Origin of the sequence: Methylocystis bryophila, assembly GCF_027925445.1 — a bacterium.
Classification (GTDB): Bacteria; Pseudomonadota; Alphaproteobacteria; order Rhizobiales; family Beijerinckiaceae; genus Methylocystis; species Methylocystis bryophila.
Window position 1 is genome coordinate 513469 of record NZ_AP027149.1, and the last position, 224859, is coordinate 738327.

The 224859-nt window shown below is 63.7% G+C and carries 217 protein-coding genes, 2 tRNA genes, 2 pseudogenes and 2 riboswitches (2 of these 223 cut by a window edge); of the genes and pseudogenes, 102 read left to right on the top strand and 119 right to left on the bottom strand.

The genetic code is table 11. From position 1 onward, the window contains the following. The 10 genes from leuS to QMG80_RS02410 form a co-directional block, all read left to right on the top strand. On the top strand, positions 1–355 hold the end of the coding sequence (gene leuS / locus QMG80_RS02365; protein WP_085771360.1) for a leucine--tRNA ligase. 2267 nt of this gene lie to the left of the window's left edge; 355 of the gene's 2622 nt are visible here — the last part of the coding sequence; the start codon falls outside the window, past its left edge; it ends in the stop codon at positions 353–355. Beyond that, entirely contained in the window at positions 342–950 is a 609-nt protein-coding gene (locus QMG80_RS02370; protein WP_085771361.1) for a hypothetical protein, read from the top strand. The genes leuS and QMG80_RS02370 overlap by 14 nt, the downstream gene beginning before the upstream one ends. Positions 951–1154: 204 nt before the next feature. After that, positions 1155–2636 (top strand): MFS transporter, encoded by a 1482-nt coding sequence (locus tag QMG80_RS02375; RefSeq protein WP_085771362.1) that lies wholly within the window; start codon positions 1155–1157, stop codon positions 2634–2636. Between the two features lie 199 nt (positions 2637–2835). Next, a complete protein-coding gene (locus QMG80_RS02380; RefSeq protein WP_085771363.1) occupies positions 2836–3807 on the top strand; it encodes a tyrosine recombinase XerC in 972 nt (323 codons plus the stop codon). A 170-nt stretch (positions 3808–3977) separates the two neighbouring features. After that, positions 3978–4745, top strand: coding sequence for an alpha/beta fold hydrolase (locus QMG80_RS02385; RefSeq protein WP_085771364.1), 768 nt, complete (start codon positions 3978–3980; stop codon positions 4743–4745). 142 nt (positions 4746–4887) lie between these two features. Then, entirely contained in the window at positions 4888–5712 is an 825-nt protein-coding gene (cysE, locus tag QMG80_RS02390) for a serine O-acetyltransferase (protein ID WP_085771365.1), read from the top strand. A 213-nt stretch (positions 5713–5925) separates the two neighbouring features. Then, positions 5926–7479 carry a sensor histidine kinase gene (locus QMG80_RS02395; protein ID WP_085773621.1) on the top strand — a complete coding sequence of 518 codons (1554 nt, stop codon included), beginning with the start codon at positions 5926–5928 and terminating at the stop codon, positions 7477–7479. A 228-nt stretch (positions 7480–7707) separates the two neighbouring features. After that, positions 7708–8259, top strand: coding sequence for a PRC-barrel domain-containing protein (locus tag QMG80_RS02400; protein WP_085771366.1), 552 nt, complete (start codon positions 7708–7710; stop codon positions 8257–8259). A gap of 595 nt (positions 8260–8854) precedes the next feature. Beyond that, a complete protein-coding gene (locus tag QMG80_RS02405) occupies positions 8855–9553 on the top strand; it encodes a response regulator transcription factor (RefSeq protein WP_085771368.1) in 699 nt (232 codons plus the stop codon). Next, the gene (locus QMG80_RS02410; protein WP_085771369.1) at positions 9540–10940 is read left to right on the top strand and encodes a sensor histidine kinase; all 1401 of its coding nucleotides are present in this window, start codon (positions 9540–9542) and stop codon (positions 10938–10940) included. The genes QMG80_RS02405 and QMG80_RS02410 overlap by 14 nt, the downstream gene beginning before the upstream one ends. A 32-nt stretch (positions 10941–10972) precedes the next feature. On the opposite strand, the gene QMG80_RS02415 is transcribed toward QMG80_RS02410, so the two are convergent. Continuing rightward, complete coding sequence (locus QMG80_RS02415; protein WP_085771370.1) at positions 10973–11467, bottom strand: cupin domain-containing protein; 495 nt, start codon at positions 11465–11467, stop codon at positions 10973–10975. Positions 11468–11771: 304 nt separating this feature from the next. Between QMG80_RS02415 and queC the strand changes: the two genes are divergently transcribed. Together queC and ykgO are read left to right on the top strand one after the other, a co-directional pair. After that, on the top strand, positions 11772–12494 hold the full coding sequence (gene queC, locus QMG80_RS02420) for a 7-cyano-7-deazaguanine synthase QueC (protein ID WP_085771371.1): 723 nt from the start codon (positions 11772–11774) through the stop codon (positions 12492–12494). 108 nt (positions 12495–12602) lie between these two features. Next, on the top strand, positions 12603–12728 hold the full coding sequence (gene ykgO / locus QMG80_RS02425; protein WP_085771372.1) for a type B 50S ribosomal protein L36: 126 nt from the start codon (positions 12603–12605) through the stop codon (positions 12726–12728). Between the two features lie 507 nt (positions 12729–13235). Here ykgO and QMG80_RS02430 read toward each other — a convergent pair. The 9 genes and pseudogenes from QMG80_RS02430 to QMG80_RS02475 form a co-directional block, all read right to left on the bottom strand. Further along, positions 13236–13751: an NADH-quinone oxidoreductase subunit B family protein gene (locus QMG80_RS02430; RefSeq protein WP_085771373.1), complete on the bottom strand. Its 516-nt coding sequence runs from the start codon at positions 13749–13751 to the stop codon at positions 13236–13238. 15 nt (positions 13752–13766) lie between these two features. Continuing rightward, positions 13767–15284, bottom strand: coding sequence for a hydrogenase large subunit (locus QMG80_RS02435; protein ID WP_245300172.1), 1518 nt, complete (start codon positions 15282–15284; stop codon positions 13767–13769). A 17-nt stretch (positions 15285–15301) separates the two neighbouring features. Continuing rightward, positions 15302–16753, bottom strand: a complete 1452-nt coding sequence (locus QMG80_RS02440; RefSeq protein WP_085771374.1) for a hydrogenase 4 subunit F — start codon at positions 16751–16753, stop codon at positions 15302–15304. Further along, positions 16750–17415, bottom strand: a complete 666-nt coding sequence (locus tag QMG80_RS02445) for a hydrogenase-4 component E (RefSeq protein ID WP_085771375.1) — start codon at positions 17413–17415, stop codon at positions 16750–16752. Before QMG80_RS02445 ends, QMG80_RS02440 begins: the two co-directional genes overlap by 4 nt. Continuing rightward, the gene (locus QMG80_RS02450) at positions 17415–18368 is read right to left on the bottom strand and encodes a respiratory chain complex I subunit 1 family protein (protein ID WP_085771376.1); all 954 of its coding nucleotides are present in this window, start codon (positions 18366–18368) and stop codon (positions 17415–17417) included. Before QMG80_RS02450 ends, QMG80_RS02445 begins: the two co-directional genes overlap by 1 nt. Beyond that, positions 18365–20362 (bottom strand): hydrogenase 4 subunit B, encoded by a 1998-nt coding sequence (gene hyfB / locus QMG80_RS02455; RefSeq protein ID WP_085771377.1) that lies wholly within the window; start codon positions 20360–20362, stop codon positions 18365–18367. Before hyfB ends, QMG80_RS02450 begins: the two co-directional genes overlap by 4 nt. A gap of 14 nt (positions 20363–20376) precedes the next feature. Continuing rightward, the gene (locus tag QMG80_RS02460; RefSeq protein ID WP_245300174.1) at positions 20377–22098 is read right to left on the bottom strand and encodes a SulP family inorganic anion transporter; all 1722 of its coding nucleotides are present in this window, start codon (positions 22096–22098) and stop codon (positions 20377–20379) included. Positions 22099–23429: 1331 nt separating this feature from the next. Then, positions 23430–23491, bottom strand: a riboswitch (Fluoride riboswitch). A gap of 258 nt (positions 23492–23749) precedes the next feature. Then, a pseudogene (locus QMG80_RS02465) lies at positions 23750–24640 on the bottom strand (IS630 family transposase). 196 nt (positions 24641–24836) lie between these two features. After that, on the bottom strand, positions 24837–25766 hold the full coding sequence (locus tag QMG80_RS02475) for a histone deacetylase family protein (RefSeq protein WP_342586576.1): 930 nt from the start codon (positions 25764–25766) through the stop codon (positions 24837–24839). A 220-nt stretch (positions 25767–25986) separates the two neighbouring features. Here QMG80_RS02475 and QMG80_RS02480 point away from each other — a divergent pair, with 220 nt between their 5' ends. Further along, complete coding sequence (locus QMG80_RS02480; RefSeq protein WP_085771379.1) at positions 25987–26601, top strand: L,D-transpeptidase; 615 nt, start codon at positions 25987–25989, stop codon at positions 26599–26601. Between the two features lie 149 nt (positions 26602–26750). Here the strand turns inward: QMG80_RS02480 and QMG80_RS02485 are convergent, their stop codons facing one another. Then, a complete protein-coding gene (locus QMG80_RS02485) occupies positions 26751–27407 on the bottom strand; it encodes an RluA family pseudouridine synthase (RefSeq protein ID WP_085773624.1) in 657 nt (218 codons plus the stop codon). A 262-nt stretch (positions 27408–27669) separates the two neighbouring features. Here QMG80_RS02485 and gshB point away from each other — a divergent pair, with 262 nt between their 5' ends. Genes gshB through grpE form a run of 3 tightly spaced genes read left to right on the top strand, consistent with a single transcriptional unit; the run spans position 27670 to position 32099 of the window. Next, a complete protein-coding gene (gene gshB / locus QMG80_RS02490; protein ID WP_085771380.1) occupies positions 27670–28626 on the top strand; it encodes a glutathione synthase in 957 nt (318 codons plus the stop codon). Next, the gene (locus tag QMG80_RS02495) at positions 28623–31463 is read left to right on the top strand and encodes a [protein-PII] uridylyltransferase (protein ID WP_085771381.1); all 2841 of its coding nucleotides are present in this window, start codon (positions 28623–28625) and stop codon (positions 31461–31463) included. Before gshB ends, QMG80_RS02495 begins: the two co-directional genes overlap by 4 nt. Before the next feature lie 54 nt (positions 31464–31517). Then, positions 31518–32099 (top strand): nucleotide exchange factor GrpE, encoded by a 582-nt coding sequence (grpE, locus tag QMG80_RS02500; RefSeq protein WP_085771382.1) that lies wholly within the window; start codon positions 31518–31520, stop codon positions 32097–32099. Between the two features lie 307 nt (positions 32100–32406). On the opposite strand, the gene rpmB is transcribed toward grpE, so the two are convergent. The 3 genes from rpmB to galE form a co-directional block, all read right to left on the bottom strand. Continuing rightward, positions 32407–32706, bottom strand: coding sequence for a 50S ribosomal protein L28 (gene rpmB, locus QMG80_RS02505; protein WP_085773625.1), 300 nt, complete (start codon positions 32704–32706; stop codon positions 32407–32409). Between the two features lie 359 nt (positions 32707–33065). Beyond that, complete coding sequence (locus QMG80_RS02510; RefSeq protein WP_085771383.1) at positions 33066–33260, bottom strand: hypothetical protein; 195 nt, start codon at positions 33258–33260, stop codon at positions 33066–33068. A gap of 13 nt (positions 33261–33273) precedes the next feature. Continuing rightward, entirely contained in the window at positions 33274–34266 is a 993-nt protein-coding gene (galE, locus tag QMG80_RS02515; protein WP_085771384.1) for a UDP-glucose 4-epimerase GalE, read from the bottom strand. Positions 34267–34463: 197 nt separating this feature from the next. Between galE and QMG80_RS02520 the strand changes: the two genes are divergently transcribed. Then, the gene (locus tag QMG80_RS02520; RefSeq protein WP_085773626.1) at positions 34464–35348 is read left to right on the top strand and encodes a UTP--glucose-1-phosphate uridylyltransferase; all 885 of its coding nucleotides are present in this window, start codon (positions 34464–34466) and stop codon (positions 35346–35348) included. A 173-nt stretch (positions 35349–35521) separates the two neighbouring features. On the opposite strand, the gene QMG80_RS02525 is transcribed toward QMG80_RS02520, so the two are convergent. Then, the gene (locus QMG80_RS02525; protein ID WP_158658693.1) at positions 35522–35692 is read right to left on the bottom strand and encodes a hypothetical protein; all 171 of its coding nucleotides are present in this window, start codon (positions 35690–35692) and stop codon (positions 35522–35524) included. 405 nt (positions 35693–36097) lie between these two features. Here QMG80_RS02525 and QMG80_RS02530 point away from each other — a divergent pair. From QMG80_RS02530 to chrA, 3 genes are all read left to right on the top strand, one after another. Further along, a tRNA-Cys gene (locus QMG80_RS02530) sits at positions 36098–36171 on the top strand. Positions 36172–36901: 730 nt separating this feature from the next. Beyond that, positions 36902–37423 (top strand): retropepsin-like aspartic protease family protein, encoded by a 522-nt coding sequence (locus QMG80_RS02535; protein ID WP_158658694.1) that lies wholly within the window; start codon positions 36902–36904, stop codon positions 37421–37423. 159 nt (positions 37424–37582) lie between these two features. Continuing rightward, complete coding sequence (chrA, locus tag QMG80_RS02540; protein ID WP_085771387.1) at positions 37583–38824, top strand: chromate efflux transporter; 1242 nt, start codon at positions 37583–37585, stop codon at positions 38822–38824. 124 nt (positions 38825–38948) lie between these two features. On the opposite strand, the gene QMG80_RS02545 is transcribed toward chrA, so the two are convergent. Continuing rightward, the gene (locus QMG80_RS02545) at positions 38949–39287 is read right to left on the bottom strand and encodes an STAS domain-containing protein (RefSeq protein ID WP_085771388.1); all 339 of its coding nucleotides are present in this window, start codon (positions 39285–39287) and stop codon (positions 38949–38951) included. 114 nt (positions 39288–39401) lie between these two features. Between QMG80_RS02545 and QMG80_RS02550 the strand changes: the two genes are divergently transcribed. Then, positions 39402–41324, top strand: a complete 1923-nt coding sequence (locus QMG80_RS02550) for an MFS transporter (RefSeq protein WP_085771389.1) — start codon at positions 39402–39404, stop codon at positions 41322–41324. A 255-nt stretch (positions 41325–41579) separates the two neighbouring features. Beyond that, on the top strand, positions 41580–42011 hold the full coding sequence (locus QMG80_RS02555; RefSeq protein WP_085771390.1) for a DUF29 domain-containing protein: 432 nt from the start codon (positions 41580–41582) through the stop codon (positions 42009–42011). 14 nt (positions 42012–42025) lie between these two features. Here QMG80_RS02555 and QMG80_RS02560 read toward each other — a convergent pair whose 3' ends face one another. From QMG80_RS02560 to QMG80_RS02580, 5 genes are all read right to left on the bottom strand, one after another. After that, the gene (locus tag QMG80_RS02560) at positions 42026–42442 is read right to left on the bottom strand and encodes a hypothetical protein (protein ID WP_085771391.1); all 417 of its coding nucleotides are present in this window, start codon (positions 42440–42442) and stop codon (positions 42026–42028) included. After that, positions 42439–44292 (bottom strand): methylmalonyl-CoA mutase family protein, encoded by a 1854-nt coding sequence (locus tag QMG80_RS02565; protein ID WP_085771392.1) that lies wholly within the window; start codon positions 44290–44292, stop codon positions 42439–42441. Before QMG80_RS02565 ends, QMG80_RS02560 begins: the two co-directional genes overlap by 4 nt. Before the next feature lie 91 nt (positions 44293–44383). After that, positions 44384–45412, bottom strand: a complete 1029-nt coding sequence (locus tag QMG80_RS02570; protein ID WP_085771393.1) for a 2Fe-2S iron-sulfur cluster-binding protein — start codon at positions 45410–45412, stop codon at positions 44384–44386. Between the two features lie 69 nt (positions 45413–45481). Beyond that, the gene (gene hcp, locus QMG80_RS02575; RefSeq protein WP_085771394.1) at positions 45482–47149 is read right to left on the bottom strand and encodes a hydroxylamine reductase; all 1668 of its coding nucleotides are present in this window, start codon (positions 47147–47149) and stop codon (positions 45482–45484) included. A 134-nt stretch (positions 47150–47283) separates the two neighbouring features. Beyond that, on the bottom strand, positions 47284–47718 hold the full coding sequence (locus tag QMG80_RS02580; RefSeq protein WP_085771395.1) for an Rrf2 family transcriptional regulator: 435 nt from the start codon (positions 47716–47718) through the stop codon (positions 47284–47286). A gap of 285 nt (positions 47719–48003) precedes the next feature. On the opposite strand from QMG80_RS02580, the gene QMG80_RS02585 reads away from it, so the two are divergent. Then, the gene (locus QMG80_RS02585) at positions 48004–49581 is read left to right on the top strand and encodes an efflux transporter outer membrane subunit (RefSeq protein ID WP_102938078.1); all 1578 of its coding nucleotides are present in this window, start codon (positions 48004–48006) and stop codon (positions 49579–49581) included. A 10-nt stretch (positions 49582–49591) separates the two neighbouring features. On the opposite strand, the gene QMG80_RS02590 is transcribed toward QMG80_RS02585, so the two are convergent. The 5 genes from QMG80_RS02590 to QMG80_RS02610 all read right to left on the bottom strand — a co-directional run bounded on the left by QMG80_RS02590 (position 49592) and on the right by QMG80_RS02610 (position 57838). Further along, positions 49592–50866 (bottom strand): ABC transporter substrate-binding protein, encoded by a 1275-nt coding sequence (locus QMG80_RS02590; RefSeq protein WP_085771396.1) that lies wholly within the window; start codon positions 50864–50866, stop codon positions 49592–49594. 59 nt (positions 50867–50925) lie between these two features. After that, positions 50926–52173, bottom strand: a complete 1248-nt coding sequence (locus QMG80_RS02595) for an efflux RND transporter periplasmic adaptor subunit (RefSeq protein WP_158658695.1) — start codon at positions 52171–52173, stop codon at positions 50926–50928. Positions 52174–52199: 26 nt separating this feature from the next. Beyond that, positions 52200–55397 (bottom strand): efflux RND transporter permease subunit, encoded by a 3198-nt coding sequence (locus QMG80_RS02600; protein WP_085771398.1) that lies wholly within the window; start codon positions 55395–55397, stop codon positions 52200–52202. Positions 55398–55708: 311 nt separating this feature from the next. Then, positions 55709–56857: a small metal-binding protein SmbP gene (gene smbP, locus QMG80_RS02605; protein ID WP_085771399.1), complete on the bottom strand. Its 1149-nt coding sequence runs from the start codon at positions 56855–56857 to the stop codon at positions 55709–55711. Between the two features lie 114 nt (positions 56858–56971). Further along, positions 56972–57838, bottom strand: coding sequence for a sensor histidine kinase (locus QMG80_RS02610; protein ID WP_281926161.1), 867 nt, complete (start codon positions 57836–57838; stop codon positions 56972–56974). A gap of 917 nt (positions 57839–58755) precedes the next feature. On the opposite strand from QMG80_RS02610, the gene QMG80_RS02615 reads away from it, so the two are divergent. The 9 genes from QMG80_RS02615 (at position 58756) to QMG80_RS02655 (ending at position 66267) form a co-directional block, all read left to right on the top strand. After that, positions 58756–59988 carry an SAM-dependent methyltransferase gene (locus QMG80_RS02615; RefSeq protein ID WP_085771401.1) on the top strand — a complete coding sequence of 411 codons (1233 nt, stop codon included), beginning with the start codon at positions 58756–58758 and terminating at the stop codon, positions 59986–59988. Positions 59989–60343: 355 nt separating this feature from the next. Continuing rightward, positions 60344–60619, top strand: a complete 276-nt coding sequence (locus QMG80_RS02620; protein WP_085773628.1) for an acyl carrier protein — start codon at positions 60344–60346, stop codon at positions 60617–60619. A gap of 1 nt (position 60620) precedes the next feature. After that, on the top strand, positions 60621–61913 hold the full coding sequence (locus tag QMG80_RS02625) for a beta-ketoacyl-[acyl-carrier-protein] synthase family protein (RefSeq protein WP_085771402.1): 1293 nt from the start codon (positions 60621–60623) through the stop codon (positions 61911–61913). Continuing rightward, a complete protein-coding gene (locus QMG80_RS02630; RefSeq protein ID WP_085771403.1) occupies positions 61903–62316 on the top strand; it encodes a hypothetical protein in 414 nt (137 codons plus the stop codon). Before QMG80_RS02625 ends, QMG80_RS02630 begins: the two co-directional genes overlap by 11 nt. Continuing rightward, positions 62313–62732 (top strand): MaoC family dehydratase, encoded by a 420-nt coding sequence (locus QMG80_RS02635; protein WP_085771404.1) that lies wholly within the window; start codon positions 62313–62315, stop codon positions 62730–62732. The genes QMG80_RS02630 and QMG80_RS02635 overlap by 4 nt, the downstream gene beginning before the upstream one ends. A gap of 6 nt (positions 62733–62738) precedes the next feature. After that, positions 62739–63530, top strand: a complete 792-nt coding sequence (locus QMG80_RS02640; RefSeq protein ID WP_085771405.1) for an SDR family NAD(P)-dependent oxidoreductase — start codon at positions 62739–62741, stop codon at positions 63528–63530. Continuing rightward, entirely contained in the window at positions 63527–64720 is a 1194-nt protein-coding gene (locus tag QMG80_RS02645; protein ID WP_085771406.1) for a glycosyltransferase, read from the top strand. The genes QMG80_RS02640 and QMG80_RS02645 overlap by 4 nt, the downstream gene beginning before the upstream one ends. Positions 64721–64727: 7 nt before the next feature. Then, positions 64728–66026, top strand: a complete 1299-nt coding sequence (locus QMG80_RS02650) for a glycosyltransferase family 2 protein (RefSeq protein ID WP_085771407.1) — start codon at positions 64728–64730, stop codon at positions 66024–66026. Next, the gene (locus QMG80_RS02655) at positions 65986–66267 is read left to right on the top strand and encodes a GDCCVxC domain-containing (seleno)protein (RefSeq protein ID WP_281926162.1); all 282 of its coding nucleotides are present in this window, start codon (positions 65986–65988) and stop codon (positions 66265–66267) included. Before QMG80_RS02650 ends, QMG80_RS02655 begins: the two co-directional genes overlap by 41 nt. A gap of 143 nt (positions 66268–66410) precedes the next feature. Here QMG80_RS02655 and QMG80_RS02660 read toward each other — a convergent pair. From QMG80_RS02660 to QMG80_RS02680, 5 genes and pseudogenes are all read right to left on the bottom strand, one after another. Further along, positions 66411–67280: pseudogene (locus QMG80_RS02660) on the bottom strand (IS1 family transposase). Between the two features lie 31 nt (positions 67281–67311). Beyond that, complete coding sequence (locus QMG80_RS02665; protein ID WP_158658697.1) at positions 67312–67506, bottom strand: hypothetical protein; 195 nt, start codon at positions 67504–67506, stop codon at positions 67312–67314. Next, positions 67484–68830 (bottom strand): hypothetical protein, encoded by a 1347-nt coding sequence (locus QMG80_RS02670; protein ID WP_085771409.1) that lies wholly within the window; start codon positions 68828–68830, stop codon positions 67484–67486. The genes QMG80_RS02665 and QMG80_RS02670 overlap by 23 nt, the downstream gene beginning before the upstream one ends. Beyond that, positions 68820–69062, bottom strand: a complete 243-nt coding sequence (locus QMG80_RS02675; RefSeq protein ID WP_085771410.1) for a hypothetical protein — start codon at positions 69060–69062, stop codon at positions 68820–68822. The genes QMG80_RS02670 and QMG80_RS02675 overlap by 11 nt, the downstream gene beginning before the upstream one ends. 182 nt (positions 69063–69244) lie before the next feature. Continuing rightward, positions 69245–70030, bottom strand: a complete 786-nt coding sequence (locus tag QMG80_RS02680; RefSeq protein ID WP_085771411.1) for a sterol desaturase family protein — start codon at positions 70028–70030, stop codon at positions 69245–69247. A gap of 205 nt (positions 70031–70235) precedes the next feature. Between QMG80_RS02680 and QMG80_RS02685 the strand changes: the two genes are divergently transcribed. Together QMG80_RS02685 and QMG80_RS02690 are read left to right on the top strand one after the other, a co-directional pair. Continuing rightward, positions 70236–71303, top strand: a complete 1068-nt coding sequence (locus QMG80_RS02685; RefSeq protein WP_085771412.1) for an Mrp/NBP35 family ATP-binding protein — start codon at positions 70236–70238, stop codon at positions 71301–71303. Between the two features lie 7 nt (positions 71304–71310). Continuing rightward, positions 71311–72078 (top strand): hypothetical protein, encoded by a 768-nt coding sequence (locus tag QMG80_RS02690; RefSeq protein WP_085771413.1) that lies wholly within the window; start codon positions 71311–71313, stop codon positions 72076–72078. A 43-nt stretch (positions 72079–72121) separates the two neighbouring features. Here the strand turns inward: QMG80_RS02690 and QMG80_RS02695 are convergent, their stop codons facing one another. The 14 genes from QMG80_RS02695 to QMG80_RS02760 form a co-directional block, all read right to left on the bottom strand. Next, positions 72122–72814: a transglutaminase-like cysteine peptidase gene (locus QMG80_RS02695; protein ID WP_245300178.1), complete on the bottom strand. Its 693-nt coding sequence runs from the start codon at positions 72812–72814 to the stop codon at positions 72122–72124. A 328-nt stretch (positions 72815–73142) separates the two neighbouring features. Continuing rightward, positions 73143–75563 (bottom strand): alkaline phosphatase family protein, encoded by a 2421-nt coding sequence (locus QMG80_RS02700; RefSeq protein WP_199769048.1) that lies wholly within the window; start codon positions 75561–75563, stop codon positions 73143–73145. A 363-nt stretch (positions 75564–75926) separates the two neighbouring features. Then, positions 75927–76808 carry a ParB/RepB/Spo0J family partition protein gene (locus tag QMG80_RS02705; RefSeq protein WP_085771415.1) on the bottom strand — a complete coding sequence of 294 codons (882 nt, stop codon included), beginning with the start codon at positions 76806–76808 and terminating at the stop codon, positions 75927–75929. Positions 76809–76878: 70 nt separating this feature from the next. Further along, entirely contained in the window at positions 76879–77700 is an 822-nt protein-coding gene (locus QMG80_RS02710) for a ParA family protein (RefSeq protein ID WP_085773630.1), read from the bottom strand. 11 nt (positions 77701–77711) lie between these two features. Beyond that, positions 77712–78353, bottom strand: coding sequence for a 16S rRNA (guanine(527)-N(7))-methyltransferase RsmG (gene rsmG / locus QMG80_RS02715; protein WP_085771416.1), 642 nt, complete (start codon positions 78351–78353; stop codon positions 77712–77714). Further along, entirely contained in the window at positions 78350–80194 is a 1845-nt protein-coding gene (mnmG, locus tag QMG80_RS02720; RefSeq protein WP_085771417.1) for a tRNA uridine-5-carboxymethylaminomethyl(34) synthesis enzyme MnmG, read from the bottom strand. The genes rsmG and mnmG overlap by 4 nt, the downstream gene beginning before the upstream one ends. Before the next feature lie 122 nt (positions 80195–80316). Continuing rightward, positions 80317–81624, bottom strand: coding sequence for a tRNA uridine-5-carboxymethylaminomethyl(34) synthesis GTPase MnmE (gene mnmE, locus QMG80_RS02725; protein WP_085771418.1), 1308 nt, complete (start codon positions 81622–81624; stop codon positions 80317–80319). 86 nt (positions 81625–81710) lie between these two features. Continuing rightward, positions 81711–83408: a fibronectin type III domain-containing protein gene (locus QMG80_RS02730; RefSeq protein ID WP_158658698.1), complete on the bottom strand. Its 1698-nt coding sequence runs from the start codon at positions 83406–83408 to the stop codon at positions 81711–81713. Between the two features lie 224 nt (positions 83409–83632). Further along, positions 83633–84526, bottom strand: coding sequence for an aldo/keto reductase family protein (locus tag QMG80_RS02735; protein WP_245300180.1), 894 nt, complete (start codon positions 84524–84526; stop codon positions 83633–83635). A gap of 19 nt (positions 84527–84545) precedes the next feature. After that, positions 84546–85697, bottom strand: coding sequence for an FIST signal transduction protein (locus tag QMG80_RS02740; RefSeq protein ID WP_085771420.1), 1152 nt, complete (start codon positions 85695–85697; stop codon positions 84546–84548). A gap of 113 nt (positions 85698–85810) precedes the next feature. Then, positions 85811–86344 carry a hypothetical protein gene (locus QMG80_RS02745; RefSeq protein ID WP_245300182.1) on the bottom strand — a complete coding sequence of 178 codons (534 nt, stop codon included), beginning with the start codon at positions 86342–86344 and terminating at the stop codon, positions 85811–85813. 213 nt (positions 86345–86557) lie between these two features. Then, positions 86558–86782, bottom strand: a complete 225-nt coding sequence (locus QMG80_RS02750) for a Rieske 2Fe-2S domain-containing protein (protein WP_245300183.1) — start codon at positions 86780–86782, stop codon at positions 86558–86560. 252 nt (positions 86783–87034) lie between these two features. Next, positions 87035–87376, bottom strand: coding sequence for a hypothetical protein (locus tag QMG80_RS21570; protein ID WP_199769049.1), 342 nt, complete (start codon positions 87374–87376; stop codon positions 87035–87037). 18 nt (positions 87377–87394) lie between these two features. Further along, entirely contained in the window at positions 87395–88240 is an 846-nt protein-coding gene (locus tag QMG80_RS02760; protein WP_102938192.1) for a class I SAM-dependent methyltransferase, read from the bottom strand. A 75-nt stretch (positions 88241–88315) separates the two neighbouring features. On the opposite strand from QMG80_RS02760, the gene QMG80_RS02765 reads away from it, so the two are divergent. Then, complete coding sequence (locus tag QMG80_RS02765) at positions 88316–88750, top strand: helix-turn-helix domain-containing protein (protein WP_085771422.1); 435 nt, start codon at positions 88316–88318, stop codon at positions 88748–88750. A gap of 41 nt (positions 88751–88791) precedes the next feature. Here QMG80_RS02765 and rho read toward each other — a convergent pair whose 3' ends face one another. Then, positions 88792–90060, bottom strand: a complete 1269-nt coding sequence (gene rho / locus QMG80_RS02770; RefSeq protein WP_085773633.1) for a transcription termination factor Rho — start codon at positions 90058–90060, stop codon at positions 88792–88794. Positions 90061–90438: 378 nt separating this feature from the next. On the opposite strand from rho, the gene QMG80_RS02775 reads away from it, so the two are divergent. From QMG80_RS02775 to QMG80_RS02785, 3 genes are all read left to right on the top strand, one after another. Then, on the top strand, positions 90439–92652 hold the full coding sequence (locus QMG80_RS02775; RefSeq protein ID WP_085771423.1) for a hybrid sensor histidine kinase/response regulator: 2214 nt from the start codon (positions 90439–90441) through the stop codon (positions 92650–92652). A gap of 223 nt (positions 92653–92875) precedes the next feature. Beyond that, the gene (locus tag QMG80_RS02780) at positions 92876–94261 is read left to right on the top strand and encodes a TldD/PmbA family protein (protein ID WP_085771424.1); all 1386 of its coding nucleotides are present in this window, start codon (positions 92876–92878) and stop codon (positions 94259–94261) included. Further along, positions 94258–95565 carry a TldD/PmbA family protein gene (locus QMG80_RS02785; RefSeq protein WP_158658699.1) on the top strand — a complete coding sequence of 436 codons (1308 nt, stop codon included), beginning with the start codon at positions 94258–94260 and terminating at the stop codon, positions 95563–95565. The genes QMG80_RS02780 and QMG80_RS02785 overlap by 4 nt, the downstream gene beginning before the upstream one ends. A 106-nt stretch (positions 95566–95671) precedes the next feature. Here the strand turns inward: QMG80_RS02785 and hemJ are convergent, their stop codons facing one another. Both hemJ and hemE read right to left on the bottom strand, forming a co-directional pair. Further along, entirely contained in the window at positions 95672–96091 is a 420-nt protein-coding gene (gene hemJ / locus QMG80_RS02790) for a protoporphyrinogen oxidase HemJ (protein WP_085771426.1), read from the bottom strand. Then, complete coding sequence (hemE, locus tag QMG80_RS02795) at positions 96091–97155, bottom strand: uroporphyrinogen decarboxylase (protein ID WP_199769050.1); 1065 nt, start codon at positions 97153–97155, stop codon at positions 96091–96093. The genes hemJ and hemE overlap by 1 nt, the downstream gene beginning before the upstream one ends. A gap of 402 nt (positions 97156–97557) precedes the next feature. Between hemE and QMG80_RS02800 the strand changes: the two genes are divergently transcribed. Genes QMG80_RS02800 through dnaQ form a run of 3 tightly spaced genes read left to right on the top strand, consistent with a single transcriptional unit; the run spans position 97558 to position 99525 of the window. Continuing rightward, positions 97558–98205 carry a Maf family protein gene (locus QMG80_RS02800; protein WP_245300185.1) on the top strand — a complete coding sequence of 216 codons (648 nt, stop codon included), beginning with the start codon at positions 97558–97560 and terminating at the stop codon, positions 98203–98205. A gap of 16 nt (positions 98206–98221) precedes the next feature. Beyond that, entirely contained in the window at positions 98222–98812 is a 591-nt protein-coding gene (gene coaE, locus QMG80_RS02805; protein ID WP_085771427.1) for a dephospho-CoA kinase, read from the top strand. Continuing rightward, positions 98812–99525, top strand: coding sequence for a DNA polymerase III subunit epsilon (gene dnaQ, locus QMG80_RS02810; RefSeq protein ID WP_085771428.1), 714 nt, complete (start codon positions 98812–98814; stop codon positions 99523–99525). The genes coaE and dnaQ overlap by 1 nt, the downstream gene beginning before the upstream one ends. A 9-nt stretch (positions 99526–99534) precedes the next feature. Here the strand turns inward: dnaQ and QMG80_RS02815 are convergent, their stop codons facing one another. The 4 genes from QMG80_RS02815 to QMG80_RS02830 all read right to left on the bottom strand — a co-directional run bounded on the left by QMG80_RS02815 (position 99535) and on the right by QMG80_RS02830 (position 104018). Further along, positions 99535–99927, bottom strand: a complete 393-nt coding sequence (locus QMG80_RS02815) for a YidH family protein (protein ID WP_158658700.1) — start codon at positions 99925–99927, stop codon at positions 99535–99537. A gap of 135 nt (positions 99928–100062) precedes the next feature. Further along, positions 100063–101211 (bottom strand): DUF3611 family protein, encoded by a 1149-nt coding sequence (locus tag QMG80_RS02820; protein WP_158658701.1) that lies wholly within the window; start codon positions 101209–101211, stop codon positions 100063–100065. Positions 101212–101331: 120 nt separating this feature from the next. Beyond that, positions 101332–102483 (bottom strand): DNA replication/repair protein RecF, encoded by a 1152-nt coding sequence (gene recF / locus QMG80_RS02825; RefSeq protein WP_085771431.1) that lies wholly within the window; start codon positions 102481–102483, stop codon positions 101332–101334. 86 nt (positions 102484–102569) lie between these two features. Beyond that, a complete protein-coding gene (locus tag QMG80_RS02830; protein ID WP_085771432.1) occupies positions 102570–104018 on the bottom strand; it encodes an OmpP1/FadL family transporter in 1449 nt (482 codons plus the stop codon). Between the two features lie 214 nt (positions 104019–104232). Beyond that, positions 104233–104326, top strand: a riboswitch (TPP riboswitch). 74 nt (positions 104327–104400) lie between these two features. Between QMG80_RS02830 and thiC the strand changes: the two genes are divergently transcribed. From thiC to QMG80_RS02855, 5 genes are all read left to right on the top strand, one after another. Then, positions 104401–106233 (top strand): phosphomethylpyrimidine synthase ThiC, encoded by a 1833-nt coding sequence (gene thiC / locus QMG80_RS02835; protein ID WP_085771433.1) that lies wholly within the window; start codon positions 104401–104403, stop codon positions 106231–106233. A 129-nt stretch (positions 106234–106362) separates the two neighbouring features. Then, positions 106363–106794, top strand: coding sequence for a DUF29 domain-containing protein (locus QMG80_RS02840; RefSeq protein WP_085771434.1), 432 nt, complete (start codon positions 106363–106365; stop codon positions 106792–106794). Between the two features lie 365 nt (positions 106795–107159). After that, on the top strand, positions 107160–108992 hold the full coding sequence (locus QMG80_RS02845) for an outer membrane protein (RefSeq protein WP_085771435.1): 1833 nt from the start codon (positions 107160–107162) through the stop codon (positions 108990–108992). Between the two features lie 131 nt (positions 108993–109123). Further along, positions 109124–109927, top strand: coding sequence for a lytic murein transglycosylase (locus tag QMG80_RS02850; RefSeq protein ID WP_085771436.1), 804 nt, complete (start codon positions 109124–109126; stop codon positions 109925–109927). Between the two features lie 10 nt (positions 109928–109937). Then, a complete protein-coding gene (locus QMG80_RS02855) occupies positions 109938–110543 on the top strand; it encodes an alpha/beta fold hydrolase (RefSeq protein WP_085771437.1) in 606 nt (201 codons plus the stop codon). On the opposite strand, the gene QMG80_RS02860 is transcribed toward QMG80_RS02855, so the two are convergent. After that, the gene (locus QMG80_RS02860) at positions 110540–111436 is read right to left on the bottom strand and encodes an AraC family transcriptional regulator (RefSeq protein WP_085771438.1); all 897 of its coding nucleotides are present in this window, start codon (positions 111434–111436) and stop codon (positions 110540–110542) included. The genes QMG80_RS02855 and QMG80_RS02860 overlap by 4 nt on opposite strands. A gap of 160 nt (positions 111437–111596) precedes the next feature. Here QMG80_RS02860 and QMG80_RS02865 point away from each other — a divergent pair, with 160 nt between their 5' ends. After that, positions 111597–112616: an aldo/keto reductase gene (locus QMG80_RS02865; protein ID WP_085771439.1), complete on the top strand. Its 1020-nt coding sequence runs from the start codon at positions 111597–111599 to the stop codon at positions 112614–112616. A 220-nt stretch (positions 112617–112836) separates the two neighbouring features. Here QMG80_RS02865 and QMG80_RS02870 read toward each other — a convergent pair whose 3' ends face one another. Next, a complete protein-coding gene (locus QMG80_RS02870) occupies positions 112837–113418 on the bottom strand; it encodes an isochorismatase family protein (RefSeq protein WP_085771440.1) in 582 nt (193 codons plus the stop codon). A gap of 251 nt (positions 113419–113669) precedes the next feature. Between QMG80_RS02870 and QMG80_RS02875 the strand changes: the two genes are divergently transcribed. From QMG80_RS02875 to QMG80_RS02885, 3 genes are all read left to right on the top strand, one after another. Beyond that, positions 113670–114335, top strand: coding sequence for a class I SAM-dependent methyltransferase (locus QMG80_RS02875; RefSeq protein WP_085771441.1), 666 nt, complete (start codon positions 113670–113672; stop codon positions 114333–114335). A 111-nt stretch (positions 114336–114446) separates the two neighbouring features. Then, complete coding sequence (locus QMG80_RS02880; protein ID WP_085771442.1) at positions 114447–115142, top strand: helix-turn-helix transcriptional regulator; 696 nt, start codon at positions 114447–114449, stop codon at positions 115140–115142. A 68-nt stretch (positions 115143–115210) separates the two neighbouring features. After that, on the top strand, positions 115211–115582 hold the full coding sequence (locus tag QMG80_RS02885) for a VOC family protein (RefSeq protein WP_085773636.1): 372 nt from the start codon (positions 115211–115213) through the stop codon (positions 115580–115582). An 82-nt stretch (positions 115583–115664) separates the two neighbouring features. Here QMG80_RS02885 and QMG80_RS02890 read toward each other — a convergent pair whose 3' ends face one another. Then, positions 115665–116522 (bottom strand): AraC family transcriptional regulator, encoded by an 858-nt coding sequence (locus tag QMG80_RS02890; protein ID WP_085771443.1) that lies wholly within the window; start codon positions 116520–116522, stop codon positions 115665–115667. Positions 116523–117033: 511 nt separating this feature from the next. Here QMG80_RS02890 and QMG80_RS02895 point away from each other — a divergent pair. Next, positions 117034–117396, top strand: coding sequence for an invasion associated locus B family protein (locus tag QMG80_RS02895; RefSeq protein ID WP_425351467.1), 363 nt, complete (start codon positions 117034–117036; stop codon positions 117394–117396). 234 nt (positions 117397–117630) lie between these two features. On the opposite strand, the gene QMG80_RS02900 is transcribed toward QMG80_RS02895, so the two are convergent. After that, positions 117631–118227 carry a 5-formyltetrahydrofolate cyclo-ligase gene (locus QMG80_RS02900; protein WP_085771445.1) on the bottom strand — a complete coding sequence of 199 codons (597 nt, stop codon included), beginning with the start codon at positions 118225–118227 and terminating at the stop codon, positions 117631–117633. A gap of 161 nt (positions 118228–118388) precedes the next feature. Here QMG80_RS02900 and QMG80_RS02905 point away from each other — a divergent pair, with 161 nt between their 5' ends. Continuing rightward, positions 118389–118661, top strand: a complete 273-nt coding sequence (locus QMG80_RS02905; protein ID WP_085771446.1) for a hypothetical protein — start codon at positions 118389–118391, stop codon at positions 118659–118661. Between the two features lie 10 nt (positions 118662–118671). On the opposite strand, the gene QMG80_RS02910 is transcribed toward QMG80_RS02905, so the two are convergent. Then, positions 118672–119061 (bottom strand): hypothetical protein, encoded by a 390-nt coding sequence (locus QMG80_RS02910; RefSeq protein ID WP_085771447.1) that lies wholly within the window; start codon positions 119059–119061, stop codon positions 118672–118674. A gap of 2 nt (positions 119062–119063) precedes the next feature. Beyond that, complete coding sequence (gene pheT / locus QMG80_RS02915; protein ID WP_085771448.1) at positions 119064–121481, bottom strand: phenylalanine--tRNA ligase subunit beta; 2418 nt, start codon at positions 121479–121481, stop codon at positions 119064–119066. A 201-nt stretch (positions 121482–121682) separates the two neighbouring features. Between pheT and QMG80_RS02920 the strand changes: the two genes are divergently transcribed. Continuing rightward, on the top strand, positions 121683–122090 hold the full coding sequence (locus QMG80_RS02920; protein ID WP_085773637.1) for a response regulator: 408 nt from the start codon (positions 121683–121685) through the stop codon (positions 122088–122090). A gap of 295 nt (positions 122091–122385) precedes the next feature. Here QMG80_RS02920 and QMG80_RS02925 read toward each other — a convergent pair whose 3' ends face one another. Further along, positions 122386–123267 (bottom strand): SIR2 family NAD-dependent protein deacylase, encoded by an 882-nt coding sequence (locus tag QMG80_RS02925; RefSeq protein ID WP_085771449.1) that lies wholly within the window; start codon positions 123265–123267, stop codon positions 122386–122388. A gap of 73 nt (positions 123268–123340) precedes the next feature. Beyond that, positions 123341–123646 (bottom strand): 2Fe-2S iron-sulfur cluster-binding protein, encoded by a 306-nt coding sequence (locus QMG80_RS02930; protein ID WP_085771450.1) that lies wholly within the window; start codon positions 123644–123646, stop codon positions 123341–123343. Positions 123647–124089: 443 nt separating this feature from the next. Between QMG80_RS02930 and nifA the strand changes: the two genes are divergently transcribed. Together nifA and QMG80_RS02940 are read left to right on the top strand one after the other, a co-directional pair. Continuing rightward, positions 124090–125799, top strand: coding sequence for a nif-specific transcriptional activator NifA (nifA, locus tag QMG80_RS02935; RefSeq protein ID WP_102938193.1), 1710 nt, complete (start codon positions 124090–124092; stop codon positions 125797–125799). Then, on the top strand, positions 125774–126547 hold the full coding sequence (locus QMG80_RS02940) for a 4Fe4S-binding leucine-rich repeat protein (RefSeq protein ID WP_085771452.1): 774 nt from the start codon (positions 125774–125776) through the stop codon (positions 126545–126547). The genes nifA and QMG80_RS02940 overlap by 26 nt, the downstream gene beginning before the upstream one ends. A 121-nt stretch (positions 126548–126668) precedes the next feature. Here QMG80_RS02940 and QMG80_RS02945 read toward each other — a convergent pair whose 3' ends face one another. From QMG80_RS02945 to clcA, 3 genes are all read right to left on the bottom strand, one after another. Beyond that, entirely contained in the window at positions 126669–127199 is a 531-nt protein-coding gene (locus tag QMG80_RS02945) for a hypothetical protein (protein WP_158658702.1), read from the bottom strand. A gap of 195 nt (positions 127200–127394) precedes the next feature. After that, complete coding sequence (locus QMG80_RS02950) at positions 127395–127772, bottom strand: YidB family protein (RefSeq protein WP_085771454.1); 378 nt, start codon at positions 127770–127772, stop codon at positions 127395–127397. 254 nt (positions 127773–128026) lie between these two features. After that, positions 128027–129388 carry a H(+)/Cl(-) exchange transporter ClcA gene (clcA, locus tag QMG80_RS02955; protein ID WP_102938079.1) on the bottom strand — a complete coding sequence of 454 codons (1362 nt, stop codon included), beginning with the start codon at positions 129386–129388 and terminating at the stop codon, positions 128027–128029. Positions 129389–130019: 631 nt separating this feature from the next. On the opposite strand from clcA, the gene QMG80_RS02960 reads away from it, so the two are divergent. Continuing rightward, positions 130020–130154, top strand: a complete 135-nt coding sequence (locus QMG80_RS02960) for a hypothetical protein (protein ID WP_280950017.1) — start codon at positions 130020–130022, stop codon at positions 130152–130154. A gap of 296 nt (positions 130155–130450) precedes the next feature. Here QMG80_RS02960 and QMG80_RS02965 read toward each other — a convergent pair whose 3' ends face one another. Continuing rightward, a complete protein-coding gene (locus QMG80_RS02965; RefSeq protein WP_085771457.1) occupies positions 130451–130825 on the bottom strand; it encodes a phasin family protein in 375 nt (124 codons plus the stop codon). A 79-nt stretch (positions 130826–130904) separates the two neighbouring features. Beyond that, the gene (gene hpnE, locus QMG80_RS02970; RefSeq protein ID WP_085771458.1) at positions 130905–132140 is read right to left on the bottom strand and encodes a hydroxysqualene dehydroxylase HpnE; all 1236 of its coding nucleotides are present in this window, start codon (positions 132138–132140) and stop codon (positions 130905–130907) included. 230 nt (positions 132141–132370) lie between these two features. Here hpnE and eno point away from each other — a divergent pair, with 230 nt between their 5' ends. The 3 genes from eno (at position 132371) to QMG80_RS02985 (ending at position 137577) form a co-directional block, all read left to right on the top strand. Continuing rightward, the gene (gene eno / locus QMG80_RS02975) at positions 132371–133654 is read left to right on the top strand and encodes a phosphopyruvate hydratase (protein ID WP_085771459.1); all 1284 of its coding nucleotides are present in this window, start codon (positions 132371–132373) and stop codon (positions 133652–133654) included. A 149-nt stretch (positions 133655–133803) separates the two neighbouring features. Next, a complete protein-coding gene (gene glyS / locus QMG80_RS02980; RefSeq protein WP_085771460.1) occupies positions 133804–136107 on the top strand; it encodes a glycine--tRNA ligase subunit beta in 2304 nt (767 codons plus the stop codon). 204 nt (positions 136108–136311) lie between these two features. Continuing rightward, positions 136312–137577 (top strand): IS4 family transposase, encoded by a 1266-nt coding sequence (locus tag QMG80_RS02985; protein WP_245299997.1) that lies wholly within the window; start codon positions 136312–136314, stop codon positions 137575–137577. Here QMG80_RS02985 and QMG80_RS02990 read toward each other — a convergent pair. From QMG80_RS02990 to QMG80_RS03000, 3 genes are read right to left on the bottom strand one after another with little or no spacing between them, the layout of a single operon-like run. Then, positions 137570–138154, bottom strand: a complete 585-nt coding sequence (locus tag QMG80_RS02990) for a DUF447 domain-containing protein (RefSeq protein WP_085771461.1) — start codon at positions 138152–138154, stop codon at positions 137570–137572. The two genes, QMG80_RS02985 and QMG80_RS02990, sit on opposite strands and share 8 nt — an antisense overlap. Next, positions 138138–139553 (bottom strand): DUF6513 domain-containing protein, encoded by a 1416-nt coding sequence (locus QMG80_RS02995; protein WP_085771462.1) that lies wholly within the window; start codon positions 139551–139553, stop codon positions 138138–138140. The genes QMG80_RS02990 and QMG80_RS02995 overlap by 17 nt, the downstream gene beginning before the upstream one ends. Further along, a complete protein-coding gene (locus QMG80_RS03000) occupies positions 139550–140104 on the bottom strand; it encodes a flavoprotein (protein WP_085771463.1) in 555 nt (184 codons plus the stop codon). Before QMG80_RS03000 ends, QMG80_RS02995 begins: the two co-directional genes overlap by 4 nt. 199 nt (positions 140105–140303) lie before the next feature. Here QMG80_RS03000 and QMG80_RS03005 point away from each other — a divergent pair, with 199 nt between their 5' ends. Beyond that, positions 140304–140657: a hypothetical protein gene (locus QMG80_RS03005; RefSeq protein ID WP_085771464.1), complete on the top strand. Its 354-nt coding sequence runs from the start codon at positions 140304–140306 to the stop codon at positions 140655–140657. A gap of 16 nt (positions 140658–140673) precedes the next feature. Then, a complete protein-coding gene (locus tag QMG80_RS03010; RefSeq protein ID WP_085771465.1) occupies positions 140674–141246 on the top strand; it encodes a hypothetical protein in 573 nt (190 codons plus the stop codon). A 140-nt stretch (positions 141247–141386) separates the two neighbouring features. On the opposite strand, the gene QMG80_RS03015 is transcribed toward QMG80_RS03010, so the two are convergent. Continuing rightward, positions 141387–141572 carry a hypothetical protein gene (locus QMG80_RS03015; protein WP_085771466.1) on the bottom strand — a complete coding sequence of 62 codons (186 nt, stop codon included), beginning with the start codon at positions 141570–141572 and terminating at the stop codon, positions 141387–141389. 319 nt (positions 141573–141891) lie between these two features. Between QMG80_RS03015 and QMG80_RS03020 the strand changes: the two genes are divergently transcribed. The 4 genes from QMG80_RS03020 to QMG80_RS03035 all read left to right on the top strand — a co-directional run bounded on the left by QMG80_RS03020 (position 141892) and on the right by QMG80_RS03035 (position 146750). Further along, on the top strand, positions 141892–143892 hold the full coding sequence (locus QMG80_RS03020) for a hypothetical protein (protein WP_085771467.1): 2001 nt from the start codon (positions 141892–141894) through the stop codon (positions 143890–143892). 163 nt (positions 143893–144055) lie between these two features. After that, entirely contained in the window at positions 144056–144715 is a 660-nt protein-coding gene (locus tag QMG80_RS03025; RefSeq protein ID WP_245300188.1) for a glutathione S-transferase family protein, read from the top strand. A 537-nt stretch (positions 144716–145252) separates the two neighbouring features. Next, positions 145253–145870 (top strand): 30S ribosomal protein S4, encoded by a 618-nt coding sequence (gene rpsD / locus QMG80_RS03030; protein ID WP_085771468.1) that lies wholly within the window; start codon positions 145253–145255, stop codon positions 145868–145870. A gap of 223 nt (positions 145871–146093) precedes the next feature. Continuing rightward, a complete protein-coding gene (locus QMG80_RS03035; protein ID WP_085771469.1) occupies positions 146094–146750 on the top strand; it encodes a thioredoxin domain-containing protein in 657 nt (218 codons plus the stop codon). Positions 146751–146897: 147 nt separating this feature from the next. Here the strand turns inward: QMG80_RS03035 and QMG80_RS03040 are convergent, their stop codons facing one another. Further along, complete coding sequence (locus tag QMG80_RS03040; protein WP_085771470.1) at positions 146898–147164, bottom strand: hypothetical protein; 267 nt, start codon at positions 147162–147164, stop codon at positions 146898–146900. Between the two features lie 125 nt (positions 147165–147289). Further along, positions 147290–147766 (bottom strand): Holliday junction resolvase RuvX, encoded by a 477-nt coding sequence (gene ruvX, locus QMG80_RS03045; RefSeq protein WP_085771471.1) that lies wholly within the window; start codon positions 147764–147766, stop codon positions 147290–147292. Positions 147767–147898: 132 nt separating this feature from the next. Between ruvX and def the strand changes: the two genes are divergently transcribed. The 3 genes from def to QMG80_RS03060 all read left to right on the top strand — a co-directional run bounded on the left by def (position 147899) and on the right by QMG80_RS03060 (position 150661). Further along, the gene (def, locus tag QMG80_RS03050; protein ID WP_085771472.1) at positions 147899–148444 is read left to right on the top strand and encodes a peptide deformylase; all 546 of its coding nucleotides are present in this window, start codon (positions 147899–147901) and stop codon (positions 148442–148444) included. Between the two features lie 5 nt (positions 148445–148449). Beyond that, a complete protein-coding gene (fmt, locus tag QMG80_RS03055; protein ID WP_085771473.1) occupies positions 148450–149376 on the top strand; it encodes a methionyl-tRNA formyltransferase in 927 nt (308 codons plus the stop codon). Between the two features lie 172 nt (positions 149377–149548). Beyond that, a complete protein-coding gene (locus tag QMG80_RS03060) occupies positions 149549–150661 on the top strand; it encodes a hypothetical protein (protein WP_085771474.1) in 1113 nt (370 codons plus the stop codon). 166 nt (positions 150662–150827) lie between these two features. Here QMG80_RS03060 and QMG80_RS03065 read toward each other — a convergent pair whose 3' ends face one another. Further along, on the bottom strand, positions 150828–151241 hold the full coding sequence (locus QMG80_RS03065; protein WP_085771475.1) for a VOC family protein: 414 nt from the start codon (positions 151239–151241) through the stop codon (positions 150828–150830). 202 nt (positions 151242–151443) lie between these two features. On the opposite strand from QMG80_RS03065, the gene leuC reads away from it, so the two are divergent. From leuC to dnaJ, 3 genes are all read left to right on the top strand, one after another. Then, on the top strand, positions 151444–152862 hold the full coding sequence (gene leuC, locus QMG80_RS03070) for a 3-isopropylmalate dehydratase large subunit (RefSeq protein WP_085771476.1): 1419 nt from the start codon (positions 151444–151446) through the stop codon (positions 152860–152862). Between the two features lie 163 nt (positions 152863–153025). Further along, complete coding sequence (locus QMG80_RS03075) at positions 153026–153472, top strand: metallopeptidase family protein (protein ID WP_085771477.1); 447 nt, start codon at positions 153026–153028, stop codon at positions 153470–153472. Positions 153473–153925: 453 nt separating this feature from the next. Further along, on the top strand, positions 153926–155044 hold the full coding sequence (gene dnaJ / locus QMG80_RS03080; RefSeq protein ID WP_085771479.1) for a molecular chaperone DnaJ: 1119 nt from the start codon (positions 153926–153928) through the stop codon (positions 155042–155044). Between the two features lie 49 nt (positions 155045–155093). Here the strand turns inward: dnaJ and QMG80_RS03085 are convergent, their stop codons facing one another. The 9 genes from QMG80_RS03085 to QMG80_RS03125 form a co-directional block, all read right to left on the bottom strand. Next, the gene (locus tag QMG80_RS03085) at positions 155094–155630 is read right to left on the bottom strand and encodes a hypothetical protein (protein WP_085771480.1); all 537 of its coding nucleotides are present in this window, start codon (positions 155628–155630) and stop codon (positions 155094–155096) included. A gap of 262 nt (positions 155631–155892) precedes the next feature. Continuing rightward, complete coding sequence (locus tag QMG80_RS03090) at positions 155893–156789, bottom strand: hemolysin family protein (protein ID WP_245300189.1); 897 nt, start codon at positions 156787–156789, stop codon at positions 155893–155895. Positions 156790–156838: 49 nt separating this feature from the next. Beyond that, positions 156839–157348, bottom strand: coding sequence for an rRNA maturation RNase YbeY (gene ybeY / locus QMG80_RS03095; protein ID WP_085771482.1), 510 nt, complete (start codon positions 157346–157348; stop codon positions 156839–156841). Then, positions 157345–158358, bottom strand: a complete 1014-nt coding sequence (locus tag QMG80_RS03100) for a PhoH family protein (RefSeq protein WP_245300259.1) — start codon at positions 158356–158358, stop codon at positions 157345–157347. The genes ybeY and QMG80_RS03100 overlap by 4 nt, the downstream gene beginning before the upstream one ends. 5 nt (positions 158359–158363) lie before the next feature. Continuing rightward, positions 158364–159743 carry a tRNA (N6-isopentenyl adenosine(37)-C2)-methylthiotransferase MiaB gene (gene miaB / locus QMG80_RS03105; protein WP_281926419.1) on the bottom strand — a complete coding sequence of 460 codons (1380 nt, stop codon included), beginning with the start codon at positions 159741–159743 and terminating at the stop codon, positions 158364–158366. Positions 159744–159918: 175 nt separating this feature from the next. Further along, positions 159919–160410 (bottom strand): GNAT family N-acetyltransferase, encoded by a 492-nt coding sequence (locus QMG80_RS03110; protein WP_085771485.1) that lies wholly within the window; start codon positions 160408–160410, stop codon positions 159919–159921. 7 nt (positions 160411–160417) lie between these two features. Then, complete coding sequence (tsaB, locus tag QMG80_RS03115) at positions 160418–161119, bottom strand: tRNA (adenosine(37)-N6)-threonylcarbamoyltransferase complex dimerization subunit type 1 TsaB (protein ID WP_085773639.1); 702 nt, start codon at positions 161117–161119, stop codon at positions 160418–160420. Between the two features lie 69 nt (positions 161120–161188). After that, positions 161189–161506 (bottom strand): c-type cytochrome, encoded by a 318-nt coding sequence (locus QMG80_RS03120; protein WP_245300191.1) that lies wholly within the window; start codon positions 161504–161506, stop codon positions 161189–161191. 23 nt (positions 161507–161529) lie between these two features. Then, positions 161530–162018 carry a hypothetical protein gene (locus QMG80_RS03125; protein WP_085771486.1) on the bottom strand — a complete coding sequence of 163 codons (489 nt, stop codon included), beginning with the start codon at positions 162016–162018 and terminating at the stop codon, positions 161530–161532. A gap of 420 nt (positions 162019–162438) precedes the next feature. Here QMG80_RS03125 and QMG80_RS03130 point away from each other — a divergent pair, with 420 nt between their 5' ends. Further along, a complete protein-coding gene (locus tag QMG80_RS03130; RefSeq protein WP_085773641.1) occupies positions 162439–163077 on the top strand; it encodes a transglutaminase-like cysteine peptidase in 639 nt (212 codons plus the stop codon). On the opposite strand, the gene QMG80_RS03135 is transcribed toward QMG80_RS03130, so the two are convergent. Continuing rightward, positions 163067–164329, bottom strand: coding sequence for a glycosyltransferase (locus QMG80_RS03135; RefSeq protein WP_085771487.1), 1263 nt, complete (start codon positions 164327–164329; stop codon positions 163067–163069). The two genes, QMG80_RS03130 and QMG80_RS03135, sit on opposite strands and share 11 nt — an antisense overlap. A 49-nt stretch (positions 164330–164378) precedes the next feature. Between QMG80_RS03135 and QMG80_RS03140 the strand changes: the two genes are divergently transcribed. Then, on the top strand, positions 164379–165275 hold the full coding sequence (locus QMG80_RS03140; RefSeq protein WP_085771488.1) for a hypothetical protein: 897 nt from the start codon (positions 164379–164381) through the stop codon (positions 165273–165275). 40 nt (positions 165276–165315) lie between these two features. Next, on the top strand, positions 165316–166482 hold the full coding sequence (locus QMG80_RS03145) for an LptF/LptG family permease (RefSeq protein WP_085771489.1): 1167 nt from the start codon (positions 165316–165318) through the stop codon (positions 166480–166482). Positions 166483–166524: 42 nt separating this feature from the next. On the opposite strand, the gene QMG80_RS03150 is transcribed toward QMG80_RS03145, so the two are convergent. Next, positions 166525–167499, bottom strand: coding sequence for a putative bifunctional lysylphosphatidylglycerol flippase/synthetase (locus QMG80_RS03150; RefSeq protein WP_085773642.1), 975 nt, complete (start codon positions 167497–167499; stop codon positions 166525–166527). 288 nt (positions 167500–167787) lie between these two features. Here QMG80_RS03150 and QMG80_RS03155 point away from each other — a divergent pair, with 288 nt between their 5' ends. Further along, positions 167788–168372: a Yip1 family protein gene (locus QMG80_RS03155; RefSeq protein ID WP_085771490.1), complete on the top strand. Its 585-nt coding sequence runs from the start codon at positions 167788–167790 to the stop codon at positions 168370–168372. Here the strand turns inward: QMG80_RS03155 and QMG80_RS03160 are convergent. The 3 genes from QMG80_RS03160 to QMG80_RS03170 form a co-directional block, all read right to left on the bottom strand. Continuing rightward, on the bottom strand, positions 168277–168855 hold the full coding sequence (locus QMG80_RS03160) for a molybdenum cofactor biosynthesis protein MoaE (protein WP_085771491.1): 579 nt from the start codon (positions 168853–168855) through the stop codon (positions 168277–168279). The two genes, QMG80_RS03155 and QMG80_RS03160, sit on opposite strands and share 96 nt — an antisense overlap. Positions 168856–169052: 197 nt before the next feature. Beyond that, positions 169053–170204, bottom strand: coding sequence for a ribonuclease D (rnd, locus tag QMG80_RS03165; RefSeq protein WP_085771493.1), 1152 nt, complete (start codon positions 170202–170204; stop codon positions 169053–169055). A gap of 77 nt (positions 170205–170281) precedes the next feature. Then, positions 170282–171130: a cell envelope integrity EipB family protein gene (locus QMG80_RS03170; RefSeq protein ID WP_085771494.1), complete on the bottom strand. Its 849-nt coding sequence runs from the start codon at positions 171128–171130 to the stop codon at positions 170282–170284. Positions 171131–171233: 103 nt separating this feature from the next. Here QMG80_RS03170 and QMG80_RS03175 point away from each other — a divergent pair, with 103 nt between their 5' ends. Further along, positions 171234–171707 carry a RidA family protein gene (locus QMG80_RS03175; protein ID WP_085771495.1) on the top strand — a complete coding sequence of 158 codons (474 nt, stop codon included), beginning with the start codon at positions 171234–171236 and terminating at the stop codon, positions 171705–171707. Between the two features lie 24 nt (positions 171708–171731). Here QMG80_RS03175 and QMG80_RS03180 read toward each other — a convergent pair whose 3' ends face one another. The 6 genes from QMG80_RS03180 to QMG80_RS03205 all read right to left on the bottom strand — a co-directional run bounded on the left by QMG80_RS03180 (position 171732) and on the right by QMG80_RS03205 (position 178741). After that, complete coding sequence (locus tag QMG80_RS03180; RefSeq protein WP_085771496.1) at positions 171732–173012, bottom strand: HlyC/CorC family transporter; 1281 nt, start codon at positions 173010–173012, stop codon at positions 171732–171734. Between the two features lie 25 nt (positions 173013–173037). Beyond that, positions 173038–174813 (bottom strand): 3-dehydroquinate synthase, encoded by a 1776-nt coding sequence (gene aroB, locus QMG80_RS03185; RefSeq protein ID WP_085771497.1) that lies wholly within the window; start codon positions 174811–174813, stop codon positions 173038–173040. A 57-nt stretch (positions 174814–174870) separates the two neighbouring features. Then, on the bottom strand, positions 174871–175593 hold the full coding sequence (locus QMG80_RS03190) for an NUDIX hydrolase (RefSeq protein WP_085771498.1): 723 nt from the start codon (positions 175591–175593) through the stop codon (positions 174871–174873). 167 nt (positions 175594–175760) lie between these two features. Then, positions 175761–176609, bottom strand: a complete 849-nt coding sequence (locus QMG80_RS03195) for a nuclear transport factor 2 family protein (protein WP_281926163.1) — start codon at positions 176607–176609, stop codon at positions 175761–175763. A 162-nt stretch (positions 176610–176771) separates the two neighbouring features. Further along, a complete protein-coding gene (gene ilvC, locus QMG80_RS03200) occupies positions 176772–177791 on the bottom strand; it encodes a ketol-acid reductoisomerase (RefSeq protein WP_085773643.1) in 1020 nt (339 codons plus the stop codon). A gap of 149 nt (positions 177792–177940) precedes the next feature. Then, the gene (locus tag QMG80_RS03205) at positions 177941–178741 is read right to left on the bottom strand and encodes an ABC transporter permease (protein ID WP_085771500.1); all 801 of its coding nucleotides are present in this window, start codon (positions 178739–178741) and stop codon (positions 177941–177943) included. A gap of 98 nt (positions 178742–178839) precedes the next feature. Here QMG80_RS03205 and QMG80_RS03210 point away from each other — a divergent pair, with 98 nt between their 5' ends. Continuing rightward, positions 178840–179145 (top strand): hypothetical protein, encoded by a 306-nt coding sequence (locus QMG80_RS03210; RefSeq protein WP_085771501.1) that lies wholly within the window; start codon positions 178840–178842, stop codon positions 179143–179145. A gap of 11 nt (positions 179146–179156) precedes the next feature. Here QMG80_RS03210 and QMG80_RS03215 read toward each other — a convergent pair whose 3' ends face one another. The 3 genes from QMG80_RS03215 to QMG80_RS03225 all read right to left on the bottom strand — a co-directional run bounded on the left by QMG80_RS03215 (position 179157) and on the right by QMG80_RS03225 (position 180466). After that, the gene (locus QMG80_RS03215) at positions 179157–179711 is read right to left on the bottom strand and encodes a thioredoxin family protein (RefSeq protein ID WP_085771502.1); all 555 of its coding nucleotides are present in this window, start codon (positions 179709–179711) and stop codon (positions 179157–179159) included. Positions 179712–179749: 38 nt separating this feature from the next. Beyond that, complete coding sequence (locus QMG80_RS03220; protein WP_085771503.1) at positions 179750–180199, bottom strand: OsmC family protein; 450 nt, start codon at positions 180197–180199, stop codon at positions 179750–179752. A 190-nt stretch (positions 180200–180389) separates the two neighbouring features. Next, a tRNA-Pro gene (locus QMG80_RS03225) sits at positions 180390–180466 on the bottom strand. 221 nt (positions 180467–180687) lie between these two features. Between QMG80_RS03225 and htpG the strand changes: the two genes are divergently transcribed. From htpG to QMG80_RS03240, 3 genes are all read left to right on the top strand, one after another. Then, positions 180688–182595 carry a molecular chaperone HtpG gene (gene htpG, locus QMG80_RS03230; RefSeq protein ID WP_085771504.1) on the top strand — a complete coding sequence of 636 codons (1908 nt, stop codon included), beginning with the start codon at positions 180688–180690 and terminating at the stop codon, positions 182593–182595. Then, a complete protein-coding gene (prmC, locus tag QMG80_RS03235) occupies positions 182592–183479 on the top strand; it encodes a peptide chain release factor N(5)-glutamine methyltransferase (protein ID WP_085771505.1) in 888 nt (295 codons plus the stop codon). Before htpG ends, prmC begins: the two co-directional genes overlap by 4 nt. A 450-nt stretch (positions 183480–183929) precedes the next feature. Then, positions 183930–184865 carry a DUF4167 domain-containing protein gene (locus tag QMG80_RS03240; protein WP_085773644.1) on the top strand — a complete coding sequence of 312 codons (936 nt, stop codon included), beginning with the start codon at positions 183930–183932 and terminating at the stop codon, positions 184863–184865. 44 nt (positions 184866–184909) lie between these two features. On the opposite strand, the gene QMG80_RS03245 is transcribed toward QMG80_RS03240, so the two are convergent. Beyond that, on the bottom strand, positions 184910–185263 hold the full coding sequence (locus tag QMG80_RS03245) for an MOSC domain-containing protein (protein ID WP_085771506.1): 354 nt from the start codon (positions 185261–185263) through the stop codon (positions 184910–184912). A 283-nt stretch (positions 185264–185546) separates the two neighbouring features. Here QMG80_RS03245 and QMG80_RS03250 point away from each other — a divergent pair, with 283 nt between their 5' ends. Further along, on the top strand, positions 185547–186239 hold the full coding sequence (locus tag QMG80_RS03250) for an SDR family oxidoreductase (protein WP_085771507.1): 693 nt from the start codon (positions 185547–185549) through the stop codon (positions 186237–186239). 3 nt (positions 186240–186242) lie between these two features. Here QMG80_RS03250 and QMG80_RS03255 read toward each other — a convergent pair whose 3' ends face one another. Then, positions 186243–187667, bottom strand: coding sequence for an RsmB/NOP family class I SAM-dependent RNA methyltransferase (locus QMG80_RS03255; RefSeq protein WP_245300193.1), 1425 nt, complete (start codon positions 187665–187667; stop codon positions 186243–186245). 74 nt (positions 187668–187741) lie between these two features. Here QMG80_RS03255 and QMG80_RS03260 point away from each other — a divergent pair, with 74 nt between their 5' ends. After that, positions 187742–187963 (top strand): DUF1674 domain-containing protein, encoded by a 222-nt coding sequence (locus QMG80_RS03260; protein WP_085771509.1) that lies wholly within the window; start codon positions 187742–187744, stop codon positions 187961–187963. 117 nt (positions 187964–188080) lie between these two features. On the opposite strand, the gene QMG80_RS03265 is transcribed toward QMG80_RS03260, so the two are convergent. Beyond that, positions 188081–188824 (bottom strand): dienelactone hydrolase family protein, encoded by a 744-nt coding sequence (locus QMG80_RS03265; RefSeq protein ID WP_085771510.1) that lies wholly within the window; start codon positions 188822–188824, stop codon positions 188081–188083. A gap of 154 nt (positions 188825–188978) precedes the next feature. Here QMG80_RS03265 and QMG80_RS03270 point away from each other — a divergent pair, with 154 nt between their 5' ends. The 5 genes from QMG80_RS03270 (at position 188979) to cydX (ending at position 194061) form a co-directional block, all read left to right on the top strand. Next, entirely contained in the window at positions 188979–190937 is a 1959-nt protein-coding gene (locus QMG80_RS03270) for a potassium transporter Kup (protein ID WP_085773645.1), read from the top strand. Positions 190938–191080: 143 nt separating this feature from the next. Next, on the top strand, positions 191081–191212 hold the full coding sequence (cydP, locus tag QMG80_RS21650; RefSeq protein ID WP_425351468.1) for a cytochrome oxidase putative small subunit CydP: 132 nt from the start codon (positions 191081–191083) through the stop codon (positions 191210–191212). 23 nt (positions 191213–191235) lie between these two features. Continuing rightward, entirely contained in the window at positions 191236–192789 is a 1554-nt protein-coding gene (locus QMG80_RS03275; RefSeq protein WP_085771511.1) for a cytochrome ubiquinol oxidase subunit I, read from the top strand. Between the two features lie 15 nt (positions 192790–192804). Then, complete coding sequence (gene cydB / locus QMG80_RS03280) at positions 192805–193944, top strand: cytochrome d ubiquinol oxidase subunit II (RefSeq protein ID WP_085771512.1); 1140 nt, start codon at positions 192805–192807, stop codon at positions 193942–193944. Between the two features lie 15 nt (positions 193945–193959). Further along, the gene (gene cydX, locus QMG80_RS03285) at positions 193960–194061 is read left to right on the top strand and encodes a cytochrome bd-I oxidase subunit CydX (RefSeq protein ID WP_085771513.1); all 102 of its coding nucleotides are present in this window, start codon (positions 193960–193962) and stop codon (positions 194059–194061) included. A 53-nt stretch (positions 194062–194114) separates the two neighbouring features. On the opposite strand, the gene QMG80_RS03290 is transcribed toward cydX, so the two are convergent. Then, positions 194115–194630 (bottom strand): dihydrofolate reductase, encoded by a 516-nt coding sequence (locus QMG80_RS03290; RefSeq protein WP_085771514.1) that lies wholly within the window; start codon positions 194628–194630, stop codon positions 194115–194117. 565 nt (positions 194631–195195) lie between these two features. On the opposite strand from QMG80_RS03290, the gene QMG80_RS03295 reads away from it, so the two are divergent. The 4 genes from QMG80_RS03295 to QMG80_RS03310 all read left to right on the top strand — a co-directional run bounded on the left by QMG80_RS03295 (position 195196) and on the right by QMG80_RS03310 (position 197766). Then, a complete protein-coding gene (locus QMG80_RS03295) occupies positions 195196–195474 on the top strand; it encodes a NepR family anti-sigma factor (RefSeq protein ID WP_085771515.1) in 279 nt (92 codons plus the stop codon). 243 nt (positions 195475–195717) lie between these two features. After that, complete coding sequence (locus tag QMG80_RS03300; protein WP_245300195.1) at positions 195718–196695, top strand: acyltransferase family protein; 978 nt, start codon at positions 195718–195720, stop codon at positions 196693–196695. Between the two features lie 118 nt (positions 196696–196813). After that, positions 196814–197335: a CBS domain-containing protein gene (locus QMG80_RS03305; protein ID WP_085771517.1), complete on the top strand. Its 522-nt coding sequence runs from the start codon at positions 196814–196816 to the stop codon at positions 197333–197335. A 104-nt stretch (positions 197336–197439) separates the two neighbouring features. Then, on the top strand, positions 197440–197766 hold the full coding sequence (locus QMG80_RS03310) for a rhodanese-like domain-containing protein (RefSeq protein ID WP_085771518.1): 327 nt from the start codon (positions 197440–197442) through the stop codon (positions 197764–197766). A 30-nt stretch (positions 197767–197796) separates the two neighbouring features. Here the strand turns inward: QMG80_RS03310 and dgcA are convergent, their stop codons facing one another. Beyond that, a complete protein-coding gene (gene dgcA / locus QMG80_RS03315; RefSeq protein WP_085771519.1) occupies positions 197797–198780 on the bottom strand; it encodes an N-acetyl-D-Glu racemase DgcA in 984 nt (327 codons plus the stop codon). 142 nt (positions 198781–198922) lie between these two features. Here dgcA and QMG80_RS03320 point away from each other — a divergent pair, with 142 nt between their 5' ends. Genes QMG80_RS03320 through QMG80_RS03330 form a run of 3 tightly spaced genes read left to right on the top strand, consistent with a single transcriptional unit; the run spans position 198923 to position 201854 of the window. Further along, complete coding sequence (locus QMG80_RS03320; protein WP_085773646.1) at positions 198923–200068, top strand: ABC transporter permease; 1146 nt, start codon at positions 198923–198925, stop codon at positions 200066–200068. A gap of 34 nt (positions 200069–200102) precedes the next feature. After that, complete coding sequence (locus QMG80_RS03325; RefSeq protein WP_085771520.1) at positions 200103–200945, top strand: ABC transporter ATP-binding protein; 843 nt, start codon at positions 200103–200105, stop codon at positions 200943–200945. A gap of 3 nt (positions 200946–200948) precedes the next feature. Continuing rightward, on the top strand, positions 200949–201854 hold the full coding sequence (locus QMG80_RS03330) for an MlaD family protein (RefSeq protein WP_085771521.1): 906 nt from the start codon (positions 200949–200951) through the stop codon (positions 201852–201854). Positions 201855–201951: 97 nt separating this feature from the next. Here QMG80_RS03330 and QMG80_RS03335 read toward each other — a convergent pair whose 3' ends face one another. From QMG80_RS03335 to glmU, 4 genes are all read right to left on the bottom strand, one after another. Then, positions 201952–202689 carry an ABC transporter ATP-binding protein gene (locus tag QMG80_RS03335; RefSeq protein ID WP_085771522.1) on the bottom strand — a complete coding sequence of 246 codons (738 nt, stop codon included), beginning with the start codon at positions 202687–202689 and terminating at the stop codon, positions 201952–201954. Then, the gene (locus tag QMG80_RS03340) at positions 202679–203497 is read right to left on the bottom strand and encodes an ABC transporter permease (protein ID WP_349775649.1); all 819 of its coding nucleotides are present in this window, start codon (positions 203495–203497) and stop codon (positions 202679–202681) included. Before QMG80_RS03340 ends, QMG80_RS03335 begins: the two co-directional genes overlap by 11 nt. 107 nt (positions 203498–203604) lie before the next feature. Then, a complete protein-coding gene (gene glmS, locus QMG80_RS03345; protein ID WP_085771524.1) occupies positions 203605–205434 on the bottom strand; it encodes a glutamine--fructose-6-phosphate transaminase (isomerizing) in 1830 nt (609 codons plus the stop codon). A gap of 83 nt (positions 205435–205517) precedes the next feature. Continuing rightward, positions 205518–206882, bottom strand: coding sequence for a bifunctional UDP-N-acetylglucosamine diphosphorylase/glucosamine-1-phosphate N-acetyltransferase GlmU (gene glmU, locus QMG80_RS03350; RefSeq protein ID WP_085773647.1), 1365 nt, complete (start codon positions 206880–206882; stop codon positions 205518–205520). A gap of 231 nt (positions 206883–207113) precedes the next feature. On the opposite strand from glmU, the gene QMG80_RS03355 reads away from it, so the two are divergent. The 6 genes from QMG80_RS03355 to QMG80_RS03380 all read left to right on the top strand — a co-directional run bounded on the left by QMG80_RS03355 (position 207114) and on the right by QMG80_RS03380 (position 214834). Beyond that, positions 207114–208655: an OpgD/OpgG family glucan biosynthesis protein gene (locus tag QMG80_RS03355; RefSeq protein ID WP_085771525.1), complete on the top strand. Its 1542-nt coding sequence runs from the start codon at positions 207114–207116 to the stop codon at positions 208653–208655. Between the two features lie 98 nt (positions 208656–208753). Beyond that, entirely contained in the window at positions 208754–210913 is a 2160-nt protein-coding gene (mdoH, locus tag QMG80_RS03360) for a glucans biosynthesis glucosyltransferase MdoH (protein WP_085773648.1), read from the top strand. Between the two features lie 53 nt (positions 210914–210966). Beyond that, positions 210967–211386, top strand: a complete 420-nt coding sequence (locus tag QMG80_RS03365; protein ID WP_085771526.1) for a DUF952 domain-containing protein — start codon at positions 210967–210969, stop codon at positions 211384–211386. Next, positions 211383–212441 (top strand): quinone-dependent dihydroorotate dehydrogenase, encoded by a 1059-nt coding sequence (locus QMG80_RS03370; protein ID WP_085771527.1) that lies wholly within the window; start codon positions 211383–211385, stop codon positions 212439–212441. The genes QMG80_RS03365 and QMG80_RS03370 overlap by 4 nt, the downstream gene beginning before the upstream one ends. A gap of 128 nt (positions 212442–212569) precedes the next feature. Next, positions 212570–213268 carry a response regulator transcription factor gene (locus QMG80_RS03375; RefSeq protein ID WP_199769052.1) on the top strand — a complete coding sequence of 233 codons (699 nt, stop codon included), beginning with the start codon at positions 212570–212572 and terminating at the stop codon, positions 213266–213268. A 6-nt stretch (positions 213269–213274) separates the two neighbouring features. Then, on the top strand, positions 213275–214834 hold the full coding sequence (locus QMG80_RS03380) for a sensor histidine kinase (RefSeq protein ID WP_085771529.1): 1560 nt from the start codon (positions 213275–213277) through the stop codon (positions 214832–214834). Positions 214835–214944: 110 nt separating this feature from the next. Here QMG80_RS03380 and QMG80_RS03385 read toward each other — a convergent pair whose 3' ends face one another. Continuing rightward, positions 214945–216288: a L,D-transpeptidase family protein gene (locus tag QMG80_RS03385; protein ID WP_085771530.1), complete on the bottom strand. Its 1344-nt coding sequence runs from the start codon at positions 216286–216288 to the stop codon at positions 214945–214947. Positions 216289–216449: 161 nt separating this feature from the next. Continuing rightward, positions 216450–217400 (bottom strand): 2-oxo acid dehydrogenase subunit E2, encoded by a 951-nt coding sequence (locus tag QMG80_RS03390; RefSeq protein ID WP_085771531.1) that lies wholly within the window; start codon positions 217398–217400, stop codon positions 216450–216452. 288 nt (positions 217401–217688) lie between these two features. Between QMG80_RS03390 and QMG80_RS03395 the strand changes: the two genes are divergently transcribed. Continuing rightward, positions 217689–218066 carry a DUF4087 domain-containing protein gene (locus QMG80_RS03395; protein ID WP_085771532.1) on the top strand — a complete coding sequence of 126 codons (378 nt, stop codon included), beginning with the start codon at positions 217689–217691 and terminating at the stop codon, positions 218064–218066. A gap of 50 nt (positions 218067–218116) precedes the next feature. Here the strand turns inward: QMG80_RS03395 and QMG80_RS03400 are convergent, their stop codons facing one another. The 5 genes from QMG80_RS03400 to rpmE form a co-directional block, all read right to left on the bottom strand. Next, a complete protein-coding gene (locus QMG80_RS03400) occupies positions 218117–218662 on the bottom strand; it encodes a hypothetical protein (protein WP_085771533.1) in 546 nt (181 codons plus the stop codon). 218 nt (positions 218663–218880) lie between these two features. Beyond that, positions 218881–219774, bottom strand: a complete 894-nt coding sequence (locus QMG80_RS03405) for an RNA methyltransferase (protein ID WP_085771534.1) — start codon at positions 219772–219774, stop codon at positions 218881–218883. Beyond that, complete coding sequence (locus tag QMG80_RS03410; RefSeq protein ID WP_085771535.1) at positions 219771–220094, bottom strand: type II toxin-antitoxin system RelE/ParE family toxin; 324 nt, start codon at positions 220092–220094, stop codon at positions 219771–219773. The genes QMG80_RS03405 and QMG80_RS03410 overlap by 4 nt, the downstream gene beginning before the upstream one ends. Continuing rightward, positions 220091–220336 (bottom strand): ribbon-helix-helix domain-containing protein, encoded by a 246-nt coding sequence (locus QMG80_RS03415; protein WP_085771536.1) that lies wholly within the window; start codon positions 220334–220336, stop codon positions 220091–220093. The genes QMG80_RS03410 and QMG80_RS03415 overlap by 4 nt, the downstream gene beginning before the upstream one ends. Positions 220337–220462: 126 nt before the next feature. Further along, positions 220463–220696: a 50S ribosomal protein L31 gene (gene rpmE, locus QMG80_RS03420; RefSeq protein WP_085771537.1), complete on the bottom strand. Its 234-nt coding sequence runs from the start codon at positions 220694–220696 to the stop codon at positions 220463–220465. 327 nt (positions 220697–221023) lie between these two features. Between rpmE and QMG80_RS03425 the strand changes: the two genes are divergently transcribed. Further along, positions 221024–221311, top strand: coding sequence for a hypothetical protein (locus tag QMG80_RS03425; protein WP_085771539.1), 288 nt, complete (start codon positions 221024–221026; stop codon positions 221309–221311). A gap of 105 nt (positions 221312–221416) precedes the next feature. On the opposite strand, the gene trpB is transcribed toward QMG80_RS03425, so the two are convergent. The 8 genes from trpB to holA form a co-directional block, all read right to left on the bottom strand. Beyond that, positions 221417–222655, bottom strand: a complete 1239-nt coding sequence (gene trpB / locus QMG80_RS03430; protein ID WP_085771540.1) for a tryptophan synthase subunit beta — start codon at positions 222653–222655, stop codon at positions 221417–221419. Between the two features lie 91 nt (positions 222656–222746). Next, complete coding sequence (locus QMG80_RS03435; protein ID WP_245300198.1) at positions 222747–222923, bottom strand: HepT-like ribonuclease domain-containing protein; 177 nt, start codon at positions 222921–222923, stop codon at positions 222747–222749. A gap of 37 nt (positions 222924–222960) precedes the next feature. Next, positions 222961–223107, bottom strand: coding sequence for a ribonuclease HepT family protein (locus QMG80_RS03440; protein WP_199769102.1), 147 nt, complete (start codon positions 223105–223107; stop codon positions 222961–222963). Then, the gene (locus tag QMG80_RS03445) at positions 223097–223393 is read right to left on the bottom strand and encodes a nucleotidyltransferase family protein (protein WP_085771542.1); all 297 of its coding nucleotides are present in this window, start codon (positions 223391–223393) and stop codon (positions 223097–223099) included. Before QMG80_RS03445 ends, QMG80_RS03440 begins: the two co-directional genes overlap by 11 nt. Before the next feature lie 50 nt (positions 223394–223443). Further along, positions 223444–223839 carry a type II toxin-antitoxin system VapC family toxin gene (locus QMG80_RS03450; RefSeq protein ID WP_085771543.1) on the bottom strand — a complete coding sequence of 132 codons (396 nt, stop codon included), beginning with the start codon at positions 223837–223839 and terminating at the stop codon, positions 223444–223446. Beyond that, entirely contained in the window at positions 223836–224087 is a 252-nt protein-coding gene (locus tag QMG80_RS03455) for an AbrB/MazE/SpoVT family DNA-binding domain-containing protein (protein ID WP_085771544.1), read from the bottom strand. Before QMG80_RS03455 ends, QMG80_RS03450 begins: the two co-directional genes overlap by 4 nt. 225 nt (positions 224088–224312) lie before the next feature. Continuing rightward, entirely contained in the window at positions 224313–224519 is a 207-nt protein-coding gene (locus QMG80_RS03460; protein ID WP_158658703.1) for a hypothetical protein, read from the bottom strand. A gap of 100 nt (positions 224520–224619) precedes the next feature. Beyond that, positions 224620–224859, bottom strand: the 3' portion of a protein-coding gene (gene holA / locus QMG80_RS03465; protein WP_085771546.1) for a DNA polymerase III subunit delta. It continues 765 nt past the right edge of the window; the window shows 240 of its 1005 coding nt (coding positions 766–1005); its start codon lies off the right edge, out of view — the gene reads right to left on this strand; the stop codon is at positions 224620–224622.

Here is a 224859-nt window from a genome sequence, read left to right on the forward strand (position 1 = left end):
CGGGCCGGACGCCGCCTGGGCCTATCGTGAGGCGGCGGAGGCCCTGATCCGGCTCGTCGCCCCGATGACCCCGCATGTCGCCGAGGAATGCTGGGCGGACCTCGGCGCGGCGGGTCTCGTCGCCGAAGCCGCCTGGCCGCAGGCCGACCCAATTTTGGTCGCAAAGGAAATGATAAGCTTGCCCGTGCAAGTTAACGGCAAGAGACGCGCGGAGATTCTCGTCGCGAGGGACGCGGGCGAGGAAGCCGTGCGCGCCGAGGCGTTGGCGCAAGAGGCCGTTCAGCGCGCGCTGGAAGGCCGCTCCGTGAAGAAGTTCATTCTCGTCCCGGGCAGGATCGTCAATGTCGTCGTCTAGGCCACGTTTTCTCGATCACGCCGCGATCGGGCGGGATCGCCCGGTGCCTGCGCGGGTCTCGAACCTTTTCCTGCGACGACTGGCCGCGGGCTTCGCCACGCTGACGCTCGCGGGCTGCATCGAGCCGATGTACGGCCCGCTCTCCTCCGCCCCGGACCTCGCAAACCAGCTTGCCTCGATCGAGGTGGGGCCCATCCCGGATCGCATGGGCCATTACGTGCGGGACGATCTGATCTTCGATCTCAACGGAACCGGGGCGGCGTTCACGCCGCGCTATCGGCTCGAGGTGAAGCTCGGCGAGCAGGTGCGCACGCCGATCGTCGACACGGTGACGGGGCGCGCGACCTCGGCTTCCGTCGTCATCAAGGCGGACTACAGGCTCGTCACGATACCCGACGGCAAGCTCGTGACGGAGGGCACGGCCTTGTCGCTCGCGAGCTACGACCGCTTCAGCAACCGGCTCGCCAATGTCCGCGCCGCCCGCGACGCCGAGATCCGCGACGCCAAAGTCATCGCCGAGAGCATCCAAACGCGGCTCGCGGTCGCCCTCGGCGGACCGCAGAACCCGCCCCCTGTCGACTTGTCGGTCCGTTAACCAAGCCGCCGCGGCTCGCGTCGCTCGCAGCGCGGTCCCTTAAACATTTTCGTCGCGCGTAACCGCACACCGCGGCGTTTCGTCGTCAAGGTGAGACTTTTCCCTGTTTGAACTCCTTTTGCAAACCGCTCGCGATAGAGATTAACGAGCGTCTGGCGTGAAGAAAAATTTCCTTTGCGCCGAGAGTGTCGAGGGGAGTCGAAGATGGACGACGTCGTTTCTGGCGAATTTGACCACAAGACGGAGACGACCGCACGGTCGGTGCAGTCCTACATCGACGAGGCGGCGCATTGGCGGGACGGAACGCCGCTCGTCGGCACGCCGATGACCCGCATGCAATGGCGGATCTGGTATCTCGCGGCGGCCGGCAAGTTTTTCGAGGGGCTGATCGTCTTCATGACCGGCGTCGCGATGCCGCTGATCGCACAAGAATTTCAGATGGGCAAAGCCCAGCACGGCGTCATCGGCGCGGCGAGCCTGTTCGGCATTTTGATCGGGGCGGTCGGCCTTGGCGGCCTCTCCGACCATTTCGGTCGCAAGCGCATGTTCATCGTCGAGATGTTCCTGTTCTTGGTGTTCCTTTGCCTCGTCTGCTTTAGCCCGAGCTATTTGTGGCTCGCTTTCTTCCTCTTTGGGCTGGGCGTCGCGCTGGGCTGCGACTATCCCACGGCGCATGTGATCATTTCCGAGAGCATCCCCAGCCGAATGCGCGGACAGCTGGTGTTGTCGGCCTTCGGCTTCCAGGCTCTCGGCGCGTTGACCGGCACTGTCGTCGGCTATCTCGTCCTCACCAACCTGCCTGAAATCAGCGCCTGGCGTTGGATGTACGCCAGCGCCATCGTCCCTGCGCTGGTCGTCGCCGTCGCACGCTTCTGGATCACCGAGAGCGCCCATTGGCTGCTGCTGAAAGGCGAGAACTCGGAAGCGGAAGAGCAGATCAGCCTGCTCCTGCAGCGGGAGCCGGCCTATCCGAAGACCGTCCGATTGGCCGAACCGAACGGGGAGGCCAACCGGGCCAATTTTCTCTCGTTGTTTGAGCGCAAAAATATCCGCGCGACGATTTTGGCCTCGGTTCCCTGGTTTCTCCAGGATCTCGGCACCTATGGCATCGGCATCTTCACCCCGACGATCCTTGCCGCCACCATCGGGCATAAGACGGAACACGTGCGCAACATTGCGGACCTCATCAACAACGACGTGCTCGCTGCCAAGGGCTCGGGCCTGATCGACGTTCTGCTCATCGTCGGCATCGTCTGCGCGTTCCTGTTCGTGAACAAATTCGGGAGCATAAAGCTGCAGATCTGGGGGTTCGTCGGCTGCGCCGTCGGCCTCGCCATTGCCGCCAGCTCGACCTTCTTCCACGGCGGAACGGAGATCGCGCTGATCTTCCTCGGCTTCATGACATTCAACTTCATGACCAATCTCGGCCCCAACGCGCAGACCTATCTCCTGGCGGGCGAGGTCTTTCCGACGAGCGTGCGTGGGACGGGCGCGGGCTTCGCGGCCTCCTTCGCAAAGATCGGCGCCGTGACGACAGCCTTTCTCTTTCCGATACTTCTCGCGGACATTGGAGAGCGCGCGCTGCTCCTCGGCCTCGTCGTGACCTCGCTCATCGGCGCTGTCGTGACATGGGCCTTTCAGATCCACACCACGGGCGTGAATCTGGAGGAGATTGGGGGCGAGTAGCGCCTAGCGCGTTTCCCGCTCGAACGGAATCGTTCGAGCGATAAGGAATCGCGCCAAATCAAAGGTGGAGCATGTCATGACCGGAAAACCGCTTCGCACTTTTCCGTGACATGCTCTAGCCGCGAGCAGGCCGCGCGCTCGCGCTGGGGCGCGCGCATCCGGCGAGCCTTTCTTTACGTCTCTGCGTAAGAATAGGGGCATGACCGATTCGAAGCAGCAGAAGCTCCTTTCCGCGGAAGCCTTCCTGGCCAGCGACGAAATTCGCGGGGAAGCGGCGGCCTGGCTCGAGACGCTCGCCTTCGAGAAGCGCTTCTCCCCGCATACGATCGAGGCCTATGGGCGCGATCTGCGGCGCTTCCTCGCTTTTCTCGCTGAGCATCGGGGTCGCCCCGCCGACGCGACGCTTCTCAAAGACCTCGAGCCCTCGGACCTGCGCGCCTTCCTGGCGCGCCGACGCAACGAAGGACTTGAAAGCCGTTCGCTCTTGCGCGCGCTGGCGGCGACGCGCTCCTTCATGCGCCATCTCGAAAAGAAGGGGCTCGGCCGCACCGACGTGTTCGCCGCCGTGCGGCCGCCCAAACGCCCGCATCATCTGCCAAAGGCGCTGGGCGTCGATGACGCCAAAGAGCTGATCGATCCGCGGACTCGTGCAGGCGAAACGCGCGAGCCCTGGATCATCGCGCGCGACTGCGCCGTGCTGGGCCTGCTTTATGGAGCCGGGTTGCGCATTTCCGAAGCGCTGTCGCTCTCCCGCGCCGAAGCGCCGATTGGCGCGACCGATCGCGTCGCCGTTCGCGGCAAGGGCGGCAAGACGCGCGTCGTCCCGGTGATCGAGCCGGTGCGACGCCTGCTTGAAAATTATCTGGCGCTCTGCCCCTACGAGCTCTCCGGCGGTCCGCTCTTCGTCGGCGCGCGCGGCGGACCCTTGAGCCCACGCATCATCCAGCTCGCTGTCGAACGCATGCGCGGCGCGCTGGGCCTGCCGGCCGGCGCGACGCCGCATGCGTTGCGTCATTCCTTCGCGACGCATCTTCTGGGACGCGGCGGCGATCTGCGCACGATTCAGGAGCTGCTCGGCCACGCCTCGCTCTCGACGACACAGATCTATACGGCGGTAGACAAGACGCGCCTGCTCGACGCCTATCGACTGGCGCATCCGCGCGCGCAATGAGCGCGGGTCGCGAGCTTGCGTTTTTTCAGCGCCGCCCCTGCTCGCGGCCCGCACCGCTTTCGTCCCGGCGCCCGCGCTTAAATATCGCTCGTCTCCCGATTTTTTCCGAGAGCATGCTTGCAACTGCGAATTTTTGAGATAAATCTCCAGCGAAATAACAAGGAATCGAGATGGAAGAGTTTCTCTCCGAAGGCGTCGCAATAGCCTATGTGGTTTTTGAACCCCGGGAGCAGGACCGTAACGAGCCGATCGTGCTTGTTCACGGTTTCGCCTCGACGCATGCCGTGAACTGGCTGTTCAACCAATGGGCTAAGACGCTCACGGAGGATGGACGTCGCGTCGTGATGCTCGACCTGCGCGGGCACGGCCGTTCGCAGAAGCTCTACGATCCCGAAGCCTACACTTTTGGCGCCATGGCCGACGACACGCTCCGGCTGATGGAGCACCTCGGAATGGATCGGGCCGATATCATGGGCTACTCCATGGGCGGCCGCGTCGCGACACAGCTCGCGCTCTCGCATCCCGAGCGCGTGCGCGCGTTGATCTTGGGCGGCGTCGGCGCCAACCTCCTCGCTCCCACGGCGCTCATGCCCGGCATGGCCGAGGCGATGGAGGCCGCGGACATCCAGGATGTCGATGATCACAGCCTCAAGATTTTTCGAGGCTTTGCCGAATCGACGAGAAGCGATCTGAAGGCGCTGGCGGCCTGCGCCCGAGGCCTCAAGCCGAGCTTCGGACCGCAGGATCTGGCGCGGGTCGAGGCGCCGACGCTGATCTGCGCCGGCACGCGCGATGATGTGGCTGGCGATCCGCATCCGCTCGGAAACCTCTTCAGGCAGGCCGATGTCATCGACATCCCCGGACGCGATCACAACCGCGCCGTAGGGGATCGAGTCTTCAAACAGGCCGTGCTCGAATTTCTGGCGGCGAGACCATAGATCGCGCTGCGTTCAGCCGACATCGCCGGAACGCAAAAGATCGCGATCGATTGCAAGAGCATGAAGACCGCCCGATAAACGCCGGCTTCGGCCTCGCCTAAGCGTTCGAACGCGCTATGTCGGGCCGAAAGGAGCGTCGCGCATGGCCCTGGCGAATTCTGCACCGGCGAAACTGTCTCCGGACCCTCTTTTCCGACGCCTGCGCGCGGAGGCGGAGGCCACGCTCAAAATCGAGCCCTTGCTCGCGACGCTTCTCAACGACACGGTCCTCGCTCAGGACAGCCTCGAGACGGCGGTGGCGCATCGCGTCTCGGAGCGCCTCGCCGGCCCTGAGGTCTCCGGCGCGTCGATTCGCCGCGCCTTTGCCCAATATTTCGAACGAAACGGCGAGGCGGAAGCCATTCTGCGCGCGGATCTCCTTGCCGTGCTCGAACGCGACCCGGCCTGCACGCGCCTCCTCGAGCCCGTCCTCTACTTCAAGGGCTTCCACGCCATTCAGGCGCATCGCGTCGCGCATGCCGCCTGGCTCGGCGGCCGCAGCGACTTCGCGCTCAGCCTGCAGTCGCTCTCCTCGCAGAAGTTTCAGACGGACATCCACCCCGCCGCCCGGATCGGACGCGGCTTTTTCCTCGATCACGCGACGGGCGTCGTGATCGGGGCAACCGCGGTGATCGAGGACGAAGTCTCGATGCTTCACGCGGTGACGCTGGGCGGCAGCGGCAAAAAGAGCGGAGAGCGGCATCCCAAGGTCAGACGCGGCGTGTTGATCGGGGCCGGGGCGCAGGTCTTTGGCAATATCGAGATCGGCGCGGGCGCGCTCATCGCCGCGGGGTCCGTGGTGCTCGAAGACGTGCCCCCGCATAAGACCGTCGCCGGATCGCCCGCGCGCGTGGTCGGCGACGTAACGCAGGCCGAGCCGTCGCTTGCGATGGATCAGGTCCATGACGTGATCGATTCGGGCATATAGCGATCGAGACAGCTCTATGGAGAATTCTGTGGCGCGAAAGGGATTGAATAGAAAGCCCGACGTTCTGGAAGCTCCCCGTTAAGACTTCCAGATTAACATCAAATACATCGAGTCTCGCGCCGCGGCTTCGTTTGCTTCCGTCCGTCTCCTCCGCCGAGCGACGGCCCGTTGCAGCGCGCGCCCGCGGGGTTCTCCTTTGCGTTCGCGTGCAGCATGAGCGAAATCACCGCCGAAATGATCGAGAGGGGTCGGGGCGCCGACCCCCGGCGCGCCGCCGAGCGCCGCAAGAGCGGCGCGCGGATCCAACGGGCGCGGGAGCGGTCGGCGGCCTCCGACGCCGTTCAGGCCGGCCACGACCGCGAGCTTTTGCGCATTTACGCGACCGCGCGGCTCGACTCCGCGCTTTCTGCGACGACGCTCATCGCCCTCGTCGGGCTCTGCAGCTTTTGGTGGGCGCGGTCGAATCTGCCTATCCTTTGGGGGGCGGCGGCCTTCGCGAGTCTCCTGATTTGCTGTTGGGCGGCCAAGAGCTTCACTGAAGTCGAGGATTTGAAGCTCAATCCGGGTCGATGGACCGCGCGCCTTGCCCTGGCCGAGTGCGTCCACTCGGCGATTTGGGGCGGCGTGGCGCTGGTTGTCGGCAGTTGCGACGATCCCAAGGCGCAGATTTTCACGATTGGGATGTTGCTGCTCGTCTCCGCCTTCAATTGCGTCGTCACCGCGGCGGCGCCGCTCGCTGCCTATGCGGCGTCCATCCCGATCATCTGCGCCACGTTCTGGATCATCGGCTTTCACTCTCTCGGCGACCACTCGACGGCGACGCTGGCGCTCGTTTTCCTTTGCGCGGCGCAGCTCTTCTTCCTCCTGTTGGCGCGGCGCTTTCATCAACTCTCCTTCGAGAGCGTCTCTCATCGCTGCGAGAAAAGCGAGCTCATCGCCGAGCTGGAGCAGGCCAAGGCGAAATCCGATGAGGCGAGGCGACGCGCGGAAGAGGCCAATCTCGCGAAATCCCGCTTTCTCGCCACGATGAGCCATGAGCTGCGCACGCCGCTGAACGCGATCCTCGGCTTTTCCGAAGTGCTCAAGAACGAGATCTTCGGCGCGCATTCCAACCCGAGCTACAAGGATTACGCTAACGACATCCATTCGAGCGGCCAGCATCTCCTGACGCTCATCAACGAGATTCTCGATATTTCCCGCATCGAGGCCGGCCGCTACGACCTGAAGGAGGAAAGCCTTTCGCTCGGCGCGATCGCGCAGGACTGCCGTCACCTGCTCGCCCTGCGCGCGCAGAAGGGGGACCTTGAGCTCGAGGAGCTCATCGAGCCCAATCTTCCGCGGATCTGGGCCGACGAGCGGGCCATGCGCCAGATCGTGCTCAACCTGCTCGCCAACGCGATCAAATTCACGCCGCGCGGCGGTCTCGTCACGATCAAGGTCGGCTGGACGAGCGCGGGCGGCCAATATTTGTCGGTGAAAGACAACGGCCCCGGCATTCCCGAAAATGAGATCGCGGTCGTCCTGTCCTCATTCGGGCGCGGCTCGCTGGCGCACAAGCATGCGGAAGAAGGCGCGGGGCTGGGGCTGCCGATCGTGAAGGGGCTGATCGAGCTGCATAACGGAAGGTTCCTGCTGCGCTCCAAGCTGCGCGAGGGCACGGAAGCGATCATGGCGTTGCCGCCGCAGCGCGTCATGGACGCGCTGCCGCATATCGAAACCGACGCGAAGCCGATGGCGCGGCAAAGCTTCGTCGCCACGTCCCCTTAGGGAGCTGCGGCGGGCGCAGGGCTCGGGCAGTTTGGCGGTTCGAACCGACGCATGGCGCCAAAGCGCGCCACGAGCCGAGAACAGGCCTGCGCCCCAGCTTGAAATTCATAATGAGGGCACGAGATATTCGAAAGTATTACGGCCGGCGTTCAGCCTGGGCGTGGCCAGCATGGCTGTGACCGCCTCAAATCGAATGGCTGCTAAATAACCAAACGCAAAGGCTATTCAATGTCAAAAGTAAAATATATCTCATCACAAGACGAGATTCCCGCAGGACAAAAATACGTTCTGATTACGTATGGCGAAGCTTCTGAGCATACTCCTCATCCGTGCGGCCTTACTATTTCAGTGGCCAGCACTGCGAGCGAGCTTAGCTTCTTAGCAGCTGTTCACACAGGCAAGCAAATCGCCAAGCACGGGGGGATATCAGATGTTTTTGTCTGCGACACTGTAATACGAGGACCAAAGCCCATTCCTAGCGAGCCGTTCATTTTCATTCCTCCGTATAAAGAATTAAGCTCGAATGTCGTTGGCTTGGACGTCTACAATGAAGAGAGGGAGAACATTGGCAAAATAAAGGATATAGCTTTAGATCCAAACGGTCTAAATGGCTATATAATAAGTGTTGGAGAATTTCTTGGGACAGGCGATCACTATGTCGTAGTGCATCCTTCGGCAATCAGCTTCAAGGCCAAGGACGATAAATGGCACGCCACCATGCATGTCGATGCAGATAAGCTGAGAGCTGCGCCAGAATACAAATATTCCAGCAAATCCTAACAATTACAGCCAAGTTCGGGCCGGCTAGAAATTGGGGTCGTATAAATGTGCTTGACCCAAAGCGTCAGGGCAGCGGGCTCCTCGTTCCATGCCGCCGCGACGCCATCCCTGAGAGTTTGACCCTGGCTGGGCATCGGCTCCGCCAAGCGGTTTGATACAATCCTCCAAAGCCTCCCGCGCCAACGCGTCGATATTTCCCCCCGCGATGAGTTTTAGAGACTGCGGCGGCCCGGTCTCTTCGACAAAGACCACTCTTTCCCCGTCCATATAGGCGTCCATCCGGATCGCCGGAAAGCGAGAGCGCGTCAGGGATTACGCCAAGCATATCGCGAAGCGCCTGCGGCGAATGGAATAATTCGCGCTTGTTCCAGAGGCGCTCGTGACGGCGCAGCCGAGCTTCCTCGCCACGGCTCGAAAAACGCGCGCCCCCCGCCTCCGCGGTGGAGCCTTTCGCTTGCGGCTTCGCGGCCCTCCAAAGGGGAGGAGAACAATGCCCGCAAAGTGTTCGTCGCCCCCTGCGCTTTAAAGGAAAATTTAGTTTCAACCGCGCCGGAAGACGCGTATTTTTTACCACGTTCCCTCGTGGAGAGTTGATTTGGGCGCGGCGGAATACGCCAAAACGAGCATCCTGGTCGTGGAAGACGATAGCGAGCTGGCCGAGGCGATCGGCCAGGAGCTGACGCGCCGTGGCTATGAGGTCTCCTATGCCTTCGATGCCCCGCAAGGGCTCTCGAAAGCCCAGACCGGCGAATATCATCTCCTCATTTTGGATCGCATGTTGTCGGAAGCGGATGGCCTTTCGATCATTCAGGGGCTACAGCGCTATCAGATTCTTGTTCCGGCTCTCATCATCAGCGCGCTCGATGACGTTGACGAACGAGTCAAGGGACTGAATGCGGGCGCCGACGACTATCTGACAAAGCCATTCAGCTTCGCGGAAATGGGAGCGCGTGTCGAAGCCCTGTTACGCCGGCCGTCGCCATCGCAACAACTACTCCTGCAGGCGGGGAAACTCTCTCTCGATCTGTTAAAAAGAAAGGCTTTCCTTGATAACGAGGACGTGGACCTGACACCGCGAGAGTTTGAGCTTTTGGAATATTTTATACGACGGCCAAGCCAACTCATAACCCGACACATGCTGCTACAACAGGTCTGGAAACTGCGCTTTTCGCCACAGACGAACGTCGTTGACGTTCATATCAGCAAGCTCCGGAAAAAAATCGATTCTCAAAGGGAGTCATCTTACATACGGAACGTGCGGGGCGCGGGATTTATATTTGATGCAGGCGCGTGAGATTTTTACATCTTTTATGTTTCGTAGGGCCATCATATTTGTCCTGCTGTTTTTAGTGTCATATGCCGCTATTTTTATGTTTATCTATTGGCAGATGGCGTCATTTGAATTTACCCGGATAAAAAATCTCCTGGAGCAACAGGCTCACGCACTCTCTCTCGCTCCAGAAGATCAGATTCATTGGAGCATCAAAAGACAGATTTATGCCGACTTGCGCCAAGTAACATTTTCGGCGCTCTTCGACAGGGAGCGAAGGTATATCGAGGGCAACATCAAAGCGATCCCTGACTCATTGCCTATTGACGGGATGGCTCATCAAGTTGCTCTTCGAGACCTCGACGAGAACGATCAGTCCCTGGAGCCGAACCTGTTTGTCGCCCAGCGACTGCCGGACTCGCGAATTCTCTTGATTGGCCGGAGCATTCTCGATCTCGGAAAACTGAAGGAAGCCGTGCTTCAGGCGCTGCAAATTGGCGTGCTGCCAATGGCTTGCATGGCGATCATCGTCGGCGCGGTCTTCAGTCGGCAAATGAATTCACGGCTCGCTCGAGCACAGAGAACATTGAGCCTGTTTCAAAAAGGACGCCTCGACGAGCGCCTTCCCATAAGCGGCCGTCGCGATGAATTGGATATTCTGTCTACGCAGGTGAACTCTCTATTGATGGAACTCGAACGGGTCGTCAATGAACTGCATCATGTCGGCAATAACATGGCTCACAACCTTCGAACACCTTTGGCTCGGGTGCAAGCCTCGTTGGAAAACGCCCAGCGGCTGATGCCGGAATCGGAGGCCGCATATGCTTTCGTCACTCGGGCCATTCAGAGCCTCGAACAGACTTTCGCCCTCACGACCGCCTTGTTGCGCGTCGCGCAAATGGAGTCCGGCAAAGCGCGCGGCTCATTCTGCTTGCTGGATCTCTCGGAGTTGATCCACGAGGTCGCTGATCTCTATGAACCGGTTGCGGAAGCAAAAGGAATCGCCCTGGAAATCGCCGTGACCACGGCTAAAGTTAGGGGCGACCGGGACCTATTGCTGGAGGCCCTCGCGAATCTACTGGACAATGCAGTCAAATTTTCGCCGGAGCACGGCAGCGTGAAGATCTCTTTGTCACAGGCGCGCTCAGGGCCCGTCATTTCGATCACCGACACGGGGCCAGGCATCCCAGACAGAGAGAAATCCAAAATCTTCAAGCGATTCTACCGCGGCCCGCATAGCAGCCAAATCCCGGGCAATGGCCTCGGCCTCACGCTCGTGGCGGCGATCGTCCGGCTTCACAATTTCTCTCTTGAAGTCGAAGACGGACCTCCGGGATCTGTCTTCCGGCTGCGCTGCGTCGCCACACCCGATGTAGCGAATGCGCCGAGCGCGTCAGAGCCGCGCGGTTGAGCCTCGACCCGCGACTGGCGACACAACACTTGTCAGGGAATAATCAGAAAAGGTTCTCCCTTCCGGACAGTGTAAGCGATTAGATATTTTAGCCGGGCGGCTCGATCTGGATTGCGGAAGACCAGATGCGGACGACCAGCTTCGTCTTGATAACTATCGCCAGCCTTGAAAGTCCTTAACTCCTCTCCGGCGTATTGGGACTCGGCGACGCCTTCGAGAACGTAGTTATGCGCGACCGTAGGGTGGTGATGAGAAGGAAGACCGACGCCAGGAGGATAAGTATTCAGCAACAGCTTAAACTCCTCTCCCGTCTGTTCGTTCACATGCCTTTGGAGCGTAACCCGTATGACGCCGTCCGGCGAAACGCTCGTCGCGCTCGCCGATGAGATCTGGTCGGCAAGCGTGGACTTTGAGAACAGGCACAACGCCCCGGCAAATCCGCCAACAAACAAACGACGGCGGAGATCGACCTCAATCCGCTGCGACGCCATCTCCGCCGCCAGCGACAGTGCATTTTGACTTTTCATAATGCGCCTCGCAGGAGGATGCCTTTTGACTACAGTAACACCGTATCGCGGATCTGCGGTGACAGGGATTATTTGTCGCTGGATTCGGCCGCGGCGGCGATTGGCCTTTGACGCGCAATTTTACAATTCATATCATGTCACGGTAACGCATGAGGGCGCCGGAAACTCCGAGATGCGCCGGGCTGGACGGGATTGTGATCGCAGATGTCTGGCGCCGTTTGCGGCGCTCGCTTCAGCGAACAAAGGACCCGCCGCAACGGGCTGATCCTCTGCTCTTCGCGCCGCGCACAGGGAAGCAATCACCATGTCCGAGCCCAGCACGCCTGCTCCCAGCAGCGGCGCCCTCGTCCTCTTTTCCGGCGGACAGGACTCGACCGTCTGTCTCGCGCTGGCGCTTTCGCGCTTCGAACGCGTCGAGACGATCGGCTTCGACTATGGCCAGCGCCATGCTGTCGAGCTGACCCAACGGTCGCGGATCAGGGCAGGCTTATCGGATCTCTTTCCCGAATGGCGGGCCCGCCTGGGCGAAGACCACAGCCTCGCGATCCCGACGCTGAACGAGATTTCCGACACGGCGCTGACGCGGGACGCGGAAATCGTCTTCTCGGCGGATGGCCTGCCCAACACCTTCGTGCCGGGCCGCAACATCCTCTTTCTCACCTTCGCCGCGGCGCTCGGCTATCGGCGTCATATTGGAACGCTCGTCGGCGGCATGTGCGAGACCGATTATTCGGGCTATCCGGACTGCCGCGAGGCCACGATCAAGGCGACGGAGCAGGCGCTTTCGCTCGGCCTCGACCGGCCGATGGAGATTCTCACGCCCTTGATGCACATCGACAAGGCCGCCACCTGGCGGCTCGCGGAAGAACTCGGCGGCGAGGCGCTCGTCGCGCTCGTCGTCGAGGAGAGCCATAGCTGCTACCTCGGCGATCGTAGCCGGCGCTTCGACTGGGGCTATGGCTGCGGCGAGTGCCCCGCCTGCACGTTGCGCGCGGCCGGCTGGGAACGCTATCGGGCGGGCCGATGACGGCGCCGGCCACGGCTTGATCGGCGCTTCGATTTAGGGCATAGGCTCCCACAACGACGCGCTGGGCGGCTTTCCCGGCGAGAATGTCTGTTTGCCGAGGAAAGAACCATGAAGGTCCGCAACTCCCTGAAGTCCCTGCGCAATCGCCATCGGGCGAACCAGATCGTGCGTCGCAAGGGCCGCGTCTACATCATCAACAAGGTTCAAAAGACCTTCAAGGCGCGCCAGGGCTAGAGCGCGACGCGAAAGCTGCTTTTCGCACAACTCGCGCTCTAAACTTTTAGAATCGATCACGCCGCGTTCAGGCGACCCCGCCCGAACGCAGCGTGATTTGGAGCGTTCCGGTGTCTGTTCAGACTGCGGGAAACGTTCGACGCGCCGAGATGGCTGACACCAGCGCCATCGACAAGATCTGCCAGCGCAAAGGGCGCCTGTAACTCGTTCGGCGGTCGAGCCGGCTATCGACCACCTGAAATCCGAGATCAGAACGGGCCGCAACTTCCTTGCCCACAGCGCTCGCGGCGCAGCCAACGCCCTTCTCGCCGCCGCCGGCTACAACGTCAGACCCCTGCTGGGGCCTGGTGGGGGCTCGTGCTTTTCATTGAGGCTGCCCTGGCCGTCCACCGCTCAGAGCATGTCACGGAAAAGTGCGAAGCGGTTTTCCGGTCAGGACGTGCTCCAAGCTTTTGATTTGGCGCGGTTCCTTATCGCTCGAAGGATTCCGTTCGAGCGGGAAACGCGCTAAGCTTGGGCGTCGACGAGGGCGATGAGTCCCTGAAGGAGCGCGACGGGGTCTGGCGGGCAGCCCCGAATGTGCATGTCGACGGGAATAACTTCGGAGACCGCTCCGACGCAGGCGTAGCTTCCCGAAAATACGCCGCCGTTGAAGGCGCAGTCCCCGACGCCGACCACCCATTTGGGGTCCGGCGTCGCGTCATAGGTTCGAAGCAGTGCTTCCCGCATGTTCTTGGTGACGGGTCCCGTCACCATCAGCACGTCGGCGTGGCGCGGCGACGCGACAAAGCGCAGACCAAATCTCTCCAGGTCATAGTAAGCGTTGCTGAGCGCGTGAATCTCCAGCTCGCAGCCGTTGCAGGAACCCGCGTCGACCTCACGGATCGATAAGCTGCGGCCCAGCCTCCGCCGGGTCGTGGCGGCGAGGGTTTCCCCGAGCTTGGCGACGATGTCGTTGTCCAGAGTGGGCGCGGGCTCCGTGAGCGCGTTTCTCAGCAGGCCTTGCAACAGCAGTTTTTTCATCAGTGCGCACTCGGCTTAACGGTCGTGCCCCGAGTAGGAGCAATTGAAGGATTTGTTGCACAGAGGGAAATCGGCGACGATGTTCCCCTTGATCGCGGCTTCCAGCAACGGCCACTGGAACCACGACGGGTCCCGCAGGTGCGCGCAGCGAATGACGCCCTTTTCGATGCGCAGCCAAGCGAGCACGTCGCCGCGGAAACCTTCGACAAGTGACGCGCCCTCGCAGACTTCCGCGCGGCTCGCGTCGACTTTCGTCGCGAGCTCGCCGTTCGGTAGGCGGTCAAGCACCTGCTTGAGGATTTGGAGAGAGGCCTTCACTTCGTCGAAACGAACCCATACGCGCGCGTCGACGTCGCCCCCGGTTGCCGACCCGACATCAAATGAGAGCGAAGGATAAGGCGCGTAGCCGATCGCCTTACGCGCGTCGAAAGTTCGGCCCGAGGCGCGGCCGATAAAGCCGCCGCACGCAAATTGCGCCGCGAGCCGCGGATCGAGGACGCCGGTCGCGACGGTACGATCCTGAAGGGAGGTCGTGTCGCCATAAACGGCGATCAGTCGCTGCAGGCGGGACTCGATCCGTTCAACAAGCGCGCGCAGCGCGGCGATCCCCGCGGCGGTCAGATCGGCCATGACGCCCCCGGGAACCACGCGATCCATCATAAGCCGATGGCCGAAGCATTCGGCCGACGCCCTCAGGATTTCTTCGCGAATGACGCCGCAATGTGCGAGCATCAACGAGAAGGCCGCGTCGTTGCAGATCCCTCCGATATCACCGAAGTGGTTGGCGAGTCGTTCGAGCTCAGCCATGAGCGCCCGCAGATGCGTCGCGCGCTCGGGAACCTCGATCTCGAGAGCCGCCTCGACGGCCTGCGCGAAGGCCAGGCCATAGGCGACAGTACTGTCGCCGGAGACGCGCGCCGCGATTTTTGCGGCGTGATCGATGGGCGCTCCCTGTAGGAGCTGATCGATTCCCTTGTGGACGAACCCCAGCCGCTCCTCGAGTCGGACAACCACCTCGCCGTTAGCCGAAAAACGGAAATGTCCGGGTTCGATGATGCCGGCGTGAACCGGTCCTACCGGAATCTGATGGAGGGGACCGCCCTCGACAGGGAGAAACGTGTACGGGTCGCCCCCCGCCTCCGCAGTTTCCGGCCCGGCTCCGGGATGGCGGAGGCCCCATCGGCCGTGGTCGAGCCAGCGGCGCCGGTCCGTTGCGCCTTCCGCCTCCAAGCCGAAAAGATCCCGGATCGCCTTTTCCAGCCTGATCGCGGGCGGATGGAGATATCCCACCGCGGGATAGGATTTTTCTGCGCCGCAGTCGAAGGAAACGATGCGGACAGTGTCCTTCTCGAAGACGCCCAGATAGACCCAGGCGCCGTCGCTCCAAAGGCTGAGCATGTCGCTCGCGCCGCTTGCAATCTCCTCGATCGTGCGCTTCCACCCCGCAGCGCCAACCACCTCTCGCGGCCACGGGCGAGAAGGAATGGGGAAAGCCGACGAAGCCAGTTTTTCTTTTTGGAGCATGCCAACCATCTGCGACCCCTTCATTCCTACCCAAGAAGATTCGCGACGGTCTTGAACCACGCGACGAGATAAGGAGGCAGATACAGACCCGCAATCAGAACGAGGCCGAGATGAACGGCTAGCGGCGCGAAGGAAGCCTGAACTTCGCCGCGGCTCTCGCTCGGCTCACCGAAAGCCATGCTCGTCAGTCGCATGAGGAGAGCGCCGAAGGCGAGAAGCAGCCCGATGACGAGAGGAACAGCTAGCCACGGCTGCCGTGCGAAGGTGGAGCTGACGACGAGAAACTCGCTCATGAAAACGCCCAAAGGCGGCATGCCACAGATTGCGAGCACGCCCACGACAAGCCCCCAACCCAACAACGGATGGCTGACCGTCAGGCCGCGAATGTCGGCGATCTTCTGGGTTCCCTTGACCTGAGCAATGTGGCCTACCGCGAAGAAGATCGCCGATTTCGTCAGGCTGTGCATCGCCATGTGCAGAAGGCCGGCGAAATTGGCGAGCGGGCCGCCCATGCCGAAGGCGAAAGTGATGATTCCCATGTGCTCGATAGAGGAATAGGCAAAGAGCCGTTTGATGTCGTCGCGCCTATAGAGCATGAAGGCTGCAAAAATGAGGGACCCGAGACCGAGAACCATCAGCATGGGGCCGGGCGTCACTGCCGCGGCGTTCGCCGTCAGAAGCATCTTGAAGCGGAGAACGGCGTAGAGCGCGACGTTCAGCAGCAGTCCCGACAACACCGCGGAAATCGGCGTTGGACCCTCGGCATGCGCGTCGGGAAGCCATGCGTGCATAGGGGCGAGCCCCACCTTGGTCCCGTAGCCCACCATAAGGAAAACGAAAGCGAGATTGAGCAGTCCGGGGCTGATTCGAGCGGCCTGGCCCATCAGGGACGACCACACCATCGCGTCATATCCCTCGCCCAGCACGGGCTCGGCGGCCATGTAGACGAGCGTGGTGCCGAAGAGCGCCAGCGCAATGCCGATGCTGCCCAGAATGAAATATTTCCAGGCGGCCTCCAGAGCCTCATGCGTGCGATAGATGCCAACCATCAGGACGGTCGTCAGCGTCGCCACCTCGACGGCCACCCACATCAACCCGATGTTGCTCGCAAGCAGAGCGAGATTCATCGCACACATCAGAAATTGATACATCGCGTGGTAGAATCGCAGATTGGAGGGCGTGAGCCGGCCGGTCTCGATCTCATGCGCGATGTAGCTGGCGCTGAACACGCTTGTCGTGAAACCCACGAGAGTCGAGAGCGCGACGAAGACGATGTTGAGGTCGTCGACGAATAGGAAGCTTCCGTCCGCCTTCCCTTTGAGAAGGAGAACGATCGCCAGGAAAAACGTCACTGCGCAAGCGACGACGTTGTTCCGCGCCGACCGGCGATAATCTCCCTCTCCCATCGCGAGCACGCAGGCGGCAACCGCCGGGGTCGCGACGAGGGCGGTGGACAGCGAGAAGACTTCCGAGATCATCGACGAGCCTCCCGCACGCGATCAAGTTCCAACAGGTCAACTGTGTCGAAGCGCTCGCGAATGCGAAACAGGAAGATCCCGATCACGATGAAGGCGACGAGAACGGAGAGAGCGATGGAGAACTCGACCACGAGCGGCATCCCATTGGCGCCGGCGGCGGCGAGAATGAGCCCGTTTTCGAGCGACATGAAGCCGATGATCTGGCTGACCGCGTTTCGGCGGGTCACCATCATCAGAAGACCGAGCAGGATGATGGAAAGCGCGAATCCCACATCCTGACGCGAGAAGGGATCATCCCCCTGACTCGTCACCCTGAGCACAGTGACGAAGGACAGCGCGACGAGGGAAATGCCAATGAGCATCGTCGGCCCAATTCCGCCTACGACTTCGACCTCTCGGTGAATGCGTAGCCGCTGTATGATTTGTTTGAGGCTCAGCGGAATGATGAGAGCTTTGAAGACCAAGGCGATCCCGGCCGTCACATAGAGATGGGGAGCCTCCTGCACGTAGGCCTGCCACGCCACCGAAAGCGTCAGCAAAAGAGCATGCAGCGCATACACGTTGATCAGGCCGGAGAGACGGTCCTGGTAGAGCAGCATGAAGCTGACGAGCACGAGGCTGCCCGCGAGAAACTGCGCGATGTCGAGCGAAAGATTCGTCATCAAAGGCTCCGAGTGACGAAGAGGAGGAGAGTTCCCAACAACCCCAGCATCAGCGCGATCCCGAGATACTCTGGAACCCTGAACACGCGCATCTTCGCCGTGGATACTTCGAAGAGCGCGAGCAGGAAGCCCGCGGTGGCGAGCTTGAGGACATAGAAGACCGCGCTGATCGCCATCGCTTCGAGCCCCGCGTCGTGGCTCGCGAGCCCGAAGGGGAGGAAGATACAAATGATCAGCGAGACATAAAGTAGCAGCTTGAGAGCGGAGGCCAGCTCGATGATCGCCAAGTGACGGCCCGAATATTCGAGGATCATGGCTTCGTGCACCATGGTCAATTCGAGGTGGGTCGCTGGATTGTCGACGGGTATGCGGCCGTTCTCGGCGATCGCGACGATCAGAAGGCTGACCAAAGCGAAACCGACCGAGACTCTCAGCTCGGGGTTCGACGCCATATGGGCCGCCACGACCGACAGCTGGGTCGAACCCGCGACCAAGGACACGATGAACACGATCATGATCGTCGCCGGCTCGGCGAAAGAGCCGAACATCGCCTCTCTGCTCGAGCCAATGCCGCCGAAGCTCGTTCCGATGTCCATGCCCGCCAAAGCCAATGTAAACCGCGCCGCGCCTAGTAGAGAGGCGATCGCCAGCAAATCGGCCACCCAGCTGAACGTCAATCCAGTCGCGAAGGTCGGCACGAGAGCCGCGGCGACCCAGGTCGTCGCGAAAACGACGTAAGGCGCTGAGCGGTAGAGCCAGGAGGCGTTGTCCGCGATCACGGCCTCCTTTCTCAAAAGCCGAAGCAGGTCGTAATAGGGCTGCAGGACGGGAGCCCCGCGACGGCGCAGGAGACGCGCCTTCACTTTGCGCGTGAAACCGATCAGGAACGGCGAGAGCGCAAGCACCAGCAGCATCTGCGCCCCCTGCGCGAGGAGGTCTAGAATGAGCGTCATAGCGCGATGATGATCAGCGAGGCGACGAGCGCGACGAAGACGAGGGCGAGATATCCTTGGATGCTGAGGAAGTTCACCACGTTCAGTTTCTCGGCGCCGAACCAGACCGCCGTGGATATCGGCGTGTAGAAGTATCTCATGAAGCGATCCCCGATTGTGACCGTGAAGCTTGCAGCTCGCGTCTCCCCCGGTAGGGGCATGTCCAAGCTCTCGTGCACTGAAAAGGCGAAGGCGCCAAACGCCCTTCGAACCGGCTGCGCGAAGCTGCTCGCGCTGTATTGCGTCATCGGGCTCGGATCGACGTAACCGCAACCCCACGCAGGTCCTCGGCGCGTGTCGCGCGAGCCATATCTGTGAATGAGCTTGGCGACGCCTACCGACGAAATAATGATGAAGGCGAGCACGAGAAGGCCGTTGTAGAGACTACGGCTCTCGGCGATTGGGGCGATCGTCATCCAGGGAATGGCGTCCTGCGCCGGCATCCTGCCGCCGACATAGACGGCTGCGGCTGGCGAGATGGTGTCGATCATATAACCGGGCAGAACGCCCGCCAGCAGGCAGAGGGCGAAGAGACCCGCCATCGCGCCAAGCGACCATTCATCGGTCTCTTTCGCCGTCTCCGCCGCAGGCGATCGAGGCCGGCCGAGAAAAGCTATTCCGAAGGCGCGGACATAGCAGCCGGCGCCGAGAGCGGCGGTCAAAGCGAGCCCCACGCCGACGGCGGGAACGATCAGCCTCAGAATCCACTGCGGCAATGATGGACTGAGCAGGATCGCTTGGAAGGTCAGCCATTCGGAGACGAAGCCGTTCATCGGCGGAAGCGCAGCAATGGCCACGCAGCCCCCGAGAAATAGAAAGGCGGTTTTGGGCATGCCGTGGATCAGTCCGCCTAGACGCTCGATGTTCCTCTCGCCGGTAGCGGAGAGCACCGCGCCCGCGCCGAAGAAGAGCGTGCTCTTGAAGAGCATGTGGTTGAAGACATGGAGCAGCGCCGCCGTGAAGGCCAAGGCGGCCGGCACGGCCTGGCCGTTGGCTTTGAAGGCGAGGGCGAGGCCGAGCGCGATGAAGATGATGCCGATGTTCTCAATCGTGCTGTAGGCCAACAGTCGCTTCAGGTCGGGCTCGATCGTCGCAAACAGCACACCGACGAGCGCGCTGAGGGTGCCGAAGACGAGCGGATGAATGCTCCATAGGAAGTCCGGTGGCCCAAGAAGATCGAACGCGACACGGATAAATCCGTAGACGGCGATCTTGGTCATAACGCCGCTCATGAGCGCGGAGACATGGCTCGGAGCCGCGGGATGCGCGAGCGGAAGCCAAATGTGCAGGGGAACGAGTCCGGCTTTCGAGCCGGCGCCGAGAGTCACCAAGAACAGCACCACGCCCGCTTTCCAGGGCAGCCTGGACGCCTCGCGGATCGAGGCGAAATCATAGGCGCCGTCGACGCCGCCAAGCACGCCGAAAGCCATGAGCAGGCATAAAGTGCCGAAGCTCGCCATGGCGAGATAGATATACGCAGCCTTCCTGTTCTCGACGTCCTCATGGTGCGTTAGCACCAGCGCCCAGGAAACGAGGGACATGAACTCCCAGGAGACCAGAAACGTGAAGGCGTCGTCCGCCAGCACAACGGAAGTCATGCCTGCGATGAAGGCCGGAAAGAAAGGCAGCACGCGCGACGGATGCTTTTCATGCGCGCCATATCCGACGCCGTAGAAGCTGGCCGCCGCGCCGCCGATGCCAATGACGGCGACAAAGAAGGCGCTGAGCGCGTCGAGACGGAAGTGCATGCCGATCCACGGAATGCCGAGCGGCAGGGTTGTCGTGAGAATGCTCGCGCCTCTCGGAATCATCACCGCGAGGGTCAGCGCCAGACTGAGCCCGGCGCTGTATTTGTAGATTCGCTCGCTGGCGTTGTCCCGTCCTCCTTGAACGATTGCAAATCCCGCGAGGCCGAGCAGCGCGCCGACGCATGCCAATGCAAAGTAGAGCGGCATAGACTTCCTTTACCTTAAAAGGATGTTTCCAATGGCGCGACTGAAGGCTCCATTGGCTCGGCTCGCGAGCGATCCTCCCGCGCAAAGGAGCGCGCTTGAGTGAAGGCAGGACGCTTGCGCGGCGCGAGTGGATGATTGGAGGTCGGCACGGTCTGCTCGAGGCCGTGGAATTCGGTCCGCCCGCCATTCCGCTCATAATCTTCGCAGAAGTGATGCAAATATTCCATCACCGTGTGATCGATGCTCGCCGCCTCGGACAAGTCGAAGACGACCGTCTTCTTAGGTGGCAGGGCCGCGAGATCCCCCTTCAGGAAGAGGTAGTTCCCGAAGAAGGCGGCGCCGCTTATCCGAACCTGCAGGACCCCGGGCTCCGTCTCGACGACCCTGTGGCGCAGGCTGACCACCTCGCCCCATTGGACGCTTCGCAGGAAGTGGAAGAGGAACTCGGCGACGATGCCAATGCCGACGCCGATCAGCAGATCCGTCGCAAGCACGCCGATGATCGTGATCACGAATACGGCGAGCGCGTCCCAGCCGACCTCCAGCGTCTTATTGAACTCCTTCGGCGAGGCGAGGCGATAGCCCGTGAAGACAAGTAGCGCAGCCAGAGAGGCGATCGGAATCTGATGGATCAGCTTCGGAAACAGCGCCACGAAAACCAGCAGGAACAGACCGTGGAAGAAGTTGGCCCATCTGGTCTTGGCGCCGTTGGTGACATTCGCGGAGCTGCGGACGATTTCCGCGATCATCGGGAGACCGCCAATCATTCCGGAGATGGCGTTTCCGGCGCCGACCGCGGCCAAATCCCGGTTAAGGTCGGACGTGCGCCGATAGGGATCAAGCTTGTCGACCGCCGCGGCGCTCAAAAGGCTCTCCAGGCTCCCGACCAGGCAGATCGCCACGACCTGCACCCAGAATTCTCCCTTGCTCACTAAGGAGAAATCGGGAAACGCAAAGCCCGCGAAGAAATTCTCCGGAAGAGTGACCAGAAATTTGGGCCCCACGGCGAATTCGTGATGCGACGGAAACGGCTTATCCGGCAAGAAGAGATAGAGATGCTGATGTTCGAGGTCGAAGTAGCGCCCGAGCGCCATGCCCACGATGACCACGACCAGAGGCGCGGGGATCATCTTGACGTAGCGGTTGGTAATGATCGACCAGAGGATGAGAATGCCCAGGCCGAGTCCACCAATGATCGCCACCTCGGGGTTCAGGTTGAGGATGCTAGAGGGTATGGCGCCGATGGTTTGGAACAGCGACTCCGCATCCGGCTTAACGCCCAGCATCAGATGGACTTGTTTCGCCATGATGATGATGCCGATCGCCGCCAACATGCCGTGGACCGCGGAGGTCGGGAAGAACGCGCTCAGCTTGCCGGCTTTGAATATGCCGAGAAGCATCTGGATGACGCTGGCGCAGACGATGGCGGCCAGAGTGTAGCGATATCCCGCGACCGCATTGCCGCCGCCGAGTGCGTGCACGGATTCCAGGATGACCACGATCAGTCCTGCGGCAGGGCCATTGATCGTCACGAAGGAGCCGCTGACGCGGGACACCAACAAGCCGCCGACAACGGCGGAGATGATGCCAGCCTGAGGCGGAAAGCCGGAAGCCATCGCGATGCCGAGACACAAGGGCAAGGCGATGAGAAACACCAGGAAGCCGGAAAGCACGTCGGCGCGCCAGTTCTCGACGAGACCGGCAAAACCTGTTCTTGGGAGCGCACAATCTGACATCGGTTTCATCTTTCCTATTGTCGTTCGCTGTCGGCTCTCATTGCTATTTCGCAACCGAGAAACATGCTTCGGCTCAATGCCGATTCAGTAACAGCATCCGAGTGGAGTTGTTTTTCTGAAGCGCGTCTGTATTTCATCCGCCGTCATTGAAGCGCGCGCCCCCCAAGCCGCGTCCAACGCCCCGCGCTTACTTGTCTCATCTTCGATACGAGCACCGCTCGCAGCGCCAACCACACCTAATTGAGCGGCGCCTAGCTCATTTCGAAAGCGCGACCTTCTCGATGGCTTCCACGAAAGTCTCGTGGAGGCGGGAGGCTGCGGAAATCGCAGCGCCTAAAAAAGCGGCCGGCGCCGCTAGGAGTGAGGCAGCCTTGGCGCGGGAATTTTTCGCTTTGGCGTTTTTCATGTGCAGTTCATCCTTGTTTTTACGAGGACAACGCGATTTTCTGAATCGCGTTTGTCAGTTTTGTTGCAAAGAGGGCGCCGCGGAAAGCTCGACGCCAGAAGGTGCGCCGGTGAGCGTCGCAAACAACGATGGCGGGTTAAGGGACACAGAAGCTAACGTGGTGAAAACCACCGCAGCTAGAATTTCCCGCTTCATTGTATCCTGCTCTCCGACTTCATCCCGTTTCAGTTGCTTTTTCGTAGTCGTCAGCGCCGCTCTCGCGATCTCGATTCTCTGTCGGCCTCTCTGTGCCGCTCGCTAAGCAGGGGTGAGCTCCTTCGAATCCGGCTGACAAGCGAAGCTCCCCGAGCGTCGATATGTTGCGGGCGCCGCGACGAAGAAGGAGGCTACCAATGTCGCAACACGACCTTTATACGTCGTGTTGCGACATAACGCAAGCATTCTCTCTCGTAACTGGGATCATGTTGTCGACCTCCTGCTCTTCCGCACGTGGAATGAAGGATCCGAGCCTCGCAGCGCGTGCAAAAAAATCATTCCCATTTTCAGCGCACGATGGAGTGCCTCGTGGACTTCAATGCGCCAGCGAACGTCGCCGCCCATTTGGTCTCAAGTTGGAGCAAGAGAGCGCGTCCCGATTGCGTCGAATCACGCGATCGAGAAGGACTCGCTCCGGATCAAGAAGTTTAGAGCGAGCGCCCTGCTATGACTGACGCGGCAAAAATAGAGTTTGACGCATAAGGGCGCCATGCCGAAACCGAGGCCGGCGCATAAGGAAAACATAAAGGGGGGCTAGGCCCTCTATTGCTCACAATGTCTTGGCGGCCGCGAGCACCGCCAAGGGCGATGAGGCCGGGAACAAGGAATACAGCGATATCTTGGTTCATTGAGACAGACTCCCACTGATGGCGGCGCGGTTGCGCTGCTCTCTCAAGTAGGAGTCATCAGCCTTTGCGGCGGTTACGGGGGCACCCCATCCCCTGGATGGCACCAATACATGGGAAGCCATCTCAGCAGTCAGGTACAGAGGTTCAAGAAGAGAGTCAACCCGCGTTGCAAATCGAGATTGCCGCGTCCAGCTGCGCGTCCTTCTCCGATGTGCGAGCCCAGATCAAGAAGTCAGCGCACGTGCTCTACCCAGAGCACCACCGAAAATCGCGCCGACTACGGCGCTCGCTATACAGACGGGAAAGCCCAGCACCGCGAAACCGACGAACAGGCCAAAAAGAGCGCCTAGTCCCGCACACGCTAGTGGATTGAATCTAACGCTTGGTGCCCGCGTCTGACGGCGGCGATGATTTTTTCTGGATCGGCGGTCCAAGTGAAGGGCTTCGCCTGGCCATTGTGGTCTGCGAGGAAGCGACTGATGGCGGCCTGGAGGTCTGCAACCGAGAAGAAAACCCCGCGCTTCAGGCGCCGCATCGTGAACTTGGCGAAGAACCCCTCGACGGCGTTGAACGCCCGACCACCGTGCCATCGAGCACGTTCAGCGCGGCGAAGAGGGTCGTCGTTCCATGGCGCTTGTAATCGTGGGTCATCGTGCCGGCACGGCCCTTTTTGAGCACCAGAGGCCGGGTTGAGTTCGGTCGAGCGCCTGGATTTGGCTCTTTTCGTCAACGCTGAGCACGATAGCGTGCGCTGGCGGGTCCACGTAAAGCCGGACGACGTCGCGTAGCTTGGATACAAACTCAGGGTCCCTGGAGAGCTTGAAAAGACGGATGCGATGCGGCTGGAGCCCATGCGCCCGCCAGATGTGCTGCACCGAACTCACCGAAGGACCAACGGCTTGGCCATCATCGCGCCGGTCCAATGGGTCGCCTCGTCGGGCGGTTCCTGCAGCGTCAGCGCGACGACGCGCTCGGCGACGTCGACACCAAGCCGCGCAATGCGAGAAGGCCGTGTCTTATCGCGCAGAAGACCCTCGAAGCCTTCCTGCATGAAGCGTTCTTGCTAGCGCCAGACGCAAGTCTTCGACGTGCCAGTCCGACGCATGATCTCATTCGTGCCGAACCCTTCCGCGGAGAGAAGGACGATCTCAGCGCGCCACGCATGCTTTTGCGCGGCGTTGCGGTCTCTCGCGACCGCCTGAAGCCGCTTACGATCCGCGCCCGAAACAGTGATGGAAATCCCATTGCGCATGCGCCAGACTCGCACCCGAAGGACCCGCTGGGAATCCCTCCAGGACTGAACCGTCAGATTTTATCCACTAGGGGAATTTTGAGCTCATGCTTGGCGCGGAACTTGTCGTGGCTCTTGGCGGAATCGGGCAAGACGCCAAGGATTGCAGTGCCCGCCTTGGCGAAGGCGACGCCACGCGCCTGAGCGACGAATCGTCTCAGGCGCCCTGCAAGGCGGCGACATGGGCCGCGACGGACTTCGCGAGCGCGTGGAGATGGTAGCCGCCCTCGAGCGAGGACACGACGCGCCCCCCGCAGCATGTCTCGGCCGTCTCGACCAGGCGCTGGGTCGCCTCGAAATAATCCTGCTCCTCGAGCCGCAAGCCGCCGAGCGGATCGTCTCGATGCGCGTCGAAGCCCGCTGAGATCAGCAACAGATCCGGCCCGAAGGCTTTGATGCGAGGCAGGATGACCTCCCGCAGCGCCTCCAGGAAAAGCTCTCCGTCCGCGCCAGCGCAAAGCGGCGCGTTGACGATCGTGTTGTGCTCGCCCGTCTCGTCGCGCCATCCCGTGCCGGGATAGAAGGGGGCCTGATGGGTCGAGCAGAACAACACGTTGCGATCGCCCCAGAAAATCTCCTGCGTGCCATTGCCGTGATGCACGTCGAAATCGACGATCGCCACGCGCTCGACGCCATGAATCGCGATCGCGTGGCGCGCCGCGATCGCGACATTGTTCAGGAAGCAAAATCCCATCGGAGTCGAGACGCCCGCATGATGGCCCGGCGGCCGCGCGACGACGAAGGCGTTTTTCGCTCTCTTCTCCAGGACCGCCGCGACGGCGGCGAGCGCGCCGCCGGCCGCGAAGTAAGCGGCGTCGAGCGTGCTCGCGTTCATCGCCGTGTCCGCGTCGAGCGGCGTCAAACCCTCGCTCGGGGAGGCCTTCTCCAGCGCGTCGAGATAGCCCTCGCTGTGAGCGCGCAGCGCCTCCTCTCGGCTGGCTTTGGGCGCGAGGATTCTGACAAGCTTTTCGAACCGCGAATCGTCGAGCGCTCGGTCGATCGCGCGCACGCGATCCGGGCGCTCGGGATGCCCCCGCCCCATGTCATGCTCGAGGGCCGTCGGATGCGTGACGAGAAGCGTGCGCAAGAACTGGCCCCTTCACGCCTGCAAGAGTCGCAAGCTAATGAGATCATGCGTCATTTCTTTGCTCCCAGACTTCCTGCTTCGCCTTCTACTGTGGCGGTAAAGACGCACAGAGTGTGGCGCCGAAGACACACAAAATTTATATTGTTTTCATGCAGCTCCTTATCCCGCAAGATTGTGGTAACCACTGTTCAAGCTCTCCTGCGGCAAAAGGAGTTAATCGATGTCGCCTTCAAAATGGTTCCTCGTCGCGCTCGGCGCAGCGTCTCTCGCGGGCTGCAACGTGGCCGGACAAAAAACTCCGGATCCGAGGGTTTCGGGTCGTGACGCAGAGTTCCTCGCGCTCGCTCCGAAAGCTTCGATTCCTTCGGAATTCGAGCGCTACCAAGTCGATTATCGCACGAGCGAGCCGGTGGGCTCCATCGTGGTCGATTCCCACGCTCACTACCTCTACTACATCCTGCCGGGAGGCAAGGCCATTCGCTACGGCGTCGCCACCGGCCAGGATGCGATGGGCTGGACCGGCCGGGCCTATGTCGGCGCGATGCAGGAATGGCCGCGCTGGATGCCGCCGAAGGACATGCTTCAGCGCTGGCCGCATCTGCAGCCGACGGCGGACGCTGGCGGCCTGCCCGGCGGCCCCGACAATCCGCTCGGATCGCGCGCCCTCTACCTCCATTATCCGGACGGCCGGGACTCGATGTATCGCATCCACGGCACCAACGAGCCGGAGAAGATCGGACAGGGCGTCTCCTCGGGCTGCATCAGAATGCGCGACATTGACGCCATCGACCTCTACAGCCGCGTCAAGATCGGCACCAAGGTCGTGGTCATGTGACGGCCGCGCCGCCGTCGCGACGCGGCGGCGTGAGAGCTTCCTACGTTCTCCGCCGCTCGAGACGGAACACGCAGGCAGGGTAGCGATCCGGCCGGCGGCCCAAGGGGCCTCCGCCGGATTTTTCTTTTCGGCGTCGCGACCCCGCAGTCTCAGGCGGCCGGAGCCGACCCGCCGCAAGCGGCCAAGGCGTCCCGCATATGCGCCGGCGCGGGCGCTGCGGCCTCGGTCGGCGGCTTGCCGTCTTTAAGCGGCACGCTGAGGGCGCGCGCGTGCAGATGCAGCGGGGGCGCGCCGGCCCCCCGCCCCGAGCCGTAGATGGGATCGCCGAGGATCGGCCAGCCCATCGCCTGCGTGTGGACGCGCAGCTGATGGGTGCGCCCTGTGTGCGGACGAAGCTCGAGCCATGCCTGCGGCGCGCCGGAGGCCCCAATCCCTCGACCGAGCACGCGCCAGCTCGTGCGCGCCGGCAGGCCCAGCGGGTCGGTCTGCATCCACCAGCCGCGCTGCGCATCGAGGCGCGAGAGGGCCAGATCGATCTCGCCGCTGTCCTCCGCCGGGCCGCCCTCGACGACTGCCCAGTAGGTCTTTTGGATCGCGCCGCGCTTGAATAATTTGCCCAGAAGCTCCAGCGCTTTGCGGTGGCGGCCGAGCACGAGGCAGCCCGAGGTGTCCTTGTCGAGCCGATGCGCCAGCGCCGGCGCGCGCGGCAATCCAAAGCAAAGCTGCTCGAAATGATCCTCCAGGCTCGGGCCGCCCTTCGGTCCCCGGTGGACGGGCCAGCCCGCCGGCTTGTCGACGATGAGCATCAGCCCGTCGCGGTGAAGCAGGCGCGCCTGGAGATCGAGCTCGCCAGTCTGGCGAATTTCGCGCGTTACGAGCAAAGCCGTCTCTCCTGCCGGTTTTTCAGGCTCCTATGCAAGCACATTTCCGCCTATGGCTGAATGGTCCCCCTCTTTGTCCCCCACCCCGATCGGTTTGTCTGCGGGCTTCTCAGGCGATCGAAAAAGCATTACCTCGGGGACAAGGGCGCGGTCGAAGCCGCGAATCCCTCCGAAGGAAGGCTCCCCGATGCTCGAGATCGCGGTCCAGATGGACCCCCTGGAAAAGATCAACTTTTCCAGCGACTCGACCTTTGCGCTGATGCTCGAGGCGGCGCGCCGAGGCCATAGGCTCTGGTTCTACACCCCCGACCGCCTTTCGCTCGCGGACGGCCGGCCCATCGCCTTCGCCCGCGAGATCGCCGTGCGCGACAAGCCAGGCGATTACTATACGCTCGGCGACGAGCGCGAGCTCGATCTCGCCGAGGTCGACGTCGTGCTGTTGCGTCAGGACCCGCCCTTCGACCTCGCCTACATCACCTCCACGCATTTTCTCGAGCGCATCTCGTCGCGCGTTCTCGTCGTCAACGATCCCGCGCATGTGCGCAACGCCCCGGAGAAGCTCTTCGTCACCGAGTTTCTCGACCTCATGCCGCCGACGCTGATCACCCGCGACAAGGCGGCGATCGAGCGTTTTCGCGCGCGGCACGGCGAGATCGTGATGAAGCCGCTCTATGGGCATGGCGGCGCGAGCGTCTTCAAGGTCGCGGCGCGCGATCCGAATTTCGGCTCGCTCTTCGACCTCTTTGCCACGACCTTCCGCGAGCCCTGGGTCGTGCAGCGATTCCTCCCGCGCGTCGTCGAGGGCGACAAGCGCATTTTGCTCGTCGAGGGCGAGGCCCTCGGCGCCGTGAATCGCGTCCCGGCGCTAGACGACATTCGTTCGAACATGGTGCGCGGGGGCGTCGCCTCTGCGACGGAGCTCACGCCGCGCGAGCGCGAAATCTGCGGAAGACTTCAGCCCGCCCTCGTGGCGCGCGGCCTGCTCTTCGTCGGCATCGACGTGATCGACGGTTGGCTGACCGAGATCAACGTCACCTCGCCGACGGGGCTGCGGGCGCTCGCCCGGCACGGCGGCCCCGATCTCTCCTCGACGATCATCGACGTGATCGAGCGACGTCGAGCCGAACAACGCGCGAGCCGATGATGGACGCGATTCCGCCCTCGCCTTTTTTGGCTCTCTCCGGCCCGCCCGGCGCCCCGGTTGACCTGAAGGCGCTCGGGGCGGAGCTCGACGCGCGCATCGCGGCGGCTTGCGCGGAGGCGCCGACGCCCGCGGCGGCCCGGCCCAGGGTCGTCGACGAGCTCCGCGCAGCGCTCGATAGCGGGCGCGCGGTCGCAAGGAGCGCGCTCGAAAGCGGCGGCAAAGGCCTCGCCTGCGCGCGCTTTCTTTCCGATCTCGAGGATGAGCTCATCCGCGCGATCTATCGCTATGTCTCCCGCTATGTGCACGTCGCCGGCAATCCGGGCCTCGAGGAACGGCTGACGATCGTGGCCGTCGGCGGCTATGGCCGCGGCGCGCTCGCGCCGGGCTCCGACATCGACCTCTTGTTCCTGCTGCCCAGCAAGCAGACGCCTTGGGGCGAAAGCGTCGCCCAGGCGATTCTCTACGTGCTTTGGGATCTGCGTCAGAAGGTCGGTCACGCGTCGCGCTCCATCGCCGAATGCATGAGCCATTCGAAGATCGATATGACGATCCGCACGACGCTCATCGAGGCGCGTTTCCTTCTCGGCAACGCGCAGCTTTTCGAGGAATTGCTGGCCACATTCGATCGGGAGATCATGCGCGTCGGCGCGCGCGAGTTCGTCGGCGCGAAGCTCGAGGAACGCGACCAGCGGGTCGCCCGCGCCGGCGCCTCACGCTATCTCGTCGAGCCGAACGTCAAGGAGGGCAAGGGAGGGCTGCGCGATCTCAATACGCTCTTCTGGATCGCCAAATATGTCTATCGCGTCCGTGAAGCGCGCGAGCTCGTCGCCGCGGGGCTCTTGACCAGCGCCGAGATGAGCCTGTTCGAACGATGCGAGGAATTTTTATGGAGCGTGCGCTGCCATCTGCATTTCGCAACGGGACGCGCCGAGGAGCGGCTTTCCTTCGAGATGCAGCCGAGACTCGCCAACCGGCTCGGTTACCGCGACCGCGCGGGACTTTCGCGTGTCGAGCGCTTCATGAAGCACTATTTCCTGGTCGCCAAGGACGTGGGGGATCTCACCGGAATCGTCTGCGCTGCGCTGGAAGCGCGCCAGGCGAAGCCGCGCGCGATTTTCGACCGGATGTTCGGCTCGTTCCGCAGGCGCAAGATCAATAATCTGCCCGAGGATTTCACGGTCGACTTCGACCGGCTCAACACATGCGGCGACTCGGTCTTCGCCAAGGATCCCGTCAATCTTATTCGACTCTTCTGGCTCGCCGACCAGCTCGGCCTGCCGCTGCACCCCGACGCGCTTCGCGGCGTGACCCGCAACCTGCGCCGCATCGACGCAGATCTGCGCGCCAACCCGGAAGCGAATCGGCTGTTTCTCGAGCTTCTGCTCTCGCGCAACATGACCGAATCCGTGCTCCGCAAGATGAACGAGACGGGCGCGCTTGGCAGATTCATTCCCGACTTCGGGCGCGTCGTCGCGATGATGCAGTTCAACATGTATCATCATTACACGGTCGACGAGCATCTGTTGCGCGCCATCGGCGCGCTCTCGGATATGGAAGCCGGACGACTTCCCCAGTTCCAGCCGCTCATCGCGGAGATTCTGCCGAAAATTCTCAACCGCAAGGTGCTCTATCTGGGCCTGCTGCTGCACGACATCGCCAAAGGCCGCAAGGAAGATCACTCCATCGCCGGGCGCGATGTGGCGCTCGCCCTGTGCCCACGGCTGGGCTTCGAGCCGGGCGAGACCCAAACCGTCGCCTGGCTCGTCGAGCATCACCTGCACATGTCGATCGTCGCGCAGAACCGCGACATCAGCGATCCGCGCACGATCGAGACTTTCGCCGCTGTCGTGCAGAGCCTCGAGCGCCTCAAGCTTCTGTTCGTGCTGACCCTGTGCGACATCGCGGCGGTCGGCCCCAATGTTCTCGACGCCTGGAAAGCGCAACTGCTGCGCCAGCTCTATTGGGAGACGGAAGTCGTGCTGGGCGGTGGACATTCGGCGGTCGATCGCAAGAGCCGGGTGGCCGCCTCGAAAGCGGAGCTGCGCGCCGCCCTCTCCGATTGGAGCGACGAGCAGTTCGAAGCCTACGCCAGCCGCCATTATCAGGCCTATTGGCTGAAGATGGATTTGCCGCACAAACTGCGCCACGCGGAATTATTGCAGGACCTTCCGAGCGACCGCCCGCCGCTCGTCGCCGCCGTCGCCCTCGACAAGGCGCGCGGCGCAGTGGAGCTGACCGTCATCGCGCAGGACCATCGGCGCCTGTTGTCGACCATCGCCGGCGCCTGCGCGGCGAGCGGCGTGAACATCGTCGACGCGCATATCTTCACGACGGCGGATGGGCTCGCGCTCGACACGATCCTGTGCTCGCGCACCTTCGAATTCGACGAGGACGAGATGCGGCGTGGCGGCCGCATCGCCCATTATCTCAACAAGGCGCTCCGCGGCGAGATCATCATCTCCGAGGCGATCCGCGCGCGCGCGCCGCAAACGTCCCAGGCCGCGGCCTTCTCGATCGCCCCCGAGGTCCTGATCGACAATGCGCTGTCCGCCGTTTGCACCGTGATCGAGGTCTCGGGGCTTGATCGCGAGGGCCTGCTCTTCGAGCTCACGAACGCCATCTCGAAACTCAGTCTCAACATCGTCTCGGCGCATGTGACGACCTTCGGCGAGAGGGCCGTCGACACTTTTTACGTCAAGGATTTGACCGGAGATAAAATCTTCTCTCCGTCGCGCCAGGGAGCGATCCGGCGCAACCTCATCGAGATCTTCGCCTCGGCAGGCGAAAAGCGAACTGCCCACTCGCCCGATAGCGTGGGCAACGCCCCGGCGTCTTGATTTTCCAACTTCAGCCCTGATATCCGGAACGAGAATGAACGGGAACCTTTCAAAATGAACGAAGAGAACGGCGAAAACCTTCCGCAGCAAGATGATACGAACAAGGGCGGCGCCGAAAGGCCGGCTGCGCAGGAGCCGGCGCCCGTCGATCCGGCTGCGGAGCTTGAGGCGTTGCGCGCCGAGCTTGCTGGCGCGAAGGACAAATTGTTGCGTACGCTCGCCGAAATGGAAAATCTCCGCCGCCGCACCGAGAAGGAGGTCGCGGACGCGAAGCTCTACGGCGTCACGAGCTTTGCTCGCGAGAGTCTGGCGCTCGCCGACAATCTGCGCCGCGCGATCGAGGCCTTTCCCGCGAAGGCCAAGGAAGAGCTGGAGCCGCATGTCGCGGCGCTCATCGAAGGCGTCGAGCTCACCGAGCGCGATTTTCTCTCTCGCCTCGCCCGATTCGGCGTGAAGAAAATGGAGGCGTCGGACAATCGCTTCGACCCCAACAAGCACGAAGCGCTTTATGAAATTCCCGACGAGAGCCAGCCGGCCGGCACCGTCGCGCAATGGGTCGAGCCCGGCTATATGATCGGCGAGCGCGTGCTGCGGCCCGCCAAGGTCGGCGTGACGAAGGGCGGCCCGAAAGGGTGAGGATTTTGTGTCTGTTTCCCTGCTTCTCGCGGGGAGAGGCGCCCTTGGGCCGGTAACTCTAAAACGCCTTGCATCTCATGGCGGCGAGTTTGGCGAGCGATCGGCGGTTGTCAAGGACGCGAGCTTTGCTCGCGCCGCTTAGCGGCGGCCGAAGGCCCGTCCTTGACAACGGCCGATTCGCCTCGCCGACAATGCTCCGCCAGGAGATAGAAGGCGCAGTGTGAGCTTGACGACTGCGCCAACAAACGGCACGCCTGAGGCTCGCTCCAAGCGCGATCGGCAGAAGGAAAATGAGCGCCGCCCGCCCCTACGCCGCCGCGGCCGCTTCGTCGCGCTTCTTCGCGATCTCGCGTTTCAGCTCGCGGGCGTTTTGCGACAGCTCCTCCTCGCGCGCCTTGGCGAGGAAGGCGTCGAGACCGCCGCGATGCTCGACCGAGCGCAGCGCCGCCGCCGAGATGCGCAGGCGCACCGCGCGCGCGAGCGCGTCCGAGACAAGCGTCACATTGACGAGATTGGGCAGGAAGCGCGTGCGCGTCTTGCGGTTGGAGTGGCTGACGAGATTGCCGGTCTGAACGCCCTTGCCGGTCAGTTCGCAACGCCGCGACATGATTCTTTTCCTTTCGAGGGGCGCTCGAAAAGGTCGGGACACGCAAGGCGCGCCGCGCCGGGACCTTCGAGCGGGAAACGTAAAAAAGGCTCGCGCGCGAGGCTCGAGCCTTTCGATGTAGCGCTTATAAGGGAGAAGAGGCGTCCGCGTCAACCGCGGCGAGGACCATTGCAAAGCCATCGGGTGAAGTCGCCCGCTCGCGAGTCCTCATCCTGAGCAACCATCATGATGTTTGCCAAAGGGCGCCTCTGGCGAGGACGGCGTTGGCGTAGACGAGCAGCTTGCGGGCGCAGGCGACGATGGCCTGCTTGTGTGACTTTCCAGCGGCTTGCAGGCGTTGGCGGAAGCTGACGAGGGCCTTATTCCACCGATAGGCGGCTGCAAACAGGGCGGTGGGTTTGCGGCATGCCCGGCGCGCCCTCGCGCGATTTCACATCCGCTTCGAGGACGGAAAGATCGACCTTCGCGGCATATGCCCAGATGATCCGCGCCGGATGATCCTCGTCAATCAAGGCGTCGAGGTCGCAAACCTGTAAGCTCACCTGATCGCGCACCAGCTCCCCGCTTTCACATCGCGCTCTGCCGCTTCGCGAGGCCGCGCTCCCATTCGAGCGCCTGGCGCACGATCTCCTCGAGACTGTCGTGCTGGGGCTTCCAGCCGAGCCGCTCCTGAATGCGCGCGCTGCCCGCGACGATCGCGGCCGGGTCGCCGGGGCGACGGCCGGCGATCTCGACGGGAAAATCCACGCCCGCGACGCGCTTCACCGTCTCGATGACCTCGAGCACGGAGAAGCCGCGCCCATAGCCGCAGTTGCAGACGAGGTTGTCGCCGCCGCCGCGCAAATGGCGCAGCGCGTCAAGATGCGCCTGCGCAAGATCGGTGACCTGGATGTAATCGCGCACGCAGCTGCCGTCCGGCGTCGGATAGTCGGTTCCAAAAACCTGCAATTTATCGCGCAAGCCTAGCGCCGCCTGCACGGCGACCTTGATCAAATGCGTGGCTTTCGGCGTCGACTGGCCGGCGCGGCCTTTCGGATCGCCGCCCGCGACGTTGAAATAGCGCAGGACGACGTAACGAAGGCCGTGCGCGCGCGCCGTGTCCTCGAGCATCCATTCGACCATGAGCTTCGAGCGGCCGTAGGGCGACACGGGCTTTAGCGGCTCGTCCTCGTCGACCGGGTTCTTCGACGGGTCGCCATAGACCGCCGCGGTCGAGGAGAAGATGAAGCGCTCCACCTCGCAATTGACCGCGGTCTCGAGCAGCGTGCGCGCCTTGGCCGTGTTGTTGAGGTAATAGCCGAGGGGATCGGCGACCGACTCAGGGACGACGATCTTGGCGGCAAAATGTGCGATCTCGCTGACGTTGTAGCGCGCGATCGTCTCGGTCACGAGATCCTCGTCGCCGAAATCGCCGATGACGAGCGGGACGCCTTCCGGCACGGCCCAGCGAAAGCCCGTCGAGAGATTGTCGAGCACGACGACCTCCTCGCCGGCGTCCACGAGCGCGAGCGCCATATGGCTGCCGATATAGCCCGCGCCGCCCGTGACAAGAACCGCCATTCCCCGCTCCCGCTTGCGCCTGCCGCTCGCCCGATGCTAACGGGCGGATGCGCGAATCGCCCGTCGACTTAGCGCGGTTTCGCGCCGGGTCCAAACGTCAAAGCGCGCTCCGATCGCAAAACTTCGCATATGTTTGCGGCGCTCATTCCAGCATGTCGGTCCGCCGACCCGAAACCGCCAGACCCATGGATCTTCTCATGACCAAGCCTATCCGCAAGGCCGTTCTGCCCGTCGCCGGTCTCGGCACGAGATTTCTTCCCGCGACCAAGGCCGTGCCGAAAGAGATGCTGACCGTCGTCGACCGGCCGGTGGTGCAGCACGTCATCGACGAGGCGCGCGAGGCGGGCATAGAGCATTTCATCTTCGTGACCGGCCGCGGCAAATCGGTGATCGAAGACCATTTCGACATGGCCTATGAGCTCGAGGACACGCTGCAGAGGCGCGGCAAGAAGAAGGAATACGAAGCGCTGATGGCGGACCTTCCCAAGGCCGGCGAGACGAGCTTCACGCGCCAGCAGGCGCCCCTCGGCCTGGGGCACGCCGTCTGGTGCGCGCGCGACATCGTGGGGGACGAGCCCTTCGCCGTGCTGCTGCCGGATATGATCACCATGGCCTGCGGCGCGAAAAAGAGCCGATGCCTCGCGCAGGCCGTGGAGGCTCATGAAAAGCACGGCGGCAACATCATCGCCGTCGAGGAGGTCCAGCCGAGCGAGACGCATCAATATGGGATTGTCGCCATCGGCAAGGATTACGGCGCGAGCTTCGAGATCGCCGGCATGGTCGAGAAGCCGCCGCAAGGCACGGCGCCGAGCAATTGGATGATCTCCGGCCGCTACATCCTGAACCCGGAGATTTTCGCGCTGCTCGCCCAAGGCAAGAAGGGCGCGGGCGGCGAGATCCAGCTCACCGACGCGATGATCGAGCTCGCCCGCCAGCAGTCGTTCCACGGCGTGCGCTTCGACGGCAGGACTTACGACACCGGCTCCAAGCTCGGCTTCCTCGCCGCCAATATCGCCTTCGGCCTGGCGCATCCCGAGGTCGGCGGGCCGTTTCGGGCGGAGATCGCAAAGCACCTGACTTGAGCCTAAAGCGGTGCAAGCGGCGGCCCCGCGATTTCCATACCGATTGCCGCACCTCCGTCATGCCCGCGCTTATCGCGGGCATCCACGCCGTGAGGCTCCACAGCAATTGGAGGAAAAGGCGGCGCGCTTCTTTACGTCGCCACTGCAGCTCCGTCATGACATATTCAGAGGGTCTATGCGGAACCGGAAAATGCGTCGAGAGCACGCCACGGAAGGCGTCGCTGGATGAGAGGATCGGCGTCGAGAGCACGGCGCGAAAGCCGGCGCAGCCGATAGACGGCATTGGCGCGTACCTGGCGCGGCTGAAAAAGGACCACGTCGAAGCCGGCCTCGCGCAGCTCCACGACGAATCTCGCAGGATTCTCCTCTTGCCCATCCTTCGAGACGCCCGCTTCGCGAGCTCCTTAGGATTAGGCCGGGTCAGAGGCGCTCCTTTAGCATTGCGGCCAGAAGAACATGCCCAGCACAATGGCCCAGACGATGCCCCAGCCGATCCAAGTGGCGTTAGGATTCTCGACCTGCCATTGCAGGATTTTCTTCAACAAGGGCATTGCAAAGCTTCCTGGCTCGCCTGCAGCGAGGAGGCCGAGGGCGGCCGAAGCCGCGGGCGATTCGAGGCTAAGAGTGCTGCAAGTCGCGCGGCGAGGGAAGCCCTGACGAGGCGCGATCACGCGGAGCCTCCCACCGGAACTTATCCTTTTCTCCTGCTTGCTCAGGCCCCGCCCCTCCTGTATGACGCGCGCTCTAAAGGCCTCGTGGCGGAGTGGCTACGCAGAGGACTGCAAATCCTTGTACGGGGGTTCGATTCCCTCCGAGGCCTCCATAACTCGGCGACATGCGAAGCCTAAGGGCGAAGAGCCGTAGTCGAAGTTCCCGCTCCTCACCTCAATCGCAGCAACGGCGCGCGTCACTCGAGCGGTTGACGAAAACCCCTTAATCTGGTCGGATCGAACCGACCGACGCGTGGGGAAATCGCGTTGCGCTTGCTCTCGACGATAGTCGCCATCCTTGGCGTTGCGCTCATCTGGGCGAAGACGGACGCTTACGCCCGCAGCCGAGAACACATGGGCGGCGCTTATTCAGTCGACGGACTGGGCCTAGGCGATCCGGTCGCTCCAAACTCCCGAGCCTATAAGCGATATCGATGCGCGACCAGCGATCAATATATCGACGCAATCTACTGTAAGCTTAGAGAGGAAAGGGACGGCGCTGTTCAAATTACCACTATTCTTCACCAATTTAACAACACGGTCACCTACATAAACAGGACCATAACGCCCGCTTTCTTCAATATTACCAACATAGAAGACGAGATTGGCCGTCTATCGAAAAGGTTTGGTCGCCCTCGGCAGATTTTGCAGGGGGCAAAAGGCGTCATGGCCATTTGGGGAAGCATTGAGTTACGGCCCGTCTCTCCGAGCGCGCGGTCCATCCTCGCCCGAGGAACCAGCCCAAGGCTCGGATTCCTTGTGGACTTCTTGGACAATTTCCAAGATTCGGCCCGCTCTGGCTTGCCCATTTATCAATTGGCCGGCGGAGCGGGATTTGTTTGGGTGGCAGGCTTGGGAGGCGGCTCGCACAAGTCTGCGCTGCGCTTCTTCGCCGCCGATCCCGCGCAAATGCCGAGAGCGCCAAACCCCTATGACTCCCAGCCAAACGAGGGCTCCGCCGCGAATCGGGCGCCCACAGAGCCTGGGGAGGCGCAGATGGATCTTGACGGCGGGGTTTATGTCGTTCCCGTGCGCTTCAACGATGCGATTACCCTCAACGCCGTTGTCGACAGCGGCGCAAGCGAAGTCTTCGTTCCCGCGGACGTGGTCATGACGCTGGTCCGCACCGGGACGATCGCGGAGGAGGATTTTCTGGGCAGTCAAACCTACAGGCTTGCCGACGGTTCGGAGGTCCCCTCGCAGCGCTTTCGGCTTAAGTCCTTGAAGGTCGGCGACATCACAATCGAAAATGTCACGGCTTCGATCACGGACGTCAAAGCGACGATTCTTCTGGGTCAGAGTTTTCTGGGCCGCTTTCCCTCCTGGTCCATCGACAACAAGCGGCATGTGCTCATTCTTCGCTGAGCCGCGCGCTGGTGCGTCCGTCCCATCGCTTCTTCCTCTCGTTGAAGGCTCGTCTGTGATAGGGCATAGCGGAGATCGCTTCGGTTCGAGGCAACCCCCTCCCTAACCCTTCCCGCGGGCGGGAGAGGGAACCCGCCCGACGAAATATCAACCGGCTGCATGACCGCTCCCAACAACACGCTTAGCCGCCCCCGCCTCGCCCATCTCCTTGAGGTCCTGCTCGTCTTCCTCCGGCTCGGCTTCGTGAGCTTCGGCGGCCCGATCGCGCATATCGGCTATTTTCGGAGCGAGATCGTCGAGCGGCGCAAATGGGTTCCTCCCGAGACCTTCGTCGATCTCGTCGCGCTCTGCCAATTCCTCCCCGGTCCCGCGAGCAGCGAGCTCGGCGTCGCGCTCGGCATGACGCGCGCGGGCTATCTGGGCGGCCTTGCGGCCTGGATCGGCTTCACCGCGCCCTCAGCGCTGGCGATGATCGCTTTCGCCTATGGGATCGGCCTCGTCGCGCATCCAGAGACGATGGCCTTTCTTCACGGGCTGAAAATCCTTGCGGTCGCGGTCGTCGCCCAGGCGGTCTGGGCGATGGCGAAAAATCTCTGTCCCGATCGCGAGCGCGCGACGCTCGCCGTCGGCGCCGCGATCCTCGTCCTCGCCTTTCCTTCGGCGCAGGGGCAGATCGCCGCGATTCTTATCGGCGCCTATCTCGGCTGGCGCTACCTGCCCGCGGAGGCGAAGCCCGAGCCGGCCCCGCTGCCCGCGCCGCTCGTCTCCCGCCCCGTCGCGACGGGCGCCTTCGTTCTATTCGTGCTGCTTCTCGTGCTGCCCTCCTTCGCGGCGAGCGTGACGGGAGATCGCACGACGCTGCTATTCGCGAATTTCTACCGCACCGGCGCGCTCGTCTTCGGCGGCGGGCATGTCGTGCTGCCCTTGTTGCAGGAGGCGGTCGTCCAAACCGGCTTTGTCGGCAAGGAGGCGTTTCTCTCGGGCTATGGGGCGGCGCAGGCCGTGCCGGGGCCGCTCTTCAGCTTCGCGGCCTTTCTCGGCGCCGCGGCGGACGCCCCGCTTTCGGGCTGGCGCGGCGGGCTCTTCTGCCTCGTCGCGATCTATCTGCCGTCCTTCCTGCTGCTCCTCGCCGCGCTGCCCTTTTGGGAGAAGCTGCGCCGCGAGCCGCAGGCGCAGGCGACGCTCAAAGGCGTCAACGCCGCCGTGGTCGGCCTCCTCGCCGCCGCGCTCTATGCGCCGGTCTTCACGACCGCCGTGCGCACGCCCGGCGACTTCGGCCTTGCGCTCATCTGCTGGTTGCTGCTCGAAATCTGGCGCGCGCCGCCGGTCGCCGTCGCGCTCTTTGCGGCGCTCGCGGCCGAGGCGCTCGGCCTCTTGCGCTATTTTTTCCTGATCGGCTAGCGCGATTCCTTATCGCTCGAACGGAATCGTTCGAGCGATAAGGAATCGCGCCAAGTTAGAAACTTAGAGCATGTCCTGACCGGAAAACCGCTTCGCAGTTTTCCGTGACATGCCCTGAGCGCGCTCAGCCCTGCAGCGCCGCGGCCGCCTCCGCAATCCCGGCGTGCGCGCCGAGCAGCGTATCGAAGCCGCTTACCGACATCACCTTTTCGACGCCTCCCCGCAGCCCGCAAAGCGTGAGCGCGCCGCCGAGCGATTGGGCTGTCTTCGCGGCGATCAGCAGCGCCCGCAGGCCGGCGGAGCTGATGTAATCCAGTTCGGAAAAGTCGACGATCACCTTGGTCGGTCCTTCGCCGATCAGCGATGCGCAGCGCGCCTCAAAGGCGCCGGCCGTGTCGCTGTCGACGCGGCCCCTTGGCTTGATGACCAGCATGTCTTCCGAAATCTCATGCGTCAGGTCCATGTTTGATTTCCTCGATGACGGTGGCCCGGCCGCCTCTTATGATCGCAACGCCCAAAAGCTCTAGCCCCTGCCCCCGGCAGACGTCCAGCGACGCCAAATTTTCGAGGAACAGCGATGAGCCTAGCCTTGGACCGTTCAAAGAGCCGCGAGACCTTGCCGCAGATCAGCCTCCTCGAGGAATTTCTGCTTCTGGCGCTCGAAGACGGCGGCGGCGAGTTCGACAACGTGCCGGAGATTTATCTGAGCTGTGGGGTCGCCGGCGCGACGCTGATGGACCTTGCGCTGCGAGACCGCATAGATTCCGATCTCGAAGGCGTGTTCGCCGTAAATTCGGCGCCGACCGGCGACGCGATTCTCGATCGCGTCCTCGCCGAAATCGTAGCCGAGCCGAAACGCCTCAGCCCGCAGGAGTGGATATCGCGCCTTTCCCCGCAAGCGCCCGCCTTGCACAAGGCGGCGCTCTCCGAGCTCTGCGCGCGCGGCGTTCTGCGTCAGAGCGATCACGCCTTTCTCTGGGTGCTCAAGGAGCGCCGCTACCCGATCGTCGAGGGACAGGAGCGGCCCGAGGCGAAGCGACGCATTCTCGCGCTGCTCTACAACGACGACCTTCCCTCTCCCGCGGATGTCGCGCTCACCGCGCTTGCGAACGCCTGCTTCCTCTTCGAACGCATTCTCACGCCGAAAGAGCTGAAGCGCGTCAAACCGCGCATCGAGCAGATCGCGCGCCTCGATCTTATCGGCGGCGAGATCTTGCGCACGGCGCAGCGCGTCAACATGGAGACGCGGGCGGCGGAGCGGCGCACGGTGATCGCGGGCCTCGCCGGCAATGTGATGGAGTGGTACGATTTCGGCATTTACGGCTTTTTCGCCGCAGCGATCGGCGCGCAGTTTTTTCCAAGCGGCGACCCCTCGACCTCGCTGCTCGCCTCCTTCGGCGTTTTCGCGGCGGGCTTCCTCGCGCGGCCGCTCGGCGGTCTGCTCTTTGGCCATATCGGCGATCGCCTGGGCCGACGCGCCGCCGTCGTCTCTTCCGTCGTGCTGATGATCATACCGACGCTCTTCATGGCGCTGCTGCCGACCTATGCGCAGATCGGCGTCGCGGCGCCGATCCTTCTCGTGCTGCTGCGGCTGGCGCAGGGCCTCGCGGTCGGCGGCGAATATACGACGTCGATGGTCCTGCTCGTCGAGGAAGCGCAGCCGAGCCGGCGCGGCTTCGTGGGGAGCTTTGCGCCCTTCGGCGCGCTCGGCGGCCTGCTGCTGGGTTCTGCGGTCGGCGCGGCGCTGCTGGCGATTCTGCCGGAACGGGACGCCTCGACCTGGGGCTGGCGCCTCGCTTTCTTCAGCGGCTTGCTGATCGGCCTCGTGGTCTTCCTGATCCGTCGCCGCCTCCCGCCGGACAAGAAGATTTTGGAAGCCGAGCAAGCCCGCAAATCGCCGCTCGGCGAAGCCTTCCGCACGCAATGGCGCACGATCCTCAAGGTCCTCGGCTTCACACTTGGCCACGGCGTCGGCTTCTATCTCTGTTTCGTCTATCTCTCGACCTGGCTGAAGGAGCAGCAGCACGTCGCTTCCTCGACGGCGCTGACGCTGAACAGCATCGCGATTTTCGCCATGCTGATCTTTACGCCGCTCGCCGGCGCGCTATCGGATCGCATCGGCCGCAAGCCCGTGCTGATCGCCGGCGCGGCCGGGATGGCGCTTTTCGCCTGGCCCTTGTTGTGGATCATCGACACGCCGCACCTGCCCGCCATCCTCGCGGGACTCGGCGCCTTCGCGCTGTTGCTCTCGTGCAATGGCGCGGGCCCGGCCTTCCTGGTGGAGGCGTTCCCCAAGCATGTGCGATGCTCGGGGCTTTCCATCGCCTATAATCTCGCGCAGTCGATCTTCGGCGGCACCGTGCCGATGGTCGCCGTGTTCCTCATCAAGATCACCGGCAATCCGCTGGCGCCCGCCTTTTATCTGGCGGCTGCGTCGGCTCTGTCCTTGGCTATGGCGCTGCTCATCGGCCGCGAGACAGAGGCGGAGGAAGCGCCGTGATCGAGACGTGGATTTCACGCCTCCCCTATCGGCCTCCCTCACGCTCAAAGCACTGCCGAAAGTGCTGCGTCCGACGGTCTTCAAAATTGCAACGAGAGCATTGCACAATGTTTTTCTGCCGTTGCGGCCCGTTTCAGCGAAGAGCAAATTAGAGCATCTCACGGAAAGGCGCGAAGCGGTTTTCCGGTCGAGACATGCTCTAAGCTTTTGATTTGGAGCGCCGACGGCGGAGTCTGCGCCGCGAGGAGGAGATCGATGAGCGCCGCCTACGAAAAGGATTTCTACGCCTGGGCGAACGAGCAGGCCGCGCTGCTGCGCGCGGGCCGCCTCAACGAAGCCGACATCGCGCATATCGCCGAGGAGATCGAGAGCATGGGAAAGGCGGAACAACGCGAGCTCGTCAGCCGTCTCACCGTCCTGCTGCTGCATTTGCTGAAATGGCGGGTTCAGCCAGGAATGCGCGGAGGCTCCTGGGAAGCGACGATCAAGGTGCAACGCCGCGACCTGAGCCGCTTGTTACGCGACAATCCCAGCCTCAAATCAAAGCTCGACGAAGCCATGGGCGACGCCTACGGCGACGCGATCATCCTCGCCGCGAGCGAGACAGGTCTTTCGGAAGCATCCTTGCCGTCAGCCTGCCTCTGGAGCTTCGAGCAGGCGATGGACGCTGAGTTCTGGCCTGAATGAGCGGTTTCTGTTGATTACCGCCCGCTGCGAGACGCCGTCCAGCGGCCGCCGCAATAATCGCTGCCCGACGACCAGGCGCCCTTGCCGCTGGAGCCGGCAAGCCTTCCATTCGCCCGCGAGACATGGCCATTCGCATCGGTGAAGCGCGCCACGAAGGTGCCGTTGCCCTCGACATAGCCCCAGGGCTGCGAGGCCCCGCCATTGGCGGAGACGACGCGGCCGCCCTGGATCGTCACGTCGCGCGGCTCGAGCGCCGGGCAATTGCCGGCCGTCGTCGTCGAGTTGAAGGTCCAAACGCCGTCGTTGCGGCCGCCTGAGGCGCCGTCGTCGCCGCCTCCCTGCTGCGACGAGCGGCGCGCCGCAGCGGGAGAAGCGAGGGAGAGAACGAGCGCGGCGATCGACGCCGCGAGAACAACAGAACGCGTGGTCACAGGGCCTCCTCGAACGCGCGCTGCAACAGGGCGAGCATGTCGCAGCCCACGAATATGAATTTCTCGACTCCCGCCTGGCGAAGCGCCTCTTCCATGTCGCCGGGGCGGCCAGCCAGATAGAGCCTTGCGCCGGCGCCGCGGAGAGCGAGCGCCGTAGGCTTTGCTGCATCGCAGTAAATCGCGTCGGCGGAACAAAGACAAGCGAGTTTTGCGCCGCTCTCGCGATAGGCCGCGACGATTTCGGCGCTGTCGTCGGTCGTCGGACCGAACACGGCCTCGATCCCGCCGGCCTCGAAGAAGTTCTTGGCGAAATTCGCGCGCGCGGTGAAGGCCGCAACGGGGCCGAGCGTCGCGAGGAACACGCGCGGGCGCGCGCCGGTCTTCTCGAGATGCGCATCGGAGGCTCGGCGCAGCGCCTCGAAAGGCTCGGAAAGACGCATGGGGCGCAGCGCCTTTTCATCCCCGGCCAGCGCGCCGGCGGCGGACGCGTCGAAGGGCGCGAGCACGGAAAGCGGTTTTTCGGCGATGTCGGGAAATTCATTGGAGCCCGTGATCTTCTCCTTAGCGCGGGCGACTGCGGCGGCGCGGGCTTTGGCGACCTCTAAGACCTCGGACTGGAAGCGGCCCAATTCCAAGGCCTTCGGCAGGCCGCCCTCCGTCTCGATCTTGCGGAAGGCGTCCCAGCCGCGCTCGCAAAGCGCCTCGGTCAAGGCCTCGAAACCGCCGGCTCCGGCCGAAGGATCGTCGACGACGTGCAGATAGCTCTCGTCCTGCAGCACGAGCTGCGTGTCGCGGGCGAGGCGGCGCGCGAAGGCGTCGGGCGCGCCGAGCGCCTGCGTGAAGGGCAGCGCCGCGACAGCGTCGGCCCCGCCGACGGCGGCCGAAAAGACGGCGACGGTCACGCGCAGCAGATTGCTCCACGGGTCGCTCACGCTCATCATGCGCCAAGCGGTCTCGGCGTGGATCAACGCCGGCTCGGGCGCAAGCCCGCAGGATTCCTCGACTTTCGCCCAGAGGCGGCGCAAAGCGCGCAATTTTGCGACCGAGGCGAACTCGTCGGCGTCGACGGCGAGACGGAAGAACAGTAGACGGCGGGCTTCCTCCAGGCCGAGGCCCGCGTCGGCGAGCGCGCGCAGATAGGCGACGCCGGCGGCGAGCGTATAGCCCAGCTCCTGCGCCTCGGTCCCTCCGGCGGCGTGAACGAGGCGCGCGTCGGCCGCGACGACGCCCTGCCGATAGCCCTGCGAAGCGAGACGTTTGGCTTTTTCGCCAAAACTTTTGGCTCGCGAAGCGAAAGTTTCGCTTCCGAAGCCGACCCGCAACGCCGCGCCCAGCGGATCGAGCGCGAAGAGCACTTGCGTGATCGACGGCTCGATATGGAGGCTGTCGACGAGCCGCGCCAGGGCCTCGGGCGCCTGCGGCGCGAGGGGCGAATCCTCGAGCGCGATGGGCAGGCCCCAATCGATCCGCACCTTGTCGAAAAGCTGCGCGACCGCCGCGTCGCCGTCGCTTGCGAGCGCCGTCCCATAGGCGCCGAGCGCGCCGCGGAACACGAGCTGTAAGCCGTCGGCGCCGCCTTCGAGATCCTCGAGCGCCTGGGCGTTGGCGCTTTCCACGTCGGCGAGATCGGCCCGCGCCAGGACCGCCCAGCGACCGGGCGTCTTGCGCAGGGCGCGCGGACCGGGCGCCGCGGCCGGCGGATAGAGAGGCTCGATCCTGCCGCCGTCGTAAGTTTTGGCGATGAGCTTCTCAAAGGCGCCGCCCTTCAGCGCGCGATCAACGGCCTTGCGCCAAAGATCTTCGCCAGCCTGCGGAAATTCTCCCCCTAGACCCGTGTCGTCGAACGTCATGCCTATAGCCCGGACTTCCCTTTTGATCTGGCCTTTTGGCACGAACCGCGCCGATGGCCAATCCCGCGCCTTGCCGCAGGCGGGCTTGGCGTCAAGCAGCCGCGAACGGCTCGCTGAAGATACGATCGCGGGGAACGCCAGCTTTGCAGCCGACGGCCTGCGTCGCCTGGATCAGCGCCGGCGGCCCGCAGACATAAAGGTCAGGAATCCCATCCGCTTCGGCGAGAGCGGCGGCGAGGGCGTCAGCCGGCGTCCCCGCAAAGCCCGTCCACCCCGGGAGAGGCTTCCAAATGCAGATCGTCGTCGCCAGCCGCGGCAGAACTTGCTTGAGCGCGTCGATGGCCTCCAGAGCGAACAACTCTTCTTGCGTATTGACGCCGAAGAACAGGCGCGTCTCACGCGCATCGCCAAGCTCCGCCATCTGCCTCAATATCGAGAGCATGGGCGCGACGCCCGTGCCGCCGGCGACGAACCAGCGGGCGGCTTGGCTGGCCTCGTCAGCGGCGAAGCTTCCTTGCGGTCCTTTCACAAGCAGGAGGTCGCCAGGCTTTGCCGCGCCTTTGAGATAGTCGGAGAAAACCCCTCGTGGATGCAAACGAATGAAAAATTCCAACTTGCCGTCCCAGTTCGGCGTATTGGCGAGGGAATAGGCGCGGCGCGTCGATGTCTCGGGATGCGTCAGCTCCACAAATTGTCCGGGAATGAAGTCGGCGGCGCGCCCATATGCGGCGTCGTCCTCGTAGTGGAGCACGAGCCGCACGGCTCCTGCGCCAGCCGGCGCAATCTCGGATAGGCGCGCCGCGCGCTCGGGCACGGGAGCGAAGCCGACGACGGCCTTGTCGAAGGGTGCCGACAGCTCGAGATTGCTTTGCGCCTTGGCGCGGCACAGGAGAATGTCGCCCTCGGCGCGGGCGTCGTCGGAGAGCGCCGCGGTCGAGTAGGCGTTGAGTGTGACCGCCCCGCTCCTGCACGTCACGCGGCAGACGCCGCAGCCGCCTTCGCGGCAGACGGAGGGCAAAATAATTTTCGCCTTCGCCGCCGCGTCGAGCAGCGTCTCCGAGGACTCTGCGTCAAAGGCGATCGACGCCCCGTCGCGGGTGAGGAGATTGATCTTGTACATGCAGACTCGTCCGGTTGGCGCGGGGGAGCCCGGACGCGCGAGCGTCCAGGGCCAAGGCTGACGGATCAATCAGGCGGCGTGCGCCAGCGAAGCTTCGATGTCCGCTTTGGCGTCGCCGATCGGCGCGATGCCAAATTTTTCGACGAGCACATTGACCAGCGTCGGCGTCAGGAAGGCCGGCAGCGTCGGACCGAGTCGCACATTGCGCACGCCGAGCGCCAGCAGCGTCAGCAGAACGGCCGCGGCCTTCTGCTCGAACCAGGAGACGATCAGCGACAAGGGCAGCTCGTTGACGCCGACGCCGAAGGCCTCGGCGAGCTTGGTGGCGACAACCAAGGCGGAATAGGCGTCGTTGCACTGGCCCATGTCAAGCAGTCGCGGCAGCTCGCCGATCGACCCGAAATCGCGCCGATTGAAGCGATATTTGCCGCAGCCGAGCGTCAGCACCATCGTGTCCTGCGGCGCGTGCTCGGCGAAGTCGGTGTAATAGTTGCGGCCGGGCGCCGCGCCGTCGCAACCGCCGACGAGGAAGAAGTGGCGGATGGCGCCGGCCTTCACGGCCTCGATCACCTTGTCGGCGACGCCGAGAACCGCGTCATGGCCAAAGCCGATGGTCACCCTCTCTTCCGGAGCATCCTCGGCGAAACCCGGGAGCGCCAAAGCGGCCTGCGCAACCTGCGAAAAATCCGCGTTCTCAATATGGCGGATGCCCGCCCAGCCGACCGGACCGGCGGTGAAGATGCGATTGCGGTAGCGCGGCTGCGGCTCGATGAGGCAGTTGGAGGTCATGACGATTGGGCCGGGGAATTCGGCGAATTCCCTCTGCTGATCCTGCCAGGCGCCGCCGTAATTGCCGGCGAGATGCGGGTAGGCCTTGAGCTTGGGATAGGAGTGCGCGGGCAAGAGCTCGCCATGCGTATAAACGTTGATCCCTTTGCCTTTGGTCGCTTCGAGGATCGCCGCGAGATCCTTCAAATCGTGGCCAGAGACGAGGATTGCTTTGCCCTTCAGCGGCGTCATGCGGACCTGCGTCGGCGCCGGCGTTCCGAAACTACGGGTATTGGCGGCGTCGAGCGCCTCCATCGCGACGAAATTGGCGCGGCCGAGCGCCAGCGCCTCATCAAGCAAGGGCGCGATTTCGGTCGGCTCGCTGGCGAGGAGGTCGAGGGCGTGCTCGACGGCTTCGTAAATGGCGTCACGCTCCTGGCCCAGCACCTCGGCGTGATGCGCGTAAGCGCAAACCCCTTTGAGGCCATAAAGCACGAGCGAGCGCAGGCCGATCACGTCTTCGCCGAGGCTCTCGACGTCCTTGCGGACCCCAGCTTCCCCCGCCTGAGCGAGAAGCCCCTGCATGTCCGTCGCCGGTCGGAAGAAGGCGGCGGCCCCCGCGAGCCGCTCCGGCGCTTTGCCAGCCGCGGTCGCCGCCTTTTCATAGAGGGCCTTGGCGCGATCGCGATGTCCCGCGGCCTCCTGGATGAGCACGACGAACTTCCCGGCGTTGAAGTTGACGTTCGTCAGCGTCGTGAAGAAGGCGAAGAGAATGAAGCGATCGGCTTCCGCGTCGGTCGCGCCGAGCGCGCGGGCGCGATGCAAATATTGGCCGGTTCCCTCGCAGAGATGGAGCAGCACGTCCTGAAGATCGGCCGTGGCGGCGTCCTTGCCGCACATGCCCTTGGGGCCGGCGCAGCCCGTCGCGGCTTCGGATCGAAACGTCTGCTCGCATTGGTAACAAAACATCGGCGCTCCCTTTCTCGGTAGGTTGGGACTGGCGCCCAGGGACCGGGCGCTAAATTCAGTATTCTAAATACCTATTATAGCGCGGGCCTGTCAAGCCGCCGCTCCGGGACGCGGGCGGGGCGCGGGAAAGACTCTTAGTCGGTGAGCGCCGCGAGAGGCGAAACGCTCGTCCCTTCAAGACAGTCGCTGATGGTGTATCGGTCGAGCTCGCGCAAGAAACCGAGCTGCGCGCGCGCCAACATGCCCTTCAGACGACAGCGCGGCAAAAGCGCGCAGTCGTTCCATCCCTCGCGAAAGCAATCGACGAGCGCTTGTTCCTTATCGAGGGTTCGCACGACTTCGCCGATGCGGATGTCGCGCGGGTCGCGCGCCAGGCGCACCCCGCCTTGCGCGCCGCGAATGCCCTCGAGATAACCGGCGGCGGTCAGCTCCTGAAGCACCTTCGCCATATGATGGCGAGAGACGTGAAAATGATCGGCGATCGCGGAGGCGCTCAGCACTTCCTCTTTCCGATCCGCCAGCAGAATCAGAGCGCGCAGTCCGAAATCGGTAAAGCTGGTCAATTTCATCGACGGAGCTTATCACGGTATCGGAAATTCCGGAATAGTGGCGTCATTGCCGCGGCGACCGTCTCCCTCAGGGATAGAGGGTCGATCCAAGGCGCGGCGGCGTGCGCCTGGAGGCGGCCTAACGGCGGCTGAAAGAGGTCGTGGCGGAAGATTTCGGATCGACGGATCCTGCGGACTCGTTTACTGCCGTAGCGTTTCTCCCCGGGAGCGTTGCGGGCTGCTCTTGAGCAAAACCAGTGATCTGCAGGGGCCCGATTGCCGGCCCGCCGCCGCCGGGAGCGGCTTGTGAGGCGCAGCTTCGTCGCGCCGCTTTTGGCCGTGCTCGCGCTGGGCGGCTGCATGGTCGGCCCCGATTACGTCCCTCCCCCGGTTCTGGCGCCAGAAAAATTCAAGGAACTCAAAGGCAATCTGGTCCAGGGCTGGAAGCTCGCCGCGCCGCAAGACAGCGTCGACGCCGGTCCCTGGTGGACAGTCTACGGCGACCCGGCTCTCGACGCGCTCGAGGCGCAGGTTGAGGTCTCCAACCAGACCGTCGCCGCGGCTGTGGAAGCCTACGAACAGGCGCGCACATTGGTCCGCGAGGCGGAGGCGGCGTTGTTCCCCACCGTCAACGCCGGCTACTCGACGTCGCGCCAATACACGGGCAAGAGCCTCGTCAGCGGCTTCTTGATCGCGCCGGGCAACGCGCCCGCCATCGCCACCCCCTCCAACGCCTCGCTGAACGGGAAGACGACTGCGATCTACACGACGCAGGGAAATCTGACCTGGGAACTCGACATCTGGGGCAAGATCCGCCGGCAGATCGAGAGCCAGACCGCGGGCGTGCAAGTGAGCGCGGCTGATCTCGAGAATGTGAAACTCTCGGCGCAGGCCGCGCTCGCCGCGGCCTATTTCAACCGGCGCGCCGCCGTGTCGTTGAGGGCGCTGCTCCAGGAGACCGCGGAGGAATATCGCAAAACGCTCGAGATCGTCCGCAACCAGTACAAAATCGGCCTCGCCGCCCGAGCCGACGTCGACGCCGCCGAGACCCAGCTCATTTCCACGGAAGCGCAAGCGATCAACACGGGGGTCATGATCGCGCAACTCGAGCACGCCATCGCCATGCTGATCGGTAAGGCGCCGGCAGAGCTCTCGCTGCCACAGGCGGGTCTCGTCGGGGGCATTCCCGCTTTCCCTGTCGAGGTTCCCGCGACGCTGCTCGAGCGGCGGCCCGACATCGCCGCCGCCGAGCGCCAGATGCAGCAAGAGAACGCGTTGATCGGCGTGGCGCTCGCCGCCTATTATCCGGACATCACGCTCTCGGCGACCTTTGGCTACGCGGGACATGTCCCGCTGCCGATCAATCCCGCACACGAGTTCTGGTCACTCGCCGCCTTGGCGAAGCAGACGCTGTTCGAGGGCGGACTGCGCTCGGCGCAAGTCGACTATGCGACCTCCACCTACCGACAAAGCGTCGCCGCCTATCGTCAAACCGTGCTCGCAGCGTTTCAACAGGTCGAGGATCAGCTCGCGGCGATCCGCATCCAGAGGCAGCAGCTCGAGGCGGAGGAAAAGGCGATCGTCGTCGCCAGACGGACGGTCGCCTTTTATTTGAACCAATATCGCGTGGGCTGGGTCGCCTTCACGGCCGTCGTCGTCGCGGAAGCGCAGTTGTTCGCCGCCGAGCAGACCGCCTTGATGACGCGCCAGAACCTCTTCGCCGCGAGCGTGGCCCTGATCGAGGCGCTCGGTGGCGGCTGGAACAACTCGAAACTGCCGACGACCGCCGAAGCGACGCCCCGGATTTCAATCCTGCCGAAGATACCGCCGGGCGCGCCGCCGCCGCTGGCCGTGGGGGAGCAGAAGTGCTGCAGTGCGCAGTGAATGCCGAGGGTCACCTCTCGGAGACGAGAGGACATCCTCCTTCACCGAGCGGGCGAAAGGCCTCGTCGGCGGGAATGGTCTGCAACAGCTTGAGATAATCCCATGGATATTTCGACTCGGCGGGCGTCTTCGCCTCGAAGAGATACATGTCCCGCACGACCCGGCCGTCGATCCGGAGCCGGCCGTCATGGGTCATGAAGTCGTTGATGGGCGTCTCCCGCATCTTCGCCATGACAGCCTCCGCATCGGCGCCGCCAACAGCCTGCACCGCCTTTAGATAATGCGCGAGAGCCCCGTAGACGCCGGCCTGCACCATGGTCGGCATGCGCTTCGTCTTGGCGAAGAAGCGCGCGGCCCAGCGCCGCGTCGCGTCGTTTTGGTCCCAATAATAGGCCGAAGTCATCCGCAGGCCCTGCGCGATTTGCAGACCGAGGCTGTTCACATCGGCGATGGAGACGAGCAGGCCGGCAAGACGCTGACCGTCCTGAACGATGCTGAATTCGCTCGCCTGGCGGAGGGCGTTGATCATGTCCTGCCCGGCGACGGCGAGACCGACGACCGTCGCTTGTGAGTTTTTGGCCTGCAACAGATATCGCGAGAAATCCATCGTTCCGAGCGGAGCCCTCGCCCCGCCCAGCACCATTCCGCCCTCGGACCGGATCACGTCGCTGGCGTCTCGCTCCATTGCGTCGCCGAAGGCATAGTCCGCCGTGATGAAGAACCAGCTGTCGCCGCCCGCGTTGATGATCGCCTGAGCTGTCCCATGCGCCGCCGCGTAGGTGTCGTAGGTCCAGTGAACGGAATAGGGAGAACAGCTCGGTCCGGTGAGGTCGTCGGACGCGGGGCTCGAGAAGAGCACGATCCTCTTGGCTTCGCGGGAAACCTGCTGAACCGCCAGCGCCACCGCGGAATTCGGGACATCGGCGATGACATCGACGCCTTCGGCGTACCATTTCCGGGCGATCGCCGCGCCGTTCTTGGCGTTGTTGTGGGGGTCAGCAAACACGAACCCGACCGGCGCGCCCGCGCTCGCGCCGAAATCCTCGATCGCCATGCGCGCGGCCTCGATCGCCCCCTTGCCGCCGCTCTGAGAATAAACTGAAGACAGATCGGCGAACATGGCGATCTTGAGCGGGCGCCGCTCCCCGCCCCCGGCGCCGCTCGGCGCGAACAGCGCCAGGACGGCGGCGAGCGCAACCAGCGACGTCCTAGCGCGTTTCCCGCTCGAACGGAATCGTTCGAGCGATAAGGAATCGCGCCAAATCAAAAAGTTGGAGCATGTCATGACCGGAAAACCGCTTCGCACTTTTCCGTGACATGCTCTAGCGCGGTTCTCCCGATTTCTCACGGAGAGGCCCCCGGCGGCGGCGCGCGAATCTCCACGCGGGCGCCGTCTTGGAGATCGACAGGGGGACGCACGATGACCTGCTCGCCGGCCTTCACGCCTTCGGAAACCTCGACTTCCGTGCCGAAGTCCCGCAGGATCGTTATCTTGCGCATGTGGGCGACGCCATTCTCGACGACCGCCGCCAGCAGTCCGTTCTGGTTGAAGATGATCGCGCCAGCCGGAACGATGAGAGAAGGCGTCTTGCGCGGAATGCGCAGCTCTACGGTGCAATAGGTTCCGGCCGGCAAGACGTCGTTGGGGTTGGGGACGTCGATTTCGGCGAGGAGCGTGCGCGTGCCGGGCGCCAGCGCCCCCGCCACTCTCGTCACCTTGCCGGGAAATCCGCGTCGAGCCATTTCGGGCACGCGGACGACGCCCTCCACCCCGGGCGTCAGGCCGGAGGCCTGATCCTGCGGAATATAGGTCTGGACGCGGATCACATTGCTGTGAATCATCGTGAACAGGGATGTCCCGCTGTTGGAATCGGCCTGAACGAGCGCCCCGACGTCGATGAAGCGCGCGGTGACCGTGCCGTCGAAGGGCGCCGTGACCTTCTCGAAGCCGACCAGTTGCACGAGGCGGTCGACCGCCGCCTGCTGCGCCACGACATTCGCCTCTGCCACCGCGAGTGCCGCCTTCTCCGAAGCATAGGTCAAGCGATCGTTGTCGGCTTGCTGCCTGCTGACCGAGTCCGCAGAGACGAGCTTCGAACTGCGCGAGGTGGTGACCCGGCCCAGCTCCGCCGTCGCCTTGGCTTGCTCGACCGCCGCCTGCATCTGAACAAGCTGACCTCTCGCCTGGGCCAGCTGCTGGTCGAGATCGGGCGCCGCAATGACGGCGAGCACGTCCCCTGCGCGCACCTTGCTGCCGATATCGACATTGCGTGTGCTGATGTAGCCCGTCGCGCGCGCGAAGATGCTCGCCTGCGTGTATCCGAGGATGGTGCCGGGCCATGTCGTATGCGTCACAGCCTCGCTTTCCTTGACGGTTGCGACCTGAACCATGGGGACGAAGCTGCGGCGCTTCTCCGCATCCGCGACGGCCTGGTTGTGCTGCTGATAGTGCGTCCATGCGCCGCGGATGAGCGCGCCGAACAGCAGCAGGAGCGCCGCCATGCCGAAGAGCTGCGCCTTGGAGTACCGCCGCCAAGGCGCCGCGGGACCCGAATGGCCCGCCGCCGCCGACGCGTCATCAGCAGCGCTCATTGCCGCCGCCGGATCGCGAGACGTCATCAAATTTCCTCCGCGAAGACGCCATGCGTTTTCTTGCCGTCATTGCCCTTGCGCAAGACGGCGAAAAGGTAAGGGACGAAGAGCAGCGTCGTCGGCGTCGCGAAAAGGAGCCCCCCGATGACCGCGCGCGCCAGGGCGGCGTTCTGCTCCTCGCCGGGACCGCCGATCGCCATCGGCGTCATGCCGACGATCATCGCCGTCGCCGTCATCAGCACGGGCCTCATACGAGTCCGCCCCGCGGCGATCGCAGCGTCGAAGGCCGACATCCCCGCGAGCTGTTGTTCCCGGGCAAAGGTGACGAGCAGAATCGAATTGGCCGAAGCGACGCCGACCGCCATGATGGCCCCCATCAGCGAGGGCACGCTCAGAGTTGTGCCGGTCACGAAAAGCATCGTCACAATGCCGCAAAAAGTCGCCGGCAGCGCAAGTATGACGACGAGTGGATCGCCGAAGGTTTGGTAGTTCAGCACCATGAGCATGTAAACGAAGACCGCGGCGAAGATGAGGCCGGTCGTCATATTGCCGAAGGCGTCCTTCATGCTCGGAATCTGGCCGGCGATCTCGATCGAATTGCCCGGCGAGAGCTGCTTCTCGAACTCTGCGATCACGCCGTTGAGGCTCGCGGCCACGCCGCCGAGGTCGCGCGACTGCACATTGGCGTAGATGTCGTAGACGGGCTGGATGTTGGAGTGATTGGCGTTGGTCGCGACCGAATTCCGTCTGATGCTCGCGACGGTGCTCAGCATCGCAGGAATGGGGTCGCCGGTGGGCGCCGTCGCCGTGGAGATGGGCGTGTTCACCAGCGCATTCATCGAATCCACGAGATATTGCGGCGTCTGCACGGCAAAGTAATAGGGAATTCCCGAGCTCGGATCCGTCCAGAAATTCGGCGACACCTGCACCGAAGAGGCCAGACTGACATTGAGGTTGTTCGCGACTTGCGTCGCGGTCAGCCCGAATTGAATGGCGCGGGCGCGGTCGATATCGACGAAAAACTGCGGAGCGTCGACCTCCTGCTGAATATGGGCGTCCGCGATCCCCGGGATTTCGGCGAGCTTGCGCTGCATCTCGCGCGCGATGCGCAGATTTTTCACGCGGTCATAGCCGATCGTGCGCAGATCTATCTGCGCCGGTATGCCGAAATTGAGAATCTGCGTGACCATGTCCGCGGCCTGAAAATAGAAAATGTTTTCAGGGAAAGCGGCCCGCAGCTCCTCGCGCAGTCGGCGGACATATTCGGCCGTTGGGGCGTGATCCTCTTTCAGCGCGACCTGGATGACGCCGTCATTGACGCCGATCGTCGTCCCATCCGAGAAGGCGAGGTTATAGAGGCGCGCCGGGAGCCCGATATTGTCTACGATGAGCTCGAGATCCTTCTCCGGGATCACCTCTCGAATTTTATTCTCGACCGCCTGAAAGATCTGCTCCGTCACCTCGATGCGGGTGGCCGGCGGCGCACGCACGTGCAGCACGATCTGCCCGGCGTCGATCGGAGGAAAAAAATCGCGGCCGACAAAGGCAAACATGACCCCGCCGAGCGCAAGCACGACGACCGCCGCGATCGGCGCGAGAAATCTGCGATTGAGAATGAGATGCAGCAATTCGACATAGGCTGCGCGGAACCTCTCGAAGCGTTCCTCGAAAGCTTGGTGGAAGCGGGCGAACCAACCCATCCGGCCGGGACCCTTGCCCTCTCCTTTCTCATCACCGTGATGCTCGCCCTGCAGAAGCAGGCCAATCGTGACGGGCGTCAGAGTGCGAGAGAGACCATAGGACGCGAGCATGGCGAACACGACCGCCTCGCCGAGCGGCGTAAAGAGATATTTGGGCGGACCTTGGAGAAAGACCACCGACGTGAAGACGCAGCTGATGGCGAGCGTCGAAACAAGCGTCGGGACGGCGATCTCGGCCGCTCCATGCAGCGTCGCCTCGGGCAGAGGCTTCTTCTCCTCCGTCAAGAGACGGTGCGTATTCTCGATCGTCACCGTCGAATCGTCGACGAGGACGCCGACCGCGAGCGCCAGCCCGCCGAGAGTCATGGTGTTGAGCGTGCCGCCCAAAAGGTGAAGAACGACGAGCGCGCTCAGTATCGCGAGCGGAATCGAAATCATGACGATAAGGGTGGATCGCCATGAGCCGAGGAACAGAAGGATCATCAGCGCCGTCAGACCGGCCGCGATGACGCCTTCGCGGACGACGCCCGTCACCGAGTCGGTGACGAACACCGACTGGTCGAATAGCTCCTTGATCTCGAGGCCCGGCGGCGCGGATTTACGCGCGACGACGAGCGCTTCTTTGACGCGCCTCACGACCTCGACCGTGGAGGCGTTTCCGTTCTTGATGACGCTGATCAAAACCGAGCGGCGGCCGTTCTCCCGGACGACGTTCTGCTGCACCGCGGATCCGTCGCGAACCTGCGCCACGTCCTTGACGAAAACGGTCGCGCCGTCCGCATATTTCACCGGGATATTATTGAGCGCGTCGATGGTGATCGGCAGGGCGTTGGTCCGGACGTTGTAGTCCCTGTCTCCGATCTTCGCCGTGCCGGCGGGCAGCGTCAGCGCCTGGGAATTGACCGAGTTCACGATGTCGAGCGGCGTCAGCCCCTTGGCCAAAAGCTTCTCGGGGTTGATGTCGACCATGATCTGCCGGTATTTGCCTCCGGAAGGCGTGGGCAGCGTGACGCCGTGAATGGGCGCGAGAAGCTGGCGCAGTCGATAAATGCCGTAATCATAGAGCTGTTGCTCGCTCAAGGTCGACGAGCTCAGGCTGATCTGAAGCACGGGCACGCTCGAGGCGTTGTATTCCACGATCCACGGCGGCTCGATTCCCGGCGGCATGAGCGCTCGGATCGAATTGGTGGCCGCCACGATCTCGGAAATCGCCAGGTCTAGGCTTACATCCGGCTGAAAGAAGATCTTCTGAACGGAGATACCGTTCAGCGTTTGACCCTCCATATTCTTAATGCCATTCACGTTCGAGCTTATGGAATATTCGCTGTAGGTCGTAACGCGCTGCTCCATTTCCGGGGTGCTGAGGCCGGTATACTGCCAAATGACGGAGACGACGGGAATGTTGATCTCGGGAAAAATGTCCGTCGGCATGGCGAGGATCGCGGTCACGCCGAGAAAAAGAATGAGCATGGCCAGCACATAGAAGGTGTGCGGAAACCTCAAGGCGAAGCGGACGATCCACATTGGGCTTTACCCAGTATTCGGATTGAACAGACGCTCTAGAGCTGTCACGGAAAAATACGAAGCGGTTTTCCTGTCAGGGCATGCTCTCAGTCCTTGATTTGGAGCATGCCTTTTCGATCGCGTGACGCCGCGCGATCGGAACGCGTTCTATCGACCTGGAAGCGGTCCTAGCGTCTCCACCTCCTGAATGATAGTCATTTTCAAGCTTCCGCCAAGCAGACCGCTCCATAGACGCGCGCTTCGCCGGGTCCATGACGACCATCGGCCGTCTTCGACGCGAATTCGAGGTCGCCGCCCTCGCGCAACGCCGCTTACTCCTGCGGCGAGTCGACGCCGGGCCAGAACTTCACCCAATCATAATAGCTTGTCGCATCGGACGTGGGCGGCCCTCCGCCCCAATCCGCCTTGCCTGTCCAGGTGTTCATCATGATGAAACCCTTGGCGTTCGTGTTCAATGAGGAGTCCGAAAATCTGTGGACGATTTGGCCATCGACCGTAAAGGCGATGCTTTGAGCGGTCCAAAGAAATCCGTATCGATGAAAATCATGCGACGGATTGAAGGGCAGCTCGACGATATATTCGATATTCGCAGGATGAATGAAGAGGTGAACCTTTCCGCTGTTCGCGGAGGAGATCCAAGGCTCGTTCGTCAAGAATTCCACGTCCCATTCGCGCGGGCCATATTTTGGCGCTTCGACCCAAAAGAATGAGGCGCAGACCCCGGGAACGTCCGTCACTTTCATTCTCGTCTCGTAATAGCCATAGCCATAGGACGGCAAAGTCTGAATTTCGGACCCGCGCAAGGCGTTGGCTTTCACGCTGAGCGATAAGAAGCCGCCCGGTTGCCCGTTGTGCACGGACATGAGAGACGCCAACGCCGGATCGAGGACATTGTTTCCCGTTCCCGTCCAAACGCCTGCGATACGCCAAATTTGGTCGGAAGAGAGATTTCCCTCCCAAGGCAGAAATTCCTGATGCAAGAGCGGTCCGCCCTTCTGAGCGGTTTCGCCCGCGGCGGTCGAGGTCTGCTCTCCAGCTCGGATCGGGCCTTCGCTTCGAGCCGCGGCTCGCGCCTCTGCATGATCTCCGCCTCCGCTCGCGGCCGGAAGGGATGGGCTTGCGCCGCTTAACGCCGCATGGAGCTGCGACAGCGCGTCCTCGGCTTGCCGAACAGCGACGTCGAGTTGGCGGTGTCGCCCGTGATAGGCCGCGAGCTTGAGAAGCGTGATGGCTTTCCTCACCTCGAAATCGTCAGCTTTCATCTTCGCCGCCGCCTCCGCATTCCGCAGAGCGGCGTCGGCATGGGTCGCGAGCGCTTTTCCGTCGCCGTCCTTGCCGCGCTTGAAAGCTTCTTCGGTGTCGAGGATCGCTGACTCCAGGCGACCTGCCCGCGGCTGGTTCGGAGCGGCGAGAGCGCTCGTCGCCATGCAGATAAGGAAAACGAGAAACCAATGTTTCATGGCTACAACTCTCCCGCCGCGCGGCTCGCGGAGAAACTGTCGTTAAGCAACCTAACCGACGAGAGGGGATGAACCAACGCGTTTGGCTTGCGTCCTCAACGCCCGCTCACAGCGTCAAACCGCTTCGTCACGCTCGTCGAGGCTTGTAACCGGCAGGATCAACGCAAAGACGGCGCCGCCTCCAGGATTGGGTTCAATCCAAATTTGCCCGCGATGTTCCTTGACGATCGAATGGATGATCGAGAGACCGACGCCGAGTCCTTGGGCCTTTGTCGTGACCAAAGGTTCAAACAGTTTGGTTTTGACCGCCGGTGAGATGCCCACGCCCGAGTCGGCGACATCGATTCGGATCGCATTGTCCTCGACGGCGCTAGATGAGATCGTGAGCCTTCGTTCGGCAGAGTTTTCCATGGCGTCGAATGCGTTCGAGATCAGATTGGAGAAGAGCTGCCGCATCTGCACGGGGTTCGCTACGACAGCGTCGTTCTGAGCCGTGAGGCTGGCTTCAATCTCGATATTTAATTGTTCACACCGATGTTGATTGGTCTCGAGCACGCTGCGGATCACCTTGTGCAGGTGCAACAACTGCTTTTCGGGGAGGCGCCCTTCAATCGAATTCCGCAGGTGCGCAATCACCTGGCGCAGATTGTCGAGTTGCGTCACCGCGTCTCGTAGCGGGACCTCGATCGGCAGTGATCGCTCCTCCGCTGGGACGCGCGACAGACGCTCGGCAGTCTGGACATGCGCCGTCGCTGCGGACAGAGGTTGGCTCAACTCGTGAGCCAGCGCCGCCGTCACATCGGCCATGGCGCCTAAGTTCTTCGCGCTCGCGCTCGCCTTTTGCTCGCTTGCGATTTGCGTCGCGATCAAAGTCTTCAGCTCCTTTTCGTAGTTGAAAGCGCCGAGGAGCAGCACGGCCAAGTAACCGATCAAGACGACCGCGATCAACACATGTTGAGTGTCGCCAACACGAAGAAGCACGAAGAGCGCTCCTATCGCGATGGGACCCGAAAAAGCCACCGCTGCGGCCGGCACGCTGGCCAGCATGAAAACGCCGCCGCCCAACATCCCCGTCGTGAGACAGGCGATGAGCAGCCTGCCGCCGAGGCTCGCGTGGGCAAAAAAGAGAAAGGGCAGCGCAGCCCACGCGACACCCAGCGCGATTGCGTAGAATATAAGGTGTTGAACGCCGCGCCGGCTGTTGGAAGGGCCTCTCTGAGAGATTGAGCGCCGCCGCCACTGACGCAGGGCTATCAAGCCTAAGAGGGACCAAACGACAATGGCCCAAGTCAAGACGGCAAGAAATGCATCCTCTTCTATACTTGAAAACAAGAAAACTAGCGAATTGCAAAAGCTGGAGAGCGTGCCAGCCCAGAACAGTCGCATCACCGCGGTCAGTTGCTCTGCTCTGAGCCGGCTGGCAATTTGTTCTGAGAGATCGACGCGCGCAATCAAAAGCTTCGTTCCGGGCAATCAAACCCTGCAGGGGGAGGGGGTATTCGCCCCCACGATCGAGCGTATAAGTCTTCAAAACCGGGGAGGATGAAGCTTCTGCGTCTTGCATAGTAATCATACCACAACGCGAAGACAAGCCTATAAGTACAAATACCTAGCCAGGCCTTCTTCTCTGTTGTCTCATGATTTAATGGAGGCATGACGCCCCTGACAAAACCCTTCCATGACGCCGCGTTAAGATGGAGCCGTGATCAATTCCGAAAAAAAAAATGGAGCAAGCTCGACGGAAGGTCGATTTTCACGTTTTCGTATCCTGGAGCGGAATATTCGCAAGCGGCGCAAAGCGCGGATCCAAGCGACCCGCCCCCGCTCCCTCATTTGTCGCGAGGCGAGAAAGCGGGCATAGAGGCCGCATCGAAAGCTGCATTGGAGAATAGGCGCAAATGGGGGGGCTGCTTCGCAAATTCCTGACCCAGTTCATCAAGTTCGGCGATCTCGAGGTCGAGACCGCGTCAGGGCGGAAATTTCGGGTGGGGGACGGAACGGGGCCTTCGGTCGCCGTGAGCTTTCGCGACGCCGGCGCAGAGCTGCGCCTTCTGCTCGATCCGGAGAGCGCCTTCGGCGACCTCTTCACCGACGGTCGGCTCGTCGTCACGCGCGGCTCAATCTTCGACGCGCTGATGATCGGCACGCGCAACGTCAATGTGGCGCAACCGCCGAAGTGGCTTGTCGCGGTCCAGAGATTTCGCTCGGCGGCGCGGCTCTTCGTGCAGCGCAACACCCCGGCCATCGCCAAGCGGAACGCCGAGAGCCATTACGACATCGACGGCCGGATCTACGATCTCTTCCTCGATGCGGACAAGCAATATTCCTGCGCCTATTTCGAGCGCGAGGGCCAGAGCCTCGAGGAGGCGCAGCTCGCCAAGAAGCGTCACATCGCCGCAAAGCTCGCCATAGAGCCAGGACAAAGCGTGCTCGACATCGGCTGCGGCTGGGGAGGCTTGAGCCTTTATCTTGCCGACGCCTGCGGCGCGAAGGTCACCGGGATCACGCTCGCGAGCGAGCAGCTCGTCATCGCGCGCGAGCGCGCCCAAAGGACCGGCCTCAGCGACCGGGTGAGCTTCGAGCTCGTCGACTATCGGAACATCGCCTCGCGCTTCGACCGGATCGTCTCGGTCGGCATGTTCGAGCATGTCGGCCAGCCGCATTACGACGAGTTCTTCAAGCGTGTCGCCGAGGCGCTCACCGACGACGGCGTGGCGCTCCTGCATACGATCGGCAACACCGGCGAGCCGGTCCCGACCAACGCCTGGGTCGTGAAGAACATCTTCCCCGGCGGCTATGTCCCGAGCCTTTCGGAGATCGTGCCGGCGATTGAACGCGCCGGCCTCATGATCTCGGACGTCGAGATCCTGCGCATCCATTACGCCGAGACGCTGCGCCATTGGCGCGAGCGCTTTCTCAGCCGTCGCGACGAGGCGAAGGCGATCATGGACGAGCGCTTCTGCCGCATGTGGGAGTTTTATCTCGCGATCTCCGAGGCGTCCTTCCGGCTCGGGATCACGGTGATCTTTCAGATTCAGCTCGTGAAGAAAGTGAACGCGCTGCCGCTGACGCGCGATTACATCGGCGAGACCGAGAAGAACTTGCGCCAAGGCGAGAAGGCCTTGGCTTAGGGGGCTTCGCGCCGCCCTCCTCCTGGGGAGCGCCCGCAGGGCGAGTCTCGAAGGAGGCGGAAGGCTCCCTTGTCCATCCTTCGAGACGCCCGCTTCGCGGACACTTCAGGATGAGGGTTTCGGATATTGGCCAAAGAGGGCGCGGGCTTTCTTTTCTCCGCCAAACCGCTTAACCAAAGGCTTGGCCTATAATAAGCGCGACCGGGAAGCGGCGACATGGAGCCTGCCCCAGCGTTCCGTGGCTGTTCCGCCGAAGCGAGCTCCGGTTCGCGCGGAAAGCGCGCAAAAACAGGAATTTAGACCGGATTTTGGTCGCTTCGGCCCCAAAAGCCGGCTTGTCGAAACGGAGAGAGACTTGACGGATAATCCTCAAGATAGAGAAACACTCGTCAATGAGATCATAGACGTCGTCGCCGCCGAAGGCATGATCGATCGCTCCAAGGTCACGCCGGACGCGACAATCGAAAGCCTCGACCTGAAGTCTGTTGACATTGTGATGATTCTCACGGCGCTCGAGGAAAAGTTCAACGTCTACATCCCCATGGACGGCAATCTGCAGGAAGCTAAGGACGTCAAAAGCCTGATCAATGCGATCGCCGACCTGATCGTCAAGGAAAGGGAGAAATCCTGAAATGACCGCCGCCACATCGAGCGGCGAGCGCGCGGCGACGCAGCCGGGCGAAGCCTCAACGCGCGCCCGGGAGTTCCCGCGCGTCGTGATCTCCGGCATGGGGGCGGTTTCAGCCGCCGGTCTCGGAGTCGAGGCGCTCTGGCGAGCGGCGCGCGACGGAGAGTCGCAGGTCCGCGAGCTCGCCTTGAAGCGTCCCTATGACGGACGCATCAAGACCGCGGCGCAGGTTCCGGATTTCAAGGCGGCCGAGCATGTCGAGGCGGCCTACCTCCCAATTTGCGATCCCTTCACGGCCTTCGCGATCGCCGCGGCGGACCAGGCGATGGCTCAAGCCGGCTTCGGCCAGAAGGATCTCGCCGGCCCCCGCACCGCGCTCTTGCTCGGCACCGGAATCGGCGGCGCCGAAACCATCGATAATGGGCTCTACACCTATTATCGCGAATCGAGCCGCATGGACCCGTTGTCGATCCCCAAGCTCATCCCGAGCGCGGCGCCGACGACGCTCGGCATTCGCTTTTCGGTGCTCGGTCCGACCTTCTCGATCTGCAGCGCCTGCTCCTCAGCGACTCAGGCCATCGGCCTCGGACTGCAGATGATCCGTTTCGGACTCGTCGACAGGGCGATCGTGGGCGGGACGGAGGCCTGCGTGATCAATGGCCCCATGAAAGCTTGGGAGGCGCTGCGCGTGATGACGCCCGATCGCTGCCGTCCCTTCTCCAAGGGCCGCAACGGCATGACGCTCGGCGAAGGCGCCGCGATGTTCATTCTGGAGACCGCCGAGTCGGCGAAGGCGCGCGGCCACCGCCCGCTCTGCGAGCTGAAAGGATACGGCACGACGAGCGACGCCAAGGACCCCGTGCGCCCCGATCTTGAGGGCGTCGCAAGCGCCATCGCGGCCGCCCTCGAGGACGCTCAGGTCGCACCCGAGGAGATCGATTACATCAGCGCGCATGGCACAGCGACGCACGCCAATGACATCACCGAGTCGGAAGCCATTCTGAAGGTGTTCGGCGCGGAGCGCGGCAGGAAAGTGCCCGTCTCCTCGACGAAGCCCATCCACGGCCACGCGCTCGGCGCGAGCGGCGGGCTGGAGCTCGCGATCACGATCAACGCCATGCGCGACTCTGTCATTCCGCCGACGATCAACTTCCTCGAGCCAGATGAACGCTGCCCCGTCGACGCCGTGCCCAATGTCGCGCGCGAGGCGAAAATCCGCACGGCCATGTCCAACTCTTTCGCTTTCGGCGGCATAAACGCCGTGCTCGTCGTGAGAACGCTGGACGATGGGTTCTGAGGAGATTGCGATCGACTTCGGGCCGCCGACCGAGGTCGTCGTCGACGCGACTTTGGCGGAAGCCTTCGCGCGCGAGACCGGCGTGAGGCTCAAAGGCAAGGCCACGCCCCTGGCCTATCCGGCCGTTTGGCTCGCGCAGCCTCGTCTGCGCGAGAAGATCGCGAAAATTTGCGCCGAAGCAGACGCGCTGCCGGTCCATGAGTCGCAGCGCTTCACCTATGAGACTCCGCTGCGTCAAGACGTGCGCTACCTCCTCGCCGTCGCAGCAAGACGAGAGGCCCGACCTGCCCGGCTCGTGCTCGACGCGACGCTCTCCGACAGCCGAGGCGCGTCCGTCGGCCGCTTCGAGACGGTGCTGAGACTGGTCTCCCGCGCGGATCTGGCGAAGAAAGGCGATGCATGAGCGAGGCGACGGCGCTTCCGCAGGTCGGCGAACGGCTCCCGCCTTTGGAAATCGGTCCTTTCGACGCTGCGGCCCTGGCGCGCTATGCGGAAGTCTCGGGCGACGACAATCCACTGCATCTCGATGAGGCGCTCGCGCAAAGCATCGGCTTCGCCGCGCCTCCCGTGCACGGCATGAAGCTGCTCGCGGCTTTCGAAGCCCTGCTCCAGTCCTGGCGCGCAGATCTGACCATCGTCTCACTGGGGGGAAGCTTTGTGCAGCCGGTGCTGCGGGACGAGAAAGCAACGCTCACCGGCCGCGTGCTGCGGGTCTCGTCTCAAGACGGCGTCTTCGTGCGCTTATACGCGCATGGTCCGGGACGAGCGCCTGCTGTCATCGCGGATGCGACGCTGCGCCCGCGCGCCGCAAAGGAGTGAAGCCCCATGGGCGGGAAACATGTGCTCATCACCGGCGCGTCGAGCGGCATCGGCCGCGCGCTCGCCCTGCGTTACGCCAGGGAGGGGGCGCGGCTGGAGCTATTCGGGCGTAACGAGGCCCGGCTTCGCGAGGCCGCCGAAGCCTGCCGCGCGACCGGCGGCAGCGCCGAGATCCATGTCGCGGACGTGCGCGATCGGGAGGCCATGCGCGCGGCGGTGGAGAAGGCCCTGGAGGCGGGGCCGCTCGACGTCGTCGTCGCCAACGCCGGCGTCTCCGCCGGCCCGGGTCCGGACCAGCTGCTCGAGCCCGAGGAGTCCGTGCGCGCGATTTTCTCGATCAATCTCTTCGGCCAGCTCAACACGATCGAGCCGGCGATTCCGTCGCTCGCCGCGCGCGGCTCGGGCGTCGTCGCGCTCGTGGGCTCGATGATGGGCCTGCGCGCGATGCACTTCTCGCCCACTTATTGCGCGAGCAAGGCGGCTCTGCACAGCTACGCGACGGCGTTGCGCGCCAAGCTTGCGCCGCATGGGGTCGACATGAGCCTGATCGTCCCGGGCTGGGTGGACACGCCGATGTCGCAGCGGACCACATCCTGGAAGGCGAGCATGATCACGGACGCCGAGGCCGCGGAGATCGTCTATCGCGGTCTCGAAAAACGGCGCCCGATCATCGCTTTTCCGCGCTATATGTATTGGGCGCTGCGAATCATCGAGCTGCTGCCGCCGCGCCTCGTCGATTTCTTCGTGCTGCGTTTTTCCGCCGACGTTCCACAGACGATCGAGAAAGAGAGCGTATGACGCTCCTCGCGACGGAATTCGCTCAATGGGCCGCCGCTTCGTTCTGGGTGGTGTCGGTCCTGCTGCTCGCGTTCTCGACGCTCGCGGCGCTCGTTCAGCCCCGCATCGCGGCTCGTCGGGCGACCAGAAAGGACCAACCGCCCGTCTCGATCGCGCTTCCGGTGAAGTTGCTCGAGAATTGTTTCGAGCGCGCCCAGGAATCAGCCTTCGCGCAGCAGTACCCTGACTACGAGGTCGTCGCCGCGTCATGCGAGCCCGACTCCGACGCCTCCCGAGCCATGCGCGCGATCTTCGCGCGTCATCCGGAGCGGTCGACGCGTTTCCTGTGCTCCACCGCCAAGATCGCCGCGAGCCCGAAGGTCGATAATCTCGTCGCCCCCTTCAGCGAGGCCGCCTACGACACGATCCTCATGAAGGACGCCAATGTCGTGCTCGCGCCCGACGAACTTGTCGAGCACATGCGTCAGCTTGCGCCGGGCGTCGGTCTCGTTTGCGCCATTCCCTATTGCGCGGACACGCCCAATTTCGCCTCGCAGATCGAAGCGTCGATCGTGAACGGCCCGCATGCGCGCATGCTCTATCTCGTCTCCTGTTTCCGCCAGGGCTACGGCGTCGGCAAGATCATGCTGTTTCGCCGCAGCGATTTTCTGCGGGCGGGCGGCTTCGCCGCGATTTCCCACACGGTCGGAGAGGACAACGCCTTCGGCCATGCGCTCGCGCGCGTCGGCTTACGCACGGTCTTCTCGCACCGACCGGTGAGACAGGATCTCGGTCGCCGCTCCCTCGTCGAGGTGTACCAGCGGCAATTGCGCTGGAGCGTGATCCGCCGAGGGGACGCGCTGCTCACCTTCCTGTTCGAGCCCTTCAATCAGGCTGGTCCCGCAATCGTCGCGGCCGCGGTCGCGGCGCCGTTCATGGGTTTAGGGCCATTGCAAGGCGCCGCCGCGACATTTATGCTCTGGCTTGTGGTTGAAAACTTGTTGAGTTCCGCCAAAGGCAGGAGCCTGACTTGGGGAGCGCCGCTGATCCTGGTTGCGCGCGAGATCGTCATGCTGACGGTCTGGATTCACGCCTGGACCACGAATCGAGTGGTCTGGGCGAAAGCGAGTTTCGGAGCCCGGGGGGACGCGTCGTCCCACAAGCCCCAGACCTCGGAAAGGGCGGCCGTAGCGGCGAGAAAAGAGGGGTAGGGCTTAGGTGCTCGATCTTTTGACCTTCCTGGTGGATGGGGTTGTCGTCCTCTGCGGGCTCACGCTCATTGCGATCGGGCTCGGCTTCTTCCTGATCATCGGCAGATTTGTCTTCGACGAGCTTCGCGGCGTCCGCGATCGGGCTCCGATAACGCTGCCTGACGAGGATCTGCCGCATGTGCTCTTGCAGATCCCGGTGTTCAACGAGCCCTCCGTCACGGAGCAAGCGCTGCGTTGCGCCGCTCAGCTCGACTGGCCGAAGGACCGGCTGCGCATCCAGCTTCTCGACGATTCGACCGACGACACGCCGCTTCGCGCCGCCGTGGTCGCGGCCGAGCTACGCGCCCGGGGCGTCGACGTCGAACATGTGCGGCGGACGGATCGCGAGGGATTCAAGGCCGGGGCCTGCGCCTATGGGCTCACGCTCTCCGACGCGCCTTTCATCGCCATGCTGGACGCCGATTTCCGCCCGCCGGCGCATTGGCTGAAGGCCACAGTGCCCTTGCTCGTCAAAGATCCCGCCGCCGGCTTCGCGCAATCGCGTTGCGAGTTCGTCAATTTCGAGAAAAACTGGCTTACGCGCGCGCAGGGCCTGATCCAGGACGGCCATTTCCTCGTGGAGCAGCGCACGCGCGCACGCGCCGGCTGGCTGTTCCAGTTCAACGGCACGGGCGGAATCTGGCGCCGCGCGACAATCGAAAGCGCGGGCGGCTGGTCGGACTATTCGCTCGCCGAGGATCTGGACCTCACGGTGCGCGCCGCCCTCGACGGCTGGCGTGGGATTTTTGTCTCCGAGCCCGCGATTCCCGGCCAGGTGCCGGAGGGCATCCGCGACTTCCGCCGGCAGCAGAGACGCTGGTCGAATGGATTCGTGCAAGTTGCCAAACGCACGATGGCGCCGCTCTGGAACGCTCCCTGGACGCTGACGAAACGCATTGCGGCCCTGACGCTGATCAGCCATCAAATCTTCTTTCCGGCTGCAGCGATCGGCCTCATCGCCTTCCTCATCGGCGTCGGTCTGCACGGGTCTGTCGCGCCCTACGCCCTTCTGCTCCAGGTCGTCGGCGTCATGGTCGTGGTCATCGCGCTGGGCATGACGCTGCCGTCCTATCTCGTCTTGAAGCGCGGCTCGCTCGCGGACTACGCCAAGACGGTGGTCTCGCTCCCGCCGCTCATGATCTATCTCGCCTTCTCGAATGGCGCGAAGGTCGTGCAAACCTTGCGAGGGCGCCGATCGCATTTCAAGCGCACGCCGAAAGTCGAGCATGTCGAAGTCGCGCCCGTCGATATTGACGCCGAGGCGTGACCCGCCTCCGGGCTCGCGGCGCGTCTCAAAGCTGACCTGTCCGGCTTGCGGCTTTCAAGAATCGCTGGCGATGCCCGACGACGCCTGCGTCATCCGCCACGCCTGCGCCTTCTGCGGCGCCGAAATGCGGCCGAGGCCCGGGGACTGCTGCGTCTTCTGCAGCTATGGCGACGTTGCCTGCCCGCCCAAACAGCAGGCGAAGCCGTGCTGCGCGACGCGCGCCCCCAGCTCCTGCGTCTGAGACGCGCGCGCGTTCCCCGCTCGAGATCATCCGAACGATAAGGAATCGCGCCCAATCAAAAGGTTGGAGCGAGTTCTAATCGCATAAGCCTGTCAACTTTTGCGGAATTCGGGTAGTGGGTCAATTCGAAATTTAAGCCGCGCTCATTTTGTAGGGGCCCGTTTCGCCACTGTCTTCGCCTCTTCGGCCTCGATCATTTTCACGATGTCTGTGACTTCCCAAAAGCGCTCGGTTACTCCTGCGGCCATCGCGGGCGTAATGCGAAGCGTCTTATGGATGCGGCAGAAATTGTAGAAGAATGCGAAGAGAGCGACCGAGTGGGCGTGATTTTCGAGCTTCTTCGAAAAGCCGTTCGTCAAGCGAGTGAAACGGCGATTTTGCATCCGCCACGTCAGATCGCTACGCTCGACATATGAGGTCGAGACGTGCGCCGGGTCGGGATTACCCTCGATCTTGGTTTTCTTGATCCCTGTGCATTGCGCTGGGGAATAGCGGCCTTTGAAGCTCTCCGGCGCATTGCCATACACCTTCACAAGCTGCGCATAGTCCACGTCGGCGCCGAACGCGCCGTCAACGGTTTCTAATTAGGATTTGTGGCCATCACTGGTCAGTCGGACCCGATTGGCAAGGCGCTGGCGCAGCCCGTCGATGAACCACATCGCGCACTCGCCGTCGCGATCCCCGACGAAGTAGCAGACGAGCAGTTTGCTGTCCGCATCAAGGGCCGTCCAGGCCCAAGCATCACCGGCTCCATCGGGAGCGGATTTCGCCGCAGCGACGTTCTTTTGCTTCGCGTAAACGAAGCTCCAAACCTCATCCACCTGACTTCTCTTGGATTTCAGGTTTCGGACATGCTCACTGTGATAGGCGTCGCAGGCTTTTCCGGCGTCTTCCATGAGCCGGATAACGGTGTTCTTGCCGACTTTGAGCAAGCGCGTGATCGACCGAACCGACTTCCCTTCGCAGAGAAGGTGAATGATACGCGCGCGTTCTTCGGTGGAGAGCCTGTTTATGCTCTCCATATAGACACTTCATGCTTGAGCCTCAGGCACAGCCGGTCTGTTTTAACCGCGCCCGGATTTTTTTCCGCCCACCCTTGCCGGTGAAAGCTTTCTTGATGGCGTCTTGGGTCTGGCGTATGGCCGCAGCCAAACCCTCTGATTCTCGCCGCTTATCACGCAAGCTCGGGCGAGTTTCTCGGGGCGCGACCATGGATTCAAGGTTGTTCATTTTCTCCACCGGGCACCTCCTTTCGCGAGAGTCTTTCTCTAACGCGCTCGAAATAGCGCGAGTTCAACTCGGCCGGAAAATAATGTTTCCGTTTGACCCACACGAACCCCTCTGATTGGGAGATGACTGCGACATCGATTGGACCGCCAACCGTCTCCATCCCGCGCGACACGCGCCGTTTGATCGAGGTAAGGTTCACCAGCGCCTCGGCCATGGTCGCGAGCTCAGGCTTTGGCATGAATTCTACCATATCTTCGATTTCCGCTCGCGACTCCGAACGAATTTTTTCGAAGGCCGTCGATCTAAGGCCCTTCATGAACTCAGCCTCAGCCCTTTTTGCGTCCTCTTCGAGCGCATCCCGGGATTCATCGTCGGGGAAATCCAATTTTTCAAAAATCTGCGTTCTGATGCCTGGGATTGTCTCCCTGCAGAATTTTGTTATATCAGATCGAATATTATCGTCGAGCCCATAGAGGAACCTCTCGACCATTTCCTTTTGCGCGAAGGGTATCACCCTTGCCTTTGGCCCATTCCTGTCTATATCTACGTTGTTTGTCACTTTATACTTAAGATGTCCAAATACCATTCCATCTATCTCGTATGAAACTAGAGTCGGAAAAATTTCATTGCGCCCGAAACCGGCGATTACAACTCCTGTCTTGCTTCTAGACAAGAAATCCTTCTCCAATATTTGCTTCACAAGACTTAATATACGTGCTTTTTGATTCTTGTTTGCTACGGCAGGCACTTCCTGCTCGATGGTTTTTTGTATAAAAGACAACCTAGCTTTTGTAAAAGTTAGCTTGGACGCTCCCACGAATTGAGCGTTTTTGCGCCCACTCAAAAGTTTTTCGAACGTCTCGATAGCGCTGTCCAATATCTTCGGTGCTATATCTTCCACTTTTATCTTAGAGAGATCGCGGCTCTCTTTGAAATATTTCTCGATTTCCTCCTCCATATTCTCCTTAAATCGGTTAACTACACCTACGATCACAGGTCTTATTAGATACGAAAGGTGATTCATCTGGATATTCCGCGGAGCCTCCTTCCCAATATTACTGAGATATTCGAGGAATAACTCGCCTACTTCCTCAATCTTATTGACGGCGCAGCACTTTTCTCTGAAAGCCCTGACAAGCTCTGGCAGGGGAATTTGCATGAAACTCATGCCATTATAGAGCATTACGCCTATAGGGTTGTGATTTGAGAGTTCAAACAGCTTGTCGGCTGAATCAAATATTTTTTCCTCTCTCGACCCCGCTGAAATCGTGACGGCGCTGTCGGCGGCGAGTGCAACAGCGGTTTTGTTTAAAATAGCAATTTCAGCCGTCATCCTTGCGCCACCTTACGGCGGCGGCTTTGCGGGCGATCTCAGCTCGCGCTTCCGGTGAAAGACTTTCGGCGCGCGCGCGACCGCCCCTCAAGCCGCCCGCTCTCCCTAATGCTGCCATCGGATTTTCGTCCGATTCGGAGGCTCCATCTTGAACTTCGCCGATGATGATGTCCACGATGAGCTTGGCGAGTTGGGCGGGGTCGCGCGGGCGCGCGGGGTGTTTTGTGCTCATGGCCAACACTTTATCATGCTGGTCAGAAGCTGGGGACAAATCGGCGGCGGGTCAAGCGAGTGAAATTTAAATGGACCCAGTACCGGAATTCGCGCTGTGGCGAGAGCGAGCGTCGGCTCGGGCCCGACCCTGGCGATAAGGTGGCCGACTGTGCCGCTCCGGCGCAGCGTGATCCTTCCCGCTCAGGCTTTCGCGGCGCCTCGCTCGGGAACGAGGTCGAATCGCGTGCGAAACAGCGTGTCGCAGATGTTGGTAGAGCCGAAGCCGTCCGAGAAGGAGACGTTGCCGCGCGAGTGATGCGCGGAATGGGCCTCGGTCGAGATCATTCTCGCAAGCGCCAGCCTCAAGCGGCCCGGGGCGCGCCCGTCTCCCGACTCGCGCAGCGTGAGAGAAAAGTCGTAGCCCGAGTGCTCATAGAGGCCGCCGAAGGCGCCCGACGCGACGACTAGGGAATGGACGAGGAAATTGGTCCCGAGCGGCACCAGGGCGAGCGGAATGAGATAGGGGCAGACGATCTCCAGGAAGAAGTCGGCGGCGCTCATATAGCAGGCGCTAATGCCGAGACTGCCGATCGTCGAGTGATGCACGGCGTGCCCGAGGCGACGCATCATATCGGGTCGATGCAATATAAAGCGATGCGCAATGTATTGTACAATGTCATGCCCAATTGTCATAGCCGCGACGCAGGCGACAAAGACGGGGAGCGAAATCGTCGGCGAGCCAACGAAGGCGAGCCCCGCCCACTGCACGAAAAGCATCGCCGGCAGCAGGACGAAAGTCTGATTGGCGAGCACGCGCGGCAGGAGCTCGAAATAGCCGATGCGCTCCATGCGCTTGACCTTGAAGCGCTTGAGCGCGCCGCTGCGATCGAGCCACTCGAACCAGAGCCCAATGCCATGATAGGCGAGCATCTGAACGAGCCAGACCTGCGCCGAGAGCGGCGCCCCGGAGACGAGCGAATCCAACATTATCTAAGCCCTTGAAGTAGCGAGGCCGCGCCTTGTGGAGAAATGATATTAGCGTAAATGGGTGTGGAGAGACAGTTTAGCCACAGGCCTGGCCGAGGTGAGGACGAGGGGCCGATGAAACCCCCAGCGCCTTCGCTGACTGAAGGCGCCCTGGATTTTGCTTCGGTGCGGGAGCAGATAGCGGATAGATCAAGGAGCGAGAAGCGTGGCGACGGAAAGCGATCTGGTGCAAGCCCTCGAGAAGACGCCCGGCCCGACCGGGGCGCCGCTTTCGCACGCGATCAGCGGCGTCAATCTCTCCGGGGGCAAGGCTTTTGTCTCGCTCGCGGGCGATCCCTCCCGGGCAAAGGAATGGGAGGCGGCGCGCTTGGCGGCGCAGGAGGCGATCGAGCGCATCGCCGGGGTCGAGCGGGCGGTCGTGACGCTCACGGCCGAGCGCAAGGCGGCGTCGCCGGAGGCGCGGCGCCCCTCACTCGCCTCGCTCGAGAATGTGCGCTTTATCGTCGCGGTCGGCTCCGGCAAGGGCGGCGTCGGCAAATCGACGACCTCGGTCAATCTCGCCCTCGGACTGGCGGCGCAGGGCTGGCGCGTCGGTCTGCTCGACGCCGACATCTATGGGCCGTCGGCGCCACGCCTCCTCGGCCTCACCGGCAAGCCCGAGGTTGCGGGGCAAAAGCTCGTCCCGATGGAGGCGCACGGCCTGAAGGCTATGTCGATCGGTTTTCTCGTCAATGAGAACGAGGCCATGATCTGGCGCGGGCCGATGGCGACGCAGGCGCTGACGCAAATGCTCGGCGAGGTCGCCTGGGGCGAGCTCGACGCGCTCGTCGTCGACATGCCGCCTGGCACGGGCGACGTGCAGCTCACGATGGCTCAACAGGTTCCGCTCGCCGGCGCCGTGATCGTTTCGACGCCGCAGGACCTGGCCTTGATCGACGCGCGCCGCGCCGTCGCAATGTTTCGCAAGGTCGAGATCCCCGTGCTCGGGATCATCGAAAATATGAGCTATTTCATTTGCCCGCGTTGCGGCGAGCGATCGGAGATCTTCGCGCATGGCGGCGCGCGTCGTGACGCGGAGGCGCTCGGCGTCCCCTTCCTGGGCGAGATTCCGCTCGAGGCGAGAATCCGAGAGACCTCGGACTCGGGCAGGCCGGTCGTCGCGACTGACGCGCAGAGCCCGCAGGCCGGGGCCTATCTCGCTCTGGCGGCCAAGGTGAAGACGTTGCTGGAGACCCAATCGCGCCGGGCGCCGCCGCGCATCTTCGCCGGTTGAGGGCTCGATGGACAATAACGCTCGGAAATTCTTCGACATCCACAAAATAAGGGAGAACTACAAGCGCGTCATCGAGGACTTCGACAGGATAAACGATGTTCTCGATTGCAAGCGAGATAAATTCGACAGCTTCGTTGCTCGAAATATGCTGCACGCCTACCATCACATCAACAAGCACTTGGCGTCGAGTCCCGGCAGCGCCCTGCTCTCTTGGAAGGAAATGCTCGAGCTGAATATGCTCGTGCATCTCGGCGCCGACGCGGATCGACGCCACGAATATTATGGGTTTGTCAGGCACACGGAAGAGCGTTTTGAGGCGCGCTTCCCGACGGTCATGCAGTGGTATGATCGCCACGAAGCCCACGGGGAAGATCCGTATAAAATTGCCGCGGGCCTGTATGTGAGAATCCTGGCGCAGCCCCAGCTGTTCATAGAAGGCAATCACCGGACGGGGTCCTTGGTCGCAAATTACTATCTGATCCTGAAATCGCAGAATCCCTTTGTCATGACTCCCGATAACGCAGTGGAATTCCTGAACCTGGCTTCTGACGTCAAGTTCACCAAGGACGATATTCAGTCGAAATTCAAACGAGCCTTCGGCTGGCGGGACGAGCTGGCGCGAATGCGGGTTTTCCTCAAAGAGAACGCACTGCCTTTCACGACGAATGTGATGCCCAAATGGACGCCGGATCTTTATGAACGACAAGAAGAGGAAGACGTCCAGAAGCTTTTCCGTAAGCGTAAGACGGTCGGGCGCCCGCCTAAGCGTGGTTAGAGCCTGTCACGGAAAAGTGCGAAGCGCTTCTCCGTGACATACTCTATCGCGCGCTGATCTTGCGGCCAGAGGCCGGAGAGAGAATCGCCAGCCACACATTCGGGTCTTCCTGCGACTGACGCTTCAGAAAATGATAGCCCGTCTCGTCCCATGACAAGATTTCATCGGTGAGGTTGTCCAGGATGAAATCGCCCTTGTCCGTGCGCACGGTTAAGATCGTATGGCCCATGTTGTGGTGATCCTTGACGATGGTCATCAACAGGGCCTGGCGCGGGACGCCGCGCTCGATGAGCTGCCGGCGCTTTTCCAAAGCGTAGATTTTGCAATCGCCCTTGCCATCGATCGGATAATCCCAATGGTCGGCGAGCGTTCCCCAGTGGTCGAGATTAGAGATCGGCTCGATCGACGCATTGACCTCGGCGTTTATTTTCTCAAGCAGCTTCCAGGTCTTTGCGGTGAGAGCCACATCTTGCGGGGGGAGCACAGGCTGGTTGCACTCCTGCGGCTGGCGAGTGCAGAAGTCCATCCAACCGTAGGGAATGGAGGCTTCTTCTCCCACGGGGGCGAAACTCGCCCTGTAGGCGGCGGCGTGGAGCGGTTCGATCTGCAGGGAAAGCGCCAAGACGCCGAAAAGCGGCAGCAACGCCACTTTCAAAAGGGCCGCGGCCGCCGCCCTGGTTTTTTTGGAAAGTTGCGCGTCGCCAAACCGTTCCACCATCGCCTCCCGCTCGACCACCGGGCAGGCTCATAGAGTAAACGACTTGTTAACGGCGTCCAGCCAATGCTTAAGGAATAGTAAATGTCCCGTCTTGATACACTTGCGCGGAAGCGATTGGCCATGAAAGCTTTCTCGCCTCTCGACCGGCGCGCAGCTTTGGAGCGGCGTATCTCGAGCGTGGCGCGGAAAACGGCGAAGCTGTCTCGCTGTCAGGGCGTGCTTTAGAGCGCGATGCGAAAACGTGGAAACGGTTTTTCGCACAAATCGCGCTCTAGACTTCAAGAATCGATCACGTTTTCTTCGTTCAGGCTGGTCCACCTGAACGCAGCGTGATCTAGCCGGCTCCTCACGGCTTCTTCAGCGCGTCTTTTCTCTGTCTTGCCCTCGCCAGGACTTCTCTCACATATCGGCGCGCATCCCCGCGTGTCTTCAAACGCCTGAATTTCTCCACGGCGAGAGCGCGCTGCGCCGGCTGATCGCCGGACATTTCCAAATCCGTCTTCAGGCAAATGCCCAAAATCCCGATGAGGTTCCCCGATTCCGGGAGGGGCGTGAAGTCGCTCAAATCCGTCGCCGGCGGGAGGCGTCGCGCAGCGGGCGCCGCCGGCGTCGGCAAGACGACAGGACAATCCGTCCGCGCCGCGGAGAGCGAATTCAGCCCGCTAAAATCATTGGCGGCGGCGTCCCGCTCCGTGAGAGCGGCGAAGCCGAAGGTTCGCTCCAACGTCGCCGCGACCGAAGAATGGTCGTAGGGCGTGTGGCTCACCGTTCCCTTGGCCACATAAGGCGAGACGACGACGGCGGGAACGCGAACTCCGATTTTGCTGAAATCGAAGCCGTGCGTGCTCCAGCTCGTGTTCCCGTCGCCTGGGGGGATCGCGTCGCCCGGCTTTTGGGAGTCGTAAAGACCCCCGTGCTCGTCATAGGTAATGATCAACAGGCTCCGCTCCCAAAGCGGAGAATTGCGAATGGCCTCGTAAACGCCTTTGATCAGAGATTCACCGCCATAGGTGTCGTCCATGGGATGCTGAGAAGATCCGTAGGCGTAGGTGCCATCATAGGCGTCGCCATAGTGCGGCTCGATGAAGGTGTATTTATAAGGATAATTTCCGTTCAAGTCGGAGATGAAGCAATCCAACTGCCCAGTCTGATATGTGGAGGAGAGATCGTTGACGTTGCTATGGAACGATATGTTCTTGATCGCGCTCACCTGCGCGATCGCGCCGGCATCCGTATCATATTGTTCAGCACGGTAGGCATTATAATAATCATTGTAAATTCTCCAGCTCAAAGCATTTGACGTCATCGCGTCGAAAAGAGAACCGTTTGCATATACGAACCCTTGCGCGGTTTCCATCCAGCCCATTTGTTCGGAGGTTGGGGAGTCGTCCATACCGGACGACGAGGCGCCGTGAAGGAAGAAGCGGTTTGGCCAGGTGGGACCTGGCAGCGAGGAAAACCATTGATCGCAAATCGCGAAATGCGAGGCGAGCGCCCAGATGACGGAGAGTTGAACGCCAGAGCCGATCGAATAGCCCAGCATCACGTCGCCATAATGCTCGGGCGTGGGGAGTCCCGTTCCCTCGCGGGTGCTGGTGGCGTAGTTCGTGACGAATCCGGTATTGCAGATCTTGGGATATCCCTGAACCGGACTGTAGCGCTTGGCCTTGGTCAGCTGCTCGAGCACATCGAGAAACTCATGGCCAGGGTCCGTTGTGAGGGAAGCCGGCGCGCCGCCCCCGAAATTATAGTGCTGCAGGCCATAGGAATTCGAATCTTCACCCGTTGCCGCAATGATGTTTGGGATGCCCGACAATGCGAAAATGCTGTCGAAAGAGCGATTTTCCAACATGAGAACAAATACATGGCTTATGGGATTCGGATAACAGTAAAATACGACGCCGTCCTTCGTCCAACCGTCGGAAATATCGGGACTGATCCCATAATAATATCTAGGTCCGCTGCCGTCCGAATTCATGGCGTGATAGCGATAGATAGGGACAGAGTTTCCTCCCGGCGACCAGGGGTAAGCGTAAAACGCTATTCCAAGGCGAGTCCACCCGCCAAATTGTTCTTCAAATCCGTAATAGAATCTCTGACCGCTCGAATCGACTGTTACAAACTGGTAAACTGGAAGCATCCCTGGCCACATTTTATCGGCAACAAAAAAGCCAATTCCGTCGAGGCTCCACCCCGATTTATTAAAAGGGCTTGGACCAAAGTAATATTTCAAGCCTCCGCCCACTGCCGGAGCCTGATATACGTACAGCGGAACGACGGACGGGTTGTGTGGCGGCAAAGCGTAAAAGACAATCCCGTCCTTTGTCCAACCACTTGAAAGGTTTGGATCGGAGCTGTAGCAGTATCGTTCACCGCTTCCATCGGAATTTGCAGCATGATATTGATAAACAGGAACAGCATTATTGCCATCTTGGGCCGAATAAACGTAGAAGACAACGCCGTCTAAACTCCAGCCCGGCGTCACGCCGCCTTCCACGGGGCTGTAATAGTAACGCCAGCCACTCGAATCGGTCGCGTGATACTCATAGAGCGGGACGGCGCCGGGTGGCGCGGAAGATATAGGATATGCCCAAAAGCAAATCCCGTCCAACGTCCAGCCAGAAGTGAGCGATGGGCTGGTGCTGTAGCAGTATTTCCACCCTCCACCGGCTGCGGGGGCATGGTATTGGAATATGGGAACGGCTTGAGGCTGAGCGCCAACGAAGGAAATACTCGCATGTGCGGTCGGCTTGAAAATTTCTTCCATAATCGCCTCCAATATCTGATTTCGATAGCGTCAATGGGATCGGGGACAACACTTGACGCAATGAGGACGTCGGCCCTGCAACCGCCTACAAGCTGAAACCATGCCCCTAAAACTGTAGCCGGGCGCGAGAAAACCTCGGACGAAGATAGCAGACGGCTTTTTCCCAAACAAGCGAAACGTCCGATACCCTGCGGCTAAAGTGCGCCCCGGAAAAGCGCGAAGCGGTTTTCCGGTCAAGACATGCTCTAAGCTTTTGATTTGGCGCGATTCCTTGTCGCTCGAACGAATTCCGTTCGAGCGGAAAACGCGCTAAGGCTCGACGCCTTGGGAGAAACGCTCCCCGCGAATCTTACCGGGACGGCATCACTCCGCCAGCTTCCGACACAAACCGTCGAGCTGCTCGAAGCTGGCGTAACGGATGCGCAATTCGCCGCTCTCGCCGCCGAGGCTGTGCAGCGAGACGGAGAGTCCCAAGACGTCGCTCAAGGATTTCTCCAGCGCGCGCGTGTCGGCGTCTTTTGCGTCTTGACGTTTCGCGCGCGGCTTCGCCTGGGAAGGCCCCGCGGCTTCCTGCTGCGCGATACGCTCCACATCGCGCACTGTCAGGCCTTCGGCGACGATTCGCGCCGCGACGGTCTCCGGGGATTTCAGCGAGAGCAGCGCGCGCGCGTGGCCGGCGGAAATCTCGCCGTCCGACACGCGCTGGCGCGTCGAAGGCGGCAATTGCAGCAGTCGGAGGGTGTTCGCCACATGCGGCCGGCTCTTGCCGATGACCTTGGCGAGATCGCCCTGAGCGTAGCCGAATTCCTCGATGAGCCGGGAATAGCCGCGCGCCTCCTCAATCGCGTCGAGATCGGCGCGCTGCACATTCTCGACGATTGCGAGCTCCAGGGCCTCGCGGTCGTTCAATTCGTGGATGACGACCGGGATATCGGGAAGCTGCGCGAGCTGCGCGGCGCGCCAGCGTCTTTCCCCGGCGACAATCTCATAGGCGTCGGCGAGGCCGGGAATCGTGCGCACGACGATGGGCTGGATGACGCCCTTCTCGCGGATGGAGGCCGCGAGATCGGCGAGATCCGACTCGCGGAAATTGATGCGAGGGTTGCGAGGATTGGGCCGCAGGAACTCGATCGGCACGCGCCGCTGCCCATGGCTGCGATCCGTCGTGGGAACGACATCCGCCGTCTCGCCGATGAGAGCCGCAAGCCCCCTCCCGAGACGACGCGGGCGCAGTTCCTCTCCCATGATGTTTTTCCTTGTCCGTCAAGACCCGCCCTAACCCTCTGCCCACGCGTGGGGAGAGGGAACGCGCAAGCTATGCCGCGCGAAGACGTTTTTCCCGCTGAATCACCTCGGAAGCGAGCTTCAGATAGGCTTGGCTGCCGCTGCACTTCAGATCGTAAAGCAGAACCGGCTTCCCATAGGAAGGCGCCTCTGAAACCCGCACATTGCGCGGGATCATCGTCTCATAGACCTTGTCGCCCATGAAGCGGCGCACGTCCTCGACGACCTGATTGGCCAGATTGTTGCGCGGATCGAACATGGTCATCACGACGCCGTGGATCGACAGCTTCGGATTGAGATTGCGCCTCACCTGGTCGACAGTCGAAAGCAGCTGCGAGAGACCCTCCAGCGCGAAGAATTCGCATTGGAGCGGCACGAGCACGGCGTCGGCGGAAGCCAGCGCGTTGATGGTCAGCAGATTAAGCGAGGGCGGACAATCGATCAGAATATAGCCGTAGCTCCGTGCGCCACCCTGGCGCTCGCCCGCGACGAGCTCGGCGACCGCGCGCTTCAAGCGGTAGCTTCGATCCTTATCCGAAGCGATCTCGAGCTCGACGCCGAGCAGATCGAGCGTCGAGGGGGCGAGCCACAGGCGCGGCACGGCTGTGTCGACTGTTGCGTCCTCGAAGCTGCACTCGCCGAGCAGCACCTCGTAGGTGGAAAGCTTGCGACTCTTGCGGTCGACGCCGAGGCCGGTCGAGGCGTTCCCTTGCGGGTCGAGGTCGACGATCAGCACGCTCTCGCCGACGGCGGCGAGCGCCGTGCCGAGATTGATCGCTGTCGTCGTCTTGCCGACGCCGCCCTTTTGATTGGCGATAACAAGGACGCGCGGAGCTGGTGGGGCCTCGGTCACGGCAACGTCCTTCAAGGTGAAACCGGCCGATCTCGCCGCATCGCGAGAACGATTCGTCCCGAAGGATGCGTGCGGCTGGCCTTTTCTACAAGGGAAAAATTAACTGGGGCTTTGGCGCCGGTCAATTCGTCACGCCAGTTTTCACCCTTCAAGAAGGCTCCCGTCGCGTTTTTCAACAGGAGTTCGGCGCTCCAGTCGAGAAGTTGCTGAAGCGGCGCGAGCGCGCGGGCGCTCACCCCCTCGCTCTCGCCCGCGAGCTTCGGCAGTTCCGATTCGATTCGTCCGCAGATCACTTTGGCGGGGGCGCCTGTTTCACGTGAAACAGCTCGAAGGAAAGCAGCCTTGCGCTGGTCGCTCTCGATGAGGGTGACGCTCGCACCGGGCCGGCCCTTCAAATGCAGCGCCAAAACCATCCCCGGAAAACCAGCGCCGGAGCCGAGGTCCACCCAGCGCGAGATATGCGGCAACAGCTCGTGAAGCTGCGCCGAATCGGCGAAATGCCGCGTCCAGACCGCGTTGAGCGTCGAGGCGGAGACGAGATTGATGCGGGGGTTCCACTCCCGCAGCATCCGCTCGTAGATTTCGAGTTGCGGTTGGATATCACGCAAGGCGGGGCAAAGCCGCAGCGCTTCGGCGCGGTCGGCCGAGCTCACGCGCGCCGCGCCCGCGCGGCGAGAAGCGTCAGCGCTGCGGGCGTCACGCCTTCGATGCGCTGCGCTTGCGCCAGCGTGCGCGGCCGCAGCCTTGAGAGCCGCCCGGCGAGTTCCGTGGACAGGCCCTTTATCGCGCCGTAGTCGAGCGTCGCGGGCAAGGCGAGCTGATCGTCGCGCCGGTAGGATTCGATGTCCGCCGTCTGGCGGTCGAGATAGACGGCATAGCGCGCGTCGATCTCTACCTGCGCGGCGATCGCCGGTTCCACGGCGCCAAGCTCGGGCCAGATCTCGCGCAACCGCTCGAAGCCGATGTCGGGGAAGGAGAGCAGCGTCCAGGCGCTACGGCGCTGACCGTCCTGATTGACCGGCAGCCCCGCGCGCGACGCCGCCGAAGACGTCAAGGACAGCTCCCTCAGCAGCCCCCTCGCCCGCGCGAGCTTTTCCGCTCGGGCAGAATGGCGGCGGGCGCGCTCGGAACCCACGCAACCGACCGCGACGCCGCGCGGCGTCAACCGCTCGTCGGCGTTATCGGCGCGCAGCGACAGGCGATATTCGGCGCGCGAGGTGAACATGCGATAGGGCTCGCTGACGCCGCGCATGACGAGATCGTCGATCATCACGCCGAGATAGGCTTCGGCGCGGTCGAAAAGGATCGGGCCTCGGCCCGCGGCGAGGGCCGCCGCATTGAGACCCGCGACGAGGCCCTGCGCCGCCGCTTCCTCATAGCCCGTCGTGCCGTTGATCTGGCCCGCGAGAAAGAGCCCGGCGATACGCTTGGTTTCTAGGCTTGGACGAAGCTCGCGCGGGTCGACATAATCATATTCGATCGCATAGCCCGGCCGCGCGATCCGCGCGCGCTCGAGGCCCGGGATCGCGTTGATGAAGGCCTGCTGTGTCGTTTCAGGCAGCGAGGTGGAGACGCCATTGGGGTAGACGGTGGCGTCATCGAGCCCCTCGGGCTCCAGAAAGATCTGATGGCCGTCGCGATCGCCGAAGCGGGTGATCTTGTCCTCGATCGACGGGCAATAGCGCGGACCCGGGCCGGAGATCGCGCCGGTATAGAGCGGCGACAGGGCGAGATCACGCGCGATAACCGCATGGGCCTGCGGCGTCGTGCGCGTGATGTGGCAGGCGACTTGCGGATTGGCGATCCGCTCGGTCATTGAGGAGAAAGGCTCGGGCTCGGCGTCGCCCCACTGCTCCTCCAGTGATGACCAGTCAATGGTCGCGCCATCGAGGCGCGGCGGCGTGCCGGTCTTGAGCCGGCCCACGGCAAAACCCGCGCGCCGCAGGCTCGCGCCGAGCTCGCGGGCAGGCGGATCGCCCATTCGCCCCGCCGGCGTCTGCGCGCTGCCGATATGGATGACGCCATTGAGAAAAGTGCCCGTCGCCACCACCACGGCGCCGGCCCGCAGCGTCGAGCCGTCAAGCATGCGAAGGCCCGTGACGCGCCCTTCGGCGAGCTCGAGGTCGCAGGCCAGGCCCTCGATCAGCTCCAGGTTTTGAGTCGCCTCGATCGCGCCGCGCATCGCCTCGCGATAGAGGCGGCGGTCGGCCTGAGCGCGTGGCCCCCGCACCGCCGGTCCCTTGGAGCGATTGAGCACACGAAACTGGATGCCGGCCGCATCCGCGACCCGGCCCATCAGCCCGTCGAGCGCGTCGATCTCGCGCACGAGATGCCCTTTGCCGAGACCGCCGATGGCCGGATTGCAGGACATGACTCCGAGGTCGCCGCGGCGTTGCACGACAAGCGCCACGCGCGCGCCGAGCCGCGCCGCCGCCGCGGCCGCCTCACAGCCCGCGTGTCCGCCGCCGATCACGATGACGTCGAAAGCGCTCATGAGCCGAAGGGAGCGCGGCGGCTTGAGGCCGCTGGAGTCATTCGAGAGCTGCGCATGCGCTGTTCACGGAAAGGAGAATAGCTCGCCGGTTCGGTCGGAGCCGTGTTTCACGTGAAACATACTCATTTCCCGATGCAAAAACGAGAGAAAATCAGGCCGAGCAGATCCTCCACGTCGACCGCCCCGGCGATTCGCTGCAAAGCGCGGGCAGCAAGGCGCAGATCTTCGGCGACGAGCTCTGGAGCTTTGTCGCCCTGCAGCGCGGCGCCGAGGCGCTCCCGGGCTTCCTCAAGCTCCGCCCGCTGCCGCGCGTGGGCGATCAACGCCGAGCCACCGTCGCCGAGCGCCGCGCCGGCGCGATAGGCGATCTCGTTACAGAGAATGTCCATCCCCCTCCCCTCCCGGGTCGAGACCGCAAGGGAATCCGGCGCGGGCTGGACCACGTCGGCCTTGGTCGCGACGCGCAAGACTTCTGCCGCGGCAGGTCCAAAATCCGGGGCCGGCTCGGCGCCGCCTTCCGAGAGCCAGAGGATCAGGTCCGCCTCTCCGGCCCGCGCACGCGCGCGCGCCACGCCGATCCGCTCGACGGCGCTCTCGCTCTCGCGCAGGCCCGCCGTGTCGACCAGCGTGATCGGCAGGCCGCCGAGGTCGAGCTCGACCTCGATCAGATCGCGGGTGGTCCCCGGCTCCTCGGAGACGATCGCCGCCTCGCGCCGGGCCAGCGCGTTGAGCAGCGTGGACTTCCCGGCGTTGGGCGGCCCGAGGAGCACCACCAAAAACCCTTCGCGCAGCCGCTCGGAAGCCGGAGCCGAAGCGAGCGCACGATCGATCTGCTCCAGCGCCGGCCCCAACAAGCTTTCGAGCGCGCCTGCCGGAACCGCCGAGACCTCTGCCTCGTCGGCAAAATCGAGGTCGCTTTCGACGAGCGCCATCGCCTCGACGATTGCGCTACGCCAAATCTCGGTCTCACGCCGCAAAGCGCCGCCGGCGAGCCGCAAGGCCTGCCGCCGTTGAAAAGCGGTGCGCGCCTCGATGAGATCGGCGAGCGCCTCCGCTTGGGAAAGGTCGATCTTGCCGTTGACGAAGGCGCGGCGCGCAAATTCTCCCGGCTCGGCAAGGCGCAGTCCGGGGAATTGCGCTAAGGTCAAAAGCGCCGCGTCGACGACGGCGCGGCCGCCATGCAGATGGAGCTCGGCGCAGTCTTCCCCTGTGGCGGAATGCGGGGCCGGAAACCAGAGCGCGAGGCCGTAATCCAGCGTCTCGTCGGAGCGCGGATCGCGAAAGCGGACATAGTCCGCTCTGCGCGGCTCTGGCGTTGCGCCCGCAAGAGCGGAGAGCGTCGCGCCCGCGGCGGGTCCCGAAAGCCGGATCACGGCCACCGCCGCCCGCCCGGCGCCGCTCGCCAGGGCGAAGATCGTTTCCACCGTCATGCGGATTCCTGGCCGTGCAAGGCGGCTGCGTCCGCCGCCCTGCTCGGGGCCAAAGATAAACGGCTTAGAGCGGATTGCGCAAAAGCTTAGAGCTGCGACGTCGTGGTGGCGTTGAATTTCATCCCGACGGTTTTCTCCAGCCCCGACAGCGCCGCGTCAATGACCGCGAAGATCACGGCGCGTGATGAGGCGTTGCTCAAATCCAGCGAGGCGGTCGGGGCGACGGCGTTCTTGGTCAGCGCCGCCGAGAAGGCCGCGGACGCCTGGCTGGCGGTGAAGAATTGCGCCGGCGACGTCCCGTTCGAATAGGAGAGCGTCTGCACGACAGAGGAAAACACCTGCGCGAGCGTAGCCATGCGGAAAATCACGTGGTTCTGCGGCGTCGTCGTAACCGTCGGGCCCGTCGTCGGGACGGGGTTGTCGTAGAGCTGATCGAGATAATAATGAACCTGATAGGGATATTGCGCGTAGCTGTCCTGGCTGCCCCAGACTTGGCTGTATGAATTGACGGAAGCGACGGTCGCCGCGGTCCCCGTCGCGCCGCGCTGGCTGTAGCTGGCGACGAGGCCGCCGTAATAGCCTTGGTTGTAGGCGACGTTCAGAATCACGTCGAGGAAGCTGTTCGGCAGCGAGATGAAATCCTGGAGCGCATTGTCATAGGCCGGCTCCCAGGGGGTCACCCAGCCATTGGCGCCTTTGCCCGTGACGGAAAGCGCGACCATGTCATTGTAGTGGAAGAAGGCCGGCAGCATGGGGCCGTAATATTTATTGTTGAAGGAAGCCGGCGTCGGCTTCATATATTGGGTCGCGGCGCCCGCGATCGTGAAGCCGATGTTCTTTTGGATCGCCACATAATTGATGAGCGCATGCCCTTGCGGCGCATAGGTGCCCGCGACGAGGTCGACCGCGTAATTGTTGATCTGATAGGGGCCGCCTTGGCCCGTGCCCATCACGGCCTGTTGAAGCGACGACGGATCGATAGAGGAGGCGCTCGCCTGATAGAGCTGCGTTTCGATGTTCTCCTGCAGCAACTGTCCGAAGATCGATCCCACGAGATAGTCATTATTGAATTGAACGCCCGGATAGCCTTCCCGGACGAGATGCGCATACATCACGCCGGCGATGATGTTCGACATGATCAAATCGTCGTAATTGCCGCCGGTGAGCGTGAGCGAGTCCTGCGCGCTTCCCGCGCCGAGGAGCAGATGGAAGTTGATCGCGCCCGCGCTCTGGCTCGAGCCGCCGCCTCCGCTGCTGCTGGCGCTGGCGGTCGTCACGGCGATCGCCGGCGTTTGGGCCGAAGGACCGTAGGAATCCACCGCCGCCACGGCAAACTTATAGCTCGTCGCTGGGGTCAGGTTGGAGATCGCCACGCTCGCGCCCGGCACTGTGCCGATCGACGCGCCGTTTTGATAGACTTGATAACCCGTCACCGTGCAGGAAGGGACGGTGACCGCGCTCCAGCTCAACGTTGTCGTTGTGCTCGTCGTGCCGGACGCGGCGAGGCCTGTCGGCGTGGGCGGGGCGGATGCGCAGCTCGAGCAAGAGCCGATCAAGGTCCAGGGCTCTCCGGAGCCCGGATAGGCGCCATTGTTCGTCGCGGGATCTTGACCCTGCGTCCACCAGTTGTTCCGGTAGATGAGGCCGTTCTCGCTCACTTGCGCGCCAGGCGACGCATAGACCGTTGCCGCGCTCCAGGGCCCCGGGCAGGCTTCCGCGGCGATCGGCGCCAGCGCGGCAAAGGCGGTCGAGATAATCAGAGATCTATGCGCGACTGAAGGCATCAGCACCCCTCTTTGTGGCGAATACGACACGGCAGAGAGGACGTTCACCTGAAGCTCTGCTGTCCCCCAATTAGTGAAAAAATGTGGTTCCTTCACGGCCGCCCGCGCGATGCGCCCGCGGCGTTGACGGCGGAATCCCCGCGCGAGCCATGAGGAACCCCGCAGGCTTAGGCGGCGCAAGAAAGCAAAGTCTTGTGCGAGAACGACAGGCGTCGGCTGGCCCGTCAACGCCCGCGGCGCGCGGATCGCCGCAGTAGATCGTCCAAAGTCTTGCATTCCTCAGGGCTCAAGCGAAAATCGAAAATAGCCAGATCTTCGAGCATGTGCTCCGCCGACGATGTCCCGGTGAGGCAGACGATATCCTGCTGAGTCAGATAGCGAAACAAGAGCTGGGCGGGGCTTCGTCCATAGCGGGCGGCAAGCTTGGCGAGGCGCGGCGCCGCAAGGATCTTGGGATTTGCGGTCAGGGTCCAGAAGCTTTGATAAAGAATGCCGCGCTTTCGGCAGAAGGCCCGGATATCGCGATCATAGCCTGTTTCGGCATAGAAGCGGTTTTGGATCACCGCGGGCTTGATGCGCGCTTCCCCATACAAGCGTTCCAAGCGCGAGAGCTCATAACAATTGCTGACGCCCAGCTGGCGGACGCCGCCATCACGGTGAAGGTCCTCCATCGCCCGCCAAACCGCCAACGTGTCTCGATCCTCAGCATAGGGGGAGTGGAGGATCAAGCCGTCCAGATAGTCGGTGCGCAGATTGCGCAGCGACGCCCGAAACGATTGCTCCACCTGCTGACTCAGGGCGGCGTCGGGGTCATAGGGGATGTTGTCCGGGTCCTGGCCTCGAACAGGCGTGAACTTGGTTTGAAGATACACATCGGCGCGCGGGAGCGCGGCGCCGATCGCGGCAGCTAGCCCCTCGCCCACGCCGGCTTCATTGTAGTGGCGGGGCTGACAGGCGGTGTCGACGCCCCGAAATCCCGAGCGCAGCGCCAATTCCACCAAAGCTGCGCTGCGCTCTTTTTTCCACGCGGTGCCGTAGATGATCCGGGGCATCCTCACCCCGTAAGCGGACATGATCCAGCGCTGGTCGTCCACCGGAGCCGCCTGTCCCGCCGTCACAGTCCCGACCTCCGCTCTCTCAGGCCGCGCCGGCGAAAACCGTCAACACGCCCGTGTAGCCATACAGATGGTGACGCGCGATTTCTCCACCCGCGAAGAAGCCGATGAGCGGCGCGTCGCCCAGGGCTTCGTGGACCATCCGGAACTCCGCGTTGCGCTCGCCGAAATGGGGGCCTCCGCGTCCCGAGCAGCTGATGTACAGCGCGCCCCGAACGCCGCCGGCGGCCTCCGCCTGCTCCCGGACCTCCTTGACGATGCGCAGCAGATCGTTCCGCGCCGCCTCCGCGTTGCGCTTGCAGAAAGCAAGCCGGGAGCCGTTCGTCATCTGCTCCGCGACCACCAACAGCCCGGACTTGCGCCCAACGCCCACGACATGGCGCACCTCCGTATTGGCGCCGAACTGGCCGGGGCGGGCGGACGCGTCCTCGCCGGCGTCGATCAGCCCCACGAGAACCTCGCCCAGCTCAAGGCGCAGCTCCGGGTCGGAGATGTCCGGGCTGAGACCCAGATCAGCGAGCGCACAGTCGAGCGCGCGCGCATTGTCCAGGGTCACCAGATAGTTCCCTTCCGCGCGGGTGATGACGCGTTGGGGTCCGATCGGCCGGCAGCCTTGGGTGACGCGGGAAAAGACCTGGGTCTCCGAACCGAGCGCCACGCCGGAGACGCCTCCCCGCAGCGTCTCGTCGGCAAAGCACAGATGCTGGTTTCTCGCGGAGGAGAGGCCGCCGAACAAATAGCCCGTCGTGGTTTTTTCGCTCAGGCTTTTCAGCTCAGACGAAAGATTGGGCGTTCCGCCATCCGCATGGACCAGCGCGGTGAAGGCCTCGAAGCCGTCGGAGCTGGCTTCCAGAAGCTTGGGGTCGGAGAAAAGCCTGAAAGATTGCGGCGGGAGATCGGCCACCATGAGCGCCATGCCCGGCTCGTCGAAATATTCGATCGACTCCGCGCCCACGCCCACGCCGATTGTCCCCACCCATTGGACTCCGGGCCATTGTTCCTTGAGCGCGTCCAGAATGTCCTTGGCGGCCTGTGTGTAGTGGTCCGTGACATAGCACCAGCCGAGGCTGGGCTTGAATGCGTCTTGGAGCTGAGGCCGCAACCCTTCGCAGCAAGCGCCCAAAGCGATTTTCCAGTCGGCGCCGCCGGCGTGGGCGCATGCGAAGCTGCTCATATTCCAGTTCTCCCGGATCGAAGAAGGCTCCTTCGAGCTTCGACGGGCGGATTCAGCAATGACTGTGCCGTGGCTCGCCATGAAGCCGCGGCCGCGCAAAGGGGAATGGAATCTCAGCCCCGGCTGCCCAGAAGCCTCTGTCGATAAATCCGTCGGAAGGCCAGCGTCGGCGCGTCGGTTGGGAGCGATTTCTCCTCTTCCGGCGGGGGAACGATCGGCGGCAGCGAGGATTCGACGATAGCGCGATCCTCCTCGGCGATGCGGCGATTGGCGCGGCCGAAAAGCGGATCGAAGAGGCGCAGGCGCAGGAAGCTGCGCGCGGTGACGAGCAGCAGCCGCGTCTCCCTCTCGGAGAGCGGGATGCAGACGGCGAGAATGCGAAAAAGCCGACCCTTCGGATCGAGCGTCAGCTCCATCAGATTGGGAAACCGATAGTCGAGCGCGGCCGGCCGCTCCTCGCCGTCGATGGCCGCGGCAATGCGCCCGCCGTGTTCATGCGCCTCAAAGCGCGTCTCCATGCGGGCGCCCGGATTGGCTTTCAGGAGCTCGGCGACCGGAGCGCCGAATGTGCGGCTGTGGACGAAGGCGACATGCGGGCTGTCGAGCATGTTCTCCATAACGCGCGTCCAATGCGCCTTCCAGACCACGGACTGCGCGAAGATCTGCGTGTTGGGCTGCAGAAGCGCGTCCGGAGGGCTGGGCTCGCTCGGCGCGGGACCGGCGCCGGTGAAAAGCCAGAGCGCGCCGCCAGCCTCGCGTATCGGCAGGCTCGTCGCCGAAAGAGGCTCGCGCTTGGCGTCAGGATTCCAGGGCGTGTAGAGGCAGCGCCCGCCCGCTGCGAAGCGCCAGCCATGGAAAGGTCAATGGATTTCACCCCGCTCGACGCGGCCGAGCGACAAGGCGGCGCCGCGATGCGGACAACTGTCGATGAGCGCCGCCGGCGCGCCGGCGGCATTCCGGAAGAGCACAATGCGCTCGCCGGCGACGACAAGGCCCAGGGGATTCCCAGGGAGAAGGTCACGACCGAGCGCGACCATCGTCCAGACATTGGCGAAATCGTCGAACACGCCGGGGCCCGCCGTCAATGCGCGTTCAATCTATAACAAATTTTTCGCGTCGGGCTTCGGTGGCGGATCGCCGCACGCGGCCTATTTCGAGTGAGAGCCTGTCACGGAAAAGTGCGAAGCGCTTTTCCGTGACAGGCTCTAAGTTTTTGACTTAGCGCGATTCCTAATCGCTTGAACGATTCCGTTCGAGCGGGAAACGCGCTAGGCGCCGCGCCGCCAGGAGAAGAAAAAGCCGTGACGAACCTCTGCCGGATTGTCGGGATCTCGCTCTCAGCCCTGCTGCTCACTTCCCCCGTCGTCCCCGCGGCGGCCGGTAAGGTCCTCTCCGAGTCGCATCGGATACGCCATCAATGCATCGATCGATGCCGCAGCGAAGCGACGATCTGCACGACGAAATGCGGTAGCGAGGATTGTCTCGAGGGCTGCACGGAGCCGCTCGCCGCTTGCATCGACGATTGCCGGGCGAAATATCCCCGCGAGGCGAAGTAGAAGCGAGGCGCCGAAACGCCTGATGTCGATCGCCGGGAACACGCGCTTGTCCGCGACCTTGCGGTCGCGGAAGATCACCGAATTGCCGGCGTCTTTGAACTCTTCGAAGATGACTTCGTCCATGCGCAAGCCCCTAACGCTTCAGGGTGTTTTGGCGCCAACCCGCCAGCAGGCGGCCTCAAAGCGGACCTCGGCGCCATGAACATAGGGCTCGAAGGCGGCGCGAACGGCCGCAATGACGCGGGCGCGTGTCTTTTCGTCCGTCTCAGGAAAGATTTGGCCGAGCGGGCCCAGTCGGGTCAGATAGTGAACCAGGCTGCTCTCGGGCAGAGCGCAGACGACATCGATGGGCGCGATCGTGATCTCCGCCCAGCCGCTCTCCTCCAGAATCCGCGCTACCCGGCTCTGGTCTCCGAAGGCGAACTGGCCTGGCGCATCGGGATCGCGCGCGGGAAGATTCGGCAGGAGCGGAGCGGCGACGCTTTCGGCAGTGGTCATGAAAGGATTTTCCGCTGCGCGCCGCCAGGCGACGAACCTCAGCCGGGCGCCTCTTTTTGCGGCGCGCCGCAGATTGGCGAAAGCCCGGACCGGGTCGTTGAAGAACATCACGCCGAAGCGCGAGAAGACGCAATCGAAGCTCGCCGGCTCGAAGGCGTAGGTCTGCGCGTCGGCGCAAATAAAGCTCGCCGGCGCGCCCTCTCCCTGAACGCGGGCGCGGGCCGCCGCGAGCATGAGCTGCGAGACGTCGACGCCAAGGCAATGCCCCGTCGCGCTGAGGCGGCGCGCGACGGCGAGCGTCGTGCCGCCCGTGCCGCAGCCGACATCGAGCGCCTGCTCGCCCGGCTCGGGGAGCAGCGATTCGAGAAGCCGTTCCTCCAGCGGCTTTAGCATTTGGTCGAGCAGCTCTTGCGCCTCGACCCAATTCTCCCCGACGCGGCCGTTCCAGAGCGCCGCCTGCCCGCTGTCGCCGTCCATGTGGTGCGCCATGATCGTCTCCTTCCGCTTGCCCTCAAGATTCGAGAGCCGCATGATGCCAGCTCAAGTCGGCTTGAGGTCAAGCGGATGAAAGATCTGGACATAGCGGAGGTGGCGCGGCGTTCCGGCGTCCCGGCCTCGACCCTGCGATTTTATGAGGAGAAAGGGCTCATCGCCTCGATTGGTCGGCGTGGGCTGCGCCGTCTGTTCGACGCCCAGGTGCTCGAGCGGCTCGCCTTGATCGCGCTGGGGCGAGCCGCCGGCTTCTCGCTCGACGAGACCGCCCTAATGCTCGCGTCGGACGGGCGCCCCAGGATCGATCGGGGCAAGCTCGCGGCCAAGGCGGATGAACTCGACAAAACGATCCGCAAGCTGAGCGCTTTGCGCGACGGCCTGCGGCGCGCCGCCGTCTGCCCCGCGTCAAGCCATATGGAATGCCCGACGTTTCAGCGCCTCTTGCGCGCAGCGTTTCGAATTCCGTCCCGTCGACGCGCAGCGCGCGCCGCCGGGCATTTCAAATAGCGGGCTGAGGCCGGACTGAGCGCGAAACGCGCTCAGTCCGCTCAGGTGTTCATCGAATCGAAGAAGGCCTGATTGCCCTTCGGCGTCTCGCGCAGCTTGCCGAGCAGGAACTCGATCGCGTCGACCGTGCCCATCGGATTGAGGATGCGGCGCAGCACATAGGTCTTCTTCAAGATGTCGGGCGGGACGAGCAGCTCTTCCTTGCGGGTGCCGGAACGCGTGATGTCGATCGCCGGGAACACGCGCTTGTCCGCGACCTTGCGGTCGAGGATGATCTCCGAATTGCCGGTGCCCTTGAACTCTTCGAAGATGACTTCGTCCATGCGCGAGCCCGTGTCGATCAGCGCCGTGGCGATGATCGTGAGCGAGCCGCCCTCCTCGATGTTGCGCGCCGCGCCGAAGAAGCGCTTGGGTCTTTGCAGGGCGTTGGCGTCGACGCCGCCCGTCAGCACCTTGCCCGAAGACGGCACGACCGTGTTGTAGGCGCGGCCGAGACGCGTGATGGAGTCGAGCAGGATCACCACGTCCCGGCGATGCTCGACGAGGCGCTTCGCCTTCTCGATCACCATTTCGGCGACCTGCACGTGACGCACCGCCGGCTCGTCGAAGGTGGACGAGACGACCTCGCCGCGCACCGAGCGCTGCATGTCCGTCACTTCCTCCGGACGCTCGTCGATGAGCAGCACGATCAGATAGCATTCGGGGTGATTGGTCGTGATCGATTGCGCGATGTTTTGCAGCAGCACGGTCTTACCGGTGCGCGGCGGCGCGACGACGAGCGCGCGTTGGCCCTTGCCGATCGGCGCGACGAGATCGATCACGCGGGACGACAGCTCCTTGCGCGTCGGATCCTCGATCTCGAGCTTCAGCCGCTGATTGGGATAGAGCGGCGTCAGATTGTCGAAGGGCACCTTGTGGCGCACCTTCTCAGGGTCCTCAAAATTGATCGTGTTGACTTTGAGCAGCGCGAAATATCGCTCGCCCTCCTTGGGGCTGCGGATCATGCCTTCGACCGTGTCGCCGGTGCGAAGACCGAACTTCCGGATCTGCGAAGGCGAGACATAAATGTCGTCAGGCCCGGCGAGGTAATTGGCGTCGGGCGAGCGCAGGAAGCCGAAACCGTCCTGCAGCACCTCGACGACGCCCTCGCCGACGATCTCGACCTCTCGCCCTGCGAATTGCTTCAAAATCGCGAAGAGCAGCTCCTGCTTCCGCAGGAGCGAGGCGTTCTCCACCTCGTGTTCTTCGGCGAATGTCAGAAGTTCGGCGGCGCTTTTGGCTTTGAGATCGGAAAGCTTGATTTCCCGCATGGGGGGCGTCTCGAGCATTGAGGGCATTTCGGAAAGGATGGCGGCAGGGGCGGAGAAGCCTCAAAAGCGCCGGAAACGCCGACGGTCGCGGGCGCGACACTCTGCCTGGAGGTGGGACGCCGGGGGATTTAGACGGTTTTCCGCCGGAAAGCAAGACAGGTCTTCAGCGACAGCATCGTGACCGGCGGGCGCTCTCGAAGCTTCTGCGGAGGCGCGGGTCGGGCGATGGCTTTTACGTCAACCGGCGTCGCATTTGCGTAAACGCGCGTCCCTTGGCCGTTTCTCCGTTTCACTCTACGTTGCCGTTCGCGGCTGACCGGGAGACAACTCCCGCGGCTCTCCTCTCAAACATGAGCGCGGGAAGCAGAGAAAGAATAAATGTTAGCGATTTCTGCCGCGGACCGCTTGAGCATCGAGCAGGTATCAGCCGAGAACGCCGCTCTGGTGCGGTTGCACGAGGTCAGTCTTCGCCTGGCTCGATCGGAAGCGCTGCCCACGCTGCTCGACGCTGTCATCGAGGCCGCCGTCACCGTGAGCGACGCGGCCATGGGCACGCTCCAGCTCTATGACCCTGCCTCCAGAACGCTGCGCATCGTCTCGCAGCGCGGCTTCGAGCCCGCGTTCCTCGAACATTTCGCGACCGTCCGAGACGATGATCCCGCCGTCTGCGGTAGAGCGCTGCGCGAAGGCGAGCGCGTGATCGTCGAGGACGTCTCTCAGAGCCCCATCTTCCTGAACACGCCGACGATGGCGGTCATGGCCGAAGCGAAAGTTCGCGCGGTCCAGTCAACGCCGTTGCGGGCGCGCGACGGCGCCTTGTTGGGAATGATCGCAACCCATTGGAGAAAACCGCATCGCCCCGACGCGGGCGCGCTCAGGATTCTCGACCTTCTGGCGCTGCAGGCCGCAGATCTCATCGAAGATCGTCAGCGCGAGGAAATCCTTCGCCAAAGCGAGGCGAAGCTCGCCGCCGAAACAGAGGCGCTGGGGCGGCTGAACGCGGCGTCCTCGCGGCTGTGGCGCTTACAGAGCCTTGAGGAAGGAATGAACGAGATGCTCGCCGCGACGGTGGAGCTCCTTGGCGCGGACATGGGCAATGTTCAGATCCTCGATGCAGTCAAAGGCGTGCTGACGATCGCCGCACATCGGGGCTTCGATCAGGACTTCCTCACATTTTTTCAGGAGGTCAGCGCGGAAGACGACTCAGCCTGCGGGCGCGCTTTGCGCTCGGGCCAACGCGTCGTGATCGACGACGTCGAGGCAGACCCCTCCTATGCTCCCTACCGTCAAATGGCCCGCGAGGCGGGGTATCGCGCCGTGCAGTCGACGCCGCTGACCGGGTCCAACGGCGCGCTCCTCGGCCTTCTTTCCACGCACTTCCGCAGGCCGCATTCTCCCAGCGAGCAGGAACTCCGCCGCTTGGATCTTTATGCTCGCCAAGCCGCCGACTTCATCGAACGTTGTCGAGCCGAAGAGGCGCTGCGCGAGGTTAGCCGCCGCAAGGAGGTGTTTTTGGCGACGCTCGCGCATGAGCTCAGGAACCCGCTCGCGCCGATCCGCAATGGCCTCCTGATTCTCAGGCGCTCCAACCCGGAGGGGGCGGCCGCACAGCCCATACTCGAAATTATGGAGCGCCAAGTCGCACATCTGATCCGGCTGGTTGATGATCTTCTCGAGATTTCGCGCATCAAGCTCGGGAAAATCCAACTCAAGAGAGAGCCGGTCGACCTCGGGGTCGCCATCAATCATGCGGTTGACATGACCAAGGATCTCATCAGCGCCGGCAATATCCGCCTCGTTCTCGATCCTTCCAACGAGCCTTTCATCCTGTTCGGCGATCACACGCGGCTCGTGCAGGTCATCGCCAATCTGCTTCACAACGCGACGAAATACACGGACAGCGGCGGAGAGATTCGCGTAACGACGCGTCGTGAAGGCAATTTCGCGGTCTTGTGCGTCGCCGACAACGGCATCGGCATTCCAAAAGACAGGCTGTCGAGCGTGTTCGAGCTGTTCGCGCAGACAGACCGCGGAGGAACGCCGGGCGGACTCGGCATCGGTCTGGCCCTGGTGAAGAACCTTGTCGAATTGCATGGCGGCAGCGTCGAAGCCCGCAGCGACGGCGAGGGTCGCGGCAGCCGCTTCCTTGTCCGATTGCCTTTGTCTGTGGTGGAAATTCGCGAAAAAGCGGTCCTGGGGGCGCCACAGCCTGCGGTGAAATTGTCGCAACGCGTGCTCGTGATCGACGACATGATTGACGCCGCTGACAGCCTAGCGCTGTTGCTTCGCAGTTACGGCTGTGAGGTCAGGGTGGCCAACAGCGGAGCTGAAGGGCTGAGATTGTGCCGCGAGTTCAGGCCTGCGCTCGTGTTCCTAGACATTGGCATGCCGGAAATGGATGGATTCGAGACGGCTAAGCGTATGAGAGCGCTCCCCGAAGGCCGCGAGGCGACAATCGTCGCTCTCACCGGCTGGGGAGAGGAAAGGACGCGCCGGCGCGTCATGGACGCCGGCTTCGATCAGCATATGACAAAGCCTGCAGACCTAGGCGCTCTTGAAACTTTGCTGTTCGCTAGCGCGTTCCCCGCTTGAACGGCGTCGTTCGAGCGATAAAAGTCATACGCTCAGCCAGGGGCAAGATCTCTGAGCTTTGTTCCTGGCGGGTTCGCAGTATTTTGGCTATCAGCGCGCCCGCTTCGTCGATATCCGCGCGCGCCGCTATTTGAAGTCCCCGCGCCGCGCTCTAGATCGTCGGTTCGGAGATCATTCCTGCTCCCGGAACGGAAGCGCCCCTGTCCTCCCTCGAGGAGCCCTCATGCTCGAAACGCTCGGATTTGCGGCCGCCGCGCTCAAATACGATGGCGAATTGCGTCGCCACGCCAACACCTCGACGCAGGTCGCGATGCGCAAAGGGGTTCTTCTCGCCAATGGGCAATCGCGGGACAGCGGCGTCTCAGCACGACTGTTCCACAATGGCGTTTATGGCTTCGCCGCGGCGCCTCGCGACGACGACGAGACCATAGCCGCCGTCATCGCCGCGGCGCGCGACAACGCCGAGAGCGTGACGGCCCGGCCTCGCGGCCGGCCCATCGCGCCGGCGCCGAGCATTCCTGGCCACGGCGTTTTCGATTATCACAGCCGCAAGCCGGCGACCTCCGCCGCCGAGCGCGTGGCGATTCTGGCCAGTCTCGACGCCGCCTTGCGGCGCAAATTCCCCAACCTCGTCAATGTCGATCTCACCCTCAACGCCAATGCGAGCGAGAAGGCGCTGGTGACGGCCGACGGCGCGCGCACTTACTCCTATGTTCCGCGCGCGGTCCTCATGGTCAGGCTGGCCGTCGAGGCGAATGACGGGCTCGTCGAGCTGCACGACGTGATCGGCGGCTTCGGGGAGCTTCAAGATCAATCCTTCGATGCGGAGAGCCTGCTTCCCTGGCTCGACGGGCTTTACGAGGAGCTGCGCCTGAAAGCGGAAGGCGGCCAATGCGAGGCCGGTTCGCATGACGTCGTGCTCGATTCGGAGCTCGCCGGCATTCTCGCGCATGAAGCCATCGGTCATACTTGCGAGGGCGATCTCGTGCTCGCAGGCTCGGTCGCCGGCGACCGGCTCGGCGAAACGGTCGCTTCCGAAAAAATCACGCTTGGCGATTACGCTCTGCGCGGACCCGACGGCGGCGGAACGATCGCAATTCACGTCGACGACGAAGGCACGCAATGCCGCGACGTGACGATCATCGAGAAAGGCGTGCTGAAGGGATTTCTGCACAGCCGCCAGACCGCGGCCGAGCTCGGCGCGGAGCCGACGGGCAATGCGCGCGCTTTCTCCTTCTCCGACGAGCCGCTCGTGCGCATGCGCAACACCGCGATTCTGCCGGGCCAAGACAAGCGCGCCGAGATGATCGCCTCCATCGACCGAGGCTATTATCTCAAGCGCCCGTCGAACGGACAGGCCGATCTGACGAGCGAGTTCATGTTCGGCGTTTGCTGCGGCTATGAGATACGGGACGGCAAGCTCGCGCGCGCCGTGCGCGACACGACGATCTCGGGCGTCGCCTTCGACATGTTGAAGACCGTCACGCATGTCGGCGACGACTTCAGCTGGTCGATGCCCGGCGGCTTTTGCGGCAAGAAGCAGCCCATCGCCGTCGGAACAGGCGGCCCCTCGCTGAAATGCAAGGTCACGATCGGAGGCCGCGGATGAGCGGGATGCAGCAGGCTTCTCTCGACGACTTCGCCGCCGCGCTCCTCGACAAGGCGCTCCGCGCCGGCGCGACCTCGGCGCAGGCGCAGACGACAGCGACGCGTCATCTCGAGATGCAGTTCGACAATCGCGGCGTCAATCTCGCGCGCTCGACCGAGAACGAAATCTCGTCGCTGACGGTGTTTCTCGACGGCAAGCGCGGTGGAGCGACTTTGAACGGGCGGACAGTCGACGCAGTCGAGGGCGCCGTCGCCGCCGCGCTCGCCGCTGCAGGAGCGGGCGTCGCCGACGACGCCAATGACGTCGCGACGGCGGCGAGCCTCGCGCCCAGCCGCCACGGGCCCGACGCGCCCGACCGCGCGGCGATGGCCGCGGGCGTCGACGCCTTTCTCGATCGGATCGCTGATCGGCATCCGCTCGTGCGCACGCGCGATTGCCTGCAGAGCTTCGACGAGCTGGACACGGCCTTCGCCAATTCGCGAGGTCTATGTCAAAGGGAGTGGCGCAGCCGTTACGGCTTTTCGGCCATGTTCATGGCGAAGGACGGACCGAAGACGACCTCGATCAATTTCCTCGGGCTTTCGGCTTTCACGCCCTTCGACGATCCTTTTCTCTGCCCGGCGCTGGAGCGCTTGCTTCAGGAGACGACCCGCTCGCTCGACAAAAAGCCCATTCCGGAGAAATTCGAGGGCGACGTCATCGTCACCCCCGAATGTCTTGCGTCCCTGATTGGATCGATCGTTTCGGCGCTCTCAGGAGCCGCGCTTTTCGCCGGCACGACGCCCTACAAGGAGAGCCGCGGCCAGGCGATTGCGAGCCCGCTTTTCTCGCTGCGCAATCTCCCGCGCGACGCGGAGGCGCCAGGCGGCGCGGATTTCGACGGCTATGGCGTGCCGACGCAAAACCTCGAGGTCATTGAGAAGGGCGTTTTGAAGGATTATCTCGTCGACTTCTTTTTTTCCAAGAAACTCGGCGTGCAGCAGACCTCGGGGGCGACGCGCTTCGTCGTCGCCTCGGGCGAGACGCCGCTCTCCGAACTCATCGCGAAAACGACACGCGGCATCGTCTTCTCGCGCTTTTCCGGGGGCGCTCCGACGAGCAATCTGGACTTCACGGGCATCGCCAAAAACTCATTCTACGTGGAGGACGGCGAGATTCGCCACGCGCTGGAAGAGACCATGGTCAGCGGCAATTTCCGGGAACTCCTGAAAAACATTCACGCCGTCTCGCGCGAGAGCGTGGACTTCGGCTGGGCGCGTTATCCGTTCTTGGCGGCCTCCGGCGTGACGATCTCGTCGAAGTGAGCGAGCCCACGCCCTCATCCTGAAGAGCCCGCGAAGAGGGCGTCTCGAAGGATGCATAAGATCGCAAGATCTGCGCTGCGGCGCTGCAGGCGCCAATGACCAACTTTCAAAACGGCCGCACAATCACCAGGATCACCGCCACGATCATGAGCAGCGTCGGCAGCTCGTTATAGAAGCGATAAAATTTCGAGGAATGCGTGTTGCGGCCTTCCGCAAACGCCCTTTGCAAAAAGCCGTCGTAGAAATGCACGCCGGTGAGCAGGATCGCGGCCAAAAGCTTGCCGTGGAACCAACCGTCGCGAAAGAAGCCGCCGTCATAAGCCAACCATAGGCCCGTCGCCCAGGCGACAAGCATCGCCGGGATCATGATGAAGCGCAGGAGCCGGCGCTCCATCGTCTTGAACAGCTCGGACTGCGGACCCGGACCGACTCCCGCGTGATAGACGAAGAGTCGCGGCAGATACAAAAGCCCCGCCATCCAGGAGATGATGGCGATCACATGCAGCGCCTTGACCCAAAGGTGCATTAGGACCTCCCCTCCCGCACGAACCGGACCAGCATCTCGACATGCTCCACCGGCGTCTGCGGCAGCACGCCATGGCCGAGATTGAAGATGTGCCTATGGCCTTGGAACGCGGTCAATATCGACGCGACCTCTTTTTCCAGCGCCGCGCCGCCGGCGATCAACGCCAAGGGATCGAGATTGCCTTGAAGCGCGACGCGGTTTTGGGCGTCGCGCGCAGCGCTTGCCGGATCGGCCGCTGTGTCGAGCCCGACGCCGTCCGCGCCCAGCCCTTCGACGCAGCGTCGAAGATGCGCGCCGGCCCCGCGCGGAAAGGCGATGACGAGCGCCTGCGGTCTCGCCTTTTTCACGCGCGCGACGATATCGCGGAGCGGCTCGAAGACCCATCTTTCAAATTGCGTCGGCGGCAGGACGCCCGCCCAACTGTCGAAAATCTGCACGACCTCCACGCCCGCGTCGATTTGGCGGAGGAGATAGGCGACGGAAGCCTCGACGAGCCGCGTGATGAGCGCTTCGAAGATTTCGGGCCGCCGATAGGCGAAGAGGCGGGCCGGCGCCTGGTCCGGCGTCCCATGGCCGGCGATCATATAGCTCGCGACGGTCCAGGGCGCGCCGCAGAAGCCGATAAAAGCGGTCTCGCGCGGCAAGGCGCCCTTCACCCGCTCGATCGTCTCAAAGACTGGCGCGAGCTTCTCGAGATCGATCTCCTCGCGCAGCCCCGAAAGCGGCGCTTCGCCTTCGAGCGGCGCGAGCCTGGGTCCATGTCCGCTCTCGAAGCCGACAGTCTGGCCCAATGCGTCTGGCACGACCAAAATGTCGCTGAAGAGAATCGCCGCGTCGAAACCGAATCGTCGAATGGGTTGCAGCGTGGCTTCGGCCGCCGCCGCAGGCGAATAGCAAAATTCGAGAAAACTTCCCGATTTGGCGCGTAGCGCCCGATACTCCGGGAGGAAGCGGCCCGCCTGGCGCATGAGCCACAGCGGCGGGATGCGGCTCTGTTCGCCCCGCAGCACGGAGAGCATCGGCTTGTCGCTCGAAATCGTTTCGCTTCGCCCCACGCTGCTCATTCCCGCCGCCCTCGTCCCGGCCGGCACCTAAGCCTCAATCGCGAGAAAGATAAAGAACTTAATTTAACAAATAATTAACTATTTCATTTAACGGTCGCGAATCGAGGACGCCGTTTCGTCCCCCCTTTCTTCACAGGATTTTCGTCTGTGAATAGAACCGCCAGGGCTGAGACGAAAAAGGCGAGCAAGGCAAAAAATGCTCGTATTTTCAGTTGGATGTCTACACTATCGTTTTAGCGATGACGGGAAGAAGCTGTGGATCGGCGCAGCTTTGAAGAAGCGCCTCGACCCGTTCGCACAGCCGGAGCCTTGTGGAGGAATCCTTCAAGTTATGCCCGTCTTTTCTTTTGGAGCGAATTTCGGCAGGGTTTCTCCCCAGTCTTTCGAAGGGGGAGCCTTGGCGTGTATAAGGACGGGGAGAAAGAGCGCCGGCCCGCGGTCTTCTGGCGGGAGACCCAGGCGCTGCTTCTCGCGTCAAAGAGCGCGGGGCGCCGGCTTGCGCTCTCCCAGGCGGCTCTCCCTTTCGAGGTCCTGCCCGCCGAGATCGACGAACGCGCCGTCGAAAGGCGGGTGATTCGCGACGGCGGCGGACCCGATGCGGTGGTTCTGGCCTTATCTCGCGCCAAGGCGTTAAAAATTTCTAAAGATCACCCGGGCCGGCTCGTGGTCGGGGCGGATCAGGCGGGCAGCCTGGATGGCCAAATTTTCGGCAAGCCGGCGGATCTCGCGGCGGCAAAGCGCCAGCTCGCGGCCTTGTCGGGGCGTAGCCACCGTCTCCATTCCGGCTTCGCGCTCGCACGTGGCGAGGAAATTCTCTTTGAAGCGGTCGCGCATGCCGACCTCTCGATGCGCAGGCTCGACGACGCCTTCATCGAAGCTTATCTCGCCGCGGTCGGCGATTTGGCGTTGAACAGCGCCGGCGCCTATCAGATCGAGGGCCTCGGCGCGCATCTCTTCGAGAAGATTGCGGGCGACCACTGGACGATTTTGGGCTTGCCGCTGCTCGAGCTGCTTGCCGCGTTGCGCCGTGAGGGCGCGCTCTTTGGATAGGACCCGAGGCGAAGCGATGTGGCTCGTTGGGCTCACGGGATCGATCGGCATGGGGAAGTCGACGACGGCGCAAATGTTTCGCGAAGAGGGCGTCGCCGTCCACGACTCTGACGCCGCCGTGCATGAAATCTATCGGGGGCCTCAGTCCGGGCTCATCGGACAAGCCTTTCCGGGCTCGGTCGCCGGAGGCGTCGTCGATCGCGCGAAGCTCGCCGCGATGACGCTGGGACGGCCGGAGGAGATCGCCCGACTCGAATCGATCGTGCATCCCCTCGTCCAGCACATGCGGCGCGCGTTCCTCGAGGCGGAGCGGCGGCGCGGCGCCAAGATCGCCGTCGTCGATATTCCCTTGCTTTATGAGACAGGGGCCGAGAAGGAGGTCGACAAGATCGTCGTTGTGTCGGCGGCGCCCGAGGTTCAGCGTGAGCGTGTGATGGCGCGGCCGGGAATGACGGAGGAAAAATTCCGAGCGATACTTGCGCGCCAGCTGCCCGATTCGGAAAAGCGGAAGCGCGCCGACTTTGTGGTGCATACGGATCGAGGGATGGAGGCGGCCCGCGAGGACGTGCGGGCCATCGTCGCCGCCCTGGCGGAGGAAGAAGACTGATGCGAGAGATCGTGCTCGACACCGAGACGACGGGGCTCAACCCCGCCGAGGGTCATCGCATTGTGGAGATCGGGCTCGTCGAGATCGCCAATCTCATTCCGACGGGCAGAAGCTTTCACGTTTATCTCAACCCCGAGCGCGATATGCCCGAGGAGGCGTTTCGCGTGCATGGGCTCTCGAGCGAATTTCTCTCCACGCAGAAGAAATTTGCGGAGATCGCAGAGGAGTTTCGCGCCTTCATCGAGGGGGCGCGACTGATCATCCACAACGCCGAATTCGACGTGCGCTTCCTCAACGCGGAGCTCGCGCGGCTGGACGCGCCGCCGATCGACCCGGCCTTTGTCCTCGACACGCTGGCGCTCGCGCGTCAGCGCCATCCCGGCATGGCCAATTCGCTCGACGCGCTTTGCCAGCGTTACGGCGTCGACACCTCCCGGCGCGAGAAGCACGGCGCATTGCTCGACTCGCTGCTGCTCGCCGAGGTCTATGCGGAGCTCATGGGCGGGCGTCAGGCCTCGCTGCAGCTCACCGTGGCGCGCAAGTCTCTTTCACTCGCGGATTCCGGCCTGCTGCGCAAAAGGCCCGCGCCGCTCCCGTCCCGTCTCAGCGCCGAGGAAGCCGCGGCGCATCGGGATTTCGTTGCGAGCCTCGGAAAGCAACCGATCTGGATGCGCTATCTGGAGAGTGAACAGGCGGAGCAAGGCGCCGCCTAACCCTCGATCTCAGCCGAAGGGACCGACCCTCAACGCCAGCCCGCCGAGGATCGAAAAGCCGAGACAGACGACCAAAGAAGCGACCGCCAACGCCAGGTCGAAAGGGACAATCGGCGAGATGCGTCTGAGACGCCTCACATATCGCCAGTGCTGAAAGCAGGCGATGAGGAGCGCGAAGGTCCCGATGCCGGCGAGCGTCAGGCCCAGCTCCCGCGCCCCCTGCGGCGTGGCAAGCGTATTGGCGCTGAACAGTCGCAGCTCCTGCATGACCTTGAAGATTGTGAAACCAAAGGTCATCATCGCGAAGCAGGTTCGAATCCACCCCATAAGCGTCCGCTCGGCGGCTAGGCGTGTCCGATCCACAGCGAGAATATCGGTCAGACCGAGCTTCATCTCTTCCATCGCTTCCCTTCCCTCGATGGTTTCGATCCGGGCCGCCTCCCCTGCAAGCAAGATAGGGCGCGCCGGCGCGAGCCGAATCGCGGCAGAGAGACAGTCCGGCGAATCGTGCATCGAGGAGAAGCCGCCAATACGGCCTCAAGCCGTCGGAGTCTGCGTCTCGGCGAGCGTCGCCGGCGGGCGCGCGACGAGATATTGATGGCGGGCCTGCAAGGAGCTGATCCTCAGCCAGGCGGCGACGCCGAACCCGATGAAATGCGCGAACAGCAGGCTGAAGTTCACGAGCAGGACGAAAATATCCAGGGCGCGAATGATCTTCGTCGGATCGGTGATGGCGATGCCCGGCGGCTGCGACATGGTCTTGCCGATCAGCAGCGCGACGCTCAGCCCCAAGCCGCCGAATGAGTCCAAAAGACCGAGCACGCTCAGCACGGCGCCCACGATGACAAACCAGAATGTCCAGCGATGGTCCCGGGACAAGTAACCCGCCGGGTCTTTTCTGATCCCCCCGGCCGTCTTCATATATTTGAAAGCAAGGAGCGTCGTGAGAACCAAAATCGCCAGGGCGCCGACCGCCCAATAGATCGCGTCGCCGAACACCGTCTCGCCGGGGCTGATGGTGCGTCCCGCAAAGCCGAAGCCCAACAGCACGCCGGAGATGATGCCGAGCAGAAGCTGGAGCCAGAAGGCTGCGCCTCCGAAGAAGCGGAAACTTTGCGCCAGTCCGTTTGCGATGAGCACGACGGCGGAGGTCGGCGCCCAGGGCTCCAGCGCGCCCGCGGGCGGCGCCGGGAATATCCGGTCGAAGCTCGCGAAGGCGGCATAGGCCAGCACAGCGGCGGCGAAGGCGTAAGCGGCGTAAACATGCGTTTTTTGCAGCGGACCCGAGAGAGAGCGCTCCGCCAAGTCCCATAGGGGCAACGGCTGCGCCCAGAAGAACATCGCCTCTCCGCGGTAGGCCATAGCGAGGAGGCCTGCGCCGGCCATCACGATGAAGGCGAGGAACACGAGCTGCCTGAGCCAGAAACCAGTGACCCCGCGACCCGAGCGGAGCTCGGCGCCGCCGCGGTAGATGAACAGCGCGAGACCGACGATAATTTGAAGGAGAAAGAGCGCCGCCGCTGTGAAGCCGAGCGAAACATGAAGATCTGAAAGCTCGTCTCGCTTCGCCGGATCGATCGGCGCATGGTCCAAGCCCCAGCCGAGGAGGAACGCCGCCGCGCACACGAGGGCGAAGAGCCAGAAGATCACAACTGACGCGATGTTTCGGCCGGTGCTGACGCTCATGAGACCGCCTCCAGAAAATATTTCGTCCAACTCGCTATAATTCGGCTGAACGCTCACGTTATGACTGAAGCGCTTCACGCTATCCAGAGCTCGCCGCAGGACAGGGCCGGCGCAGCTATCTTACGACAGCGCTTCCACACGGCCCGGCGTCACGAGGAATATCTCGGCTCGGCCCTGGAGCGGCGCGAAGAGAACGGGATCAGCGCCGCTCATAAAAACCTGCGAGCCGAGCCGCTCGAGCTCGTTAAACAGCGCTTCGCGTCGTTTCACGTCGAAATGCGCGGCGATTTCATCGAGCAGCACGAGGGGGGCGGCGCCCCGCAGATTTGCGAGAAGCTGGGCCTGGGCCAACACGAGCCCGACGAGCAGGGCTTTCTGCTCTCCTGTCGAGCAGTCGCGCGCCGGCGCGTCCTTAGGTCCGTGGCGGGCCAGGAGATCGCTGGTCTGGGGTCCAACCAGCGCGCGGCCGGCGGCGGCGTCTCGGCGCCGGGATTGGTCGAGCATTTCGCGATAGCGCTCCTCGACCGCGATGGCGGGATGCTCCAAGAGCAACGCTTCGAGATCGCCTTGCAGCGCAATGACCGCATCGGGAAAGGCGGAAGTCTCGACCCGCGTCGAGTCGATGAGCGCCTGGAGGCGCTGGACGGTTTCCAGTCTCGCGCTCGCCACGGCGACGCCGAGCGCCGCGATTTCCTGTTCGGCGGCGGCAAGCCAGCGCGTCTCCGAGCCGCCGTCGTCCAGCAGCCGGTTCCGGCCCCTGAGCGCCTGCTCGAATTTGGAAACGCGCGCGCCATGCTCAGGATCGACGCCGAGCGTCAGCCGGTCGATGAAGCGTCGCCTATCCCCGGCGGGGCCGGCGAACAGTCCATCCATCGCCGGCGTGAGCCAGACCACCTGCAGCCGGTCGGCGAAACCGCGCGCAGATGAAGCCGGGAGACGGTCCATGCGGAAGCGTCGGCCTTCGCCAGGCTCGAAACCATGACCGAGCTGGGCGACATGGCCGTCGGTCTGGAGCTCGATCGAGACGCTGAAGCCCCCGGACCCTTCCTTGCGCGCGCAATCTTCGGCGTCGGCGCGCCGCAGACCGCGCCCGGGCGAGAACATCGAAAGCGCTTCGAGGAGATTGGTCTTGCCGGCGCCGTTCTCGCCGGTGAGCGCGATGAGGCGCGCTCCGAGCCGGATGTCGAGCGATTCGTACGACCGGAAGTCGCGCAGCATTAGCCGCCGGATCTGCGGGCGGCGGGCGGACTTGCGGGGGTCGGAAGAACTCATCGCGCCACGCTTTGCCATGGCGCGCGAGTCGGAGCCAGCGCGACGGGTCGACCCCCGTGCAGAGAGCCGATCGATCGGCCAGGAGTTCAGAATTTCGCAGCGATTGGTGGCGCGGCGGCCGTGTCGAACTTATAGGTCCAGCTCAGGGAGAGCTCGAGGCCGCTGAGCCAGGCGGTGACCTTGGTGTAGGGGTTCAAGGCGGGAGGCACGGTCACCGGAATCGAGCCCCCGCCAAGCAACGCGGGCAGCGTATAGGCGAAAGAGGAGTAGAACTGGTTTTCCGGTCCGCTCACCGTGCTCTTGAAGGCGTACACCGTCGCAAAGTCGATCGATTGGTTCTTGTCGATCTCATATTTGAAGCCGCCGCTTATATGGTTTCGGCTGATGGCCGGAGCGAGCACGTTCAACGTCACGTCTTGGCCGCCGATCATCGGCGTCGCATAGGCGTAGCCGAGCCGCAGCGTCAGCGGCTTCAGCGCGCGCCACTCGAGGCCGATCGACGCCATGTCGGTGTCGCGCCAGCCAAGGCCCGGCCCGCCGAACGACCCGAGCTGGCCATAAAAGATCGGGAAGCTCGAGGCGCCGAGCGAGTGAACCTCGTGATAGAAAATATGCCTCCAGCCCGCCATGAGCGTGAGATCCGGCATGGGGTCGAAGGCGAGGCCGGCGTTGACGCTGGCCGGGACGTCTAGATTGCCGTGGTCGGCGAGCGCGCCGGCGTATTTGCTGAAGGAAGTCATCCACATCGGGGTCGCGCCGGCGAGGGCGATGCGCAGATTGGGCAGGATCGAGTATTCGAGGCCGACGCGCAGCCCGCCGCCAAAGGACCAGTCATAGCCATTGTTGGAGAGGTGATAGGGATCCCAGGAATAGGGGTAGAACGTCTGCAGACCCTGGATGTTCAGGATCTGCGTGGCGATCGTCGGCGCGACGCCGATTTTGACCGGGCCAAAGCTGCGCGCGTAGTCGAGGCTCACAAAGACCTGGCGAAGGTCGATGCCCGCGGGGCCGTCGCCAAAGGGTCCGCCGAAAGATGGGACGATAAGCGGGCCGGTCAGGGTGAATCCGCCCAGTCCCGGCGGAAGCGTCACATTCGGCGCGCGAATGGCCGGCTTGTAGTTGTTGAAGCTGTAAGACGTGTTGATGCCGCCGTTGCCGAAGACAACCACGCCCCAGGCCGATTCGTCATCAATGCGGCGGATGAGGCCGCCGTTGGGCACGGGAAAGACCGGCTCGCCGCTTTTCACATAGCCGGGAGCGACGATGACGAGCGGGCCCGTCGCCTCGTAGCCGCGATCCGGCAGGAGTAAAGTTCCGCCGGCTTGGAACTGGTTGTCGAGGCCTGCGATGCCCGCCGGATTGATCGACATGGACATCGCATCGCGCGAATCGGCGATGTCCCCGCCGGCGAGCGCCTTTTGGCGCGCGCCATAGCCGATGAGCTCGATGCCTTCGGCGGCGTAGCTTTGAGAGGCAGGCAGAAGAGAGGCCAGGGCAATATAGGCAAGAGATGCGCGCGCCAAAGGGAGTCTCATGGTCCACCTGCTTAGAAACGGAGGCGTTGCATTGTTAACTGCAACAGCCAAGCTATAGAAACTGAGTAATTCTATCCTCGAATACGTCTCATGTGCAGATTTTGAGCAGGCTTGAATTGAAATTCTCTTGCCGCGTGACATTTCTGCAACGCAGGCGGAAACTCGGCCTTCCGCAAGCGAAGCTTGCTTTGAGCGTGGTAAAGCCTACAAATTCCAAATTGGCGAGGGGCGCCGCGGTGGCGGCTGAGAAGCACCCTTTGAACCTGATCCGGGTCGTGCCGGCGGAGGGAACGCCAAGGCAAGCGCGCTCTAACCGGCGCGCTCCTCGCGTCGCTTCCCTCGATCCGGACGTTATTCGACACGCTAGTCGAGGAGATTTGCCATGAGCGCACAGGAATCGCGAGCAGCCACGCCGAAGCGCGTGACGACCGGGCCGATAGGCGGATCGCGCAAGGCTTATTCCTCTCCGCCCGGCGCGCCGGAGCTGAGAGTGCCTTATCGCGAGGTCGAGCTGCACGAATCTGGCGCCGAGCCGCTGCGGCTTTATGATTCCTCGGGTCCCTATGGCTGTCGGGAATTCACGCCCGATCTGGAAGCGGGACTGGTTTTTTCCCGGCCATGGCTGGCCGCCCGGCAGGGCCTGGAATCCTACGAAGGGCGCCCCGTCAAGCCCGAGGACAATGGCTTCGCCAGCGGCCGGCATCTCGTCCCGCCCTGCCCCGCACAGCGCAAGATCTTTCGCGCTGCTGGCGCTGCGCCGGTCACGCAATTCGAATTCGCGCGTGCTGGAATCATCACCGAGGAGATGCGCTATGTCGCGCATCGCGAGAATCTCTGCCGCGAGCGCGCTATCGAGGAAGCGGGCGCGCGTCTCGCGGACGGCGAAAGCTTTGGCGCGTCGATTCCGAAATTCGTCACGCCGGAATTCGTGCGCGACGAGATTGCGCGCGGGCGCGCGATCATTCCGGCCAATATCAATCACCCGGAATTGGAGCCCGTGATCATCGGGCGCAATTTTCTCGTCAAGATCAACGCCAACATCGGCAATTCCGCGGTGACTTCCTCCGTCGCCGAGGAGGTGGAGAAGATGGTCTGGGCGATCCGCTGGGGCGCCGACACGGTGATGGACCTCTCGACGGGCCGCAACATCCACAATATTCGCGACTGGATCATTCGCAACGCGTCTGTCCCGATCGGCACCGTGCCGATCTACCAGGCGCTCGAGAAAGTCGGCGGGGACGCGCTGAAGCTCGACTGGGAGGTGTTCAAGGACACGCTCATCGAACAGGCCGAGCAGGGCGTCGACTATTTCACGATCCACGCCGGCGTGCGTCTCGCTTACGTGCCGCTCACCGCGAGTCGCGTGACCGGCATCGTCTCGCGAGGCGGCTCGATCATGGCGCGCTGGTGCCTTTCCAAGCACAAGGAGAGCTTCCTCTACGAGCGCTTCGACGAGATCTGCGACATCATGCGGGCTTACGATGTGTCTTTCTCTCTCGGCGACGGACTGCGGCCGGGCAGCAATGCCGACGCCAATGACGCGGCGCAGTTCGCCGAGCTCGAGACATTGGGCGAGCTCACTAAGATCGCCTGGGACAAGGGCTGCCAGGTCATGATCGAAGGCCCGGGCCATGTGCCGATGCACAAGATCAAGGCCAATATGGAGAAGCAGCTCGAGACCTGCGGCGAGGCGCCCTTTTACACGCTCGGCCCCCTCGTGACCGACATCGCGCCGGGCTACGACCACATCACCTCCGCCATCGGCGCGGCGATGATCGGCTGGTACGGCACCGCCATGCTCTGCTATGTGACGCCCAAGGAGCATTTGGGCCTGCCCGATCGCGACGATGTGAAGACCGGCGTGATCACCTATCGCATCGCCGCTCATGCCGCAGATCTAGCGAAGGGCCATCCCGCCGCGATCGAGCGGGATAATGCGATGAGCCGCGCGCGCTTCGATTTCCGCTGGACGGACCAGTTCGACATCGGACTCGATCCCGACACGGCGCGCAAGTTCCATGACGAGACGCTGCCGGCGGAGTCCCACAAGGTCGCGCATTTCTGCTCGATGTGCGGCCCGAAGTTCTGCTCGATGCAAATCACGCAGGAGCTGCGTCGCGAGGCGCAGGAAATGGAGCGCGAGCGCGGCTTGGCCGAAAAGGCCGCGGAGTTCGTGGAGCGCGGCGCGGAGATTTACGTGGAGGCAGGCGAGTAGCAAGTCGATTGGTTCGGGCGGCCTTCTCCCTGTATCTTCATCCTTCGAGACGCCCGCTTCGCAGGCTCCGCAGGATGAGGGTGCGGGGATGACGCTGGCGGTAGATTGATGGGTTCAGGAAGCACGAGCATGGGCTCCCCTTACGAGAAGGATTTTTACGCCTGGGCTCATGAGCAGGCCGCGCTCTTGCGCGGCGGCAGGCTGGCCGAGGCCGACATCGAGCATATCGCCGAGGAGATCGAGAGCATGGGCAAGGCGGAGAAGCGCGAGCTCGTGGCTCGCTTGACCGTCCTTCTGCTTCATCTGCTCAAATGGCGTTGTCAGCCCAATCTGCAGGGCGCCTCCTGGCGCGCGACGATCGACGTGCAACGGCTCGACATCGCCGATTTGCTCGAGGACAATCCAAGCCTCAAGAGCCTTCTGCCGGAGGTCGTCGCGCGCGCTTATCGAAAGGCGACCAAAGAGGCGGAGCGGGAAACGGGCTTGCCCGAGACGACCTTTCCCGCGGTTTGCCCCTGGAGCTTCGAGACGGCGACGGACGCGGGCTTCTGGCCAGAGTGATGGATGGGAGCCACGCGAGTGCGCGCGCGACGCTTCCCTCGACGACATCGCGGCCGATCAGAGCTTGATAGGAGAGGAAAGCGGCGCAATCTCTGGATTGCCGTTACTATAGTCGACTTCTTAGCCCTTGCGCGGATGACGATCGACATCCTGCCGGCATCAACGACAAAGGTCGAGCTTGTCCGAACATTTCCTGCAAAGTAACTGTGGCCGCTAGGCAACATATCACGGACAATCGACAAAATCGGAAGACAGTTCCGCGTTTTCTATGTCTATGGACGTCAGATCAGCGTTAGCTTTCTTATAGGTCCTTACAGCGGAAGCCGCCGACCTTTGCGGGACTTTCGCTCGAGAAGGAACGGCGAATGAAAATGCCCGCTTCCAACCTCCCCTTCGCGCCTGCGGCGCTCGCGCCGAACTTGCGCAAGAGTGGCTTTTGCTCCTTGCTCCTCGCGAGCGCGCTCGTCTGCGCGTCGCCTTCCGCGCAGGCCGCCGACCTCGCCCTCCCTGCCCTGAAGGATGCGCCGGTCTTCAAGGCTCCGCTTCCCTTTGAACTCGAGTTCGGCGCGCGCTACTTTTACAGCACGGGCTATTATCGCGGCGATCTGTTCGACGCCGAGCAGACGGCCGCCAAAGTCTCGCGCCTGACCTACGGCAATCTCGATGCGCATGCGGCGGAAAGCTTCTTCCGTCTCGATCATGAGACGGGCCTCTTCCTGAAGGGCTATCTCGGCGGGGGCTCGATCGTCGGCGGTCATCTGAGCGACGAGGACTTTCCGCCTCACGTGCATGACGAGGGAGAGGCTTCGCCTTATTCCAAGACAGTGGATCCGCAAAGCGGCGGCTCGCTGCAGTATGGGTCGATCGACGCTGGCTTCAACCTTTTGCGAACGTCGCAATTTCGAGTGGGGCCTTTCGTCGGCTATCACTATTTTCGCGAGCGCATGAACAGCTTTGGCTGCGTGCAGGTCGCTTTCGACCCGGAGACTTGCCTCCTCCATCCGACGCCCTCGACGCTCGATGTGCTCGACGAGGACGCCCGCTGGCATTCCTTGCGGCTCGGCCTTTCGGGTCGCGTCGTTGTCATGCCGGGCCTGAATTTCGACGCCGAGGTCGCCTGGGCGCACAATTGGCTCAAAGGCGCGGACTACCACAATTTGCGGCCCGAGATCTGGGGCGCGCGCGACGACGGCGACGGCAATGGCTTCCAGGCCGAAGCCTTGTTGAGCTACGATCTCACGCGCGCGCTGAGCGTCGGCGTCGGCGGGCGTTATTGGTATTTCGACGGCGGCTCGGGTCTGACCCATTGGGAACGAACGCCCAAGGGCGGCGCGCCCGCCCCGCAACGCGCTGTCTCGGAACGCTACGGCATGTTTGTGCAGACGGCCTACAAGCTCGGAGGCGCAGAGGCTGCGGCCGCTCCCTTCGGCGGCTTCTCCGCTCCTCGAACCGCCGCCGAAGATTGGGCCGGCTTCTATCTCGGGCCGAACGTCGGTTACGGCACGGGCGCCAGCACGGCCTATTTCGCGCCGATCACGCCGGGCGCGTTCGACCTCGCGGCCGCGGGAAATGCGCCGGGCTCGCAATCCTTCTCATCTGCGGGCTTCGTCGGGGGCGGTCAGCTGGGTTACAACTATCCGCTAAGCCGGAATGCGCTCCTGGGCGTGGAGACCGACTTCGATTACGCCCATATCGGCGGCTCGCAGGGCTATGATTACTTCGGGCATAACGTGAGCTCGATGCAGAGGGCGCAATGGCTGGGGACGACCCGTCTGCGGCTCGGATGGCTGCCCGGCGCCGGCGCGCTGATGCTTTATGCGACGGGCGGCCTCGCCTATGGCGGCGTCACGGCGAGCGCGGGCGTTCAAGACGGCTCGCAGTACATGTATGGACAGATGTCGAGCGCCTCGCTCGGCTGGGCCTTGGGGGGAGGCGCGGAACTTGCGGTCGCCCCGAACGTGACCCTGAGGGTGGAATATCTCCATGTCGATCTCGGAAAGCGCGCTTTCGTCATGCGAGATTACGGCGCGTCATCCGCCGAGGAGGCGGAGGACGAAGAGGAGCAGGAGGAGGAGCTGCAGCATGCGACGGCGTTCCACGTTCGGACGCGCGCGCAGAGCAATCTCGTCCGCCTCGGCGTGACTTACCACCTCGATCTCTTCAATCCCGAGACGGCGCCTGTCCTAGCCTCCTATTGAGGCGAAGGGTCGGAGCGAGATTTCGGCGCCGCTGCAAGGCGTCGCGATTTCCTTCGAATCGCCCACTTTCGATATGATGATCTCAGGGAATCAGGCTGGCGCTGACTCCGGCCGCCAAAAGGATTTCCTCGATGAAAAGACCTTCACGCCTTGCTTCCGTCCTCGCCGCGACGCTACTCGCCGGCCTCGTCCTCGCCCCGGCCGCGAAGGCCGCGCGCTGCGGCAATGGCGCCGCCGGATTCGACTCCTGGAAGGAGGCCTATGCGCAGGAGGCGCGCGCCGCCGGCCATAGCCAACAGGCGGTCGACGCCCTGCTGGACACGCACTACAATCACCCGACGATTGGCGCCGACCGCGGCCAGCACAGCTTTCACCTTTCGCTCGACGATTTTCTCGCCAAGCGAGGCGGCCCGGTCATCGCCTCCAGGGGCCGCTCCTACAAGCAACGCCTGGCGCCCCTCTTCGATAATATCGAGGCCCGCTACGGCGTCCCGCCGGGACCGCTTCTCGCGATCTGGGGCATGGAAACGGGTTTCGGCTCGGTGCACGGCAATCAGCACGCCCTCTCCGCCATTGCGACGCTCGCCTATGACTGCCGCCGCAGCGAATATTTCACCGATCAGCTCAACGCCTTCCTGACGCTGATCGACCGCGGCAGGGTCGACCCGGGCGCGCGCGGCTCCATGCACGGCGAGATCGGCCAGACGCAGTTCCTGCCCAAGAATATTCTGGAATATGGCGTCGGCGGCAGTCTGGAGGCCTCGAGCGCCGCGCTGATGTCGACCGCGAATTTCCTCCACGCGCATGGCTGGCGCGCTGGCGCCGGTTATCAGCCGGGCGAGCCCAATTTCGCGGCGATCCAGGCCTGGAACGCGGCGCCCGTCTATGAAAAGGCCATTGCGCTGATCGGCAATAAGATCGACCGTACCGAGTGACGGCCTTGTTTTGACGCGGCGTCTTTATCTTCCTGGCGCGGGCGGGAGCGCCAAATTCTGGCGACCCATTGCGTCACGGCTCAACGACGGCGCCGATCAGCGGATGTTCGCCTGGCCGGGGCTGGGCGACGAGCCGCCCGAGCCGAAGGTCAATGGCGTGGACGACCTAATCGACCTGGTGGAAGCGGAGCTTGACGCGCCTGCCGACCTGATCGCCCAATCGATGGGTGGGCTGATTGCCGTCCGCGCATTGCTTCGGCGACCCGATAAAGTCCGCCGCCTCGTTCTGACGGCGGCGTCGGTCGGTCTGCACGCGCGAGCCTTTGGCGGCTGCGACTGGCTGCCCGACTATCTGAGGGCCTATCCCAAGGCGGCTTCTTGGGTTGGAGCGCCGATCGGGGATCTCTCGGACGAGTTGAGGACGATCGCGAGCCCCGTCCTGCTGTTATGGGGAGATTCGGACCCGATCAGTCCCCCCGCGGTCGGAATCTATCTCACAACCCTGTTTCCAAACGCCGCTCTTCACCTCATTCCCGGCGGCGATCACGACCTCGCGCAAACGCACGCGCCGATTGTCGCCGGATTGATACGCCAGCATCTCGGCGCCGAGAGTTAACGCTCCGCCTCCGCTGCCATGTTGGCGCGCAGGGCCGCGCCGTCGCGACCTGGCGGCACGCCGAACATGCGACGGTAATCGCGGGTGAACTGCGCCGGGCTTTCATAGCCGATCGCATAGCCGACCGAAGCCACCGGGCCCTCCGCCAGCATGAGGCGACGGGCTTCCTGCAAGCGAATGCGCTTTTGGAACTGAATGGGCGTGAGCGTCGTCACCGCCTTGAAATGGCGGTGAAAGCTCGGCACGCTCATATTCGCGAGCGCCGCCAGATCCGCAACGAGCAGCGGTTCGGCGAAATGATTGCGAATCCAGGCAGTGGCGCAGCCACTGCGGGCGGCATGGCTGTCCGCGAGGCCGAGCTGACGCAATGTCGGCCCCAATCGGCCGCAGAGCAGCCGCCAGACGATTTCGCGTTGGATCAATGGCGCGAGCACCGGCAAGTCCCGAGGCGCATCGAGCAAGGTCAACAATCGCGTGAGAGGTTCGCATAAATCCGGGTCGAGATCGGCCGTCGTCAGCGCGGCGATCGTTGGCGCGTCGGCCAACGCTTGCGCTTGTTCGATCAACATCTCCGACACGATCGCCGGACTAATGGCGAGGCTGAACGCGAGATAGGGTCGGTCCGCCGACGCCTCGACAATCCGCGCGGTGACCGGAACGTCGATCGAGGCGAGCAGTCCCTGACCGGCGTGGTAGCGAAAGCTGCGCTCGCCCAGCACGCTGATTTTGGCGCCCTGCGCGACGACGCAGAAGGAGGGACGATAAACGGAGCGAATGACGCCACTGGGGGACTCTGTGCGGCTCAGCGCCAAGCCGTCCAACGGCGTCTCGCGGCCGAAGCGACGATATTGGCGATCGAGGAGGGGAATTAGAGCGCCGAAGGGATTCTGCATGACTGTATCTTAGAGCGCGTCCCGCGCGCGTGGAATGACGCGATCTCCCTTGCGGGGGGCGTTTGATAGGATCGCGCAAGAATCTGAGAGGATCGGCGTCGCGGCCAAGGCGTGGTGAAGACTATCACGGCTTCATCCCACCCCAATAGCGGAGGCCCCTATGCGCATGCGTCCCCTTGGCCAGAGCGGCCTATTCGTTTCCGAACTTTGCCTCGGAACCATGACCTTCGGCGGCGCCGAAGGCATGTGGGGCCAAATCGGGCGACTTCGACAAGAAGAAGCCGACGCTCTCGTCGGCGCCGCGCTGAGCGCTGGCGTCAACTTCATCGACACGGCGAATATCTACGCCGGCGGCGAAAGCGAACGCATCCTCGGTCAATCTCTAAGGAATCTCCGCGTCAATCGCGACGACGTGGTGATCGCGACCAAGGTGCTGGGTCCGATGGGCGAGGGCCCCAATGCGCGCGGCGCGTCCCGCCGCCATATTCTCGATCAATGCAAAGCCAGTCTGGAGCGGCTCGGGCTCGAATACATCGACCTTTATCAAATTCACGGCTTCGATCCGGCGACGCCGATCGTGGAAACTCTAGAGGCGCTCGACACGCTCGTCCGCCAGGGATTCGTTCGCTATGTCGGCCTTTCCAACTGGGCCGCCTGGCGGATCATGAAGGCGGTTGGCGTCGTCGAGTCGCGCCGGCTGGCGCCGATCTTGTCGCTGCAAGCCTATTATTCGATCGCGGGCCGCGATCTCGAGCGGGAGATCACGCCCATGTTGCTGTCGGAGAAGATCGGTCTGATGGTTTGGAGCCCGCTCGCCGGCGGCCTCCTTTCGGGCAAATACGACCGCGACGGCAAGGGCGCCGACGGTCGACGCGCGACCTTCGATTTTCCGCCGGTGGATCGAGACCGCGGCTTTGCGGCGATCGAGACAATGCGCGCGATCGCCGAGGCGAAGGGAGCGAGCGTCGCGCAGATCGCGCTTGCTTGGCTCCTGCACCAGGATGTCGTGACCAGCGTGATCGTCGGGGCGAAGCGCGTCGAGCAGCTTCAAGAGAATATCGGCGCCACGCAGGTGGCTCTCGACGCCTCCGAACTCGCTGCGCTTGACGCCGTCAGCCGACTGCCAGCGGAATATCCGGGATGGATGCTGGAGCGACAGGGCGCGTATCGGGCCACATGAGGAGTGCGGGCCAATCCCCTCATCCTGACGCGGCGCGGTTTGCCTAGATCACGATGCGTTTGAGCGGAATCGCTCAAACGCAGAAAACGTGATCGCTTCTAAAAGCTTAGAGCGCGATTGGCGCGAAAAACCGGTCCCCACTTTTTCGCATCGCGCTCTTGCGCAAGGACATCAGAATCGGTCGACCTCGGCGAGAGATCGACCGTTTCAAAGAAAAGACTCAGCAGCTCGGCGCAAATCCCTCGAGCCGAGCGCAAGCCTGCGAGGTCGTCACGACATCGGCGAATTCATCGGCGAGCGTCGCTAGGTGCACGCGATGAGCTTGCTCCGCCGGAACGATCCCGTCTCCCAAGACATCGGGAAGATCACAGCAATCACAAGCATCGCCGACGACCGTCACGCGCCATCCGAGATTGGCGCCCGAGCGCGTTGTCGACGAGACGCACATGTCGGTCCTCATGCCGAAAAGCACGAGCTCTCCGGCGCCCAGCCGGTGCAGGCGCGCGGAGAGATCTGTGCCGATAAAGGCGCTGTTGACTGACTTGTCGACCAGCTCCTCGCCATCTTGCGGCGCGAAGCCCGGACGAAATCCGTGGCCCGGGTGCGCGTGGTGAAAGCACGACTGAGCATTCGCCGAAGAATTGATGACATGGATAATCGGCAGCTTCTTCGCCCGCCATGCGGTCAGTAGAGCGAGGCCGTTCCGATCGAGATCTGCGTTCCAACGCCGCGGTCGACCCGGAAGATCGAAGGCCTGCTGCATATCGATCGGGATGAGGACGGCAGCTTGTGGTTCGAACATGGGCGCTCGCTGAGGCGCTCTTCGCGCGAGAGTGGAGGGCTGACGCTCCCTCAATTTCGTCTCATAGGCAAGTCGACCGGTCGGGTCGGCTCGACGGCACGAGGCCGCCTGCGTCAGGCTGGAATATGTTATATCGAGCTCGCGCAATATCCCCTTTCACGAGCGCGTGTCACGGAAAAGCGCGAAGCAGTTTGCCGTGACAGGCCGCAATTTTTTGCTCTAGGCCATCGCGCCCGACGGAGAGCACATCGATGACCGATTCGAGAGCGGCGCAGGTCGCGAGCTGGTCCAAAAACGCTGAAAACTGGACTGCGGCCGTGCGGAGCGATGCGATCGCGAGCCGGCGCGAGGCGACCAACGCCGCGATCCTCGCCGCGGCCCTCGCCGCGCCGCTCGGGAAAACGCTCGATGTCGGCTGCGGCGAAGGATGGCTGTGTCGGGAATTACGAAATTCGACTCAGGAGATTGTCGGCGTCGATGTTTCGCCCGAGCTCATCTCGCGCGCCAGGGAAGAAGGCGGCGCGACCTATGATGTTCTGAGCTACGCCGAGCTTTGCGCGGAGCCCGCGCGGGCGGGAAAAGATTTCGATACGATCGTCTGCAATTTCTCGCTGCTCGACGACCGGCTGGAGCCGATTTGCGACGCGCTCGCCGCGATCTCGACTCCTAAAGCCCGTCTGTTGATCCAAACGCTTCATCCGCTCGCATTTGCGCCGCCCTATGAAGACGGATGGCGAATCGAAAGCTTCGAAAGCTTCGGCGGCGAGAAATGGGCGCCGATGCCATATTTCGCGCGAACGCTCGGCTCTTGGATCGAGGCGATATCCAAGAGGTGGGACTTGAAGCGGCTCCTGGAGCCCAAAATTCCGTCGGCGCCGATTCCCGCTTCCCTGCTGCTCGTCGCGGAGCGACGCTGAGCCTGCCGCGTGCGACGGTTCGGGGAATCCAATAGCGGAGGAGACAAGCGCGTCGACGCTGGCCTTGTCTTGCGACGCGGGGCCTGAGCGCGGATTTTTGGAATCTCAGGGATGTCTCGTTCACATCGCCTTCTTCGCCTGATTGAAGTCCTGCGACGTCACAGACGGCCGGTCAGCGGCGCGAAGCTGGCGTTCGAGCTGGAAGTCAGCCTTCGTTCGATTTATCGCGACGTCGCCACGCTTCGAGCACAGGGCGCGGATATAGAGGGCGAGGCTGGCGTCGGTTACATTCTTCGCCCCGGTTTCCTGCTGCCGCCGCTCATGTTCTCCGAAGAAGAAATTGAAGCGGTGGTTCTGGGCGCAAGCTGGGTGTCGAGCCGAGCGGACGCTCCGCTTGGCAGCGCGGCGCGGAACGCATTGGCGAAGATCGCCGCCGTTCTGCCGCCCGATCTGCGGATCGATTTTGAGGCCACAAGCCTCCTGATCGGGCCCTCGACGGCCCCAAAAGACCACAGCCCTCATCTTCCATCGCTTCGTAGAGCGGTTCGGGCCGAACGCAAGATCGTCATCCGCTACCGCGACGAGAAAGGGCAGGACAGCGAGCGAACCCTATGGCCTATCGCTCTCGTCTTTTTCGATGACTGTCGCATCGTGGTGGCGTGGTGCGAGCTGCGAAAAGAATTCCGCCATTTCCGCAGTGACCGCATTATCTCGATCCAAGAGACGGAAACGCGTTACCCGAAGCGTCGGCGCAGCCTCGTGAGGGAATGGCGCGCGGCGCAGGGGATATCGTCCGAGGACCTTTGAAGGATGCTGACGGAATCTGACACGAGCCGACGCTAGTGTTTCGGATGTCCGTTGCGCAAGAGGTCCCCATGTCCGATCCCTCCTACATTCTTCTCTATGTGGCCGATGTGGCGAAAAGCGCCGCATTTTATGAACGCTTGCTCGAGCGTCAGCCGGTCGAAAACTCGCCCGCCTTCGCGCTGTTCGTCTTGCAGTCTGGCGTCAAGCTCGGCCTGTGGGCGACATCGGATGTCGAGCCGCCGGCGAAGCGCACGGGAGGCGGCGCCGAGCTCGTCTTCACGTTGGAGAGCGAGGCGCAGGTCACGGGACGACATGAGGAATGGCGGAAGCAAGGCATTGAGATCCTGCAAAACCCTGTCTGGATGGATTTCGGATTCACCTTCGTCGGCGCCGATCTCGATGAGCACCGCCTTCGCGTCTTTGCGCCACGCAAGTCGTGAAAGAGCTGCTCGGCGTCTTTGAAATGCGGGCGCGTCTGCGAAGAGACGCGCCCCTATTTTCACATTTGAACGCGCGCCTCGTCTATTTGAGCGGCAAATAAACGTCGGTCTTCAATTCGTGCTCCGGCGTGTCGGAGACGAGGTTCAGATAGTGAAAAAAGAGCGGGAAGTCCCGCGGTTCTCTCCCACTTCCCGGCAGCCAATCCCTGTAGAGATAATAGGCGCATTCGCCAATGCGATCATGAGACCCCAGATGGCGCACGACCGCGCAAGGGCCGCCTGGAATGAGCTTGGTCAGGACGCCTTGCGCGTTCGGCGGAACGTCGGCGCTCACCTCTCCGCACAGATCGAAGCGGAAGGCCTGCGGCTCGGTCGTGTCCGGGTTGTCGTAGGCGATGCCGAAGGTTCGACAGCGATCCTTGGGCGATAGCTTGCTCTCCTTGCGCCATTCGATGAATGTCCGCGCAGAGTCCTTCACCAGCTCCGGCGGACCGCGATGCTCCAGCGCGGCCACTTTGACTTCACCGAAGTCTATGATCCTCACGTCCATGTTTCTGCTCCTTCCGGGAGATGGAAATTGATGGGTTTTGCGCCATGGCTTCCAGGCGGGGGCGCTCCTGAATTGAGAAGGCGTCTGGCCGTATTCGCGCCTGAAGGCGCGAGAGAAAGACTCCGGCGTCTCGAAACCGGCCTCGAAGGCGACGTCGATGATCCTCGCCGTCGGTTCGAAGACGAGCCGATGCGACGCTCTCTTCAGCCGGAGATTCTGAACATAGCGGGCGACGCTCACGCCGACGTAAGCCGAAAACTGTCGGTGGAAGTGGAACTTCGAAAAGTTCGCCTCTCCGCTCAACCGCTCGACGGAAAGCTCCTCATCAAGATGCCGATCGATATAATCGAGCACTCTTGCGAAGCGTTTTCCGTAGGCGTCGCCGTTCATCTTTCCCCTCCTCAACTGGGCGGGACTTTGCCCGAGCGGAGGGCGCCCGTCCTGACCGAGATTGCTGTTCTCTTCTCCCGACGCTTGAAGATGAGCGCTGTGGCTGGCTCAATCGATTTCCTTGGCGGGCGAGGACCCCTGGGATAGAACCGAGGCGAGATAGGGCCGGACGCGTCGTCAAGCGGCTCGAGAGCATGTCCCGGAGAAGTGCGAAGCGGTTTTCCGATCAGGACATGCTCTAAGTTTTTGTTTTGGCGCGGTTCCTTGTCGCTCGAACGATTCCGTTCGAGCGGGAAGCGCGCGAAGCCAAAGAGCGAGCGACATGATGAAGTGGATCCTGCTGACTCTCTGCGCGCTCTTGGCGCAGACGGCGCCCTCGAGCGCGGAAACCAAGCCGGCGACCCCAGCAGCTCCTGCCGATCCGAACGCCAAATCCGCCGCCTACGGCGACTGGATCCTTCACTGTCAAACGGTCGGCGCCGCTGCGCAAGCGCGCAAATCCTGCGAGGTGGTGCAGACCGTGAACCGGAAAGATCAGACGGCGCCCTTCGCGCAAATTGCTCTCGGCAGGCCGGCTGCAGGCGAGCCGATGATGGTGACGGTGGTTGTTCCAATCAATGTCTCATTCCCGAGCTCGGTGACGATCACGAACACCGACAAGGAAATGAAAACGGCCGAGCTCAGCTGGCGACGATGCGTGCCGGGAGGATGTTTCGCGAGCCTTCCTTTGAAGGACGAGACCTTGAAGCTGTGGCGTTCTCACAGCGACCTATCCGGGAGGGTCAGCTTTAAGAACGCGGCGAATCAGGATGTGGTCATGCCCCTGTCGTTCAAGGGGCTCTCGTCGGCTCTCGACGCGCTCGCGAAGGAGTGATGGCGCCGCCGGATCGACCGCATCCGCCGTGTTAGAGCATGTCACGGAAAGGTGCGAAGCGGTTTTCCGGTCATGACATGCTCTAACTTTTTGACTTGGCGCGATTCCTTATCGCTCGAACGATTCCGTTCGAGCGGGAAACGCGCGAGAGGCGCCCGCTTTGAATTCACGATCGACGGCGCCCGCGCGGCGCGTGACGCGGGCCTCGACAGCGATTTGGCGCCGCTCAGCTCATTAAGCCGGCGAGGAGGTCTTCGCGCAGTCGATCGTCTCGCGCTCGGTGATGATGAAATCGAGCCTCTGGTCGTGCGGCTCGCTGGGTGCCGCCTCGCATTCTTGTAGCGAATAGGCGAGCCCGATGGCTGTGACCGGCCCTTCGGCCCGCAGGGTGCGCAGGGTGGCGTCATAGATGCCGCCGCCATAGCCCAGACGGATCCCCCGCCGGTCGAAGGCCGCAAGCGGCGCGAAAACGATCGTCGGCCGCCCCTCGGGTCGTCCCGGCGAAGGCTCGGAGAGGCCGAAGGGTCCCTTCTCCAATTCATCGCCAGGTTCAAAGGCCCGAAAGCGCAAAGGCTGGCGCACCGCCGTCATCGCCGGCAGCAGAACCGGAAAGCCCTGCGCGTGGAGAGCCTCGATAAGCAGCCGCGTGTTGACCTCGCTTCGAATGGGCCAATAGAGCGAGATAGCGGGACGCGCGTCGCCCGCGACCCGCCCGACCAGCGTGAGAGCGGCCGCCTTGATCGCGCCCGCCGCCTCATGGGCCTCGGCCGGAGCGATGAGATCGCGTCGTTCTAAGGCGTGCTTGCGGATGGTTGTTTTTGAAGCGGTCATCGGCTCTATCCGAGGCGGCGGGCGGGTCGGCTCCCTATTCTTAATTCATCGCCCGCAGGGAAGGCCAGACGGAGGCGCCGCCGCATTCAGCCGGCGTTAATCGCGCCTCCATTACCAATCCCGGGTTCTTCCCTCCTGATACGATCGGAGCCAGCGGAAGCATGCGACGATTCCTCCTGATGACACTGCCGGTGCTTGCGCTTGCCGCGCAGCCCGCGCAAGCCGGGCAGAACGTGGCGCTGTGTCTGGCGATCCAAAAGAACTTCAACGACTGCCAAAATCGGCAAAACCACAAGCGCCGCCACTGGGAGCGGCAGCGGTATTGGGAATATGAGGAGTGGGGGGAGGAGGGTCCGCCCTGGGGACAAGAGGGACCGCCAGACGAAAACTGCGCCGCCTGGATCGTCGCGCTGAAGGCGAACCAATGCTTTTGAGCGCAGCGGGTCAGCGGCGGCGCCCTCGCCGAGAAGCCGGCTTTGCGACGACATTCCCACGCCCCCCGACCTGGACGTGGACGCGGCCGCCGCTACGCGGCGCGGCGTGGTAAACGATCCGGCCGCCACGAGCCCTTACAGCCACGCGCCGCGGCGCCGGCGCCTCTTTCTCTGGGGTCGCGGCTGTTTTCTCTGGCGCCTCTGCTTGCGGCTGCGCCGCGGCGGGCGCGGCTTGCGCCGGTGGAGCCGCCGTCTTTTTGCCCCCAGCGGCGCCGAGCGTTGCGATGCAATGGGCGTATTCGCGCGAGTCCTGGATCCCCTCGCAGGCGTCGTAATTGAGGGGCTCGGCGGCGGCCGTCGCCGCGAGCAGGACCGCGGTCAAATGGGCGATCACGCGCATTCTCATCCCCTGAGAACAGCTCCCGTTCTTTTCGCCGCTTCAGTGACGATCTTCTCGGCGATCGCCTCGATCTCGGCGTCTGTCGGCGTCTTGTCCCGGGGCTGCAGGGTCACGGCGACGCCGATCGACTTCTTGCCTTCGGGAACGCCGACGCCCTCATAGACGTCGAAGATGGTCGCGCCCGAGAGCAGCGTCCTGTCGGCGGCGAGCACCGCCCGCAGCAATTCGCCCGCCGGCCGCTCGCGATCGACAATGAAGGCGAAGTCGCGCGATAGCGGCTGCAGGTCGGAGATTTCGAGCTTGGCCTTGGTCCTCGTCGCCTTGGCCTTGGCGGCGGGCAGCAGGTCGAGGAAAATCTCGAAGACGGCGATCGGGCCCTCGACATCGAGCTCGGCGAGCACGCGCGGATGGATCTCGCCGAAGACGCCGACGCAGCTCTTGGGCCCGAATTGCAAGGTGGCGCTGCGGCCGGGATGGAGATAGGCCGGCCCGCCGGGAACGATCTGCGCGCCCTGGACTCCGAGCGCCGCCAACAGCGCCATCGCGTCGGCCTTGGCGTCGTAGAGCCCCGCCTCTCGTGTCCGCGCCGCCCAGTGACGGCCCTGCGTCTCGCTCGTGGCGAGGCCGCGCCTCAGCCCCGCGGCGGCGAGGCGCTGGCCCTTGTCATCGTCGGTCATGAAGACCTGGCCGATCTCGAACAGCGCCGCGTCGTCCAGCGCCCGCGCCGCATTGCGGCCGGCCGCCGCCACGAGCCCGGCGAGCAGGCTCGGCCGCATGTCCGAGAGCTCCGCGGCGATCGGATTGGCGAGCGCCAGCGACGGCGCGCCGCCGCCGAAAGCCTTGGCCTCCTTCGCCGAGACGAAGGACCAGGTGACGGCCTCGACGAGACCTTGCGCGGCGAGCGTCCGCCGCGCCGCGCGGGCGCGTTTCTGCAACGGCGTCATGATGGGCGCAGCGACGCCTTCCGCACGCGGCAACGGCGTCGCAGGGACGCGCTCGAGGCCGGCGATGCGAAGAATTTCCTCGACGAGATCGGCCTTGCCCTCGATATCGGGCCGCCAGGAGGGGATCGTGATCCGCGCGCTGGCCGCTCCCGCATGCTCGACCGAGAAGCCCAGCCGTTTCAGAATGTCGTCGGCTTCCGGCGGCGTGATGTCGACGCCGGCGAGGCGCCTCGTCTCGCTGTAGGGGAAATCGATGCGCCGCCGCTCGGCGGGGACCGCGCCGGCAAGATGGATTTCAGAGGGCTCACCGCCGCAAAATTCCATCACGAGGCGCGTCGCCAGCTCGAGCCCCGGCAGCGCGAAGTCCGGGTCGACGCCGCGCTCGAAACGGTAGCGCGCGTCGGTTACGATGCCGAGCTTGCGGCCGCTCTTGGCGATATTGGCCGGATCCCAGAGCGCCGTCTCGATCAGCACGTCGACCGTGCCCTCGTCGCAGCCGGAGGCTTCTCCGCCCATGAGGCCGGCAAGGGACTCGGGGCCCCCATCGTCGCAGATGGCGACGACATTCTCGTCGAGAGCATAGGTCTTCCCGTCGAGCGCGAGCAGGCTCTCGCTTGTCTTAGCCCGGCGAATGGTGAGATCGCCCTTGATCTTCTTGGCGTCGAAGACATGCAGGGGGCGGCCGCGGTCGAAGGTCAGGAAATTCGTGACGTCGACGAGCGCGTTGATGGGGCGAAGGCCGATGGCGCGCAGGCGGTCCTGCAGCCATTGGGGACTAGCCCCGTTCTTCACGCCGCGCACGAGCCGCAGCGCGAAGAGCGGCGCGAGATGCGCGTCAGCGGGCGTCAAATCGAGCTTCACCTTCACGGGGCAAGGGAACTTGCCCTCGATCGCCTCGGGGTCGCGCTTGCGCAGGCGGCCGAGTCCGGCGGCGGCGAGATCGCGGGCTATTCCTGACACGCCGGCTGCGTCCGGCCGGTTCGGGGTCAGATTGATCTCGATGACCGGATCGTCGAGCCCGGCCCAGGGCGCATAGGCCGCGCCGACCGGAGCGCTGGAATCGAGCTCCAGGATTCCATGCGAGTCGCCGCCGAGCCCGAGCTCTTCGGCTGAGCACAACATCCCGAGCGATTCGACGCCGCGGATCACGCCTTTGCCGAGCGTGAAATTCTTGCCGGGAATATGGGTCCCCGGCGCGGCGAACACTGTTTTGAGCCCTTTGCGGGCGTTGGGCGCGCCACAGACGACCTGCAGAGGCGCGCCGGCGCCCGTCGCGACCTTGCAGACCTGAAGGCGATCGGCGTCGGGATGGCGATCCGCCTCGACGATCTCGGCGATGACGAAGTCTTTCAGGGCGGCGGCGGGATCGTGAACGGCCTCCACCTCCAGCCCGATGCGAGTGAGCGTCTCGACGATCTCACCGAGGGGGGCGTCAGTTTCGAGATGGTCTTTGAGCCAGGAGAGGGTGAGCTTCATTTCGTCCTGAATAATGGTCGCGCTTGAGATCGCTGGGTGACGCTTCGGGCTTTAACATTGTCCGCCTCGGCGCTCAATTTTGCGTTGGCCGCCTCGTGCCGCGCTCTTCCGCCCCCGCCGGCCCCGAGGCGGGCGTTCGTCGCGTGCCGGCTTTCAAGGCATGGTCTTTGCTTCGCCGAGGGCGCAAAATCGGGGGATCGAATGCAAATTGGCGTTGAGAGCAACACGGCTGTCGACAACAAGCGAATCTTCGTGATCGACGAGGACGAGATCATTCGCGCGGCGATTCAGTTCATGCTGCATGACGAGAACGAAACGCATGAAGCGCCGAGCCTCGAATGGGCTTATGAGAAGGCCGTCGACTGGCCGCCGGACCTCGTCTTCGTCTCAGAAGCGTTGATGCGGCGTCATGGCGGCGCGCTTTATGGGGAAATCCGCGAGCGGCTGCGCGGGCCGAAAATCGTCGTCGTGCTGGAGCCCGGCGCCGTCGACCTCGCCAAGCAATGCCTCGCGGACGGCGCCGACAGCGTCGCCATCAAGCCGTTGCGCATTGAGCTCATGCGCCGGAAGGCGGATCTCCTGCTCGGCCGGCTCGCAGAATCTGCTTAAATATCCGGCATGACAGCCAAGGCGGGCGCTTCGGGCAAATCGGCTCGGCGCCGGCCCTTGTCCTTACGCGCCCCGCAAAAGTGAAGGACCCACCGGAAGGATCGGGGCCTATTTTATTATCCGCTTCGCCGAAAGGCTTCGCCCGCCCTCCGTCATGCCCGCGCTTGTCGCGGGCATCCACGCGATGACGCCTTAGGCGCTGAAAGAAGCGCGGCGCTATGCGATGGCGTGGTTGGGCGGCCTTGTGTCGTGTTCAATCGCCTTTTCCTCGTGGAGCGCGCCTATCACGAAAACTTTAAGGCGTCTCGGCGAGGACCTTGGCGCTCGTCAAGGCCGCGACGAACTCCTGCAGCGGCGCGTCAATGCGCGTGATATTCTGCTCCGCGAGGAATTTTTGCTCGTTCTTCGTCAGGGGTCCTTCGAGGACGGCCCAGTGGCGCTCGGAGGAGCGCTTCATGAGCTGTCTGGCGTAGCTGCGCTCGATCTGCGTTGCGAAACGGCATCCCAGAAAGAGGAAGCTGCGCCCTCTTCGCAAGGTCTGCACCGTGTCCGGAATGGGCGTTTGAATGTCGATCTCTGTCAGCACTTCGACATAGTCGGAATCCGAGACGATATAGTTCGACGCCGGCGCGAAGGACCCGATCGGCTCGTAAATCAGCGTGCGCCAGGAGAGCGTCGCCTCGGGCGCCTCAGCCGGGGCCTTCGCCCCGGACTCGTCGCGCTCGAAAGGCTTGCCGGGGATGCGCTCGCCGTCGGCGGAAAACCAGTGAACCCATTCGCCCCAGTGCTCGGCTTGGCTGACGCCCTGCACGAGACCCCAGTCTTTGCGCTTCTGGAAGGCCTTTTGCGGCAGATCGTCGTACCAGCCGTTGACGAGGAGCGGCAGCTTGCTTCGGGCGGCGAGCCAGTCGTGCAGCGGCGACGGCTCGGCCGAAGGCGCGAAAGCCTTGTTTAGGGCGGCCACGAGCGTCTTGCGATGCTTGAAGTTTTCGATGTACTGCGCCGCGGCCGTCAGATTGTTGCGTATCTTGTGCGGCACGGTCGTGGCGCTCGTCAGATGCGCGACGAGCGCTTCCGGCGACTCCGGGAGCACGCTTTGCGTCAGCTTCAAGACGCCCGGGCCGAGATAAGGGATGATCTCTCCCCGCTCGAAGGCGGCGCTGATTTCGTCGAGCATCGACATCTCCTGCAGGACGCTAAAGCCGATGGGCTTTAGCGATCAGCGTTCGCTCCAAGTCATGTCGGAGAGCTTACAAACCCGACCCGAAGCCGAGCAGCTCCACCGTCACATTTTCTGTGCCAAACAGGGTTTGGCAGGCGAGGCGCGATTTCGAGCCGACGCCGGGAATCGTGTCGAGCTTCTCATTCTCGGCGCGCTGCATCTTGGAGAGGCTCTTGCGGCCTTCCTGAATAAAAACATGGCACTCGCCGCATTTGGCCTCGCCGCCGCATTTGCTGACGATTTTCTCTCCCGTCGCCAATATGGCGTCGAGCAACCTCGTTCCGGGCTCGGCGTCCGTGGTCTTGCCAGAGGGAAGCAAAGTCAGCGTCGGCATGTTGATGCTCCATTGTTGAAGTTTCGCCTTCACCCGCATCGGCAAAATTCGGGCCAAACGTGCCGGCGTAGGCGTTGATCGACGCGGCTTTGATCGCGCCGAGGAAGAAGGAGATCGGATTTTCGGTGAGAGGCGCCCATAGGGGCAGCGTCACGGCGCGTCAAAGGCGCGAAGAGGACTAAGCTCCAAATCAAGAATTTTGAGCATCTCTTGACCAGAAAACGGTCTCGCCCCTTACCGGGACGCGCTCCAGGCGGGCGCCGGCTGGGCCTAGGTCTTGACGTTTTATGAAGCAAATAACTGATTAATAATGGAATTATTGGTATTGTCGCGCTGCACAAAATATCGCATTGACGGTGTGTGAATTGCTTCTATCCTTGTACGACGCGCGCTTCATCGACTGGAGCTGTGAGAAACCAATGGGTTTTCACCCCGGAAGCACCATGACCGGACCTGGCGTCCGAACATCGGACCTGAGCGAATCCGCTCTGGTCGGCATCTATGAAGTTTCAAAGCTCCTGGCCTCGGCCCACCGTCTCGAGCGCACCCTTGCTGGCGTGCTTGGCGTGTTGTCGAGCTTCCTCGACATGCGTCACGGCCTCTTCGCCCTTCTCGACAAGGAAGGCGATCCGGAGATCGTGGTCGGCTCAGGCTGGTCGGAGATCAATGCGAAGCAGTTCTTCGAGCGCCTGCCCGAGCGCGCGATCGGACAGATCGTCGCGACCAAAATGCCGCTCGTCGTCGAGAACGTGCTCGACTCGCCGCTTTTCGAAGGCGCCGACCTCTCCGGCTGGGGCCCGGCGGACGGCGAGCCCTTCTCGCTCGTCGGCGTTCCGATCAAGGAAGGCGACGCCGTTGTCGGCACGCTGACGGTCGACCGCGCCCTATCGGACCGCTCCTCCGTCCGCTTCGACCGTGATGTGCGCTTTTTGACGATGATCGCCAATCTCGTCGGCCAGACGTTGCGGTTGCACAAGCTCATCGCTCGCGACCGCGAGCGTCTGATGCTGGAGAACGCGCGGCTCGGCAAGGGCGAGCGTCCGCATGCCCTCGACAGCAAGACCGAGGGGATCAAGGGCATCATCGGTAGCAGTGCCGCGGTGCGTGCGGTCGTCGAAAAAATCCGCATCGTCGCCAAATCGCGCTCGACCGTGCTGCTTCGAGGCGAGTCGGGCACCGGCAAGGAACTGTTCGCCGCCGCGATCCACAATCTCTCGCCCCGCCACAGCAAGCCCTTCGTCAAGCTCAATTGCGCAGCGCTGCCGGAAAGCGTGCTCGAATCGGAGCTGTTCGGCCATGAGCGCGGCTCCTTCACCGGCGCCGCCGCGATGCGCAAGGGGCGCTTCGAGCTCGCCGAAGGCGGGACACTGTTTCTCGACGAGATCGGCGAGATCACGCCCGCCTTCCAGGCCAAGCTTCTCCGCGTCCTGCAGGAGGGCGAATTCGAGCGCGTCGGCGGAAACCGCACGCTGAAGGTCGACGTGCGTTTCGTCTGCGCGACGAACAAGAATCTCGAAGAGGCTGTGCAGAAGGGCGAATTCCGCGCCGACCTCTATTACCGCATCAGCGTCGTGCCGATCTTTTTGCCGCCGCTGCGCGACCGAAAGGGCGATCTCGCGCCTCTCGCCAATGAGTTTCTCCGCCGCTTCAACGCGGAGCAGGGGTCGCATCTGTCCTTGTCGGAGTCGGCGATGCAGGTGCTGTCGGAATGCGGCTTTCCCGGCAACATCCGCGAGCTCGAGAACTGCGTCTATCGCACGGCGACGCTGGCGCGCGGTTCGGAGATCGTCGACAAGGATTTCTCCTGTCGTAACGACGGCTGTCTCTCGGCCGTACTCTGGGGAGGAGGGCACGAGGACGCGCCTGCGCCGCCGCGCTTCACAAAACCTCTGCCCGTCGTCTCGTCTCCGAAGAGCTTCGCGCCGCCGCCGCCCCCAGCGCCCGCGCCGACCGGAGAGACCGCACCGCTATGTCCCGGCGCCGAAAACTGCAACGTCGGCGGCGCCGACGGGCGTAGCGAGCGCGAGAAGTTGATCAACGCTATGGAGGAGGCGGGGTGGGTCAAAGCCAAGGCGGCGCGTCTTCTGGGCCTCACGCCGCGCCAGATCGGTTACGCTCTGCAAAAACATGACATTCCCGTCCGCAAATTCTAGCCCCGACGCCGATCCCGACGCGGCTCCGCTCGACTGGCTCGGCCAGCCCATCCGCTGCCGCGAATGCGATCATGTCGTGCTCAATCGCGAAGGGCTCTGCCGCAAGGGAACGGCCTGCGTGCGGGACCGCCGGGCGCGCCGCGTCGATGGCTTCTTCCGCAAACATCCCGAGCTCGCCAACGATTATCTTCAGCACTCCTATTTCGAGGTGCGCGCCGTCGCCGCAAAATATGCGAGCGTGATGCGGCTTATGCCGCTGCTGGCCGATCCGGAGCCGGAAGTTCGCGCAAGGGCGGCGCAGCGCTTGCCCGTGGAGCGCGTCAAGGCGCTCGCGAATGATCCCGAGCCGCGCGTGCGCATGGTGCTCGCCAATCGACTGGAAGGGGCGAGCCTCGTCGCGATGCTTGCGGATGAGGACTATATCGTCCGGGTCAATGTCGTGCGGCGTCTGCCGCCCGAGCTCGTTCCGCTCGCCGTCCACGACGCCGAATCGGAGGTCAGGCGCTGGGCGGCGCGGCGCTTGCCAGAGGAGCGGCTGCAGCTGCTGATGTTCGACGAGGAGCCGCTCGTCCGACTCGTGGTGGCCGAGCGGCTGCCACCTTCGCGCCTCGCCGCGATGGCGCAAGACGAGGATTTGCGCGTTCGCTTCACCGTGGCCGAGCGAGCCCCGCCGGAACTCCTGCCGAGTCTGCTCGACGATCCGGACGAGCTGGTCCGCGACGTCGCGCGGACGCGTTTGGAAGAGTGATTTTTCGGGCTCCGTCTGTCGGTCGATTTCAGAAAAGCGACGCCGATCCCCCCTTCGATGGAAGAGGGTTTTCGATAGATCGGCTCCACGTTTGAGCCGTTCCACTCAAACGCAGCGTGATCTAGGCGACGTTCTTGCCCGAGACCGAGAGCGGCGAGGGCGTCTTCTCCAGCGACGCGCCGGCCTGTTTCTTCAAGACCTCGAGGCTTTCCCCGATCTTGGTCGCGGGCGACGAGTCTTGAGCCCGGTGAGCGAGCTTGACCAATCTAACCGCGAGGGACGCCATTCCGTCGATGGCTTTCTCCAACAAGCCTATCGCCGCGGGCTTCGCCTGTTGTTGCAAGCGTTGAAGAGACTCGCCCGCCCGGCTCATGAGCGGCGCCACGGCTCGAGACGCCTTTTCCGTCAGCGCGTTCGCCTTCAACAAGGCATGAATTTTCGCGTTCAGCCGCGTCGTCTCGCTCTCGAGGCGCCAGGCGGCGAGCTGCTGCTGCCTGAGGTCGCTCATCGCCTCGCTGTGCAGACTTCTCAACAGCGTGACTTCGTTTTCGAGCTTCTCGAGGCGATCCTTGATGGCGTCGACCATCCGGAAAGAAAACTTGCCCGCCTCCAAATTGGCCAAGGCGAGTTCGATGTCCATTTTGCTAGGCATGGTTCGTCCTCCACCGTAAGATGAGTAGAGACAAGATCGGCGTCCTACAGTTAAAATTCCCTTGCGACGCAGGCGAGACAAGCCAGCCATCTTACACTTTTTACACTTTGCTCGGCGACGTGACGCAGCAAAGCTTAACCAGAGCGTCCGGGACTGCCGGAAATGGTAACCCCGGCCATTTTTATTACGGCCGCGTCACAGCTTTCCGTTGGGGGTGGCGCTGTCTATGGCGGCCGGCAAAAGCTTGGCGAGCCGTTCCCGCAAATTCTCGACGGAGAAGTCCGCCTTTCTGGCCATGTCCAATATGCCCGGCCAGCCGACCAGCTGGAGCGCTTCGACCGAGTTGAGGGGCAGGTTGGGGCCCGTGGAAATCCAGGAGCGGACCTTGTTGATGAAGCCGCGTTCCTCGAACAGCTTCACGACATGCGCTAGGCCGCCCTGGCTTTCGAAATAGTCGCGAATGAGCTCGAGAACCCGATCGTCTTCGGAAGACTTGGCGTGTTGATTCGGCTGAACCGCCTGATTCGGCCCGGCGGCCGCCTTAGGTTGGAACAACCATTTGAACCAGTTCATGTAATCCTCCACTGCTTCAACGCTCGCGGCGCGACGGCGGTTTGTTGCATAGCACAAATCGGCGCCCTGTCCTCTGATGGCGTCGCCCTTTCAGCGTCGAAAATTCCCCGCTCGCCTGTCCTCGCAGGCGATCGCGCCCAGACGGGCCGGTCTCCCGTCCATGCGTCCGACCATGCTGAGTTTAAGAGAGAATAAACCGCTATCGATCTCCAAAATATGAAGCCCGCATAGTGTGAGAATCCCGCATCGACGCGCTAAACGGACCGGTCGCGGGGGCGATGTTCCGGCCTCGGTTGCGCCGGCGCGGGCCTGCCGCCAGCGTCGATAGGGGAGCCCGCTCCGGGCTTTTTTTGCGCGCCGCGCGGGGGCAGCGCCCGCTCCCGCAGCGAGTCATAGATGGGCGCCTGGCGCGCCAGGGTGGGCGCGATCATGGCGCAGAAGCTCGCGCCGAGCATCGGCAACAGAAGCGTCGCGTCCGAGGTCATCTCCGTGATCAGCACGATCCCCGTCAACGGCGCGCGAACGACGGCCGTGAAGAGGGCCGCCATTCCGACTAAGGCGAAACCGACGGGTTGAACGTAAAACGCTGGAAAGGAAAGTTTCGCGATCTCCCCGCAGAGCAGCCCCAGCTGCGCGCCGAGGGTAAGCAAGGGCGCAAATATGCCTCCCGGCGCTGTCGTGGCGTATGATCCGACCGCGAACCCGAAGCGGAGCAGAAATACAAGGCACAGCGCGAGGAGCGGCTGAGGTCCCAGGAGGGCGTTCTGTGTGATGGGGTCGCCGCCCCCGACGAGCGCCGGAAAGAACCAAGCCAGCGCCCCCACGAGAGCGCCCATGAGAAGGGCCGTCAGCCCCGGCGCGCCGCGATCGATTCTCTCCGCAAGCGACATCGCCCCCAGCAGCGCTTTGCAATAGAGGATGCCCGCCACACCGGCGATCGCGCCAGACAGGAAGTAGAGCGGGTAGGTCTCCGGATCGGCGAAGGCCAGCTCCTCCACATGGAAGTCCGGCGCGGGGCCGAGGATCGCCTGACACACCCAAATCGCTGTCGCGGATGCGCCGAGCGCGGCGATCGCGATATGCAGCTCGAATTGGCGCACGAGCTCTTCGAGAACGAACACCGCTCCGGCCACCGGGGCGTTGAACGCCGCGGCGAGGCCGGCGCCGGCGCCGGCCGCAAGCAAGACGCGACGCGTCCTCCAGCTGAGGCCGAACCCTCCCCCGCAGAGATGTCCGATGGTCGCGCCCATTTGCACGCTGGGGCCCTCGCGACCGAGCGCTTGCCCCGACCCGATCGCGAGCAGGCCCCCGAAATATTTCACGAGCAGCAGAGCCGCCGGGGCGGGCGACGCTTTGCGGTTCAGCACGTTCTCCACATGCGGTATGCCGCTTCCGGCGGCGTTGGGCGCAAAGCGGCGCACGAGCCAAGCCGCGATCCATGTGGCGGTCGCGCAGAGCACGATGATAAGGGCGAAACCACCGGCGGCGTATTGATGCGCCCATTCGACGATCACGTTTCGAAAGTGGTCGGCCTTGTCGAGGAAGAGACGAAAGGACGCGGCTACGAGGCCCACGCCTGCGCCGACGAAGAGGGAAGCCAAAGAGAGAGCTGCCACCGCTTCACGCGACCAGTCGTTCTCCCGTGGCTCGACGGTCCGAGGCTCGATCGATTCCTCCCAGCGTTGAAGTCGGATTGCCGCTTGCGGATTGGCCGTCTATTGCGCGTCCCGATCGCGTGTGATCGAAAAAGACTCGCTCCAGATCAAAGACTCAGAACCGCTTCGCACTTTTCCGTGACATGCTCCAGATCACGCTGCGTTCACGCGGAACTGCCTGAACGCAGAAAACGTGATCCATTCTATAAGTTTAGAGCGCGATTTGTGCGAAAAACCGGTTCCCACTTTTTCGCATCGCGCCCTAGCGCCTGCTACGCCCCGAATGATAGAATATCGTGAAGCGATGAGCCAAGGCGGCCCCGAGCCGGAGCCGCGCTCAGGCTGTTTCCCCCTCCTCACTCGGCTGGGCGGCTTAGATCGGCTCTTGCGGCTTCAGACCGATCCTTCGTCACAAAACACGAGAGATGGCGGCGCGCCACTGAGGCAGCGCAGGAGGCGCAGGCGCTTGCCCGGCCTCATTTTGGTCCGCTTCATCGTGAATTAACCGGTCCCGCCCCACAAAGGGAAAGCCGTCTTTCCGAGGCGCAGAACCTGCTACAGGACGGCGCCAACCTCGCATGGAGTCATGCCGATGCGCGCGTTGCTTTCTCGCATAAGAGAAAATCAGAAGTCCAACGTGACCTTGCTCGAATATATGCTCCTGGTCACGATGCTGATCCCGATCGCCGATGCTGGAGCCTCCACGCTGCTGAACAAGCTGCATTGAGTTGCTTCTGCTTTGAGGTCGCCGGACTTAGAGCATGTCACGGAATAGCGCGAAGCGGTTTGCCGGTCGTGAGATGCTCCACCCTTTTGATTTGGCGCGATTCCTTATCGCTCGAACGATTCGGGAAACGCGCTAGCGCCGACCGCTCAAAGCCCGCGTCAATTCTGAAGAGTTTCCCTTGCATTCAAAAGAAAAGCGCCGCGCGTTTCGCGCCGATTTTATATGAGCGCGCCCCCGCCCTTTTGCCGGGGGAGGACGCGCGTCTCGCTCGAGCTCTTCTCGCTTGAGCCCGCTGCTCACGAATTTTGCGGCGACTTTCCGAGCGCGCCGGACATGGCTTTTTGGACTGCCGTTCCGACTTCCGTCGCTTGCTTCTGCAGGCTTTCGCTTTGCGCTTTCGCAAAGTCGGCGTGCAGCCGCAACAATTCCTGCGGGTCCTTGGCGTGAGCGAGCTTTTTCGCGAATTCGAAGGTCGCTTCAATGTTGGCTTGGGTGCAGGCAAAGATCTTGCTGTTGACCTCTGTCGCGGCGGCAGGGAACGCCGCCTCGAAGGAGCTGACCGCCTTTTCGGCGGCGCTTGTGAAAGCCTCAAGGGCGCTGCGAGCCTGATCTATGCTTTTTTCCATGAATTCGCGCGCCTGAACCGGAACTTCGAAGGATTGTTCAGCCATTTGCTATCCCTTTCAAGGCTACCACAACGATAAAGGAGCAACATAGCCGAACACTGTCTCAAGATAGTGACCGCAGCTGCTAAACTATCGCCGCCGCGCGAAAGCCGGAACGGATCGCGCCTTCTATCGTCGCCGGCAGGCCCGTCGCGGTCCAGTCGCCGGCGAGCGACAAATTGTCCCAAGGGGTCCTTGGACCTGGCCGGCGCTTTTCTTGCGCCGGCGTCGCAGCGAAGGTCGCCCGCTTTTCCTTGACGATCTGCCAGGGCGGCAGCGCTGAGGGGAGGCCGGTTGATTTCGAGACCTCGGCCCAGATGCGCGCCGCCAGATCTTCGCGCGGCTCGTCCATCAGCCGGTCGGCGCCGCTGATCGTGACCGACAAGCGATCGTTGAAGGCGAAGAGCCATTCGCTCAAGCTCCCGACGAGTCCCAGAAGGAGCGGCTGACCATGCGGCGGCGCGATCCTGTAATGCGCGTTGAGAATGGCGCGATATTCGTCGGGCGCGACGAGACCTGGAAGAAGCTCGGAGGCCGTCCAAGGCGGCACGGCGAGAACGACGCGGTCGTCAGGGCCGAGCGCCACTTGCGTCTCCCCAAAATCGAGGCGCGACGCGCGCGCGCCGTCGAAATCGATGCGACGCAGCCGCGCTCCGAAGGCGACTTCCACGCCAAGCCCTTTTAGAAAGAGCAGCGCCGGCTCGATGAAGGCCGGGCCGAGGCCGTCCTTGGCGACCATGGGCCGGCAGGCGTCGCCGCCGGCGGCCAAGGTCTCGCGCAGCACGGCGCCGGCGAGCGCGGCGCTCGCTTCTTTGGGCTCCATGTTCAGAGCGGACAGCAGCACCGGTCCCCACAGCCGCTCGTAGAGCAGGCCCGAGCAGACCATCGTCTCGCCGATCGTCGCCTCTGGCTTGGCGTAGAGGAGCTTGGCCGCGCCGAGATAGTCGAAGGGCCGCGTGCCCGGCACGCGGCGGGCCTTCACAAATATCCACCACGGCAGCCGCGAGGCGTTGGGCGCGAGCCGCCATCTGAGGCCGCCGGCGACATCCTCGAAGTCGAAGACGCATTGCTCCGGTCCGACGAGCGCGTCGCCCGCGCCGATCCGCGCGAGATATTCGCGCGCCGCTCGATTTCCGGAGAGCAGCAGATGATTGCCGTTGTCGATGGTCAGACCCAGAGCCGGATCGAAATAGGAACGGCAGCGGCCGCCGGCCATGCGCGCCGCCTCATAGAGCGCGACGGTTTTGCCCGCCTGCGCGAGGCTGACGGCGCAGGCGAGGCCGGCAAGACCGGCGCCGACGATATGGGTGACGCCGCTCACAGCTCAACTCCCCGCAAATGCGCGCTCATGACGATCGGCGTAGCCTGCATCCTTTCCAAATCCTTTCGTAAACGAGATCCTGGAGCTTGGGAGGCCGACGAAGGCCCCTCACGCCGGCGCTCGGGCGACTATAAACGAATTCGCCGCGGCGCCGTCGCTCCCTCCTTCCTTCGCCCCCGCATTCGGGCTACAACCCGGCCGGCTCCCGCATCGCATCAAGAGGCTATTCCATGACCGAGATCGTCGACGTACACGCCCGCGAAATCTTGGACTCGCGCGGCAATCCCACAGTCGAGGTCGACGTCACGCTCGAGGACGGCTCTTTCGGCCGCGCCGCCGTACCTTCCGGCGCGTCGACCGGAGCGCATGAGGCCGTCGAGAAGCGCGACGGCGACAAGAGCCGTTATCTCGGCAAGGGCGTGCTCAAGGCGGTCGAGAGCGTCAACGACGAGATTTCCGGCGCTCTCTTGGGCTTCGAAGCCGAAGAGCAGGTCGCGATCGACGAGGCGATGATAAGGCTCGACGGCACGCCCAACAAGGCGCGCCTCGGCGCCAACGCCATACTCGGCGTCTCCCTCGCCGTCGCGAAGGCCGCCGCCGACGCCGCCACCCTGCCGCTTTACCGTTACATCGGCGGAACGCAGGCGCGCGTGCTGCCGACGCCAATGATGAACATCATCAACGGCGGCGTGCACGCCGACAACCCCATCGACTTCCAGGAATTCATGATCCTGCCCGCTGGCGCCGACACCGTCGCCGAGGCGATCCGCTGGGGTGCCGAGATCTTCCACACGCTGAAAAGCGCGCTGAAGAAGGCGGGGCTCAGCACGTCGGTCGGCGACGAGGGCGGCTTCGCGCCGAACCTTCCCTCGGCGGAGGCGGCGCTCGACTTCATCATGAAGGCGATCGAGAGCGCGGGCTTCAAGCCGGGCGTCGAGGTGTATCTGGGCTCCGATTGCGCCGCGAGCGAGTTCTTCAAGGACGGCAAATATGTCTACGAGGGCGAGAAGGTGACGCGCTCCATTGAAGAGCAGGTCGACTATCTCGCCAAGCTTGCGGCGGCCTATCCGATCGTGTCGATCGAGGACGGCATGTCGGAGGACGATTGGGAAGGCTGGAAGCTTCTGACCGAGCGTCTCGGCAAGACGCTGCAGCTCGTCGGCGACGATAATTTCGTCACCAATGTCGAGCGGCTCGGCGAGGGGATCAAGAGGGGCGTCGCCAATTCGCTGCTCGTAAAGGTCAATCAGATCGGCACGCTGACCGAGACGCTCGCCGCCGTCGAGATGGCGCATCGCGCCGGATACACGACGGTGATCTCGCACCGTTCCGGCGAGACCGAGGATTCGACGATCGCCGACATCGCCGTCGCGACCAACGCCGGTCAGATCAAGACCGGCTCGCTCGCCCGCTCCGACCGGATCGCGAAATACAACCAGCTCATCCGCATCGAGGAGGAGTTGGGTCCGGCGGCGCTTTTCGCGGGCAAGAGCGCGCTGAAGGCGCTGGCTTGAGCGTCTGGTCGACCGGATGCAAGTCGCAGATTCCCTCTCCCCGCTGGCGGGGAGAGGGTTAGGGGCCCCTCATCCCAGCCTTCTCCCCGCAAGCGGGGAAAGGAGCAGCGCGCGCAAGCCACTCACTCGTCCTCATCCTGGAACAGCCCTTGCCCGATCTCCTGCTCGAGCTCTTTTCCGAAGAAATCCCTGCGCGCATGCAGACGCAGGCGGCTGTCGAGCTGCGCAAGCGCGTGACCGACGCGCTCGTCGAGCGCGGCCTCCTATATGAGGGCGCGGCGAGCTTCGCGACGCCGCGGCGGCTTGCGCTGCATGTGGCGGGCTTGCCTGCGCGCCAGCCGGACACGCGCGAGGAAAAGAAGGGCCCGCGCGTTGGCGCGCCAGAAGGGGCGATCCAGGGTTTTCTGAAAAGCGCGGGACTCTCCTCCATCGATCAGGCGACGATCCAGACGGACCCCAAGAAGGGCGACTTTTACGTCGCCGTCATCGAGCGTCCCGGCGCGCAGACGATCGACATTCTCGCCGAGATCATTCCCGCGACGATTCGCAATTTCCCCTGGCCGAAATCCATGTGCTGGGGCGCCGATTCGCTGCGCCCCGACGCGCTGCGCTGGGTGAGGCCGCTGCACTCGATCCTTGCGACCTTCGGCCCCGAAACCGAAGCGCCGGACATTGTGCGCTTCGCGGTGAACGACATTCAGTCCGGCGACGTGACGAAGGGCCATCGCTTCATGGCGCCGGGGACGATCCGGGTGAAGCGCTTCGACGACTATGTCCCGGCCTTGGAACGCGCCAAGGTCGTGCTCGATTCGGCGCGACGCCGCGAGATCATCCTTGCGGACGCGAAAAATCTCGCGATGGCCCAAGGGTTGGAGCTCGTCGAAGACCCGGGGCTTTTGGAAGAGGTCGCGGGCCTTGTCGAATGGCCGGTCGCGCTGATGGGCTCCTTCAACGAGGAGTTCTTGTCGATCCCGAAAGAGGTGATCCGCGCCACCATTCGCGTGAACCAAAAGTGCTTCGTGCTGAAGAAGCCGGACGGCGCGCTCGCCAATCGCTTCATCCTCGTCGCCAACATAGAGGCGATCGACGGCGGCGCGACGATCATCGCGGGCAATGAGCGCCCGATCGCCGCAAGGCTTTCGGACGCGAAGTTCTTCTACGAGACCGATCTCAAGACGAAGCTCGAAGATCGCCTGCCAAAGCTCGAGTCGATCGTGTTTCACGAGAAGCTCGGCACGCAGGCGCAGCGCGTCGCGCGCATTATGGCGCTGGCGAAAGAACTCGCGCCGCTCGTCGGCGCCGACCCCGCAAAAGCCGAGCGCGCCGCGAAGCTCTGCAAAGCGGATCTCGTCACCGAAATGGTGGGCGAGTTCCCGGAGCTGCAGGGACTCATGGGCCGCTATTACGCGGCTGCGCAAGGCGAGGACGCGAGCGTCGCGGCCGCCTGCGAGGAGCATTACAAGCCGCAAGGACCAAGCGATCGCATTCCGAGCGATCCGGTCTCCATCGCGGTGGGCCTCGCGGACAAGATCGACACGCTCACGGGCTTCTGGGCGATCGACGAGAAGCCGACGGGCAGCAAGGACCCTTACGCGCTGCGGCGCGCGGCGCTCGGCGTCATCCGGCTCGTGCTGGAGAATGGGCTGCGATTGCGCCTGCTGGAAGTCTCGGTCGCCGCCTTGGGCCGGCACTCCGGATCGTCGCTGCTGCGCGGCGTAATGGACCAGATCGAAGCCGTTGAAGCCTTGACCGCCACGGGCGTCGCCTCCGATGCGCTGAAGCCCATCGAGGAAAACCTCGTTTCCCGCGTGAGCCCGAATTCGATCGCGCAATTCACCGAGGAAAATTTCGAGAAGGCGTTCGAGCGCTGCCTCGATCTTTTGAATTTCTTCATCGACCGACTCAAAGTCTATCTGCGCGACCGAGGCGCGCGCTACGATCTCATCGATGCGGCGTTAGGCGCAACGCCGGCCGACTCCGCCCCCCTTGCGGGAGAGGGCGAGGGTGGGGGGTCACAGGACGATCTCGCGCTCATCGTCGCCAGAGTCGAGGCGCTCTCGAAATTCCTCGACACGGAGGACGGCAAGAATTTGCTCGCGGGCTTCCGCCGCGCGGTGAACATATTGAAGATCGAGGAGAAGAAGGACGGCCTCGGCGCCTTCGACGCGCCGCACGAGCCCGGCTCGCTCGTGGAGCCCGCCGAGCACGCGCTCGCGCGCGCTCTCGCGGGGACGCGCGAGGAGACGCAGGCGCATTTGGCTCGGGAAGATTTTGCAGGCGCGATGACGGCGTTGAGCGGCTTGCGCACGCCGGTCGACGCCTTCTTCGACGACGTGACCGTCAATGCCGAGGAAAAGGCGCTGCGGCTCAACCGCCTGCGCCTCTTGAACGAGCTGCGCCGCGCCATGGTCGGCGTCGCCGATTTCGGCAAGATCGCGGGCGAGGGGGCTTAAGCACGCGCTTTGCGCGCAGCGCAAAATCCCCCGACCCCTCTCCCTAACCCTCTCCCCGCAAGCGGGGCTACGGCATTCACACATCGTGGTTTGCGGCGGACGCGGAACTCTGATTCCTTCTCCCGCGTGATTTGGGAGGTTGGGGATGTCGGAGGTTTCGCTGGGGCGGTTTGGCGACCGTCGCCTGGAAAAAGGGGGGCGTTTTTGCACGCCCGTCTGGTGTCGGCGGTCGGTCGGGGACTACGGGTGCGACGGTTGGGCGGGGATCGGGCGGGAGAAATTCGCCTGACCCGCTTCCTTCGCAATCGGAATGTGAGCCCCGGCGAGATGGCTGCGCATGCGGCGGAGCGTCTCGGTCTGCGTTGCGCGGATCGCCACGTGCTGGCGATCCAGGACACCACGGTGGTCAAGTCTTCCGGCGGCGGCGGGCTTTATCTGCATGTTTGCGCGGCGGTGGACGCGGACGACGGGACGCTGCTGGGCCTGGCGCATGCGCGGTTCCTCAAGCGCGAGGAAGGCCGCAAGGGGCAAAGGCGGGCCCTGCCGACCGTGGCGAAGGAGAGCCAGCGCTGGCTGGAGGGGGCGGACGACGCCGCGCGGGCCTGCCGGAGCGCGCGCGAGATCACGATCGTCGCGGATCGCGAGAGCGATATTTACGCCGCCTTCGCGCAGCGTCCTGCGCAGGCGCATATGATCGTGCGTGCGGCGCAGGATCGCAGCCTCGAGGACGGCGGGCGTCTGTTCGCCACAGCCGACGCTCTGCCCGAGGCGGGACGAACCCGGCTGGATTTGCCGGCCAAACCCGGCCGCCCCGCGCGCCAGACGACCTTGGCGGCGCGCTTTTCCCGCATCGAGCTGAAGCGGCCCAAAAACAGCGTCGACGAAGGCTTGCCGGAAAGCTTGAGCCTGCATCTCGTCGATCTGCGAGAGGTCGATCCGCCTTCCGGCGAGACCATCCATTGGCGGCTCATAACCACCTATCCCGTCGCCGATTTGCGCGAAGCTCTGCAAGTCGGGGAGCTTTACCGCCGCCGCTGGGCGATCGAGCAATTGTTCCGCACGATGAAGACGCAGGGCTTCGACATTGAAGGCCTGCGCATCGAGGACGACGTTCCCCGCTGCAACCTGGTGATGGCCGCGCTGATCGCCGCCGTCACCGTCCAGCAACTCGTCCACGCCCGCGACGGCGGCGGCGCAAAAGGCCGATTGCGCCCAGTCAGCGACGCTTTCGAGGAAGCCGACATCCCCCTCCTCGAAGCCCTTTGCGCCACGCTCGAAGGCAAAACGCAAAGACAAAAGAACCCCCACCCCAAAGGCTCTCTCGCCTACGCCGCCTGGGTCTGCGCACGCCTGGGAGGCTGGACCGGATACTACGGAAAACCAGGCCCCGTCGTCATGCTCCAGGGTTGGCTCCAGTTCCAAGCCGCAAAGCAGGGCGTCAACGCAATCACGGCAAGCCAAGTTATGTGAATCTGGTAGGCAAGCGGGGAGAGGGGAGGGCTGCGCGGACTTTCGCAATCACGCGGTCCCAGGCGCGCCTCTCGGCCTCGCCCGCCGTCTTGTCGACGGCGATCTTGAGATAGGCGATCTCCCGCTCGATCTTTTCGGGAGGCAGCATGTGAAGGCGCGTCGCCAGGATCGCCGCCTCCAGCACGGCGGCGCGCGCGCGATTAAGCCCAAGAAAAGGCCTGTGGCTCTCGATGCGCCGCACGGCGCAGATGAAGCGCGGACGCAATTCGTCCGGCTCGACCTTGAGCACCTCCAGTTCCGCATGGGCGAGCGCGGCCGACAGGCGCGGCGCCGGCCAATCGGACACCGCTTCAACCGGCCAGTCGCGTTTCCCCGTGACGAAGCCGGCAAAGATTTCGGCGTCGTCGATAAAGCTCGCCGTGGCTTTCGCCGTCTTCTCCAGATTGTCGAGGGTCGTGGAGGGCCGGAAGGGCGCGATGATCCAATGCTCGCCGTCCTCGATGAGACCCAGAGGCGCTAGATGCGGCTCTCCGGACGGATGAAGCGTCGTGACGACGCATTCACGGATCAGCGGCATCGTCGCCTCCCTTGCGCTTGCGCAGCGTGTGGCCGATCTCCTTGAAACGTTCTTGCTCCTCGGGAGCCTTGTCGAACGCCGCGCCGAAGTCGAGCGGCTCGTCCTGGCGGTAGCGCTTGCCCAGTCGAAAGGCGAGCTCCGCCTTCATCAGCTCCGTCCCGAGATAGAAGGCGTGCGCGCCGTCCTTCTCAACATTGAGCTTTGGAAAAAGAGCCATCGCGTCCGTTGCGAGTTCATGGAAGCCGCGTGCAAAAATATGGACGCCGTCTTCGGCGACCTCGATGCGAAAATTGGCGTCCCGCAGCTCGCGCGCGAGCTCGGCGATTTCGTCCGGCGTCGAGGCGAAGGGGCGCTTGTCGTGGACTTGCAGCAGCGCGTCCGAATAGCCCTTGGGCAAAGCGTGATCGGCGCGCGCCGCGAAGAGCATTCGGCGCGCGGCGTCGTGCTCTTCGAGCGTGCGGCGCGTGTGCGGGCTCACCTGCACCGTCAGAATGTTGCGAATCTCGAGCTCTGAGCAGAGGCCGAGCAACATGGCCGTGACGCCGGAGGAATCGGCGTCGGTCAATTCGGTGAGATTGCCGGTGCCCATCATCATCTCGGCCGCGGGCTCGCGCCTGCGCGTTTCGACATAGCGCGCGACCGAGTCGGCGAATCCGAAGTGGATCGGGTCAAGAATGGGGTCGAGAATGAAGTCGATCCCCCGCGCGCGCGCTTTTGCAGCGGCGCGCTGCAGCGAATCGAGATCGCCGTGCGGGGCGGGAACGAGGATCGGCGCGAGCGTCGAGCCTTGCGGCAAAATATCGAGGCTGTGCTCGTCGAGACTCAACAGATGATCGGCGCCGGCCGCCGCTGCCCGCTTCAATTCCTCGATATTGGCGGAATCGACGCTGACGCGGAGACCCTGCGCGTGCAGCGCGGCGATCGTCTCCTCCATATGCGCGAAGGGCGTGTCGGGCAGGCAGCCGAGATCGATGACATCGGCGCCGGCGGCTCTAAGCCGGCTTGCGCGCTCGACGATTGCCTTGACGCTCATTGTGGAGGCGTCGACGATCTCCGCAAAGAGCCGCATATCGTGGCGCGAGAGATCGGGCTTGCCGCCGGAACGGCCCAGATAGGCGGGAAGATCGGCGATCTCCTCCGGTCCACGCTCGACCGCGACCCCCAGCTCGCGGGAGAGAAACGCGAGATCGGCGCGGCAGCGTCCTGGCAGGATCACGCGGTCCGCCCCGACGGGTCGGGGCAGGCGGCGCAGGATGATCTCCTGCGTCATCAGCGCCGCGACCTTTACCCCGATGTCGTGCGCTCGCCAGTCCTGGGCGGCGTCGCCGAAGCTCCTGACCATCCGCTCCAAGCGCGGATAGGCGAGGCGTCCGGTCAGGAACAGCAGGCGTTCGCTCACCCCGCCGGCTCCAGAAGCTCCCTCTTGCGCGCCTCGACCGCCTCCTCGAGCGCCTTGAGGCTTTCGACCACGGTCGTCGCCTCGAAAGATTTCATCCGCTCGGAGTTCTCGAGGTCGATGCGGCGCGGATACACTTTCACCATGCCCTTGGGGGCGCGCGTCTCGAGCTCGGGGGCCGTGTCGCAGGGAAAGACGATCGTCTGCACGCGGCATTTGCCCGCTTGAGCGAAGACATTCGTCGCGAGATTGTCGGAAATGCCGAAGACGCATTTCGCGATGGTGTTGGAGGTCGCGGGCGCGAGCACCAGCGTGTGGTAGACGCCGTAATAGAAATTGCCGACCGGCGCGGAGCTCGCGGTGACGTCCTTGAAGACGCGAATGTTGTCGGGCAGCGCGAAGTCGTGCTTGTACATCTTCACCACCTCGGCCGCCGCCTTGGAGACGAAGAGATCGACGTGATCGAGCGTGCGGATCATGTCGAGCGACTCGGTGAAGAAATGCCCCGAGCCGGTCAACGCCCAGCCCCAGCGCGGCGTATGGACTTTTTTCATTTGCGAAGCCTTCTACTCTGGCGCGCGCGCTCGGCCCGCGGCGGCGTCGCCAGGGCTCTAGCACATCGGGAAGGCGAGCGCGCAAGGTCCTCGTCGTGCGCCCCGCTTTCCTCGCGCGCCGGGGAGAGCTAGGCTATGCGCTTTCGTGGCTCCCCTCTGCTCGCCGCGCTTGAGCCCGCATGAACAAGGAAATCGGAAAATGACTTTCGCGAAACTCGGCGCCGCCCTGCTCGTCGCCTTCATGGGCTGCTCAGCCGCTCGAGCGGCGGACGCGAGCTTTCGTTGCGAGGGCGTCAACCAGACAACGGGGGCGCAGCTCCAGCCCTTTACCATCGGCGTCCGAGGCAAGACCGTGACGCTCGACGGCGTGGAAGGGCTTGGAAAATCTTTCTCGCTCATTCAGCAGGACGCGCATTTCATAGTCTTCAAGAACGGCGCGAAGACGCAGGGCGGCAACATCGACCGCACGAGCATGACCATCAGCCTCTATGTGCTCGACATGGGGAAACACAAGCTCGCCGTTCAGATCGGCGGACGTTGCGCGGCGCAATAAAAGGGAGAGGACGCGAATGAACGAGAAGGCTCAGAGCGCCGCGCCCGGGCGGGAAGTCGTGGGCGTTCTTGCGGACGCCGCAGCCCTCGACGCCGCCACCGGCGAATTGCTCGCCTCGGGTTTCGAGGAGACGCAGATCACCCTGCTCGCGGGCGAAAAAGCGATCATCGAGAAGCTTGGCCACAAATACAAGAGGGTGGAGGAGCTCGAGGACGAGCCGAAAGCTCCCCGTATTCTCTACCGCGCTTTCGACACGAGGAAGACCGCGATCTTGGGGAGCCTCGCGGCCATCGGCGCCATCGCGACCGCGGGGGCGATCTTCACCGGCGGAGGCGCGCTCGCGGCGACGCTCGGCAGTGGGCTCATCGGAGCGGAAGTCGGCGGCTTTCTCGGCGGCGTGCTCGGCGATTTCGTCGACGATCAACATGCGCGCTATCTCAAGAACCAGCTCGACCATGGCGGTCTGCTGCTTTTCGTGCGCGCGCGCGACGAGGCCGAGGAGAACGCCGCAAAAGAGATCCTCAAGAACCACTCCGGCCGCGACGTGCACGCGCATGCGCTCGGGGCGCCGACTATCGATTCGATATGAAGACTTCAATTCGCTTCTGACGGCGAGGCGCCTCGGTGAGAGGCGCTTCGCCGCCAGAGCGGACTTGCCGGTAAAAGATCACAAGCTTTGCGAAGCCGGCCCGCGAGGAGCGCCCGCTTCTTTGGCGTCTGCGTCAGGGCTCACCAACGCCAGCGGCGATGCCAGCGGCGGTGCCACCGGCGGCGCCACCAGACATTCTCGACGGGCCCTTCCGGCGCGATCGCCTCGCGCGGCGACGTCACGGGCAAGGCCAAGGCGGTGCCGCCGGTCGCAGCGATCGCGCCAGCGGAAAGGAGAATCTTCGTCAAGAACGCGCGTCGATCCATATTTCGCTCCTCTTGTCGCCCGATTGCCCATCGCCCCGGGCAGTTTGTTTCGCGGAACGCCAGCACGCCCCTAAGCCTCGGCTTCGCGGCGCCAGCGTTCGGCATTCTAGCTAGCGCCGAATAGGTTAAGGTCAAGTTCGCCCCCTGGAACCTGCGCTCGTCGCGGCGCGCGCAATTTTGACCCATTCCCGGCTTAGAGGCAGCCCTCGCGGCGGCTGCGCAGACTTCGAATTCTTCAGCCTGCCAGCTCGCAGTCCTGCAAACTGGCCTCCGACGGGAATAACTGGCGAGGACAGTCGGAGAGACAAGGGATCAAAAAATGCTTTCACTGCGCCGACTTGCTGCTCCTTTGGCTATCGCAGGCGCATTGATTGCCATCCCCTTGTCGTATGCTAGGGCTCAAGCCTCCTCCGGTTGCGAGGAGGCGGCCGAGATCGCGGTCCTGCCCTCGCCGTTGACGCCATGGAGCGGCGCGCCCTTGCGCGTCCTCGTCGCGGCCGAGCATCCGGCGGGCGGCGAGCTCACCTTGATCGCGCCCGATGGAAGCGTCGCGGCCAAATCGCGCGGGCGCCACGCCGGACCGCCTTATGTCTGGTTCGCCGAGGCGCCATCGCCGGCGGCCGGAGCCTGGCGCGCCGTTCTCGCGCTCGATTCTCCTTCAGGCGGCTGCAGCGCCATCACCAAGGAAATCGAGGTCAGCGCGAGCAAGCCGGCCACGCCGCACATGGGGGAACGCGGCGGTCTCTGGGAGCTGCGCAACTCCTGGAACCGCGCGACGGAGAATCTCTACTCGGCCTGGATCGCCACGCTCTTTGACGCGCCACTCGAAGCGGAGCCGTCGTGGAAGACCTGGTCCGAGGTGCTGCGCGATCGCTCGCGCAATGTCCTCTTCAATCATCTGGGACAGGACGAGGACAAAGCCATCTCGACCGTGCGGCCCGACTGCGCCGATTTCGTCTACTTTCTGCGCGCCTATTTCGCCTACAAGATGGGGCTTCCCTTCGGCTATTCGAACTGCTCGCGCGGCGGAGGCGGGTCGCCGCCGCGCTGCAATGAGTGGTTCGACATGATGCACCCCGAGTCGACGCGCCCCGTGCGGGTGCAGGAGGCTTCCTCCGACACGAGACCGGCCGCACGCCACGCCACGGCGCCTTCCGGCGATCTGTTGCAGCAGATCTTTTCACCGTCGCAGCAGGCGCAGCCGGAGTCCTCCGACGGGCAAGCCTCGCAGAAGCCGACTCAGGCGAAGCATCAGGCGCGCGTGACCGGGCTTGGCCAGTTTCTGCGGGCGGTGGGCGACGTGGTCCAGTCCGGCTCGGTGCGGGCCTCCGGAAACAGCGACCGAAACGACTTTTACATGATCCCGCTGACGCAGGAGAGCTTGCGTCCCGGCACGGTCTACGCCGATCCCTACGGGCACGTTCTCATGCTCGTGCAGCGCGTGCCGGAGACGGCGGACGCGGCGGGCTGGTTCTTCGCGGTCGACGCCGAGCCGGATGGCACCGTCACTCGCAAGCGCTTCTGGCGCGGCAACTTCCTGTTCGTGCACGATCCGACCCTCGGCAGCCCCGGCTTCAAGCATTTCCGGCCCGTCGTGCATCAGAACGGCGGCGGCCTGCGGGCGCTCACCAACGCCGAGATCGCCAAGAACCCGGACTACGGCGATTTCTCGCTGCAGCAGACGCAGCTTGGAACCGAGGAATTCTACGATCGTATGGACGAGGTGATGTCGCCCGAGCCGCTCGATCCGACGCACGCCATGGCGGGCGCCATTCGGGCCCTCGAGGAGCAGGTGAAGACGCGCGCGACAGCGGTCGAGAACGGACGCAAGTTCCAAAGCAGCGGGAAAGGCGAGGCGTCGATGCCGGACGGCGCCGCGATCTTCCAAACCAATGGCGCCTGGGAGGATTTCTCGACGCCGGCGCGCGATCTGCGCCTGTTGATCGCCATCGACGTCGTGCGGAATTATCCTGATCGCGTCGCGCGGCGCCCCGAGCGCTATGCTCTGCCTTTCGGCCAGAGCGGCGCTTCGGTGAAGGGAGAGCTGCAACGGACGCTGGCGGCTGAGCTCGCTAGCCGCAAGTTCACCTACACGCGCAGCGACGGCTCATCCTGGACGCTCTCGCTCAAGGATGTGCTCGACCGCGCCGAAGAGCTCGAGATGGCGTACAATCCCAACGACTGCGTCGAGCTGCGATGGGGCGCGCCGCAAGGCAGCGCCGAGGCGGCGACCTGCACGCGGCGCGCGCCTTCGGGCCAGCGGGCCAAGATGTCGGACTATCGCGGCTGGTTCCGCGAGCGGCAGTGGCCGCACGCTTAGAGCCTGTCCCGGAAAAGCGCCAAGCGGTTTTCCGGTCAGGACATGCTCCAACCTTTTGATTTGGCCCAATTCCTTATCGCTCGAACGATTCCGTTCGAGCGGGAGACGCGCTAGATCATGCTGCGCCCGAGAGAATCGCTGGCGGCGCACAGGAGGTCAAGCCATGCCGATCTTCCTTGTCCATAGTATTCCCGGTAGCCCTTTCGGGCGCGCCGTGCTTGCGACGCTGGAGGAGAAGGGCGCGTCCTATCGCGTTGCGCCCGTCGCGCCGGGAACGCTGAAGAGCGAGGCCCATTTGGCGCGGCATCCCTTCGGCCGCATTCCCGTGCTGGAGCATGACGACTTCCGGCTCTACGAGACGCAAGCCATTCTCCGCTATTTGGACCGTGTTCTTCCGACGCCGACGCTGACCCCTTCGGACCCGCGCGCGGCCGCCCGGATGGATCAGGCGATGGGCGTTAACGACTGGTACTTATTCCAGGGCGTGGGCAATGTGATCGGTTTTCAGCGGTTGGTCGGGCCGATGCTGCTGGGCCTCCCCACAGACGAGGCGGCGATCGCCGAGGCGATGCCGAGAGCGAAGACCGTCTTCGACGAATTGGCGCGTCTTCTTGGCGCGCAGTCCTTCTTCGCGGGCGAAGCCCTATCGCTTGCCGATTTGACGCTTGCGCCGCAGATCGATTTTTTTGCCCGACTTCCCGAATGGGAGCCGCTGATGGGTCCTCATAAGAAGCTGCAAGAGTGGCATGCGCGCTTGCTGGCGCGACCCAGTCTCCAGGCGACGACCTTGGAGAAGGTCTCGGCGATGGCGCAGGCCGCTTGACGCGAAAACCGGGCTTTTCCCGAGCGCATCGATCGGGCCGACGATCACGGCAGAGAGAAAGATCGTAGGCGTGGGTTCTCCCTCTTGCCGCGGCGCAGAGACGTTTTTGAACTGAATCTTATTGCTTATCATTCTCTCGCGGAGATCAGGCAGCTCGCGTGGAGTGACGCGAGCGGGAGACGCGCTGGCGCGGGTTGCGGGCCGCCGCTCCCAGACCTGCCTGCGCCGGTGCGTCGCGAAGTGGCCGGATCATTCGCGCCTTAAGCTCCAATTCGCTTGACACCCCCCGCTCGCCCCCTTACACGACCCCATCCGGCTGGGGATAAGCCTCTCCGGATGCGCACCCGTGGCTGGTCCCAAAGGATCGCCTGTCGGCCGTTTCTAAAGAAATCGGCAGAGGAGGGCGCGTTTCGAGCCTTGCGGAGCTTCCGCAAGTCGCGCGCGAAACGCGGGTTTCAAGCACCGCGATCCTAATGGGATCGCGTGCGCGCCCTCTTTCGCGCGTTCGCCGCAACGCGATGAGGAAAGAGGAACTACGTGACCAAACGCGCAGACGCAAAATATAAAATCGACCGCCGTATGGGCGAGAACATTTGGGGCCGCCCGAAGAGCCCCGTGAACCGGCGCGAATATGGCCCGGGTCAGCACGGCCAGCGCCGCAAGGGCAAGCCCTCCGACTTCGGCACGCAGCTCAAGGCGAAGCAGAAGCTCAAGGGCTATTACGGCAACATCTCGGAGAAGCAGTTCCGCAAATATTATGCGGAAGCCATCCGTCTCAAGGGCGATTCTTCCGATAATCTCATCGGACTCCTCGAGCGCCGTCTGGATGCGATCGTCTATCGCGCCAAATTCGTTCCGACCGTCTTCGCCGCTCGCCAGTTCGTCAATCACGGACATATCCGCGTGAACGGCCGGCGCGTGAACATCCCGTCCTATCTCGTCAAGCCCGGCGACCTCGTCGAGGTGAAGGAGAGCTCGAAGCAGGCGGTGACGGTGCTCGAGGCGGTCGGCCTCGCCGAGCGCGACGTGCCGGAATATTACGACGTCGACCACACCAAGATGACCGCGAAGCTCAGCCGCGTTCCGCACGCCAATGAGGTGCCCTATCCGGTCCGCATGGAGCCGAACCTCGTCATCGAATATTATTCGCGTTGATCGACTCGCTGGCGGCGGCGAAGGGAATTCGCCGCCGTTAGCCTCCTGCTCGCTTGCCCCGGCGCGAGTTCCGCAAAAGTTGACAGACTTTTGCGATTTCAGCTTGCTTCGGCATTCCGGACCGGCGCAAATTTTTATCGCGAACGATTTCGTTCGAGCGCAAAGCGCGCTATGTCGCCGGCCGGGACGCTGGTCCTTTTGCCTCCTCCCTACGGAGCCCGCCATGACGATAAAGAAACTTGCGCCCTCTCGCCGCTTTGTTCTCGCCGCCGCATTGACCCTCGCCCTTCCCCTGACGGCTCCGGCGCAAGCCGAAAAGACGGAAACGAAAGTTCCGCTCGTGGAGCTGCTCGCGCCGCAGGCGCTGCCCGACATCGTCGAGGGAAAGGCTGACGCGCCGGTTGTGATCGTCGAATACGCCTCGATGACCTGCAGTCACTGCGCGGCCTTCCATAACGACGTTTATCCGACGCTGAAAAAGGATTTCATCGACACGGGCAAAGTCAAGTTCATCCTGCGTGAGTTCCCGCTCGACGAGCGCGCCGCGGCGGCCTTCATGCTGGCGCGCGCCTTGGGCGACAAGCGCGATGCGGCGGTCGACTTCCTCTTCGCGCAGCAGAAAAATTGGGCCTTCACCGAGACGCCCTTCGAGAGCCTCGCCAATGCGGTGAAGCAGCTCGGGATCGGACAGGAGAAGTTCGAAGAGACGCTGAAAGACGAAAAGCTGCAGAAAGCGATCTATGCGGTCGCCGAGCAGGGCCAAAAATTCGGCGTGAACGCCACGCCCACCTTTTTCGTGAATGGCGTCAAGCTCGACGGCCGAATGGATGTGGCGGCGTTGCCGAAGATCATCGACGACGCGGGGAAGACCGGAAAATAGGAGGCGAATTTCGGCAAAGGTCGACAGACTTTTGCGATCGGGTTGCGCGCCCGGGTTCCAATCCCGAACATCCTGTCATCCGAAGGAAAGCGTTTTGAGTGGGGCGAGACGGTTTTCGCCCCGTTCCCTTCCACTGTCGCTACGCCGTTATCTCCCCGCGGGACGGCTCAGTGGGGCGGCGCGTCGAAGGCGGCGTCGTGGCGGGAGCAAATCATGGTCGCGGACGGCGATTTGCGCTTCCACATGCGCGAGATTGAGGAAATAGGCCAGCATTGGGAGGCCGGCTTCCCCGGCGAGCCGAGCCAGCTCGCCCGTCATTTCAACAATATAGGCGGCGAGGTCTGCCTGATTCGGATGCGGCGCGGCGCCATCTCCTTCCGGGGGCTTCGCCGAGGGTTTAGCCAATCCATTCATTTCCAATGGCTCCTCAGAACACCCGACTTGCGCCTCCCTGCAAGCCGACGAGCTCCCTGGGCAAAAAGACAACCACAGCGTGTCTTATTTAGCAACCGCCTTCTAGGGTTGCAAGAGACTGTTTTTTACGCGTCGAGCCGCCCCAGACGGTCGAGCGCGCCCTGGAGAATGTAGGCGGCGGCCATCCGGTCCACGACTTTCGCCCTTTTGGCGCGGGAGGCGTCCTGGGCGATGAGCTCTCGCGTGACGAGGGCGGTCGAAAAACGCTCGTCCCAATAGGCGTGCGGCGGCGGCGCGAGGTTCGCGAGATTGCGCATGAAGGCGCGCGTCGCCTGCGCGCGCGGCCCGGCCTTGCCGTCGAGCTCGAGCGGCAGGCCGATGATGAGGCCGTAGATCTCCAGCTCCTTGACGCGTTTCATCAGCGCCTCGCCGTCGGCGGAGAATTTCGTGCGCCGGATCGTCTCGAACGGCGAAGCGATCCGACGCTCGACGTCGGAGAGGGCGAGGCCGATAGTTTTCGTCCCGAGGTCGAGTCCGAGCAAGCGGCCCTTTGGGGGGAGGCAGGCGGCAAGCGATTCGAGCGTCACGTCGGACGGAGGCATGGCCGAGGGCTTTATCAGCTGGTGAGCGCCCTGTCTCTGCGACCCGGAGAGGAGGGTTCTCGACTCAAAGATTTGACGCCGTCCCCAGGCGCGCCTATCTCATAGCAAACTCCCTTAAACTGGCGCATTCCCATGGCCCTGCTTCCGATCCTGACCCTTCCCGATCCGCGCCTGCGGCTCATCTCGCAACCGGTCGAGCGAGTCGATGCGGCGATCTTGAAGCTCCTCGACGACATGCTGGAGACGATGTACGAGGCTCCCGGCGTCGGCCTCGCGGCGATCCAGGTCGGCCACGCCAAGAGAATCGTGACGATCGACATCACCAAGAAGGAAGAGGAGCCGCGCGCGCCGCTCTTCCTGATCAACCCGCAGATCGTCTGGGCGAGCGAGGAGCTTTCAACCTATAACGAAGGTTGCCTTTCCGTACCAGAATATTTTGAGGATGTGCAGCGTCCGGCGCGTGTGCGCCTGCGCCACATCGACCGCCAGGGCGTCGAGCAGGAAATCGAGGCGGAGGGACTGCTCGCGACCGTCGTGCAGCACGAGCTCGACCACCTCGAAGGCGGGCTCTTCATCGACCATCTCTCGCGGCTGAAACGCGAGCGTGTCGTCAAGAAATTCACCAAGGCCGCGCGACACGAGGCGCGCGCCGTGGAGCGCCAGCCGGAAGACGCGTGACGCGGATGCGGGTCGCCTTTATGGGCACGCCGGTTTTCGCGACCGGCTTGCTGCGGGAGCTCTATGATCGCGGCCATGCGATCGTCGCGGTCTACACGCAGCCGGCCCGGCCGGCGGGCCGCGGCATGGAGCTCAAAAAGTCGCCCGTTCACCTCCTCGCCGAGAGCCTCGGATTGCAGGTGCTCACCCCCAAGAGCCTGCGGTCCAGAGAGGAGCAGGCGGTTTTCGCGGCGCTTGACGTCGATGTCGCCGTCGTCGCGGCCTATGGGCTGATTCTGCCGCGCGAGATCCTCAATGCGCCGAAATACGGCTGCCTCAATCTGCACGGCTCTCTATTGCCGCGCTGGCGCGGCGCGGCGCCGATCCAGCGCGCGATCATGGCGGGCGACGCAGAAAGCGGCGTCGGCGTGATGCGCATGGAGGAAGGGCTCGACACCGGCCCCGTGGCGACGCAAGCGCGCGTGGCGATTCCCCAGGACATGACGGCGGGCGAGCTGCATGACGCGCTCGCCCAGGCCGGCGCGCCGCTAATGGCCGACGCGCTGGAGGCGCTCCAGCAGGGGACGCTCATCTTCACGCCGCAGGACGACGCCCGCGCGGTCTATGCGGCGAAGATCGAGAAAGGCGAAGCGCGTATCGACTGGCGGCGGTCCGCGAAAGACTTGCATAATCTCGTTCGCGGCCTCGCGCCATTTCCCGGAGCCTTTTTCGAAGCCGACCTCGGCCAGGGCCTGGATCGGGTCAAGGTTTTGAAGACGCGAGTCGAGGCGGCGAAGGGTGAGCCGGGAGAAGCGCTCGACGACGAAGGGCTCATCGCTTGCGGCGACGGCGCCTTGCGTCTCCTGCGCGTGCAGCGCTCCGGCAAAGGCCCGATGGATTTTGCTGAATTCGCGCGCGGGCGCAGCCTCTCGCGCGGCGCGCGGCTGGCGTAGCGCGCGCCAAAGAAGCGCAAAGCGGCCTTTGAAAAAGAGCAGTTTCGATCAGAGAGATTGCGAGCGCATTCGATTGCGTGTCTCCTGAACGGCGCTTTGCCAAGCCGCATCGCCACTAACGTGGAGAGGCCTATATGCTGCGACGCGGCAATCCGATTTTCAGGAGATGAGAATGTTGCAAGTAGACTTCACCTCGCCCCTCTCTATCTTCGAAATTCCGCCTGACTTCGTCGAGCCCGCCTTGCGTATCCTTCGCTTGTCGAACGCTGCGCTCGACGCCTATTTTTACGACGTCGGCGTGCTGATGACAGAGCTCTTATGGCGAGGAGAGCTTGTCTGGACCGCGCCCGCGCCCGTGCTGTTGGCGCTCGGCATGCCGGAGGCGCCGCTTGCAATTGAAGCAGCGGGTCTTGGCGTGCTCGACCTCGGCGCCTTGAGCAATCCAGAAGGCTGCATACTCGTGGTCGACTCTGCGAAGGCGCCCTTCGTCACGCGCTTCGATCGCGTCGACGATTTCATCGTCTGGCTGAGAAGCGCCGGAACCGATGTCAGAACCGTCACCATCACCGGCGTCGGCAGCTCGGCGCTGGGCTCGGCGGCATTCGCATGGAACGCCTCGATGGCGCTTGGCCAGCGCGTCGCGGCGATCGTGCCCGGCTACGGCGTCGCCGACGTCATCTGCCAGGGGCTCGGCGGCTGGTATGGATTCGGCGTCCTGGGCTGGCTCGAAGGCTTGGCGCATCGATGGGTCGCCATCGCTTCGCCTCTCGTCGCATGCTTGGGCAAGAACCTCGTACAGACCTTGCCGGACGCGCATCAGGGAGGCGCTGGCGCCGAGGCTTTTCTCACCGGCAACCCTGCTTCCGACGTGCTGCACGCCTTGCTGAACCACGCGCCGCAGATCTCAGTGCTGCTCGGCCACAGCAAGGGCGCTCTCGTCATCGAAAACGCAGTGCGCGCGGTCGATCCGAGCGTCTCCTCTCGGCTATGGGTGACAACCTTCGGCTGCCCCATCTCGGAGACGGCGCCGGTCAAGCGCTACATACAGTTCTTGGGGAATTTCGACGGCCTCGGCCTGCTGAATTCCTGGGGGCGTCTTCCCGAGATATGGATCCCCACAGACCACAGCACCAACACCGCGATCCCCTTCAGCATGCCCGTCGCAATTCTTTCCCGCCTCGCGCTGGCGTGTGAGGAAGCCTCGAGAACGTCGAAGCTCGCCGCCATTTCCAGCCTCCCGGCTTCCCAAAAGCGCATTGCGAGCGTCGTTTCCGGGGCGCGCTAGATCTCAGGCGGAAAGGCCGCAGAAAACGTGATCGATTCTAAAAGTTCAGCGCGCAATGCGGAAAACCATTGAATCCCCGCCCCGCCCTCATCCTTCGAGACGGCTCCTACGGAGCCTCCTCTGGACGAGGACTCGCGGGCAGGCGGCTTCACCCGATCGGCGCGGTTCATTTCTTCTTTTCGAGCGGCGCGTTCAAGATCCAGCGATGCCCGAAAGGGTCGCGTATCGACGCATAGCGTGTCCCCCAGAAAGTATTCGTCGGCTGAGTCTCGATCTTGGCGCCCAGAGACGAAGCGCGGGCGCAGACGTCGTCCACCTCTTTCGGCTCGTCATATTCCACGCTCACCGACATGGTCACCTGCTCGCCCGGCATTGGCGAGCGCGACTGGCCAAGCTCCAGAAAGGCGTCGGAGAGCATCACGGAGCCGCCGTTGATCAATAATTCGCAATGGGCGATGCGCAACCCGTCGAGGGAGGGCATTAGCGCCCTTTGCTTCGCCCCGAAGGCCGCCGTGTAAAACGCGATCGCCGCCGCCGCCGGCGTGACGGTGAGATAGGGAGCGATCCTAGGGCGGGTCATCTGGCGATTTTCCTCCTCTCGACTGAAACGCTCATGGCGCCCCTGGCGCCGCCGTCTTTCGCTTAGCTCGGCCCGAGGTTTTTGTCTTCCCCTCTTAACCGAGGGCGGTAGGCGGCCGAGAGGCTTTGCGAAATCGCTCCGGGCGCGTAAATAGCCTTCCAGACGAGGGCGTAGACGCCAGCCTGAGGAGAATTCTCACAAAATGTCAAAGAGTTCCAGCGCGCCGCGCACGATGTACGACAAGATCTTCGACGATCACGTCGTCGATCGCCAGGAAGACGGCGCCTGCCTTCTGTACATCGACCGCCATCTCGTTCACGAGGTCACGAGCCCGCAGGCCTTCGAGGGGCTGCGCACAAGCGGCAGGAAGCTGCGCTCGCCGCAGCGCACCCTCGCGGTCGTCGATCATAATGTGCCGACCACCGATCGCTCGCAGCCGATCGAGGATCCCGAAAGCCGCGCGCAGGTGGCGCAGCTTGCGGCGAATGCGAGCGAGTTCGGAGTCGAATATTACAATGAGCATGATCGCCGCCAGGGAGTCGTGCACATCGTCGGCCCCGAGCAGGGCTTCACCCTCCCTGGAACGACCATCGTCTGCGGCGACAGCCACACGTCGACGCACGGCGCCTTCGGCGCGCTCGCGCATGGCATTGGCACGTCGGAAGTCGAGCATGTGCTCGCGACTCAAACGCTCATCCAGAAGAAGGCCGCGAACATGCTGGTGCGTGTGGACGGCAAGCTCGCGCCCGGCGCGACCGCGAAGGACATCGTGCTCGCGATCATCGGCAAGATCGGCACGGCGGGCGGCACCGGGCATGTGATCGAATATGCCGGCGAGGCGATCCGCGACCTCTCGATGGAAGGCCGCATGACCGTCTGCAACATGTCGATCGAGGCGGGCGCCAGGGCCGGCATGGTCGCGCCGGACGAGAAGACCTTCGACTATCTCAAGGATCGGCCAAAGGCGCCGAAAGGAGCCGAATTCGACGCCGCGCGACGCTACTGGGAATCCTTGGCGAGCGACGAGGACGCGCATTTCGATCAGATCGTCACGCTCGACGCCGCGAATTTGCCTCCGATCCTCACTTGGGGCACGAGCCCCGAGGACGTGATCGCGATCGACGGCCGCGTGCCGACGCCAGACGACGCCGCCAGCCCCGGCAAGCGGGCCGCGATCCTGCGCGCGCTCGCCTATATGGGCCTCAGCGGCGGGGAGAAGCCCACGGAGATCGAGATCGACCGCGTCTTCATCGGTTCCTGCACGAATGGGCGGATCGAGGATTTGCGCGCCGCCGCGGAGATCGCGCGTGGCAAGCGTGTCAACGCGCGCGTCGCGGCGATGGTCGTGCCGGGCTCGGGACTGGTCAAGGCGCAGGCCGAGGCCGAGGGTCTCGACAAGATCTTCATCGACGCGGGCTTTGAATGGCGTGAGCCGGGCTGCTCCATGTGCCTCGCGATGAACCCCGATCGACTTGAGCCCGGCGAGCGATGCGCCTCGACGTCGAACCGCAATTTCGAGGGCCGGCAGGGCTTCAAAGGCCGCACCCACCTTGTCTCGCCGACGATGGCCGCGGCCGCCGCGATCGCCGGCCGCTTCGTCGACGTGCGGGAGTGGCTATGATGGGTCCCCTCCCCGGCCCTCCCCCGCATAGGGCGTCTTTAGACGCCCGTCTTATGACGGGCTGTGGCGGGAGAGGGGGTAGACTCGGGGATTTATCGAGACCGCTGATCGTTAGGGTCCGCTCTCCCGCTTGCGGGGGAGGGACAGGGAGGGAACACGCCCCATGACCGAGCCAAGCCCGGAACTGCCTTTCGCGGCGCTCAAGGCGCCGACGCTCGACGACATCGAAACGCTCGCGCGCGTCGCTTTCGCGAGCCTTCCTTCGCGCTTCACGGCCCCTTGCGAAGGGCTCGTCATCAGAGTCGAGGATTTTCCCGACGATGAGACGCTGGACGAGATGGAGTGCGAGAGCGAGTACGATCTGCTCGGCCTCTTTCGCGGAGCGGGGCTCACGCAAAGAGAGCATCTCGCGGAGACGGGCGACCAGCCCAATCTCGTTTGGCTCTATCGGCGTCCGATCATCGACTTTTGGGCGGATGGCGAGGAGACGCTGGCCGATATCGTCACGCACGTGCTTGTCCATGAGATCGGCCACCACTTCGGTTTCTCGGACGAGGACATGGAGGAGATCGAAGGGCGCGCGAGCCGGAACGCTTCGCCTGAAGATTGACGAGTCCTGCGGTTAGATTTTCGCTAGCGCGTTTCCCGCTCGAACGGAATCGTTCGAGCGATAAGGAATCGCGCCAATTCAAAAGTTTGGAGCATGTCCTGACGGGAAAACCGCTTCGCACTTTTCCGGGACATGCCCTAGGCGGCGCGGTTTCCGAGCGCGCGGCTTCTCTTCCAAATTTCTCGCATCGCGCTCTCATGCGAAGCTTCTCCGGTCGGCCGATGGCGGCGCGGCGCGGTTGACGCTTGTGGCATGGGACTCGCTGGACGCAGAGCCCTGCGCGTCAGGCAGGAGACGACGCCGCCGAGCCCGCTCTGGCGTTCGACTTGCTTAATCCTTACATCGGGCCTGCTGACAGACTGGCGAAACCTGCTATACCGCCGCCGTCTTCATAAATGCTGCGAGCGTGCCTTCAAAGCCCCGCGCGGGCGCAGGGATCAGACAACGACGGACATGGCCAAGCGCGACTATTACGAGACCCTCGGCGTTACGCGGACCGCGACGGAAGTCGAGATGAAAATCGCCTTCCGCAAGGCGGCCATGGAATGCCACCCCGACCGCAATCCCGGGGACAAGGCGGCCGAGGCGCGCTTCAAGGAGATCAACGAGGCCTATCAAGCGCTCTCCGATCCGCAGAAGCGGGCGGCCTATGATCGTTTTGGCCACTCCGCTTTCGAGCAAGGCGGCGGCATGGGCGGCTTCTCGGCCGAGGGCTTCGGCTCGATGGCCGATATTTTCGAAGACCTTTTCGGCGACGTGATGGGTCGGCGCGGCGGTCGCTCCGGCGGCCGCGAGCGCGGCTCGGATCTGCGCTACAATATGGAGATCACGCTCGAGGAGGCTTACACCGGCAAGACGGCGACGTTGAAGCTGCCCACCTCGACCACATGCGACGCCTGCGGCGGCTCCGGCGCGAAAAAGGGCTCCAAGCCCAAGACCTGCGCCACCTGCGCGGGGCATGGGCGCGTGCGCGCCCAGCAGGGCTTCTTCGCAATCGAACGCACCTGCCCGGCCTGCCAGGGCCGCGGCGAGATCATCGAGCAGCCCTGTCCCGCCTGCGCCGGCTCGGGACGCAAGACCTTGGAGCGCACGCTCTCCGTGAACATCCCGGCCGGCGTCGAGGACGGCACGCGCATCCGTCTTGCAGGCGAAGGCGAGGCGGGGCTGCGCGGCGGCCCCTCGGGGGATCTCTACATCTTCCTCTCGATCAAGCCGCACAGCTTCTTCCAGCGCGACGGCGCCGATCTCTATTGTCGCGTGCCCATATCAATGGTCCGCGCGGCGATCGGCGGCGAGATCGTCGTGCATGCGATCGACGGCTCCGAATGCAAGCTGAAGATCCCGGAGGGCGCGCAGTCGGGGCGCCAGCTCAAGATCAAGGGCAAGGGCATGCCGGTGCTGCGGGGGCGCGACCAGGGCGATCTGCATGTGCAGCTCAGCGTCGAGACGCCGCAAAGCCTGACCAAGCGCCAGCGCGAGCTTTTGATGGAGTTCGAGAAGGAATCCTCGCACCACACCCATCCCGAATCGACCGGGTTTTTCGCGAGAATGAAGGAATTGCTTGGAAAATAGGGGGCGAAGGACTGCGAACCTGTCTTGCGATTACTTCCGAAAGGCGGGTTTAGGCTAAATCGGGTCTATTTTCTCTGTAGTCGTGGAATTTTCTGACTTCGCGGAAGATGCGAACCTGCGGTCGATAGCGACGCAATGATTCGAAGAACGCGAGCTTGCTGTCTCTGCCGGAAAGGAGAAGCCAGATACGCCCGCCGCGCATCCACTGCAATTCGACGACGCCAGGTCCTTCCGCGCTGAGCGAGGTCAGCCCTTCGATTTCGGAAGGCGAGCCATAGGTTCTCCAGAAGACGGCGATGGGCCATATCCACGGCGTCTGCCGTGGCGCCCACAAACCCGGCAGCCGCCGCGGCGCCGACACCCAGTCGACTGAGATTCGTACTCCCATATACTCGGCAATGAAAGCTTGCGTTGCATAAAGAAAGAGCAGTAGCGCCGGGAATTGCAGATATACATTGGGATTGAGCACAAGGGCGCAAGAAACAGCGACCAGGACAGCCCAAAGCGCGCACCAGCGAACATTGCGAAACGCGGTTACGCGCGGAAGGCGCTGTCTAACCTGGGGGTCTGGCGCTGCGATCGTCATGGCTACTCCCATCATTAACGACTTACGCCAATCTCCTCCGTGGCGACTGCCACAAGGGGAAATCTGTCTAACGGACTACACAATGGCCGAAACTTGAGCCGATGACAAGACACGCATCGGCAACTTTGAAGGGCGCTGGGGCTGTTGGCGAGACTCACGATTGAAATCGAGGCTAACGCGCTCGATTCGCCTTACAACAACCGTCAGAAAAAAGGCAGGATTTTTAGCGAATACGTATCTTTACCGAAGAAGTTCCCTTCCTCTAACTTTTTTCAATTTCCGGCGGCGCTTCTTGTGGTGGGCTGACGCGCAGCCTGAGCTTGCCCACGCGGCGCGGATCGGACTCCAGAATTTCAAATTCATAGCCCGGAACCGGGGCCAGCACGATTTCCCCGCGGGGCGGAACATGGCCGGCGAGATAGGCGACAAGCCCGCCAATCGTCGTCACTTCCTGCGGCGTGTCCTCCTCGCGAAAGTCGACGCCGATCTCCTCGATGGCCTCGTCCAGATCGGCCTTTGCGTCGAGCAGAAAGTCGCCCCCGGGCAGTCGTTCGACAAGCGGGGCTTCGCTTACGTCGTGCTCGTCCTCAATGTCGCCGACGATCATCTCGACGATGTCCTCGATCGAGACGAGGCCGTCCGTCCCGCCATATTCGTCGATCACCAGCGCCATGTGCGTGCGCATGGCCTGCATTCTGACGAGAAGATCGAGCGCCGGCATCGAACGCGGCACGAAGAGCACTGGCCGCAAGATATCGACGCCTTCGAGCGTCGAGGAGAAATCGATGGCGGCAATGCTCATATCCTTGTCGTCGCCGCGCGTTTTCTCGGCCGACTCGGCCAGATAATCGACGAAATCGCGGATGTGCAGCATGCCGATCGGATCGTCCAGGGTCTCGCCGTAGATGGGCAGGCGCGAGTGTCCGGCGCTGCGGAAAAGCGCCAAAATCTCGCGCAAGCTCGACGCCCGCGGCGCGGCGATAATATCGGCGCGCGGGATCATGGCGTCGGCGACGCGAAGCTCATGCAAGCCCAGCACGTTCTTGAGCAGCGTGCGCTCCTGCGCGGTGACGTCCGCCGCCGCGTCGTCCAGCGCGTCCTCGAGCTCCTCGCGCACAGAACTGGGCGTCAGGCCTAGGGCCGCGCGCAGCTTTTCCAAAAAGCCGCCCCTGGCGGGAGGCTTCGAAAATGTTTCCGCGTCAACGCTTTCACTCTTTGACGACATCGCCTTCGCTCAATTCCCCCGGCTCTCGCTCATAAGGATCGCTCAAGCCCAGCGCGGCGGCGATGCGCCGCTCCAGCGCCTCCATGACGTCCGCCTCGTCGGGGGTCTCGTGATCATAGCCGATCAAGTGCAAAAATCCATGAACGATCATATGCGTCGTATGATCTTCAATCGTCTTGCCTTGCTCTGCGGCCTCGCGGGCCACCGTCTCATGGGCGATCACAATGTCGCCAAGCAGCAGCTTCTCCTCGTGGCGACCGGGCGTCGGGAAAGACAGGACGTTCGTCGCGGCGTCGCGCTGGCGCCATTGCGCGTTGAGCGCGCGGATCGCGGCGTCGTCGCAGAAGGTGATCGCAACCTCGCAGCCGCTCGCGAGCTTCGCCGCGCTCTCGCGGCGGCTCGCCTGGATGGCGCGCGTCGCGAGTCCCTCGAGATCCGCGATCGTCCGCCAAGCCGGCAGCTCTACGATAAGCTCGACCGTGGGATCCGTCATCCGCGATCCGAAGGCCGGCGTTGAGCGCGCTCATAAGCGGAGACGATGGCGCGAACGAGATCGTGCCGCACGACGTCGCCCTCCGAAAAGCGCACATGTCCAATCTCATCGAGGCCGGAGAGCAGCGTGATCGCCTCGCTCAGTCCCGATTTTTGACCGGAAGGAAGATCCGTCTGCGAGGGATCGCCCGTCACGATCATGCGCGAGCCTTCGCCGAGCCGCGTCAGGAACATCTTCATCTGCATCGTTGTCGCGTTCTGCGCCTCGTCGAGCAGAATGCAGGCTTTCGTCAGCGTCCGTCCGCGCATGAAGGCGAGCGGCGCAACTTCTATCATGCCGGTCTGCATCCCACGCTCGACCATGCGCGCGTCCATGAAATCATAAAGGCCGTCGTATATCGGCCGCAAATACGGATCGACCTTCTCGCGCATGTCGCCGGGGAGGAAGCCCAGCCGCTCGCCGGCCTCGACGGCGGGACGCGAAAGGATCAGGCGCTCCACGACGCCCTTCTCGAGCAGCGAGACCGCATGGCCGACCGCGAGCCAGGTCTTTCCCGTGCCGGCGGGTCCTTCCGCGAAGACGAGCTCGTAGCGCTTGAGCGCGCGCAGATAGAGATCCTGCGCGCGATTGCGCGCACGCACCGGGCCGCGCTTGCGGGTGCCGATCTGATCGAAGCCAACCGCCGAGTCGGGGAAGAGGCTCCTCTGCCGCGTCGTTTCCTCGATCGCGCCTTCGACGTCGCCGGGCGAAATCTCGAGCCCCAGCTGCGCCCGCGCATAGAGCGTCTCCAACGCCCGTCGCGCGTGCTCGCAAGCCTCGGCGTCGCCCTTCAATGTGACGTGATTGCCGCTCGCAACGCAGCTGACCCGCAAGCGTCTCTCGAGCTTGACGAGATTTTGATCATACTGGCCAAAAAGCAAGGAAGCGCGGCGATTATCGTCGAAAGCGAGCGTGACCTCGGCGTCGTTTTCGCGCTGGGGCTCGCTGTCGGAGCGAGAGACGCGCGCCATATCGTTCATGCAAACTCCCGCGCTTCGACGATCTCGCCCGAAAGCGAGTTGGGACCGGCGGCGACGATTTTGACCGGGCGCAGCCGCCCGATCTCCCCCTCGTCGCCATCGACGTGGACCGCCTGCATATAGGGACTCTTGCCGGCGATCTGGCCGTCATGGCGTCCCTGCTTTTCAAACAAGACCTCGAGCGTCCGCCCGACTGTCGCCGCGTTGAAGGCGCGGCGCTGCGCTTCGACGCGCGCCTCGAGGCGTGCGAGACGATCGCGCTTCGTGTCCTCGTCGATCTGATCCTCGCGCTCGGCGCCTGGCGTGCCCGGGCGGGGGGAATATTTGAAGAAGAAGCTCGAGGCGAATTCGACGGCGTCGATGAGCGCGAGCGTCGCCTGGAAATCTTCCTCCGTCTCTCCGGGGAAGCCGACGATGAAGTCGGAGGAAATTGCGATGTCCGGCCGCACGCGCCGCAGGCGCTCGACAACGTCGAGATAATGGCGCGCGTCGTGGCGCCGATTCATCTCCTTGAGCACGCGGTCGGAGCCCGACTGCACGGGGAGATGCAGGAAAGGCGCGAGCTTCTCGAGCGACGCATGCGCGTCGATCAGCCCTTCCGTCATGTCGACGGGGTGGCTCGTCGTGTAGCGCAGGCGCGTCAGATCGTCGAAGGCCGAGAGCCGTTCGAAGAGCCCTTCCAAAGGCGTCGAGCGCCCGGCTTCGTCCTCGCCACGATAGGCGTTGACGTTTTGTCCGATCAGCACGATCTCGCGCACGCCGCCGTCGACGAGCCGGCGCGCCTCCTCGATGATGGATTCAACTTTCCGCGAAATCTCGGCTCCGCGTGTGTAAGGCACGACGCAAAAGGAGCAGAATTTGTCGCAGCCCTCTTGCACGGTGACGAAGGCGGACACTCCGCGCGCCGCGATCTGCGCCTTCGTCGGCGCCGGCAAGGCCTGGAATTTTTCCCGGGCTGCGAAATCCGTGTCGGCGACGCGCGCGCCCTCGCGGGCTTCCTTCAAGAGCGCCGGGAGACGATGATAGCTCTGCGGACCGACGACGAGGTCCACGGCGCGCTGGCGGCGCATGACGAGCTCGCCTTCGGCTTGCGCGACGCAGCCGGCGACGACGATCTCGAGGCTTTTCCCCTGCGCGCGGCGCTCTTCCTTGAGCACGGCGAGGCGTCCGAGCTCGGAATAGATCTTCTCGGCGGCCTTCTCGCGAATATGGCAGGTGTTGAGGACGACGAGCTCGGCGTCCTCCTCGCGCGCCGCCGCGTCGTAACCTTCCTTGGCCAAGAGATCCGACATCCGCGCCGCGTCATAGACGTTCATCTGGCAGCCGTAGGACCGCACCAGCGCTCTGGCTGGGCTCCGGCCGCCCTCCGAGGGGATCGTCTTTGCGTCTTCGGTAATCTCTGTGGCTCCCGTGAGGTCTACGCCCTGTTAATCATAATACGCCTCCCGGCTTTGAGAAAGCCGAAGCCATGGGCGCCGAGGGACAATGGGCGCTCTTTCCCCAACCTCCTCCTGCGGAGGCTCCGCTGGGATGTCGCAGAGAATCGCGACCTCAAATCTCCAGCCGCATCGTCAGCGCCGCCCGCTTCTCGCCGCCGGCGCGCTGGTAGTAGTTTTCGCGGCGGCCGATGGTCTTGAAGCCGGCGCGCGCATAGAGCGCCAGCGCCGGCGGGTTGTCGTCGGCGACCTCGAGAAACACGAGCCGCGCGCCGCCGCGCTCGAGATTGGCGAGATGGGTTTCGAGCAGCGCGCGACCAAGCCCCGCGCCGCGCCGCGTTACATCGACGGCGATGGTCAAAAGCTCGGCGTCGGGGGGCAGAAGCCGCGAGATCACGAAGCCCCCGAGCGGCTCCGAGGGCGTGGCCTCGTTGACCGCGCCGTCGGCGATGATGGCCGCCTCGGCGAGATAGGACTCGAAATCCGCGCTCGACCAGGGGAAGTGGAAGGCCAAGGCGTGCAGCCGCTCGCAGTCCTCCGCGCGCTCGGGGCCGATCGGCCGGATCGAGAAGGTCGGCTTTACAAAAAAACCCTTGATCAGCGACATGGACGGCTCACGCCTCGACCGGCGGCGCGGCGCCGCCCGCCATGGTCACATCGGCCGACTTGAGATAGAGCGGGCGCGCCGGCGCCTCCCGCGGATCGGCGAGGAGGCCAAGCCGCGCGACACAGGCGATGTCGGGCGCGACGGCGGAGTCCAGGACCGCCGAGCCGATCTGCGCGCCGCGCGCCGCCCGCTCGAGCATTGTCGCGCCCGAGCCCACGAGATGCAGCCCGTCCTGCTCGCCGATGAAGTCCCGGAGCGACTCCACCGCCTGGCGGGCCACCATGCGTTGCGGCGGCAGGACCAGGCGTCCCGACGCGCTATAGGCGGCGACGAAAACCTGGCCGTGGCGGGCGTCCACCGAGGGAACCAGCAGTCCCTCGAAGGGCTCCGAAAAATGCGGGGCCGCGAGGGCGGCGAGCGTCGAGACGCCCACGGCTTCGATTTTGAGCGCCCGGGCGATCGCCTGAGCGGCGGCTAGACCGATTCGGATTCCCGTGAAGGAGCCCGGCCCGACCGTCGCCGCGACGCGGTTGAGTGAGGCGAATCCTCCCTCGGTCGAGGCCAGCAGGCGGTCGACGAGCGGCAGCAGCGCCTCCGCATGGCCGCGCTCCATCGGTATCGTTTCGATCGCAAGCGGCGCGGCGGCGCCGAGATCGAGCACGCAGCCGGAGACCGCGGGTAGGGCCGTGTCAATCGCAAGTATCCGCATGCCCGCGAGTATGACAAGTTTGGCCGGGAAACGGAAGCGCGGCGGACGACTTCCCCCGCCGCCGCTCATTCAGTGCGGCATTTGCGAGAAATATTGCGCCAGCGCCTCGATCTCCTCGTCGGTGAGATGGCGGCTCTCATGATGCATTTCCGCGCTTTTGCGTTTCCCGGAGCGAAAATTGCGCAGTTGCTCGACAATGTAGCGGTCGTGCTGGCCCTTGAGATTGGGAATCTCTACGTCCTTGGCGACGCCGTCGGAGCCGTGGCAGGCGGCGCATTGCGCGAGAAGCGCGCCAAGCTCGCCGCTTTCGAGCGCGGCCGCAGGCGCAGCGCCGGCGAGCGCAAGCGCGAGCAACGGCCCCATTCTCTTCATTGCGCTCGCGGTCACGGAGACGTCCGGCCTCTCTGGGTTCATTCGGCCGGCTTTTGGCCGGCGTAGAGCGCCTCTGTGCACTGATGCATGAAGTCGTGCAACGCCGCCTTGTCCAGTCCTTTGGCGAGCCCTCGCTTGCGGCATTCGCGGCGCACGGCCCGTCTCGTCGCCGAGCGCCCGAAAACGCAGCCGAGAAGAAAGTCCTCGCGAGCCTGGCCTTTGAGCGCTTTTTCATTGGCGCGTTCCTGGCAGGCGTGGCGGACGCGGCGCGCCTCGAACTTGCTGAGATTGCCTCCGGCCGTCGCGCTTCCCGACGGCGGGGGATGCGGCGTCGCTGCGTCGTTGCGCGCCACGGGAGGGGCGGCAAAGGGCGGAAACGGGAGTGAGAAGGGGAGCGCAGCCGGCGCCGGATGTGGCGACTGCTGAGCCAGGGCTGGCCTGCCCGAAAGGAAGAGGGCTAATCCTACGGCGTAGAAGCAGAGGCTTGCGCCTCTTGCGCGCGCGACGCCGCCAAACACCCTTCGCATCTCGCTTTTCTCCAATTCAATCGACGACCCACCCTACGATAACACGTCTCGCGCCGGCGAGCGTGTCGGGCGCGTCTCGAAAGCGGCGTAAACGAGGCGAAAACCAGGCCACGTCCCGGCGCCGTTCTCTCGCAGTTCGGCGGATCGAATTAACCGCCTCGGCGCGCTCCTATTTACCTTTGATCGCTCAAGCATCCTCTTCCTCGCCGGAGCGCGGTCCGACCCGTTTTTCAGGAGCGTCAAGCCTCGCGCAATCAATATGATCGGAAAAGGCTTCAATTTTACGCATTGCGGTGACAAAAAAATATACTTACCGCCATTCAGAGCGGCTCTCAATGAATTTGCGTAAAATGCGACGCAAATACTTTCCTGGAGCTCAAAGAGCCAAGCTTATTCTCGCCTCATCGAATGGAGGCGGTCATGGTCGGCGTCGTCAGCAAATGGGCTTTCGCAGCGGCGGTTTCCGGGGCGATCGCCCTCATTCTCGCGCCGCGCGCCTCGGCCGAGCCGATGAAAGCCAGCTTCGCCTCCGTGGGCGACGAGACGAGCGTGCCCTATGGCTGGGTGGATTTCTGCAACCGCTACGCCCGCGAATGCCAAGACGACGACCGCGCGCCGCAGCCGATCCGCCTCACCGCCGCGGCGATGAAGGCGATCGAGCAGGTCAATGTCACGGTGAACCATGAGATCAAAGCGGTCTCCGACATGGATCATTGGGGCGTCATCGATCGCTGGGACTATCCTTCCGATGGCCGCGGCGACTGCGAGGATTTTGCGCTGCTGAAGCGCAAGCTGCTCATGCAGGCCGGCTTTCCGCGTCAAGCCCTACTGATGACCGTGGTCAAGGAAGAGAACGGCGAGGGGCATGCGCTCCTGACCGTCAAGACCGATCAGGGCGAGCTGGTGCTCGACAATCTCGAGGACTCCGTCAAGGCTTGGCAGAAGACGCCCTATCGCTTCGTGAAGCGCCAGTCGGAGACGAACCAGAACATCTGGGTCGCCATCGGCGCGCCGACCCCGGCCCCAGCCTATGTCTCCAAGCGGGCGCTCAAGGATTGAGCAGCGGGGCGACTTCCCGCGCGAGGGCGCGGGCGTAGGCGCCGGCGGAGAAGCTTGCCTCGTAGAGTTGGCGCGTCGCCGCGTCGGGGCGGGCGGGCTGCGCCGTCCCGCCCGCGAGCTCCTGCCAGCGCTCGCGAAGGGCCGCGGCGAAAGCAGACGCGTCGTCGCGAAGGGTGACATTGGCGAGCGTCGCGGGATCGACGCCCATGCCGCGAAAGGCCTGACGTGTGGCGATCAAAGGCGCGCCGCTGCTCAGCGCCTCCACCGCCTTGATCGAGAGGCCGTGGCCTTCCACCGTCGGCAGCAGAATGGCGGCGGCTCGTTCGTAGACTGCGCCAATATCAGAGACTCGTCCCCTGAACAGCTCGCGGCGCGCTTCATAGAGCGCCTTGTCGCGGGTCTTCACGCCCTCGTCGATATTGCCGTAGACGGCGACAGGAACGGGTCCGGCGAGCGGCAGGACTTCCTGCAAAAACCAGCGCAGGCTGACGAAATTGGCGTAATTGTCGCTGGCGACGATGGCGATCTCGGCCGGTTTGAGCGCGAGCGGCGCCGGCTGGACGGCCGGGTAGATGAGCGCGTGCCGGCTCCTGGGCAGAAGCCTGACGAATTCCTCGCGCTCTTCGGCGTTGATATGCGCGCAGAGATCCGCCTTCTGGGTCCAGTAGAGCTCGACCGCCAGCATGTCCTCGTAGCGCGCGAAGGGCGGAATGAAGAAACCGCCTCGATTGCGCAGAACATATTGGCGGGCCTGGATGTCCTGGGTCTCGAGGATGATCGGCGGGGATTTGCCGCAGCCGAGCTTACGCGCGAGCGGAATGGTGAAGTAATGGTTCGCGTGAACGAGATCGATCTTTTCCCGCGCCAGGCCTTCGGGAACAGGCGCGCGCTTGGCGAGCTCCACGAGCCAGGTCGCCTGGTCGCCGTGGATGAGCGGCCACCAGCCGTCCCTCAAGAGCGGGGACTTCCATAAGGATTCGCGGGGCGGCCCCGTGAAATAGCGCGCGTCGGCCACAAGCTCCGGCGTCGCCGCGATATATTCGGGCCATCGGCCGCCCTGCGGTGCGGGCGGCGTCATCACGTCCATCATCGCGACGGAAATCGTGCGCGCGCCGAGCGCCTTATAAGCTTCGAGCTGGCTACGGTTGACTTGGCAGCTGCCACAGGAATGCCAAGCCGCATGCACGACGGCCACGGTCTTTCCGGAAAGCGGCGCGGCCAAAGCGACGTCGTCCGGCTCGCCTTCGCGCAATGATCCGTCCCTCTTGCTAACGCCGGAGCTTTCCCGCTAGAGCTTCTATATGAGCCGCATTAGCGCAAATCCAGCGATTTCGCCCTCCGATGATTCGAACGCGCGCGCCAAGCCCCGCGAAGGCCGTTACGGAATCGCCATCGTCGGGAACGACAAGATCATCGACTGGCTCGTTCCGTTTCTCGAGAGCTATCGGGAAACCAACGCCTCGCTGCCGCTCTATCTCATTCCCTATGACGACAACGTCACGCGCACCCGCCGCGCGGCCGAGATTTACGGGGCGCATTTCATCGAGGAGGAGCCCGTCGAGATCGATCGTCTCGCAAAGGAGCTCTATCCCGGGATCTTCAACTCCAACCGCAGACGCCTGCGCAAGCTGCAGGCCCTCGCGCTCGATCTCGACGAAGTCGCCTATGTCGACGTCGACGTCATTCTGTTTCGGGACTTCAGGCCGATTTTCGGGCGGCTCGAGGCGGGAAAGAGCGAGTTCATCGTCGCCTCGCCGAGCTTCGAATATGTCTACAACGAGCGGCGGTCGGAATACCCTTTCCTCGCCGACGCGCTGCCTTTCAACGACGGCTTCTGGGTGACCTCCAACAAATATCTCAAGCTTTCGGATTTCATCGACACGATGGCGAAAGACGCCGCGATTTTCCACGATGTCCGCAAGCGCGGGCAGCTTTTCGCGCAGCCGCTGGTCAATTTCGTCACGCACCGTCGCGGCGTGAAGATCGCGCTGCTGCGCGACCTCGTCGAGAACGCCTCGCATGAGAGCTTCTACAAGGCCCCTGGCATAAGCTTTGCCGAGGGCAAGCCGCTCGATCCCGACGGCCGGGAGATTTACTTCGCCCACTGGGCCGGCGCCGTCGCGCTGCCGTCGACCGGCGTGTTCGACGCAGCCTGGACAAGGCTTTCCAAGGCCGCATGGGCGAGAATGAAGTCATGAACCCGGACCCAGGCGCAGCCCTGCCGGCGAGGCCCCGAAGATGCCCCGGCTGCTCTTCTTCTACCTGATCCGCCGGATCGGCCTCGGGATCCTCGTCATTCAGTTTGCGCTGAGCGTGCCCGTCGTGCTCGCCTATCTCTTGAGCTCGCTGCCCGCCGCGGCGGTGCGCGGCGGCCTCGTATGGCCCGCCGTGCAGGGCGTCGCGCCGACCGTCGCCTATGTTGCCTTGCCATTAGCCACGGGCGTCGCCACCGCGCTCGAATTCTCGCGCATGGCGAGCGAGGGCATGATCGCCGTGCTCTATGCGCTTCGCCTTTCGGTCTGGGCCGTCTGCCGGCCCGCCACGGCGCTGGCCCTCGCGCTGGTCGCCGTCGGCTATTTATTTTCGAATTTCATGGCCCCCCTTTACGTCGGGACGATGCAGGACGTTCTCAACGTCGTGCGCAACTCGCTCAACCACCGCATGCTGGAGCCGGCGCATTTCTATACTTTCGACAATGGCTCCAAGACGCTCTATCTCGAGCGCTGGGAGACGCCCGACATCGCCGCCAATCTCTTCGTGCGTCAGCTCTCCACCGAAAAGATGGAGGAGCAGATCATCACCGCCGCGCATGCGGAATTCCGACGCAATGAAACCGGGGTGATCGTGGCGCTCCGCAAGGGCAGCGTTCAGACGCGTCCCTTGGCGGGCGGCGGAGACGTGCGCCTCTCGGCCTTTGACGAATATGCGCTTGTTTTGCCCATGCAGGGCAGCGGCTCCTTGCCGCCGCGGACATGGCGCGGCATCTATGAGCTGCGTCCGGGCGAGTTCATGCAGCAGCTGGCGGCCGCACGCACGGACCCGCGGCTCCTTGCGGAATGGACGGCCGAGGCCGCGATGCGGCTCGGCGTGCCGATATTGGCGTTCGGCCACACGCTGCTCGCGATGGCGCTGGCGCTGACCTTCGGCAATGTCACGGGGAGACGCGGCGCCGGCGGACAATTGGCGATTATCGCCATTCCCGTCGTCCACATCGGCTTCCTGGTGCTTCTTCAGACTCTTTTGCGCGCCGACGCGCGCTTTTTCGTGCTGCTGGCGGCCCTGGCGCTGATGGAGATCCTGATTTCAGCCTTCATGCTCTCCAAGCTGAATTCGCCCAACAAAACATCAGCTCGTTCTCGGCAAAAAAACAGGCTCGACCTTCAAGCCGAGCGCGCCCGGATCTGAGTTTCTGAACGCTCTCGCCTCGAGCCGACCGCGTCTTGCCAGCTATTTGAGATGCGCGCTTCGGAGCAAGGCTTCGGCCAGCCTTCCCCGCTCGAAGATCACAACGACCACGAGCGCAAAGAGCAGCGGCGCAATCAGATAAAGAAGCCGCCAGACGAGCAGCGCCGCAAGCACTTGCACCTGCGGCGCGTCCGGGGTGAGCTTGATGAACAAGAGCTCGAAGACGCCCAGTCCTCCCGGCGCGTGGGAGACCAGCGCCACGGAGAAGGAAAGGACGAAGGCGCCGAGCACGACGGCGAACCCCGGATTGCCGACTTCCGGCAGCGCGAAATAAATGATGCTTCCCGCGCCGATCAGCTCGAGCGGCGCCGCGAAGAGCTGCTGCACCATCACGCCGGGCCGCGGATAGACGATCTCAAAGCTGCCGATGTGCAGCGGCTTGAAATGCATCAGCGATCCGATCACGTAGAGCACGACGGCCGACAGGCAGACGATGCCGACGGCGCGGGCCGTGTGCGGATTGGTCACGACGTCCGGCAGGAACCCGGAAAGCCGTTGCATGAGCGACGGGTCCCAGGTCAGCAGCGAGCCGCCGAGCAGCACGCAACCGAAGCCGAAGGTATAGGAGCAGAGCACGACGAGCATGGCGACTTGCGCCGCCGACAGCCCCTTGGAGGAATAGGCGCGATAGCGGACCACTGCCCCGGAAAACATGCTCGCGCCGATATTGTGCGAGAGCGCGTAGGTCGTGAAAGAGCAGAGCGAGATGAACGACCAGGAAATATGCGTCACGCCGAGGTGGAGGAGCGCGATCCGGTCGTACCAGGCGAGCGCCGCATAGGCGAGCAGCGTGCCCAGCGCCGCGAGAAAATATCGGTGCGGCGGAATGGCCTTGAGAGCCGCCCAGACTTCCCCGCCGAGCGACTCGCTGCGGAATTCCTTGTTGAGCAGATAGAGGGAGCCGAAGACGGCGACGACGCCCAGCACCGGCCAGAGATAGTCGAGCGCCTTTTTCAAGCGCCCCGAGGCGCTCAGCCGCTGTGCGGTCGAGCGGCATCGCTCGAGAAGCCCATTGGATTTCAGCTGCTTAGAGCGCGTGTCGCGCGAAGAATCCATTTCCAGTTTTTCCGCGCGCTATCGTGAGCGAGACGCTCGCCCGGGAGCCACCCGCCTTCCCTGACACAGCGCCGCGACGCCTGCAAGTCTCGCCGGCCGAGCCGCCCTCGCGAGCCTTGCCTTGCGGCGCGGCCGCCGGCAGTCTGGCGATGCGATCGAGCCGAAGGACGAACCGGCGAGGAGGCGGCGATGGGCATGCTGGAGCGAATCAAGGGATTGCTGATTGATCCGGAGGGCGAATGGGCGCTCATCGAGGCCCAGCGCCCCAGCGTCCTCGACATCTACAGAAGTTATGTGCTGCCCCTCGCGCTGATCCCGCCTTTTGCGAGCTTTCTCGGCGGCTATTTCTTCGGTTTCGGACGACCGACGCTCGAGGTCGCGCATTTGACCTTTTGGGGAGGACTGCTCCGAGCAGGGCTGCAATATGCGCTCAGCCTGCCGCTGCTTTTTCTCATCGCCTTCCTGCTGTCGAGCCTCGCCCCCCATTTCGACGGCAAGTCGGATGATCGCCGCGCTATGGCGCTGACGGCCTTTTCCTACACGCCGGTCTGGCTCGCTTCGCTGTTCGGGCTCGTTCCGGGGCTGCGCTGGCTCGACATTCTCGGCCTATACGGAATCTATGTTTTCTATCATGGCGTCACCCGCATGCTGCGATGTCCAAAGGACAATGTCGACGTTCTAACGCTCGTCGCCCTCGCCGCGGCGATTGCGGCGGCCACTCTGCATGGCTGGCTCGTGCATCTGCTCGCGCCCTGGCGGGCCGTCGCGCTCTGAGGCGCGATCCTTCCAGCGCGCCAGCGCCGCTTCGTCGGTCGCCTTCGCGTCGACCCAGCCGCCGTCGCTTCCGTCCGAAAGAATAAGCCGCTTCCAAAAGGGCGCGCGCGATTTCAGATAGTCCATGACGAATTCGGCCGCCGCGAAGGCCTCGGCGCGGCCCTTCGCCGCCGCGAGCACGAGCACGATCTTCTCGCCGGGGCTCAGGCGGCCGTAGCGATGCAGCACGGAGAGGGCGAGAAGCGGCCAGCGCGTCACGGCCTCCTGCGCGACCGCGGCGATCTCGCTTTCCGCCATGCCGGGGTAGTGCTCGATCTCGAGCGCCGCGATGGCGCCCGCTTCGCTCCGGCAAAGCCCGGTGAAGGCCACGAGCCCGCCGATGTCCGCCCCGGTGGCGAGAATCTCCCGCTCCTCTTGCACCGCGTCGAAGGGCTCGGCGCAGAGACGAATCACGACCCTCGGCCCTTGCTGCGCTTGTCTCATCGGCGAGGCCTTTTCGTCTACGCGCTCTTAGCGCGTTTCCCGCTCGAACGGAATCGTTCGAGCGATAAGGGATCGCGCCAAATCAAAAGGTTGGAGCATGTCCTGACCGGGAATCCGCTTCGCACTTTTCCTGGACATGCTCGAGAGCGCGTCCCGATCGCGCCCACCGCGGAGTCGTTTCTGCGACTTGGCCGTTTTCAGGCGTCCTGCCAGTCGAGGGTCACGACCTTGCCGTTCTCGACCGCGAGCGCGAGGCGCCCGCGCTTCAGCTCCAGCGCCTTGTCGCCGAAGACCGCACGCCGCCATCCCTTCAGGGCCATCACATCGGCGTTGTCATTGGCGGCGATCGCCTCGAGGTCGTCGACGGTGGCGATCATCTTCGCGGCGACGCCGATCTCTTCGCAGACCAGACGCAAGAGTACCTTCAAGAGCTCGACGGTCGCGCCATTGCCGCTGCGCCGGTCTCGCTCGATCGCCGGCAGCGAGGCGGGGTCGCGCGCCATCGCCCGCTCGATCGCCGCCAGGATCTCGGCGCCCGAGCGGGAACGCTCGAGCCCGCGGGGCGTGGCGCGCAAATTCGAGAGCGCCTCTTCCGTGCGCGGGGCGGCGAGCGCGATCTCGACGAGGGCGTCGTCCTTGAGCACGCGCGCGCGCGGCACGTCGCGGGCTTGCGCCTCCGCCTCGCGCCAGGCCGCGAGCTCGATCAGGGTCGCGAGATCGCGAGGCTTCCTCGCTCGGTGGCGAAGTCGCTCCCAGGCGTCGTCGGGATGCTGCTCATAGGTCGCGGGGGAGGTGAGCGCCTCCATCTCGTCGGCGAGCCAGTCGAGGCGCGCCGAGCGCTCCAGCTGGCTCCGCAGATGCAGATAGATGTCGCGCAGATGGGTCACGTCGGCGATGGCGTAACGGACTTGAGCCTCCGAGAGCGGACGTCGCGACCAGTCCGTGAAGCGCGAGGATTTGTCGACGTTGACCCGGGCGATCGCCTTGGCGAGCTCCCCATAGGAGGCCTGATCGCCGAAGCCGCAGACCATGGCGGCGACCTGGGTGTCGAAGAGGGGCTTGGGGATAAGCCCCGCGAGCCGCCAGACGATCTCGAGGTCTTGACGGGCGGCGTGGAACACCTTGACCACCGCCTCATTCGCCATCAATTCGAAAAACGGCGTCAGATCAACGCCCTCGGCGAGAGCGTCGATGGCGGCCGCCTCCTCGGGCGAGGCGAGCTGAATGACGCAGACCTTTGGCCAGAAGGTCGTTTCCCGCAAGAATTCGGTGTCGACCGTGACAAAGGGGTGGGCCGCAAGCCGTTCGCAGAGAGCGGCCACTTCGTCGGTGGTGGATAAGAGACTCATCGCGCCAATTCTAAATCATTTGCCTCTGGTTCTGAAGCTATTTGCTCGAGCGGGAGCGGACGGGCGTCGCGCGGAGGTCAGTTCGGCCTCTTGCACTTCGGCGGCGGCAGCAGCGTGAGGCTCGACGCCTTAGCCCCCAAGACGAAATCGCCATAGTCCAGCCTCATCGAATAGGTCACGCCGTTCTCGAACAGCTCGAGCATCAGCGTGTAGCTCGGCAGCTGATCCTTCTGCTCGATATCGAAATAAGAGATCGTGACCGGCCAGCGCCGCAGGTTTTTGAAGGCCTCGACCTGAAACGCCTTTTCCTGCGGTTCGATCTGGATGGGCGCGCCGATGATCGAGAGCGTGTCGAAGCGCTTGGAGCCGTCGCCCGAGCCGTCATAGACGCGGGCCGCGAGCATTTTTCCGCCGTCGCGCGCCGTTTGGAGAATTTTGCGCATGTGATCGGTCGGGAACAGGATCGGTCCGGCGTAATCGAGCTTGCCCCGCTTGGGCTTGCTGAGGTCGATCTCAACGTCGCCGGACTTTTTCTTCTTGGCGACTCCGTCGGTTTCCTCGGTCGCGCCCGCGGATTCCGCATTGCTCACCTTCGTGGTGAGCTTGAAGCGGAAATCGGAGCCGTCGGCCGCCTCAAAAGTCGCCGAGCGCATATCGGAAACCTGCGCCTCGCCTTCCTGGGGTTGCAATTGCGTCAGCTGGCGGACGTTTTGAATATAGCCGTCGCAGGCCGAGCCCGAGAAGTCGAAAGTGATTCGGCCCCGCGCTTCGCTGGGGGCCTTGGCCCCATCCGCCCTAAGCAGGGAGAGATCGTAGATCGCGCGGTGCGGCGCAAGCGCCGGCGTTTGCGCAGCCGCACCCCCCAGGCCAGGCGTGAAAATGCAGGTCAAGGCAGCAACGCCAGCCGCGATTCGTTGCAACGCCATGGACGGAGTCTCCCGGTCAGAGCCGACGTTGCGCCGGACGCCGCGAGAAATTACGGTTTCGCTCCCGAAGGCGCAAATCCTAATTCCCCGAGAGGTTACGATCATGACGGAAAACTCGCCGCTCGCCCGGCTCGCTGCGCTGGGGCTTGCGCTTCCGCCGGCCGCCGCCCCCGTCGCCAATTACGTTCCGGTCACGCGAGCCGGCCATCTGCTCTTCGTCTCCGGACAATTGCCGGTCGCGGCCGGCAAGGTCGATCCCGCGCATCAGGGCAAGCTCGGGGCTCAGGTTTCGCTCGAAGCCGGCCAGGCCGCGGCGCGCCTTGCCGCCCTCAATGTGCTGGCCCAGGCCAACGCCGCCGTGGGCGATCTCGCCAAGCTGCGCGCCCTGCGGCTCGGCGGCTTCGTGAACGCCACGCCCGACTTCCAGCAGATCCCGCAGGTCGTGAACGGCGCCTCCGACCTCTTCGCCACTGTCCTCGGCGAGAACGGCAAGCACGCCCGCGCGGCGGTCGGCGTCGCGCAATTGCCGCTCGACGCCGCGGTCGAGATCGAGGCGACCTTCGAGATTATCGCTTAAAGCGCCACGGACGCCCGTGCGCTTTTATTCCTCCGCTTGAAGCTCGGGCGTGACCCGAAGCGAGGTGATGCGGTTGCGCATCTTGCGCAGCACCTCGAAGCGGAAGCCGTGGAAGCGGAAGACCTGGCCCGCCTCGGGGATCGCTCCGGCCTCATGGATCACGAGGCCGGCGATCGTCGTCGCCTCCTCGTCGGGCAGGCGCCAGTCCATGGCGCGGTTGAGGTCGCGCAGCGGCGAGGCGCCGTCGACGACGACCGACCCGTCCTTTTGAGGCCGCACCCCCGGCATCGCCGAATCATGCTCGTCGCGAATGTCGCCGACGATCTCCTCGAGAATGTCCTCGAGCGTCACGAGACCCATCACCTCGCCATATTCGTCGACGACGAAGGCGAAATGGGTCTTGCGCATCAAGAAGGCCTGCAACTGGTCTTCGAGCGTCGTCGCTTCTGGCGTGAACCAGGGCGCGAGCATGATCTCGTCGATCTTGAGCCGCGACGCATCCCCGCCGGCCGCGTCCAGCGCGCGCAGAAGATCCTTGGCGTGCAGCACGCCAATGAAATTGTCGGGTCGCTCGCGCCAGAGCGGCATGCGCGTGTAGGGGGAGGCCAAAACCTCTTTTATGATCTGATGCGGCGGCAGATCCGCATCGACCGCGCGCATCTTCGTGCGGTGGACCATCACGTCCGAGACATGCATGACGGTCAGATCGAGGACGCCGCCGAACATGTCGCGCGCGCTGCGCTCGACATTGCCTTCCTGGTGGAGGATGTCCACAGTGCTCTTCAACTCGTCGTAGGGCGAGAGCATGGTGCGGCCGTGGCCGAGCTCGACGCCCGCGAGCTTCAGCATGGCGCGCACCAGAAGCTCGACGCCCGCGAGCAGCGGGCCGAAGACCGAAACGAAGAGATGAACCGGCCGCGCCACCGTCAAGGAAAAGCGGTCGGGATGGTTGATCGCCAGCGTCTTCGGCAGCACCTCGGCGGCGATGAGCAGCAAGGCCGTCATGACAAAGGTCGCATATACAGCGCCATTCTCGCCGACGAGCGCGATGAGCAGGCTGGTCATGACCGCGGAGCCGGCGATGTTGAAGAGCGTGTTGCCAAAGAGCAGCGCGGCGATCATCCGGTTCTTGTGTCGCAGCAACTGCGAGACGACGATGGCGCGCCGGTCTCCTTCTCTCTCGAGCGAATGCATATGCGCGAGCGAGGCGCCGGTGAGCGCCGTCTCGGAGCCCGAGAAGAACGCCGAGAGCAGCACGCAGCCCAGCACGACCAGAAGGGCCGAGAAAAGGTCGACAGCGCTCAAGGTTCGCCCCCGCTTCGCGAGCCCATCACATTTCGCTCTTGAGGAACGCGAGGACCTCTCTCGCGTCCACATTCTTTGCAACGAAGGCGCCGCCGATCTCGCGCGCCAGCACGAAGGTCAGCGCGCCGCGCTCCACCTTCTTGTCCTGCCGCATCGCCTCGAGAACGGCCTCGGCGTCGGAGCCGAAGTCGGGAATATCCGAGATCCGCGTGGGCAGACCGACGCGCTCCAGATGCCGCTCCACCCGCGTCGCGTCCTGGCTGTTGCACAGGCCGAGACGGTGCGAGAATCGGTAGGCCTGCGCGAGGCCGATCGCCACGGCCTCGCCATGCACGAGCCGCTGGCTGTTGTAACCCATGAGCCGCTCCAGCGCATGGCCGAAAGTATGGCCGAGATTGAGCAAGGCGCGCTCCCCCTGCTCGGTCTCGTCATTGCCTACGATGCAGGCCTTCATCTCGCAGCTCACCGCAATGGCGCAAATCTGCTCCGGCTTGCCGCAGAAGACGGCCTCCCCGTCGGCCTCGAGCCATTCGAAGAAACGGCGGTCGCGAATGAGCCCATATTTGACGACCTCGGCGTAGCCGGCGCGAAATTCGCGCTCAGGCAAGGTTTCGAGCGTGTCAATGTCGGCGAGGACGAGCGAGGGCTGGTGAAAGGCGCCGATTAGATTTTTGCCCTGCGGAGAATTAATGCCCGTCTTGCCGCCGACCGAACTGTCCACCTGAGCGAGCAGCGTCGTCGGAATTTGCACGAAGCGGCATCCCCGGCGCAGGCTGGCCGAAACGAAGCCCGCCAAATCGCCGACGACGCCGCCGCCGAGCGCGATGACGACGTCGCGTCGCTCGATCTTGGCGGCGAGCGCCTCCTCCAGCACGCGGCCGAACACGGAGAGCGACTTCGAGCCCTCGCCCGCTTCGACCACAATCGCGGCGGAGCGCAAGCCGCTCGCCTCGAGACTCGCCTGCAACGGCGAAAGATAGAGCGGCGCGACGTGGGAGTCGGTCACGATGGCGCAGGCTGCGCCCGGCGCAAGCTTTGCGATCCTCTCGCCGGCCTCGCTGAGGAGGCCCGAGCCGATCAAGATCTCGTAGGAGCGGGGACCGAGCTGGACCCGAACCGTTTCACGGTGGAGGGGCTCGTCGCGGCGGGGCGCAAATTGGTTCATTGAGGTCGGCAGATCTTCGAAGGGGCGTTTGGCGCCGCACGCCAGCGTCGGCAGGCGCTCGGCGAGCAGGGCGAGTGTTTGCTCGACCATCGCCTCGTGGGGGACATCGTGGGAGACGACTTTCAGATCGGCGGTCGCGTAGACCGGATTGCGCTCGTCCATAAGTCGGCGCAGCGTCGCGGACGGGTCTTCCGTCTGCAGCAGCGGCCGGTCGCTCTTGCGGCGCACGCGCCGCAGCAAGGTGTCGTGATCTGCGTCGAACCAGATGGAGACGCCCCGCTCGGCGATGCGTCGTCTCGTTCGCGGGTCGAGGAAAGCGCCGCCGCCGGTCGCCAGCACCATCGGACCGCCGTTCAGAAGTCGGTACAGCACGCGTCGTTCGCCGTCGCGGAAATAGCCCTCGCCGAATTTCGCGAAGATCTCTGGAATCGACATGCCCGCAGCAGTGGCGATCTCGACGTCGGCGTCGATGAATTTTAGCCCCAGCCGCTGGGCCAGCTTTTGTCCGATCGAACTCTTTCCCGATCCCATCATGCCGATGAGCACGATGCAATTATCCTCAAGAAGAGCCCGGATCGCCGCCGGACGCGGATCTGCCGGCGCAATGGTCGTTTCGGCGCAAGGACTCGTTGTCATGCGGCCAATCTATACCGGATCGCTAGAAATTTCAGCCGCAAATGCGCCGCCCTCCCCTCACGCCGCCAGAGCGCTCTCAAGGAACGCCTTCATGAATTCGGGCAGGCGCGCTTCGGCGAGCTCGGCTTTCCGACGGAAAACGCGCATTCCCGCAAGCTCGGGATTCTGCTGGCCGCGGATATAGCGCAGCGTCTGCTCGACCTGCGTCTCGGCGTCATTTGGAAGATTGACGACGCGCAGGCAAGCCCGTTGGTTCTTATGGGATATGACGCGCCATCCGGGCTGGAGGTCGCGCTCGTCGATGCGGATCCCCGTTTCCTCGGCGAGCTCGCGGATCAGGCATCCGGTCAGATCGACCTGGCTTCCGACGACGTCCTCGCGGTCCGGCGTGCCGCAGGGGAAGTAGACGAGGCCGGGCTGAGCGTGATTCTGGCTCATCTCGCCGGCAAGAAAGGCCCCGTCGCTGGAGCGCAACGCGGGGGCGGAAAAGCAGTTGAAGACGCCCCAGTTCGGTTGTCCCAGCCGCTTCCATACATAGAAACGCGAGAAGGGCGCCTCGAAGAACTCGGCCTCGAGCGTCGTTCGGCCGCAATCATCGACAACCGCCTCGACCCGCCGCGCGAGAAGAATGCGGCCGTCGTAAAGCGCGGAATTGCCGCTGCTCTGCTCACGCCACACCTCCTCGACCCTGCGCTCCTCGGCCTCGGAGAGATCCAGCCGATGCTCGACCAGACAGCAGCGCAGGCGGTCCGCCTCAAGGATTTGGCAAGCGGCGTTCATTGGCAAAACTCTCCGGTCGCGACGAAGGCGGTCTGAGTGCGCTCATGCGCATGCAACAGGTCGATGAAAATTTTATGCGCGCCGTCCTCCGGACGCTCGAGCCCTACGGTCTCGTCTATAGCGTGAACCGAGAGGCGCCGAGAGCAGGCGGAAGCGCAACGCGGCCGTCAAGGAGTCTCCAACTCGCCCTGCATCTCCAAAATCGTCACGCTGTCGCGATATTCGACGAGCTCGACGACTCGGCCGTTTTCGAAACGGAGGAATTCGGCGAGCTCCACGACGCCGCGGCGTCCCGTTCCCCGATGCCGCCATTCCACCGTTCGCCGACAGGCGAGCGCTTCGCCGTCGACAAGGATGTCGGAAAGAGAAAAGTCCAGCTGCTCGAAGTCGACATTGATGGACTTCACAATGCCGATGACGGCGTCGACGCCGATATGTCGGCCAGCATAAGGAATGCGCGCGCGGTCGCCGACGAATTCGCAGACAATGTCGGGACAATAATGGCGCCGCAAACGGTCGTAGTCTGGGCCCCGCGGCGTGAGATAGTCTGCGAGCTCGCGCGCGCAGTCGACCATTTCCGTGCGCGTCAGTCCGGGATTCGAACGAGCGATTAGACTCGCCAATGGCTTCACGGCGCCGAAGGCGTCGGGCTTCGAGACGGGGGAATCCATGTATTCGTGCATTTCGACGATCAGGCCGTCTCGCCAGCGCAGGAAATAAGCCATGTCGAGAGAACAGACGTGTCCGGTGCCGCGGTGGCGCCAGCTGGCCCGCCAGCGCATCGCATTGCGCGCCCCCTCGACCAGGATCTGCAGAATTTCGCCTTCGAACGGCTCCCATTCCTCCTCGGCCCGTTTGAGATTTGCGACAAAAGCATCGCGTCCCTGGATCACGCCGGGCAGGAAGACGCCGAATTTAGAGCAATGAATGATGACGTCGGGGGCGAAATGGCGCCCGACGAGATCGATGCGGCCCGCAAGTCGCGCCTGCGTGATCTCCACCAGCCGCCGGCGCATCTCACCGCCTGGCCGCTCGGTGGGAGGTCTCGCCCGGTCTTGCATGAAGCCCTTTCCCCAGAGGCGTCTCTGCTTCGCGAGCCCAGCCTGGACCCGCCTCGGCCGGAGCTTCGCGCGACAGCAATATCTGCCGTCGCGACGAGTTTCTCGGCTCATTATGCGCTAATTGCGGTCCTTGTCGACCAGCTTGTTCTTGCCGATCCAAGGCATCATGGTGCGTAGCCGCTTGCCGACCTCCTCGATCGGATGCGCGTTATTGCGCGCCCGGGTGGCTTTGAAGGAGGTTTGGTTGACCCTGTTCTCGAGCATCCAGTCGCGCGTGAAGCGGCCGGACTGGATGTCTTCCAGAACGCGCTTCATCTCGGCCTTGGTCTCCTTCGTGATGATGCGCGGGCCGGTGACGTATTCGCCATATTCGGCGGTGTTCGACACCGAGTAATTCATGTTCGCGATGCCGCCTTCGTAGATCAGATCGACGATGAGCTTCACCTCGTGCAGGCACTCGAAATAGGCCATTTCCGGGGCGTAGCCGGCTTCGACCAACGTCTCGAAGCCCGCGCGGATCAGCTCCACGAGGCCGCCGCAGAGAACGACCTGCTCGCCGAAGAGGTCGGTCTCGCATTCCTCACGGAAGGTCGTCTCGATGATTCCGGCGCGGCCGCCGCCGATCGCGCTCGCGTAGGAGAGCCCGAGCTCCATCGCATTGCCGGAAGCGTTCTGATGCACGGCGATGAGACACGGCACGCCGCCGCCCTTGAGATATTCGCCGCGCACCGTATGCCCGGGTCCCTTGGGAGCGACCATCGCGATGTCGAGATCCTTGCGCGGCTCGATGAGGTTGAAATGGATGTTGAGCCCGTGCGCGAAGAAGAGCGCGGCGCCCTGCTTCATGTTGGGGGCGAGCTCCTTCGCATAAATCTCGCCTTGCAGCTCGTCGGGCGTCAGCATCATCATCACGTCGGCGGTCTTGGCCGCCTCGGCGACCTCGAGGACCTTGAGTCCCGCGCTCTCGGCCTTGGCGGCGGAAGCCGACCCCTTGCGCAGCGCCACCGAGACATTGGGGACGCCGCTCTCCTTCAGGTTGAGCGCGTGCGCGAAGCCTTGGCTGCCATAGCCGATGATGACGACATTCTTCCCCTTGATCAGATTGATGTCGGCGTCACGATCGTAATACACGCGCATGTCGTTCTTTTTCCCCTGTCCTTGGCTTTGGCCCGCGCACCAGTGCAGGCGGCCGGTCGCGTTAAGCGAATTTTTGGCTCTTGTAAGCGGCGCCGCCCCGAAGGTCAAAGGCGCGCGCCTCTCCCTCCCCGCGCCCCGCGCCGGCGGGCTCAGGCCCCGCGTTCGCGCGCGCTCTCGTGCCAGTCTTTCAGCGCGAGATAGCTGAGCAAGGACAACGCGCCGTAGATCCCCATGCCGGCCAGCGAGAGCAGCGCCAGCGCCCCGAACATGCGCGGGATGTCGAGCCGGAATCCCGCCTCGACGATGCGAAAGGCGAGACCGGTTCCCTGGCCCGCCGCGCCGGCGGCGAGCTCGGCGACGACCGCGCCGATCAGGGAGAGTCCGCCGGCGATGCGCAGTCCGGTCAGGAACTGCGGCAGCGCCGCCGGCGCGCGCAGATAGATGAGCCGATGCCAGGCGGAGGCGCGATAGAGGTCGAAAAGATCGAGCAGGCCGTGATCGACCGAGGCCAGCCCCAGCGCCGTGTTGGAGAGGATCGGAAAGAAGGCGACGAGGAAGGCGCAGACGAGCACGGCGTTCTGCGGCGAGAGATAGACGAGCAGAAGGGGCGCGATCGCCACGATGGGCGTCACCTGCAGCATGATCGCATAGGGGGTGAGCGTGCGCTCCATCCATTTTGAGCTCGCCATGGCGAGCGCCATCGCGACGCCGCCCAGCGTCGCAAGCGCCAGGGCCTCCAGCGCGACTTTCATCGTCACGAAGAGCGAAGCAGCCATCAGCGCCCGGTCTTCGACGAGGCGAGAGAAAATGAGGCTCGGCGCCGGCAGCACATAAGGGGGGACGCCCTTGAAGCGCACCAGGCCCTCCCAGAGCGCCAGGAAGACCGCGAAAGCCGCGAGCGGCGCGACCGCCTTTGTCGCAACGGCTTTGAGATCACGAGCTTGCCGCATGGCCTCTTCGCCTCTCCATCGCGCCCTGCGTCGCCGCATTGGCGCAGCGCGAAGCGTGCTTATATATTTTCCAGGCGTCGCAATCTTGGAGAATCGCCGTGGGCGGTCAGAATTCCGGAAAACCCGAAACGCCGAGGGGCGAGGTGGAGATCCTGCCGCCCGAGGGCAACAGTGGTCCCTGGGGCGACGCCGTCTATACGACGAAGCGTTTCGGCACGGTCAAGATCGTGCGACTCGGCCCCGTCGGCAGCGCGCTCCTGGGGCTCGGCCTTTTGGGGATGGTGACCTTCGGCTTTCTCTTTCTCGGCGGCTTGATGCTGCTGCTCCTGCCGATCGCCGGCGTCCTCACCTTCGGCGCCATGCTCTCCGGCCTGCTCGGCAATCCCTTCAGGCGGCTGCGCTGAAAACGTGAAGCTCAAGCCTTCCACTTGATCGAGCAGCCGATCGCCGCGATTTGCTCGCCGGGCGCTTCCCCCGTTTTGCCGATCGCTCGCATCGCCTCGAGCAGCTCGTGCTTGGCGTCTTTGGGCGGCGGGCTCGTGCGTCCCGCGTCGAGCCGCCCGCGGTATTTGAGCTTCTTGTCCTTGTCGTAGCCGAAGAAATCCGGCGTGCAGACCGCGTCATAGACGCGGGCGACCGCCTGCGTCTCGTCGTGGAGATAGGGGAAAGGGAAGGCGTGGGCCTTGGCGAATTCCTTCATCTTTGGAAAGGAGTCGTCCGGATAGGCCCTGGCGTCGTTCGAGCAGATCGCGGCGAAGCCGAAGCCCTCCTGCATCAAGGCGCGCGCGTCGGCGACGAGCCGGTCGATCACGGCGATCACATAGGGGCAGTGGTTGCAGATGAAGACGATCACCGTTCCTTTCTCGCCGGCGACGTCGGCGAGCGCGTAAGTCTTGCCGTTGGTCGCGGGCAGGCGGAAATCCGGCGCGGGGGAATCGAAGGCGATTTTGTCGGGACCGATGGCGGCCATGCTCGAGCCTCTCTTTCAGCGGCGCTGGCGCCGCGGCGTCATGGCGCCGGAAAGACGCTGACCGTGGTCGACACCGAATTTGCGATGAAACATTCCTGGTGCGCGTTCGCGTGCAGCCGGTCGATGTCCTCGGGGCTTGGCGTCTTCGGCCCGGAAAAGACGATTTTCGGGCGCAACTCGACCCGGGTCACCGCGAGTTTCCCGGCTTTCTTCTCGAGGAAACCTACAGCCTGGTCCTCGTAGCTGTCGACGATAAATCCCTCGCGCGAGGCGAAAGCGAGGAAGGTGAGCATGTGACAGCTCGACAAAGACGCGACGAACGCTTGTTCGGGATCGACGCGCCCGGGATTGCCGAGATAGGCTGGCGCCGCTGAAGCGGGGACCTCGACGCCCGCCTCAAAGCGCCACTGGTGATCTCGCGGATAGTTCCTGTAGCCGAAGTCGGCGCCCCCGCGGGCCCATGAAATCGTTGCTCTATGTTCGGACAACGGCCTCTCCCTGGTCTTTTCGCAAATTCGTGCTGAACAGGTCACAGAATTAGCCCAGATCTCACGCAGGCCAAGGCCGCGGGCTTTAACAATGCCGCGGCTTGATCCCATCCCGCAAAGGAAACAGCAAAGCTTGCGCGGACCCATCCCGCGGGGAAGGTCGTCTCTCATGTTTGGCTAAAGGAAAAAATGGTCGGAGTGAGAGGATTCGAACCTCCGACCCCCTCGTCCCGAACGAGGTGCGCTACCAGGCTGCGCTACACTCCGACTTTGCGGTATTCCCGCGAAGCACGCCCGTGGGCGTCCGCGGCGCTTATAGCTTCAGAGTACGCGGGCCGCAACAGCGTTGTATCTCTCCCAAGTTTTCGGCGAAAACCCGGCGGCCGGCCCCGGCGCGGCGGGCTTGCAACTTCGCGCCCTCTCGCCGATATCCCCGGTGGCGCGCCTGAAAGCGCTGATAAACCGCAATTCCTTCGGAGACCTAAGAAGTGACCGACGACGCAAATTCCGCGATCCTCGACGCCGCCCCGGCCTCGAGCCACGGCTTCACGGCCGATGTGGCGCGGCTGCTGCAGCTCATGGCCCATTCCGTCTATTCCGAGCGCGACGTGTTCCTGCGCGAGCTCGTCGCCAACGCGGCCGACGCCTGCGAGAAGCTGCGGCACGAGGCCCTCTCCGACGGCGCCCTCGCCGAGAAGGCCGGCGCGCCGCTCGTCACCATCGCCCTCGACAAGGAGAAGCGCCTCCTCACCGTGACCGACAATGGCGTCGGCATGGACCGCGACGAGCTCGTCTCGGCGCTGGGCACGATCGCCAACTCCGGCACCCGCGCCTTTCTCGACAAGCTCGGGTCCGAGAAGGGCGAGAACCTCGGGCAAAGCCTCATCGGCCAGTTCGGCGTGGGCTTCTATTCGGTGTTCATGGTCGCGGATAAGGTCGAGGTCGCGACGCGCCGGGCCGGCTCGGAGCAAGCCTGGCTTTGGACCTCGGAAGGCAAAGGGACCTACACGATCGAGGCCGCCGCGTCGGAAGACGCCCCTGCTGTCGGCACGCGCGTCACGCTGCATCTCAACGCGGAGAGCGACGAATTTTTGGAGAGCTGGCGCGTCGAGCGCGTGCTCAAGGAACATTCGGGCGCCATCGCCATCCCGATCGATCTCCTCGGCGCGCCGGGCGAGGAGCCGCGCCGCATCACCGACGGCCAGGCGCTCTGGACAAAGCCGAAATCCGAGATCACGCCCGAGGAATACACGGATTTCTACCATCAGCTTTCCGGCCAGTTCGACGAGCCGGCGCTGACCATCCATTGGCGCGCGGAAGGCCGAACCGAATATACGGTGCTGGCCTTCATCCCCGGCGCCCGGCCGCTCGACCTCTTCGATCCGCTGCGCCGGAGCCGGGCCAAGCTCTATGTGCGGCGCGTGCTGATCTCCAAGGAGATCGACCTGCTGCCGGCTTGGCTGCGCTTCGTGCGGCTCGTCGTCGACAGCGCCGACATTCCGCTCAACGTCTCGCGCGAGATGGCGCAGAATAGTCCCTTGATCGCCCAGATCGGCAAGGCGATCACGACGCGCATCGCCCAGGAGATCTCCAAGCTCGCCGAGAATGAGCCCGAGAAATTTGCGCAAGTCTGGAAGAATTTCGGCGCCGTACTCAAGGAGGGGCTGCACGAGGACCCCTCGCGGCGCGATGAGATCTTCAAGATCGCGCGCTTCGCCTCGACGAACGCGCCCGAGCCGACGCGCACGCTGAAGGACTATGTGGCGGATCTGCGCGAGAACCAGACCGCGGTTTATTATCTCCTCGGCGACGATCGCAAGCGTTTGGCCTCGAGCCCGCAGCTCGAGGAATTTCGCGCGCGGGGCGTGGAGGTGCTTCTTCTCGACGATCCGGTGGACGCCTTTTGGGTTACGAGCTGCGTGGGCTATGACGGGAAGCCTTTCAAATCGGTGACGCAGGGCGCGGCGGATCTGAGCCAGGTCCCGCTAAAGGAGGGCGAGACGGCCCCCGAGGCGCCCGAGTCGGCGGGAGAAGTCGCGGCGCTCGTCACGCGTCTCAAGGAGACGCTGAAGGAGCATGTCGAGGACGTTCGGCTGTCTACGCGTCTGCGCGACAGCGCCGTCTGTCTCATCGCGCCGGAGCATGGCCTCGATCGCCGTCTCGCCAAGCTCCTCGCCGAGCACGGCGAGAGCGGCGCGCTCGGCAAGCCGGTTCTTGAGATCAATCCGCGCCATCCAGCGATCCTGGCGCTTGCCAAGCTCGCCGAAGGCGAAGAGGCGAGCGACGGCGCCTTCATGCTGCTCGACCTCGCGCGCATCGCCGACGGCGAGCCGCCGGTCGATGCGGCGGCTTTCGCGCGCCGGCTCGCGGCGCGGCTCGCGAAAATGGGCGCGTGAGCGAGACCGGCGGATTCGAGGCGCGCGCCGGCGAGACGCGCGGACAGGCGCTTTCCCGTCTCGCGCGTTTTCTTGAGGCGAGCGGCGTCGAGGCCGCGCGGGAGGACGCGCGGCTCCTGCTATTCGACGCCTGCGGTCTCACTCACGCCGAGTTTGTGCTCTCGCCCGAGACGCCGCTCGGTAAGGCAGAAGCGGGCCTTCTCGCCGAGCATGCGGCGCGGCGCGCGGCGCGCGAGCCCGTGTCGCGCATTCTGGCGACGCGCGGCTTTTGGACGCTCGATCTCGCCGTCTTCCCCGATGTGCTCGATCCGAGACCGGACACGGAGAGCGTGGCCGCTCTGGCGCTCTCGCTCGTCTCCGCGCGCCGCGACGAAGCCTTGCGCCTGCTCGATCTCGGTTCCGGCTCGGGCGCGCTGCTTTGCGCGCTTCTCGCCGAGCTTCCCCAAGCCTTTGGCGTCGCGGTCGATCTTTCGCCGCAGGCCCTGCTGGCGACGCGGACGAATTTGACGCGTTGCGGCTTTTCGGCGCGCGCCGCGCTTTTGCGCGGGTGTTGGGGCGGCGCGCTCAGCGGCGCCTTCGATCTCATCGTGGGCAATCCTCCTTATGTGAGGAGCGGGGACATCGATGAGCTCTCGCCGGAAGTGCGCTTGCATGATCCGCGCCTTGCCCTCGACGGCGGCGTCGACGGGCTGTCTTGCATTCGCGAAATCGCTGCGGATCTGCCGCGGCTGCTCGCGCCGGGCGGGGTCGCCGTCTTGGAGGTCGGCTGCGGACAAGCGCATGAGACCGCGGCCTTGCTCGCCGCGGCGGGGCTCGACGACGCCGGAACGCGTCGCGATGCGGGCGGTCGCGAACGCGCTGTGGCCGCGCGCCGCCGACTGTGATAAGTTTGCAACGGCTGAAGTCTTTTTTACCGATGGCTTGCCGGAGCCCTTGGCGAAGCGGCGCGCGTCTTATATAAAGGGGGAGAGACGTCGGGTTGCTCGTATTGTAGCGATGCAGTCAAGGTTCGCGCGAATTGGCGAGACGGGCTGCCAAGTTTAACCTTCGAGCAAAGGATGCGGTCGCCGGGGGTGGCGATCCGGCTGTTCCTTGGTTCACCGACGTGATCGCCTGGCTTTGAGAGCGCGGGCGTCTGACGATCCAACATGGAGACGAAGGCGCATCGGGCGCGGGTCTCGAGGGCGGCGCGCGGATATCCGCCACCGACCCGAATAGTTAGCCGAGCGTGATCGCGTCCGTTTGTGAAGCCTTGCCGCCGCTAGCGGGTCGAAGCCTCAACGCAAAGTAAACGCACGGCTTCGCGCGTGAATAAGGATCATTGGGGACAATCGATGAGACCAGGACAGAACAAACGATTGCGCGGACGTCCGGGGCGTAAGGGACCTAATCCGTTGACCCGATCCTTCGAGTCGAACGGACCCGACGTCAAAATCCGCGGCACGGCGCAGCATGTCGCCGAGAAATATCTCCAGCTCGCGCGCGACGCCCAATCTTCCGGCGACATTGTTCTGGCGGAAAATCTGCTGCAACACGCCGAGCATTATTTCCGCTTGATCTCCGCAGCGCAGCAGCAGCAGCAAGGCGGATACGGCCGGACTTCTTATGAGCAGGAGGCCGAAGCCGAGGACGATGACGATTTCACGGGGGTGCCGGACCGCTTTGCGTCGCTCGCAGAAAGGCTCCCCGCGCCTTCGTACGCCCAGCAGCAGCCGAATTTCCAGCCGCCGGCCAATTACATGGCCGCCAGCGCGCCGCAGCCGAGCTTCCAGCCGGCGCAGCCGCAGCCGCAGCCCTTTGAGGAGCGGCCCGCCTATCCGGAAATGCGGCATGAGCGCCCGGTCCGCTCCGACCGCGTGCAATTCGGCGGGCGCAATCGCGATCGCGGCCAGGAGCAGAACGCTGAAGGCGGCGAGCGACCCGAACGTTCCGAGCGCCCCGAGCGGAACGATCGTCAGCCTCGTTTCGGCTTTGACCGCAATCGCGAGCGTCCCCGCTTCGAGGCGCGTCGAGAACGCGAGCCTTCGTTCAACGCCGAGCAGCCTGCCGCGCCTGAGGGCGGCGCGGGCCTGCCGGCCTTCATCACGGCGCCTCCCGCCGTGCCGCGCGTCGCCGCCAGCGAGCCGACGGAGTCGACTGCCGGCGAGGAGCGGACGAGCGGCCGCGGCGGCTATGCGATGACGCCGCGACGGCGTTCGCGCGCGCCGCGAGAAGAGGCCGGCGGAGAAGAACCGGCCCGCGCCGCCGGAGATTTGCCGCTCGGCGAATAAGCCGGCTGCAATCGAGAGCGCGCTCGGCCTCGCCGCGCGCGCGCTCAAATCCGACCCGCATCGCCGATCTTCACCCCGCCGCCGCCGCAGTCGATGTGGCCGAAGCGCTTCCGCAGGGATTGGACGAGGTCCATATCGCGCGCGCCGGCGCCAGGCTTGACGCCCGTCGCGGCGCATCGGTCGATCATCTTCAAGATTTCGAGTTTTGCGTCGCCGAGCGTCAGCGTCAGCGTCTCGCCGACGAACCCGGTTTCTTCCCAAGGCGTCATGTCCGCGAGAGGGAGATTGGCGCGAAACCGCAGCGGATCGACTGGCTTCGCCGCCGCCTCGGCGATCGACTCGACGCTCGCAACCTTGGACTGGCCGTCGAGCCGCGCCGTCCTTTTCTCGCCTGTCACGCGGCCTTTCGATGCGGAGCGCTCGGCGGGGTCGACTCTCCTCTAACGCAACCGCGCGCAGCGTTGGGCCGCGTCCCAAGGCCGGTTGAGCCCCCAGATCACGCTGCGTTCAGGCGGAATCGCCTGAACGCAGAAAACCTGATCGATTCTAAAAGCTCAGAGCGCGATTTGTGCGAAAAACCGGTCCCCACTTTTTCGCATCGCGCTCCGGTGGCCGCAGGCGCAGGGCAGAGCTATTTAGGCGTTGTCATTGTCGCGCAGGGCGGCGCGAGGGAGGAACGGATTGAGCGAGCATTGGGTCGTATCCGGCGCCAGTCGCGGCATTGGCCTCGAGCTTGTGCGTCAGCTCGCGGCGCGCGGCGAGCGCGTCACCGCGAGCCTGCGCGATGAGGCCGCGCGCGACGTGCTGCTCGCCTCGCTCGCGGCGCAGCACGCCCGCATCGAGACCAAGCTTTTCGACATGCGCGACGGCGAGGCGATCCTCTCCGCTGCGAAGACCGTCGCCGGACCGATCGACGTGCTCATCGCCAACGCCGGAGTCTTCGGGCCCAAGCCGCAGACGCCACTCCAAATGGACTTTGAGGCGGCGCTCGACGTGTTCTCGATCAATACGCTCGGTCCGCTGCGCCTCGTGCGCGCGCTTTTGCCGCAGCTCGCCGGCGCCGCCAATCCGCGCATCGTCCTCGTCTCGAGCGAGCTCGGCGCGTCGGCCGACGTCCGTCCGTCAAGCGCCGTCTACGCCGCGAGCAAGATCGCCCTCAACAAATTCGCCCAATGCCTCGCCGAGGAGCTGAAGCCGAAAGGAATCGTCGTGATCGCGCTGAGTCCCGGCTGGGTTCGCACCGACATGGGCGGCCCCAACGCGACGCTTTCCGTGCAGGAGAGCGGCTCCGGCATTCTCGCGACGATCGACGCGCTGACGATTGCCGAGAGCGGCAGCTTCATCGACTATCAGGGCGAGCGGCTCGCCTGGTGAGGCTCAAGGGCGGCGGAAAAGACGCGCCGCAAAGAAGCCGTCGACGCCCGCAAGGCGCGAATCCTCGTTCGGCAGCATTTGTGGCGTCGTCCGGAGATCGCCGTCCCGATTCGCAAATTCCGATGGCGCGCCGAGCGCCGCCAAATCCACGGGTTCCCGCCTGAAATCGGGATTGCGCCTCAAAAACGCGGCGACCTGAGTCTCGCCCTCCTCCGGCTCGAGAGAGCAGACGCAATAGACGATCCGTCCGCCGGGACGCGTCACCGCCGCGGCGCGATCGAACATTTTGGCTTGCAGAACGGCGAGGGTTTCGATGTCGCTAGGCTTCTTGGTCCAGGCGACGTCGGGATGTCGGCGAATCGTGCCGGTCGCGGTGCAGGGCGCGTCGATCAGAATGGCGTCGAAAGGTTGAGCCGAATAGCCCGTCGCGTCGGCGACCGCGATGTCGGCGTGAAGCTTCAAGCGATCGAGATTGGCGGCGAGAAGCTTGAGCCGCTCGGCGGAGCGGTCGAGCGCGGTCACGCGCGCGCCCGTGCTTGCGAGCTGCGCGGTCTTGCCGCCCGGCGCCGCGCACATGTCGAGCACCCGTTCATCCGGTTTCACGTCGAGGAGACGCGCCGGCAGCGCCGCCGCCGCGTCCTGAACCCACCATTCGCCGTCGGCAAAGCCTTCGAGCTCGACGATCGGCTGGCGCGTGGACAGCCGCACGGAGCCTGTGGGCAGCACGACGCCCCCGAGACGCTCGGCCCAGAACGCGGGTTGGGACTTGGTCGTGAGGTCGAGCGGCGGCTCGCGCATCTGCATTTGAACGATGCGCTTGGTTTCGGCCTCGCCATAGGTCCTGCGCCAGCGTTGCGCGAGCCAGGGCGGGGCGTCGAACTCGCCGCTTTCGGCGAGCGCAAGGAATTCATCGCGCCGGCGGGCGAGATTGCGCAGCACGCCATTGACGAGACCCGCGAATCCCGCGGTCTTCGGCTCGAGCCGCACGGCGCGCACCGCAAGGTCGACCGCCGCGTGATCGGCCGCGTCGAGAAAGAGAATTTGCGCCGCGGCCGCGATGAGCGCCCATTCGAGGCGGGTCGCCTGGCGGGGCAGGCCTTTCTCGAGCAGGAGCGAAAGCGCCCGGCGGATGACGCCGAGACGCCGCAAGGCGACTGTGGCGATGGAGCGGGCAAGCGCGACGTCGCGGGCGTCGAGGCCCGCAAGACGATTGGGGACGGCGAAGGGCGTGAAACATTCGTCGAGGCGGTGGCCGCCCTGCACGACGTCGCAGATGACATGCGCCGCGGCGAGCCGCGCCGGCAGGCCGGGAATCTTCTGCGCCTCGGCCTCGCGCGCTTCCTCCGCAAGGACGAATCCCTGGCGCGGCGAAGCTTTCGTCGAGGTCTTGGCTTTCGAAAGGAAAGATCTAGAGTTCTGTGTCGCCAACCAACGGCTCCCCGTCCCTGCCGCCGCACCCATAGCATGCTACCAGCCGAAGCTCGCGCGAAGAAGGAGTCAAGATGACGACAAAGCTCACGGGTTCACAAGAAATCAGCGCAGAGCCCGAGCTTGAACGCGGCGAGAAGCTTTCCCCGGCCGCGCGCCGCGCGCTGGCGGAAGCCGCCGCCCGCCGCGCCGCCGCCGCCCAGAGCGCGCCGAGCGATGAGATCGGCGGCCGCGCCGGTCTCGAGCCCACCCGCTACGGCGATTGGGAGAGAAACGGCCTCGCGAGCGATTTCTAGAGCATGTCACGGAAAAGTGCGAAGCGGTTTTCCGGTCAAGACATGCTCCAACCTTTTGATTTGACGCGATTCCTTATCGCTCGAACGATTCCGTTCGAGCGGGAAACGCGCTAAGTCTCACGCTGCGCCTTGCGTCTTCAAGAAGGCGAGCATCCGGGCGAAAGCGTCGCGCGCGGGAGCGTCTCGATAGCTCTCGCGATAATCCGCGAAAAAGGCGTGCGGCGCGTCCGGATAGACCATGATCTCGCCTTTCGCCGGCGCTGCGCTCAGGCGCGCGCGCATTTGCTCGACGAGCGGCGGGGGGATCGAGGGATCGGCGCCGCCGTAGAGCCCCAGATAGGGAACTGAAAGCCTGTCCGCGACGTCGATCGGCCACTGCGGCTGATTCTTTGTGCGTTCGCCGTCGAGGCGTCCGTACCAGGGAACGACCGCCTTCAGCTTTGGGTTATGGGCCGCATAGAGCCAGGCCATGCGCCCGCCCCAGCAGAAGCCCGTGATCGCGGCCCGAGCGGCGTCGCCGCCTGATGAATCCGCGAAAGCGAGCGCCGCGTCGAAGTCGCGCATGGCCTCCTCGTCCGGAACCTTCATGATGATCGCCCGGATCGCCGCCAAGTCGGTCTCCTTCGCGGGATCGCCCACGCGAAAAAAGAAATCGGGGGCGATGGCGAGATAGCCCTCGGCCGCGAAGCGACGAACGACGTCGCGAATGTGATCGTTGAGGCCGAAGATTTCCGCGACGATGATCAAGATCGGCGGATGCGCGGCTTCCGTGGGCCTCGCCATATAGGCCGGCATGTCGCCAATCCGCGCTTCTTTCGCATCTATCGGTCTCGGGGCGCCTTGGCTCAAGGGTTGCGGCATGGCTCGATCCTTTCAGGCTGCTCCACGACAGGATTTTGGCCGCGTCGAGGCGGCTTCTCAAGTTCGCAAAAGAACTGTATAGGCCCGCCCCGAGCCTTATGCGGGAGAGGTTGCGCGCTGCGTCTCTTCGCAAAAGGCCATGGAAGGTCGCTGGATGGCCGAGAATACGACTGCGCAAAGGCTGGGAGCCGAGCCTTCGCAAGCCGGCGTTCCGGCGGATGATTCCACCGAGGCGCATGTCAAGGCGCCGCTGCCGGCGCTCGTCTTGGGCGCCATTGGCGTCGTTTACGGCGACATCGGCACGAGCCCCCTCTATGCGCTGCGCGAGTCGCTCTCGCACGCCTCCAAGGCGGGGGAGCTGACGCAAGGGGCGATCATCGGCGCGACCTCGCTTTTGATCTACGCGCTGATCTTCACGGTCACAGCCAAATATGTGCTGTTCCTGATGCGCGCCGACAATCGCGGCGAGGGCGGCATCCTGTCGCTGATGGCGCTCGCGCAGTCGGCGTTGGGCCGCCGCGCCCAGATCGTTTTCCTTCTCGGCGTCGCCGGCGCGGCGCTGTTTTCCGGCGATGCGATCATCACCCCTGCGATCTCAGTGCTCTCGGCCGTCGAAGGGCTCGACCTCGTGACGGAGCGATTCAAGGATTACGTCAACGTCAAGGAATACGTGCTGCCGATCACGATCGCGATTCTCATCGCGCTCTTTTGGGTGCAGAACCATGGCACGGCGAGGGTCGCCGCTTTTTTCGGCCCGATCATGGTCATCTTCTTTCTCGTGATCGGAGCGCTCGGCGCTCTGCACATTCCCGACGCGCCGCAAACGCTCTACGCCTTCAATCCCCTAAACGGCTTGCGCTTTCTGCTCACTCACGGTTGGCTCGGCTTCGCGGTGCTGGGCTCCGTCTTCCTGGGCGTGACGGGCGCGGAGGCGCTTTACGCCGACATGGGCCATTTCGGACGCCTGCCAATCCAGGCGGCTTGGAGCTTCTTCGTGCTGCCGGCGCTGCTGCTCAACTATCTCGGGCAGGGCGCGCTGATCCTCTCGGACCCGACCACGATCGACAATCCCTTCTTTCGTCTTGCCCCCGAATGGGGCCTGTTGCCGCTCGCGCTGGTGATCCTCTCCACAATCGCGACAGTCATTGCGAGCCAAGCCGTCGTCACCGGCGCCTTCTCGCTGGTGCGGCAAGCGATCCAGCTCGGCCTCTTGCCTCGTCTCGAGATCACGCACACCTCGGCGATGCAGGAAGGCCAAATTTATATCGCCCGCGTCAATCGGCTCCTGCTTGTCGGGGTGCTGATCCTCGTCGTCCTGTTCAAGAGCTCCTCGGCGCTCGCTTCCGCCTATGGCATCGCCGTGACCGGCACGATGGTGACCACCACCGCGCTTGCTTTCGTCGTCGTCTGGAAGCGCTGGCGTTGGCCCTTGTGGGCGGCCGTTCCTTTCGTTTCGGCCTTTCTCGTCGTCGATCTGGCCTTCCTGGCCGCCAATCTGATGAAGGTCGTCGACGGCGGATGGGTGCCGCTGCTGCTCGGCGCCTGTTCGATGGTGGTCATGTGGACATGGGTGCGCGGCACGCATCTCCTGGCGGAAAAGACGCACCGCGACTCGATTCCAATTTGCGATCTCATCGCGATGCTCGAGAAGTCGAAGCCAACGCGGGTCAAGGGCACAGCGGTGTTCCTGACGAGCGACCCCAATGTCGCGCCCGCCGCGTTGATGCACAATCTCAAGCACAACAAGGTGCTCCACGAGCGCGTGCTCGTGATCTCCGTCGTGACCAAGGACGTGCCGCGCGTCTTCAAGCGCTTCGAGATCGAAAGGCTCTCCGACGACTTCACGCGAATACTGCTCTATTATGGGTTCATGGAAAGCCCGCGCGTGCCGGCGGCGCTCGCGCAGATGCGCAAGGCGGGTCTCAAATACGACATCATGACGACGTCTTTCTTCCTGGGTCGGCGCTCGATCGTCGAAAGCTCCGGCTCGGAAATGCCCGGCTGGCAGGATAAGCTCTATATTGCGCTCACCCATCAGGCGGCGAACGCCACGGACTTCTTCTCTATTCCGTCGGATCGTGTCGTGGAGCTCGGGGCGCGCGTAAAAATCTGATTTTGCACAAAACTCTGCGATGAAATATTTCCGCAAGTGCGTGATCAAATCATAGAGCTGGGGCTGGCGCCGGCGTATAAGCAAACCGAGGCGACGGAGGAGAGGCCTTGAAGAAGCGGTCGCTGGCCCAAGATATCAGCCTTGTGTTGGCGGTCAAGGCCGCGGCGATCGCCGCGCTCTACTTCGCTTTCTTCGCTGGTTCTCACCGTCCGCATGTCACACCGCAGACAATGACTGCGCTTATATCCGGCCCTGTTCCCCCAGCCACGCGCTAACCCCCGAGCGAGGAGAAATCCAGATGGACGGTCTCGACGTTGCGACCTTGTCGCGGCTTCAATTCGCCTTGACCGCACTTTACCATTTTCTCTTCGTTCCCTTGACCCTCGGGCTCGCCTGGCTGCTCGCGATCATGGAGAGCGTCTATGTGATGACCGGACGCACGGTCTGGCGCGACGCGACCAAGTTCTGGGGCACGCTTTTTGGCATCAACTTCGCGATGGGCGTGGCGACCGGCGTGACGATGGAGTTCCAGTTCGGCACGAATTGGAGCTATTACTCCCATTATGTCGGCGACATCTTCGGCGCGCCGCTCGCCATCGAGGGCATCCTCGCCTTCTTTCTCGAGGCGACCTTCGTCGGGCTCTTTTTCTTCGGCTGGAATCGCCTCAGCAAGGTGCAGCATCTCGCGACGACCTGGCTGGTCGCGCTTGGCAGCAATCTTTCGGCGCTCTGGATTCTCGTCGCCAACAGTTGGATGCTCAATCCCGTTGGCTCCGAGTTCAATCCGAAGACGATGCGCATGGAGTTGACCTCCTTTACCGAGGTCCTGTTCAATCCCGTCGCGCAGTCGAAATTCGTGCATACGGTCAGCGCCGGCTATGTGACCGGGGCGATGTTCGTCCTCTCGATCAGCGCCTATTACATGCTGCGCGGTCGCCATTTCGATATTGCGCGCCGCTCCTTCCACGTCGCCGCGAGCTTCGGCCTGGCCTCGGCGCTCTCGGTCGTCGTGCTTGGCGACGAGAGCGGCTACACCACCGGCCTCAATCAAAAAATGAAGATCGCCGCAATCGAGGCGATGTGGGAGACGGAGCCCGCTCCGGCCCCCTTTACGCTTGTTGGCGTTCCGGACCTCGAGACGGAAAGGACGAAATATGCGGTCGAAATTCCCTGGGTCCTGGGCTTGATCGCGACGCGCTCTCTCGACGGGACGGTCGAAGGCATTCATCCGCTCGTCCAGAAGACGGAAGAGCGCATCCGCACTGGGCTCCCGGCGTATAAATGGCTCCAGAAAGCCGGCGGCGGGTCCGATTCCATTCCCCCCGACCTGAAGACCTCCTTCGGGGACCTCGGTTACGCCCTTCTGCTCAAGGGCGTCAGGCCTGATGTCGAGAATGCGACGGACGACGAGATCAAGAAGGCGGCGCATTCCGTCATTCCCAATGTGCCCGTGCTGTTCTGGTCGTTCCGCGTCATGGTGGCGTTGGGCTTTTACTTCATCGCGCTGTTCGGCGCGGCCTTTTATCTCTCGAGCCGTCGACGCTGCGGCAAGTCGAAGCTCTTCCTGCGCGTCGCCCTCTGGAGCCTGCCGCTGCCCTGGGTGGCCGCCGAGCTCGGCTGGATCGTCGCCGAATATGGCCGCCAGCCCTGGATCATCGACGGCGTGATGCCGACCTTCCTCGGCGTCTCGAACATACCGGCGAGCAATGTCTGGGCGAGCCTCATCGGCTTCGTCGTCTTCTACAGCGGGCTGGCCATCGTCGAGCTGATGCTCATGTTTAAATATGTGAAGCTGGGCCCGGAGGAGTCTAAGGTCTCCTCGCCAGAGCTCGTTTCCCTCCCGGCAGAGTAAGAGGAGACGTAAGCCATGATCGACTACGGAATCCTGCGTCTCATTTGGTGGGCGCTCCTCGGCGTGCTCTTGATCGGCTTCGCGGTCCTCGACGGTTTCGATCTCGGGGTCGCCATGTTGCACCCCTTCGTCGCAAGGAACGACGCCGAGCGTCGCGTGTCGATGAACACGATCGGCCCGGTCTGGGAAGGCAATCAAATCTGGTTCGTGCTCGGCGGCGGCGCCGTCTTCGCCGCCTGGCCGGTGCTCTATTCCGTCTCCTTCTCAGGCTTCTATCTCGCGATGATGCTGGTGCTGATCGGCTTCATCCTGCGTCCGGTGGCGCTGACCTATCGTTCGAAGCGACCCTCGCCGGTCTGGCGTGCGACTTGGGATTACGCCTTCTTCGTCGCGGGCCTCATTCCTTCGCTCGTCTTCGGCGTGGCCTTCGGCAATCTCCTGCTCGGCGCTCCCTTCTATTTCCAGAGCGGCCTCAATGTCCTGTATCAGGGCAATCTTCTGGGGCTTCTCAATCCCTTCGCGCTACTCTGCGGCCTGGTCAGCATCGCCATGCTGGTCATGCAGGGCGGGAGCTACCTCGCCGTGAAGACGGAAGGCGAGGTCGCGGCGCGGGCGCGACGCTATGGCGCCGTGGCGGCGATCGCGCTTGCTCTGCTCTTTGCGGTCGCGGGTTTGCTGGTCTGGAAGTTCGTCGAGGGATATGTCTGGCAGGGCGCGCCGGACTGGGAAGGCCCCTCCAACCCGACGCTGAAGACCGTCACGCGTCAGGCGGGCGCCTGGCTCGCGAATTATGGTCGCGCGCCGATCACGATCGCTCTGCCAATCCTCGGGTTGGTCGGGGCGGTGGGCGCGGCCGTGACGCTCTTTGCGGGATGGGCCAGGACGGCCCTCACGCTAAGCAGCGCCGCGATCGCTGGCGTGATCCTGACGGCGGGGGTGAGCCTCTTTCCCTTCCTCATGCCCTCCTCGAGCTATCCGGACCATAGTCTGACCGTGTGGGATTCATCCTCCAGCCGGTCGACGCTGTTTCTGATGCTGCTCGTCGTGGTCGTGTTCCTGCCCATCGTGCTCGCCTACACCTTCTGGGCCTATCGCGTTTTCCGCGGCCTCGTGAGCGTGGCGGCGATCGAGCGCGGCGACGATTACAACTACTGAAAGGAGCGCAAGCCGATGTGGTATTTTTCCTGGGTTCTCGGCCTCGGCCTCGCCTGCTCCTTCGCGATCCTCAACGCAATGTGGCTGGAGCTTGAGGAATACAGTGAGGAGAAGTAGCTCGATCACGCTGCGTTGAGGCGGAATCGCCTGAATGCGGAAAGCGTGATCGATTAGCCCCGGCGCCGCTCGAGCGTCACGAAGGCGTAGTCGGCCTCGTCCCTCGGACCGCGCTCCGGCGCGACGCGCGCCGTCTCTCTCCACCTGGCGAGATCGAAGGGCGGGAGATAGGCGTCGCCTTCGGGAGCGAGGTCGATCTCGGTGAGCTCGACGCGGTCGGTGGCCTCGAGCAAGGCGCGATAGATTTCGCCGCCGCCGCCGATGCAGATTTCCTTCGCTCCCGAAGCGCGGGCGATTTCGCGCGCAATCTCCAGCGCTTCGTCTGGGCTTCGGGCGAAACGCGCGCCGGGCGCCGAGAGGCTCGGGCGCCGCGTCACGATCACGAGCTCGCGGCCCAGCAAGGGGCGCGGCAGCGCCTCGAAGGTGCGCCGCCCCATGATCAAGGGCTTCCCCATCGTCAACGCCTTGAAGCGTTTGAGATCACCGGAAATGCGCCAGGGAAGGCCGCCCTCGGCCCCTATGACGCCGTTTTTCGCCACGGCGACGATCGCGACGACCTCGGGCTTCACGCCGGTCCGCCCAGAGCAAGTCCCGGAAAACTGCGAAGCGGCCTTCCGAACAGGACTTGCTCTAAGATTTTGATTTGGAGCCGGTCCTTTGCAATCGCGTGACTCCACGCGATCGGGACGCGCTCTCGAGCGCGATGCGAAAAAATGGACGCCGGTTTTTCGCACAAAACGCGCGCTCTACCTTTTTGGAATCGATCACCTTTTCCGCGTTCAGGCGATTCCGCCTGAGCGCCGCGTGATCTGCCGCTTCTCCATTTCACAGATTTTATCAGTCCCCGCTCCGCCTGTCTCCGACCCTGGAGCGCGATGTGGAAAAGTGGAACCGGTTTCTCGCGCCTATCCACTAAGTACTTGAATTTAAGCAGTTATCTGAGTTTGAGAGATTCCGCTCAAACGACGCCTGATCTAGCTGAGAAGTAACCTTTCAGCAATAATAAGGTGTTAACTATGAAGATTGGGAAAACCGTAGAAACATCTACGCCGGTTTTTCGACACGAACCGACCTTATTCTCGACCCAGGCGCATTTGAAGCTGCCTGCTCCCGGGAAAGTCTGGAGGGTCTCAGATGCGTTCGAAACCGTCGCCCGCGCTTCAGGTCAGCGAGCAAATCGGCAAGGAGCTGAGAGCGATCTACGACGGAGTCCTCCATGAGCCGATTCCCGACCGGTTTCGCGCGCTGATCGAGCGTTTGGGAGAAGAGGCGGGATCGGCGGCGCCAGATCCGCGACTGGCCTCGACTCTCGCTCCGCAGCCAGCCTCCTCCCCCACTCGCTTGGGCCCGGTAGAGCGCGATGCGAAAAAGTGGAAACCGGTTTTTCGCACAAATCGCGCTCTAAACTTTTAGAATCGATCACGTTTTCTGCCCTCAGGCGACTCCGCCTGAACGCAGCGTGATCTCGCGCTCCCGCGCTCCTAGCGGGTCTGCGCGACCTCTGCAGAAGCTGCCGGGCAGCGTGCGACCCGATGCCGCGCGTATTTTACTCTCTCAGCAGATAGACTTCGCTCCACGCCAGGAATTTTACTGGACAAGTTCGGAGCGACAATGTCCGAGGGATCGGATCCATTCGCGTCGCCGGGAGCCTTCAGAATGGCTCTGGCGCTCTCGGTCTTTCTGCATCACACGACGAGCTACAATATCGGCATGTCGGCCGTGCTGATTTTCTTCGTCTTGAGCGGCTATTGGGTCGCAACCATGTGGGCCGCGACCTATTCGAAGACGCGCGCGCCCTATCTCACCTTTGTCGTCTCGCGCTTCTGGCGCATCGCGCCGGTCTTCGCGCTGTGCTCGGTGATCACCTGGGGGCTGCTCTATTGGCGTGGCGAAGCGCCCGCCGTGATCGGAAGCCACGCCCGTCAGGTTTTCTCGAACCTCTTCATCCTGGGCTACAACAGCTTGCCCTTTCAGGCCAATGTGCCGGGCTGGTCGCTCGATATGGAGCTGCAGTTCTATTTGGTCGCGCCTCTCGTCATTTTCCTTCTCTCGAAAAGCATCCACGTCCTCGCCATTTTCGTTTTGACCACGGTGCTGTCGCAATGGCTCGGAGGGGCGGCGACAGTCGCGCCCTTCATCATCTTCTTCGCGCTCGGCGTCGCCTCGGCGATCTATGGCCTGAAGCCGAGCCGCGCGCTCGCCTACCGGTCCCTTCTCGCTACGCTCGCGCTGCTATTTATCTTCGCGGCGCTGTTCGTGAAGAACATCGCGCTGGGCGAGCTGCAGGGCAGAGACCTCGTGGCCTTGAGCAGCACGAGCAATCTTCTCGTCGCGGTGATGATGACGCCCTTCGCGCTTTATACGGTGCGACAGAAGAGCGGCCCGGTCGACCGCATGCTCGGCGATCTGACCTATATTGTCTATCTGCTACATTGGCCTGTGCTCGGCGCGATTCAGACCGGCGAGGGATCCTACGGGAACCGCCTATGGCTCTGCTCCGAGGCGCTCGTCATCATTCTGGCCGTGTCTTTTGTGGTTTGGCGATACTTCGATCATCCGCTCAACCAATGGCGCGCCGCCTGGGTTGCGAGCCGAAAGCTGCCGGCTTCGGCGGCGGCGCGATTTGCCGGCTGACCGGCCTCTCGGGCGCACCGCCCGCTTCGCAAAATCTTCCGCGGCGGTTGGCGAAAGGACGAAAATCGGCTTCACTCGCGCGCCGCGCTGCGCGACAGAATCCAGGAGGTCATGCCCCGTGAAGATCAAGGATCGTCCTGAATTCGCCGGCAAGCCCCAGGCCTTCTCGCTCCGGGGCGAAGAGACGGTCGCGACTGCGGTCACGACGATGGTGGAGCGCAACATCGGCTCGGTCGTCATTGTCGACGCCGATATGAAAGTTCAGGGCATTGTCACGGAGCGCGATATTTTGCGCTTCGTGGCGGAAAATCTCGATCCCAAGGCGACGCCGCTCTCGAGCGTCATGTCGACCGAGATGAAGACGGCACGGCTCGACGACGACGATATGGAGTGGCTCCAGCACATGTCGCAGGAGCGATTTCGGCATCTGCCCATCGTCGACGACCAGGGCCGCCTGATCGGCCTCCTGTCGCAAGGCGATTTCGTCGCCCAGACCTGGGAAGATCTGCTGCAGTCCATCCGCAAGAAGACGCAGGCGACGTTTCGGCAGCCGACCACGCAAGTGGTCGGCGCGCTGGTCCTCTACACCTTCGCGATTATCGTGATGTCACGGTTTTGGCAGGGGTTTTCGTTTCGTTAGAGCCGGTCCCCAAGTTGGATCGACTCTTGCGAGCGCTTCTGGGACGCCTGGACGCCGCCGGGCTTTTGTGGCATCCGCGTGACGATCGAGCCCAGAGGAAAACCATGGCCCAATTCAACGACATCCCGCTTCATGAGCTGCAACAGGGCCTCGCGGACGGCACGGTGACGCTCGTCGACGTGCGCGAGCAGGACGAATGGAACGCCGGCCATATCAAGGGCGCGCAATTCCTGCCGCTCTCGAGATTCGATCCGGCCAAGCTGCCCGCGCCCGAAGCGGGCAAGAAAATCGTGATCTATTGCCGCTCCGGCAAACGCTCGGTTACCGCCATGGAGCAGGCGCGGCTCGGCGGACGCCGGGACTGCGACACGCATCTGGGCGGCGGCATTCTGGCCTGGGTCAACGCCGGGCTCGAGGTCGAGAAGGCGTAGAAGCGGGGGGCGAGCCTCCAGGCTCGCCCCTCAGCCCCACAGCTCCGGCGCCGACGGAAACGCCTTTGAGCCTTCGTAGACGAGCCCCGGCTCCCGGTCTTTGGCCAGCAGCAGCGGCCCGTCCAGGTCGACCCAATCGGCGAATTGGCCGATCAGCATCGCCGGCGCCATGGCGAGCGAGCTTCCGACCATGCAGCCGGCCATGATCTTGAGCCGAAGACGCCGGGCTTCCTTCGCCATCGCGAGCGCCTCGGTCAGCCCGCCGGTTTTGTCGAGCTTGATATTGACCGCGTCATAGCGGTCGCAGAGCGCCTCAAGGTCCTCACGCGCATGGGCGCTCTCGTCGGCGCAGACCGGCACGGGCCGTGCCACGCGGGCAAGAAGCCCGTCCGCCCCGGCTGGCAGCGGCTGCTCGATGAGATCGACCCCAACCCGCGCGCAAGCCTCGAAATTTTTCTCGAGATCCGCTTCGCGCCAGGCCTCATTGGCGTCGACGATGAAGCGCGCCCGCGGCGCTCCGGCGCGCACCGCCGCAAGACGGTCGGCGTCGCCGTCGCCCGCGAGCTTCACCTTGAGCAGCGGCCAGTCTGCGGCGGCCTTTGCGGCGGCAAACATTTCGTCGGGGGTCCCCACTGAGAGCGTGAGCGCCGTGACGAGCGGTTGCAGCGCCTCGACCCCCGCGATCTCCGCGACCGGACGGCCGGCGCGTTTGGCTTCGAGGTCGAAGAAGGCGCAGTCGAGCGCGTTGCGCGCTGCGCCCGGCGGCAGCAGTTCCTGCAGGGCGGCGCGGTCCGCCCCTTTCGCGAGCGCTCCGCGCAGGCTTTCGATCGCGGCGACGACCCCCTCGACGCTCTCGCCGTAGCGGGCATAGGGCACGCATTCGCCGCGCCCCCGATGCGCGCCCTCTTTCAGCGTCGCGGTGACGACGCGCGCCTTCGTCTTCGCGCCGCGCGCGATGACGAAACGGCCGGCGATCGGGAAGACGTCGATCGCGATGCTCAGCTCATATCCCATAGAGGGCTCGCTTTTTTCCAAAATCCCCGGGGCCGGCGCCGCGGCGCTTGCCGGCGGGCGGGCTCGACACGGCCTCAAGGCGAAGCTAAGAGGGCTCGCAAGCGTTTATAGCGCCCGCATGATCTGGGCGCACCGAGGCGCGATGACGAGCAAGGCCGCAATGGCGCCGCCGGAGATCTCCGGTCAGGCATCTGGAGAGGCGCGACGCTTGGCGTTGACGGGCGCCTGGACGATCGCCGCCGCGCGCAAGCTGGAGCGGGCCGCACAAGAGCTCGTGAAACGCGGCCGCGGCGCGCGCGCCGTGGCGATTGATCTTTCCTCGCTCGAGCTTCTCGACACCGCGGGCGCCCTCGCGGTGAACGACGCGCGCCACGAGCTTGCCGAAAAGGGCGTCCTCGCCTCCTTCGAGGGGGCGAGCGCCGAGCACGCCCTGCTCCTGGAGCGCGTGGGCTTTCGCGAAACCTTGCCCGCCTCCCGGCCGGTCCATCCGATCCTTGCGACGCTCGGCGACCTCGGCGAGCAGATCGTCATGGGCCTGCGCGACGCCTTCGTCATCGTCGCTTTTCTCGGCCAGTTCGTCCTCGCGATGGCGCGGGTCGTGCGAAAGCCGAGACTCTTTCGCGGCGTCTCCGTCGTCTATCAGATGGAGAATTTCGCGCTGCGCAGCATACCGATCATCGTGACGATCAACATCACGGTCGGCGCGATCGTCGCGCAGCAAGGAATCTACGAGCTGCTGCGGTTCGGCGCGAGCATCTATGTCGTCGATCTCGTCGGCATATTGGTGCTGCGCGAGCTCGGGGTGCTGCTCACCTCCATCATGGTCGCCGGCCGCTCGGGCTCCGCCATCACGGCCGAGATCGGCTCGATGAAGGTGCGCGAGGAGGTGGACGCGCTGCGCTCCATGGGCATGTCGCCCATGGAGGTGCTCGTCATTCCCCGTATTCTCGCGCTCATTGTGTCGCTGCCGATCCTGACCTTCATCGCCGACATATCGGCGCTTTTCGGGGGCATCATGATGTCCTGGTGGTATGGTGGCATCACGCCCTCGGAGTTCTCCGGGCTGCTGCAGACCGCGGTCAGCGTGAGGACCTTCTCGGTCGGCCTGATCAAGGCGCCCTTCATGGCGCTGGTGATCGGCCTCATCGCCACGCAGGAGGGATTGGCGACGGCGGGCTCGGCCGAGTCGCTCGGCTGGCGCGTCACCGCTTCGGTCGTCAAAAGCATCTTCACCGTCATCATCCTCGACGGCCTTTTTGCGATGTTCTTTACCGCGATCAACTATTGAGGGAGCCAGAGAAGCTGAGACGGCGAGAAGGAAGATGAAGGCGGCGCGCGCGATGGACGGCGGGAACGGGGCGGAGGCTGGCCGCGAGGTCGTCATTCGAGTGCGCGATCTCGTCATCGAGTTCGGCCGGAACCGGGTCATGAAGGGCCTCAACCTCGATGTCTATCGCGGCGAGGTGCTGGGTTTCGTCGGCGGCTCGGGCCAGGGGAAATCGGTGCTGACCCGCGCGATCCTCGGGCTGCTTCCCAAGACCGCGGGCCGCATCGAGATTTTCGGCCATGACCGCGATTCCCTAAGCGAAAGGGATCTGCGCCTCTTGGAGCGCCGCTGGGGCGTGCTGTTCCAAAACGGCGCGCTATTCTCGGGATTGACCGTCAAGCAGAACATTCAGTTGCCGATGCGCGAGCGCTTCGATCTCTCGCAGCGCTTCATGGACGAGCTCGCAATGCTCAAGATCGAGCTCGTCGGGCTGCCGCCGAGCGCCGCGGACAAAATTCCGTCGGAATTGTCAGGCGGCATGGTCAAGCGCGCCGCGCTCGCGCGAGCCCTCGCGCTCGACCCGGAGCTGGTGTTTCTCGACGAGCCCACCTCGGGGCTCGATCCGATCGGCGCCGCAGAGTTCGACCGACTCATCGGCACGCTCAAAAAGACGCTCGGGCTGACAGTCTTCATGGTGACTCACGATCTCGACAGTCTCTACGCGATCTGCGATCGCGTCGCGGCGCTCTACGACGGCAAGGTGATCGGAGAAGGCCCCATGGAGACCGTGCTCGCCTCAGAGGAGCCTTGGCTGCGCGCCTATTTCCACGGGGAGCGGGGCGGGCGGCTCATCGCTTCCCGCAGCTTGCGGGCGCACGGAGCGGAAGGAAGGGACTGAGCTATGGAAACCCGGGCCAGCTTTGTGGCGGTCGGCGCTTTGGCGCTCGCCGCGGCCTTCGGCGCCTTCGTCTTCGTCTATTGGATTTCGGGACCCGGCAAGACCGCGGAGCTCAAAACCTACCAGGTCGTCGTGCGCGGCTCCGTCGACGGGCTCGCGCGGGGCAGCGCGGTTCAGTTCAACGGCCTGAAGGTCGGCGAGGTCACGAGCCTGACCATCGACGACAAGGATCCGAGCCTCGTCGATCTGCTGATCAACATCGACAAGAAGACGCCGGTCAAGACCGACACGCGGGCGCGGCTGGAGCAGCGGCTTTTGACAGGCGTGGCGATCGTCTCGCTCGTCGGCGCGACGCCCGAGGCGCCGCCGCTCGTCGCGAAGCCCGGCGAAAAATATCCGCGCATCGCCGCCGAGCCCTCGGAAATCCGCAACCTCGTGGAGAATATTCAGCGCCTGTCGTCGCGCGCGACCAATGTGCTGGAGAAGATGGACAGACTGCTCGAGGATAATTCCGGCCCGCTCACCGCCTCGATCAAAAATGTCGAGACCTTCAGCAAGGCCCTCGCGGACAACAGCGAGCCGACGGCGAGCCTCATTCAGGACTCCGCCGCCTTCATGCGCTCGCTAAAGCCGGTCGCGGAGAAGTTTGATCATCTGATCAGCAGCGCCGACAAAACCATCAAGGCGCTCGACCCCAAGACCGTGAAGTCCATCGCCGATAATCTCGCGGGGCTTACGGAGAACATCAACCGCTTCTCGCAGTCGGGCCTGCGCCAATATGAGCAGCTCGCCATCGACGCCCGCCACGCCGTCGAAACGCTCAACAAGGCGGCCAAAAGCTTCGATCGCGACCCGTCGCAGGTGATCTTCGGGCCGAGCTCGGCGCTGCCCGAGGTGAAGGGGCATTGAACCGAAGGCCGCGAGCCTCTGTCTCGCCGGTCGTCATTGTGAGATTCGTCCCGACGCGCCTCGCAATGACGGCGGGGAGGTTGCCTCGGCGCCGCCCTCAGGCCGCCATGGCCTGCCGGTAGGCGGCGACGACTTCCGCCGGGTCGCCATCGGCCTTCACGACGCCGTTCTCCAGCCAGATCACGCGGGTGCACAGCTCGCAGATGAAGTCCAGCGAGTGCGAGACGATCAGCGACGTGCCGGTCTTGGCGAAATCGGCGATATAGGCCTCGCATTTCTTCTGAAAAGTCTCGTCGCCCACGGACAGCGCCTCGTCGACGATCAGAATATCGGCTTTGACAAAGACGCAGATGGCGAAGGCGACGCGCGCGACCATGCCGCTCGAATAGGTGCGCATGGGCTCCTCGAAGGCCGCGCCAATATCTGCGAAACTTTTGATGTCCTCGATGCAGGCGTCGACCTCCCGGCGCGAGAGCCCAAGGATCGCCGCGCCGATGCGGGCGTTTTCCCGACCCGTCAGCAGGCCGTCGAAGGCGGAGCCTAGCGCGAGGATGGGCGCAATGCGGCCGCCCACATAGAACTGGCCGCGCGTCGGCCGCGTAATGCCGCACAGGACTTGCAGGAGCGTCGTCTTGCCGGCGCCGTTGCGCCCGATGAGGCCGACGCATTCCCCTTGCGATATCTCGAAGGTGACGTCGTTGAGCACCCATTTTTCGCGGTAGTAGCGCTGCCAGGAGCCGAAGAGAATCTGCTTCAGCTGATCGTTCTGATGGGCGTAGAGCTGGAACGCCTTGGCGAGCCCCTGGGCGGTGATCATGACCGGGTTAGATGACATCGACGATCACCGATTTGTAGCGCATGAAGAACTGGTATCCGAAGAGGAATACCGCATAGGAGATGGCGACGATGACCAGATAGGCAAAGGGATTGGGCAGCCGGCCGTGCAGCGTGATGTCGCGCATCATCTCGATATAGTCGCCGATCGGATTGAGCCTCAGCCAGATCGCCAGATTGCCCGGCACCTGGCTGAAATTGTAGAACACCGGCGTGCCGAACATCAGGATCGGTATGACCGAGGCCATCACATGCGCCACGTCGCGCGTGAAGGCCCCGAGCGCCATCAGGAACCACACGATCCCCAGAATGAAGAGCGTGAAGGGGATGATGATGAAGGGCGCGAGGACGATCGTCCAGTGGAAGCTGCCGCCCGTCACCAATCGGAACACGACGAAGACCAGAAAGGCGACACCCGCATAGGTGAGTTGGCGGATCGTCACGGTCCAGGCGATCGTCTCGCTGGGGAAAATCGACTTCTTGACGAAATTCACATGCTCGTGGAGCAGCATCGGCGCGCGATAGGCCAATTCACTGAACAGGTTGAACATGATCAGGCCGACGAAAATGTTCGCGGCGTAATTCGCGACGCCCGTGGGGGCGGCGAGCTCCGGCAGGGTGAGCGAAAAGATCGCCGTGTAGGTCAGCATCATGATGAGCGGCGAAAGCACCGCCCAGAGCGGCCCAAGCATCGAGCCGCGGAAACGCGAGATGAACTCCCGACGCGCGATGGCGCGGATCAGCTCCTTGTGTTGCCAAGCCCGTGTGAAGGGCTCGACGATCTGGGGCGGCGCGGCAAAGGACGACAGTTTGGCATTCCTTCGTTACGTGGAACAGGCGGGCATAGGCCAGCCTGGGGCGCGCTCTGTCAATGGCGCTCCCAATCGCCGTGAAAAGACGCCAAAAAAAAGGCGCGCTATTCCACCGTCACGCTCTTTGCGAGATTGCGAGGCTGATCCACGTCCTTCCCCATGAAGACGGCGACGTGATAGGCGAGGAGCTGCGCGGGGATCGCATAGACGAGGGCCGCAAAGGCGCCGGCCGCCTCCTCGGGCATTTCCAGAAAGCCGGCAAGATCCGCCGCTGCGGCCTTGCGGGCGCTCTCCGGGCCGATCAGGATCAAATGGCCGCCCCGCGCCGCGACCTCCTGCAGGTTGGAGACGGTTTTCTCCAGGCTCGCGTCATGGGGGGCGAGCACGATGACCGGCATCGCATAGTCGATCAGCGCGATGGGGCCGTGCTTCAGCTCGCCGGCCGCATAGCCTTCCGCATGGATGTAGGAGAGCTCCTTGAGCTTCAGCGCGCCCTCCAGCGCCAGCGGATAGGCGGGGCCGCGGCCGAGGTAAAGCGCGCTCGAGGCGCGCGCGACGTCACGCGCCAGCGGCTCGACGCGCGCCTCGTTCTTCAAGGCCTGCGCCATCAGGGCCGGCGTCGCGATGAGTTCGGCGACCAGCGCCTTCTCCTGCGCCTCGCTCAGCACGCCGCGCGCCCGTCCGAGCGCCAGCGCGAGACAGGCGAAGACCGCGAGCTGGCAGGTGAAGGCCTTGGTGGAGGCGACGCCGATCTCGGGGCCGGCGAGGATCGGCGCGGCGATCTCGCTCTCGCGCGCGATGGTCGAGGTGTCGACATTGACGATGGCCAGAACATGCTGACCCTCGGCCTTGGCGTAGCGCAGCGCCGCGAGCGTGTCGGCGGTCTCGCCCGACTGCGAGACGACGATCATCAGCCCGCCCTCGGCGAGCGGCGCCTCGCGGTATCGGAACTCGGAGGCGATGTCGATGTCGACGGGCAGCCGCGCGAAGCGCTCGAGCCAGTAGCGCGCGACGACCCCGGCGTAGAAAGCCGTGCCGCAGGCGGAAATCGTCACGCGCGTCAAAGCCTTCGGGTCGAAGGGAAGCTCGAAGGGCAGGCGCACGGTCCCCTTCGCGAGATCGAGATAATGCGCCAGCGCGCGGCCCACGACCTCGGGCTGCTCGTGAATTTCCTTCGCCATGTAGTGACGATAATTGCCCTTGTCGACGAGCAGCGATCCCGCCTGCAATGGCTTGCGCGCGCGCTCGACGATCGCATCCGCGCCGTTGCGAATGACGGCGCGCTCGCGCGACAGCTCAACCCAATCGTCTTCCTCGAGATAGATGATCTGGTTTGCGAAGGGCGCGAGCGCCAAGGCGTCGGAGCCGAGATAGGCCCCGTTCGGACCCAAGCCCACGGCGAGCGGCGAGCCGCGCCGCGCGCCGATGAGGAGATCCTCCTCGCCCTCGAAGAGAAACACCAGCGCGAAGGCGCCTTTGAGCCGCTTCAGGGCGCGTCCGACCGCCTCGCGCGGCGCGGCGCCCCCGCGCAGCTCCTCCTCGACGAGATGCGCGACGGCTTCCGAATCCGTCTCGCTCGCGAAGACATGGCCTTTGGCGATGAGCTCCTCGCGCAGCTCGCGGAAATTCTCGATGATGCCATTGTGGACGACGGCGACCTTGTCGGCCGCATGCGGATGCGCGTTGTTCTCGGTCGGTCGTCCATGTGTCGCCCAGCGCGTGTGGCCGACGCCGATATGGCCCTTGAGGGGCTGGGAAGCGAGCTTGTCCTCGAGATTGCGTAGTTTGCCGCTGGCGCGCACGCGCGTGAGCTTTCCGTCTTCGAGCGTGGCGATCCCGGCGGAATCATAGCCGCGATATTCGAGACGGCGCAGGGCTTCCAAGATGTCGCGGGCGACGGGTTCGCGACCGAGAATTCCGACGATGCCGCACATGGATAGCCTCCATTCCTCGCGATATGTGTTTCAGGAATCTTATTTTCAGCAGAACCCGAGGCCAAGAGGCCAAAGCGCAGCGCTCATTTCTCAGCCTTCTTCGCGCTCTGCTTCTCACGGAAGAACCGCGCCCAGCCGGCTTTCTCGACCTGCCGTCCCCGCGCGATGGCGAGCGCGTCGGCGCTCACATCCTTGGTGACCACAGAGCCCGAGCCGACATAGGCGCCGGCGCCGACCGTCACCGGCGCGACCAGCGACGAGTTGGAGCCGATGAAGGCGCCTTCGCCGATGACCGTGCGATATTTCAGGAAGCCGTCGTAATTGCAGGTGATTGTCCCCGCGCCGATATTGGCCTCGGCCCCGACCTCGGCGTCGCCGAGATAGGTGAGATGGCTGACCTTGGCGCCGGGGCCGATCTTGGCCGCCTTGATCTCCACGAAATTGCCGACCTTGGCGCCCTCGCCGAGATCCGCGCCGGGGCGCAGCCGCGCGAAGGGGCCGACATGGGCGCCCGGCCCGATCTTGGCGGATTCAATGTGCGAAAAGGCGTGGATCACCGCGCCCTCGCCGATCTCGACCTTGGGGCCGATCCAGACATGCGGCTCGATCGTCACGTCGCGCGCGATCTTGGCGTCGGCGCAGAGATAGACGGATGAGGGGTCGATCATCGTGACGCCGCTCTCCATGGCGGCGCGTCGCAGGCGATTCTGCGCGATCCGCTCGGCCTCGGCGAGCTGGACGCGATCGTTCACGCCCAGAACCTCGCTTTCCTCGCCGAGAACGACGCTGGCTTTCAGTCCCGCGGCGCGCGCCAGCTTCACGACGTCGGTGAGATAGAACTCGCCCTTCGCGTTGCGATCGTCGATTTGTGTGAGCAGCTCGAGCGCGCGGCGCCCGTCCAGCGCCATGAGGCCGGCGTTGCAGAGGTCGACGGCGCGTTCTGCGGGGCTTGCGTCCTTCTCCTCCTTGATGGCGAGGAGCGCGCCTGAGGAATCTTGCACCAGCCTGCCGTAGCCGAGAGGCGAGGCGGGACGAAAGCCGAGGACCGCGACCGTCGCGCCTTCGGCGAGCGCGCGCCGCAGCGCCTGCATCGTCTCTGGCGTCACAAGCGGCGTATCCGCGAAGAGAATGAGAAGATCGTCGCAACCCGACGCCAGAGCGTCGCGCGCCGCGAGAACCGCATGGGCGGTGCCGCGCCGTTGCTCCTGCACAAAAACCTGCGACTGAGGCCATGCGCGCCGGGCCTCGGCGCGCACGTCGTCACGACCGGGGCCGATGACGACGGCGACGTCGGCGATGCGAGACTTCTCGACGCTCGCCAGCACATGAGCGAGCATCGAGCGGCCCGCGACCCGGTGAAGAACCTTCGGCAAAGCCGATTTCATGCGCGTGCCTTCGCCAGCGGCGAGCACAACGGCGAGAGCGCGGCGCTCTTCCAAGGATGACATGCGCGGCGGCGATCCTTTGCTTGAGCGTGACGAAAAACGGTCGCGCTCTTTTATCAGTTTCGGCGGAGATTCGAAGTCCGGATGGCGATTTTGAGGCGCCGAGCGCCTGGACCGCGTATAGACCGGAAATCCGCCGCGCCGTCCCAAGAATTCCGTTTCGGAACCTCTAGGTTCTCGTATAGAGGTAGCAAAGGGTCCGCGGGGCGGCGCCTCCCTGGGTTTGCGCAACAGATGGTCCAACGTCGAGAATTGTTGAGGGGAGCGCTGGGAGCGCTCGCCGCCGCCGCCGTCGCGCCGCCCGGCGAGAGCGCGAAGGCGCAGGGCTCAGTCCAGGAGCAAGGCGTCCCGTTCACGCGCGACGGCCTGTTGGCGCGCGCGCGCGACTTCCTCAAGCAGCCTTTTGCGGCCCCGAGCGCCGAGCTTCCCGATTATTTTGCGCGGCTGACGCGCGAGCAATTCGAGGCGACAGAGCTGCTCCCGGAGGCCCGGGTCTGGGCTTCTGAGCGAAAGAACTTCACGATCGAGCCGCTGCTTCGCGGATGGGTCTATGGCGCGCCGGTCAAGATTTTCCTCGTGGACGGCGGCAAGGCCGAGCTGCTGCGCCCCGCTTCGCAACAATACTCATTCGGATCGCAAAAGCCGCCGGACCGATTGCCGGAGTCGGCTTTCGCGGGCTTTCGCGTTTGGCCGAGCTTCGCCGCCGGGCAGACAGCCCCAGGAGCCGCCTGCCTGCAGTTTCTGGGGGCGAATTTCTATCGCGCCAAGGCCGCCGGCCAGAGAAAATGGGGCGTGACAGCGCGCGGACTGTCGATCCGCACCGCCGATCCGGGTGAGGAATATCCGGTCTTTCGGGAATTTTATGTCGAGACGCCGCCCGCCGGAGAAGACACGCTGGTCATTCACGCCCTTCTCGACTCTGCGAGCGTCGTCGGCGTTTACACCTTCACCCTGCGCACCAATGAGGCGACAATTCTCGACGTAGAGCTCACGCTTCTGCCGCGCGTCGAGCTCGACCATATCGGGCTTGCGAGCCTTGCCGGCGCGTCCTTCTTCACGCCGCTGGATCAACGGCGTCTCGACGATATTCGCCCCGCCGCCTCCGAAATGAACGGGCTGCAAATCCATACGGGCGGCAACGAGTGGCTGTGGCGCCCGCTCTCCAATCGCAACAGTCTGCAGTTCTCCTCCTTCATCGACGCCAATCCGAAGGGTTTCGGCTTTCTCACGCGCAATCGCGACATCGCCGCCTACCAGGATGACGACGAGCATTGGGAGCAGCGTCCTTCGATCTGGATCGAGCCGCATCACGACTGGGGAGAGGGCTCGGTGCAGCTTGTCGAGATTCCTTCCGAGTCGGAGCTCAATCAGAACATCGTCGCCTATTGGCGACCCAAGGACCGCCTTGCTGCAAATTCCGAGAAAAAATTCGCCTACCGCCAGTTCTGGTGCTGGAGTCCGCCCACCCGGCCCCCGCTCGCGGTGGTTTCCGCGGCGAGGAGCGGCCGCGGCGCCTTGCCCAAGCATCGCCGTTTTGTCGTGGTCTTCAGTGGAGAGGCTTTGGGTGACCCGGCGCGTCCGCCTGCGCAAGCGAGCCTCAGCGCAAAGCCGGGGTCGTTCTTGAAGCTGCATGACGAATTCGATCCCGCGAGCAAGACGCACCGCGTCGTGTTCGAGCTTGACCCGAACGGAGAGACCTTCAGCGAGCTGCGGCTCGAGCTCAAAGTGGGTGAGGAGAAGGTTAGCGAATCCTGGATTTATAGATGGACGCTGTAAACGAGACGCCAGAGATCTCCTCGCCGCAGACGACCCTGCTGGCGGCGGCGGAGATTTCGCTCAACGCGCCCCCGACGCCCGTCGAGAACCGGCTGTCGATGCCGGCGCAGAACATCTTCAAATTCGACTCCCGCAGCCGACGCCGGCGGCCGCCCTCCGATGACTCGCGGCGCGGCGGCGGGCGGAATGGCGAAGAAGCGCCCGCCCAACCCGCGGCCGCGAACCCTTGGCTTGCGCGCTTCGTCGCCTTCGGCGGAGGCGCAGCGCTGACCGCCTATGGCGGCCATGAGATGTATCGGGTCGTCGACGTCGGCGGCGTCACGATGCTCAAATGGGCGCTGCTTGCGCTCTTCATCCTGAACTTTTCCTGGATCGCGCTCTCTTTCACGAGCGCGGTGGTTGGCTTCGTCGTGCTGTTGCGCCGGCGGGCGGCGCCGCCGACCCCGACCCGTCTCAGAGAAAAGACCGTCGTTGTCATGCCCATCTACAACGAGGTCCCGAGCCGGGTCGTCGCGACCCTGCAAGCGATTTTCGAGGATGTGGAGGCGACGGGGCTCGGCGCGAGCTTCGACTGGTTCTTCCTCTCCGACACGACGAACCCCGACATCTGGATCGCAGAGGAGCGCGCCTTCATCGCCTTGCGTCGGCGGCTCGGCGCCGTCGGGGCGCGCGTCTACTATCGCCGACGCGAGAAGAACACGAGCCGCAAGGCCGGCAATGTCGCCGAATTCGTCTGTCGTTGGGGCGGCGCCTACAAGCACATGGTCGTGCTCGACGCCGACAGCCTGATGAGCGGGCAGACGATCGTGCGCCTCGCCGCCGTCATGGAGGCCGATCCGGACGCCGGCGTCATCCAGACGCTGCCGCTCGTGATCAACCGGAACACGCTGTTTGCGCGCGTTCAGCAATTCGCCGCGCGCATTTATGGACCGTTGATCGCCGCCGGCCTTTCCGAATGGATGGGTCGCGACGGCAATTACTGGGGCCACAACGCCATCATTCGCACCGAGGCTTTCGCCGCGCATTGCGGCCTGCCGGATCTGCGAGGCCGCCCGCCTTGGGGCGGCCACATCCTGAGCCACGACTTCGTCGAAGCCGCCTTGATGCGGCGCGCCGGCTACGCCGTCTACATGCTGCCGACGCTTGGCGGCTCCTATGAGGAGAGCCCGCCGTCGCTGATCGATCTTTCGATCCGCGACCGACGCTGGTGTCAGGGCAATCTCCAGCACAGCCGCGTCCTGTTCGGCAAAGGCTTTCACTGGGCGAGCCGCCAGCATTTCCTAACCGGCATCTTCGGCTATCTGACCTCGCCCCTCTGGCTGATGCAGCTCTTCGTCGGCATCGCGCTGGTTTTCCAGGCGAGCTATTTCCGTCCCGAATATTTCACCGCGGAATTCGGGATCTTCCCGGTGTGGCCGCGCTTCGACGCCGAGCGCTCTCTCGAGCTCTTCGGCCTGACGATGGCCATTCTGCTCGCCCCGAAATTCTTGGGCCTCCTTGTCGCGCTTTGGGAGCGCGATACGCGCCGCGGCGCGGGCGGCGCGTTGATGCTGTTCGTCTCGACGGTCTTCGAGATCGTGCTCTCAGCGCTGCTCGCGCCCATCATGATGCTGATCCAGACCGGCCACGTGCTTCACATCGTCTTCGGCTTCGATACGGGGTGGGACCCGCAGCGGCGTGACGACGGATCCGTCCCTTTCACCGCGATCGTGCGCCGTCATCGCTCTCACGTCGCCATGGGGGTGCTGAGCCTCATCGCCGGTCTCTTGATCTCGCCCTCGCTCGTCGCCTGGATGTCGCCGACGATCGCCGGCCTCATTCTCTCGATCCCGATTTCCTATCTGACGGGCCAGCGCTGGCTTGGGCTCGTGTTCCGACGGGCTGGCGTGCTCGGCACGCCCGAGGAGACGACGACGCCGCCGGTGGCCAAGCGAGGCAAGGCGCTCTACAAGGGCCTTCAGCGCCTGGGCGAGGACGAGGCGAACGGCCTGCAGGCGATCCACGACGATCCGCAATTGCGCGAGCTACACGAGCGCTGGCTGCCGTCGCGCCGACCACGGCAGCGGGGCGTGATCAGCGCCGATCGGGCGCTCGCCGAAACCAAGCTCGCCGAGGCCGAGACGATCGAGGACGCCGTCGAGTGGCTCAATCGCGGCGAGCGCCTCGTCGCTCTCTCCGATCGCGCGCTGATCGACGTGGTGGCGCGACTGCCGAGCCGTGAAAAGCTCGCGGCGAAACCCGCCGAGGCGGCGGAATGACGGGCGCTGGCCTTAGAGCATGTCACGGAAAAGTGCGAAGCGGTTTTCCGGTCATGACATGCTCCAACCTTTTGATTTGGCGCGGTTCCTTATCGCTCGAACGATTCCGTTCGAGCGGGAAGCGCGCTAGCGGCGCCGAGGTCATTTATAAGATCGTCGCGTCTTCCCTCTGGCCGACGCGCGGCGAGCCCTTCGGCGGCGCTCCCGTCGATCTTGCCGACGGCTTCATTCATTTCTCCACCGCGGCGCAGGTCGTCGAGACCGCAGCGCGGCATTTCGCCGGTGAGGACAATCTGCTGCTGGTTGCGGTCGACCCCGCGCAACTCGGCGCCGCGCTGAAATGGGAGCCGTCGCGCGGCGGCGATCTCTTCCCGCATCTTTATGGATCGCTGCCCCTCTCCGCGGCGCTCTGGGCTCGTCCGCTGCCGCCCGGCGACGATGGCCGCCACGATTTTTCGAGCCTCCTCGCTTGATCCGCGATCTCGCCGCGGCGGCCTTGCGCCGGCTCGATCCCGAGACCGCGCATCGTGCGACGATCGCGGCCTTGCGCGTCCTTCCCAAGGCCCGCCCGCCGATCGACGATCCGCGCCTGAAGACTAACCTCTTCGGGCTCGCTTTCGACAATCCCATCGGCCTCGCCGCCGGCTTCGACAAAAACGCAGAGGTCTTCGACGCGGCGCCGGGGCTCGGATTCGGTTTCGTCGAGGTCGGGACGCTGACGCCTCGTCCGCAGCCCGGGAACCCGCGCCCGCGCGTCTTCCGCCTGCTGGAAGATCACGCCATCGTCAACCGCTACGGCTTCAACAATGATGGCCATGCCCCGGCGCTCACGCGACTGACGGCGCGCGCGCGCCTGCGCGTCGTCGGCGTCAATGTCGGGGCCAACAAGGATTCGGACGACCGCATCGCCGATTATGTCGCGGGCGTCGAAGCTTTCGCGAATGTCGCCGATTATCTGACGATCAACGTCTCTTCGCCCAACACGCCCGGCCTGCGCGACCTGCAGGAAGCCCCCGCGCTGCGGACGCTTCTGGCGCGCGCGCTCGAAGCGCGCGATCGCGCGGCGCGTCGGCCGCCCCTGCTGTTGAAAATCGCGCCAGACGTGACGCTGGCTCAGCTCGACGAGATCGCGCGCGTTGCTCGCGACGCGAAGATCGACGGGATGATCGTCTCCAACACGACGATTTCTCGGCCCGAGAGCCTGCGCTCAACTCTCGCGAAGGAGGCGGGCGGGCTGTCGGGACGACCGCTCTTTTCACTCTCCACGCGCCGTCTCGCCGAGACCTACTTGCGCGTTGAGGAACAATTTCCGCTGATCGGGGTGGGCGGCGTGGACGGGCCCGAGGCCGCCTTCGCCAAGCTCGAAGCTGGAGCGAGCCTGCTCCAGCTCTATTCGGCGCTCGTCTTCGAAGGACCGGGGCTGGTTTCCCGCATCAAGCGGGATCTGACGGCGCGTCTCGCCGTCGAAGGCGCAAGCCTCTCCTCGATCGTGGGAAGACGGGCGGCGGACGTCGCGGCCTGCGCGTGACGAAACGCGGTTCACGCATTCCGATTAAATATGAATAAAAGATTGCATATGGTCAGCCCATCAAAGGCGGCGCTATAGCTTGCCCTCCACGAATCATCGGGCGGCCGCCCGAGGAAAAGGCGCATGCCATGTCACAAGCTCATGCCATGTCACAAGCTTCAGCGCCCGTCGCGCCTTCGGAGCCGACCGCCATCGCCGGCGATGAACTCGCAGCGAGAGTCGATCGAGGCGCCCGGCCCTCAGTGCTTTGCATCGAAGATGACTGGGATACGGCGATGCTGATTTCCGAGGAACTGGAGCAGCGCGGCTTCGACGTGCAGATCGCGAGCGACGGACGAGAGGGATGGTCGGCGCTGCTACGCTGCCGACCAAACGCGATTCTCTGCGACATCAATCTTCCCTTCATGTCGGGCTTCGAGATCCTCGAAGCGCTGACCGCTATCGCGCCGCGCTTCGCTCGAGTTCCCTTCATCTTCCTCACCGCGCTCACCGCACGCGCGGACGAATTGAAGGGGCGCCGCCTCGGCGCCGACGATTACGTCGTGAAGCCCATCGACTTCGACTTGCTCGAGACGATCATCAGGGCGCGGCTCAAGGGCGTCGCACGTTTGGGCATTTGGCCGGAGAAATGCGCGCTGAACGATCGCGAGATCGAGACGCTGATGTGGGCGGCGCGCGGCAAGACCTCGGAGGAGATCGCCACGATCACTTCGCTCTCCGAGCGCACGGTCAATTTCCACCTCAGCAATGCGCGCGAGAAGCTCGGCGTCGCGACACGTATTCAAGCGGCGGTGAAGGCGACGATCGCGGGCATCATCGAGCCCTGACGCGCAATGCGCAGGCGCGACACGATCGGTTTTCGCCTCTCGGCGGCTTTCGCGCTCCTGTTTGCGATCCTCTTCGCCTTCGGGCTCTTCGGCCTCGCACAGTTCCGGTCTTTCACCCGCGATTCGGCCGAGATTCGGGAGCGCTGGCTGAAGAGCACGCGCTATCTCGGCGACATCAACAATTACACTTCGGATTTTCGCGCGCTCGAAGCAAGCTACCTGCTCGCCCCGGCGTCATCTGACGACGGAAGTCTCCTGCAGGAAGCGACGACGCTCGACATGGAGATCGCTCGCGCGCAGCAGGGCTATGAGGCGCTTGCACACGACCCCGAGGAGCTTCGTCTTTACGCCGAATTCGAGAGGCTCTGGCGCGCCTATCGCAGCGAGGCGCAGCAGGTGTTGGCGGCGAGGCGGGGCGAACGCAATGACGCGGCGCTCTCCGTCTACTTCAACGCCTCTCGCAGCTTCTTTAATTCCGCAAGCGACATGCTCGATCGTCTGGGCGCTCTCACCAATGTAAACGCCCAAGGGGCCAGTCGGCGCGCCGTGCAGGCGATCGGATCGGCCTGGATTTATCTTTGCGCGGCGGTCATCCTGAGTCTGGCGCTCGTCGTGCTGATCCTCGTCTATCTCTCCCGCGTCGTCATCTTTCCCTTGAGAGCGCTCGCCCATTGCATGCGGGCGCTCTCCCGCGGAGACCTGGACGTCAAGCTTCCCGACGCCCGGCAGCAAAACGAAATCGGGGAAATGGCGCGCGCCGTGACCGTGTTCAGGAACAACGCGGTCGATTTGAAACTCAGTCAGAAAGGCCTCGCGCGTCAAGCGATGATGCTCGAAGAAAAGCTCGCTCAGGAGATCCGTCTGAACGAGCAGCAACGCAATTTCATCTCGATGGCGTCGCATGAATTCCGGACGCCGATGACGATCATCGACGGCCACGCGCAGCGCCTGCTCAATGTCAAGGACCCCGAGCTCCCGAGCGCCGCGAAGGAGAGGGCGAAGAAGATCCGATGGGCGGTCAAGCGCATGAGCGTGATGATCGATACGATCCTACTCTCCTCGCGTGTCTTCGACGAGGCGCCCGAGCTATATGTTCATCAGTCCGAATTTGACATGCGCGCGTTGCTGCATGAGGTCTGCAAGCTCAATCGCGAGATTTCCCCCAACGCCGCGATTCTCGAGGCGCTCGGGTCGGAAAGCCTCAAGGTCTCGGGGGACCGCGATCTGCTGTTTCAGGTTTTTGTCAATCTCGTCGCCAATTCGGTCAAATACTCGCCTCCCTCGACGCCAATCGAGGTTTGCTGCCGAAGCGAGGGCGAGCGCGTCATCGTCGAGATCGACGACAAGGGGATGGGCATTCCGCAGGCCGATCTTCCCCATATTTTCGAGCGCTATTTCCGCGGCGCCAACGTGGCGAGCGTCGTCGGCACGGGGATCGGACTGTATTTCGTCAAGCTCGTCGTCGAGCTGCACGGCGGAACGGTCAAGGCGGAGAGTGTCGAGCGCGAGGGAGCAAGATTCACGGTCGAGCTCCCGAAAAGCGGCGCGGCGACGATGTCGCCTTAGCGCGTTTCCCGCTCGAACGGAATCGTTCGAGCGATAAGGAATCGCGCCAAGTCAAAAACTTAGAGCATGTCATGACCGGAAAACCGCTTCGCACTTTTCCGTGACATGCTTTAGGGAGCGAGTGCGTCGCCTTCATCCACGCCATAGACGTCGTCACGGAAATGCACAGTCCCGTCGGCCGAGGCCCAACCGGTCATATAGACCCACACGACCGGGACGGGATGATTCAACCGCACCTCTTCCTGTTCGCCGCTCGCGATCTTCGCCTTCAGCGTTTCCTGATCCCATTGGCCGGCGGCGTCCTGCATGAGCCAGAGCGCGAGCTCGTCGACGCCCTGGACGCGCACGCAGCCGTGCGAGAGGAAACGATAGTCGTTCGCGAAGAGATTCCGAGTCGGCGTGTCGTGCATGTACACGGCGTGTGAATTCGGCATGGAGATGCGGATCGAGCCGAGTGAATTATGCGCGCCCGAATCCTGCCGCAGCGTGTAGTTCAACGCGCGCTCGCTCGACCAGTCGATGCGGCGGGGATCGACCTCATCGCCCTGGTGGCTCAGCACGCGAATATGCATGCGCGAAAGATAATTGGGATCGTGCTGCATCTTCGGCGCGATCTCATTCTTGATGATCGACACCGGCAGGGTCCAGGTTGGATTGATCTTGACCGCCATGATCTTCGTGGAGACTTCCGGAGAATGATGGTCAGGGTCGCCGACGATCGCCGCATAGCGGCGCACCACGTGGTCGCCCTCGACGGCGTCGACCGCGGTCGAGGGAATATTCACGGCGACATAGCGGGGCCCGTAAGGAAATTCGACGTTGCTGAGGCGCTGGGCGCTGGCGGCGAGTTGTCGCTGACGCACGTCCGCCGGCACGTCGAGCTCATGCAGCGTGGCCCCGGCGACGACTCCCGTCTGACGCAGTCCCATGCGGAGCTGGAAGCGTTTGACCGCCTGGACGAGCGCCGCGTCGAACACGAGACCCGTCGTCGCGACGGTGTCGTCCTCGGCGGCGAGGCGGCGCCGCAGCGCCTGCACTGCCGCGCCTTTGGCGCCGGGATTGAGCTTCGCGCCGACGCGCGGCCAGCCGCCCTTATCGACGATCTCCGCATAGCGCTCCGCAGCTTTGGAGGTCGCAAAAAAGGTCTCGGGCTGCAAGGCGGGGGTCGGATCGTCCGAAAGCGCCGTTTCGCGCGGTGGCTTCGGCTTGACCTTTGGCTTGGGCTTGGGCGTCGTGTTATCTGGCGCGGGATTTTCCGGAGCCGGGTTGTCGGGCGCGATGAGCGGCGCCAGGACAGAAGGGAAGACCGGCTCCCCGCCCGAGGTCGCCTCGGGCGTCTCTTGCGCGAAAGCGGAGGCCGAGAGGAGGATCCCCGCGAGGGCGATGCTGAACGGCGACAGGCTTTTTCTCGAGTTGGAGCGCAACGCGAAAGAGTGGCAGCCGGTGTTTCGCATAGAGCGCGCTCTAGTTTCTCGAATCGATCACGCTTTCTGCATTGAGGCGACACCCGCCTAGCTGCAGCGTGATCGAGAGTGCAAGGGCGCTTCGGCGTCCTCGGCTGACGCTATCCAATGCCGCGCCGCTGCGCGGGACGCTCCCGAATCGCTTGCTCATCTTATACGAGCAGCGAGGCCGGATGCTCGATCGCGCGCTTGAAGGCGGCGAGAAGATCGGCGCCCAGCGCGCCGTCGATGGCGCGATGATCGCAGGAGAGCGTCACCGTCATCTGCGTGACGACTGTGGGCGTCCCATTTCTCGCCACGATGCGCGGCTCGCCCGCGCCGACTGCGAGAATGCAGGATTGCGGCGGATTGATTAGCGCCGTGAAGTGCTTGACGCCGCGCATGCCCAGGTTGGAGAGCCCAGCGACGCCGCCTTCATATTCGTGGGGCTTGAGGCGTCGCTCCTTGGCGCGCGCCGTCAGGTCGCGAAGCTCGGCGGACAGCTCGCGGAGGCTCTTCTCCTCGACGCGGCGCGCGATCGGCGAAACGAGGCCGCCGTCGGGCAACGCGACCGCGACGCCGATGTCGCTGTGCTTGTGGCGCAGCATGGCCGCCTGTGTGAAAGTGGCGCGCGCATCGGGAACGTCGCGCAAGGCGAGGCCCAAGGCCTTCACGATGAAGTCATTGACCGAGAATTTCCAGGCGGGCTTTCCCTCCGCCAGGCCCGGCGCGGCGGCGTTGCATTCCTCCCGCAGCCGCAGCAAGGCGTCGATGTCGCAATCGCAGGTGAGGTAGAAATGCGGGATCGTCTGCGCCGCCTCGGTCATGCGCCGCGCGATCGCCTTGCGCATCGAATCGTGCGGAACTTCGGTGAAGCTGTCGATCTCGAAGAGCTTGCGCGCGGCGTCGTCGGAGGGCGGCGGCGCGATCGTTGGGGCGGCGGGGGTGGGACGCTTGCCCTTAGTGAGCGCCTCGCTGACGTCGCGCTCGACGATTCGTCCGCGGGGGCCGGAACCCGCAAGCGCGGCAAGGTCGAACCCGGCCTCGCGCGCCAGACGGCGGGCCAGCGGCGAGGCGAAGGGACGTCCCAGTGGGGCGCTCGGCGCGGGCGCTGCGAAGGTCATCGTCACAATCCTTTCAGCCCTGGCGCGTTGGCGCCTTGCGCGTTTGCACTTTGCGCGTTTGCATGGGCTCTCGCCCAAATATATTACGCCTCACCGCTTCGACGAAGTCCGGCGCTTGGCTAAAATATGGCAAAGCTTGCGCCGGCTAGAGCGCGATGCGAAAAAGTGGAAACCGGTTTTTCGCACAAATCGCGCTCTAAACATTTAGAATCGATCACGTTTTCTGCGTTCAGGCGATTCCGCCTGAACGCAGAAAACGTGATCTAGTGAACGCCCCGGAGAAAAAACATGAATCTCCCCTCTCCTCCGCGCCTGACATGGGTCGCTTTGGCGCTCGCAGCGCTTCTTTCTCCGGCGCTGGCAGCCAATGAAAAACGCTGCGGCTGGATCGTCAACCCGACCCCCGGCAACTGGTGGCTGACCGACCCGAAGGGAGATTGGGAGCTCGGCGCTCAGGGCGGCTACCAGGCCTATGGCATGGACAATCTGCCCGATTTCACGACGAAGGAATGGGTCAAGACGAATGGCGACTACGGCTATGGCTGCGCCTGCCTCACCGTGCAGACCGATCCGAGCGCCATGCGGGTCAAGAAGGTGATCAACGCCGTGCAAAAGCCGCTCAAGCAATGCCAGGCGGATGCGAAGCTGAAGAAGCCGCAGGATTGAGCCGCCGCCCGAGACAGGGCGGCGACCGGTAGCGAGGGCCGGCCTTGCTCTCAGGCGCGGCGCGCGCGGGCGTAGAGACCGGCGAGCGCGAGCGCCGCAAGAGCTGCTGCGCCGGTCCCGGGAATCGGGCCGGGGGCGCCGGGGGGAACGAGCGCGATGACCAGAGTCCCCGGATCTTGGTTGTTGAAATCGATCACGCCATAAGTTCCCGGTACAAATGTGGGCGCCGATTCCAGGCCTGTATACTGCTGCTCGAGAGGCGTAGCCGTAGAGCTTTCATTCAAGTTAAAGTAAGGCGTTGCAAACCCCCCGGCAATCCCCCCCGTGATGGCCGGGATGTTGCTGAACCAGATGATGTCCGTATAGGGAGATAACCCCAGCGAGGGCGACGCCGTGAAATGCGTGATCGGCACATCGGTAAATTGACCGGCCCCAGAACTAATCGGCGTGGGGCTCAATTCTTGATTCCAAGAAGCTGTCTGTTTCGTCACAGAATCTGTGTAGGTAACGAGCAGAAGCTGCGCCTGTGTAGCCGTAGGCATAAGTATGCAAAGCGAAATCGCGCTGCCGATCAAGAGGTTAGCCAACTTTTTCATCTTACGTCTCCATGGATCAATCGCAATAATACGGTCTTCGCGGGCGCTGAAGCGCCAAGCATCGTTCCTGAAAGACTGCTGTCGCCTGGAGAGGCGGTCCCGCGCGACGACCTCTTTGGAATCTAGGAGACCAGTAAAATCGCAATCTGTAAACAATGCTCTGCGCTTGGAAATGAGATTTACTTGACATGTGGCAAAAGTACCACACCAGCAAAGCCTCACTCCGGCGTTTCGGGCGGCGCGCTCTTCGGCGTTCTCCTCGCCTCGGCCTCGGCCGCTTCCTCCCGCGCTCGCGCCTCCAGCTCGCGCTTGCGCCGAACCGAATAGGGCTCGCGCCGAGGGCCTTCGACGAGCCGCACGACAACGCCCCAAAGCGTGCGCACGTCCTGCTCGGTCATGGCCATGCGGTGAAAAATATTGCGCAGATTGCGCGCCATCACGGGCTTCTTGCTCGCGGGCCGGAAGAACTCGCGCGCGTCGAGCTCGTCTTCCAGAAACTCGAAGAAGGCCGCCGTCATCTCGCGCGTCGCGGGCGGCGAGCGCTCTGTCGCGTCGAAGGGCAGCGTGTCGCCATGCGCGGCGCGGAACCATTCATAGCCCGTGAGCAGCACCGCCTGCGCGAGGTTGAGCGAAGCATAGGCGGGATTGACGGGAAAGGTCAGGATCGCGTCGGCGAGCGCCACCTCGTCATTGTCGAGCCCTGTGCGCTCGGGGCCGAAGAGCACCGCGTGGCGCTCGCCCGCCGCATAGCCCTGGACCAGACGAGGCATGGCCTCAGAAGGCGGATGCACGGGCTTGGCTTGGCCACGGCCGCGGGCTGTCGCGGCATAGACGAAGGCGAAATCCTTTATGGCGCTCGGCACGTCCGGAAAAACTTTCGCGCCTTCCAGCAGATGCACGGCGCCGGCGGCGGCGGCGTAGGCGCCCTTGCGATAGGCGTCGGTGCGCGGCCAGCCCTCGCGGGGAGCGACGAGGCGCAGATCGGAGAGGCCGAAATTAGCCATCGCCCGCGCGCACATGCCGATGTTCACCGCAAGCTGCGGCCGCACGAGAATCACGGCGGGGCCGGCCTCGATCCTCAATTTGCTGCGGTCGGTGCCGGCGCCGGTCATGGCGAAGGGCCGCCTTCAGGGCCGAAGAGCGCTTGAGCGTCCCGACGCGCATGCAATATATTGACGACTAACAACGATTTCCCTTCGTAGCGCAAATAGATCACGTATTTCTTGTACGCGAAGCCGCGCAGTCCCAGCGCCAGCTCGTCTCGCGGACGTCCGAACATCGTCGAGAACGAAGCGATTTTTTCCAAGTGGTCGAGGATGGAGTCTAGGAGACGACGCGCGCGCGCAAGATCTTGCGACTGTTCAGCAAGATATTCGAATATTTCGTCTAAATCTCGCAGGGTGGCGTTGGAAAAGGCGACTTTACGCGTCACCGCCCTTTCGCCTCCAACTCCTTGTGCTTCCGCTCGACGTGCGCCCGCGCGACGCCAATCGCATGTTCTCCGCCCTCGGCGAGCGAAGCGGCGATCGTCTTGCGCAAGGCTTCCTGCTGGGCCTCACGCGCCTCGAGGAAGCTCAAGCCGAGCTCCAAGACCTCGGCGGGAGACGCGTAGCGACCCGACCGCACCAGGTCTTCCACGAATTTTTCCCAGCGCGCGCTGATCGCGATGTTCATGGCCTCGCGCTCCTTCGCGTCATCTATACCATATAGCGCCTTCGTGGAGGGCGCTCAGACGAAGGAAGGCCGATCGGCGCCGCCTGCCCGAGAGGTCCCCACGGCCAGACCATAGACGCGCTCCAGTTATTTCTTCGCGCCGAAGGACATGTTGCCGAAACGCGTGTTGAAGCGCGAGAGGCGTCCGCCCCTGTCGAGCAGCTGCTGCGAGCCGCCGGTCCAGGCCGGGTGGGTCTTGGGGTCGATGTCGAGGTGCAGCACGTCCCCTTCCTTGCCCCAGGTCGAGCGGGTGAAGAATTCCGAGCCGTCGGTCATCAGGACCTTGATCATGTGGTAGTCGGGGTGGATATCGGCTTTCATCGCTTTTACTCTTATCGCTAATGGGTTGGTTTCTCGAACCGTAGTGCGTTGCGGCTTCGCCGCGTCGGCTCGCGTTGCGGCGCTCATAGCCCATTGGCCGGCCGAGGGCAATAAACGGCTGACGACCGCGCGGGCCGGTCCTCGCGAGGCTGCGGGCGCGCAGCGAAGCTTCGGCAAATGGTCGCATCTTTGGGGAAACATTGCTCGAACGTATCAAGGCGTTACGGAGACAGTTTGATTTCAAACAGTTGACGAGAGGCTCCGCGGGCGTCTAGGCTCTCAAAAGGCTCTTGCAGGATTAAGCGTTTGGCGCCACATTCGATAACGATGACTCACGCCGCAGAATCCCGATTGCTCGAGGCGCTCAAAAGAGTCGACCTCCACGGCGACATCGCCCCCGCCCATGTGCAGGATCCGATGACGATCGCGTTGCGTCAGACCGCCATTCAAGGCGATCTGATGCGCTGGGACGACTCGCGCGGCCATTACGTGCTCACGGGCACGGGTCGCAACCGCATCGCCCAACGCAACCGCGCTCCGGGATCTGTCCTGCGCTTCAGGCGCAGGGACGATTCAGAGACGCAGCAGCCAAAGCCGCAGCGCGCCGTCGACTAGATCACGCTGCGTTCAGGCGAATGGCCCGAACGCGCGTAACGTGATCGACGTCGCCCAGCTCCGTGAGCTGGGAAGATGATTCGCGGCGCTTTCGTCCCCGCGGCTTCACAAGCCGCCCAGGACGTCGGCGACGGTGAAAATATCCTTGTCGCCGCGCCCGCAGAGATTCATCACCATCAGATGGTCCCGCGGCTTTTGCGGCGCGAGCTCCAAAACCTTGGCGAGCGCGTGCGAGGGCTCGAGCGCGGGGATGATTCCCTCGAGCCGCGAGCAGAGCTGAAAGGCGTCCAACGCCTCCTTATCCGTCGCGCTCAGATATTTGACGCGCCCCATCTCATGGAGCCAGCTGTGCTCGGGGCCGATTCCCGGATAGTCGAGGCCGGCCGAGATCGAATGGCCTTCGAGAATTTGCCCGTCGTCGTCCATCAGGAGATAGGTGCGGTTGCCGTGCAGCACGCCGGGCTTGCCGCCGGCGAGAGACGCCGCATGGCCGTTCTCGACGTGGAGGCCGTGGCCGGCGGCTTCGACGCCGTAGATCTCGACGCTCCGGTCGTCCAAGAAGGGGTGGAAAAGACCGATCGCATTCGAGCCGCCGCCGATGCAGGCGACGAGCGAATCGGGCAGCCGTCCTTCGGCTTCCTGAATTTGCTCGCGCGTTTCATTGCCGATGATCGACTGGAAGTCGCGCACCATCATCGGATAGGGATGCGGTCCCGCCGCCGTGCCGATGCAATAGAAGGTGTCGGCGACATTGGTGACCCAGTCGCGCAGCGCCTCGTTCATCGCATCCTTGAGCGTCCTCGCCCCTGACTGCACCGGCACCACCTCGGCGCCGAGCATCTTCATGCGAAACACATTGGGCTTCTGGCGCTCGACGTCGACGGCCCCCATGTAGACGACGCATTTGAGCCCGAAACGCGCGCAAGCGGTGGCCGTGGCGACGCCGTGCTGGCCCGCGCCCGTCTCGGCGATGATGCGCGGCTTGCCCATGCGCTTCGCCAGCAAGATTTGGCCCAGCACATTGTTGATCTTATGCGCGCCGGTGTGATTGAGCTCGTCGCGCTTGAAATAGACCTTGGCGCCCTTGCCTGCGTCCGCCCCGGCGCGAACATGCTCCGTGATGCGCTCCGCAAAATAAAGGGGGCTCGGCCGGCCGACATAGTGCTTGTGCAGGGCCGTGAGCTCGGCGTGAAAGCTGGGATCGGTCTTAGCTTGCGCATAGGCCGCCTCGAGATCGAGCACCAGCGGCATCAAGGTCTCGGCGACAAAGCGACCGCCGAAAATGCCGAAACGGCCGCGCTCGTCGGGGCCGGCGCGGAAGGTGTTGGGGGCGATCTGATTCACGGGATTCCTCGATGGCCGAATGCTGGCGAGTTATGTAGACCGTCGCTGGGCGGAACGAAAGCGGCTGGATCGGTGGCTGGGCGGCGGTTGATTAGGACTCCGGTTTCCCCGTCGCCAATTCGCTCTCGATCATCGCCAGCAATTCCGGAAGGCGCAAATGGACGACGCCCCAAACGAGACGCTGCTGCACGTCTTCGTAATCATGGCGGTATATGTTGCCCGCGCCCGCCATCTCCGTCCAAGGGATAGAGGGATGACGATCCTTCACCTCCGCCGGGAGTCGCCGTGACGCCTTGGAGATGATTTCAAGGGCCCGCGTCACTCCTATAGAACACGAGATCATTGTCGCGGAAAGCTTCATAAGTGAGGCCTTCGACAAAACGTTGCGCGAAATGGATGTTGTGTCGAATGTCGATCAGCCAGCGCTCGGCGGACCCTTTCTCAGAAGGCATAAAGGGCTTCTGATTCTACGACGGGCTTGATGAAAGGCTTCAGCCCATTGCGATCGACGACATCGACGGGTTCGGGAAACAAGGCCGCGATGTAGGATTTAAGGCCGACATAGGCGTATAGGTCCGGCGTCTTCTCCGGCTCTATCTCGATCATGATGTCGATGTCGCTATCGGCCGGGTTGTCGCCGCGCGCGCGGGAGCCGAAAAGGGCGGCGTGCACGACGCCACGCGCCCGCAAATCGAACTCGCCGGCTCGCAGCCGCTCGATGATGGCCTGCCTGTCCATGATTTCTCATAGCACAAAAAAGCGTTGACAGCACAGGAGGGTAGGCCGCCTCATAACAGCTGCGCCTTCACTCCGAGCTTCGAGAGCCGCGTCACGGCCTTCTTGTCGAAAGAGACGAAGGTTTCGCCGCCGAGTCTTTGTCCTTCGAAGGCCATGACGCCATCGGCGAAATCTCCTCCGGCTTCCAGCATGGCGAGCCCTGCTGCGGCGGCGGGCTCGTCGACTTCAACATTCGCCGCTTCGGTTAAGGCGCGTAGGGCCGCGACAATCTCGTCGCGCTCGAAACGGTAGAGCCTCCGCAAGACCCAGACGAATTCGCAAAGCGCCGCCGTGGAAACCGCCACCAGGGTCGCCTTAGAGAGCATCGCCGCTGCAGCCCGAGCCTGTTTCTGGTCGTCGCCGATTGCGGCGCGCACGAGCAGATTCGTGTCCGCCGTGATCTTCATTCGCCTTCGGCCCAGCCGCTGGCGGCGGCCTCCTCGATCTCTTCGAGCGTGGCGATCTTCTGGGACTTGCCGGCGAGTCGGCCAATGAAGCTCGAGATGTCGCCGACAGGGCGCGCCGCTCGGAGCTCGATCCGGCCGCCGGGCAATTCCTGCGCCTCGATCTTCTGCCCCGGCGCGACGCCGAGATGCCGCAAAAACTCCTTGCGCAGCGTGACTTGCCCCTTGGCCGTCACCGTCAATCGGCTCATGACGAGGTCTCCTCGCCGAACAAGGTAATGCGAAATTGCCTTACCTACAAGAGCCGAAGGAAGAAGCGCGATGCTTAGCGCACGTCTCGACCGGAAAAACGCTTCGCACTTCTCCGTGACAAGCACTAGTAGGGATTTTGCGAGCGCCGTCGCACTAAATGCCTTGGGGATGATCGCGACTTACGCTGCAAATGCAGGCGCTAGACATGTGGCGAAGCCACGATCTCAGCGCTGCCGGGGACGCCAGCCCGCGACGTCAGCGAGGATTCTCTCGCCCGTCCGCGTGTTGATCCAGTCTCCCGCGCTTCGTCGGCATAGAAAGGGCAGCAGATAGGTCCCGTTATGGTCGATGCAGAGCAGCTCGACGGTGGCTTCGTCGTCGGGCAATCGATCCACGACGAATTCCGCGATGCGTTCACTGAGCGAGGTCAATTGCGTCAATCCAGGTTGATTCGCTCGCGCGAATCGCGCCCCCTTAGAGATATATAGGATTGGATTACGGCTCTGGCGTGGCGTGAGCTTCGCCGGAAGCTCACGCCTTCGAGGCGGCTCTCGCCACATGCATGAACGCGCGCGCGGCCTCGATCTCCGCGAGCTCCGCGTGGGCGCGCGCCCTTGTCTGCGCCGCTCGCAGCCGCTCGATCGTCTCAAGCAGGCGATCGAGGCTCCAGCGCTTGAGATGCGCGTCGATGATCCGGTCGGGAACCGAGAAGAATCCGCCCCTTTTCACGGCCATGACGCCGCCGGCGACCCGCCCGCGATGCAGGGACAG

Excerpts from the sequence above, each read along its gene's own strand:
- QMG80_RS02370 (WP_085771361.1), top strand. The coding sequence starts at position 342 with ATGTCGTCGTCTAGGCCACGTTTTCTCGATCACGCCGCGATCGGGCGG.
- QMG80_RS02375 (WP_085771362.1), top strand. The coding sequence starts at position 1,155 with ATGGACGACGTCGTTTCTGGCGAATTTGACCACAAGACGGAGACGACC.
- QMG80_RS02380 (WP_085771363.1), top strand. The coding sequence starts at position 2,836 with ATGACCGATTCGAAGCAGCAGAAGCTCCTTTCCGCGGAAGCCTTCCTG.
- QMG80_RS02385 (WP_085771364.1), top strand. The coding sequence starts at position 3,978 with ATGGAAGAGTTTCTCTCCGAAGGCGTCGCAATAGCCTATGTGGTTTTT.
- cysE (WP_085771365.1), top strand. The coding sequence starts at position 4,888 with ATGGCCCTGGCGAATTCTGCACCGGCGAAACTGTCTCCGGACCCTCTT.
- QMG80_RS02395 (WP_085773621.1), top strand. The coding sequence starts at position 5,926 with ATGAGCGAAATCACCGCCGAAATGATCGAGAGGGGTCGGGGCGCCGAC.
- QMG80_RS02400 (WP_085771366.1), top strand. The coding sequence starts at position 7,708 with ATGTCAAAAGTAAAATATATCTCATCACAAGACGAGATTCCCGCAGGA.
- QMG80_RS02410 (WP_085771369.1), top strand. The coding sequence starts at position 9,540 with ATGCAGGCGCGTGAGATTTTTACATCTTTTATGTTTCGTAGGGCCATC.
- QMG80_RS02415 (WP_085771370.1), bottom strand. The coding sequence starts at position 11,467 with ATGAAAAGTCAAAATGCACTGTCGCTGGCGGCGGAGATGGCGTCGCAG.
- queC (WP_085771371.1), top strand. The coding sequence starts at position 11,772 with ATGTCCGAGCCCAGCACGCCTGCTCCCAGCAGCGGCGCCCTCGTCCTC.
- ykgO (WP_085771372.1), top strand. The coding sequence starts at position 12,603 with ATGAAGGTCCGCAACTCCCTGAAGTCCCTGCGCAATCGCCATCGGGCG.
- QMG80_RS02430 (WP_085771373.1), bottom strand. The coding sequence starts at position 13,751 with ATGAAAAAACTGCTGTTGCAAGGCCTGCTGAGAAACGCGCTCACGGAG.
- QMG80_RS02435 (WP_245300172.1), bottom strand. The coding sequence starts at position 15,284 with ATGGTTGGCATGCTCCAAAAAGAAAAACTGGCTTCGTCGGCTTTCCCC.
- QMG80_RS02440 (WP_085771374.1), bottom strand. The coding sequence starts at position 16,753 with ATGATCTCGGAAGTCTTCTCGCTGTCCACCGCCCTCGTCGCGACCCCG.
- QMG80_RS02445 (WP_085771375.1), bottom strand. The coding sequence starts at position 17,415 with ATGACGAATCTTTCGCTCGACATCGCGCAGTTTCTCGCGGGCAGCCTC.
- QMG80_RS02450 (WP_085771376.1), bottom strand. The coding sequence starts at position 18,368 with ATGACGCTCATTCTAGACCTCCTCGCGCAGGGGGCGCAGATGCTGCTG.
- hyfB (WP_085771377.1), bottom strand. The coding sequence starts at position 20,362 with ATGCCGCTCTACTTTGCATTGGCATGCGTCGGCGCGCTGCTCGGCCTC.
- QMG80_RS02460 (WP_245300174.1), bottom strand. The coding sequence starts at position 22,098 with ATGTCAGATTGTGCGCTCCCAAGAACAGGTTTTGCCGGTCTCGTCGAG.
- QMG80_RS02480 (WP_085771379.1), top strand. The coding sequence starts at position 25,987 with ATGTCGCCTTCAAAATGGTTCCTCGTCGCGCTCGGCGCAGCGTCTCTC.
- QMG80_RS02485 (WP_085773624.1), bottom strand. The coding sequence starts at position 27,407 with ATGCTCATCGTCGACAAGCCGGCGGGCTGGCCCGTCCACCGGGGACCG.
- gshB (WP_085771380.1), top strand. The coding sequence starts at position 27,670 with ATGCTCGAGATCGCGGTCCAGATGGACCCCCTGGAAAAGATCAACTTT.
- QMG80_RS02495 (WP_085771381.1), top strand. The coding sequence starts at position 28,623 with ATGATGGACGCGATTCCGCCCTCGCCTTTTTTGGCTCTCTCCGGCCCG.
- grpE (WP_085771382.1), top strand. The coding sequence starts at position 31,518 with ATGAACGAAGAGAACGGCGAAAACCTTCCGCAGCAAGATGATACGAAC.
- rpmB (WP_085773625.1), bottom strand. The coding sequence starts at position 32,706 with ATGTCGCGGCGTTGCGAACTGACCGGCAAGGGCGTTCAGACCGGCAAT.
- galE (WP_085771384.1), bottom strand. The coding sequence starts at position 34,266 with ATGGCGGTTCTTGTCACGGGCGGCGCGGGCTATATCGGCAGCCATATG.
- QMG80_RS02520 (WP_085773626.1), top strand. The coding sequence starts at position 34,464 with ATGACCAAGCCTATCCGCAAGGCCGTTCTGCCCGTCGCCGGTCTCGGC.
- chrA (WP_085771387.1), top strand. The coding sequence starts at position 37,583 with ATGACCGCTCCCAACAACACGCTTAGCCGCCCCCGCCTCGCCCATCTC.
- QMG80_RS02545 (WP_085771388.1), bottom strand. The coding sequence starts at position 39,287 with ATGGACCTGACGCATGAGATTTCGGAAGACATGCTGGTCATCAAGCCA.
- QMG80_RS02550 (WP_085771389.1), top strand. The coding sequence starts at position 39,402 with ATGAGCCTAGCCTTGGACCGTTCAAAGAGCCGCGAGACCTTGCCGCAG.
- QMG80_RS02555 (WP_085771390.1), top strand. The coding sequence starts at position 41,580 with ATGAGCGCCGCCTACGAAAAGGATTTCTACGCCTGGGCGAACGAGCAG.
- QMG80_RS02565 (WP_085771392.1), bottom strand. The coding sequence starts at position 44,292 with ATGACGTTCGACGACACGGGTCTAGGGGGAGAATTTCCGCAGGCTGGC.
- QMG80_RS02570 (WP_085771393.1), bottom strand. The coding sequence starts at position 45,412 with ATGTACAAGATCAATCTCCTCACCCGCGACGGGGCGTCGATCGCCTTT.
- hcp (WP_085771394.1), bottom strand. The coding sequence starts at position 47,149 with ATGTTTTGTTACCAATGCGAGCAGACGTTTCGATCCGAAGCCGCGACG.
- QMG80_RS02580 (WP_085771395.1), bottom strand. The coding sequence starts at position 47,718 with ATGAAATTGACCAGCTTTACCGATTTCGGACTGCGCGCTCTGATTCTG.
- QMG80_RS02590 (WP_085771396.1), bottom strand. The coding sequence starts at position 50,866 with ATGACATGCTCCAACTTTTTGATTTGGCGCGATTCCTTATCGCTCGAA.
- QMG80_RS02595 (WP_158658695.1), bottom strand. The coding sequence starts at position 52,173 with ATGAGCGCTGCTGATGACGCGTCGGCGGCGGCGGGCCATTCGGGTCCC.
- QMG80_RS02600 (WP_085771398.1), bottom strand. The coding sequence starts at position 55,397 with ATGTGGATCGTCCGCTTCGCCTTGAGGTTTCCGCACACCTTCTATGTG.
- smbP (WP_085771399.1), bottom strand. The coding sequence starts at position 56,857 with ATGAAACATTGGTTTCTCGTTTTCCTTATCTGCATGGCGACGAGCGCT.
- QMG80_RS02615 (WP_085771401.1), top strand. The coding sequence starts at position 58,756 with ATGGGGGGGCTGCTTCGCAAATTCCTGACCCAGTTCATCAAGTTCGGC.
- QMG80_RS02625 (WP_085771402.1), top strand. The coding sequence starts at position 60,621 with ATGACCGCCGCCACATCGAGCGGCGAGCGCGCGGCGACGCAGCCGGGC.
- QMG80_RS02630 (WP_085771403.1), top strand. The coding sequence starts at position 61,903 with ATGGGTTCTGAGGAGATTGCGATCGACTTCGGGCCGCCGACCGAGGTC.
- QMG80_RS02635 (WP_085771404.1), top strand. The coding sequence starts at position 62,313 with ATGAGCGAGGCGACGGCGCTTCCGCAGGTCGGCGAACGGCTCCCGCCT.
- QMG80_RS02640 (WP_085771405.1), top strand. The coding sequence starts at position 62,739 with ATGGGCGGGAAACATGTGCTCATCACCGGCGCGTCGAGCGGCATCGGC.
- QMG80_RS02645 (WP_085771406.1), top strand. The coding sequence starts at position 63,527 with ATGACGCTCCTCGCGACGGAATTCGCTCAATGGGCCGCCGCTTCGTTC.
- QMG80_RS02655 (WP_281926162.1), top strand. The coding sequence starts at position 65,986 with ATGTCGAAGTCGCGCCCGTCGATATTGACGCCGAGGCGTGACCCGCCT.
- QMG80_RS02670 (WP_085771409.1), bottom strand. The coding sequence starts at position 68,830 with ATGACGGCTGAAATTGCTATTTTAAACAAAACCGCTGTTGCACTCGCC.
- QMG80_RS02675 (WP_085771410.1), bottom strand. The coding sequence starts at position 69,062 with ATGAGCACAAAACACCCCGCGCGCCCGCGCGACCCCGCCCAACTCGCC.
- QMG80_RS02680 (WP_085771411.1), bottom strand. The coding sequence starts at position 70,030 with ATGTTGGATTCGCTCGTCTCCGGGGCGCCGCTCTCGGCGCAGGTCTGG.
- QMG80_RS02690 (WP_085771413.1), top strand. The coding sequence starts at position 71,311 with ATGGACAATAACGCTCGGAAATTCTTCGACATCCACAAAATAAGGGAG.
- QMG80_RS02700 (WP_199769048.1), bottom strand. The coding sequence starts at position 75,563 with ATGGAAGAAATTTTCAAGCCGACCGCACATGCGAGTATTTCCTTCGTT.
- QMG80_RS02705 (WP_085771415.1), bottom strand. The coding sequence starts at position 76,808 with ATGGGAGAGGAACTGCGCCCGCGTCGTCTCGGGAGGGGGCTTGCGGCT.
- mnmG (WP_085771417.1), bottom strand. The coding sequence starts at position 80,194 with ATGAGCGCTTTCGACGTCATCGTGATCGGCGGCGGACACGCGGGCTGT.
- mnmE (WP_085771418.1), bottom strand. The coding sequence starts at position 81,624 with ATGACGGTGGAAACGATCTTCGCCCTGGCGAGCGGCGCCGGGCGGGCG.
- QMG80_RS02730 (WP_158658698.1), bottom strand. The coding sequence starts at position 83,408 with ATGCCTTCAGTCGCGCATAGATCTCTGATTATCTCGACCGCCTTTGCC.
- QMG80_RS02740 (WP_085771420.1), bottom strand. The coding sequence starts at position 85,697 with ATGAGCAGCTTCGCATGCGCCCACGCCGGCGGCGCCGACTGGAAAATC.
- QMG80_RS21570 (WP_199769049.1), bottom strand. The coding sequence starts at position 87,376 with ATGGACGAAGTCATCTTCGAAGAGTTCAAAGACGCCGGCAATTCGGTG.
- QMG80_RS02760 (WP_102938192.1), bottom strand. The coding sequence starts at position 88,240 with ATGGCGCACCACATGGACGGCGACAGCGGGCAGGCGGCGCTCTGGAAC.
- QMG80_RS02765 (WP_085771422.1), top strand. The coding sequence starts at position 88,316 with ATGAAAGATCTGGACATAGCGGAGGTGGCGCGGCGTTCCGGCGTCCCG.
- rho (WP_085773633.1), bottom strand. The coding sequence starts at position 90,060 with ATGCGGGAAATCAAGCTTTCCGATCTCAAAGCCAAAAGCGCCGCCGAA.
- QMG80_RS02775 (WP_085771423.1), top strand. The coding sequence starts at position 90,439 with ATGTTAGCGATTTCTGCCGCGGACCGCTTGAGCATCGAGCAGGTATCA.
- QMG80_RS02780 (WP_085771424.1), top strand. The coding sequence starts at position 92,876 with ATGCTCGAAACGCTCGGATTTGCGGCCGCCGCGCTCAAATACGATGGC.
- QMG80_RS02785 (WP_158658699.1), top strand. The coding sequence starts at position 94,258 with ATGAGCGGGATGCAGCAGGCTTCTCTCGACGACTTCGCCGCCGCGCTC.
- hemJ (WP_085771426.1), bottom strand. The coding sequence starts at position 96,091 with ATGCACCTTTGGGTCAAGGCGCTGCATGTGATCGCCATCATCTCCTGG.
- hemE (WP_199769050.1), bottom strand. The coding sequence starts at position 97,155 with ATGAGCAGCGTGGGGCGAAGCGAAACGATTTCGAGCGACAAGCCGATG.
- coaE (WP_085771427.1), top strand. The coding sequence starts at position 98,222 with ATGTGGCTCGTTGGGCTCACGGGATCGATCGGCATGGGGAAGTCGACG.
- dnaQ (WP_085771428.1), top strand. The coding sequence starts at position 98,812 with ATGCGAGAGATCGTGCTCGACACCGAGACGACGGGGCTCAACCCCGCC.
- QMG80_RS02815 (WP_158658700.1), bottom strand. The coding sequence starts at position 99,927 with ATGGAAGAGATGAAGCTCGGTCTGACCGATATTCTCGCTGTGGATCGG.
- QMG80_RS02820 (WP_158658701.1), bottom strand. The coding sequence starts at position 101,211 with ATGAGCGTCAGCACCGGCCGAAACATCGCGTCAGTTGTGATCTTCTGG.
- recF (WP_085771431.1), bottom strand. The coding sequence starts at position 102,483 with ATGAGTTCTTCCGACCCCCGCAAGTCCGCCCGCCGCCCGCAGATCCGG.
- QMG80_RS02830 (WP_085771432.1), bottom strand. The coding sequence starts at position 104,018 with ATGAGACTCCCTTTGGCGCGCGCATCTCTTGCCTATATTGCCCTGGCC.
- thiC (WP_085771433.1), top strand. The coding sequence starts at position 104,401 with ATGAGCGCACAGGAATCGCGAGCAGCCACGCCGAAGCGCGTGACGACC.
- QMG80_RS02840 (WP_085771434.1), top strand. The coding sequence starts at position 106,363 with ATGGGCTCCCCTTACGAGAAGGATTTTTACGCCTGGGCTCATGAGCAG.
- QMG80_RS02845 (WP_085771435.1), top strand. The coding sequence starts at position 107,160 with ATGAAAATGCCCGCTTCCAACCTCCCCTTCGCGCCTGCGGCGCTCGCG.
- QMG80_RS02850 (WP_085771436.1), top strand. The coding sequence starts at position 109,124 with ATGAAAAGACCTTCACGCCTTGCTTCCGTCCTCGCCGCGACGCTACTC.
- QMG80_RS02860 (WP_085771438.1), bottom strand. The coding sequence starts at position 111,436 with ATGCAGAATCCCTTCGGCGCTCTAATTCCCCTCCTCGATCGCCAATAT.
- QMG80_RS02865 (WP_085771439.1), top strand. The coding sequence starts at position 111,597 with ATGCGCATGCGTCCCCTTGGCCAGAGCGGCCTATTCGTTTCCGAACTT.
- QMG80_RS02870 (WP_085771440.1), bottom strand. The coding sequence starts at position 113,418 with ATGTTCGAACCACAAGCTGCCGTCCTCATCCCGATCGATATGCAGCAG.
- QMG80_RS02875 (WP_085771441.1), top strand. The coding sequence starts at position 113,670 with ATGACCGATTCGAGAGCGGCGCAGGTCGCGAGCTGGTCCAAAAACGCT.
- QMG80_RS02880 (WP_085771442.1), top strand. The coding sequence starts at position 114,447 with ATGTCTCGTTCACATCGCCTTCTTCGCCTGATTGAAGTCCTGCGACGT.
- QMG80_RS02885 (WP_085773636.1), top strand. The coding sequence starts at position 115,211 with ATGTCCGATCCCTCCTACATTCTTCTCTATGTGGCCGATGTGGCGAAA.
- QMG80_RS02890 (WP_085771443.1), bottom strand. The coding sequence starts at position 116,522 with ATGAACGGCGACGCCTACGGAAAACGCTTCGCAAGAGTGCTCGATTAT.
- QMG80_RS02900 (WP_085771445.1), bottom strand. The coding sequence starts at position 118,227 with ATGACCGCTTCAAAAACAACCATCCGCAAGCACGCCTTAGAACGACGC.
- QMG80_RS02905 (WP_085771446.1), top strand. The coding sequence starts at position 118,389 with ATGCGACGATTCCTCCTGATGACACTGCCGGTGCTTGCGCTTGCCGCG.
- QMG80_RS02910 (WP_085771447.1), bottom strand. The coding sequence starts at position 119,061 with ATGCGCGTGATCGCCCATTTGACCGCGGTCCTGCTCGCGGCGACGGCC.
- pheT (WP_085771448.1), bottom strand. The coding sequence starts at position 121,481 with ATGAAGCTCACCCTCTCCTGGCTCAAAGACCATCTCGAAACTGACGCC.
- QMG80_RS02920 (WP_085773637.1), top strand. The coding sequence starts at position 121,683 with ATGCAAATTGGCGTTGAGAGCAACACGGCTGTCGACAACAAGCGAATC.
- QMG80_RS02925 (WP_085771449.1), bottom strand. The coding sequence starts at position 123,267 with ATGCTCGACGAAATCAGCGCCGCCTTCGAGCGGGGAGAGATCATCCCT.
- QMG80_RS02930 (WP_085771450.1), bottom strand. The coding sequence starts at position 123,646 with ATGCCGACGCTGACTTTGCTTCCCTCTGGCAAGACCACGGACGCCGAG.
- nifA (WP_102938193.1), top strand. The coding sequence starts at position 124,090 with ATGACCGGACCTGGCGTCCGAACATCGGACCTGAGCGAATCCGCTCTG.
- QMG80_RS02940 (WP_085771452.1), top strand. The coding sequence starts at position 125,774 with ATGACATTCCCGTCCGCAAATTCTAGCCCCGACGCCGATCCCGACGCG.
- QMG80_RS02945 (WP_158658702.1), bottom strand. The coding sequence starts at position 127,199 with ATGCCTAGCAAAATGGACATCGAACTCGCCTTGGCCAATTTGGAGGCG.
- QMG80_RS02950 (WP_085771454.1), bottom strand. The coding sequence starts at position 127,772 with ATGAACTGGTTCAAATGGTTGTTCCAACCTAAGGCGGCCGCCGGGCCG.
- QMG80_RS02960 (WP_280950017.1), top strand. The coding sequence starts at position 130,020 with ATGCGCGCGTTGCTTTCTCGCATAAGAGAAAATCAGAAGTCCAACGTG.
- QMG80_RS02965 (WP_085771457.1), bottom strand. The coding sequence starts at position 130,825 with ATGGCTGAACAATCCTTCGAAGTTCCGGTTCAGGCGCGCGAATTCATG.
- eno (WP_085771459.1), top strand. The coding sequence starts at position 132,371 with ATGACCGAGATCGTCGACGTACACGCCCGCGAAATCTTGGACTCGCGC.
- QMG80_RS02990 (WP_085771461.1), bottom strand. The coding sequence starts at position 138,154 with ATGCCGCTGATCCGTGAATGCGTCGTCACGACGCTTCATCCGTCCGGA.
- QMG80_RS03000 (WP_085771463.1), bottom strand. The coding sequence starts at position 140,104 with ATGAAAAAAGTCCATACGCCGCGCTGGGGCTGGGCGTTGACCGGCTCG.
- QMG80_RS03005 (WP_085771464.1), top strand. The coding sequence starts at position 140,304 with ATGACTTTCGCGAAACTCGGCGCCGCCCTGCTCGTCGCCTTCATGGGC.
- QMG80_RS03010 (WP_085771465.1), top strand. The coding sequence starts at position 140,674 with ATGAACGAGAAGGCTCAGAGCGCCGCGCCCGGGCGGGAAGTCGTGGGC.
- QMG80_RS03015 (WP_085771466.1), bottom strand. The coding sequence starts at position 141,572 with ATGGATCGACGCGCGTTCTTGACGAAGATTCTCCTTTCCGCTGGCGCG.
- QMG80_RS03020 (WP_085771467.1), top strand. The coding sequence starts at position 141,892 with ATGCTTTCACTGCGCCGACTTGCTGCTCCTTTGGCTATCGCAGGCGCA.
- QMG80_RS03025 (WP_245300188.1), top strand. The coding sequence starts at position 144,056 with ATGCCGATCTTCCTTGTCCATAGTATTCCCGGTAGCCCTTTCGGGCGC.
- QMG80_RS03035 (WP_085771469.1), top strand. The coding sequence starts at position 146,094 with ATGACGATAAAGAAACTTGCGCCCTCTCGCCGCTTTGTTCTCGCCGCC.
- QMG80_RS03040 (WP_085771470.1), bottom strand. The coding sequence starts at position 147,164 with ATGAATGGATTGGCTAAACCCTCGGCGAAGCCCCCGGAAGGAGATGGC.
- ruvX (WP_085771471.1), bottom strand. The coding sequence starts at position 147,766 with ATGCCTCCGTCCGACGTGACGCTCGAATCGCTTGCCGCCTGCCTCCCC.
- def (WP_085771472.1), top strand. The coding sequence starts at position 147,899 with ATGGCCCTGCTTCCGATCCTGACCCTTCCCGATCCGCGCCTGCGGCTC.
- fmt (WP_085771473.1), top strand. The coding sequence starts at position 148,450 with ATGCGGGTCGCCTTTATGGGCACGCCGGTTTTCGCGACCGGCTTGCTG.
- QMG80_RS03060 (WP_085771474.1), top strand. The coding sequence starts at position 149,549 with ATGTTGCAAGTAGACTTCACCTCGCCCCTCTCTATCTTCGAAATTCCG.
- QMG80_RS03065 (WP_085771475.1), bottom strand. The coding sequence starts at position 151,241 with ATGACCCGCCCTAGGATCGCTCCCTATCTCACCGTCACGCCGGCGGCG.
- leuC (WP_085771476.1), top strand. The coding sequence starts at position 151,444 with ATGTCAAAGAGTTCCAGCGCGCCGCGCACGATGTACGACAAGATCTTC.
- QMG80_RS03075 (WP_085771477.1), top strand. The coding sequence starts at position 153,026 with ATGACCGAGCCAAGCCCGGAACTGCCTTTCGCGGCGCTCAAGGCGCCG.
- dnaJ (WP_085771479.1), top strand. The coding sequence starts at position 153,926 with ATGGCCAAGCGCGACTATTACGAGACCCTCGGCGTTACGCGGACCGCG.
- QMG80_RS03085 (WP_085771480.1), bottom strand. The coding sequence starts at position 155,630 with ATGACGATCGCAGCGCCAGACCCCCAGGTTAGACAGCGCCTTCCGCGC.
- ybeY (WP_085771482.1), bottom strand. The coding sequence starts at position 157,348 with ATGACGGATCCCACGGTCGAGCTTATCGTAGAGCTGCCGGCTTGGCGG.
- QMG80_RS03100 (WP_245300259.1), bottom strand. The coding sequence starts at position 158,358 with ATGGCGCGCGTCTCTCGCTCCGACAGCGAGCCCCAGCGCGAAAACGAC.
- QMG80_RS03110 (WP_085771485.1), bottom strand. The coding sequence starts at position 160,410 with ATGTCGCTGATCAAGGGTTTTTTTGTAAAGCCGACCTTCTCGATCCGG.
- tsaB (WP_085773639.1), bottom strand. The coding sequence starts at position 161,119 with ATGCGGATACTTGCGATTGACACGGCCCTACCCGCGGTCTCCGGCTGC.
- QMG80_RS03125 (WP_085771486.1), bottom strand. The coding sequence starts at position 162,018 with ATGCGAAGGGTGTTTGGCGGCGTCGCGCGCGCAAGAGGCGCAAGCCTC.
- QMG80_RS03130 (WP_085773641.1), top strand. The coding sequence starts at position 162,439 with ATGGTCGGCGTCGTCAGCAAATGGGCTTTCGCAGCGGCGGTTTCCGGG.
- QMG80_RS03140 (WP_085771488.1), top strand. The coding sequence starts at position 164,379 with ATGAGCCGCATTAGCGCAAATCCAGCGATTTCGCCCTCCGATGATTCG.
- QMG80_RS03145 (WP_085771489.1), top strand. The coding sequence starts at position 165,316 with ATGCCCCGGCTGCTCTTCTTCTACCTGATCCGCCGGATCGGCCTCGGG.
- QMG80_RS03155 (WP_085771490.1), top strand. The coding sequence starts at position 167,788 with ATGGGCATGCTGGAGCGAATCAAGGGATTGCTGATTGATCCGGAGGGC.
- QMG80_RS03160 (WP_085771491.1), bottom strand. The coding sequence starts at position 168,855 with ATGAGACAAGCGCAGCAAGGGCCGAGGGTCGTGATTCGTCTCTGCGCC.
- rnd (WP_085771493.1), bottom strand. The coding sequence starts at position 170,204 with ATGAGTCTCTTATCCACCACCGACGAAGTGGCCGCTCTCTGCGAACGG.
- QMG80_RS03170 (WP_085771494.1), bottom strand. The coding sequence starts at position 171,130 with ATGGCGTTGCAACGAATCGCGGCTGGCGTTGCTGCCTTGACCTGCATT.
- QMG80_RS03175 (WP_085771495.1), top strand. The coding sequence starts at position 171,234 with ATGACGGAAAACTCGCCGCTCGCCCGGCTCGCTGCGCTGGGGCTTGCG.
- aroB (WP_085771497.1), bottom strand. The coding sequence starts at position 174,813 with ATGACAACGAGTCCTTGCGCCGAAACGACCATTGCGCCGGCAGATCCG.
- QMG80_RS03190 (WP_085771498.1), bottom strand. The coding sequence starts at position 175,593 with ATGAACGCCGCTTGCCAAATCCTTGAGGCGGACCGCCTGCGCTGCTGT.
- QMG80_RS03195 (WP_281926163.1), bottom strand. The coding sequence starts at position 176,609 with ATGCGCCGGCGGCTGGTGGAGATCACGCAGGCGCGACTTGCGGGCCGC.
- ilvC (WP_085773643.1), bottom strand. The coding sequence starts at position 177,791 with ATGCGCGTGTATTACGATCGTGACGCCGACATCAATCTGATCAAGGGG.
- QMG80_RS03205 (WP_085771500.1), bottom strand. The coding sequence starts at position 178,741 with ATGCGGCAAGCTCGTGATCTCAAAGCCGTTGCGACAAAGGCGGTCGCG.
- QMG80_RS03215 (WP_085771502.1), bottom strand. The coding sequence starts at position 179,711 with ATGGCCGCCATCGGTCCCGACAAAATCGCCTTCGATTCCCCCGCGCCG.
- QMG80_RS03240 (WP_085773644.1), top strand. The coding sequence starts at position 183,930 with ATGAGACCAGGACAGAACAAACGATTGCGCGGACGTCCGGGGCGTAAG.
- QMG80_RS03260 (WP_085771509.1), top strand. The coding sequence starts at position 187,742 with ATGACGACAAAGCTCACGGGTTCACAAGAAATCAGCGCAGAGCCCGAG.
- QMG80_RS03265 (WP_085771510.1), bottom strand. The coding sequence starts at position 188,824 with ATGCCGCAACCCTTGAGCCAAGGCGCCCCGAGACCGATAGATGCGAAA.
- QMG80_RS03270 (WP_085773645.1), top strand. The coding sequence starts at position 188,979 with ATGGCCGAGAATACGACTGCGCAAAGGCTGGGAGCCGAGCCTTCGCAA.
- QMG80_RS03275 (WP_085771511.1), top strand. The coding sequence starts at position 191,236 with ATGGACGGTCTCGACGTTGCGACCTTGTCGCGGCTTCAATTCGCCTTG.
- cydB (WP_085771512.1), top strand. The coding sequence starts at position 192,805 with ATGATCGACTACGGAATCCTGCGTCTCATTTGGTGGGCGCTCCTCGGC.
- cydX (WP_085771513.1), top strand. The coding sequence starts at position 193,960 with ATGTGGTATTTTTCCTGGGTTCTCGGCCTCGGCCTCGCCTGCTCCTTC.
- QMG80_RS03295 (WP_085771515.1), top strand. The coding sequence starts at position 195,196 with ATGCGTTCGAAACCGTCGCCCGCGCTTCAGGTCAGCGAGCAAATCGGC.
- QMG80_RS03300 (WP_245300195.1), top strand. The coding sequence starts at position 195,718 with ATGGCTCTGGCGCTCTCGGTCTTTCTGCATCACACGACGAGCTACAAT.
- QMG80_RS03310 (WP_085771518.1), top strand. The coding sequence starts at position 197,440 with ATGGCCCAATTCAACGACATCCCGCTTCATGAGCTGCAACAGGGCCTC.
- dgcA (WP_085771519.1), bottom strand. The coding sequence starts at position 198,780 with ATGGGATATGAGCTGAGCATCGCGATCGACGTCTTCCCGATCGCCGGC.
- QMG80_RS03320 (WP_085773646.1), top strand. The coding sequence starts at position 198,923 with ATGACGAGCAAGGCCGCAATGGCGCCGCCGGAGATCTCCGGTCAGGCA.
- QMG80_RS03325 (WP_085771520.1), top strand. The coding sequence starts at position 200,103 with ATGAAGGCGGCGCGCGCGATGGACGGCGGGAACGGGGCGGAGGCTGGC.
- QMG80_RS03330 (WP_085771521.1), top strand. The coding sequence starts at position 200,949 with ATGGAAACCCGGGCCAGCTTTGTGGCGGTCGGCGCTTTGGCGCTCGCC.
- QMG80_RS03335 (WP_085771522.1), bottom strand. The coding sequence starts at position 202,689 with ATGTCATCTAACCCGGTCATGATCACCGCCCAGGGGCTCGCCAAGGCG.
- glmS (WP_085771524.1), bottom strand. The coding sequence starts at position 205,434 with ATGTGCGGCATCGTCGGAATTCTCGGTCGCGAACCCGTCGCCCGCGAC.
- glmU (WP_085773647.1), bottom strand. The coding sequence starts at position 206,882 with ATGTCATCCTTGGAAGAGCGCCGCGCTCTCGCCGTTGTGCTCGCCGCT.
- QMG80_RS03355 (WP_085771525.1), top strand. The coding sequence starts at position 207,114 with ATGGTCCAACGTCGAGAATTGTTGAGGGGAGCGCTGGGAGCGCTCGCC.
- mdoH (WP_085773648.1), top strand. The coding sequence starts at position 208,754 with ATGCCGGCGCAGAACATCTTCAAATTCGACTCCCGCAGCCGACGCCGG.
- QMG80_RS03365 (WP_085771526.1), top strand. The coding sequence starts at position 210,967 with ATGACATGCTCCAACCTTTTGATTTGGCGCGGTTCCTTATCGCTCGAA.
- QMG80_RS03375 (WP_199769052.1), top strand. The coding sequence starts at position 212,570 with ATGTCACAAGCTCATGCCATGTCACAAGCTTCAGCGCCCGTCGCGCCT.
- QMG80_RS03380 (WP_085771529.1), top strand. The coding sequence starts at position 213,275 with ATGCGCAGGCGCGACACGATCGGTTTTCGCCTCTCGGCGGCTTTCGCG.
- QMG80_RS03385 (WP_085771530.1), bottom strand. The coding sequence starts at position 216,288 with ATGCGAAACACCGGCTGCCACTCTTTCGCGTTGCGCTCCAACTCGAGA.
- QMG80_RS03390 (WP_085771531.1), bottom strand. The coding sequence starts at position 217,400 with ATGACCTTCGCAGCGCCCGCGCCGAGCGCCCCACTGGGACGTCCCTTC.
- QMG80_RS03395 (WP_085771532.1), top strand. The coding sequence starts at position 217,689 with ATGAATCTCCCCTCTCCTCCGCGCCTGACATGGGTCGCTTTGGCGCTC.
- QMG80_RS03400 (WP_085771533.1), bottom strand. The coding sequence starts at position 218,662 with ATGAAAAAGTTGGCTAACCTCTTGATCGGCAGCGCGATTTCGCTTTGC.
- QMG80_RS03405 (WP_085771534.1), bottom strand. The coding sequence starts at position 219,774 with ATGACCGGCGCCGGCACCGACCGCAGCAAATTGAGGATCGAGGCCGGC.
- QMG80_RS03415 (WP_085771536.1), bottom strand. The coding sequence starts at position 220,336 with ATGAACATCGCGATCAGCGCGCGCTGGGAAAAATTCGTGGAAGACCTG.
- rpmE (WP_085771537.1), bottom strand. The coding sequence starts at position 220,696 with ATGAAAGCCGATATCCACCCCGACTACCACATGATCAAGGTCCTGATG.
- QMG80_RS03425 (WP_085771539.1), top strand. The coding sequence starts at position 221,024 with ATGACTCACGCCGCAGAATCCCGATTGCTCGAGGCGCTCAAAAGAGTC.
- QMG80_RS03440 (WP_199769102.1), bottom strand. The coding sequence starts at position 223,107 with ATGCCTTCTGAGAAAGGGTCCGCCGAGCGCTGGCTGATCGACATTCGA.
- QMG80_RS03445 (WP_085771542.1), bottom strand. The coding sequence starts at position 223,393 with ATGGACAGGCAGGCCATCATCGAGCGGCTGCGAGCCGGCGAGTTCGAT.
- QMG80_RS03450 (WP_085771543.1), bottom strand. The coding sequence starts at position 223,839 with ATGAAGATCACGGCGGACACGAATCTGCTCGTGCGCGCCGCAATCGGC.
- QMG80_RS03455 (WP_085771544.1), bottom strand. The coding sequence starts at position 224,087 with ATGAGCCGATTGACGGTGACGGCCAAGGGGCAAGTCACGCTGCGCAAG.